The sequence below is a fragment of the Fodinicurvata fenggangensis DSM 21160 genome (assembly GCF_000686045.1).
Taxonomy (GTDB): domain Bacteria; phylum Pseudomonadota; class Alphaproteobacteria; order Kiloniellales; family DSM-21159; genus Fodinicurvata; species Fodinicurvata fenggangensis.
Genome location: NZ_JMLV01000001.1, coordinates 459485 through 646309, shown reverse-complemented (window position 1 = coordinate 646309; position 186825 = coordinate 459485). Strand labels below are relative to the sequence as shown.

Genomic DNA, 186825 nt, shown 5'->3' with positions numbered 1-186825 from the left:
CGCACCTCAGCAACCGTGTTTTATCACACTGGCTGATAGTTGGTTCCATCCCGGAGCATGGCGTTTGCGACGATCACCATATGGCGCATGACGGCGACCAGGGCGGCCTTGCCGGACTTTCCGTTCTCCTTGAGCCTGAGGTAGCGCCGCCGCATGGCGTTGTCGCCTCGAACGGCGGCCACAGCCCCCATGTAGAGCGCGTTGCGCACAATCTGCCGCCCGCCCCAGATGCGGCGCTGGCCGCGCAGGGTGCCGGTGTCCCAGGCATGGGGAGCCAAACCAGCCAGGGTGGCGACCTGGCGGCGCGAGGCCTGGCCCAACTCGGGCATGCCGGCCAGCAGCGTGGCCGTCAGCACCGGGCCGATCCCGGGAATACTGCTGAGGCGTTGAGCGTCGGCAGCAAGCTCAGGGCTCTGCCGGATATGCCGGGTGATGTGGGCCTCAAGCGTGCGGACCCGGGCGGTCAGCTGGGCAATGGTCTGCTCCAGCTCCTCCTTCAGGTCGGCCTCACGCTCCTGGTGCCAGCGCTGCTGTTCGGCCGTCCGCATGGCCGTCAGCTGGCGCCGCCGGCGCAGCAGGGCGACCAGGCGCCGCCGGTCAGCCGACAGTGGCGCTGTTGGCTGCGGCTGCACGCGCTCGCCATAGAGCGCGAGCACCCGTGCATCCAGGCGGTCGGTTTTGGCCAACAGGCCCATGCCGCGGGCAAAATGGCGGATATGGCGAGGATTGGCCACGGCCAGCGCCAGGCCGGCATCCTGGCAGGCCTCGATCAACTCAACCTCGAAACCGCCCGTAGCCTCGGCCACGGCCAGCTCCACCGCGCACTGCTGCAGCCAGGCCACCAACTGGGGCAGCTTGTTCGCAGGAAAGCGCCGCCGCTTGCCGCTCGGCAGGAGATGGACATCCAGGTGATGCTTGGCGATATCGATTCCGGCGATGGATGTTGCTATCATGATCACGGACCCTTCCTTGTCGATGGGAGCTCCGGTGCAAGGCCGGGCTCTGGCAACCGTTCGGGTTCACTTTTGATCAGGCGGGTCGGGATCCTTGCTGAGGTACGAACTTCAGGTTCGAGGACGAGAGCGATCTCCGACCCGCCCCCTATCCTGATAACAAATCGCCGACAGACAAGGACGAGGTTTTTTATTTAATTTCAACTCACTAAACCACCTCACACTGAGGTGGGCTGCGTAGCAGCCCCTCGAAGTGCCTTGGTAGAAACGGTTGAGCCTGAAAAAGTTGCAAATGACCGACGTCGGCGCATAAGACCCCTCTTCGATAAACTCAGGACAGGCTTGCGAGACGTGCCCTTATCAGACTGAGCAGTCGCCGCAAGGCGGCGTCTTAAAGGGACTCGCTCCTCAGAAAAAAGGGCCGGTTCTTTCGAACCGGCCCTGAAGTTTTCCAAGCTCGGGACAGACGCCTGGAAGGGTTGGGTGGCTGGCGCTTAGAAGGGCCAGATGATGTCGAAGACCTGCTGGCCGTAGCGTGGCTGCTGCACGTCGGAGAGTTCTCCGCGGCCGCCATAGGACACGCGCGCCTCGGCGATCTTGTCGTAGTTGATCTCGTTCAGGTTGGAGATGTCCGCAGGGCGGATGATTCCGGCGATCTGAAGCTCACGCAGTTCGAAGTTCACTCGTGTTTCCTGACGACCGGCGATCACCAGGTTGCCGTTGGGCAGAACGTCGGTCACCAACGCCGCGATGCGCAGGTCAATCTCTTCATCGCGTGCGATGTTTCCCGTACCGCCGGCATCCGAGGTACTGCCCGCCGAGACGAGGTTGCCTGGATCCACGGCATTGGGAAGGACGTTCCGCAAACGGGTTTCATAGCCCAGGAAGGAATTCAGGGATGAATTCTCGTCGCTGTTGCGGCTGCGGTTCGTGGTGTTGTTCATCTCGGCCGAGTCGTTCATCTGGATGACGACGGTGATGATGTCGCCCTTTTCGCTGGCCCGCTGGTCATCGAAGAAGGTGCGGCCGCCGCTCTTCCACAGGGAATTGGCATTCTGTGGCTGGTTCATGTCCTGGGCCCGCGGATCCGAAAGAGCAGCCTGCTGGGTTGCCTTGGGGTCCACGGGCAGGTCCAGTTCGCTCATGTCCGGAGCCTTGCCGATGCGCGAGAGACGTTCGCCTGCATTGCAGCCGGCCAGGGCCAGGCCCAGGAGGGTTGCGAGCGCCAGCTTGCCGGCGAGGCGGGTGAAGTGGGTGTTCCTGATCTCTGTCATGATCTCTGTTCCTTTGGCCGCTCAGTTCAGCATGGCCGTGTTGTGACCGCCAACGGACACCAGGCCCGTATCCTCGACGACGGCTTCGATGACCTGGTTCGACTTGGTGTTCATCACGCGGATGACAGCGCCATCGGTCCCTTCCTCCAACGCACGGCCCGAAACGGTCAGGTGCATGTTGGCGTTGCGGTAACGGATGGTGACACCGCTGTTCTTTGCCACCAGGATCGGTTCAGCCAGGTCATTGCCCCGCAGGCTCGAACCGGCACGCAGGGTGCGGCGCGGGCTCTTGCCGATCATGCGCTGGGCATCGGTTACCGTGTCCCTGTGCAGCCGATCGATCCGGCGGGATTCCCAGACGATATCGCTTTCCGCGATGATGTCGTTCCGGCTGACCCGCTTGTTCACCACCGGCACCTCGACCAGTTCGTAGGCGCGCCCGCGAAGCTCCAGGCGTACCAGGGGCGAACCATTGTCGGGATAGACCAGGCGCGCTGCGAAGCGATTGCTCTCTTCACTGCGCTCCAGACCAACGATGCCGGCTTCGGCGCCGTCGACCCGGGGGATATGAAGAGTATCCTGGGGTTCTTCCAGGGAGATCTCCAATTCGCCCTCCTCACCGCGGTCCTGAAAGGCCGCCTCGATCATGGCGAGCAGTTCGCCGCGTTCCAGCCGGATGCTGGCACGCTCGACCTCGGCATATTCCAGGTGCGAGCTGGGAGACCAGTCCACCCCGTAGTTGCGGGCCAGCGTTGCCAGCCAGCGCGCCTCGAGCTGGACCCTGGTGCCCGCCTTGGGCGCGCGGCCAATGGGGGTGTCTGCCTGTGCCTCCAGACCACTGAAGATATGACCCAGGCGGACGAATTCTTCCTCGACCACAATGGAGCGGTTGAGCGAGATGATCTGCTCGGTCGCCTGGGCAGAATCTGCCAGTGCCGGGGTGGGCAGGGCGGGGGAGAGGCTGGCGGCGGACAGGAAGCCGGCCGTCAGCAGGGTTTTCATCAGTGTGCTTTTCATGATGCGATCCTTTCCGCCTAACGCAGCTGGGTGACGCTGCGCAGCATCTCGTCGGACGCCTGGATGCTCTTGGAATTCATCTCGTAGGCACGCTGGGCAGTGATCAGGTTCGTGATCTCCTGCACCGCATCCACGTTCGAGGTTTCAAGAGCACCCTGCACCATGGAGCCGAAGCCCTCTTCGCCCGGAGCGGCCACCTGGGGGGCACCGGAAGCTGGGGTTTCCACAAAGAGGTTCTGGCCCATGGCTTCCAGGCCCGCGTCATTGGGGAAGACAGCCAGTTCCAGCTGACCCACCTGCTGGGGTGCGACCTGGCCGTCCAGCTTGACCCAGACCTCGCCATTCTCGTTGATGGAGATGGCCGTGGATTCCGCAGGGATGTTGATTCCCGGCTCCACCATGAAACCGTCCGGCGTGACGATGTCGCCGTCGGGGCTGAGCTGGAAGGAACCGGCCCGGGTGTAGGCCGTTTCTCCGTTGGGCTGCTCAACCTGGAAGTATCCGCGTCCGTTCACCGCCAGGTCCAGGCTGTTGTCCGTGATTTCCAGGTTGCCCTGTTCGTGAATGCGATAGACGGCGGCCGTGCGTACGCCCAGGCCGATCTGCACGCCCGACGGCACGATCGTGCCGGTATCGGACGAGGCGGAGCCCACGCGGCGCAGGTCCTGGTAGAGCAGGTCGTTGAACTCGGCCCGGCCACGCTTGAATCCGGTGGTGTTCATGTTGGCGATGTTGTTGGAGATGACGTCGACATTCGTCTGCTGCGCAAGCATGCCGGTTGCGCCGATGCTGAGAGAGCGCATGGTCAGAAATCCTTTCCTGTGGTGTGCAGGACAATCATGGTGAGAGGGACAATCTTGCCCAGGGTCATGCCTGGCCTCCGAAGGATCCGAGGATCTGAATTGCCTGGCGCTGGCGCTCGTCCTCCTTGTCCATCATGTTCTTGACGGACTGATAACTTCTCTGGGTTTCGATCATGCGGGTCATCTCGACCACGCCCTGGACGTTCGAGCCCTCCAGCATGCCCTGCAGAACGGAGACGTCCTCGGCCTCGACCGGATCCTGGTCTTCGGCATTCAGCAGGCTGCCGGCCTCGCGCTTCAGCTCGTATTCTTCCTCGAACTGCACGACGCCAACCTGGCCGATGGGATTCTCGGCCATTGGGTCCGCCGGATCGCGTACGGCGATGGTGCCGTCCTTGTTGATCACGATGTCCGAGGCCTCTGGCGGCAGGACAATCGGGGCGCCGTCTGCACCCAGCAGCGGATCGCCTGCGGCAGTCACGATTTGGCCGTTGTTGTCCAGCGTGAAATTGCCCTTGCGGGTATAGCGCGGGCCGTCCTCGGTCTCGATCGTGAAGTAGCCGTTGCCGGATATCGCGATGTCCAGCGGATTGTCCGTGTTGACCATCGGTCCCTCGCTCAAGTCGCGGACGCTGGCCAGGTCCTGGACCATGCTGATCTTGCGGAAGATGCCCGCACGCATGTCCTTCGTGTCGGCCAGGTATTCCGCGAACATCATCGATTCCCGCTGGAAACCGGGCGTGTTCATGTTTGCCAGGTTGTTGGTCACGACATCCATTTCCCGGCGCAGGCCGGTCATGCGTGACAGGGCTATGTAACTTGGGCTTTCCATGGTTCGTCTGTCCTTTTCATGTGCCGAGCTCTTTTGCGAGCTTCTTGCGCCAGGACAGAAGCAGGAAGCGTGCCAACTCAAAAATCCGAAGAAAAACAGTAGACTGGGGTGGCTGGTCGTGGTGCTGCCGATTGGGTGTGACGGCAATCCTTGCGCCGGGCGGGCAAAAGCTGCCGCACCCGAACTTCTTATCAGGGTCGATTGCCCTGTTTCCCAACTTCCTCTGTGGGGGAAACGACTTGTTAACCATCGTCCGTTAACTTGGGCGAGCCCTTGCAAACAGAATGAAGTTGGAAAGCGACCAGAATGGCCGATGCAGTAGCAAATCCGGACGATGGGGACCAGGAAGTCGAGGTTCTGCCCCGGAAATCCGGGATGAGCGGAAAGAAGCTCGTTCTCTTCATCCTTCTTCCCCTGCTGATCCTGGGTGGGGCTGCCGCCGCGATGTATTTCACCGGAATGCTGGACAAGTTGCTGGTGTCCGTCGAAGCGGGCGAGAAGGAAGGTGCGCAGGTCGAAGAGGTCGAGGTTTTCTATGAGCTTCCCGACATGCTGGTGAACCTCAATTCCAGTGGCAACGGCTCCAACTACCTGAAGCTTTCGATCTCCCTGGAACTGAAGAATCCGGCGGGCCTGGCGGAACTGGAAAAGGTGCAGCCGCGGATCATCGACAGCTTCCAGGTCTATCTGAGGGAGCTGCGGGTCGATGACCTTGAGGGCTCCTCAGGCATGCAGCGCCTGCGCGAAGAGCTGCTGATGCGTGCCAACACCACGGTGGAAGAACCTGAAATCACGGACGTTCTCTTCCGCCAGATCTTGGTCCAGTAACGAACCGGAAGCGGTGGCAGTCCAATGAGCGACATGACCGAAAACACGGAGACCCCCGACGCCGAGACCGACGAGGACTACGATGCCCTGATGGCCGAATGGGAGGCCATGGCGGACTCGGACGACATGGACGAGTCCGATGACATGGGCGGTTCCTCCGAGCGGGTGCTGGACCAGAGCGAGATCGACAGCCTGCTGGGTTTCGACGAAGACGGTGCCGGAGGTGACAACGAGGGCATCAATGCCATCGTCAATTCCACGCGCGTGTCCTATGAGCGCCTGCCCATGCTGGAGGTGGTCTTCGACCGCCTGGTGCGCATGATGTCCACATCCTTGCGCAACTTCACCTCGGACAATGTCGAGGTCAGCCTGGACAACATCAGCTCGCAGCGTTTCGGCGACTACCTGAACTCCATTCCGCTGCCGGCCATGCTGGCAGTCTTCAAGGCCGAGGAATGGGACAACTACGGCCTGATGATCGTCGACAGCAACCTGATCTATTCCATCGTGGACGTCCTTCTGGGCGGGCGGCGGGGGACCGCGGCCATGCGGATCGAGGGGCGCCCCTACACGACCATCGAGCGCAATCTGATCACGCGGCTGATGAACGTGATCCTGATGGATTTGTCGGCGGCCTTCGACCCTTTGTCTCCGGTCACCTTCCGCTTCGAGCGTCTTGAGACCAATCCGCGCTTTGCCGCCATTGCGCGCAATGCCAATGCGGCGATCAATACGCGCCTTCGCATCGACATGGAGGATCGCGGCGGCCGCGTCGAGCTTGTCCTGCCCTATGCCACGCTGGAGCCGGTCCGCGAACTGCTGCTGCAGATGTTCATGGGCGAGAAGTTCGGTCGGGACTCCATCTGGGAAACTCACCTGAGCAGCGAGCTCTGGCATACCGAGGTGGCAATCGATGCCGTGCTTGAGCAGATGGAAATGCCCCTCAATGACATCCTGAACCTGAAGGTCGGCGACCAGATCCCTCTCAACAAGACACCCAATTCCAAGGTCACCCTGCGTTGCGGGGATGTCGACATGTTCAAGGGACAGATGGGGCGCCGCAACGGCTATATCGCCGCGAGAATATCGGACAAGCTGATCCGCGGCCCGGGGGAGATCGAGTGATGGCCATAGAACTTATGATCGATGGCCTGTTGGCCATCTTGCTACTGGTGACAATTGGTTACGCCATCATGCTGAACCGGAAGCTCAACCAGTTCCGCAATCTGCGCGAGGAAATGCAGGGCATGGTGGGCGAATTCGCCCAGGCCACCCAGGATGCCGAGAAGGGCATTGCCAGCCTGCAGTCCCGCTCGCAGACCCTGGGCAGTGACCTGGAAAAGCAGGTCAGCGCCGTCGAGGGGCGCGCCTCGGAAGCACGCAGCCTTGCCGACGATCTGGTTTTCCTGGTGGAGAAGGGAACCTCGGTTGCCGACCGCCTGGAAAATTCCGTCTCGAAGGGACTTGCCGCTACGCCTCAAGCTGCGGAAAAGCCGTCCTCCGGCCGCAAGGCCGCGCCCAAGGAGCGCAAGGCAACGGGCGGGACTGCGCAGGACCAGAATGAGACGCGCAAGGCGTCGGATTCCGTTTCCCCGGAGGCGCGTGAACTGCTCAAGACTTTGGATGGTATACGATGACGACAGCGCAGAACGACAGCAGCGTCCAGCTCAAGCGTGCGCCACGCCTACGGTTGTTGCCGCTGGTGATATTCCTGGCTTCCCTTACCCTTGGCTTCCGGGTGTTCGATGTCTGGCAGGGCGTGGAAGTTGCGGCCCAGGAAGAGCAGCCGGCACAGGCCGGGCAAGAAGAAGCTGACGCCGATGAGGCGGGCGCGCCCCAGGCTGAAACCGAGGGGGAGGGCGCTGCCGACGCCCTGTTGGCGGATGCCGCAGACGTGGATGTCACCGGGGAAGAACAGGCTTCCGACGCGGCCAAGGACCTGACGGAGGTTGATCCCTTTTCCATGACGGAGACCGAGATCGAACTGCTGCAGTCGCTGGCCGGCCGTCGACAGGAACTGGATCAGCGTGAAAAGACCCTGGAGGAGAAGGAAGCGCTTCTGAAGGCCGCGGAAACGCGTGTGGAGGAGAAGATCGCGCACTTGGAGGAGATGCAGGGCAAGGTGGAAGCGCTGCTGGGCCAGCATGACGACGAGGAACAGCAGAAGCTGGATAACCTGGTTGCCATCTATGAGAAAATGAAGCCCAAGGATGCCGCGCGTATCTTCGAGCAGCTGGACATGGAGGTCCTGCTGGCGGTGGTGACCCGCATGAAGGAACGCATCACCGCACCCATCCTGGCCGAGATGCGCCCCGACCGCGCCCAGCAGATTACCGTTCGCATGGCCGAGCGGCAGGACATGCCGGTCATTGGCGAATAATCAGGCTGAGTTCACGAAATTTTCTTGGCTTTACCCAACGTTAAGAAGCTGTGGCTAGTTTGAGACTAGGCGCGAATTGCTGCCCTGGATAAAAACCGGAACACGCGAGAACAAGACGGAGTACGAGAGATGGCAGGTGTGGACATGGATATGCAGATCCTCATCGTTGACGATTACAAGACGATGCTCAGGATCATTCGCAACCTGCTGAAGCAGCTTGGTTTCAACAATGTTGACGAGGCGACGGATGGCGCCCAGGCCCTTCAGAAACTACGCGACAAACCCTATCAGCTTGTCATATCGGACTGGAACATGGAGCCCATGAGCGGCTTGCAGCTTCTGAAGGAAGTCCGGACAGATACCAAGCTGAAGGATCTGCCTTTCGTCATGATCACGGCGGAAAGCAAGAGCGAGAACGTGGTCGCCGCCAAGCAGGCCGGGGTGACCAACTACATCGTCAAGCCGTTCAATGCCGCGACGCTGAAGAACAAGCTGCAGGCTGTTCTTGGCGCTTTCTAAAGGTCATGAAACATGACGGATCAAGCCGAAACCAACGGACACGAGCAGCGCCTTGAAGCACTGGTCAGCCGCTACAAGGACATAGATCCCGATGATCTGGTGAATATCGTCGAAGGGATCATAAATACGGCCCAGGGCGACCTGTCGAGCGTCAATCTGAAGGTCTATGGCGAGATCGAGGCCCTTTCGCGCTATATTCACTCCGCCCGTCAGGAAATCGCCTCGCTGCGGCCCGACGAGATCACCGACGAGCATATTCCGGCCGCCGGCGAAGAGCTGGAAGCCATTGTCGGCGCTACGGAACAGGCCACCAATTCGATCATGGAATCGGTGGAGGCCATCGAAAAGGAAGCCGAGACCCTGCCTCCGGAGGTGGCGCAGCGACTGACCGACTCCGTGACCCAGGTCTACGAGGCTTGCGGATTCCAGGATATCACCGGCCAGCGCATCACCAAGGTCATTCACTGCCTGACTCATATCGAGGAAAAGGTTAACGCCCTGCTGGAAACCTTTGGCGAGCCGGGTGAACGATCGGCCCGTGAGCGGAAAGCGAACGAGACTTCAGGTGCGGCGGACGCTGAACTGATGAACGGCCCGCAATCTTCAGAGGATGCCATCAGCCAGGACGATATCGACGCGTTGCTTGCCAGCTTCGACTGAGGCACATCATGCAGCCGGCGCCAGGCATTCAGCGACAGGGGGGAGGGTCCAGTACAAGCAGCCTGATGGCGCTGCTCAGCCTGAAGCTGCTTCTGCTGGCGTTCTTCATCCTGCTGACCGTCCTGGCGCAGTTCGAGAACGAGAAGGTCAAGAAGGTCGTCGATAGCGTCAACAAGACCTTCGAGGGCCGGGTCGAGGTCAATCGTACCATCAACCCCCTGCCGGGCGCAGATGGCATCCAGCAGGGCGGCGCGCCGGCCTTGAGCGAACTGAGCCGCCTGTTTCGTTCCTATTTGCCGAAGGCCTCCATGGAGGTAGATCCCGCGCTGGGCGAATTGCGGCTGGAAATGCCGGCCAATGAGCTTTTCCTGCGCGACAGCACGCAATTGAACGGACGGGCGGAGCGCCTGATCGATCGCGTGGCAGTGGAACTCAGCAGGCGACAGGACTGGAATGCGGATTATGACCTGGAGCTACTGAACGGCTTCGATCCGCAGGCCATGGAGAGACTACTGGACAGCCAAGGACAAAGCCCCGTGTTCCTGCGCGCCGGTGCGCTTGTACGTTCCTTCCTGGACCGTGACCTGGCCGCTGACAGGATTTCCGGCGGCCTGCTGCCGGAGAAGGCGGGGAAGGTCCGCATAGTGGTGCGCCTCTGGGGGGGTGAGGGTGAACCCGATCAGCCGGCGGAGCTGAATCCATGAGCCGGACAGAGGGGAAAGGCACGGACAAGCCAGAATCGTCCCCCTACATACCCTTTGCGCCGGTGCCTTCGGGGGGCATGGCCCCTGCGGCTCCCAAAGGGGGCGGCAAGGCTTCCGGGGCCTGGCTTGTTACCTTTACGGATCTCGTGGCGCTGCTGCTTGCCTTTTTCGTCATGATGTTTGCCATGATGACGCTGGAGGATCGCGACTGGGAAGCCTTGCGCAGCAATTTCCTGGGCCAGGTCGAGACGCTCAAAGAGGACCCCCTTGTCTCGCCCGACCAGAAAAAGGATGTGGAGACGGCCCGCCTGAGGCCCGGATTGAACCTGAACTACCTGGCTGCTCAGCTGCGGGCGGAATTCTCGGACAACAGGTTCTTCGACACGGCCGATGTCCAGCGCAAGGACGGGCGACTGGTGGTGGTTCTGCCAGATGACCTTCTGTTCGAATCAGGCGCGATCGAGCCCATCCCCCGCGCGGAGCGCGCGATCTACTCACTTGGCGGGCTGTTGGCCAGGGTGCGGAACCGGATCGAGGTGGTTGGCTATGCGGACCCACGTCCGATCGAGGACGGTCCGCACAGCAACTGGGAACTTTCCCTTGCACGCGCCGCCTGGGTCGCGCATTTCCTGAAGCGGTCCGGCTATGGTTCGGATATCATCATCCGTGGTCACGGAGCCGGACGATTCGAGGAACTGACCCGGGCGGCCGGAGAGAACCCGGCCGAGAATTTCCGCCAGGGGCGCCGGACCGAGATCGTTGTCCTGGAGGATGCCGGGGATCTGGAGTAGGTGCGGTGCTGCGTTTTTTCTTCCTGCTGCTTTCGCTTTGCCTGGTGGCGCCTGGCGCCCTGGCCCAGAGCGAAAACGGAGCGGTTGCCGTGCGCGGCGGCATTCATCCCGGCTTCTATCGTTTGGTCCTGGACTTCGATGACACGCCCCAACACCAGGTCCGCACCGATGGCCGTTACCTGCTGCTGAGATTCAATCAGGCCGTTAATCTGGATTTCGCACCGGCGCGGCAAGCTCTTGGCCCCATGCTCGGTGATGTCGTGGTCTCGGATTACGGACGCCGGTTTCAGGTGGAATTGAGTGATCGGCGCAAGGTCGCAAGTGCCTACAGCGGGTCGCGTATCGTCCTGGACCTTCGCCCCGAGGTTCCGCCTCCGCCGCCCCCTCCCGATGTGGGCGTCGATGGTGAACGCCACGAGGTTTTCGATCGCCTGCGCTTTTCCTGGGCAGATCCGGTTTCCTATCGTCTGGAAAGCGGCGAGGAAAGCAGCACGCTTCATTTCGAGAAGCCGGGGCGCCTTCAGTTCGAGGAAGGCCTTCTGGACAGGTTGTCCCGGATACAGGGGATTGAGAGCACACTAGCCGACAACAAGCTGCGCGTGAATGTGGAACATCAGGCCGGGGCGCGGCTGCAGAGCCGCAGCCGGGAGTCCCTGGTGGAACTGGATGTGGCGGATCCGGGTGTCGGACTGGCATCCGATTCTCCCTTTTCCATGGAAGCAACCGATCAGCCAGAACTGGACGGCCCGTTGGCATCCGACGCACCTACCCTGCAGGACGGCGAGAGGGACCCAAATGCCATCGGACTTGATGTGGCACGTCAGTCGCGCTTGCAGGACACGAGGCCTTATACGGGACGCCGCGCGCCCTGGCCGGACGAAGTCGAATTGGTCATGACGTGGCCGGAACAAGTGGCCCTGGCTGCCTATGAGAACGACCAGGGGCTGGTCATCGCCCTTGATCGGGAGGTACCTGAGGATTTCGCGCAACGCTTGCGGAATACTGCGCCTGAGTTCTCTGGCGTGCAGCAGGAACAGCTGGAGGATGCGACCATCCTGACGGTTCCCGTGTCTTATCCACTGAAGGCCGAGGTGACCGGGGAAGGCCGTGAATGGCGGATACGGCTGAGTCCCAAGGCCCCAACACGGCCCAGGGCGCCGCTTCTGGAAAGGCGGCAGGACGGTGAGGAGGTGCTGCTTTCCATAGCAGCCTCCGGGGCCCGCTTGGTGGTCGAGCAGGAGGATGCCCAGCGTGGACGCCTGCTTGCTGCGCCCTTGATGTCGGACGGACAGCTTTTTCCCGCGCAGAGGCATTTTCCTCAGTTCATCCTTCTGGAAACGCTGCAGGGTATTGTCATCCAGCCACTTGATGAACGCGTAAGTGTTGAGGCTGGTTCGGACTCTGTCGAGGTGCGGGCGGAGGATGGCCTGTATATTTCAGACGGGGTGGATCTCAATGAACCCTCCGGGATGCCGGGGGACAAGGGAACCAGCAGACTGTTCGATCTTGATGCCTGGCGCGTTGAGATCGGGGAGGGTTATAGCGAAACGCGCCAGCATCTCGAGGACCGAGTGGCCGCCGCCACGGGCCGAGACAAGACGCTTCGGCGCCTGGATCTGGCCCGTTTCTATTTTGCCCGGGGGCTGATGGCAGAAGCCCTGGGTATCCTGGATCAATTGGTGGAGGAGGACCCGCTGCTCGAGTCGAACCCGGAAGTCAGGGTCATGCGCGCCGCCGCCAATATTCTGAGGGGCGAGTTTGAGGCGGCGGCCGGACGCCTGGGCGCTCCCCTGCTGGAAAGGGTACCCGAGGCTGCATTGTGGCGGGGCGTCTATGCGGCGGAAGCCCGGGATTGGCCGGTGGCGGCGCGAGCCTTCGCGGAGAACAATGCCCTCATCGACACCTATCCCCGGAATGTGCGGGTCCGCCTCTACCAGCTGGCTGCGGAAGCGGCCGTGAACCAGGAAAGTCTCGACGAAGCGGAGGACTATCTGGCGCGGGCAGAAAGCGATGCTACGGACAACCTTTCGCGGGCGAGACAGGACTACCTAGCTGGGCGTATCGCAATGCTGCGCGGCGAGAGGGAAGAAGCGCGTGACCTGTGGCAGGTTACAGCCGAGCGCATCAACAGTGCGGCCTCTGCAAAAGCGCGCTTGGCCCTTTTGGACGACCGCCTGGAGAGCGGCGAGATCGGCCATGACGAGGCGATCAACGAGTTGGAGCGGCTGCGCTTCGCGTGGCGGGGCGACAACTTCGAGCTTTCCCTGCTGACACGGCTGGCAGATCTGCAGTTGGAAAGCGGTGCGCCGAGCGAAGCTTTGCGCTCGCTACGCAGGGCTGTGACCTATTTTCCGGAAACGGCAGGTGTGGAGGCGGCTGCACGGAAGATGCGCAGCATTTTCCGCGAGGTCCTCGTTGAGGGGGATCGCGTCGACGATTTGCCCCCGATGCGTGCGCTTGCGCTCTATGAAGAGTTCCGCGAGCTGATGCCTGTGGGGCCGGATGGTGAGCGCCTGATATCCAGGCTTGCGGACAAGCTTGTGGCCATGGATTTGCTGGAGCGCGCGGCAAACCTGCTGCAGCACCAGGTTGACTACCGTCTTGCCGGTTCCCACAAATCGCGCGTCGGTGCCCGCCTGGCCGCGATTCACCTGCTGAACAATGACCCGGGCTCTGCCTTGAAGGCTTTGGAGGAAACGGCTGTTTCAGGATTGGAGCAGGACCTGTCGCGCGAAAGGGTCTATCTGCGTGCGCATGCGCTCAGCGAACAGGGGCAGGTGGAAGAGGCGCTTTCCCTGCTACGCGGAGACGAGCGGCTGCAGGCGCGTGACCTGAGGGCAGAGATATTGTGGAGCAACGAGCGATGGGATGAGGCTGCGAGTACGCTGTCCCAAGTTCTGCCGCCGGTGCCCGAGGAGGGAGAGACGCTTTCCGAACAGGAGTCGGGACGCATTCTCAACCATGCTGTGGCGCTGACCCTTGCTGGCCGCAGTGACGATCTTGCAGCACAGGCTTCCCGTTACGAAGCAAGCATGGCGCAAAGCGAACACGCCGATGCCTATGCACTGTTGGTGGATGAGGTGGATCTGCAGGATGGCGAGTCACTCGCCGCGGAGTTTTCGGCTGTGGCCGAGGCCCGAAGCTACATGACAAGCTATAGCGACCAGCTTCAGGATTTGGCTGAGTCCGGTCTGTAACCGGTCAGGCGGCGCAGCAATCGCTCAGCTTCAATAGCTCTGGATCAGGCTGCCTGCGATCAGGTACCAGCCATCGACAAGCACGAAGAAGATCAGCTTGAAGGGCAGGGAGATCATGACCGGCGGCAGCATCATCATGCCCATGGACATCAGGATCGAGGCCACGACCATGTCGATGATGAGGAAGGGCAGGAAGATCAGGAAGCCAATCTCAAACGCACGCCTCAGTTCGCTGATCATGAAGGCCGGGATCAGGATACGCAAAGGCGTGGCTTCCGGAGCTTCGATCTCTTCGACCTCGGAAAGGTCGGCAAAGAGCTGAAGGTCGCGCTCGCGGACGTGGGCCAGCATGAAGTCGCGAACGGGATCGCTGGCCCGCTCGAACGCCGTCATCTCGTCGATTTCCTCTTCGATCAGGGGAACGACAGCCTCGTCGTACACCCGCTCGAAGGTCGGCATCATGATGAAGGCGGTCAGGAAGAGTGCCAGTGAGACCAGGACCATGTTGGGTGGCGTTTGCTGCAGGCCCAGTGCGCTTCGCAGGAAGGAAAGCACCACCACGATCCGGGTGAACGACGTGACCATGACCAGGATCGAGGGCGCCAGGCTGAGGATCGTGACAAGGATAACCAGCTGCAGGATCCGGCTGGTCGTGGAGCCGTCCTCTCCGCCCAGGTCGAGACTCAGGCTTTGCGCAAGTGCCGGCGCTCCGACGACCGCGAACAACAGGGACAGGCCGGCGGCAATTGCCAGAACCAGGCCGGGTTTCTTCACCCAGTGCCCTGCAGCGCTCAAGACGCATCTCCATCGTCCGGTTGGCTGTCCTTGTGCGGATCATCACTTCTGCTGCTGTCGATCAGGAGGTCCGGCGCATTTCCCGGATTGAGCAGGATAAGGTGCTCGCGCCGATCCCATTGCAGCAGCACGAGCCTTTTCTTGGAATCGAGGGGCAGGGCCTCGATCACTTTCAGCCGCTTTTCCTTCTTGCTGGATGGGGCGAGGGCGCCCAGGCGTCCAGCCAGACCCGAGCGGCGGGCGATCCATGCAAGGCCCAGAAGAAGGGCGATAACGACGCCCAAGGCAATCAGAAAGCGTATGTAGTCTCCTGGATCCATGTTCTGCCCCTGTTAATCCTGAACCTGTCAATCCTGTCCCTGGGAAGTCCGCCCATACGGACTCGCAGCCGTCTGTCCAAGGCTCCTGTCTGCCTGATAAAGCCGGGTAAGGATTTCCGCAACCGCTGCCAGCGCGATCGGAGGGATTTCGCTATCCGGCTCAAGAGTGGCCAGGATCTCTGCCAGAGCCGCATCCTGACGGACCTTTACGTTGTGGCTGAAGGCAAGCGAGAGGATCTGCTCCGCCAATACACCTTCGCCCCGTGCGACGACGCGGGTGGTATCAGCGGCTTCACCTTCCAGGGCAACAGCCAGTGTTCGCTGCCCGCCCGGTCTGGAGGTGGGGTCGTAATCGGGGTTATCCGAGGATGACCGAGTCATCACAGTCTTTCATTCCGTATCCAGAGGAGAACGCCTCCTGGAGGGTAGGATGAAGGCTTATGGTTAAGGAAGTATTGAGGCGCCTGCAATTCCTGGACAGACCTGAGTTCAGGATTCCACACCGTCCTTGGTGGTTTCATCCTCTTCCAGGCTCAAGGCCGCACTGCCATTCGCGGCGGACCGGTTCTCGGCCTGGATACGCTCGTGAATCTCTTCGCGCAGGACACTTGCGTCAGCAGGAAAGGTAAAGCCCAGTTTTATGGATTTTCCACGGATATCTACGACAGTGACTGTGATGTCGTCATTAATGATGACCGATTCACCTATCTTTCGTGTCAGATACAGCATCGGCGGGCGAAGCTCCTGTTCCGGCCATCAAATTACATGCACTCCAGCCTGAATCGTTTGTAACAGCATTTACACTTTCTTAACAAGTCCTGTGCCACGCTGAGGTTGATCGATTGTACTCTGCCCGGAAGAGCGTGATGAGCGACAAGTTCGCACTTTTTGACGTTTTCGCAAAGCGCATGGACTGGCTGTCCCAACGGCAATCCGTTCTCTCTCAGAACATTGCCAATGCGGATACGCCCGGTTACGTGAGTCAGGATCTCAAAGAAGGCTCTTTCGAGCGCATGCTGCAGGGGCGAAACCTGCTTATGCAGACCACAGCCACGCATTCGGGGCACATGAGCGGGACGCGTGATCTAGGGCCGGGACAGCAAGTCCGCCAGGATGAGGTGCGTGATCGCTATGAGACCGTGCCGTCCGGCAATTCCGTGGTGGTCGAGAATGAGTTGGGCAAGATCGCGGACACGCAAATGCACTACTCAACGGTCACCAACCTCTATTCCAAGTATACACAAATGTACAAGATGGCTGCCGGCGGCGGCGGATCCAGATAGACCAGGGAACGGACAAAGCCATGGATCTCTTCAATACCCTGACCATTTCGGCTGACGGCATGAAGGCGCAGGGCACGCGCCTGCGCACCATTGCCGAGAACCTGGCCAATGCCGATTCCACTGCTTTGGAGCCGGGGGGCGAGCCCTATCAGCGCAAGGTGGTCAATTTCCAGAATGTGCTGAATCGCGAGATCGGCGCGGAAACAGTCGAAGTGGGCAAGGTCACGCTTGATCAGAGCGAGTTTGGTCAGCGCTTCGACCCCGGCCATCCCGCCGCGAATGAGGATGGCTATGTGCTGCTGCCCAATGTGAATTCGCTGATCGAGTTGACGGACATGCGCGAAGCCCAGCGCAGTTACGAGGCCAATCTGCGCGTACAGCAAAGTTCCCGCAGGATGCTGGAACAGACAATCAACCTTCTGCGATAGCTCGCAATAACGCCCAGGAAGGCTGACAGACAGGACCTGAAAGGGACAGACGATGGTCAGTATCAACGAAGCCGTATCGGCCTATTCGCAGCTGGGGGGCGTGGCCGGAAAGGCTGCCGGCACCAGCGGCACGACCTCGCCGGTTTCCGGCGGAGGAGGCGAAGGCGGTGATTTTACCCAGGCGCTGAAGGAAGCGACAGAAGGGGCGGTCGAGACCATGCGGGGCGGCGAGGAACAGAGTTTTCGCGCCGCCACGGGCAATGCCGACATGAACGAAGTCGTCATGGCGGTCAGCAAGGCCGAGTTGACACTGCAGACTGTAGTGTCGATAAGAGACAAGGCTGTGCAAGCCTATCAGGACATCTTGCGCATGCCGATCTGACACTCGCGCGGTGATTCATCATGGAGTCTGCTGAAGCCATAGCGGTTACCCGGGAGGCTGTCTGGGTGATGCTGAAGGTTTCCGGACCGATTCTTCTGGTCGCCTTGGCTGTCGGGCTGGTGATTGCGCTCTTTCAGGCCTTGACGCAGATGCAGGAGATGACCCTGTCCTTCGTGCCGAAGATTCTGGCCATCTTCGTTTCCATCATCCTCTTCCTGCCATTCATGCTGACCACCTTGACCGAGTTTGCCGAAGGACTGGTTGATCACATCGTGGCGTCTGGCTGAGCGAGATGCTTGAAGAACTGCTGCCAGCGGGAGTTTTTGCCTATCTGCTGGTATTCGCCCGCGTCGGGTCGGCTTTTATCCTGCTGCCGGGAATTGGCGAGACCTATATCAATACGCGCACCCGGCTGGCTCTTGCTCTCATGGTGACACTCGTTGTCAGTCCGGTCCTGGCCGGTACGCTTCCGGCCATGCCGGCTGCGCCGATGATGCTTCTGGTCCTGCTGGCGGGCGAAATCATGATCGGTGTCTTCCTGGGGACTCTGGGACGTCTTTTCATCAACGCACTCAATGTGGTGGGCATGATCGTGGCACAGACTTCCGCAATGGCGAATGCCCTGGTCAACGATCCCGTCAGTGCCCAGCAGGCGTCGATCGCCAGCGGCTTTCTTACCGTAACCGCCTTGTTGCTGATCTTCATCCTGGAAATTCATCATCTGGCGATTGAAGCCGTCGTCGCGAGCTATGACGTGATGCGGCCGGGAGAGGTGGTCCCGGTGGGCGACATGGCCGATATGGTTGCGCGGACCGTGGCGGATACCTTCGTGCTGGCGGTCAAGATGTCAGCGCCCTTCATTGCCGTCGCCATGTTCTTCTATGTTGGATTGGGGTTGCTGTCGCGCCTCATGCCGCAGATGCAGGTCTTCTTCATTGCTCTGCCATTGCAAATCGTACTGGGTCTTATGGTCCTGATGCTCAGCCTTCCAATCATAATGCGCCTGTTTCTGGGGGAGATGGAACAAACCTTCATCTCCTTCATTGGAAACTAGGCAGGAAGGCGAACCATGGCCGAGGAACAGAAGGACGACGCCCAGAAAACCGAGGAACCGACCCCGAAGCGGTTACAGGACGCGCGCGAGAAAGGGCAGGTCGCGCGTTCCCAGGAGGTCAATCACTGGTTCATCATTCTGGGATTCGCGCTGGTTCTCGGGATCATGTCGCCCTGGATGGTGAACCAAATCGGATTGGCTCTGTTGCCCTTCATCGAGCGTCCACATGATTTCATGGTGGAGAGCGACACCGCACGCACGCTCATGTACAACACGGTGAAGGATGTAGGGCTTGCGCTGGCCCTCCCCTTCCTGGTCCTGATGCTGCTGGCCCTGGCATCGGGTTTCATGCAGTTCGGCCTGATTTTTTCCTTCGAGAGCATGAAGCCGAAACTGTCGAAACTGTCCCTGGTTTCCGGTTTCAAGAAGATCTACGGCAGTCGTGCGCTCATGGAATTCCTGAAGGGTGTCCTGAAGATCACGCTGATCGGCGTTGTCATAGCGGCCGTGATCTGGCCGGAAGGACAGAAGATCATCAATCTGAGCGATCTGCAGCCCCAGGAAATCCTCGTTTTCCTGAGAGCGGAAGCCCTGCGTCTTCTCGTGGCGGTTCTTGCCGTCATGACGGTCATTGCGGCGATGGACTTTGCCTATCAGCGCTATAAGCATATCAAGGAAATGCGCATGACGCGCCAGGAGGTGCGTGACGAGACAAAACAGTCCGAGGGTGATCCCCTGGTCAAGAGCCGCCTGCGCCAGATCCGTATGGAACGGGCCAAGCGACGGATGATGGCGGCCGTGCCCTCGGCAGATGTCGTGGTCACCAACCCGACCCACTATTCCATCGCCTTGAAGTACAATTCCGACGAGATGAATGCTCCCACCGTTGTGGCCAAGGGAATCGACGAGGTGGCCCTTCGTATCCGTGAGGTTGCCCGGCAGAACGAGGTTCCTCTTGTCGAGAACCGTCCCTTGGCACGGGCCCTCTATGATGCGGTTGAAATTGACGAGGAAGTGCCCCCCGAGCACTACAAGGCCGTTGCCGAGATTATCGGCTACGTGATGCGCATTCGTGGGCAGATTTCCGGCAGGGGCGGGGCGACGCAGTCCTGATAGATGTGAACGGGGATTTCGCGCGAAGGCGGGATCCGTGCTAACAAGATTTGAAGTCGCTTAGGGAATAGGGACATTCAGGGACGATGATTCTGGGGGGGATACTCGAACTGGGGCTGCTTGGCGCCCTGATTTTCGGGTTTGCGATTCTGCTTTGGCGGCACCTGCGAATCAGGCACCGGTTAAAGCTGTTCGAATCGGCCGCTGCGGCCGTTGAAGACCCAATGCAGGTGGTGCGCCGCGGACAGCGGGTGCTGCTGTCCAATCCGGCCTGTGACGCTTTGCCCATGCAGGCGGACCAAACCCTGCCGGACTGGGTTCTCGAACAGCTTTCCACAGCGGAGGAACGCGCCGAGGTCGAACGTCTGCAACGCCAGCTTGAAACAGGTATGCACGGTGAGACCGAGATTGCCCTGCCGGATGAAGAAGGTGGCGATAATGCGGTGCTGTGGTATCGCATCAGCGCTTTTCCTTTCCCGGGCAGAGCTAGGGAATCTCTCTGGACCATGCGCAACATCACGATGCGCCGGCAGATGGAATTGGTGCTGCGTAATGAACACAAGCGCTTCTTCGACCTGTTGGAACATGCGCCCGTCGGCTTCTATTCAGTGGATGGGGAAGGGCGGTTCATCTATATCAATCGCATCATGGCCGAGTGGCTGGGACGCAGCGTTCGCGAACTCACACAAGGCAGCCTGCGCCTTCATGATATTCTCGCTTCCCGCGAGCAACTGCCACATTCGGCGTACCTGCCGTTCGTGAATGAACAGCGCGAAGGTGAAGTGGAGTTGCTCTGTGCAGGCGGCGGCAGCTTTACAGCCCTGATCATACAGGACCAGGTCGAGGACACTGGAAGTGCGGGCGGCTTGCGTACCCGATCCGTCGTGCGCCACCTGACAGCAGAGCGGCAGACGGAAGCGGCCTTGGAGCTGACTGAGCAACGTTTCCAGCGCTTGTTCAGTGAAGCGCCGGTGGGGATTGCCTTGTTGAACCGCGATGGCCGCATCACCGAATGCAACCGCGCCTTCCAGGACATGGTCGATGACGAGGGGCGCAGTCCTGTGGGGCAGGACCTGGCTGACCTGGTGGAAGCGGATTCGCGGGCGCGTGTGCATGCGGCGGTGGAGCAGGCCCTGTTGCCGGATTCAGAGGCTGCAGGATCCTCCTTTGCAGAAGTACAGCTGACCTGTGCCAGGGAATTGCGCTGCTCGTTGACGCTGCGAAGTTTCGGTCAGGAGGCCGAACACGGCCTGATTGTTCACATGATCGATACGACCGAACAGAAAGCCCTGGAGGTGCAGTTCGCACAGTCCCAGAAAATGCAGGCGGTCGGCCAGCTTGCCGGCGGCATCGCCCATGACTTCAACAATCTGCTGACGGCCATGATTGGTTTCTCGGATCTGCTGTTGTTGCGGCACCGGCCGGGTGACCAGTCTTTCGTGGACATCATGCAGATCAAGCAGAATGCAAACCGTGCCGCCAATCTGGTGCGCCAGTTGCTCGCCTTTTCCAGGCAACAGACTCTGCAGCCCAGGGTGCTCAACGTGACGGACATCCTGGCGGAAATCTCACACCTGCTGAGGCGTCTGATCGGAGAGCGCATCGACCTGAAAGTCGTACACGGTCGGGACCTGGGACCGGTCAAGGCGGACCAGGGGCAGCTGGAACAGGTGATTATCAATCTTGCGGTGAATGCACGCGATGCCATGCAGGATGGAGGGCGCCTGTTCATCCGGACCAGCAATGTCAGTTTCGGAAATGCCCAGCGGTTCGGCAACGAGACTGTTCCGCCCGGCGAGTATGTGCAGATCGAGGTGGAGGATACCGGATCCGGCATTTCGCGGGAGAATCTGAACCGGATCTTCGAGCCGTTTTTCTCAACCAAGGAGGTTGGCGAAGGAACCGGCCTAGGGCTTTCGACAGTCTATGGCATCGTCAAGCAGACGGGCGGTCACATCTTCGTGGACAGTCACCTGAACAAGGGAACACGCTTTTCCATCTACCTTCCGCAACACAGCAGGGAGCGCCAGGAAGCGGACGAGGCTGATCCACAGGCTTCACGGGATCTTACCGGTCGGGGAACCGTCCTGCTGGTGGAGGATGAGGACGCCGTTCGCTCTTTCTCGTCACGGGCCTTGCGCAACAAGGGCTATCAGGTGCTCGAGGCGCGTTCAGGTGAAATGGCTCTGGATATCCTGCAGGGAACACCGGACAATTCCGAAGAAGATCCTGGCAACATCAACCTGCTGATTACGGATGTGGTGATGCCGCAGCTTGATGGACCGTCGCTTGTGCGCAAGGCACGTGAACTCTTCCCGGAACTGAAGGTGATCTTCATCTCGGGGTATGCCGAGGATTCCTTCCGCGAACAGATGGACGGCGATGAAGGCATCTATTTCCTGCCCAAGCCCTTCAGTCTGAAACAACTGGCGGGAAAGGTTAAGGAAGTCATGGGGTAAGGCTGTATGTTCCCCTTTTGATCTCTCTTCTTGTCAGATGGGAACATAACGAGTACATTCTGGTCATTGCAGCGACTCCGGTTGCATGGGATAAGGGGGAGCTCTTCCAATGTCAGAAATGGTGCTCGAACTCGTGAACAAAGAAACTTCCGATCGCAACAAGGCACTGGATGCCGCACTTTCCCAGATCGAAAGGGCATTCGGTAAGGGCTCCGTCATGCGTCTCGGCCAACGCGAGGTGGTTGAAACGGAGTTTGTTTCCACCGGCTCACTGGGCCTGGACATTGCCCTGGGAATTGGCGGGCTGCCTCGTGGACGCGTGGTCGAAATCTATGGCCCGGAATCCTCGGGCAAGACCACGCTTGCGCTGCACGTCGTCGCAGAAGCACAGAAGGCAGGCGGAGCCTGTGCCTTCGTTGATGCGGAACATGCTCTTGATCCCAGCTATGCAAAGAAGGTCGGCGTCGATATCGAGGAACTCCTGATTGCCCAGCCCGATGCTGGGGAACAGGCCCTGGAGATTTCCGACACCCTGGTTCGTTCAGGCGGTCTGGATGTTCTGGTCATCGACTCCGTTGCTGCACTGGTGCCACGCGCTGAACTGGAAGGCGATATGGGCGACCAGATGCCCGGCCTTCAGGCGCGCCTGATGAGTCAGGCCTTGCGCAAACTGACGTCCTCGATTTCCCGGTCGAACTGCCTGGTGATCTTTATCAACCAGATCCGCATGAAGATCGGTGTCATGTTCGGCAGTCCCGAGACCACCACGGGCGGCAATGCCCTGAAGTTCTACTCGTCTGTCAGGCTGGATATCCGCCGTATCGGGTCGATCAAGGACAAGGATACCGTCGTGGGGAACCAGACCCGCGTGAAGGTGGTGAAGAACAAGATGGCCCCCCCATTCAGGCAGGTCGAATTCGACATCATGTACGGCGAAGGCATTTCCAAGACGGGAGAAATCCTGGACCTCGGGGTTCAGGCGGGCGTTGTTGAAAAGTCCGGCGCATGGTTTTCCTATTCAGGTCAGAGAATTGGCCAGGGGCGCGAGAACGCGCGGCGCTTCCTGAAGGAGAATCCGGATGTCGCGGAATCGATCCAGCATGCGGTGCGCTCGAATGCTGGCATGGTTTCCGATGCAATGCTGGCCGAAGAGAAGCCGGAATCTGATGACGCGGAAAGCAGTGAGTGATCGTTCGGCCCATTGCGAATAGGCGAACGCCTCGAATCTGTTTTTGACCGTGAACGAAGACGGCCAGGTTACCTTGTTGCCTGTATACTGAGCGATAATGAGCGGGGCATTGCCTTGAAGGCGGGCCCTTACCAAATCCTGCCTTGTGTAAAGCACTGCAGACGCCTTAAATCTGCGGCAGACAATCTCGTGTATCCAACAGGCAGTCATGACGATAACAACCAACGACATTCGCAGCCGCTTTCTTGAGTTTTTCGAGCGAAACGGACACGAGATCGTGTCCTCTTCACCGCTCGTGCCGCGCAACGATCCGACCCTGCTGTTCACCAATGCGGGCATGGTCCAGTTCAAGAATGTGTTTACCGGGGCAGAGACGCGGCCCTATTCACGTGCCGTGACCTCTCAGAAATGCGTGCGCGCGGGTGGAAAGCACAATGATCTTGAGAATGTCGGATACACGGCGCGCCATCATACCTTCTTCGAGATGCTGGGAAATTTCTCTTTCGGCGACTACTTCAAGGAGCGCGCCATCGAGCTGGCGTGGGAATTGGTAACCAAGGAGTTCGGACTTCCCAAGGACCGGCTTCTGGCAACTGTCTATCACGAGGATGATGAGGCCTATGACCTCTGGCGGCGGGTGGCCGGCCTGCCGGACGACCGGATCATTCGTATCCCCACTTCGGACAACTTCTGGGCCATGGGAGATACCGGGCCCTGCGGACCTTGTTCCGAAATATTCTTCGACCACGGCGAAGGCATACCAGGTGGACCGCCGGGAAGTCCGGACGAAGATGGCGATCGTTTCATCGAGATCTGGAATCTCGTCTTCATGCAGTACGAACAGTTGGCCGAAGGGGAGCGGCATGACCTGCCAAAGCCCTCGATCGATACCGGCATGGGGCTGGAGCGAATAGCCGCCGTCCTGCAGGGCAAGCACGACAATTACGACATCGACCTGATGCGCTCGTTGATCGAGGCTTCCGCGGAGGCCAGTGGCACCGAGCCCGACGGTCCCCACGGGGTTTCACACCGCGTTATCGCCGACCACCTGCGCGCCGCTTCCTTCCTGATTGCCGATGGTGTCCTGCCGGCGAAGGAAGGACGTGGATATGTGCTGCGTCGCATCATGCGACGGGCCATGCGTCATACGCACATGTTGGGAGCGCGTGATCCGGTGCTTTGGCGCCTGGTGCCGGCTCTTGTCAAGCAGATGGGGGGAGCTTTTCCGGAACTCAATCGTGCTCAGGCCCTGGTTGAGGAAACGCTCAAGCTTGAGGAAACACGCTTCAAGGACACGCTTGGCCGTGGCTTGAAATTGCTGGAAGAAGAAATGGGACGCCTGGGAGAGAGCGATCTCCTGCCCGGCGAGGTCGCTTTCAAGCTGTATGACACCTACGGTTTCCCACTTGATCTGACACAGGACATTCTGCGCGGGCAAAACCGGTCCGTTGACGTTGCGGGTTATGAAGCGGCCATGGAGCGCCAGCGGGAAACGGCCCGCAAATCCTGGAGCGGCTCCGGTGAAACCGTGGCGGAAGCACTCTGGTTCGATCTGCATGAAAAGCACGGTGCGACCGAGTTTCTTGGCTACGAGACCGAAACGGCCGAAGGAGTCGTCCAGGCCATCGTTGTCGAGGGCAAGGAAGTCGAAACAGCCGACGCCGGACAGAAGGTCGACTTCCTGACTAACCAGACGCCCTTCTATGGAGAAAGTGGCGGTCAGATGGGGGACACGGGCTTGGTCTTCGCCCCGGATGGTGTCGAGGTGCAGGTCGAGGATACGACCAAGAAGGCTGGCGAGCTGCATATCCACCATGGACATGTGCGCAAGGGCAGCCTGCGTGTTGGAGAGGCCGTGGAAATGCGTGTGAACGGTGCACGTCGCAGGAATCTGCGCGCGCATCACTCCGCCACACACCTGCTGCACGAGGCCTTGCGCCGTCGGTTGGGCGAGCATGTGACCCAGAAGGGGTCATTGGTGGCGCCGGACCGCCTGCGTTTCGATTTCAGTCACCCCCATCCGCTTTCCCGCGACGACCTGATTGCGATCGAGGACATGGTCAATGCCCGCATTCGCGAGAATGCCGAGGTGCAAACCCGCTTCATGACGCCGGATGAGGCCATTAACGAAGGGGCGTTGGCACTGTTCGGGGAAAAATACGGGGACGAGGTCCGCGTGGTGTCCATGGGAGGCCTGGACGAGGAGAAAGGGGCGAACCACAGTTTCTCAACGGAACTCTGTGGTGGAACTCATGTGAGCCGCGTCGGGGACATCGGCTTTTTCAAGATCATTTCCGAACAGGCCTTGGCCGCCGGTGTGCGCCGCATTGAAGCCATGGTGGGTGACTCTGCCCTCAAGTACGTTGAGGCGCAGGAAGAGTTGCTTGGCAACACGGCGAGCAGCCTCAGGGTTTCACCCACAGAGGTTCCAGACCGGATCACGGCCTTGTTGGAAGAGCGCCGCCGGCTGGAGAAAGAAGTTTCCGATCTGCGCCGCAAACTTGCTGCAGGCGGCACGGGCGGAGCGATGACCCGCGAAGTCAACGGGACTCGGCTGGCAGCGCGCGTCATGGAGGATATTCCGGCCCGGGACCTGAAACCCATGGCCGATGACCTGAAGAAGCAGCTGGGATCGGGCGTCACTGCATTGATTGCGACGAACGATGGCAAGGCCTCTCTCGTCGTCGGCGTGACGGACGACCTGACAGAGCGTTATTCGGCTGTTGACCTTGTTCGGGTAGGCGCCGAAGCCCTGGGCGGTAAAGGCGGTGGTGGGCGTCCTGACATGGCCCAGGCCGGCGGTCCCAATGCCGAGCAGGCCGATGCGGCATTGGCCGCGATAGAGGCTGCTCTCTCCAATGGATGAGCCGGACGCTGGCTGAGTCGATGATTGAGCCGTATTGCAGGGCTGAAATGACAAAGGCCGGCCAAATTGGCCGGCCTTTGTTTACTGCTGGGTGTCAGCGAGAATGTGTGCGCTGACTATGTTGTCCGGGTCTGGAACGCGGCCTGATGGATCTCCAGGGGGCGCCTTGGTCAAGGCATCGACCGCTTGCATCCCTTCGATGACTTCTCCCCAGACGGTATATTGCCCCTTCAGCCAATCAGCATCGTCGAGGCAGATGAAGAACTGACTGTCCGCACTGTCCGGATGCTGTGCGCGGGCCGCACCTACAGTGCCGCGGTGAAAAGGAGCATCGCTGAACTCGGCTTTCAGGTTGTGGCCTGAACCACCGGTTCCTGTACCGTGAGGGCAGCCGGTCTGGGCCATGAAACCGTCGATAACGCGGTGGAAAGACAGGCCGTCATAGAATCCGTCGCGCACCAGTTCCTTGACGCGATCCACATGTGCCGGTGCCAGCTCCGGCTTCAGTGCTATTGTGACCTGCCCGGTGTCGAGTTTCAGGACAAGAGTGTTCTCGGGATCAAGAGACATGTTGTGGCTCGCTTGTCGTGGTGGGGACTATTCGATGTCCGAGAGAACACGCATACGCACGATTTCATCGGGGTTGTCGACGGTGCCGCCGCGTTGCTGGTCGCCTTTCTTAATTTCGTCGACCAGTGGCATTCCCTGGCGAACCTCTCCCCAGACCGTGTATTCGCCATCCAGCCAGGGGGCGCGTTCAAACGTGATGAACCATTGACTGTTGGCGCTGTCCGGGTCCTGGGAACGGGCCATGCCAACAGTTCCGCGCTTGAACGGCCGATCGGAAAATTCGGCTTCCAGATCCGGCAACTCGGAGCCACCGCGGCCGGTTCCGGTCGGGTCTCCCGTTTGCGCCATGAAGCCATCGATAACGCGGTGGAACTTCAAGCCATCATAGAACCCGTCGCGTACCAGCTTGCGGATTCGGTCTACATGAGCCGGGGCCACCTCGGGCAGCATCTCGATCAGGACGCGGCCATCCTTGAGGTCCATCACAAGGACGTTTTCACTGGCCGGCGCCTCCTGCGCCGCTGCGGTTTGCAGCGGCAACAGGAGTGCAAAGGCCATGACAAGGCTACGTATCAAGGCGGTCATGCGTTGATAACCTTCTGCAGGTTGGCGTCCAGCTTGTCCAGGAACTGGTTGGTGGTCAGCCACTTCTGGTCGGGGCCGATCAACAGGGCCAGGTCCTTGGTCATGTCACCATTCTCCACGGTATCGATGCAGACCTTTTCGAGCTTCCTTGCAAAATCGATCACCTCGGGTGATTCGTCAAAGGTGCCCCGGTAGAACAGTCCGCGGCTCCAGGCGAAGATGGAGGCGATCGGATTTGTGGAGGTTTCCTTGCCTTCCTGGTGAAGTCGGTAGTGGCGCGTGACCGTGCCGTGTGCAGCCTCGGCTTCCACCGTCTTTCCATCCGGAGTCATAAGAACCGAGGTCATCAGGCCCAGAGAGCCGAAGCCCTGCGCCACGGTGTCGGACTGCACGTCGCCGTCATAGTTCTTGCAGGCCCAGACAAAGCCGCCGGACCATTTCAGTGCGGCGGCAACCATGTCGTCGATCAGACGGTGTTCATATGTGATTCCCGCCTTGTCGAAGGCTTCCTTGAATTCGCTGTCGAAGACTTCCTGGAACAGGTCCTTGAAGCGACCGTCATAGGCCTTGAGGATCGTGTTCTTGGTGGAGAGGTAGACAGGATAACCGCGCTGCAGGCCGTAGTTAAAGCAGGAGCGGGCGAAGCCGCGGATCGATTCATCCTCGTTGTACATACCCATGGCAACGCCACTGTCCGGGAAGTTGTGAACTTCGCGCGTAACAGGCTCTCCGCCGTCGTCGGGTGTATAGGTGATGGTGAGTTTTCCAGGTCCGGGAACTGTAAAGTCAGTCGCCTTGTATTGGTCCCCGTATGCGTGGCGTCCGATGATAATGGGCTGGGTCCAGCCCGGCACGAGACGCGGAACGTTCTTGCAGATGATAGGCTCACGGAAGACGGTTCCGTTCACGATATTGCGGATGGTGCCGTTCGGTGAACGCCACATCTTCTTCAGTCCGAATTCCTCGACCCGTCCTTCATCGGGTGTGATCGTGGCGCACTTAACACCAACGCCGTATTTCTTGATGGCCTCTGCGGCATCAACCGTGATCTGATCATCCGTGCGGTCGCGTTCCTGGACACTCAGATCGTAGTATTTCAGGTCAACGTCGAGATAGGGCAGGATCAGCTTGTTCTTGATGAAATCCCAGATGATGCGAGTCATCTCGTCGCCGTCGAGTTCGACGATCGGATTCTGAACCTTGATTTTAGCCATTGCGTATCCGTCTCTGTCTTGAGGTGGGTGTCAGGTGCTGCGCAGAATAGCAGGCTTGCCTCAGGCTACAAGCCTTGCAACTTGCTGCCTCAGGTTGCAAGGAATCGAGCTCAACTCCACTTGGCCTCAAGGTCAGATGATGGAACCACGGTCGTTTCAATCTGGGTGAAGAAGTCCCCGACCGACTCCGCCACAAAGCAGCGCTTCAGATCATGATGCTTGATAAAGCCTTCTTCCACCTGGTGTTCCAGCATTTGAATAAGGGGCACCCAGAAGGCGTTGACATTCAGCAGTCCAAGGGGTTTCGCATGCAATCCAAGCTGTCCCCAGGTGATCATCTCGAAGGTTTCGTCCAGAGTGCCGAAACCGCCAGGAAGGATGCAGAAGGCATCGGATTCCCGGAACATCTCCAGCTTGCGTTCGTGCATGCTTTCGACAACACGCAAATCCGTAAGATTGTTGTGTCCGACTTCAAACTCCATAAGGTGGCGCGGTATGATGCCCAGTACGTCCCCCTGCGCTGAAAGGGCAGCGTCGGCAAGTTCGCCCATCAATCCAACGCGCCCCCCACCGAAGACGATTCTTATTCCACGGGCAGCTGCCGCGTACCCCAGTTCCCGAGCCGCTTCCATGTAAATGCGATCACGGCCCTTCGAGGAACCGCAATAGACACACAGCGACGTGATTTCGGGCATCGATGCCTCACTTGATCCTAGGATTGTAAGAATCTGACCATGGGTCAGAGCGGGGGAAGAAAACCCAAAGCAGGTGATACTGCAAGCCCACGAGAAAGCAGCCAGAGAGCTTTCCATGGAAAGAGACGTTTGGGGAATCTTCACCTTTTTGCATTTAAACGCTAGAAGCTGTGTCGTTCTCTGCATTATTGCGGCATATTAATGTCCGAAAAATGACCCCGAGGAGTCCTTGTCGTCTTGAAGCCTGTTCTTGTGTTTGTTGTTGCCGGTTTGGCCGTAGCCATAGTTGCTGCGGGAATTGTCTTCTTTGACGGTGAAGACCGCGAATCCGGGTACGATACGGCGACATCTGTGAGTCCTGAAGAGGCGGTTCCCGCGAGCGAGGGGACTGGCGAAGAAGGAAAAATATCTGAGCGCATGACTGAAGAGAGCGAGTCGGCGCCCGCTGTGGATGACTCGAGGGATGCCGGTGACACGATGGACTCTGAAGGCGACAAGAGTGCGTCGCGCGGTGAGTCGCAACAATCCGGAGAAGCGCAAAGGGACTCCCCTGAGCTGGTTGCAGATAGCGTAGCGCCTGCTGAAAGTGACAAGCAGGAAAAAACAGCCACTACCCCGGTAGGTCGTGAAGAGGAGACGTCCGCTCTTCCCTCAGAAGAAACTGCGTTGGAGAGCGAGGAAGCTGATCAGCAGCCCGTTGGGGAAAGGGAAACGGATGAACAACCGATAACGCCTGATAGCGTGGATGAAACGGACACGACTCCAGTCGAGGCGGCGGACAGGGATCAGTCGGGTGACAGCCCTCAGGAGCAGGGGGGGGCTGAAAGTGCAAACGAAGTCGAATCGGAGATTGCTGCATCGCCTGAACCTGAGCCTGAGCAGTTTGGGACTGAAGAGGAACGTCAGGAGGCCGACTCTCAGGTGGCCAATGGTCCAGACAAGGTACTTCCCAGTTTCGATGTTGTGCGAGTCGAAAGGGATGGCAGCTTTGTGGCTGCTGGGCGGGCCGCAGCTGGAAGCCAGGTAAGCGTACTGGCAAATGGCGAAGAAATTGCCTCCGTCCAGGCAGACCAAAGGGGGGAGTGGGTCCTGTTGCCGGATGAGGGGCTGATTTCGGGTGATCACGAATTGAGCCTGTCCAGTGTATCGGGCAATGGTGCGCACGCGGATTCCAAGGATATCGTTGTCGTTTCGGTGCCTTCTGCGGCGTCCAGTCGTGCGCTTGACTCCGGACAATCCGCTTCCGGTGGCATGGCGGAGGAAGTCACGGACAGCAGCCAAGTCCAGGAGTCCGTCACCGACAGTGATACAAAGCCGCTTGAGGCGTTGTCTCCACGTCCGCTTGCCGTTCAGATGCCACGAGAGGGAGCAGGCGAGGCCCGTGTCCTGCAAGGACCGGAAGGCGGTCTCATCGCCGGGGAGTTGTCTCTGGATTCGATAACTTACGATGAAGATGGAGAGCTGCTGGCAAGCGGGCAGCTGGTCCCCGGTGCCCGTGTCTTCATGTACGTGAATGATCGCTTCGTGGGCGAAGCCAAGGCCAGTGAGAATGGCCGCTGGCAGATCCAGCCGGATAAGGCGTTGGAAGGGGGAAAGTACACCATACGCATTGACCAGGTCGATGAAGAAGGCGAAGTGGTTGCCAGGCTCGAAACCCCCTTTGTGCGGGAGGAAATATCACCGGATCAGGCCGAAGGCGGAGAAGTCGTGGTTGTTCAGCCAGGCAACAGTCTCTGGCGACTGGCACGCCGTTCCTACGGCCGGGGTATTCACTATACGGTGATCTATGATGCGAACGATGATCAGATCCAGGATCCGGATCTGATCTATCCAGGGCAGGTTTTCGTCGTTCCCGGCATTGAGGAGGAGGAAGCTCGATAAGGACAGCTGGAAGCTGTCTCTAGGCTTTTTGCCCAGTCACCCTTTGCTTGTTTGCCGGACAGCCAGAACATCCTCGGCCATTTCAAAGAATGGTTTGAACTCCAGGAGTACAGCGCTCAGGGCCGCGATGATGCTGACGGGTGTAAGCCCTTGAGGGGGGGCGACTTCGGCCAGAAGGCGCACATCCTGATCGTTGATGATTGCAATATGCCCTTTGGGAAGCGTTCTGGTCGCCGTTGCAAGATGCCTGAAGAAACGTCGTCCAGCAGGAGATTCGGCCGTAAAGGGCAGCTTTCCCAACTCGCCGACAATCTTCAGCTTCGTTTCTCCTGTCGTCTTGCATTCGCATGCGAAAGGCATGCCCCGATGAATGAAGCTGAAGGTGATGTCCTCGCCCTTTGTCCGCCTTCGGATTTCTCCATTTTCCGATAGCCCCACATGATGGAGCTGGAGGGGCAACTCCTCTTCCCGGCTTATTTCCAGGGCAAGATTGACCTTTGCTTCATCCGCCTGCTGATCCTCGTCGCAGGAGGACTTTTGACTTATGCCGCTTTCCATGGCCATCGCATGACTTTCTAAGGTTCCGAACAGCTGTTCAGGAACAGCATAGCCACGAACGGTTTAACGCTGCGTTAAACCACCTCGTCAGGGGCCCGACAGTCCATGAGTCATGAGAACCTGATTTTTCGTCTTTGGCGATACCATTGGGCAAGGTTTTCACGAAACAGCAGTGCGCTGGGCGTAACCAGCAAGGTCAACAGGGTCGAAAAGGTCAGCCCGAAAACAATGGCTGTGGCAAGCTGGGTCCACCACTGGGAGGAAGGTGCCCCCAGACTGGCTGTGCCCTCCAGCAGGTCTATGTTGGCGGCAAAAACCATCGGAAGCAGGCCCAGGATGGTCGTGATTGTCGTTAGCATGACCGGCCTGAAGCGCTGGGCACAGGTTCTCAGGATGGCATCAAGAGGTGTTGCGGCCTCCAGTTTGATGCGGTCAAAGGTATCGATGAGGATGATGTTGTTGTTCACGACGATACCGGCCAGGGCGATGACTCCTATACCGCTCATCACAACGCCGAATGGCTGGCCCGTGACCAGGAGTCCCAGCATCACACCTATCGTCGAGAGTACGACGGCGGACAGGATGAGGAAGGCGCTGTAGAAGGAGTTGAACTGCGTGACCAGTATAATGGCCATGAGGAACAGCGCGATCATGAAGGCCTTGACCAGAAAGTTCTGAGCCTCTCTCTGTTCTTCGTCCTCTCCCGTAAAGGAGATACTTACAGCCGGGTCTATATCTGCTGTTTCCAGCCATTCCCGGATCTCCTGAACCTTGTCGTCCGGCAGGATGCCGGGCTCGACATCACTGCGGATGGTCATGGTCCGGTTCCCCTCGACGCGCCTTAGCTGAGATACCTTTTGAGAAGGTTGCAACTCCACAAAATTGCTGACCGGGATCAAGCCTGCATCCGTTTCAACACGGATGTTGTTGAGTTGCGAGACATTGCGCCTTTCACGCGGGTAGCGGACGACGATATCGATTTCCTCGTCGCTTTCATCGGTTCGGTACGTTCCGATCTCCAAGCCCTTGGTGGCCATTTGAACGTAGGATCCAATCAAGGTGACGTCCGCGCCGAACTTTGCCGCCTGCGCACGGTCTACCGTCATTTCCCATTCGATCCCGGGCAGGGGCTTTCCATCCTCGAGATCCACGAAACCGCCAATATCCTCCATCGCCGTCAGTATTCGATCGACAACGGGCTCAATCCGTCCGGGATCAGTTGAAGAAACACGAATTTGTATCGGTTTGCCGACTGGCGGACCGGCTTCCTGTTTGCGGAACTCGACCGAGATGCCCGGAAGGTCTGCTGTCCTCGTACGCAGATCCGAAATGATCGCGTCAGCGCTGCGCCTAGCAAACCAGTCGACAAACTCAAGCTGGATACGCCCAATAAGGTCTTCGGGTTCTGAGTCGTCCTGTTGCCCGGCCGTGGTCAGTGTCTGTGTATAGATCGAATGGAATTCGCCCTTCTCCTGGGCCAGCTCCAGAATCTCCTGTTCCACGCCTGCGACCTGTTCGTCGCGCTCCTGTATCGACATGTTGCCACGGCCGTGGACCCAGACAGACAGATTCTCCGGCTCGACTTCAGGGAAGAACTCGACCCCCTTGCCGAAGACAGCATAGCTTCCCTGCGCGAAGATAAGCACGACGACTGCGGCCAGAATGATCTTGCCCGGATGGGCAAGGGCTTTCCGCAGGAAGTTCACATAGTGACCCGTAGGTCCCCCGAGCTGCTGCAACTGTGCCCTGTTTCCGGAAGAAAGCGCGCGCATCTTTCGGGTGGATACAGCCTGACCGGGTTTGCCAAAACGTGCCCCCAGGACGGGGATGAAGATCAATGCCATCATCAGCGAAGCCGTCAGCGTCGCCAGCAAGGTGATGGGAAGGTACTTCATGAACTCGCCGACAGTCCCCGGCCAGAAGATCAAGGGAAGGAAGGCGCTGAGTGTCGTGGCGGTCGAGGCTATGATGGGCCAGGCCATGCGATTGCTCGCCAGACCATAGGCCTCTTCCCTGGGGAGGCCTTCCACCATTTTCCGGTCGGCATACTCCGTGACCACGATTGCACCATCCACCAGCATGCCCACGGCCAGGATCAGGCTGAAGAGGACGACGATGTTGACGGTGAATCCCAGCATGCCCAGGACAAGCATGCCGGTCAGGAAGGATCCGGGAATCGCAACGCCGACAAGGCCTGCCGAACGCATTCCCATGGCAGCGACAATCACGATCATCACAAGTAGAACAGCCGTCAGCACGTTGTTCTGCAGGTCGGAAAGCATGGTACGGATATCGGTCGATTTATCTTGGTTGTAGTTGACCTGAATCTCCTCGGGCCAGGCCCCTCGGCTGGCTTCCACGACCGCTTTAGCCTGCTCGATGGTTTCGATGATGTTGGTGCCAGTTCGTTTCGATATCTCGATGGCCAGTGCCGGTTTGCCATTGACCCGAACGATGTCGCTGGGATCCACGAAGGTCGGGCGCAGGGTGCCGATGTCTCCAAAGGTCACAACGGAATCACCGCTGGTCTTGACCGGCATGTTCAGGATGTCCTGATTGGACTCGAATAACCCCGGAACCTTGATGGGGAAGCGACCGGCTCCCGTGTCAATCTCGCCGGCGGCTACAACCCGATTGGAACGGTCGACGGATTGCAGCACCTGTTGCGCATCCAGGGCATAGCTGTCGATCATCGATGGATCGACGAGCAGCTCGATCAGTTCTTCCCGGTCGCCGCCTATATTGGCTTCCAGTACGTTCGGCAGGCTTTCCAGGTTATCCTGCAGGCGCCGGGCAATGGTCAGGAGCGTGCGTTCCTGGACATCACCGGAAAGTGTGACGACCAGGATTGGAAACAGACTGAGGTTGACCTCGGATACACGCGGTTCCTCGGCATCTGCTGGCAACTCCGCCTGCGCGATATCACTCTGTTCGCGGACATCTGCCATGGCCTCGTCAATATTGAACCCGGCCTCGAATTCCAGAAGGACAAAGCCCCCTCCCAGGAAGGCAGTGGAACGCATCTCCTTGACGCCTTCCACGGACGACAGTTCCTGCTCCATGGGCTTGACCAGAAGGCGCTCTGCGTCTTCTGGTGAAATGCCCGTCTGAGCCAGGGACACATAGATTATTGGGATATTGACGTCCGGCTCGGCTTCCTTGGGGATGGTGACATAGGTGTAAAAGCCTGCAAGCAGCAACAGCAGCAGGGTTGCCACCACCGTGCGGCTATGCGTCAGTGCTGCATGGATCAGGCTTTTCACGTACGCGGCTCGTCTGGTGCGTTTGTGCTGGAAGTGGCCGGATCCTCTTCCGGTACAGGAATCACCTCCTGCCCGTCGCGCACGAATTCCTGCCCTACAGTGATCAAGGTCACCTCTTCAGGAAGGCCCGTGATCCATGCTCCATCACTGTCCTGTTGAGCAATTTCGACTTCGTGGAAGACGACCTTCCCATCCTCGACAGCGCGAACGCCGAGCAGGCCTTCGTCTGTCAGGGTCAGGATGGCAGGAGAAATTCTGTGTGCATTCACGGTCCGACGCGGCAGGAAAAGTTCAGCGGTAATGCCGGCGGGAATACTGTGCTCGGGATTCTCGACCTCAAGCTCCACTCGGAAGCTGCGCGTATCCTGGTTTGCTGACGAGGCAAGGTAGCGAATTCGTCCGTCAAGTTCCCGTCCATCCGGTAAGCGGGCTGTCCCGGGACCGCCGGTCAGGAGCCCCGGGCGTTGCTGTTCATTCAGCATGGCGACGATAATGACCGGGTCCAGGTCGATGACCTGCGCAACCTCCTGGCCCAGGTCAACGTAGTCGCCCTGTTCAACATCTCGTGTTTCCAGGACGCCATCGAAGGGCGCCTCCAGGGTCAACTGTTCGATCTGGATTTCCGCGCGCCTTTCCGCTGCGAGTGCCTGGTCGTAGGCGGCGCGTGCTTCAGCAAATTGTGTTTCTGCCCGAAAGCCCTGGTTCTTGAGACTCTCCGAGGCTTGATACTCCATACGCCTCTGGGCTGCCCTTGCGCGGGCTTCGGTCAGGGAAGCGCCAAGATCTTGCTCCGCTATGCGCAGAATGGTCTCGCCTTCCTCTACAAGATTCCCTTTTGAAACCGGCAGGTCTTCGACCGGTCCGGACTGCTCTACTCTCAGGTTGACAGTGCGGTTCGCTTCACTGTGCCCGGTTGTGCGGACTTCTTCCACATAGGGACGAGCCATTTGCGTGCGTACCTGAACCCGCTGCACCTCTGTGGACTGGCTGATCGCTGCCGCTTCCTTTTCGGGCTCGCGCTCTTCCGTCCCCTGGAGGATGGTGCCAACTGCGATCCAGGTTGCAGCAGCGAGCGCTATGCCTGCTGCCAGCAGATAGGAGCGATTCATCTGTCACCTCCAGGCACCGTAGAGGAAACTTCGGGACACCACGTAGCAGATGTCGTCTGCCTTCGGGCCTCTGTCTCGTCGAGCAGCCATTCTCTGTGAGTGCAGAGGTAGTCGAGCGCATTCTCGTAATAGGTCAGCCCATATCCATGCACGAAACGTGCACCAGGGGAGGCTCCAGAAAGGTCGCATGCATGCATCTGATCGATCGTGCTTTTCAGTTCGGTGATGCGTGTGTCGAACAGGTCGGCAAGTTCTTCATGCGCCAGAAGTTCGGAATGGAACAAGACAAACAGGAAATCCGACCGGAAACGGTCCTGTGCAGGAGGATGTAACAGTGATCCCTCGAGTTCCTGCCGGCCGTTTGCGGTTATGGCGTAAACCTTCTTGTCAGGCCGTTTCCGTTGGGCTTGGGCCTGTACGGTGACATGTCCGGCTTCCAGCAAGCGGTTCAGGGCCGGGTAGATTGAGCCAAACCCAACCTCCTGGAAGATGCGATAGGGCATTTCTTCCAGCTTCTTCTTGATCTCGTATCCGCTGGCTGCCCCCTTTTGAAGGATTGCCAAGCAAAGCGTGCGTGTGTCCATTACTACAGATCAATCCTAGCTAGGATGCATATATCAGATTGATATATACATCACCACTGGAAATCTGCAGTCTTAATGTCTTCCTTCACAAACTCAACTAATGGAACTGGTGGTACGCAACTGTCCTTCCTTCAGGAAGGATTGCAGCGTCGAGGCCATGTCGATGGGGAAGGGGAAGACAATTGTAGAGCTGTTCTCTCCAGCTATGTCTTGCAGGGTTGAAAGATAGCGCAACTGCATCGCCTCTGGGATGCTGCTCAGAATTTCCGCTGCTTCAACAAGCTTCTGCGAGGCTTGCTGCTCGCCTTCCGCATTTATGATCTTGGCCCGGCGAACACGTTCGGCTTCCGCCTGCTTTGCTATGGCCCGCACCATGCTTTCATCGATATCGACATGCTTGATCTCGACGTTGGCAATCTTGATACCCCAGGAATCCGTCTGATTATCCAGAATTTCCTGAATATCGTTGTTCAGCTTGTCGCGTTCGGAAAGCATTTCGTCCAAATCGTGCTTGCCCAGGACGGAGCGCAGGGTGGTCTGTGCAATCTGGCTTGTCGCCTGCATGTAGTTTTCCACCTGGATCACGGATTTCGAGGCATCGACGACACGGAAGTAGATGACTGCATTCACTTGTACGGAAACATTGTCCTGTGAAATGACGTCCTGGCTGGGAACATCCAGAACCAGGGTTCTCGTATCCACACGCACCATTTGCTGGATGAAGGGGATCAGGATGATCAGTCCAGGCCCCTTGACCCCGGTGAAGCGGCCAAGCGTAAAGACAACCGCACGATCGTATTCCCGCAGGATGCGCAGGGACGCAACCAGCAAAACCAGAAGAAGTACGACGATAACCGGATAGATAATGATATCGATAAACATTGGACAGCACTCCTAAGCCATCGGGAATGGCGTTACCTGTCGTTTTCAACAGACCTGACCCGTACGGTCAGGCCGTCAAGAGCAAGAACCTCGACTGTCTGGCCTTTCTTCAATTGCTCATCGGCCACGGCTTTCCAGCGTTCTCCATGCACGAAGATCTGCCCCTTTCCGCCAGACCATTTCAGGACCTCTGCCTGTTGTCCGATCATCTCTTCTGCACCCGTCTGGACGGGCCTTCGATGGGAGCGGATCGCCATGCGGAGTACGATAACCAGCAATAGTACGCTGATTACGGTCAAGGCTCCCAGGGTCCAGGGAGATATCTCGTATCCCGGCATGCTTGAATCAAAGAGCAGTGTGCCGCCCAGAACAAAGGCAGCGACACCACCAATGCCCAGTACGCCAAAGGAGGGAGCAAAGGCCTCACCCACCATCAGTACCAACCCCAGTAGCAACAAGGCAAAACCGGTCAGGTTTACGGGCAGAACAGCTACGGAGTATAGGCCTAGCAGCAGGCATATGGCCCCCACGATTCCGGGAAAGAACATGCCGGGGTTCATGAATTCAAAAATCAGCCCGTAAACGCCCAGCATCAGGAAAATCAGGGTCAGATTCGGATTGGTTATGATCGCCAGCAGCTCAATACGCCAATCGGGATTGATTTCCTCGACCCTGGCATTCGACGTGGTCAGTCGCGTGCGCCTATCGTCCGGAAGGGCCACGAACATGCCGTCTAGCTGGTCCAGTAAATTCTCCAGTGAACGTGCCTCGTAGTCGATGACGTCTTCTTCCAGGGCCTCGCTGTTCGAAAGGCTGGCCGATTGCCGAACGGCACGCTCTGCCCAGTCGGCATTGCGATCGCGCAGGCGAGCGAGCGCGCGTATGTAGGCAACGGCATCCTCGACGGTCTTTGTCGAGGCTGTATCCAGTTCCTCAAATGAGCTGTCATCCTCGGCATCCTGGTCGTCTGCTCCCTGATCCGAGTTCTCCTCTGGATCATTGCCCCCGAGAGGAAGAGGCAATCCGCCCATGCGGATTGGAGTGGCCGCTCCAAGATTGGTGCCCGGTGCCATGGCTGCAACGTGCGCGGCATAGAGTATGTAGGTTCCCGCGCTGGCGGCGCGTGCTCCGCCCGGAGCAACATAGACTGCAACAGGTACGGGGGAAGCCAGGATATCCTGGATCATCTGACGCATGCTGTCGTCGAGGCCCCCCGGTGTATCCAGGCGCAGGACCATAAGCTCTGCATCGCGCTCCCGGGCCTTGGTCAAGCCCTGGGACAGGTACTCGGAACTGGCTGGGCCGATAGGTCCCTGATAGTTGAGTACGAGCACCCTGGGTTGGTGACCTTCGGGTTCCTGACCGGACGGTGACGTTGGGGCAAGCCAGGTAAGGCTCACTCCAGCAGCCAGAAGCAGAATAGAAAAACAGATGCGAATTGGGCGGGTGAAGAATCTGGCGGGGGACATCCTGGTGTTTGCTCGATCGGTTAAGGACTGCTGCTTGTCAGTGTGTCACAAATGCCAGGTGTTTCGCATTCACTTCTCCAAGGCGGCCCTGCGTGGATCCCTTACACCGGCCAGTACGACAAGACCAATCAGGAAGAAGACCGCAATTGTTGCCATCCCTGCGCGCTGGCTCTCGAATACATCGGTTACCAGCCCGAGGACCGCAGGGCCAACGAAAGCGATGGCTTTCCCTGACAGCGAGTAGAGACCGAACATGCGGGCTTCAAGCCCGGGCGGGGCAATCTGGGCCATAAGGGCTCTGCTGGCTGACTGCACGGGGCCAAAAAAGCAGCCAATGGCAACACCGAGAACCCAGAAAAATGCGACCGAGGTTGTCAGGATAAGAAGAATGCCGATGATGATGAGAGCGACGAGTGAGAGCATTATGATGCGTTTGCTGCCGAGACGTTCGTCTATCAGCCCAAAAGCGAACGCGCCGATACCAGCAGAGATGTTCAGAACAATTCCGAAAAGCAGGATTTCCTCGAACTGCATCCCGAAGGTGCCAGCGGCATAGATCGCACCAAAGGCGAACAGCGTGTTCAGGCCGTCGTTATAGATCATGCGGGCCACCAGGAAGCGGGCCACGTTCGAATAATGACGGATGTTCCTCAGCGTATGGAGAAGGGTGCGCACGCCCTGCAAGGCTGCCTGACGAAGCGGCAGGTGGCGGGAGGGCTGGTCGGGCACCAGCATGAACAGGGGCAGGCTGAAGAGGATCCACCAGCCGGCAACGATAAGCGCCGAGATGCGCACATGCTCGCCGCTTTCCTTGTCCAGTCCCAGCCAGGGTGTTTCGGGCTGCACGAAAAGCAGCAGGATCAGGGTCAGGACCGTCAGCCCTCCGGTATAACCGGCAGCCCAGCCAAAGCCTGACAAGCGACCGATACGGTGCATCGGCACCAGATCGGAGAGCATGGCATTATAGAAAATCTGCGTGAATTCAAAGGTCGTGGCGCTGATGCAGAAAAAGATCAGCGCCCAAACGACCCAAGACGGGTCTGGACGCGTGAACCAGAGAAGAGCGCAAGCGCTTACGCAACATAAGGAAAAGAACAGCAGCCATGGTTTCCTGCGACCGCCTTCGTCACTTATGGCGCCCAGGATCGGGCTCAGGATAACGATCAGGAAGCCAGCTACACTCAGTGTGTAACCCCAAAGCGCGGTGCCTTCGGTCGGCGAGACCGCCACAGCCTGGGTAAAGAAGGTTGCAAATATAAATGTCTCGATAACTGTTGGATAGCCTTGATTGGCCCAATCAAACAGGCACCAAGCGAACTGGGCTGGGCGGGATGCTGAACGCTTGCTCTGGATTTCCGGGCCGGCTGTCATCAGATGGGTCGCTGGACCTGAGTTTCTTGGCGGAGTTCGGTAACAGGCATCTGCCAGAACGCCGTGGGGAAAGCGAAGCGGCATTTCTGTGATCTGTAGGTCAAGACGCGGTCTTCCCTGTCGAGTGGTCGTTTGACGTTGTATCGGATATGTGAGTGTTGTTCACGAAGATGATGAATTTGCCCGAGTTCAAGCCGCGTCCCCCCTGGCTTGGTGGAGATTTGCAGACCCTGCGCAACATGATTGTCCGGCCGGTCGTCCGTCTTGGGCACTGGTCATCTAGCAGTCTGACCTTTCCACAGGAGGATGGCGACTGTTTGCTTGGAACATTGAACCAGGCCGATAAAACAGGAACCCATCCACTGGGCCTGTTGCTGCACGGACTGACGGGAAGTGAGGATTCGCTTTATATGCGCTGTACGGCACAGACCCTGTTGAAGGAAGGCCGGGATGTGCTGCGCTTGAATCATCGCGGCGCTGGCCCTTCCGGACCCCTTTGCCGGCAGTCCTACCATGCAGGTCGAACCCAGGACCTGCGTGCTGTTCTGGGTCAACTCGGGCAACAATGGCCCACGCTAAAACGGCGAGGTGTCTTCCTGGTGGGATACTCCCTGGGTGCGAATATGCTTCTGAAGTTCCTGGGCGAAGGAGAGTCTCCAGTCCCGATACGTTTCGCGGTTTCCGTATCCGCACCGATTGACCTGCTGCGCACCCAGGAAGCGATCATGAGGCCACGAAACCGCGTGTATCACAGCTATCTGATGAACAGCATGCGTCGGGAGGTCATGGCCAGCGCTCAACCAGATGAAGTGCGGGATCGGCGCTGGCTTATGAAACTGCACTCGGTGTGGGATTTCGATGAATACCTGACGGCTCCTCGCAATGGTTTTGCAGGTGCTCGGGACTATTACAATCAGAATTCAGCCCTGAATTTCCTGGACCAGGTTGCCGTTCCCTGCCTGGTCTTGCATGCTCAGGATGATCCTTGGATTCCCGGTAGCATCTATCGTGGGTATGACTGGCGAAGCAATTCGACCTTGAGTCTCGTCATGCCGCACTCGGGAGGTCATGTGGGATTCCATGGAGTGGGCAGCCAGATCCCATGGCATGATCGCTGTACGGCGACCTTTGCGCGTGGGATGTCAAAAGCAGGCTAGAGCGCGTTGTTTTGCAGGCGCTCGGCAACCTTGGGTGCGAAATAGGTGAAAATGGCATCAGCGCCGGATCGCTTGAAGCAGATCAGGGATTCCATGATGGCTTTCTCGCCATCCAGCCACTCATTTGAGGCTGCTGCCTGGATCATGGCGTATTCCCCACTGACCTGGTAGGCGAAGGTCGGAACGGCAAAGCGTTCCTTGATGCGCTGCAGGACATCCAGATAGGGCATCCCGGGCTTGACCATGACCATGTCGGCGCCCTCCGACAGGTCCATTGCAACTTCGCGCAGGGCTTCGTCGCTGTTCGCTGGGTTCATCTGATAGGTTTGCTTGTCGCCAACCAGTTTACCACCGGACCCCACGGCATCGCGGAAGGGCCCATAGAAGGCGCTGGCGTATTTTGCGGCATAGGAACAAATTTTCACGTCCTGAAGTTCGGCCTGGTCCAGTGCGCAGCGAATAGCTCCGACCCGGCCGTCCATCATGTCAGACGGTGCGATGATATCGCAGCCTGCACGGGCCTGGACAATCGCCTGCTGACAAAGGATGGCAATGGTTTCATCGTTCAATACGCGACCGTCGTGAACCAGCCCATCATGCCCGTTGGCATTGAAGGGATCGAGGGCGACGTCACAGATGATACCGATCTGGGGGACGGCCTTCTTGATTGCGGAAACGGCACGGCAAACCAGGTTGTCAGGATTGACAGCTTCCGTGCAGTCGGGATTCTTGCGATCCTCCCCAATGCAGGGAAAAACGGCCAGTGCTGGAATCCCGAGGTTTGCTGCATGACGGGCGGCCTGGACGGCTTCTTCTACTGTAAGCCTTGAAACACCGGGCATCGAGGTGATTGCGACCTCTGGATTGTCATCCTCTCGCAGGAAAAGGGGCCAGATCAGATCGGAAACGCTCAAGCGTGTTTCAGCCACCATGCCACGCACCCAGGCATCGGTCCGGTTCCTCCGTGGCCTCAGAAGCGGGTAGGCGCCCACCGAAAGTCCCAAGTTATCCGTGCCCGGGTTGGAGGCAGCCGGATTTTGTCTTTGACGCTCTGACATCGATCTTCCCGAAATTGTTTCAGGCAGTTTAAATCCAAGACCAAAGGGCAACAAGCATCGGCCAGTCTCATCTGCCATGACGCAAGAACAGGGGCAGGTGGAGGCCTGCCCCTGTTCGGATCTGCGGCTTGCAGTAAGGAAATCAGCCGGCCTTGCCGGCTTCGGTCAAGCTGTGGTCCAGATCGGCCAGGATGTCGTCAATGTGCTCGATGCCAATTGAAAGCCTCACATAGCCGGGGGTCACGCCGGAACGCTGCTGATCTTCCTCGCTCAACTGGGAATGCGTCGTCGTGGCCGGATGAATGGCCAGGCTGCGTGCGTCCCCGATGTTTGCGACGTGGTAGAAAAGCTGAAGGGAATCGATAAAACGGCGTCCCGCTTCGGCGCCCCCCTTCAGTTCAAAACCCAGAAGGCCGCCCTTGCCGCCCTGAAGATACTTGTCGGCTCGGGCGCGTTTGTCCGCATCATCATTGATGGTTGGGTAGATGACCTTTGCCACTTCGCTGCGATCCTGAAGGAACTGCGCAACCTCAGCGGCGTTTCGGCAGTGTTCACGCATCCGCAATGGCAGGGTTTCCAGTCCCTGGATCAATTGGAAGGCACTGAAGGGGCTCATGGCCGCGCCAAGATCACGCAGTATCGTGACACGTGCCTTCAGTATGTAGGCAATGGGGCCCAATGGTTTGGCAGCTTCCGTCCATACAGCGTCATGGTAGCTGGGGTCAGGCTGGTTCAGGAGGGGGAAGCGCTCGGAATGCTTCTCCCAATCGAAATTGCCGCCATCGACGATCAGGCCTCCGATGGTCGTGCCGTGTCCCCCCAGATACTTGGTAGCCGAATAGACAACGATACTGGCCCCCTGTTCCAGGGGGCGGCAGAGAACAGGCGCAGCCGTATTGTCCATGATCAGGGGAACGCCAAGATCCTGGCCGATGGCGGCCACATCGGAAATGGGAAAGACTTCAAGCTTGGGGTTCGGCAGGGTTTCCGCGTAATAGGCGCGAGTCTTCGAGTCCGTGGCTCGCCGAAAATTCTCGGGATCCGAAGGGTCTACAAAGCGGACTTCGATCCCCTGCTGCGGCAGGGTATTGGCGAAAAGGTTCCAGGTTCCGCCGTAGAGATCTGTCGAACTTACAATGTTGTCGCCGGCTTGTGCGATGTTCTGGATTGAATAGGCAGACGCGGCTTGACCTGAGGCCAGGGCCAGGGCAGCAGCTCCACCTTCAAGGGCTGCGACGCGCTTTTCCAGGACATCGCAGGTGGGGTTCATGATGCGGCTGTAGATGTTTCCCAGTTGCTGCAGCGCAAAGAGGCTTTCTGCGTGTGCTGTGTCTTCGAACTGGTAGGAAGTCGTCTGATAGATGGGGACGGCGACCGCGCCAGTGGCCGGATCTGCTCTGTACCCGCTATGCAGGACAATGGTTTCGGGATTGTGCGATGTCGTGCTCATGGAAAACGCCCTCTGTGGTTCGTGTTGTCCCGGACCGATGTCCGGGGGAGGGAGCTACGTCTATGACGCTTTAGCCATTTGATAACCCGGAGCAAGCTGCCCTCAAATCGCCGGAAGCTGTTTGGTCAGCCAAACCTTAAAGCAAAAAACGCTCCAGCCAAAGCCGGAGCGTTTCCATCCGCTTTAGCCGTATTTTTCATGCGCCCGCAAGCTGATTCCTCAAATCGGCGCGTCACTTAGAAAGCGTTGTAAGGTGCCCGTTGTCAAGCTGTACGTGAACGCGAGCGTCCTGCATCACTTCCATTTTCATGCAAGGGTGAAGGAATGGCGGTCATTTCAAGCGGGCAGCAAATGGCCAAGAGGTATTGCTCGCCGCCTGCGAGAGTAAATGGCAGCAGCAGGCGCTCGCAACTGATCCAGTACCGAGCTTCATTGCGGGAGTAGAGAGTGCGAAGCTTGTCATACCGGGGCTGGCATGAGGAAAGAACTGCTTCGTAGGCCTCGCAAATAGGATTCTTGGAGGTCGGATGATCCGGATCGAAAGCGCAATTCTGCCCAATCAATTGCGAAGTCTCGCCATGGCCGTAAGCCTTTGCAAAGAGCGACTCCTCACCAATGTGTTCGTAAACCAGACTTCCCAAACTGTCTCGCGTATAGGCAACCATGCGCTCGACCAGTTCCGGGTGCTGGAAAAAAAGTGACAGTGCCTCTCCCCGCGGGCGATTGATTACTTCATCCCATAAATCCAGCGCCCTTCGGAGGTGGGACTGGAGTTGATCCCTGTCCAGTGTCTGAAGTTCGATCGGATGGATCGTGGGCCCCTCGAAAGGCACTACGTTGCGATAGGCTTCAGTTTGTTCCAGGCGGGCCAATGCGTTTGACGAGGCCTTGAAAGATTCACGGCACCAGCCTCCATAGCAGTAGTGCAGCACGAATTCGTCTATCGAATGCTGCTGATCATGAAGGCTGTCCAAATAGGTCTTCGCTGCTGCCAGGCTGTCTGGCTGAACGGTTTGGATATCCCATTCGATGGTGAGGACCTTTGACTGTTTGTCGACGCGGATCATTCCAAGCCAGCTGTATAGGAAGTGAAGCGCTTCCGGATCATGGTTTACAGGATCACGAAGGTGGGGAAGCTCGCTTTCGGGGGTAACCAGGCGCCAGTTGGCCTGATCATCAATCCACCATGTGCAGCTTTGGCTATCATGTGTCTGAGAGGAGCCGCTGTCCGTAGAGGGATAATGTACATTCATGTAAGAGGTCCGCCCGATTAGGTGTGCCTGTTCCTGGGAATTCAGCATTCTTTATGATTATTATAGCAAGTTCGCAGGAAGAGCGAGGTTTGCACAATGTATATTTTCAATATATAGAGATTTCCGAGATTTTCTCTTGAGAGTTTTTGAAAAGTTACTGGTTCAATTGCAGGGAGAGTTTGTTTAAGATTTCATCGTGAGATTTTTAAAAGAGATTTGTCAAAAATTTACTTCTCTGTATTCTTCTGCGTGGATTTTGACAAATTCAAACTCGTAGATAGAGATTCTGATAGAGAAGGTATTTGACGGCCATCCTGATGGAGCGTTATCTGCGCTCCTCGCGCTTCAGACGTCCATGGATTCAGGGAAAAGCTAGATGTCAGGGGACCCGAATATTCTATTCGAGCAACAGGGCAGTATCGGCATGGTAACCTTGGACCGTCCAAAGGCCCTGAATGCCTTGACCTTGGAAATGATCGAGGCCTTGCATGCCAAGCTCGAGGAATGGCGCGAAGATGCAGCGGCGCAAGCTGTCATAATCCAGGGCACTGGCCCGAAAGCATTCTGTGCGGGTGGTGATGTGCGAGCGGTCTACGAAGCTGGATGCGAGGGGAGCGACCTGACTCAACGGTTCTTCCGGGAGGAATATAAGCTCAATCGGGCAATCAAGCATTTTCCAAAGCCTTTCATTGCGTTGCTTGATGGGATCACAATGGGGGGCGGCATGGGGGTTTCAGTCCATGGGCGCTACCGCGTTGCAACCGAAAAGACGATCATGGCCATGCCGGAAACGGCAATCGGCTTTTTCCCCGATGTTGGAGGTTCCTATTTCCTGTCACGGCTGCAGGAGCCTCTGGGCCTATACCTGGCCCTGACTGGGGCTAGGCTGGACGCTGCAGATGCGCTTTATACGGGACTGGCGACGCATTATATAGCATCTGACCGCCTTGTAGATACGATCCGTGAGCTTGCAGTATTGGACATTGTGGAGGATGAGCCCTGGACTTGGGACGCCAAGATTTCCGAAATCCTTGAACGTCATTCAGACGTCGCTGGTGAGAGTGGGCTTGCAAAAGATATCAGGGACATCAGTCGACATTTTGGACAGAATAGTGTCAGTGCTGTTCTCCATTCACTTCGGGAGGACAGTTCGGAATGGGCAAGTGAGCATCTGGAAATACTGCAAAAGCGCTCTCCTACGTCCCTTGCAATCAGCTTTGAGGAACTCCAGCGTGCGGCCAATCTGGATTTTGATTCCTGCATGCGCATGGAATATCGCATGAGCCAGGCTTGCATGGCGGGGCATGATTTCTATGAGGGCATCCGTGCCGTTCTGGTTGACAAGGATCATGCTCCAAAATGGAGCCCTGCCACTCTGGATGAAGTCACCCGGGAAGTGGTGCAGGCTCATTTTCACGCCCTTGGAGAGTCAGAGCTTGTTGTTGCTTGATCACTGCCGCCTGCTGTTATGTCCTGGTATGGCTTTTGTTCACGACAAGGCATAAGGGGAAGGGTCCCGATACTACTGGATTCAAGTTATTCCTGAACCAAGGCAGAGGGCTAAACTTAAGCTCGAGACAGATTCTCCTGCAGAGTGTTAGTGCTTTAAATTCTGTACGAAACGTGAGATTTACTGCAGGATTTGTAAGAACCACATAAAGCTCGATAACGGATCAAGCGCCTAGGTAGGGACGCTTCATCAAGAATTAGGAGACCCCCTGTGAAAGCTGCGTATCTTGAAATGATCCGCATGATTGAACGGCTGCACCGACAATGTCTCGAGTTGGTCAAGGCTGAGATCGAGCGTGAAGGAATCCGAGATCTCAATAATGTTCAGGCCCTGATCATCTTCAATATCGGTGAAGGCGAAGTGACCGTCGGTGAACTCACGCAACGTGGGTATTATCTGGGGTCCAACGTTTCCTACAATGTCAAGAAGCTGGTCGAGAACGGCTACCTGGTCCAGGAACGCTCACCGCATGATCGCCGCTCAACCCATGTCAGGGTCAGTGAGAAAGGCATGGTGATCTTCAAGCACTTGGACAGCCTTTTCGAAAAACACTCTTCGGACATGCAGGAATTGGGTCTGAGTGCTGACGAGTTGAACTCTGCCGGAGATACACTGTCACGTTTGCTTCGTTACTGGTCCACCCCGGAACATTTTTCCGCCAGAGGCTAACAAGTGCCTCTGGCTGATCCGTGGAAAAGGCATGCGTCAAAGCGGTGATTGCTGTCTGGTGTTTGCATGATGGCAGCAATTGCCGGCCTATCATTGCATTTCGCGTGTTCAGGGCTATAGTCCGCTCATTCGCGTGGGCCTAGGTTTTTCGATTCCGGCCCAGGAAGCCAATTCTTAGGAGTGAGCATGTTCGTTTCCCCGGCCTATGCACAGGGTGCCGCTGCCGATGGCGGAAATCTCCTGATGTCCGTCCTGCCGTTCATCCTGATCTTTGTCATCTTCTATTTCCTTCTGATTCGGCCGCAACAGAAGAAAATGAAGCAGCATCGTGAAATGATCCAGTCTCTGGAGCGTGGTGACCGGATTGTCACGTCAGGGGGCATTGTCGGACAGATCATCAAGGTGACCAGTGATTCCGAGGTCGAGGTCGAGATCGCCCAGGGAACACGCGTCCAGGTCATGCGCCAGACCATCACGGAGGTCATCGAGAAGGGTGCACCCATCCGCAGTTCCTCCAAGGAAAAGGGCGGACGCGGAAAACAGTCCCAGAGCCGCAAGTCGGAGCCGGAAAGCGAATCTTCTGAAGCTGAGCCAGAAGACCAAGCCGAAGAGACGAGATCCGACGAAAAACAGTAGGCGGCTGAATGCTGCCTGGATTGCCGTCACTGTGTTAGCCGTCCTCGAAAGCGCCTGAACCATGGTCCATTTTTCGCGCTGGCAGCTTCTGTTTGTTGTTGCCGTGCTGATACTGGGTGTTGTTTTCGCCCTGCCAAACATCCTGTCTCGCCAGCTACTGGATAGCCTGCCCGATTGGGTCCCCAACGAGCAGATCAATCTGGGCCTGGACCTGCAGGGCGGCTCTCACCTTCTGCTTGAAGTGGATATCGAGTCCGTCTTCGAGGAGCAGCTGGAAGGTCTGCAGGATACGGTTCGCTCTGAACTCAGGAGCGAACGCATTGGCTATACCGATCTGGCCGTTCGTGGAGAGGAAGTCACTTTCAACCTGACTGACCCCGAGCAGGCGGACGCAGCGCGGCAGACACTTTCCGACTATCTCGGGAATGCAAACCTGTCGATCAATGGGGAAGGCGAGGGGCGCATATCCCTGACGGACCAGGCCAAGACTCAGCGGCAGACCAATATCGTTCAGCAGTCGATCGAGATCGTCCGTCGCCGCATCGATGAAACCGGCACGCGGGAGCCGGCGATTCAGCAGCAGGGTGAAGATCGCATTCTCGTCCAGTTGCCGGGTGTGGATGATCCGGAACGCATCAAGGATATTCTGGGAAGAACGGCGAAGCTGACCTTCCATCTGGTCGATACCGATACATCGGCGGATTCCGACAATATTCCGGCTGGCTCCCAGGTTCTTCCCTCGGAAGAGTTGGGACCGGATGGTGAACCTTTTGAATACGTGGTTCGCCGACGTGTGATGGTGAGTGGCGACAATCTGACGGATGCACAGGCAACTTTCCAGGAAGGCCAGCCAGTCGTTTCTTTCTCGTTCGATTCCGTAGGCGCGCAGCGTTTTGCTGATGTGACACGTGAGAATGTCGGAAACCCCTTTGCGATCGTCCTTGACGAGAAGGTTATAAGTGCGCCGGTCATCCGTGAGCCCATCACGGGGGGGCGTGGTGTCATCAGCGGCGATTTCAGTACCCAGGAAGTCCAGGATTTGGCGCTTCTTCTGAGAGCAGGCGCCTTGCCCGCTGAACTGACCGTGATCGAGGAAAGATCGATTGGCCCTGGGCTCGGTGCGGATTCGATCCGTGCTGGCGAGATCGCTTCCATCCTCGGCCTGGTTGGCGTGGTGATATTCATCATGGCTGTCTATGGGCTGTTCGGGGTCATGGCCTCTGTCGCCTTGACCACCAACATCGTGCTGATTGTGGCCGTGCTCTCGGGACTTCAGGCGACCCTGACGCTTCCCGGAATTGCAGGTATCGTGTTGACCATAGGCATGGCTGTTGATGCGAACGTGCTTATCTTCGAACGCATTCGAGAGGAAGTTCGCAATGGCCGTGGGCCCGTTTCCGCGATCGATACAGGGTACCGGCAAGCGCTATCGGCCATCATCGACGGTAATGTTACCACCCTGATCGCCGCTGTATTGCTGTTCGTTTTCGGGACCGGCCCAATCAAGGGGTTTGCCATCACCCTTGCCATCGGTCTGGTAACCTCGATGTTTACAGCCATCATGGTGACCCGTGCCATAATCGTGGGCTGGCTGCGCAGTCGCCGTCCCAAGCAGCTGCCAATCTGATAGAGCGATATTCTTAATGGCCCTCATACGCTTCTTTCCCGAAAATTCGCGCATCAAGTTTCTCAACGCCCGCCGCGTGACGTTGGCGGTTGCGGCCTTGATCATGACCGGATCGATCATTTGCCTTGCCGCGTTTGGACTGAACTTCGGTATCGATTTCAGGGGCGGGACCTTGATCGAGATCGAAACCGACGGTCCTGCGGATCTACCGGAATTGCGCTCACGTCTCGGAGCCCTGGATCTAGGAGAAGTGACGCTGCAGGAATTTGGGGCCCCCAATGACATCCTGATCAATATCCAGCGGCAGGACGGAGATGCGGAAGCGCAGCAGGAAGCCATCGAGAGAGTGAAGTCTGAAATCGACGATGTGGTCGTCAATTACCGACGCACTGAATTTGTCGGCCCGAAGGTCGGGGCAGAACTCCGCGAAGCCGGAACGCTTGCGACCCTGTTGGCCTTGCTGGGGATCGCGGTATACGTCTGGTTTCGTTTCGAATGGCAGTTTGCCGCGGCAGCTCTGCTGGCATTGGTGCATGACGTGATTGCGACGATCGGCTTTTTCACCGTTACGCAGATCGAATTCAATCTGGCGACCTTGGCCGCCGTGCTGACCATTGCCGGTTATTCAATCAACGATACCGTCGTTATTTTCGACCGCGTCAGGGAATCGGCACGGAAGTACAAGAAGCTGCCGATCAGCGAGGTTCTCAACAAGGCCCTGAATGATACGCTGTCCAGAACCTTGATGACTTCGCTGACAACCCTGTTGGCCCTGTTCTCGCTCTACTTCTTCGGAGGTGAAGTGATTCGCGGATTCACAGCAGGCCTGATCTGGGGCATTGTGATTGGCACATTCTCCAGTGTCGGGGTGGCTGTGCCGTTGCTTTATTACATGGGCGTCAAGAGCGAGCCGGTCGACAAGCAGGAAGAGGGCCGCACGAAAGCCCAGGACGGCGTGCCGCAGGTCTGATTCCTCCTGAAAGAGGAGCCATGACATGGATATTACGCCGCTTGTGCCTGAGGGACGACAGGTGATCGAAGCCTATGGGGACATGGGCTTTCGTGTTTCGGGCTATCGTTACGAGGGATCGATCCTGATCCTGCCGGACCAGACCATTGCCTGGGCGGTGTCATCCAGCGATGAGTTGTCCGTTGAAAGTCTAGATCACGTAACTGACCGGTCCGAGGTGGAACTGCTGTTATTGGGACTCGGCCGCAAAACCGTCATGATTCCGCGCAATTTCCGCGCCGCTTTGAAGGAAAAGGGGGTGGCGGTCGAACCCATGGATACAGGGGCCGCCTCGCGAACCTATAATGTCTTGCAGGCTGAAGGGCGGCGTGTGGCAGCCGCCCTGATTGCTGTCGAGTGACCCGGCCAGAGATAGGGAAAACGCAGTGGGTGGCTTAAGCGAAGTTCCTTTTGCCCGGCTATTGCTTGGTCCGGTCAAAGATCAGCAGGACCGAGCCAACCACCAGCAAACCAAACCCAATGAATGGAGAAATCTGGATACGCTCTTCATCTTCGGCTGTTGCCGTGATGGGGCCTACATCCAGGACCTCTTTTTCCTCGGTAAAGGGAATGTAGGGGAGGACCAGCGTAATCACTCCTGCAATGATCAGGGCAATGGCAACAATCTTGATGGCTCGCAAAAGGCTTCTCCGTCGAAGGTCGTTCAAATGATAAGCGCCAGTTGCAAGGAAATACTACCCGGGAGCCACAGGTTACAAGAGTTCTTCCTGTGTCTGTCTGGTGGATGATTTCCCGGCATAGAAAAAGGGCTGCCTCCACAGGCAGCCCTTTTTCAGAAAGTTACGTGCCTCAGGCCTTCGAAAGGTTCTCGTTCACGAAGTCCCAGTTCACAAGGTGATCAAAGAAGGCCTGAACGAAATCGGGACGGCGGTTCTGGTAGTCCAGATAATAGGCGTGTTCCCAAACGTCGATTGTCAGCAGGGGCGTTTGGCCGTCATTGACCAGTGGCGTGTCGGCATCGTCCGTATTGACGATTTTCACCTTTCCGCCTTCCAGCACCAGCCAAGTCCAGCCGCTGCCGAAGTTTCCTGCAGCCTTTGCCTTGTACTCCTCGACGAACTTGTCGTGGGAGCCATAGGCCTCGTCAATCTTGGAAGCAACATCGCCCGTCGGCTTGCCACCGCCACCAGGCTTCATGCTGTGCCAGAAGAAGGTGTGGTTCCAGACCTGGGCCGACTGATTGAAGAGAGTCGTGTTGTTCGATGACTTGGCGGCCCTGATGACGTCCTCGATCGATTTACCTTCGAGTTCGGTCCCGGAAACCAGATCATTGGTCTTCGTCACATAGGCCTGATGATGCTTGCCATGGTGGAAGCTGAGTGTGCGCTCGGAGTAATAGGGTTCAAGGGCATCCTGGGCATATGGCAGTTTTGGAAGCTCGAAAGCCATTGAGTCTCTCCTTATTTTATAGAACGTGAATAACCGACCCGATCCCTGTCGGCCCCGGTGTGTGATGACCCTTATCCAATACAGATAGGTATTCTTGAGCGAATGTGAACAGATGCAGCGACTTGGGCAAGCTGTAATCGGCAGAAAATTTCCAATTGTCCTATGGGGTTGTACAAGGCTGGAAGCACTGTGGGCAGCATGATAGACCGCGTCCATGGAAAGCCAGAGTGCCACAAGCTATTGCCTGGAAAGAGTGCGTCGACAAGACCACGCCCGCTACCTGACGACTCTCTTCTGCAACACAGAGCAACGCAACTTGCTTGCCGCTGTCTATGCCTGGAACCTCGAGGTTGCCAAGACAGCCGAGACGGTCAGCGAGGCCACGCTTGGAGAAATTCGGCTACAGTGGTGGAGTGAAGGTCTTTCGGAACTTTGGAAGGGGAATACACGCGCGCATCCCGTGCTACAGGCACTGGAAACGGGCAGGGAGAACCTGAAAGGGGTCTCACAGTCCTTCGAGCGCATCCTGGATGCCAGGTCCTTCGATCTGGATCCGGCCCCCCCGGCCAATCTTGGCGAGCTTGAAGATTATGCCGACGCCACATCTGCGGAGTTGCTCTGCATTGCATTGGCGGCGCTTGGGGCGCTACCGGACGAGCATGAACGCAAGGTTGCCCGTCATGTGGGGATTGCATGGGCCTTAACCGGCCTTATAAGAGCCGTACCCTTCCACGCACGGCAGAAGCGGCTCTATCTTCCGGAAGACCACATGGAGGTGGCGGGCGTAGAGCGTAGCGACCTTTTCGAGTTGAGAGGCTCTGATCAGGTTTCCGGTGTTGCGATGCGCCTGGCGAGACGGGCGGAAGAGCACCTGTCGGAAGCGCGTGACCTTGCGCGCAGCATAAAAAGCCACCGTCGTGCACCCTTTCTCATTGCCGGTCTGAACGACCTTCATCTGAAGGCATTGGAGCGCGCAGCCTACGATCCCTTCAATCCGCGCCTAGCGCGCCTGGAGGGAAGAGGCGCCTGGAAGGTGAGTTGGAACGCTTGGCGGGGCCGTTTCTGAACGTTACTCGGCAGCAGCGCGGGTCTTTCCAAGCCAGGCATCGAGTTCCTTGAGGGCGCGTTCTGCCATGGCGGGTTTGCGGTCCTTCTTGCGCAGCTTCTTGCCATTGGCCGCTGCCGGCGCGAGCGGCAACAGACCGAAGTTTATGTTCATTGGCTGGAAGGTTTCCGCTTCGGCATCCCCGGTGATATGTGCCAGTAAGCTGCCCAGCGCCGTAGGGCGTGGCGGCAGGGATATTTCATCGCCATTCTGTTCCGAAGCTGCGAAACGACCGGCCAGCAGACCGATGGCCGCTGATTCCACATAGCCTTCCACTCCGGTTATCTGACCGGCAAAGCGCAAGTGAGGCGCCTTTCTGTGACGCAGGGTTCCATCCAGCAGGCGCGGAGAGTTGATGAAGGTATTGCGATGGATTCCGCCCAGTCGGGCGAATTCGGCATTCTCCAGACCCGGGATCATGCGGAAGATCTCGGCCTGGGCGCCATACTTCAGCTTGGTCTGGAAACCGACGATATTATAAAGTGTTCCCAGGGCATTATCCTGACGCAGTTGAACCACTGCATAAGGTGGCTCCTCCCTGTGAGGGTCGTGCAATCCAACCGGCTTCATCGGACCATAGCGCAGAGTTTCGGCCCCACGTTCGGCCATTACCTCGATGGGCAGACAGGCTTCGAAATAGGGAGTGTCTTTCTCCCACTCCTTGAAGGCGGTCTTTTCACCTTCCAACAGGGCTGTAATGAAACGCTCGTATTCCGCTTCATTCAGAGGACAGTTGATGTAGTCACTGCCGTCGCCCTTGTCATAGCGCGACTGGAACCACGCCTTGGAGAAATCGATGGACTCCTTGTAGACAATCGGCGCGATCGCATCGAAGAAAGCTAGCGATTCCATGTCGCTGAGATCGCGAATGCCTTCCGCAAGAGCACTGGAGGTGAGCGGACCGGTTGCCACGATCACCTGGCTCCAGCTTTCGGGTGGCAGGCCTGCTACCTCGTTCCGGTCGATCTCGATCAGCGGTTCGGCTTCGAGCGCAGCGGTGACATCGGCTGAAAACCCGTGCCGGTCTACGGCCAACGCGCCCCCAGCCGGCAGGCGGTTGCGGTCCCCCATGGCAAGTATGAGGGAATTGCAGCGGCGCATTTCCTCATGCAGCAGGCCAACGGCATTGTTCATTGCATCATCGGAGCGAAAGGAATTCGAACACACCAGTTCGGCCAATGAGTCCGTCTGGTGCGCTTCGGTCTTGCAGATTGGGCGCATCTCGTGAAGCAAGACCGGAACGCCAGCTTGCGCCAATTGCCAGGCTGCTTCACTGCCAGCCAGGCCGCCGCCTATGATATGGACTTGTTCTTTACTCATGCATGACACATAGCGAAGCTGCAGGCTTGATACAATGCGAGCAGTGCAGAGAGGCAACCCGGAACATGGCAGTCAAACTGTTATCCAGGACAATGATAGGCTTCCTGTTGGTTGCTTTGTACTGTCTGCCTGTAGGCGCCGAGCCATTCTCGGCAATGAAGGCCTTACAGCAACAGAAAGGTGCCTCCTTTTCTGCAGCGATCGTTGATTTGCAGACAAGGCAGGTGTTGGCGGAAAACTCTGCAGATCGCAGCTTGATTCCGGCCTCGGTTACGAAGCTGTTCACCGCAGGTCTGGCGCTTGAAACCTGGGGGCCCGATCATCGTTTCGAAACCCGGCTTCTTGGCTCCAGCCCCCTGCGGAACGGAAGCGTTGAAAATCTGGTCCTGCTGGGAGGTGGAGATCCCGCGCTGACCGATGAGGACTTCTGGAAGATGGCGCGCGCACTCTCCCGGAAGGGACTCAGGCGCATAGAAGGCGATCTGGTTGTGAATGCGTCACGCTTTGGTTTGGTGGCCTGCAATGTCCAGGATCGTTGCGAGGCTAGGCAGGCTTCGCGCAATGCCTATGATGCGCCGCTTTCTTCTGCTGGCAGCAACTATGCCAGCTGGAGCATTACCGTCGAGCATCAGGACGGGACTGTTCGAACCAGATTGTATCCCTTTGATCTGCCTGAAGTCGAACTCAAGGGCCATGTGGCAAGCGAGCGGGGCGGATACCTCGCTGCCCGACGCGCAACCTTATCCGGTGGACGGGACGTCATCGAACTGTCCGGTAGCCTGGCACCAGGGCGGGATGGACGTATGTTGTACCGTTCTGCCGGAAATCCCGACCTGCAGACTGGATTGCTGTTTCAGGCTTTCCTGGAGGAACAGGGCATTTCGATTCAGGGAACGGTCCGGGTCACGCACGAACCTCCGCCGAAGAGTGCCGTACAACTGGTCAGACATAGTGGAGACAGGTTGGATTCGTCCTTGGCGGGGATGATGCGGTATAGCAACAACTACATGTCCGATGTCCTGCTGCTGAACCTCGATGTGGATAAGGGCGGCAGGCCGCCGCTGTCAGTGGCAGAAGCCGCGCAAAGGCTCCAGGTCTATGCCGGCCATCTGGCAGAAAGCTCCGGTACACTCTTCCCCGACTCCTTTTCTGGCATACGCTTGTTCGATGGCAGTGGCCTGGACACGGACAATCGTCTCTCGGCCGGCGCATTGATAGCCGTCCTGGATCATTACTATCGCCAGAAACCGGGGCTTTTTCCCGCTTTCCTAAGCAGCTTGACCGTGCCTGATCATACGGCTGGCAGCAGCCTCAAGAAGCGGGATCCGGATTGGCTGAGGCGATTGGCAGTGAAAACGGGTGGCCTCAGCGAGCCCGTGACGGTTACCAGTTTGGCTGGCTATCTGCGCTTTCGGGATGGCGGATGGGGAGCCTTTGCCTTCCTGGTGAACGGTGCGCCCGGCCAACCGATTCCGCGCGCAGAGATATTCGAGGCCATGCGCCAGGATTTGGCGCCCTATTGGGAGGGAACAGCCAATCAATCCCAGTAGATGCGTGGCCAGTGGTGCCTGAGAGAAAGCAGCCCTTTAGCGAAGTCGCCTGCTGCAACGCATGATCCGATGACCAGAAATCATGCAACTTTTGTCATAGCCTGTTTTCTTGCCGTTACGTAGATTTTTATCTATTGCTGAAGTCGCAGCTTACTTGGAATTACACTAAAGGACTTTCCCGTCGTGAATTACAGACTGGCTATAAGTGGGGCAGCGGGATTGCTTCTGTCGTGTTTCTCCCTGCCTGCCCTGGGACAGGATGAGCAGTCGCCGCAGGAGAAAAAGGACCACCGTGAGAAGGGGACCTTAACCTTTCAACTGGAAAACGATTCCGTCTCCGGAACGGATCGCGACTATACCAGTGGCTTCGTGTTTGAATACCTCTCCGATGAGAAGCAGGGCAGCCATTGGGCCCGGAACCTGATCGAGGCCATTCCCTTCCTGAGTTATGGCGACCGTCTTCGTTACAGCCTGTCCTTCGGGCAAAGCATCTTCACTCCCAGCGATACCCAGGAACGAGATCTGATCGATAACGACAGACCTTACGCCGGCTGGCTGTATGGCAGCTTGGGTGCAATCGCCTATGACGAAAACTATGGGTTGTTCCAATCGCTTGCCCTGGATGTCGGAATGGTCGGGCCGGCCGCACTGGGACGGGAAGTACAGAACACCACACACAGGATTCTCGATATCCCCACCGCCAAGGGGTGGGATAACCAATTGCATAACGAGCCCGGATTCATCCTCAGTTATGAACGCAAGTGGCGGCAATTCCACTATAAGCCCGATCCGGAGGGGCGGTTCGGGATCGATCTGATGCCGCACGCGGGCGTTGCACTAGGCAATGTCATGACCTATGGCTCCGCTGGCGCTTCGATGCGCATAGGTTTCGACCTCGAGGATGATTTCGGGGCCCCGCGAATTCGTCCCAGTCTGCCCGGCTCCAGTTATTTCAAGCTGAACGACCGTTTGAGCGGCTATTTCTTTGCAGGTGTCGAAGGCAGAGGTGTTGCAAGGGACATTTTCCTGGATGGAAACACCTTCCGGGACAGCCCCTCTGTAAGCCGCCGCTGGTTCAATGCAGAAGTCCAGGGCGGGGTGGCACTTACCTATGGTCCTATGCGATTGACCTATACGCAGGTCTATCGTTCGCCCCAGATCCGGAACCGGGACGTTTGGGACAGTTTTGGGTCGGTCGCTCTGTCGGTTCGTGTGCCGTTCTGAGAAGCTCAGGCGCGCTTGAGGTCCTTGAGTGCCGGCAGGTAGGCTTGTAGATACGCGCCCGTGAAGCTGCCGTGTGTCTGGGCCACATCTTCGGGTGTGCCCTCGGCAATGATGCGTCCACCGCCGTCGCCACCTTCCGGTCCCAGGTCCAGCAGCCAGTCGGCCGTCTTGATCACTTCCAGGTTATGCTCGATGACGACCACGGTGTTGCCGTTGTCCACCAGGGTGTGCAGAACCTGTAGGAGGTGGCGGACATCCTCGAAGTGGAGGCCTGTGGTCGGCTCGTCCAGGATATAGAGGGTCTTGCCTGTCGAACGCTTGGCGAGCTCCCGGGACAGTTTTACGCGCTGGGCCTCCCCCCCTGAAAGGGTGGTTGCTGCCTGTCCAACCTTGATGTAGCCGAGCCCGACCTTTTCCAGCGTTTCCATCTTGACACGGATCGAGGGTACGGCCTGGAAGAAGTCGCGCGCCTCTTCGACAGTCATGTCCAGGACATCGGCAATAGACTTGCCGCGGAATCTGACCTCGAGCGTTTCTCGGTTGTAGCGCTTGCCCTTGCAGACATCGCATTCCACGAAGACGTCAGGCAGGAAATGCATTTCGATCTTGATAACCCCATCACCCTGGCAAGCTTCGCAGCGCCCGCCCTTCACGTTGAAGGAAAAGCGCCCGGGTTTGTAGCCGCGTGCCTGGGCCTCGGGCAGGCCAGAAAACCATTCACGAATTGGCGTGAAGGCTCCGGTGTAGGTTGCCGGGTTGGAGCGCGGTGTGCGGCCGATGGGGGACTGGTCGATGTCGATGACCTTGTCCAGGAACTCCAGGCCTTCGATGGCTTCATGTGGCGCTGGTTGTTCCTTGCTGCCATTCAGGCGTCGGGCCAGGGACTTGTAGAGGGTATCAATGGTCAGCGTGGATTTACCGCTGCCGGAAACCCCGGTGATGCAGGTCAGCGTTCCCAGTGGTATCTCGGCGTTCACGTTCTTTAGGTTGTGTCCACTTGCACCACGCAGGGAAACCTTCTGCCCCTTGTGTCCTTTACGGCGTTTGGCAGGAACGATTATCTGGCGCACGCCCGTCAGGTACTGCCCAGTCAGGCTGTCGCTGGATTGCATGATGTCTTCGGGCAGGCCGGCGGCTACGACCCGGCCACCGTGCGTTCCGGCTCCCGGTCCCATGTCGACCAGATAATCCGCGCTGCGAATGGCATCCTCGTCGTGCTCCACCACGATGACCGTGTTGCCCAGGTCACGCAGCCGTTTCAGGGTGTCCAGCAGACGGGCATTGTCGCGCTGATGCAGGCCGATCGATGGCTCATCCAGTACATAGAGGACGCCCGTCAGGCCAGAGCCGATCTGTGAAGCCAGGCGGATGCGCTGGCTTTCGCCTCCCGAAAGCGTGGCAGAAGCCCGCGAGAGAGTCAGGTAAGTCAGGCCGACGTCGTGCAGGAAATTCAGGCGCTCGCGTATCTCCTTCAGGATGCGTTGGGCAATTTCACTTTGCTTGCCTGTCATCCGGCTTTCGAGATCCCGGAACCATTCGAAGGCCTCTCCAATGGAGAAGTCCGCCACCTCGCCTATGTGATGACCATCGATCTTCACGGCCAGGGCTTCGGGTTTCAGGCGATAGCCGCCACAGGCCTCGCAGGGATGGCTGGCACGGTAGCGTTCGATTTCATCGCGAACCCAATCGCTGTCGGTTTCGCGCCAACGGCGCTCCAGGTTGGGCACGACTCCTTCGAAGGGCTTGTTGGTTTCGTAGCTGCGCAGGCCATCATCGTACTTCATGCGTACGGGTTCCTTGCCCGTACCGAAAAGAATGGCGGTACGCGCGTCCTCTGGCAGTTCGTGCCAAGGTGCGGTCACGGCAACATTCAGGTGGCGTGCCAGGCTTTCCAATGTCTGCTGGTAATAGGGGGACGAGGAATTGGCCCAGGGGGCAACGGCTCCGCGCAACAGGCTTTTCGACGGGTCCGCGATCACAAGATCTGCATCAACAAAGGACATTTTGCCCAGCCCGTCGCATGCCGGGCAGGCGCCAAAGGGGTTGTTGAAGGAAAACAGCCTGGGCTCGATCTCGTCGATGGTGAAGCCTGATACGGGGCAGGCGAAGCGTGCCGAGAAGGTTTGCCGTTCCGCGCTGTCCGCATCCTCCGTAAAGGCCAGACCATCAGCCAGATTCAGCGCCGTCTCGAAGGAATCCGCCAGGCGGCTTTCAAGACCTTCGCGTACCACCAGCCTGTCGACCACGACCTCGATGTCGTGCTTCTGCTTCTTGTTGAGACTTGGCGCATCCTCGATTTCGTGGATCTCGCCATTGATCTTGACGCGCTGGAACCCCTTTTTCTGCAGTTCCTGGAGTTCCTTGCGGTACTCTCCCTTGCGGCCCCGTACGATGGGGGCCAGCAGGTAGAGCCGGGTGCCCTCTGGCATGGCCATGACCCGATCGACCATCTGACTGACAGTCTGGCTTTCGATGGGTAGACCAGTGGCCGGGGAATAGGGGATGCCTGTGCGCGCAAAAAGCAGGCGCAGATAGTCGTAGATTTCGGTGACGGTGCCGACGGTAGAACGCGGATTCTTGGATGTGGTCTTTTGCTCGATCGAGATGGCAGGCGAAAGCCCCTCGATGGAATCCACGTCAGGCTTCTGCATCAGTTCCAGGAACTGACGTGCATAGGCGGAAAGGGATTCCACGTAACGCCGCTGGCCTTCCGCATAGATCGTGTCGAACGCCAGGGATGACTTGCCCGAACCGGAAAGCCCCGTGATGACCACGAGGCTATCGCGCGGCAGATCCACGTTCACATTGCGGAGGTTGTGCTCGCGGGCGCCGCGCACCTCGATTTTGGGACCGGTGAATTCTGCGGACATGATGGTTTTACGCTGAGGATTGTCGACCTGCCCAATATGGGTAATGATCTGGAAAAGACGAGCGTTAGCTAACGTGAGGGACAGATAATTTTCAAGCTGTTTGCAGGAACGTGACTGTACGGGGTGGCGTTCACAAGGATGGATGAATAAGCTGCGCCACTCTACCGCAGAACGTTGAAAGGAAAGCAGGCAGATGGCGGGAAGCGTGAATAAGGTCATTCTGGTCGGGAACCTGGGGCGAGACCCGGAAATACGGACGATGCAGAACGGGGGGCGTGTCTGCAATCTGGCTCTGGCAACCTCGGAATCATGGAAAGATAGGCAGACTGGCGAGCGCCGCGAGAAGACCGAATGGCATCGCATCGTCATCTTCAATGAAAGCCTGGTCGGCGTCTGCGAGCGTTACCTGCGCAAGGGGTCGAAGCTGTATGTCGAGGGCCAACTGGAGACGCGCAAGTACACCGACCAGTCCGGTTCCGAGCGCTATACCACCGAAGTTGTCCTGCGGCCCTATCGTGGGGAACTGAACATGCTGGACAGCCGTTCAGGCGGAGGAGAGTCCGATTTTGGCGGCGGCGGTAGCGGCAGCTACGGTGGCGGTGCTCCCGCCGATTACGGTTCCGGCGGGGGTAGCGGAGGAGGCGCTTCGTCCGGACCTGGGGACCTGGACGACGAGATACCCTTCTAAAATCGGAGCGGATGATGGAGATGATCTGGAGAAGTTTCGACGAGTTATCGCGCGATCAACTGTATGAAGTTCTCCGGATCCGCTCCGATATATTCGTGGTGGAGCAGAAATCTCCCTGCTGCGATGTGGACGGCCTGGATCGAGAGGCCCTGCATTTACTGGCCTATGACCATGACTCTGTGCATGGTGGCGCCCGGGCGCTTGCAGGGTATCTGAGGCTGTTGCCTCCGATCATGGCTGGTCCAGCTCCGGTCCTTGGGCGTATTGCCATTCGCCAGGCTTATCGCGGGCAAGGTCACGGCCAGGCCCTTGTCCATGAAGCGCTCGTAGAAGTGACTCGGCGTTTCCGTCCCCAGGCCGTGAAACTGTCTGCTCAATCGCATCTCTGCGACTTCTATGAACGCTTGGGCTTCCAGGCGAACAGCCTGCCTTATGACGATCATGGCATTCCCCATGTGGACATGATCCGGCCCGCCGGTTAAGCGGCGTTGAGCTGCGGTCCTGTGTGTTTGTAGCAGGGGCGGCAATCTGCTAATCTGCACACAAGAATCGCGGTTGTTTTACAGCCCTTGATTTTCCTGTGTTTTTTCCTGTCCAGAGATTTCGATTTTGAGCGACATAGACGAGAGCGTGAGCACGGCTGCGGAGTCCTCTGAAACGGCACAGCCCGATGGAGAGGGTGGTGGTAACGGTGACGGTGCGCCCCCGATTCCAGGCGGCATTGGTGGAGGAGGCGAGGGTATAAGTCCTGTCACCATAGAGGAGGAGATGCAGCGCTCCTACCTCGACTATGCCATGAGTGTCATTGTCTCGCGTGCGTTGCCCGACGTGCGTGACGGCTTGAAGCCCGTTCATCGCCGGATACTCTATGCGATGAAGGAAGAGGGCTACGACTGGAATCGGCCCTATCGCAAGTCGGCGCGTATCGTAGGTGACGTGATGGGTAAGTATCACCCGCACGGCGATAGCGCGATTTACGATGCCATGGTCCGCATGGCGCAGGACTTCTCCATGCGCCGGCAGTTGGTGGATGGCCAGGGCAATTTCGGCTCCATGGATGGCGATCCGCCCGCGGCCATGCGTTATACCGAAGCCAGGCTGACTCGCGCGGCCAGTGAGTCGCTGCTGGAGGATATTGACAGGGAGACCGTCGATTTCCAGCAGAACTACGACGAGACGACTCACGAACCCACGGTCCTGCCGGCGCGCTTCCCGAACCTTCTGGTCAATGGTGCCGGCGGTATTGCCGTCGGCATGGCAACGAACATTCCGCCCCACAACATGGGTGAGGTGATCGATGCTTGCTGTGCTCTGGTGGACAATCCGCAGATGTCTGACGAAGAGTTGCTGCCGCTGGTACCGGGGCCGGATTTCCCAACGGGTGGTATCATTCTGGGGCGTTCCGGAATTGCTTCGGCCTACCGGACCGGGCGCGGCTCCGTTGTCATGCGGGGGCGCACCCACATCGAGACCTATGCCAAGGACCGGGAAGCGATCATCATTACCGAGGTGCCCTACCAGGTGAACAAGGCGCGCATGCTGGAACGCATTGCCGAAGTTGTGCGCGAAAAGATCATCGAGGGCGTTTCGGAAATCCGTGACGAGTCGGACAGGCATGGCCTGCGTGTTGTTGTCGAACTGCGCAAGGATGCCATGTCGGATGTCGTGCTGAACCAGTTGTTCCGCTACACGCCGCTGCAGACATCCTTCGGCGTCAACATGCTGGCCATCAGTGGTGGGCGTCCGCAGCTCATGACCCTGCGTGAGGTTCTGACGTCGTTCATTACCTTCCGGGAACAGGTTATCACCCGCCGTACGGCCTATGAGCTCGGAAAGGCCAGAGAGCGCGCTCATGTGCTGGTGGGGCTGGCGATTGCCGTAGCCAACATCGATGCGGTGATCGAGCTGATTCGTGCCGCGCCGGATCCGCAGGCCGCGCGGACCGCCTTGCTGGAGCGCCATTGGCCGGCCTCGGAAGTCGCCCCCTTGATCGACTTGATCGACGAGCCGGGATACGTGGTCGGTGAAGACGGATCCTATCGTCTTTCCGATGCCCAGGCACGTGCCATACTGGACTTGCGTCTGCAGCGTCTGACGGGGCTGGAACGCGACAAGATTGCCGAGGAACTCCATGATCTGGCTGCCAAGATCAAGGATTACCTGACCATCCTGACCTCGCGCGAGCGCCTGATGGAAGTGTTGCGCGGCGAACTGGTGGATACGCGTTCGCGCTTTGCGGACGAGCGTCGTACCACCATAGAGGACAGCGAGTTCGAGCACGATATCGAAGACCTGATCCCGCGTGAGGACATGGTCGTAACCGTGACACACGGCGGCTACATCAAACGTGTGCCGCTTTCGGCCTACCGGGCGCAGCGCAGGGGTGGTCGTGGTCGCAGTGGCATGTCCACGCGTGACGAGGATTTCGTCTCGCGGCTGTTCGTGACGGATACGCACACACCCGTGCTGTTCTTCTCGTCACGCGGCATGGTCTACAAGATGAAGGTTTACCGCCTGCCGCAAGGGACGCCCCAGGCACGAGGCAAGGCGTTGGTCAACCTGCTGCCGTTGCAGGAAGGCGAAACCATCACGGCTTTCATGCCATTGCCGGAGGATGAAAGCACCTGGAGCGACATGTTCGTGATGTTTGCCACCTCGGCCGGGACGGTCAGGCGCAATCGTTTGTCGGATTTCACGAACGTCATGGCCAATGGCAAGATTGCCATGAAGCTAGCACCCGAAGACGGTTACTTGGTCGGTGTTGCGACTTGCAGTGATGACAGTGATGTCATGCTGGCTACGGCGGCTGGCAAAGCCATCCGTTTCCCGATCACGGATGTCCGGGTTTTTGCCGGACGTAATTCCACGGGTGTTCGGGGGGTTCGCCTTGCTAAGGGAGATGAGGTCATCTCCATGTCCATACTGCGCCATGTCGAGGCCAGCAGTGAGGAGCGCGAGGCTTATCTGCGTCATGCATCCGCGAGACGACGCGCGGAGAACCAGTTGGAGGATGGAGCGGAGGAATCCACGGAAAACGTGGAAGTTCTGCAGCTTAGTGAAGACCGTCTTGCCGAATTGGAATCGAATGAAGAGTTCATTCTTTCCGTCTCCGACGATGGTTATGGAAAGCGCACTTCGTCCTATGAGTATCGTGTGGCCGGACGAGGTGGCCAGGGTATCGGCAATCTCGACCTCTCGCGTTCGGGGGGAGGCGCGGCCAAGGTTGCGGCTGTATTCCCCGTCGGCCCTGACGACCAGATCATGCTTGTCACCAATGCAGGCCAGCTTATCCGTACCTCGGTGGAAGGTATTCGCATGGCCGGGCGAACAACCCGTGGGGTTACATTGTTCCGGGTTGGCAAAGACGAGCATGTTGTATCAGTGGCGCATCTCCAGGATCTTGAAGGCGATGATGAGAACGGAGAGGACGAAGCCGCTATGGATGAGGAAAGTGATCCGTCCGGAGAGCCTGATGAAGGCACAAGTGGACAGGAGTCTTGACGAGAGGGGCGAATGGGCGAAACGGATAAGACTTCGTCACTTATAGGGGTTTATCCCGGGACGTTCGACCCCATTACTCTGGGGCATGTCGACATCATTCGACGTGCAACCAAGGTTGTGGACCGGCTGGTCATAGCCGTTGCCAGAAATGACGGTAAGGGGCCACTGTTCAACACCGAAGAGCGTGTGAATCTCGTTCGTGAAGAAGTTGCCACATTGGATGGCAACGGGGGCAGCAATGGAATCACCGTCGAGGTGCAGGCCTTCGACAACCTGCTGATGCATTTCTGCGAGAGTCTCGGCGCCAGGGTGATTGTGCGCGGCTTGCGCGCCGTTTCAGATTTCGAATACGAATTTCAGATGGCTGCCATGAACGCCCGGCTGAATCCCCAGATTGAAACGGTTTTTCTGATGGCCTCCGAGCGCCAGCAGTTCATATCCTCGCGTTTCGTGAAAGAGATTGGCCGTCTCGGGGGCGACATCACCTCCTTTGTCACGCCCACTGTGGCCCTGGCCTTGCAGCGCAGATTTGCCGAAGAACGCGGCGAGGGCTCACAACCTGTCTGAGGGGACTTTTTTCGCGCCGGGTAATTGACCGGAACGGGGAAGCCACATATCTTCCCATCGCCTTCTCGGGCCCGTAGCTCAGCTGGTAGAGCAACTGACTTTTAATCAGTAGGTCACAGGTTCGAACCCTGTCGGGCTCACCATTCCCATTTATCAGAACCTTGAGACCCTTCCTTCACATAAAGGTTCAATGCCTTCCCTGGCAAAATGCACAGCACCTGATACGAATCTGGATCGTGCCTCTGTCGAAGTCTGACAACTTCCACGTTTACAAGATAAGAAAATATCCTTGTAGGCGACAAAAAATATGTCAATCCATGGCATGATACGATTAAAATAAAAGAAAAATACATGAATGTGCAAACACGGGGAGATGCGTATGGACTGTGACTCATACCATGGCGAGGTTGTGCCCAAGAATCTTGTGCTTGCGGATTCGAATGATTCAGAAGGTACAGAAACCGCTCTCTGGAATAGTTTATCAACCTGTCATAGCCTGATAGCGGCGGAACTACGGCTCCGCTTGCGACAACATTATTCGATGACCTTGCCGCGGTACGAGGCGATGGCAGAATTGAGCCGCCACGAAGAAGGCTTGCCCATGGGGGAGTTGAGCCGCCGCCTTATGGTTTCGAATGGAAACATAACCGGCATCACGGATCGCCTGGTCGCAGACGGATTGGTGAGTCGCCATCCTGACCCCAGTGACAGGCGCACGCACTTCATCAAGTTGACGCGCAAAGGCCGAGAGAGTTTCGACAGGATCTCCCAATCCTACAATAGCTGGCTTGGCGAGTTATTGGATGGCATCTCTGCCAAGCAAAGCAGGAATCTGGAAAATTTGCTTCAGCAGTTGCAACACGTCGTCAACAGGCGGGCTTCCATTGGACCTTGAAGCTGTTCAAGTCAGTCCTCGCCTGGGCCTGCAGAACCTACCGGGTACACCTTAACTTCAACTTCTAGGGTTCCGGCCTTCTCGAAGGTCAGGCTCAAGGGAAAGCTCTGCCCTTCCTGCAATGGCGTTTTGAGCTGGAACAGCATGACGTGGTCTCCGCCTGGTGCCAATTCTATGGTCTCATCTGCCGGCAGATCGATATATTCGACCTGGCGCATGCGCATGACGCCATCCTCATGAAGGTGGGTGTGAAGTTCAGCCGCCTCTGCAATGCCAGTGCGTGCAGCGACCAGACGATCTGCATGATCAGAGATGTTCCGTATTCTCAGGAAGGCCGCTGCAGTTTCCGTTCTTCCAGCCGAGCCCCTGGCCCAAGGGTCAAGGATCTGTAGATCACTTGCATCGAGGCTTTCTGCGCTTGCAGTCAAAGCCGTAAGAAACAGAAAGCTGCTGAAGATAGCTGTAGTTATAAATTTGAGCATTCCGACATAATCCCTGTGAACTGAACCACAGCATTGCCAGCTTGCCCCCATTGGTAAAGCCCACCGCGGCGTCTTGACGCGAAGTTGGTGTTACAAGCACTGAAGAGCTTGTGATGGTGGGTCTCTCGCCCTTCCATGAAGCTTCCCAAGCTTGGTCGTGGCCTCCGGCTCGGTCCGTGACGGAATCGTTCTTCTGGGCTATCAGGGTTGGTGAAATCATATGAATGAGGGCAGCATGACAGTTGCATTGCAAGAAGATCGGTCCAGCGCGGACCAGCACAAAACCCTGGATGGCCGGAAGTTGGGCCGTGAAATCCGGGACGTTGTGGCGGATGAAGCGCGCAAGCTTGAGGGGGACGGTTGGTCACCTCGACTGGTCTCCATTGCCGTGGGCGAGACAGATGCCGCCAAGCTCTACATCAGAAACCAGCGTCGCGTGGCCGAACAGACGGGAATTGCTTTCGAGGAACGCTTCTATTCCGACAAGGTGACGCAGGAGGAGATGCTGGCTGCGATTCGCTCCCTGAATGCTGATCCGCGTGTGAGCGGTGTCATACTCCAGCGCCCAGTTCCTCAGCATCTTTCCATCAAGCAGCTGCAATCTGCCATTCATCCCTTGAAGGATGTGGAGGGCATGCATCCCGCCTCTATCGGGAATATCGTCTACAACGAACTGGCTTTGGGGCCCTGTACATCGGTTGCTTCCGTGGAGTTGCTGAAGGCCACGGGGCTGAACCTGCAGGGTCTGGAAGTCGTGGTCATTGGCCACTCCGAGATTGTCGGGAAGCCAATAGCCTTTCTGTTGATGAGTGAAGGGGCCACCGTAACTGTTTGCCATCACATGACTCGAAACCTGTCTGTTCATTCCAGGCAGGCTGATGCCGTTTTCGTTGCGGTCGGCAAGCCGCAGCTGATTACGGGATCCATGATCAAGCCAGGTGCGGCCGTCATTGACATTGGCATCAACCAAGTGAACGAACCCGATGGATCTTCGCGCGTTGTGGGCGATGCCGATTACGAAAGCTGCCAAGAGGTCGCCGGATGGATCACACCCGTGCCGGGGGGCGTTGGGCCCGTTACGGTTTCCATCCTGATGCGCAACACTCTCACGGCGCTGAAGTTGCAACGGCAACACTACGAAACGCAATTTGGCCGGGAAGTCGTTTGAACATCATGGCCTCGTTTGCTCGACAGGCTGCAGGTCTGAATGACAGTAGGGCTTTTCCAGGCCCAGGATGGTACCCATCTGTGCTAGGAAATTCTTTATCCGATATTTGCAAAGACCATAAGGGAGACTGACTATGTCCGCAGTAAGTGCCGCAGAGAAAACTTCTGCGCCGCAATTGAAAGACGCCAAGCTGTTTCGCCAGGAAGCCTATATCAATGGTGAATGGGTTGGCGCGGACAGTGGCGCAACGAACGAGGTGAGCAATCCAGCGACATCAGATGTCCTGGGTACGATTCCAAATATGGGGGCCAACGAAACCCGGCGCGCCATTGAAGCGGCCAACAAGGCCTGGCCGGCTTGGCGTGCCAAGACGGCCAAGGAACGCGCTGTCATCTTGCGCAAATGGTACGACCTGGTCATGGAAAACCAGGAAGATTTGGCCATCCTGATGACCGTCGAGCAGGGCAAGCCCCTAGCCGAGGCACGTGGCGAGATCGCCTATGGCGCTTCCTTCATCGAGTGGTTCTCGGAAGAGGCCCGCCGGATCTATGGTGATGTCATACCTGCGCACCAGTCCGACAAGCGGATCATGGTCATCAAGCAGCCGATTGGTGTTGTTGGGGCCATCACGCCCTGGAACTTCCCCAATGCTATGATCACCCGCAAGGCTGCACCAGCCCTGGCAGCAGGCTGTCCCATTGTGCTCAAACCGGCCGAGCAGACCCCCTATTCTGCGCTTGCCCTTGCCGAATTGGCTGAAAGAGCCGGAATTCCGGCCGGCATTTTCAATGTCGTGACCGGTAAAGCTTCCGAGATTGGTGGCGAGCTGACTTCGAACAAGACAATTCGTAAGCTGTCCTTCACCGGTTCCACCGAGGTCGGCAAGCTGCTGATGCGGCAGTCAGCGGACAGCATCAAGAAGCTCTCCCTCGAGTTGGGGGGAAATGCCTCTTTCATCGTATTTGATGACGCCGACCTGGATGCCGCCGTTGACGGTGCAATGATGAGCAAGTTCCGTAACACGGGGCAGACCTGTGTTTGCGCCAATCGGATCTATGTTCAGGATGGTGTCTATGATGCTTTTGCCGAAAAGTTTGCCGAGAAGATCAAGACCCTGAAGGTCGGCTATGGCCTGGATGACGGTGTCGCGCAGGGGCCGCTGATTGACCAGCCGGCCCTTGAGAAGGTCGAGGAGCATGTTGCGGACGCGGTTTCCAAGGGAGCAGAGGTCAAGGTTGGTGGGAACCGTCACGAGCTTGGCAGTACTTTCTTCGAGCCAACCCTGATGACTGGTGTGACCCGGCAGATGAAGGTGGCTGAAGAGGAAACCTTCGGTCCGGTCGCGCCGCTTTTCAGGTTCAACACCGAGGATGAGGTCATCGAACAGGCCAATGATACGCCCTTTGGTCTGGCTAGCTATTTCTATGCCCGCGATGTCGGTCGCATCTGGCGTGTCGGGGAAGGCCTTGAAACAGGTATTGTCGGGATCAATACCGGTATCATCTCCACGGAAGTTGCTCCCTTTGGTGGGGTTAAGGAATCCGGACTTGGTCGTGAAGGCTCCAAGTATGGAATCGAGGATTTCCTGGAGATGAAGTATCTCTGTGTTGGTGGAATCTGAGTCCTGCTGAAGTGAATCGGGCGAATCCCTTTTCAGGATTCGCCCGATTTCTGAGCATTCCGCGCAGATCATCACAGACAGGTCCGGTGTTCCGGAAGAATCAGGGGTAACAGATGACCAGTTATGACTATGACCTCTTCGTGATCGGAGCTGGTTCCGGTGGGGTCCGGGCCGCACGCATGTCGGCGAGTCATGGGGCGCGTGTCGCCATCGCAGAGGAGCGTCATTTTGGCGGGACTTGCGTCAATATTGGTTGCGTGCCGAAGAAACTGATGGTCTATGCCAGCCACTTTGGCGAAGATTTCGAGGATGCTGCCGGTTATGGCTGGACTCTCGGAAAACCCGAATTCGATTGGAAGACCTTGATAGCCAACAAGGATCGGGAAATTGCTCGCCTGAACGGCATCTACGAGAAGCTCCTGAACAACGCTGGCGTCGAGATTTTCGAATCGCGCGCCCGGCTGCTCGATGAACATACGATTGATGTGGGAGGCAAGCGGGTAACGGCGGCCCACATCCTTGTGGCAACAGGCGGAAAGCCGGCCCAAGCGGACATACCGGGCCGTGAGTTGACCCTCGTTTCAGACGATGTCTTTTTCCTGGACAAGCAGCCCGAACGCATCCTGATCGTGGGCGGCGGCTATATCGGGGTCGAGTTTGCCGGCATTTTCAATGGCCTGGGCAGCAAGACAACGCTTGTGCACCGTGGACCGGCTTTCCTGCGTGGCTTTGACGAAGACCTCAGGCACTTCCTGGCCCGGGAAATGGACAAAAAGGGTGTCGCGCTGCGCTTCAATCAGACCATTACCTCCGTTGCCAAGGGGCAGGACGGCCTGACGGTCGAGTTCTCAGATGGGCGCCGGGAAGACTTCGACCAGGTTCTCTATGCCGTTGGACGCACTCCGAATACACAGGGGTTGGGCCTGGAGAACGCCGGCGTCGCTCTGGACAAGCGCGGGGCGGTCCAGGTGGATGAGTATTTCCGAACCAATGTTCCTTCCGTCCTGGCTATAGGTGATGTAACGGATCGCCTGCAGCTGACCCCTGTCGCATTGGCTGAGGGCATGGCGGTGGCGCAGACTTTGTTCCAGGAGTCCCCTAGCCGTGTCGATTACGCGGATATTCCAACGGCGGTTTTCAGCCAGCCCCCGATCGCGACGGTTGGGTTGAGCGAGGGAGAGGCCAGGGAACAGTACGGGAAGGTCGATATCTACCGTGCCGATTTCAAGCCCATGCGTCATACGCTGTCCGGAAACGAGGAGCGTGCACTCATGAAACTGATCGTGGAACGCGACAGCGAGCGTGTTCTGGGCGCGCACATGGCTGGCATGGATGCGGCGGAAATCATCCAGGGTGTCGCCATTGCCATCAAGGCGGGCGCTACAAAGGATATCTTCGATGCCACGATCGGCATTCATCCGACCACGGCAGAGGAATTTGTCACCATGCGAGAGAAGCAGCCGGATCCCGGAGTAAGTGAAGCTGCTGAGTAGAGGCATGCTTCTGGGAATTAGCGTGGTTTTGCAAGCGCTTCCAGATTCAAGGCGATAAGTGTAGATTGCAAGCAGGCTGCCGCTTGACCACTCGATTCAGGGTCTGAGCATCAGCCAGGGTCGGAACAGGGCATTGGTCAGCAGGGGAGGGCTTCGTAATGGATGCGCTGGGCTATGACGCGCTGCTGGTCCTGCTGCTGACCCTGGGTGTCTTTGCCGCCTTCGTGCGGGCTTGGGTTCCTCCCGATATTGTGGCCATCGCTGCAGTGGCTGCGCTTCTGCTGCTTGGCATCCTCACTACGGAAGAACTGCTCTCGGTTTTCAGCAATAGCGGTCCCATAACCGTGGCCTGTATGTTCGTCCTGAGTGCTGCCCTGGACCGCACGGGGATTATTGCGTCCGTGGGACGCAGTGTGACGCAACTGGCCAACCGCTCGCGCGCCCTGGCCATTGTGTCCCTTCTGATGGGCGTTGTGGTGCTGTCAGGCTTCATCAACAACACCCCGGTGGTCGTGGTGTTGACCCCGGTGGTGATCGGTTTGGCTCATCATCTGAAATTCCTGCCATCGAAACTGCTGATTCCCCTGTCTTATGCGGCCATACTTGGTGGGACCTGCACCTTGATCGGAACCTCGACGAACCTGTTGGTGGACGGGGTGGCACGCAGCAACGGGATGGAACCCTTCGGCATGTTCGAGATTACCGGGATGGGGCTGATCCTGGCTGTTTGTGGCGGTCTTTACCTCTTTCTTGTCGGGCGCTGGTTCCTGCCCAACCGACAGACCCTCAGCGGCCTTTTCACCAATCCTTCGGATCGTCGCTTTCTGACCGAAGGCTTGATCACTCATAGTTCGAAGCTGATCGGCAAAACACTTTCAGAAGCCGGGCTACACAAGAATCCAAATGCCGATGTGATCGACATAATACGTGGCGAGCGCTCCCTGAGGTACGTCCTGGATACCGTGACACTTGAGCCCGGAGATCGCGTGGTGATCCAGACGCATGCCCGGGAAGTGATTGGCTTGCGGGAAACCGGCCAAATGGAGTTCGCCGGAGGTGGCAGCCTTGAGCTTGAACCGATTAGCACACAGCAGCTGATGGTGATCGAGGGCATTGTCGGCCCCGAATCCCGACTTGTCGGGCGGCAAGTGGCGGACCTGAACCTTCGCCGCCGTTATGGCGTGTATGTCGTGGCTGTTCACCGGCAGAACGAGAACCTGACCAGTGCCTTTGACCAGTTGACCCTGAATTTCGGCGACACATTGCTGCTGGAAGGCCCACCGGACGGTATCAAGCGTTTGGTCGAGGACAGGATGCTGATCAATCTCAACCAGATGACGGAGCGCCCGGTGCGCCGTCAGAAGGCACCCCTGGCACTTTTGTCCGTCATGGCCGTCATGGGGCTGGCTGCCTTCAACATCATGCCGATTGCCGGTCTGGCCATCATTGCCGTGGCGGCGGTGGTTCTGCTGGGCTGCGTGCGGCCTGATGAGATCTACGAAGCCATCGAATGGCGTATCCTGATCCTGATTTTCGGCATGCTCGGCCTGGGCATGGCGCTGGAAAAAACGGGGGCTGTCGAAGCTATCGTCCAGGGGGCCGTCTACCTGGCTGGCGACTATGGCCCCTATGTCATGCTTTCGGTCATATTCCTGTTGGGATCACTCTTGACCGAGATGGTCAGCAACAATGCCGTCGCTGTGATCATGACCCCGATTGCCATTGGTGTGGCCGACAGCCTGGGGGTCGATGCACGCCCCTTCGTTGTGGCCGTCATGTTCGCGGCGAGCGCCAGTTTTGCGACCCCGATCGGATACCAGACGAATACCTTCGTCTATCATGCGGGCGGCTATCGCTATACGGATTTCCTGAAAGTTGGACTGCCGCTCAATACCATGAACTGGATTCTGGCCAGTTTCCTCATCCCGAAGTTCTGGCCCTTTTGATGTCCAAACTTAGATTCGTGTTCGATTTCAATGTGACAAGGCCTGAAGTTCCAGCATTGCCCTGAGAGACCTCTACCGTACGCTGACCGACGATATTTTCTCGGCCGATGTGGCCTTTTCGAACCACCTCGCTGATCAGGGGAAGCTCTAAACTTGTTCACTTTGCCCTGTTTGGAGTGTCTCGAGAATACGGCGGATATTTCGGAAAATTCCCATTTCCTTCTGGATTCGTCGTGGCGTGACGACTAAGACTCGTTAAGGCATTCTTTATGACGTATCCGCGGTCGGGACGTGGTCGACCGATGAACAAGAGTTAAGTCAGGTTTTTGATATGACGCAAGCATGGAGCCCAAGCAGCTGGAGGGACAAGCCCATACGGCAGGTCCCGAACTATCCTGATCAGGAGGCGCTGAAGGCCGCAGAGGAGACTCTCCGGAACTATCCCCCACTTGTTTTTGCTGGGGAGGCGCGGCGCCTGAAAGAAGGCCTGGGACAGGTGGTCGATGGAAAGGCCTTTCTGTTGCAGGGCGGGGACTGTGCGGAAAGCTTTGCCGAGTTCCATCCCAACAACATCCGAGACACTTTCAAGGTCTTGCTGCAGATGGCCGTTGTCCTGACTTTCGGCGCGTCCTGTCCGGTCATTAAGGTCGGACGGATGGCTGGACAGTTTGCCAAGCCGCGCTCGGCCGATACGGAAACGCTGGATGGTGTTGAACTTCCCAGCTACCGTGGAGATATCATCAACGGCATAGACTTCACGGAAGAGGAGCGCCGTCCGGATCCGCAACGCATGCTCCGGGCCTACAACCAGGCGGCAGCCACGTTGAACCTGTTGCGCGCCTTTGCTCAAGGTGGGTTTGCCGATCTCTACAAGGTTCACCAGTGGAATCTGCGCTTCGTTGAAGACAGCGCGCAGGGACAGCGCTATGAGGAATTGTCCAGCCGCATCGATGAAGCCCTGGCGTTCATGGAAGCCTGTGGGGTCACGCCTCAGACCGTGCAGCAACTGCGCGAAACGGATTTCTACACCAGTCATGAAGCCCTGCTGCTACCGTATGAGGAGCCGTTGGCACGGACAGACAGCCTTACGGGGGACTGGTATGCCTGTTCCTCGCACATGCTCTGGATCGGTGATCGCACGCGAAACATCGACGAGGCACATGTCGAATTTCTCAGCGGCGTGAAGAACCCGATCGGAATGAAGTGTGGCCCTGCGCTGGACCCCGATGATCTGATCCGTTTGATTGACCGTCTGAATCCCGACAACGAAAAGGGGCGCCTGACCCTGATCTCACGGATGGGTCACGAGAAAGTGGAAGATCACCTCCCGGCCCTTGTTCGCCGAGTGCAGAGTGAAGGACGTAATGTCGTCTGGTCCTGTGATCCCATGCATGGGAATACCATCAAATCGGGATCCGGTTACAAGACACGCCCCTTTGACCGAATACTTTCCGAAGTGCGTCAGTTCTTTGGAGTCCATCGTGCGGAAGGCACCTATGCCGGAGGTGTGCATTTCGAGATGACCGGGCAGGATGTCACGGAATGTATCGGAGGGGCCCAGGCCATTGACGAAGGCATGCTTGGCGATCGTTATCACACCCATTGTGATCCTCGCCTCAATGCCAGCCAAGCCCTGGAACTTGCCTTCCTGATAGCTGGTGAATTGAAGGCTGAGCGCCAGATGGCTGGCCAGGCACCAGCCCCTGTTGCCGCAGCAAAGTAAGACTCTTATCTGCAGCAGAAGGCTTGCTTCAGGGACCGATCACATGACGGAACGAACGACAGCGGAAAACAGGCAAACGCCTGAGGGGCAAGCTGCGCAGCATCGGGAAGATGCCATAGCCGGTTGGACCGATGTCTATTTCAAGCGTACGAAACAGGCGGTCGGCCGATTTGGCGATGCGCAAGTTACCTATGCATTGTTCATGCGCCGGCCGGTCATATCGGCACCGGGAATGGTGATTGACTGGTTGAACCAGGTCGCTGCGGATCGGGGTATCGAATTCGAAGTCGATTTGCGTTACCGCGAAGGAAAGTGGGTCGGTGCCGGCGAGCCCATCATGTATATCTCCGGTTCTCTCTATCACCTTTGTGACCTTGAGACCCTGTTACTTCAGAAACTTGGTCCTGCCTGCGTTGCCGCTCACAATGCCTTCTCCATGTGTGCGGACTTGCCTCATGTGGCGTTCCTGGCCATGGACGCGCGTCATTGTGCGGGAACGGAGATGGCTGATCTGATGGCCTATGCAGCTTCTGTTGGTTCAGAGCGGGCAAAGCGTAAGGTAGGCGCTGTCGGGTTCGTGGGAGGCTCGACCGACGCGACTGCCCATTATTTTGGCAAGGAAAAAGGGGCTGGGACCATGCCCCATGCCTTCATCGGCTATGCCGGCTCAACCTTGCGAGCTGCGGAAATGTATGACGAGTGTTTTTCCGATGAGCCCATGACGGTCTTGGTGGATTACTTCGGCCATGAGGTAACGGATAGCCTGGAAGTCTGCCGTGCTTTCAGGAAGAGGGCACGCGAAGGACAGCTTTCCCTGCGCATAGATATAGCCGGCAGCCGCTATATGGAAACCCTGGATCCGCCGGCATCCTATGCGGTGCTTGAGCGGCACGTACCGGAAGCTATTCGCGGCTTTCGTACCGAGGAGGAGTTGCGCTACCTCGTTGGGCCTGGTGTGTCGGCTGCGGCTATCTGGCGCCTTCGCGAAGCCTTGGATGAAGCCGGATTCCAGAAAGTACGCATTGTTGCTTCTAGTGGTTTTGGTCCCAAGAAGTGCCGCCTTATGGCCGACGCCCATGCTCCTATCAATGTCATCGGAACTGGCAGTTTCCTTCCGATTCGCTGGTCCGAAACCTACGCAACGGCCGACATTGTCGAGTACAATGGCAAGCCGCGTGTGAAGGTTGGGCGCGAGTTCCTTCTCAGGCGCTGAGATCCTGGCGTTGGCTTCCGTTCGTTCCTGCCTGCCATTGCCGGTCCCTTCCATAGCCAGTAGACAGACGCCATGACAGAAGGCCTTAAGATAGCGCTTGCGCAATTCAATCCGGTTGTCGGAGACATACCGGGGAATCTGGACAAGCTGGAGAAACTACACAGTCTTGCCGCTGCACAGGGAGCGGATCTGCTCGTTTGTCCTGAACTGTGCATCACCGGCTACCCGCCTGAAGACCTGGTTATGAAACCGGCCTTCCTGGAAGCGTCACGGCAGGCTGTCCTGCAGCTTGCTGCCCACACAGCACAAACATCTACGGGAATCGTGGTGGGCGCTCCCTGGTACGAAGGCGAGTCACTGGCCGCGCCACTACGGGACAAGGCCTACAATGCGGCGGTGCTGCTTGACGCGGGTGAGGTTTCGGCCGTTCGCTACAAGCACCTGCTGCCAAACTACGGCGTTTTCGATGAAATGCGGGTCTTCCAGCCCGGTCCTTTGACCGGCCCCGTCGATTTCCGTGGGCATCGTTTGGGCCTGCTGGTCTGCGAGGATATGTGGCAGCCGGATGTTGCTGAATGTCTGGTCGAATCCGGTGCCGAGATGCTCGTGGTCATCAACGGATCTCCCTACGAGACAGGCAAACGCGAGGAGCGGCTGCAACTGGCCCTTTCCCGGGTGATCGAAACCGAGCTTCCTCTTGTTTACGTCAATCAGATTGGAGGGCAGGACGAACTGGTTTTCGACGGCGCCAGTTTTGTGCTGGGACCTCGTGGTGATCTCCGTCTGCAACTGCCCTGCTTCGAGGAAGCCTTGGTTTGCAGCGATTGGCAAGAGGGCGGCGACGGTTGGGATTGTGCCGTTGGGCCAAGGGAGGCGCAAAGCGAAGGGGACGCTGACATTTACAGCGCCCTGGTGACCGGGTTGCGTGATTACGTAGACAAGAGTGGCTTTCCCGGGGTCGTCATAGGCATGTCCGGAGGGATCGATTCCGCACTCTCCGCCGTTCTGGCAACGGATGCCCTGGGTCCGGAACGGGTGCGCTGTGTGATGATGCCATCGCGTTATACCAGCCAGGAAAGCCTGGAGGATGCACGTGAATGTGCGGCGCTTCTGGGTGTGCAACTGGACGATATTGCGATCAATCCTGCGGTTGAAGCATTCGACGGTATGCTTGCCCCGCTTTTCTCGGGACTGGATCCGGACACAACCGAGGAGAACATCCAGGCAAGAATTCGCGGTATTCTCCTGATGGCTTTGTCCAACAAGTTCGCTCACATGGTGCTGTCCACCGGGAACAAGTCAGAGATGAGCGTGGGCTATTCGACGCTCTATGGCGATATGTGCGGTGGCTTCAATGCCCTGAAGGATGTCTACAAGACAACGGTTTACAGTCTTTCCCGTTGGCGTAACCAGAACCGCCCGGAAAGCGTGAAGGGTCCCACAGGCCGGGTGATTCCCGAACGCATCATTACAAAGGCGCCCACGGCGGAGTTGAGGCCGGACCAAACGGATCAGGACAGCCTGCCGGCCTATGACATGCTGGATGACATCCTGAGCTGCCTGATCGAGGAAGAGCTTGGTGTTGAAGAGATTGCCGCGCGGGGTCATGAGCGCTCGGTCATCAACCGTGTCTGGCGCATGCTCGAGAACGCAGAGTACAAGCGACGGCAGGCACCACCGGGAGTCAAGATCACGCGTCGCTCGTTTGGGCGGGATCGACGTTATCCGATAATAAACAGGTTCAAGGGGCCTGCATAAAAGGTTGAACGATATGAAAGTCAGGTTTGCGCCAAGCCCTACGGGAGCGCTTCATGTTGGCAACGCACGCGTGGCATTGTTGAACTGGCTTTGGGCGCGTCAGCAGGATGGAACCTTTCTCTTGCGCCTGGACGATACCGACCAGGATCGTTCCACCCAGGCTTTTGCGGATGACATCGAGGCTGACCTGAAATGGCTTGAGCTGGATTGGGATGAATTCGCACGACAGTCCGATCGGCTGGACCGCTATAGCCAGGCGATTGAGCGACTGAAGACGTCGGAGCGTCTCTATGCCTGCTATGAGACGCCCGAAGAGTTGGATTTGAAGCGCAAACTCCAGCTCAAGTCCGGACGCCCGCCGATCTATGACCGCGAGGGCCTGGCCCTGAGCGCGGTGCAGCAGAAAGCATACGAAGACGAATGCCGGCGGCCACACTGGCGATTCCGCCTGGATCATGCGCCTATCGGATGGGAAGACGCCGTCCGCGGAACACAGCATTTCGAAGGCGACAAGCTCTCCGATCCTGTCCTGCTTCGCGAAGACGGGCGTCCACTCTATACCCTTTCATCAGTGGTTGATGACCTTGAGTTGGGGATTACCCATGTCCTGCGCGGCGAGGATCATGTTGCGAATACCGCCGTACAGATTCAGCTGTTTAAGGCGCTTGGAGGAGTGGCGCCAACCTTTGCACACTTGCCCCTTCTGACCGGTGCGCAGGGGCAGGGGCTTTCCAAGCGACTTGGGTCACTCTCGCTTGCACAATTGCGCCAGGATGGTTTGGAAGCAATGGCTCTCAACGCCTATCTGGCGCGCTTGGGCACGCCCGATCCGGTAGAAAGCGGGCAGACGCCCAGTGACCTGATACCTGGCTTCGATATTTCCCGGTATGGGCGGGCGACCCCCCGGTTCGATCCCGATGAACTGCAGACCTTGAACAGTCGCATCCTGCATGAAATGCCCTTCTCAAGGATTGCGGAGTGGGTGCAGCAGCAAACGGGCCCGGACTTCACCGAAGATCTGTGGCTGGCCATACGCGGCAACCTTGAAACGCGCAAGGATGCCTTGACCTGGTACCGCATTTGCCAGGATGAAATATCACCCGTTGTCGAGGACGCAGCATTCCTGGAGACGGCACGTGAACTTCTGCCACCCTTGCCCTGGGATCTTTCCACCTGGTCAATCTGGACGCAGGCCGTGAAGGAAAAGACGGGCCGGAAAGGCAAGGCGTTGTTCATGCCCTTGCGACTGGCCCTTACGGGGCTATCCTCTGGGCCCGAACTGAAGCATCTTCTGCCGCTGATTGGTTACGAACGGGCCGCCAAACGCCTGGCAGGGCAGACGGCTTGACCCGGCTTGTTCGGCGAGGGATAGATTGTGCCAACACGAAAGTAAGCGCGACAGTGCGCTAGCGGACCGGATCCCATGCCCTTGCAGTTCTACAATACGCTGACACGCCGAAAGGAAAGTTTTGCCCCTGAGGACCCGGAACGGGTGCGCATGTATGTATGTGGGCCAACGGTCTATGATTTTGCACACATAGGGAATGCGCGCCCCGTTGTGGTTTTTGATGTCCTATTCCGGTTGCTTCGTCATGTTTATGGTCAGGCACATGTTACCTATGTCCGGAACATTACCGACGTGGATGACAAGATTCTGACGGCTGCCGACGAACAGCAACGTAGCATCAGTGACATTACGGAAAGCACCACAGCCGCCTTTCATGAGGACATGGATGCACTGGGCGCGCTTCGGCCAACGGTCGAGCCGCGTGCCACCGGTCATATTGACCAGATGATTGCCATGATCGAGGACCTCGTGGAAAAGGGGCATGCCTATGTTGCCGAAGGTCACGTCCTCTTCTCGGTCCCTTCCATGCATGACTACGGACAGCTTTCCCGGCGCTCTCGCGATGACCTGGTCGCAGGTGCGCGTGTCGAGGTGGCTCCGTACAAGAAGGATCCGGCGGATTTTGTGCTCTGGAAGCCCAGCGCCGAGGGGCAGCCGGGTTGGGACAGTCCCTGGGGACGGGGACGTCCCGGCTGGCACATCGAATGCTCTGCCATGAGTGCGGAACACCTTGGGGAAACCTTCGATATTCACGGAGGTGGACAGGACCTGGTTTTTCCGCACCATGAGAACGAACTGGCACAAAGCCGCTGTGCACACGGCACGGAACGGATGGCCCGTTACTGGCTTCACAATGGCTATGTTGTCGTGAATGGCGAGAAGATGTCCAAGTCCCTTGGCAACTTCCTGACCGTCCGTCAATTGCGCGAAGAAGGCTACGACGGCGAGGTCATTCGCCTGGCTCTGCTTTCCGGCCATTATCGACAGCCCCTGGACATCAACCGGGAGAAGCTGGCGGAATCGAAAAGCCAGCTGGACCGGCTCTATGGTGCCTTGCGCCCCTTGGGGGAGAGCCTGCCAGAGCCCGGCGAGGAAGGGACTCCCGAGAAGCTCCTCGACGCCTTGGCCGACGATCTGAACACGCCTCTAGCCCTGTCCGCACTGCATGATCTGGCGCATGATCTCAACAAGGCCAGTGACACCGAGAAAGCCGGTTGTGCAGAAGCCCTTCTGGCAGGAGCGCGTTTGCTGGGTCTGCTGGAGCGTCCTCCCGAAGAATGGTTCAAGGGCGGCGAAGACAACCTGGATGTTGCGGAAATCGAGCGCCTGATCGCAGAACGTCTTGCCGCGCGGAAGGCACGGGATTTTGCGACGGCGGACAGGATACGTGATGATCTGCTAGAGCGTGGAATCCTGCTGGAGGATGGGGCCCAGGGAACCAGTTGGCGGCGGAAATGACCCAGGACCGGAATTCTCCGGGAATTTGAAAGTTCCTTCCAAGGGTTGGCAGCAAGCCCTTGATTGAAAAGAGTGACAACATGACAGACGATAAGCGCATCTACCTTTTCGATTCGACCCTGCGTGACGGGGCGCAGACCAACGGTGTCGACTTCACGGTGTCTGACAAGGTTGCGATTGCGCAGGGACTGGATCGTCTGGGGGTGGACTATGTCGAAGGGGGCTGGCCGGGCGCCAATCCAACAGACAATGCCTTCTTTGCGGAGCCACCCGAACTGACGAATGCGCGTTTCGTTGCATTCGGGATGACACGTCGATCTGGCCGTTCGGCCGGTAACGATCCGGGGTTGGCAGCCTTGGTCAATGCCAGGAGCGATGCTGCCTGTATTGTCGGCAAAACTTGGGATTTCCATGTGGATTTGGCTCTGGGTGTCAGCAATGCAGAAAACCTGGACATGATCCGGGGCAGCATCGCGCACCTGAATGACTGCAAGGCCGAGGCAATGTTCGATGCCGAGCATTTCTTCGACGGCTTCAAGAACAACCGCGACTATGCCCTGTCTTGCCTGAAGGCGGCCCAGGAGGGGGGAGCTTCCTGGTTGGTCCTTTGCGATACCAACGGAGGGACGCTTCCTCATGAAGTCGAGGAGATTGTGGGGGAGGTTCGCCGTGAACTTCCCGACTCGCGACTCGCAATTCACGCACACAACGATACTGAGAATGCTGTTGCGAACTCGTTGGCGGCTGTCAGGGCCGGCGCGCGTCAGATTCAGGGAACCTTGAACGGCCTTGGTGAACGTTGCGGCAATGCCAACCTGATATCCCTGATCGGCTCACTGGCGCTCAAGACAGACTACGTGACCGGCATTTCGGATAAACAGCTGACCCAGCTCAGGCCGATTTCACGGCTCCTGGATGATCGCCTGAATCGCATATCCCAGAAATCCGCTGCCTACGTTGGTGACAACGCCTTTGCCCACAAGGGCGGTCTTCATGTTTCCGCCGTCGAGAAGGATCCGCGCACCTATGAACATGTGGAGCCAACCCGTGTCGGAAATGTCCGTCACATTGTGGTTTCAGACCAGGCCGGTCGTGCCAATATCCTGTCCCGTCTCAAAGAGTTCGGAATTGAAGTTGATCCAAAGGATGAAAAGGTCAACCAGCTGGTGGAGGAGATCAAGCAGCGGGAATTCCATGGCTATGCCTATGATACGGCTGAAGCTTCTTTCGAGCTTCTGGCGCGGCGTACCCTGGGCAGCATTCCTGAATACTTCACTCTGCAGCGTTTCCGCGTAATGGATGACAGACGCTGGAATGCACGCGGTGAACTGGTCACGGAATCCGAGGCAACGATCAACCTCTCCATCAATGGAGAAGGGGCCATGACAGTGGCCGAAGGCAACGGACCGGTTGATGCCCTGGACAAGGCCTTGAGAAAGTCGCTACTGCCCATCTATCCGATTCTGGAGACCATGCGCTTGCTTGACTACAAGGTGAGGATCCTGACGCCCCAGGATGGAACTGAGGCGATCACCCGCGTCATGATCGAAAGTGGAGGAAACAGCGGGCGGTGGATAACGGTCGGTGTCTCTGAGAACATCATAGATGCTTCGTTCAATGCGCTGTCGGATGCCATTACGTGGAAACTGTTCAGGAACAACCAGGCTCCGGTGATCTGATGTCGCTACAGGAGCCTGTACCGGCCGTCATCCTGGTTGCGCCCCAGCTGGGTGAGAACATCGGCATGACGGCCCGCGCCATGCTGAATTGTGGCCTGACCGATCTGAGGCTGGTGAAACCTCGCGATGGCTGGCCCAATCGCGATGCCGTTACCGCGGCGGCAAGTGCAACCGAGGTTCTGGAGAAGGCGCGCGTCTATCCCTCTACCAGCGATGCCGTAGCCGACCTTCATAGGCTTTATGTGACAACGGGCCGCAATCGGGAATTGGCGAAGCCCACCCTAACGCCCCGGGCGGCGGCCGCCGAGGTGCATACACTTACGGGAGATGGTGTTCGTAGCGGAGTGCTGTTCGGACCGGAACGCACGGGCCTGGAGAATGATGACCTGGCATTGGGCGATGCCATCATACGCATCCCGTTGAATCCCGCCTACACATCGCTGAACCTGGCCCAGGCCGTCCTGGTTTTTGCCTATGAGTGGTTCCAGTGGGGCAGTGAGCAGCCCGCGCGCGAAGCTCCCTCCGGCAACAGTCCACCAGCGGACCGGGGATTGCTTGTCGGCTTTTTCGAGCGCCTGGAAGGTTTGCTGGAGGAAAAGGGGTTCTACCATCCGCCTGAGAAACGGCCGGCAATGATACGTAACCTGCGCAGTTTCTTCCTGCGTGCAGAGCCCACTGAGCAGGAAGTTCGAACTCTGCATGGTGTGCTTTCTGCCTTGCTGGGCGCAAAGGTTCGCCGTGCCCCGTCCGCCAGTCAGGAACAGCCGGAAAGCCCCGAAAACTGAGCCTTCGTAACTGGCAAATGGCTAATTGACTTATAGGGCTGCGGAAGTATAGTCCGGCCCCTATTCCCGGGAATGTGGGGGATCATGAATCCCGCCCGCCGGCCAGTGTGCATCGGACTACCGGGACAAACTTCGATCAAAGAGGAGCGCGCAGATGTCAAAGCGCCTGAGTTCAAAGTACAAGATTGACCGCCGGATGGGCGAAAACCTTTGGGGGCGCCCAAAGAGTCCGGTCAATCGCCGTCAGTATGCCCCTGGCCAGCACGGCCAGCGCCGCCGCAAGCCGTCCGATTTCGGCACCCAGCTCTTTGCCAAGCAGAAGCTGAAGGGCTACTACGGAAACATTGGTGAACGCCAGTTCCGCCGCTATTACGAAGAAGCCGTGCGTCGCCGCGGAGATACGGGTGAGAACCTGATTGAACTGCTGGAACGTCGCCTTGATGCCGTTGTCTATCGCTCGAAGTTCGTCCCGACCGTCTTTGCCGCGCGACAGTTCGTGAATCACGGCCATGTCATGGTGAATGGTCAGCGCGTCAACGTCCCCTCTTACCAGTTGCGTGACGGCGATGTCGTGGAAATCAAGCAGAAGAGCAAGGAGCTCACGGTGGTGCTTGAGGCTGTCGCCCTGCCGGAACGCGATGTCCCCGATTATATCGAGGTTGATCATCGCGAGATGAAGGCAAGCCTGGTTCGCGGACCCAAGCTCGCGGATGTTCCCTACGCCGTGCAGATGGAACCGAACCTGGTTGTCGAGTTCTATTCGCGCTAATAATCTATCTTTTTTTAGGCCGATTGTTGGGGGGGGCGAAACGCAGTTTCGCCCCCGTTCTGTCTTATGAAGGTCGGTTTCTTCACCTACATTGGTTGATACGACCAAAAAAGGTGTAATTCATGAAACAGCCAGCCTCCATTTTTGTCTCGCATGGCGCCCCGACCTTGCCCCTGGAAACCGACAATCCTGCGCGGGCTTTCCTGCGGGATTTGGGCAGTAACCTGAGACACGACGCTCGGCCTGATGCAATCCTGGTTGTGTCTGCGCATTGGGAGAGCTCTGTACCGTCGGTTACCCTGGCGCAGAAGCCTGAGACGATTCACGACTTCTATGGTTTTGCGGAGGAACTCTATGAGTTGAAGTATCCCGCATCAGGCGCCCCGGAACTGGCCGAGCGCACCAGGAAATTGCTGGCGAGTAATGGAATCCAGGCGCGTACCGATGCAGGTCGCGGTCTGGATCATGGTGCCTGGGTTCCTCTTATGGAGATGTTCCCTGGGGCTGAAATTCCCGTAACCCAGCTTTCTGTTGCTCCAGAGCAGGGGGCCGAATTCCATTATGCCATGGGTGAGGCCCTGCAGCCGTTGAAAGAGGAGGGCATTCTGGTTCTGGCTTCGGGCGGTGCGGTCCACAACCTGATGCAATATCGCCGCGATCCCGTGAATGTTGCAGAATGGGCCCGCAGTTTCGACGACTTCCTGGCAGAACGTGTCAGTGCTGGCGATGTAGATGGATTGCTGAATTATTCTGCCAGGTCCGACCATGACCAGGCTCACCCAACCGATGAGCACTTCCTGCCTTTCTTTGTTGCGTTGGGAGCGGCCCGCGACAAGCAGGGAGACGTCCTGCATCGCAGCTTCAGCCATGGAAGTCTTTCCATGGCCAGTTACGCTTGGACGTGAATACCGCCTGTACTAAAGTTTCATGCTGTTTTGCGGATCGGCGCCTTGCGCCCCTGCGCAACGAAGAACACAACGAGGCAGGCAAAGCCGACCGTTAGCAGATCAATCTGTTCGCCCAGAAGCAGGTAGGCAGCCACAAAGGTCAGGAAAGGCTGCAGAAGCAGCATCTGACCGACACGCGCAACTCCGCCCATGGCCAACCCCTTGTACCAGGCAAAGAAACTGGCGAATTGGCTGATGAGGGCAACGTAGAGGAAACCATTGAAGGCGGACAGTGTCGGTACTGGGGTATCGTAAGGATAGAGCAGGAGACCCGCCGGCAAGGTCACGGGCAGGGCGATGACAAGCGCCCAGCAGATCGTCTGCCAGGACTTCATGCTTTGCGACAGACGCGCCCCTTGCGCATAGCCCATGGCCGCAAAGGCAACTGCCGCCAGCAGGGCCACATCGGCGACATGGATGCCTCCGGCTCCTTGGAGGAGCGAAAAGACAATGACCGTCACGCTGCCGAGGATACCGAACAACCAGAAACGCAATGAGGGTCGCTCCGCATTGATGATCACGCCCGCCAGGGCCGTGGCCAGGGGCAGCAGACCCAAAACGACACCGCCATGATTTGCGGGAACGTGCTGCATGGCCCATGAAGTGAGCAGTGGAAAGCCGAAGACCACGCCAATCGAAGCAATTGCGATGTCTCTCCACATGCGCCCGCGAGGAATAGGTGAACGTGTCACTGCCAGGATAAGTATGGCACAGAAACCGGCCAAGGCGGCGCGGCCCAGAGCGATGAAATAGGGCCCAAAGGACTCCAGGGCCAGGATCGTGGCCGGAAGCGTGACACTGAATCCGGTCACCCCCAGGAACCCAAGCAACAGCCCGGACGATTCCGTTGGAAGGGGAGGTTCTGGCGCTTGGTGAGACTTATCCATGATCCTGTCTACTGGCGGCTCCGGGCAGAGCCTTGCTTACAGAAAAAATGCGCCCTCAATTCAAGGGCGCATTTTCCAATCGTCTGATTGTGTGGAAGAGGGGGCGTCAGGCTGCCGATTCGACCTCAATGCCGCGTGAAGACATCATCTCAGCCAACTCACCGCTCTGGAACATTTCACGGACGATGTCGCAGCCTCCCACGAATTCCCCCTTCACATAGAGTTGGGGAATGGTTGGCCAGTTCGAATAGTCCTTGATCCCCTCGCGCAGACCGGGGTCCTCCAGAACATTGATGCCCTTGTACTTGACACCGAGGTGGGTCAGCACCTGAACGACCACAGCCGAAAAACCGCACTGCGGGAAGACCGGGGTACCTTTCATGTAAACGACGACGTCGTTGTCGCTTACGTCCTGCTTGATGCGCTCGAAAACGGGATTATCCATGACTTGCCTCTCTACTGCAGTCCAGTATCGTCTGGCTGCCGTTACTCTGTGGGTGCCGATGTCTGGAGGGCGAGGGCATGGAGCTCATTCCCCATGCGTCCCTGAAGAGCCTGGTAGACCATTTGATGCTGTTGCACGCGGTTTTTGCCACGAAAGGATTCCGATACGATATAGGCGGCGTAGTGATCGCCGTCCCCTCGCAGGTCCTCGATCGTGACCTGGGCATCCGGAATGCCTTCCTTGATCAGGCTCTCGATTTCCGCCGGATTCATCGGCATAGGGTTGTTACTCCTGTCAGTCCACTTGCATTCATCAGGCTACAGAATCAGCTGGATTCTCGGCCATATAGCGATCAAGCCAGTTCTCGTGACCCTCTCGCAATTCATCTAGTGAGATGTGTTGGCCCGTGGAGAGTTTCAACGAATCCCCGCCGGTGCGACCGATCACCTCAGCCTTGATACCTGCTTTCCCTGCCGCTTCCAGAACGGTCTCTTTATCGCTTGTGATCACAACATAGCGCGCCTGGTCCTCTGCGAACAACCATGCGGCTGTCGCGCGTGGCTCTGTCGTGTCCAGGAACAGGCCGAGGTTCCCTGCCAAGGCCATTTCCGCCAGCGCAACCAGCAGGCCCCCGTCCGAAACGTCATGGCAGGCTGCGACCCGACCAGCCTCAATTTGCTGCAGGATGAAGCGCCCGTTCCGCTTCTCGGCTTCCAGGTCCACGGGGGGAGCTGGGCCTTCTTCGCGGCCGTGCAAATCGCGCAGATAAAGGGATTGACCCAGATGCCCACGCGTTTCCCCCACCAGGATGATGTCCAGATCCGCTGCGGGAAGTCCGGCCGAAGGCAGTTCTTCGAGGTCATCAACGAGGCCGACTCCACCGATCACCGGTGTTGGCAGAATCGGCTGTCCCCCTGTCTCGTTGTAGAGCGAGACATTTCCGGAGATGACGGGATACTCAAGGGTGCTGCAGGCCTCGCCCATGCCCTGAATGCAACCCACGATCTGGCCCATGATCTCAGGGCGCTCGGGATTTCCGAAATTCAGGTTGTTGGTAACGGCCATGGGGTGGGCGCCGACGGCGCAGAGATTGCGCCAACTTTCGGCGACCGCCTGCTTGCCACCCTCCTGCGGGTCAACCTGGCAGTAGCGTGGAGTGCAATCGGTTGTGGCGGCCAAGCCCCTGCGACCGTCCGGCAGACGCACGACAGCCGCATCGCCGCCCGGCCGGCGAATGGTGTCACCATTGATCAGATGGTCATACTGTTCCCAAACCCAGCGCCGGCTGCAGAGGTCCGCCGTACTCATCAGTTTCTTGAGGTCCTGCAAGGGGTCCTGGGAGTCGGGGATGTCGTTCACGCCCAATGGCTGTGGGGCCGGTGTGGGCTGATGAGGACGGTCGTATTCCGGTGCCGCTTCGGCGAGGGGATCGATGGGCAGGTCACCGACGGTTTCTCCATGCCAACGCAGCTCCATGCGTCCGCTATCGGTCAGGTGTCCGATAACCGCGAAATCCAGATCCCATTTCTCGAAGATTCTGCGGGCTTCATCCTCGTGCCCTGGTTTGAGGACCATCAACATGCGTTCCTGGCTTTCAGAAAGCATCAACTCGTAAGGAGTCATGCCCTCTTCACGCATCGGCACGCGGTCAAGATCCAGGGCGACACCAACGCCGCCCTTGGATGCCATTTCGAAGGAGGAGGAGGTGAGTCCGGCTGCACCCATGTCCTGGATGGCAACGATGGCTTCTGTGGCCATCAGTTCCAGGCAGGCTTCGATCAGGAGCTTTTCGGTAAAGGGATCACCCACCTGAACTGTGGGGCGTTTTTCCTCGGAGTCCTCACCGAATTCAGCACTGGCCATGGTGGCGCCATGAATGCCGTCACGGCCCGTCTTGGAGCCGACGTAGACAACGGGATTACCAGCACCCGCAGCGGCCGAATAGAATATGCGATCGCGCGGTGCCAGGCCGACGGTCATGGCATTGACCAGTATGTTGCCGTTGTAGGCCGGATGGAAATTGATTTCACCGCCTACGGTGGGAATGCCGACACAGTTTCCGTAACCACCGATCCCGGCAACCACGCCCGCCAGGAGATGGCGAGTCTTTGGATGTTCCGGGTCTCCGAAGCGCAAGGCATTCAGGTTCATGATGGGGCGGGCCCCCATGGTGAAAACGTCGCGCAGGATGCCGCCAACCCCTGTGGCGGCCCCCTGATAGGGTTCTATGAAACTGGGATGATTGTGGCTCTCGATCTTGAAGACGGCAGCCTGCCCCTCCCCAAGGTCTATGACACCTGCATTCTCGCCAGGTCCCTGGATGACATGCTGACCTGATGTGGGCAGGGTTTTCAGCCACTTCTTGGATGACTTGTACGAGCAGTGCTCGGACCACATCACGGAAAAGATGCCCAGTTCCACCAGATTCGGCTCGCGCCCCATGATCTCCTTGACCCGATCGTATTCCTCGGGAGCCAGGCCGTGTTCGGCGATGATTTCCGGTGTGATTGTGCTCACGTTTCTCTCTCCGGCGCGAATATGCGCTAGGCTGCAAGTCAGTTGAGTGCGCGGGTCAGTCCGTCAAAGAGTCCGGAGCCATCGGTGCTTCCCTGAAGTGGCTCTGTCGCATTTTCGGGATGAGGCATCAGGCCCAGGATTCGCCTCGAAGCGCTGAGTATCCCCGCAATTTCGTCACGCGATCCGTTGGGATTACTTCGATTGTCCTGCCCGCCTTGAGCCGAACAGTAACGAAAGGCAATACGCTCCTCGTCACGCAGTCTTTTCAATTCTTCATCGTCGGCATAATAGCACCCGTCGTGATGCGCGACGGGCACCTGTATTACCTGGCCGTTCTGATAACCGGTCGTGAAAGGGCTCTCGGCGGTCTCTATGCGCAGGCAAACATCGCGGCACACGAACTTCAAACCTGCATTGCGCAACAAGGCGCCTGGCAGAAGGCCGGCCTCCGTCAGAATCTGGAATCCATTACAGATGCCGAGTACGGCAACTCCTTTTTCAGCCTGTCGGACAACTTCCTTCATGACAGGCGAATGGGCCGCCATGGCCCCTGCACGCAGATGGTCGCCATAGGAAAAACCACCTGGCAGGACAATCAAATCAACGTCAGGAAAACTGGCATCCTTGTGCCAGATCACCCGCGGGGCGTGACCGGTGGCATGTTCCAATGCCATGACCACGTCCTTTTCACGGTTTGTGCCCGGAAAGCGAATAACGGCAGTTTGCATGATCTTGCTCAGGCCTCGATTTCGACCTGGTAGTTCTCGATGACAGTGTTGGCCAACAGCTTTCGGCACATCTCGTCGACTTCTGCCCGGGCCTTTTCGGGATCGGATTCCTTCAAGTCGAGCTCAAGGTACTTTCCCTGTCGAACCTCTTCCACACCTTCGAATCCGAGCGCACCCAGCGCATGCGAAATGGTCTTTCCCTGAGGGTCCAGAACACCGGGTTTGAGCGTTACGTGAATACGGGCTTTCATCACCAGATCCCTGCCTGCTTCGATCGCGCGGAGACTACCCCCCTGGCCCCGGGGTCGCAACGTCCGATCGGCCACTTTCGGCTTCCGTAACAGGCTGGTCGTAAACAGGCCAATCAAGTAGGTTCCGCGAGAGGATCGATAAACACACCGGATACTGCACGCATGCCCTTGATGGAGTTCAGTCGTTTTCGCGAACTACGGGCTGAGAATGACCGAAAAGCCGCAAATGAACCGCGCTTTGACGATGGGTTTCGCCGCAAGCTGGAGGAACTTCTGTACTGGCGCAGGGATGTGCGGCATTTCAGTTCCGTGAGCCTTCCCCAGGACAGACTTGAGGAAACCCTGGAGCTTGCCTGTGATACGGCGCCATCGGTCGGGAACAGCCAGCCCTGGCGTTTCATCAAGGTGTCCGACCCGGAAGACAGGCACGCAGTTGTTCGCAATTTCCAGGTCTCGAACGAAGAGGCTCTGCGTTTCCAAGCCCGGGAACGGCGCCAGCTATATGCCAGCATGAAGCTTGAAGGCTTGCACCAGGCACCGGAACAATTGGCTGTCTTCTGCAACGAGGAGACCAAACAGGGGCATGGCTTGGGACAGGCGACAATGCCGGAAACCAGACGGTATTCCGTTGTGATGGCAATCCATACACTATGGTTGCTCTTGCGCGGGCAGGGGATTGGCATGGGTTGGGTCTCGATCCTGGATCCGGACCAACTCAAACGGGATCTGGCGGTTCCCGAGACCTGGAGTTTTGTTGGTTATCTTTGCATAGGCTATCCCTTGCGAGCCAGCCCGGTTGCCGAACTGGAGGAAACAGGCTGGCAGGCACGCGAAAAACCTGCAGCGGCCATCATGCACGAGCACTCGTGAGGTGCTGTCTGCCTACTTGGCGCGGCCTACTTGTCTCGGTCTATTTATTTCGGCGGGATTGTCGAATGATCAGGCTGATAAAGAGAGCAACCAGAAAGCCGGCACCAATCAGGGCAAAGAGCAGGGGACCCCAATAGGCCTCGATACCGGCATACTGCAGATCTGTGTAAGCGTTCAGCGACAGCAGCCCGACACCGGCTATGAAGAAGCTGGCTACGATGAGAACCAGCAACGGTCCCCGGCCTGGACGATGTCCACTCATTGCATGACCTTTGGTGGCTTCATGTCGACAGGGCCGGCTTCGGGCAATACGCCGAGACGACGCGCCACTTCCTGGTAAGCTTCCTCGACCTTGCCCAGGTCGCGACGGAAGCGATCCTTGTCCATCTTCTCATTCGTGGCAACGTCCCAGAGGCGACAGCTGTCCGGACTAATCTCATCGGCAAGAACGATACGCATCTGGTCATCTTCCCAGAGACGTCCGAACTCCAGCTTGAAATCCACCAGTTTGAGGCCAATACCCAGGAAAAGTCCGTTCAGGAAATCATTGATGCGCAAGGTCAGTTGCAGCATTTCGTCCAGGTCCTGCGGGCTGGCCCAGCCGAAAGCCGTAATGTGTTCTTCGGTAACCATTGGATCGCCAAGCGCATCATCCTTCAGGCAGTATTCGACAATTGCGCGGGGCAGGATGGTTCCCTCTTCGATACCCAGACGTTTGCTGATGGAGCCTGCCGCGACATTGCGCACGATGATTTCCAGGGGAATGATCTCGACTTCACGGATCAGCTGTTCACGCATGTTCAGGCGGCGCACGAAGTGCGTGGGGATGCCGATCTCCTCCAATTTCTGCATCAGAAATTCGGAGATCCGGTTGTTCAGGACGCCCTTGCCCGCGATCAAGCCCTGCTTCTGGTTGTTGAAGGCAGTGGCATCGTCCTTGAAGTACTGAACCAACGTCCCAGGCTCGGGGCCTTCAAAGAGTACCTTGGCCTTGCCTTCGTAGATTTTCTTGCGCCGCATTATGCTATCCGATCGCCGAGCAGGTTGGTTGGAAAGTTGGACCAAGATCCGGAAGCCAGAGTCCCGTATCTTTCCTTCTTGTATAGCAGTGACTGGGAGGGCGAACAATCGCAGCTAATGCAGGTCTGAAGCGCTTTAACGCCAACTCACAGGCTGGCCTGGACCACCCACTATTTCGCATCTGCAAGAGAATACTTGATTGTTATGCTGCACTGCGGGATAAGCGCGGCTTCATGATTCTTCGCCAGGATCCGGTATAGCCGGATGGCTTCTCCGGCCGCCTATCCGCCGGACAACAAAGAAACCAAGGATTTCCTGCAGGCCGAGTCGCCTGCAGCTTGCCTGTATTCAACGGAAACTCATGCCATCATTCTCTGCCTACCGCGAGCAGTGGTTGGGCAACCTGCGCGCGGATGTACTCTCCGGCCTTGTTGTCGCCTTGGCGCTGATCCCGGAAGCCATCGCCTTCTCAATCATTGCAGGAGTCGACCCGAAGGTCGGGCTTTATGCATCCTTCTCGATTGCTGTCATCACGGCCTTTACCGGGGGGCGGCCTGGCATGATCTCGGCGGCCACGGCAGCGACGGCCGTACTGATGATTACGCTGGTTCGCGACCACGGTCTGGAATACCTGCTGGCCGCAACCATACTGGCGGGCGTACTGCAGATTGCCGCTGGCTATCTTCGTCTCGGGTATGCGATGAGGTTCGTTTCCCGATCGGTGATGACGGGCTTCGTGAACGCCTTGGCGATCCTCATTTTCCTGGCACAGATACCCGAACTGACGGGCGTTCCCTCACTGACCTATGTCATGGTTGCGGCCGGTTTGGCGATTATCTATCTCTTTCCGCGCGTGACCAAAGCAATCCCGTCTCCCTTGGTTTGTATCCTTGTGCTCACGGGCGTTTCCATAAGCTTGGGGATGGACCTGCGCACAGTCGGGGATATGGGGGAGCTGCCGTCGACTCTTCCTGTCTTTCTGCTTCCGGATATCCCCTTAACGCTGGAGACAATCTCGATCATCCTGCCGTATTCCGCGGCTGTGGCTGCTGTCGGTCTTCTGGAATCCCTCATGACAGCCTCCATCGTTGATGAGCTGACGGATACACCCAGTGACAAGAATCGGGAATGTATTGGTCAGGGGCTTGCCAACACGGCTACCGGCTTCATTGGCGGCATGGCAGGCTGTGCCATGATCGGGCAGTCCATCATCAACATCAAATCCGGCGGTCGTGGACGTCTGTCCTCATTCTCTGCGGGCGTGTTCCTGCTGTTCATGATTGTCGTGCTAGGTGACTGGGTGAAGCAGATTCCCATGGCCGCGCTTGTTTCCATCATGATCATGGTGGCCATCGGAACTTTCAGTTGGTCCTCGATACGGAACCTCAAGCATCATCCACGCAGTTCGTCCCTGGTCATGCTTGCCACGGTGGCCTGCGTCGTGGTGACCCACAACCTGGCCATTGGTGTTTTGGTTGGCGTTCTGCTTTCAGGAATATTCTTTGCCTGGAAGATTGCCCGGATATTCGAGGTCAATTCGGAGCTGTCGGAGGATGAAACCTCGAGGGTCTACAGGGTTCAGGGGCAGCTTTTCTTTGCCTCGGTCGAGGATTTCATGGCCGCCTTTGATTTCCGCGAAGCGCTCGAGAAGGTGACGATCGATGTCAGTCGTGCCCATATCTGGGACCTGTCCAGTGTGGCAGCCCTGGACACTGCGGTTCTCAAGTTTCGTCGCGAAGGCGCGATTGTAGAGTTAACAGGTCTCAATGAAGCCAGTCGCACCCTGGTGGGCAGACTTGGAATACATGACAAGCCGGATGCCATGGAGCGCCTGCTGGGCCATTAGGAAGGAAGAAGCATGTCCAAACTCGTCGCCTTCATTGATGGCTCCGTCTATTCCAAAAGCGTATGCGAACATGCGGCCTGGCTGGCCAAGGGGATGGAACTTCCTTTGGAAATCCTGCATGTGCTTGGCCGCCGGGAAACCTCGAGCACGCCTTCCGACCTGAGTGGCAGTATTTCCCTGGGAGCGCGTTCCTCCCTGTTGAAAGAGCTCACGGAACTGGATGAACAGCGCGCGCAACTGGCACAGAAACGCGGGCGTCTGATCCTGAACGAGGCGAAATCAGCACTGAACGAAGCAGGGGGGCAGTCGGTTGCGACACGACTGCGAACCGGGGATATTTTGGCGGCTGTTGAGGAATTTGAGGCCCTGGCCGAAATGCTGGTGGTCGGAAAACGTGGTGAAGCTGCCGATTTTGCCCGCCTCCATCTTGGTTCCAATCTGGAGCGTATCGTTCGCAGCAGCAGTAAACCAATCCTGGTTGCAGCACGGGCCTACAAGCCAATCCACAGGGTTCTGGTAGCGTTTGACGGCGGGGCCAGTTGCCGCAAGGCAATTACCTATATGGCCAGCAATCCCCTGTTCGCAGATCTGTCATGTCATCTGCTCTTGGTCGGAGATGACAGTGACGGCAACAGGCGGTCCCTGGAAGCAGCACAGAATGAACTTGAGGAAGCGGGGCGCGTTGTCACCACCGAACGGCTTCAAGGACAGCCCGAGAAGCTTATAGCCACGTCCGTCGAGAAAGAGGCAGCAAACCTGCTGGTCATGGGAGCATATGGGCATTCGCGGATACGCAGCTTGATCATCGGGAGCACGACAAGCGAGATGATCCGCTCCTGCCTCGTCCCCGTCATGCTCTTCCGTTGATGCGTCTTCAGACCAGTCAGCGCGCCGACCTTTCCGGATGAAGGAAGCAGCTGGTCTGGTGGTCGTTGACCAGTCCTGCAGCCTGCATGAAGGCGTAACAGATCTTGGGACCGACAAAGCGAAAGCCAGCCCGTTTGAGTTTTACCGAGAGATCCTGTGACTCCCTGGTTTCGCTGGGAACTTCTTCCAGCGTGGAATAGCGGTTGATACGCGGCGCATCTGCCAGGCTTTCCCATATGAACCCCGAAAAGCCGCCGGGGTGCCCGTTCATGATTTCGCACCAACTGCGTGCTCCATGGAGGGTTGCCTCAATCTTGCCCCTGTGACGTATGATGCCCGGGTCCTGCAGCAGGCTTTCGACTTCACTGCTCCCCCAGCTAGCCAATTGTTCGGGGTCAAATCCGGCAAATGCCGCGCGGAAGTTCTCGCGTTTCTTAAGGATCGTCAGCCAGGACAGTCCGGCCTGAAAGCCTTCCAGCATCAAGGTCTCGAACAACAGTTTATGGTCTCGCTGAGGGCGCCCCCATTCCTCATCATGATAGGCAATATACAGAGAGTCTTCCGTGACCCAGGAGCAGCGTGACTTGATCATGCGGGAGACACCAGAGGCTCATAGTAGCATGCGGGAAAACCCGCCATCTCACGCCCTTCATTGTTGAAGGGCGGTTTCAAGGGGCCTCGGAAATAACGGTTCACCAGGGCCTGCCAGGTATCAACAGGCTGCAGACGTTGCCGCTCGCAGAGCCATTCGAACCATTTGCGTCCGACCGCCACGTGCCCGATTTCCTCCTCGTATATAGTTTCAAGAATTGCTGCCGAAGCCTCGTCTTCGGCAGCTTTCAGCTTGCGTATCATCTCAGGCGTGACGTCCAGGCCGCGCGCCTCCAGAACCATGGGGACGATGGCCAGGCGGGCGAGCAGGTCCCCGGATGTGGCTTCCGAGGCCTGCCACAAGCCATCATGTGCGGGCAGGGCGCCATAGTACGAGCCCAACTCTTCCAGGCGCGCAGCCAGGAGGAGGAAATGCTTAGCTTCTTCGTCTGCTATGCGGACCCAGTCATCATAGAAGGTGTGCGGAAGTTCCTGATCCGTGAAACGTGCGATGATGTCCCAGGCCAGGTCCACAGCATTCAATTCGATATGTGCCAAGGCATGCAAAAGTGCTGCGCGCCCCTCGGAGCCAGGGCCAATCTTGCGCCTCGGGACATCGCGCGGCGGTCGCAGTACGGGAGAGTCCGGCCGGGCTGGGCGCTGTGGAGGGATAGCATGCCCGACACTGTGCCAGGGTGACTCGCGCCACTGAGTAGCGACAGTGCGCCCAAGCTTGGCTTTCTTCTCGGCGGAAGCGGTTTCAAGAATCCTCACCGCTTCTGCCGAGAGATTTGCGTGGCTCACAGGTTCTGTGCCTCCTCTAGGACAGCGTCCACGTGACCATTGACCTTTACCTTGCGCCAGATCTTGCGGAGTACGCCTTCCTCGTCAATCAGGAAGGTTGAGCGCTCAATGCCCATGAATTTCTTTCCATACATGGATTTCTCAACCCAGGTGCCATAGGCTTCGCACACCGATCCATCTTCATCGGACGCCAGCGTGAAGTTCAGGTTGTGCTTGTCCTTGAACTTGTCGTGAGACTTCACGGAGTCTTTCGAAACTCCGATTACCACGGCATCGGCCCCGAAGAAGTCCGGCAGTGAATCGCGAAAACCGCAAGCCTCTTTGGTGCAGCCCGAGGTGTCATCGCGTGGATAGAAGTACAGGACAACCTTGCGCCCGCGTAGCTCGCTGAGGGATATCTTGCCCCCTCCATCCGTGGGCATGTTGAAATCAGGGGCTTTCTGGCCTTCTTCCAGCGCCATTTGCTTCTCCTTCTTGTGATTTATTTTCTTGTTTCACCCGTGTCAGTCAGCGCCTGAGCGGGGAGCTCGATTCGCTGCCTATAGTATCGGGTAACCGTATCGGCATTGATCGTTAAAGCGTCTTTCAGCTCTTCAAAAGTGGGATACTCAGTGGCTCTGGCAAGGGCGACTTTCAGCGGTGTGTTGGCCTGGCCCTCGTCGAAGTTTTCCCCAACGGTCAGGCGCAGGAAGTTCTGCACCTGTCGGAACAACCGAATGGCACGACTCAAATCCTCCTTTTCATCTTCTCCGATCAAGCCTGCCTGCGCCATTTCGCTGAAGGCCTGCTCGGAGGAGGGAGATATGATTTGCGGGTGGTCCGCGGCATGCTGCAGTTGCAGGTACTGAGCCAGGAAATCCAGATCGTAGAGTCCACCGCGTACATATTTGCAGTCCCATATCGACTTTCCGGGGTGCTCCTTCGTAATTCGCCCGCGCATGTCATGCACGGCCAGGAGGAGCTGTTCGGGGTCGCGGTTTTTGGTCAAGACCTCGTGGATCCGGTCCTTCAGTTCGTTCTGCAGGGCTGTTGGACCGTAAATGACACGTCCCTTGGTCAGGGCCATGTGTTCCCAGGTCCAGGCATCATTCAGTTCGTATTTTGCAAAGCCGTTTACAGACAGGGCGATAGGACCAGCCGCCCCGGAGGGCCGCAAACGTGGATCCACTTCATAAAGTTGACCTTCTGCCGTTAATGCCGTCAGGGCCGTTATTATGCGCTGCGCCAGACGCCCATAGTAAACACTGGCGGACAGGGGCTTTCGTCCGTCGGATTCAGCATGATCGTCTGTTGTCTGATAGAGGAAAACCAAGTCGAGATCGGAACTGAAGGTCATTTCACGCCCGCCCAGTTTTCCAAGCGCCAATACAAGCAACCCACCGTCTGGAACCACCCCGTGCTGCTCAGCCATCTGCGCTTCAACCGTGGGTGTCAGGGCACGAATGACGGCCTCTGCCAGGTCGGACAGGGCCCTCGAAGCCTCGATCGAGGTTATACTGCTTCGCAGAATCTGGACACCGACCTGGAAGCGGTGATCGGCTGTCCAGCGGCGCACCACGTCCAGGCAATCCTCGAAATCTCGCGCGCGATTCAGTTCCTCCTGTAAATGATTTTCCAGGGTTTCCCTGTCCGGTAATGGGTCGAAGAAGTTTGAGTCCAGAACAGCCTCCAACAGGCCGGCATTGCGACTCAGGTGGTCGGCCAGAGCCGGGGCCCGTCCCATGATATCTCCCAATACGTCGAGCAGCTTGGGATTTTGGTACAGCAGCGAGAATAACTGGACTCCCGCGGGTAGCCCGGCGAGGAAGGCATCAAAGCGTGATAGGGCCGTATCAGGATCCAGCGTTTCCCCAAACTGTCCAATAATGGCCGGCATGAGTTCTGTCAGGATCTGTCGTGCCCGTGTCGAGCGGGTGGCACGGTATCGACCATGATGCCAGGCCCGAACGGTATGGAAGACTTTTTCTCCGTCCTGGTAGCCAAGGGTCCGAAGCGTTTTCAGTGTTTCGGGTTCAGGCTCTCCACCCGTGAAGACCAGGTTTCCGGGGCCTGCGAGGCTGGGCGCCTCCTCGAAGAGTTCGGCGTAATGGCGCTCGACGTTTCGCAGGTGACCAAGAAGCTCGTCTCGAAACGGCTGGGGCGTGGGGTGTCCCATGAACCCCGCAATCCTGGAAAGTCCGTCTGCGGTTTCGGGCAGACTATGGGTTTGCTGATCCTCGACCATCTGGAGGCGATGCTCGAGTGTGCGCAGGAAACGATAGGCTTTGTAAAGATCCTGGTGTGCTTCAGCAGAAATGCGTTCAGCCTGCGCGAGTTGTGCCAGGGCATCAAGGGTCTTTGCCGGACGCAACGTAGGTTCGCGTCCTCCGAAGATCAGTTGCTGAACCTGGGCAAAGAATTCGATCTCACGTATCCCGCCGCGTCCCAGTTTGATGTTGTGGCCTTCCACCTCGATGGCCGAACCGCCTTTCTGGGCGTGGATCTGGCGTTTGATGGAATGAATGTCCTGTATCGTCCAGAAGTCCAGGTGCTTGCGCCAGACAAAGGGGGCAAGCTCATTCAGGAACCATGCCCCGAGTTCCAGGTCCCCCGCCGCGGCCCGGGCCTTGATCATGGCTGCACGTTCCCAGTTCTGACCGGTGGATTCGTAATAGGACAAGGCTGCATTAACGGAAAGGGCAAGCGGTGTGGCGCCTGGATCCGGGCGCAGGCGAAGGTCGGTTCGAAAGACGTAACCTTCAGCTGTCCGTTCATCCAGCATGCGTGCCAGGTCCTGGGTCAGGCGAACCATTCGGCTTTGCAGGTCGCGGCTTCCCCTGTAGTCAATATGTTCAGGTGAGTAGAGAACGATCAGGTCTATGTCCGAGGAATAATTGAGTTCCCTTGCGCCGTACTTCCCCATGGCGATCACCAAATAACCACAGTCAGTCAGGGGGTAATCCCGGTTTTTGAGCCTGATTTCGCCGCGTGTATCCGCTTGGAGGAGGAGGTGCGACACAGCGGCATTGATGACTGTATCGGCAAATGCACTGAGTTGTTCGGTTACAGCCGTTACATCCAGCAATCCTGATATGTCGCAAAGGCCCAAAAGCAGGGAGACACGTTTCCTAGCTTTCCTAAGGATACGCATGGCTTCGGAAGTATCTTCGCAGGCGGGAACCTCGTTCTCACACTCCGTGAGGATCTCCTGAAATGTCGCTTCCGGTGTTTGTTCGAGGGCTTTCCCTGTCCAGAGCAGATCGGACAGCAGGCACTGGGTCAGGTAGGGCGAGTACCCAAAAATGACATCTAGTAATTGAGATACCTGCGCGTGTTCCAGAATCCTGTTGAGTTTACCCTGTTGTTCCTCGTCCAGATGTTGGAGTCGTTCCGCAAGGTGTTTTCGCCCAACAGATGTCCGCTCGTTGTCCCCGGGCGGAGGCAATGTAGCTAACCGGGACAACAGGCTTGAAGACATGATTCAGATTCCTTTGATCGACACGCGCATTAACGGAGCCTCCGTTGCCGGAAGTCCTTGGTCAAGTCCTGCTCCGACAAAGCTGGAATTGGACGATTATGTTCTGTGCGGACGCAGACTGGACAGGTAGGATTGTTTCATGCCGTTCCGCAGTGCTCATAGGATTCTGAACCTCGCTTCCGCATTACTCATCCTGGCCGTTGTACTGCTGGTTTTTGCGGGGTGGCGACTGTCCCAGCAACCTGTTTCCCTCGACTTTCTGGCGCCGGTTCTTGAAGAGAACCTGTCATCCACCACAGGAGACATCCGGGTCGATGTCGGCGAAACCTACCTGGCTTGGTCAGGGACCACGCACCGGCTGGGTCTGCAGGCGCGCGATTGGCGTGTTTATGACGATCAGGACCAGCTGCTTGCCAGTTTCCCGCGCGCCGATGTCGTTTTCAGTCTGACAGAGTTGTTAAAGGGGAACCTGGCCCCTGTTGAAATCGATATCCTGGACGCACGGGTCAATCTCGTTCGGGACCAGGAGGGACAGTTCCGGATGGGCGGCATGGGCCAGAATACAGAGTCCGAAGAGGGGTTCAACGAGCTTGCCGAAAGGTTTCTCGGGCGAATGCAGTCCGAGCCGCATGGGGATGAACCGTGGTCCTATCTTCAAAAGCTGCATGTTACGCGTGCCGAATTGGTCCTTGAGGACAGGCGTCTCGAAACCGTTTTTTCAGCCGAGAATTCAAACATAGACATATGGCGTGAACCATCAGGGATTGGCGGGCAAGCAGATCTGGACCTGCGGCTGGGCGATCAACTGACGCCTTTGGCCACGACATTCCATTATGGCAAGGCCAGTGATGCCATTGATATGAATCTCAGCCTGAGGGGTTTCGATCCCACTGCGACGGGATCAACCTTTGATTCCTTCCTTCCCCAATCTCGATTGTTGTCCGGACTGGAGTTCACGCTTGATGCCCAATTTCAGGGCCAGGTGCCGCTTTCGGGCAGCTTGCCATACGGCAGTTTTACCATGAACTCGCAGGGAGGGGCTCTGAACCTGCCAAGTCATTTCAAGCGTAGGATTGCCTTTGAGTCACTGTCCGTTGAGGGTGAACTGCATTCTGAAGAAGAACACCGTCTGACCGTATCAGATGCAAGTCTTGTGCTGTTGCGCCCCAAGACTGAGCAATCAGGTCCGGCAGTTTCCATTTCGGCTGAGCTTGAAGCTTTGAAGGCAGGATACAGCGTAGGACTTGAGGGGGAAGTCCGGGACGTACGCGCTAGGGAACTTTCGCATTTCTGGCCTCTCGACGTGGCCGAGAACGCACGTGACTGGGTCACTGGCAACATTCGCGCCGGCGGCGTCAACATGTTGAAATTCCAGGCTGCCCTCGGATTGGACGACGCTTTGAATGTCGAGTTGCGTGAAATGGCAGGAGGCTTCGATTACGAAGGGCTGGAAATTCATTCCCTTGACCCCCTTCCACCCGCCGTTTCCACGTCCGGAACAGCAACCTTCAACCCTGATGGGCTGGATTTCGTGGTCTTGGAAGGGCAGGTGAACGGAATTGAGGTGACCGAAGGACTCCTGGATATCTACGGCCTGTCTGGCGAGGACCATCGCCTGGACCTGTCCTTGCAGGCCAACGGCGCCTTGCCTGCTGCATTCCAGATTCTCGAGCACCCGCGCCTTGCTTTGCTGCAGGAAATGGGATTCACGGCAGAGGGAAGCGAGGGCCAGTTCACGACCGATCTCAATTTCGCATTTCCTCTACTGGATGACCTTGAATTCGATGATGTGAATCTGTCCGCAGACGGCCAGCTGAATGACGTTTTCATTGCCAATGCCTTCCTGGAATCAGACATGCGGAGCGGCCCTTTGAACATCCAGGTCACTCAGGATGAAATGCAGGTACAAGGGCCGATGCAGCTTGGCAGTGTAGGGGGGACAGCTAAATGGCGGGAAATCTTTGCGGGTCCGGGATTGCGTACCGATTTGACGGCCGAGATACCAGCGTTGGATGAAGCCGGTTGGGAAATGATCGATGTCGATCCTGCACCCTATCTTTCTGGTCCGGCGGCCGTTTCCCTTTCTGCGCGGGTCTATGCCGATGAGCGTGCAGAAATAGATGTGCAAGCCGACCTGTTCGACACTGAGGTGCATCTTCCCGAACTGCAGTGGCGGAAACCTGCCAGCCGGGAAGGGGACCTGGCCGCTAAGTTGGTGCTTCAGGGAGAGCGTTTCCTTGGTGCAGAGAGTTTTGATCTGACAACCGGAAATATGCAGGCTGCTGGTGTCGTCACCATGAACGAGACGGGCGAGGAGATACAGGAAGCCGCTCTCTCCAGCTTTCAAATGGACCGCTCGCGCCTTCAGGATATCGTGATAAGGCGCCCTTCCAGCGGAGCGCTCGAAGTTGAACTTGGAGGAGGAGTACTGGATCTCGTTCCCTTGATGGAGGATAGCGAAGATACAGGCGACAGCGAGAATTATGCCGTCACTGAGACCGAGAATTCGCAAGATTTGGTGATCCGTGCACCGGGGCTGTCCAGGGTCTATTTCTCGCAGGACCGCTATTTCGAGAACCTGTCTATCTCGGCAGAGCGAAGGGACGGTCTCTGGTTGATGGCGCGGGCACAAGCTGACTTGCCTGGCAACCAGGCGGTTTCAGATTCCGGCATTCCCATACCGGATGGCCTGCGGTTGCAGTATGGGCCGGGAGAAACAGAGGGATACACGCTTGAACTCACGGCCAGTGACATGGGGGCCCTTCTTGAGGCCACAGGTTTGACGGGAGGCATTCGTGGAGGAGCCATGCGTATTTCGGGTGAAGCCAATGGGCCTTATCCCCGAGAGCCGCTCAATCTGCGCATCTGGTCACAGGACTTTCGACTGGTGAATGCTCCGGCCATGGCCCAGCTTCTGACAGTTGCCTCGTTGAGTGGTATTGCCAATCTCATGAGCGGCGAAGGGATCGTCTTTGAACGCCTGCATGGAGATGCAATTGTTTATGAAAGCCAGATCACGAGCGAATTGATCCAGGCAAATGGCCCCTCACTCGGGATTACGGCCAAGGGCCGGCTGGATATGGAGGGCGAGGCCACAGATATCCGCGGGACCCTTGTTCCGGCCTATTCGATTAACAGCGTTCTGGGATCCATTCCGCTGATCGGCGACCTCTTGACCGGTGGAGAGGGTGAGGGGATTCTGGGTTTCAGCTATGCGGTAAGCGGTCCCATCGAGGATCTCGACATAGCGGTGAACCCGCTCTCCGTTTTGGCGCCGGGATTTCTCAGGCAACTCTTCAATATCTCGCCCGATACCAGTCCGCCAGGCGAAAGTGGAAATGAAGACGGGGCCGAGGCATCGGCAGACAATGACCCGGCCTTTGAAACCCGTCCTCCCTCAACAGGAAGATAAGCCCTAGCTTGTTTCGACCAGGGCGTGACGTTTCCGACCCGCGGATATACGGATGCTGCTGTCCGTGAAGTCGCTGTCTGTCACCAGATAACCCTCATCGTCAATCCGCGCCTCGTTGATTCGCGCGCCACCGCCCTTGATCAGGCGTCGGGCTTCGCCATTCGACTTGCTGAGGCCTGCTTCACGCAGGAGTTCATAAAGCGGGACACCGGAAATCAAGCGGGCGCGGTCAATCGAAACCTTTGGCAATCCTTCGCCGCTTTGTCCTTCCTCGAATGTCTTGCGCGCCGTTTCCGCTGCTCCACGGGCTGCCTCTTCACTGCGACAGAGAGCTGTCGCCTCTTGTGCCAGGATCTTCTTCGCCTCGTTGATTTCCTGGCCTTCCAGTTTTTCGAGGCGCTCGATCTCGTCCAGAGGCAACTCCGTGAACAGCCTGAGGAAACGGCCGACGTCCGCATCCTCGGTATTGCGCCAGAATTGCCAGTAGTCATAACTGCTCAAGCGCTCTTCATTCAGCCATATGGCTCCGCCTGCAGTCTTGCCCATTTTCTGGCCAGAGGCCGTGGTGATCAGTGGCGTGGTCAACCCGAAAAGCTGTTTATGATCCAGGCGCCGTGTCAGTTCGATACCGTTGACAATGTTGCCCCACTGGTCCGACCCACCCATTTGCAGCAGGCAATTCTGACGACGCGAGAGTTCCAGGAAATCGTATGCCTGGAGAATCATGTAATTGAATTCCAGGAAGGTGAGCGGCTGTTCGCGATCCAGACGCAGCTTGACCGAGTCGAAGGAGAGCATGCGGTTGACCGAAAAATGCCGGCCAAAATCGCGCAGGAACGCGATGTAATTGAGATCATCCAGCCAATCCGCGTTGTTGACCATCACCGCGTCCGTCGGTCCGTCACCGAAAGTGAGGAACTGTTCGAAGACATTCCGAATGCCTGCCATGTTGTTGGCGATGTCCTCGTTGCTGAGCAACTGACGGGTTTCGTCGCGTCCGGAGGGGTCTCCGATCTTTGTCGTGCCACCGCCCATGAGCACAATCGGCTTGTGTCCTGTCTTCTGTAGCCAACGCAGGTTCATGATCGACATTAGATGCCCGACATGCAGGGAGTCTGCCGTGCAATCGAAACCGATATAGGCCGTGACAGGACCGGCCATCAGCTGATCATCAAGACCTTCCAGGTCGGTGCATTGATGCAGAAAACCGCGGTTGGAAATTTCTTTGAGGAATTCGGACTTCGCCATGTCTTGGATAGCCATTCTGAGGATGCGACGGGCCGAGGGTGATTAGCACAGGGTGCTCAAAGCCTCAATGTACTGTCTTCATACGGCCTGGCGGCGGAACAGGCTTTCGAGCCCTTCCCTGGAGGCTTCGCAGATCCCCGCTTCCGTGATCAGCGCGGTTACGTACTTTGCAGGGGTTACATCGAAGCCGTAATTCACGGCACGGCTATTTTGAGGGAGCAGGTTCACCTTACATAGGTGCCCTTCCTGATCCAAACCGCTTATCTGGCTGACTTCTTCGGGAGATCGCTCTTCAATCGGGATCTGTCCCACACCTTCCTGAAGCTGCCAGTCAATCGTCGGGCTGGGCAGCGCAACATAGAAAGGTATGCCGTTGTCGTGCGCCGCCAAGGCCTTCAGGTAAGTACCGATCTTGTTGCAGACATCCCCGTTTGCGGCCGTCCGGTCCGTCCCCGTGATGCAGAGATCGACCTGTCCCGTCTGCATGAGATGACCACCGGCATTGTCCACGATCACGCTGTGGGGGACGCCGTGTCCGGCCAATTCCCAGGCTGTCAGGCTGGCCCCCTGGTTTCGGGGGCGCGTTTCATCAACCCAGATATGCAGGGGCATGCCGAGGTCATGGGCCTTGTAGATGGGGGCAAGGGCAGTTCCCCAGTCGACAGTCGCCAGCCACCCTGCATTACAATGCGTCAGTATGTTCAGGGGTTTGCCAGACTTTTTTCTGACTGAACATTCCTTGAGTAGCGCAAGCCCATGTGACCCTATGGATTCGTTCAGCGCTGCGTCCTCGTCACAGATGGAACCCGCTATCTCGTACGCCTTTTGCACGCGGTCAGATTCGGGGAAGGAGGACAAACCGACTGTCATGCGTTCCAAGGCCCAGCGCAGGTTGACCGCGGTCGGCCGTGTCGCCAATAGCATGGATACGGCCTGTTCCATAGCATGGTCGCTGCTGTCCTGGCGCAAGGCCAGGCAAAGTCCATAGGCCGCTGTTGCTCCAATCAGGGGCGCACCACGGACCCGCATGGACAGGATTGCCTCAGCTGCTTGCTCAAGGCTGGTCAGTCGATGCGTTGCGAAGTTATGGGGTAAGAGGGTCTGGTCTATGATCTCAACCGACCAGCCGTCTTCCCCCAACCATATGCTGCGGTAGTCTTGATCGCCGACTTTCATGCCTTTTGAGCCACTGCTTGACGTTGCCACCTGACTTTGAATTTCTGACACTCGGGAGAAGACCGCGCAAGAATGGATCGTGCACATAGCACGCTGAGGAGAGATCCTTTGAGCATTTCCCAGGAGCCAACCGCTGAATCCGGGACCAACCAGGCAACCCTGGATCGGCTGTATGCCATCGTTGCCGGGGACGATTCCCAGGATCGGGCCTGTAACGCCATTCCCGAAGATGCATGCACAAATGTGCCGCAGAACTTTTTCCTTAACCTTTTCAATGGCCTGTGTACAAAACTTGCCGAACAACTGATCAGCCCCGGACTGACGTTGCCCTGGTTGCTGACGGCGGTCGGTGCGCCTGGGGCATTGGTTGGTTTCCTATCACCAATCAAGCAGGTTGGTTCTCTGGTGCCGCAACTCTTTGTCGCGGCCCGCATCCGCCAGCTTGCCCGGCGCAAGTGGGTTTGGGTTGGGGCGGGAGGGCTGCAGGCATGCTGTCTGTTGCTGATGGTGCCGTCCATCCTGCTTCTGTCGGGGTGGTCAGCCGGCCTGGCCGTTCTGGCACTGCTTGCGGTGTTCAGTGTTGCAAGTGGTGCAGGCTCAGTCTCTTTCCAGGATGTCATGGGAAAGACGATTCCCAAGGGTCGGCGCGGGCGTCTGCTCGCGGGCCGGGCGGCACTGGGGGGCGTTCTGACGCTGATCGCAGGTTTGGCGTTGCGATTTTTCGTCGGGGAAGACACCGGCTCTGGGCCATACATCCTCCTCCTGCTTGTCTCAGCGGGACTTTGGCTGCTTGCAGCCGTCCTCTTCGCCGGGATCCGCGAGGCCCCAAGCGAACAACAGGGAGGCCACAATGCCATAACCGAGGCCATGAAGGGAATGAGTCTTGTCAGGTCAGTGACTGGGTATCGCAAGTATCTAGCTGCAAGAGCAGCTCTGACATCGGTCGAGGTTGCCATGCCGCTGTTCGTGCTACATGCCTATCAACAGGTTCCAGACGGCATGAATACACTGGCCGTTTTCATTGTGTCTGTCGGCTTGGCGAACATAATGAGCAGCCCGTTCTGGGGACGCCTGTCCGACCGGACAGCACGGCAGGTCATGATGTTGGCAGCAGCTATGGGAGGGACAAGCGGTGTTCTGGCGCTCCTGCTCGGTTGGTGGGTTGGGGACACACTCCCTGTCTTCTATTACGCGCCTGTTTTCTTCCTGCTTGGTGTTGCCGAGGCGGGTGCGCGTGTCGGTCGCAAGACCTATCTCGTGGACGCAGCCCCTTCAAAAGAGCGTCCCCTCTATGTCGCGTTTGCCAATAGCGCGATTGGCCTTGTCGCACTGCTCTTGGGGAGCCTCGGAATCCTGGCTGATGTCTGGGTCCCGGCAAGTGCGATCATGGCTTTCACCGCCCTGGCGTACCTGGGGGGCTTTCTGAGTTATATCATGCCAGAGGCTGATAGAATGGTTGAGCAATGATGCATGTGAGTCACTGGATGTTTCCATGGAAATACTGATCGGGCTCATGAGTGGCACGTCACTGGACGGTGTCGATGTCGCAGCAATAGAAACGGATGGACGCAGCCGGGTTCGCTCGCTTTGCTTTGAGAGTCTGGCTTACAGTGATGCGTTTCGCGATCGCATGCGCCAGCTTTTGAAAGAACCCGATGACCCATCGGCGACAGAAGTCGAGCGTGATTTGACGTTGCAGCACGCTGAAGCCGTGGAGCGATTGCTCGAGCGAAGCGGCCTGCCTCGCAAAGCTGTGAGGGCCATAGGCTTCCATGGCCAGACAATCAGGCATGATCCGTCGAAGCGATACACGTGGCAGATGGGCGATGGTGCCTTGCTCAGCCGGATAGTCGGTATCGACGTGGTCACCGACTTCCGCTCTGCAGACGTCCGTGCCGGAGGGCAGGGAGCTCCACTTGCTCCCCTGTATCATGCCGTGAAATCGGTAGACCTGACAAAGCCCCTGGCCATCCTGAATCTTGGTGGCGTTGGCAACGTCACGTGGGTTGGTCCCGACCGCGAAGCCATTCTTGCCTTCGATACCGGCCCGGGAAATGCCTTGATTGACGATTGGGTCTATCGCGCGACAGGTCGTGCTTGTGACCTGGGTGGAGAGTTTGCTGAAAGAGGGAGGATGGACCCGTGCGTTCTCGCTGAGCTTTTGACTCATTCATATTTTGAAGAAAAGCCACCCAAGTCCCTTGATAGAAACAGTTTCTCCTTCTCGAATCTGGAGGAGCTGTCACTGGAGGATGGGGCCGCAACCCTGACAGCCTTTACGGCGGCCGCCGTCGGGCGCGGGCAGGCCTTCTTCCCCCTTGAAGCCACGCGCTGGTTGGTTTGCGGGGGAGGGCGGCACAACCCAGCCATCATGAAGGCATTGGCGGGGGAACTGACCGGGTCGGTCGAGCCCGTCGAATCTGTCGGCTGGAACGGAGATGCCCTGGAGGCTGAGTGCTTTGCCTATCTGGCTTCGCGCAGCCTGCAGGGGTTGCCGATATCACTGCCCCTCACAACAGGTGTTCCGCACGCCATGCGTGGCGGACGTCTCTTTGCTGCCGGAGTGTAAAATCTAAACTATCAAATGCCCTTAGGATTCCAGCTTTTCAGGAGTTACCTGGCCATTCTGGATGCGGGCAATGTAGTCCTCGGTAATGCTATCAAGCTTTTCCAGATGTCCCTGGAAGAAGTGGTTGGCGCCTTCCACAACGTTATGTTCGATGGATATGTCCCGTTGGTGTGCAAGCTTGTCGACCAGCTTCTTGACCGAGGCTTCGGGGACGATCTCGTCGGTCGTGCCCTGAACGACAAGTCCGGAAGACGGGCAGGGGGCCAGGAAGCTGAAATCGTAGAGGTTGGCGGGAGGCGCCACCGAAATGAAGGACGAGATTTCCGGACGGCGCATCAGGAGTTGCATGCCGATCCAGGCACCGAAGGAAAAACCGGCTACCCAGCAGGTCGAGGCATTGGTGTTGTACATCTGCAGCCAATCGAGCGCCGATGCGGCGTCCGACAATTCGCCCTCACCGCGGTCATAAGTTCCCTGACTGCGACCGACACCTCGGAAATTGAAGCGCAAAACCGAAAAGCCTTGCCGCGCAAAGGCATGGAAGAGGGTATAAACAATCTTGTTGTTCATGGTCCCCCCATGCTGCGGATGGGGGTGCAGGATCAGGGCAATCGGTGCGTTGTCCGCACTGGCGTGCTGATAGCGGCCTTCCAGCCGACCGGCCGGACCATTGATGATAACGTCAGGCATGCGTTCGGGTCACCTTGCAGTATATGCCACATAAAATGCGCCCAAAGCGCACTTTTTCAAGATATCGGATCGTCAGTACCCGCTGTGGCTCCGGCAAAAGTTGACCAATTTAATCAGGAAGCTTATATGCCGTACACGAGCGGGTGTGTCGACCGTACTTGCGGCCGGGCCGGAAAATAGCCGACGGAACGAGCAATGTTCAAGACTTTACGCGCCGAAATTGATGCAACAATGGCTCGCGATCCGGCAGCGCGGTCGGCTTTGGAAGTCATCCTGTGCTATCCCGGTTTCCAGGCCCTCCTGTTTTACAGGCTGTCGCGCTGGTTCTGGATGCGGAACATCAAGCTTTTTGCACGCTGGATTTCGCAGCTGGGACGTTTCCTTACGGGCATAGAAATCCATCCGGGTGCACGGATTGGCTGCCGTTTCTTCATCGATCACGGGATGGGCGTGGTTATAGGCGAGACAGCCGAGATCGGGGATGATGTCACGCTCTATCATGGGGTCACACTGGGTGGTGTGGCACCAAGCGTGGACAGCGATAGCCAGCGCAACCAGAAGCGCCATCCTAGTCTTGAGAATGGTGTCATTGTCGGTTCTGGTGCACAGATCCTGGGACCGATAACAGTAGGACAGGATGCCCGTGTCGGCGCAAATGCCGTCGTAACCAAGGCTGTACCGGCCAGGACGACCGTTGTCGGAATACCAGCCAAATCGATCCAGCCCTCTGCCATGGCAGGCAGTGAGGACTTCATGGCGTATGGCACACCAACGGGTGAAATCCCCGACCCCATTGCGCGCGCCCTGGACGGGCTCCTGGACGAAGTCCAGAACCTGCGGGCCCGTGTAGGCGAACTGGAGAATGGTGGGGAAGGGGCTGCCCAGGACAGCGTTACGCAAGCAGGCGATACGGACCAGGGCACAGAGGCCGAGAAGAAAGGCGAGAACCTGAGCGGCAAGTGCTGAGACCGGAATCCTTATTTCATGTCAATCGCCCCCCTTTACCTGGATTACAATGCGACAGCACCGATGAGACCGGAGGCACTCGAGGCCTTCTGCAGTGCTGCTGAGCAGACTGGTAACGCCTCATCCGTCCATGCATTCGGGCGTGCCGCGCGCAAACTGGTCGAAGAATCGCGCCGCTGTATTGCGCGCTGTATCGAGGCTGATCCTGCTCAGGTGATTTTCGTCAGTTGCGGTACGGAAGCCAACGCGACTGCACTCGGCAGCATCATCAACGGACAGAAGGCAGATAATCTCATCGTCTCTTCCGTGGAGCACCCCTCAGTGCTGCAGGCCATTCCCGAGACGACGCGGACAGTTCCGGTGGATTCGAGTGGGCATCTGTCGCCGGCGACTCTGCGCGAGACCCTGGAAGACGTTCCGGAGGGAGCCCGCGTTTCAATCATGCTTGCCAATAACGAGACGGGAATCTTGCAACCCATCTCGGAAATAGCAGATGTCGTCCACGCCAAGGGAGGTCTGCTTCATTGTGATGCCGTCCAGGCACTTGGAAAGCTTCCGCTGTCATTCAGTCAACTTGGAGCGGACATGATCAGCCTGTCCGCCCACAAGCTGGGCGGTCCTCAAGGGGTTGGCGCGCTGGTCTTGCGCAAGGGCTTGCATCTGGAAGCATACCTGCGCGGAGGCGGGCAAGAGGGGCGTCGCCGTGCCGGAACCGAAAATGTAGCCGGCATTGCCGCCTTTGCGGCCGCTGTAGAGGCGGCAGTGGCGGAACTGTCCCAGTTCCAAAGCCTGGAGAATGCCCACCGTAAGATGGAAGAAAGATTGCGGAATGCTGCGCCGGAGGCTGTTGTTTTCGGGACTGAAAGCGAGCGTCTGCCGAATACCAGCTGCGTTGCCATGCCGGGTGTTTCGGCAGAACTGCAGCTTATGGCCCTTGACCTTGAGGGACTTGCTGTCTCTTCCGGTTCGGCCTGCTCTTCAGGAAAGGTCGAGCCTTCCCACGTGCTGACGGCCATGGGAGCGGACAAAACCTTAGCTGCAAATGCTCTGCGCATCTCTAGCGGGTGGGCAAGTTCTCCATCGGATCTGGAACGTTTCAGCCAGGCCTGGATCGATATCTATCGACGACAGCAGCGTGCCGCCTAGCCTGAGCAATGCGCGTGACCCCCGTATCCTGTTTCTGCTATGGGCTAGGGCACAGACCCGGAACCTGGCCCCTTGGCACCTGGCCCCCTGGCACCTGGCTAAGGCCACCGGCATTTGACGCAGCCGGTTTTTGAATGAAGGAGTTCATGATTTATGCCGAAAGTTGTCTTCATCGAGCGCGACGGCAATCAAAAGGAAGTTGAAGCGCCCGTGGGACTTTCACTTCTTGAAATTGCGCATCGCAACGATGTTGATATCGAGGGAGCCTGTGAAGGTTCACTGGCCTGCTCCACCTGTCACGTCATTATCGACGACAAGTGGTTCAAACGATTGTCGGAACCTAGCGAGGACGAAGAGGACATGCTGGATCTGGCTTTCGATCTTCAGCGCACGTCCCGTCTTGGCTGCCAGATTGTCATGACGGAAGAGTTGGATGGCTTGACTGTCCGCCTGCCCGGTGACACGCGCAACATGCTGCTCGAGTAGTCTGGATGCTGTTCGAAACCCTCAAGCAAAGCTGTCACCGTGAATGGGACGTCTTTGTCAAACATCCCTTCGTCGAGCAGTTGGCGCAAGGATCATTGCCTGAGTCTGCCTTCCGTCATTTTCTGATGCAGGACTACATATTCCTGCTGCACTACAGCCGGGCCCATGCTCTTGCCGTGGTGAAATCTGAAAAGGTGGATGATCTACGAGAATCTGCCTTCATGGTCGACCTTCTTCTCAACCACGAAATTGGCTTGCATGTGGATTTCTGTGCCCGTTGGGGAATTTCCGAGCAGGACCTTCAGGCAACCGAGGAAGACCCGGCCAACAGGCTCTATACGCGCTATGTGCTGGACAAGGGACATCAGGGCGATTTGCTGGACTTGTTGGTGGCCCTGGCGCCCTGTGCGCTGGGTTATGCAGAGATTGGGAAGCGTCTGCTTATGGACGATAAAACGCGCCTTGAAGGGAATCCCTACCGCGAATGGATCGAGCTTTATGGTGGAGACGAGTTTCAGGAGGGAGCGCAAAAGGCTGCTGGACAACTCGATCGTGTTGCGAGGCGTCGTGGATTGTCCCAGGAAGATATAGCGCATTCCGCGCGTTGGCCGTCACTCAGCGACAACTTCCGAACGGCCGTCAAGTTGGAAACCGGTTTCTGGGAAATGGGGTTGAATCCCCCGCATTCCTGATTGCTTCAGTCGGCGAGTTGCCAACTGCCATCAGGGTTGCGGCAGGCTGTCGCCCAAGTCTCTCTCTCCTGTCCGGCCAGGATCGCCGTTGCCTTGTAACGACGGCAGGGACGGTCGTTCTTTTGCAGGCTCTCCGTTGGGGTGACGGTGTAATCCACGGGCTGTGCTCCCTGCCATGAAATTGGCTTGTTGTCGGGTGCTTGCTCCAGGGCCTGGGCCGTACAGTTCTGGTCCAGACTGTCCATCCACTGGCCGATGACGCCCCCCACCAGGATGCCGCTGGCCGTTCCACCCAGTACGGCAAGCGTGCGATTATTTTTGCGATCTGGCCGTGAGGCGAGTGCCGCGCCGGCAGCGCCACCCAGTGCGCTGCCCAGGATAGTACGATGGCACAACCCGGGATCCAGCGAGAGATAGGGTGAGTAGGCCTTTACTGGTCGGTCGCTGGATCCATGGGCCGGATCCCAGACTGGCGGGGATGCTGCAATCGTCGTATTGCTCGACACAACAAGGAGGATCGCCAGCAGACCGGATTGGGGTTTTATTTTCACGCTACTTTACCTTGTCACTAGGGCCAGAAGACACTTCTAGCTGACAGGGCAAATGATGTCCGGCGGCAATTTAGGGGCAGAGTGGTGACGCGTTCAGACGTCGAGCGATTCGGAATCCAGGAAGCGGGCGTGCTCCTGGATGAAGGCGAAACGCAACTCAGCCTTCTTGCCCATAAGATGTTCCACGCGTTCTTCAGCTTCACGGACATCATTCTCCGGGCCTTCGTACTCATCGCGAGGGTGGACCACGACTCGCAACAGGCTGCGTTTGCCCGGTGCCATGGTGGTTTCACGCAGCTGTGCGGGGGGCATTTCGCCCAGCCCCTTGAAGCGGCTGACTTCGACCTTGCCCTTGTTCTTGAAAACCTCTCGCGTCAAGCGCTCGCGGTCTTCATCATCATGGGCATAGATGCTCTTGTCTCCCTGGGTCAGGCGATAGAGCGGAGGTTGCGCGATGTAGAGGCATCCGGCATCGATCAAGCCACGCATTTCACGAAAGAAGAAGGTGATCAGCAGTGACGCGATGTGAGCGCCGTCCACATCAGCATCCGTCATGATGATCACCCGCTCGTATCGCAGCTTCTCCTGATCGAACTGTCCACGTGTGCCACACCCCAGTGCTTGTATGATATCCGAGATTTCCTGATTGCCGCGCAGCTTTTCCGCGGTGGCACTTGCAACATTGAGGATCTTGCCGCGCAGGGGCAGGACCGCCTGGGTGTCACGGTTGCGGGCTTGCTTTGCGGAGCCGCCCGCCGAATCGCCTTCAACCAGGAAGATTTCCGTGCCTTCGGCCTTGGTACGGGCACAGTCGGACAGCTTGCCAGGAAGGCGGCTTCGGCGGTTTGTTGCTGTCTTGCGCGACTGTTCGCGCTCCTGTCTTCGCCGCTGGCGTTCCTCGGCTCGTTCGATCAGGTGTTCCAGAAGCTTTCCGGCCCGCTCAGGGTTGCCGGACAGCCAGTGATCGAAGTGATCCTTGACCGTCGCCTCCACCAGCTTCGCGGCTTCGGGGGAAGACAGGCGTTCCTTGGTCTGTCCCTGGAACTGAGGATTCTTGATAAAGACCGATAGCAGCAGGCTGGCGCCTCCCAGCAGATCTTCGGCGGTTATGTTCGAGGCTTTCTTGTTCCCGACCAGGTCGCCGTAGGCTTTAATGGCCTTGGTCAAGGCCGTGCGGAAGCCCTGTTCATGGCTGCCGCCATCCGGTGTCGGGACGGTGTTGCAATAGGAAGAGACAAAGCCTTCGTCGAAGCCGACGGGCCAGGTAATTGCCCATTCCACCTTGCCGGCGGAATTCGAGAAGGTGCTTTCACCGCTGAACGGCTGGTCCACGATGGTCTGGCGCTCGTCCAGGATCGAGGCGAGGAAGTCGCGCAGGCCACCGGGAAAGTGGAGGCTCTCCTGCGGAGGTGTCTTGTCATGCTCACCCAGGAGAGCAGGGTCACACGACCAGCGAATTTCAACGCCTCTATGCAGGTAGGCCTTTGAGCGTGCCAGGCGGTACAGCCGGGCTGGGGAGAAATGTAGATCCTGCCCGAAGATCTTGCTGTCCGGCACGAAGGTAATGCTCGTCCCGCGTCTGTTCTGAACGCTGCCCAAGGAGTCCAGTTTGCCCAGTGGCTTGCCTTCTGCGTAGCTTTGTCGCCAAAGCTGGCGATCACGAGCCACCTCGACGGTCAGAGAGGCGGCCAATGCGTTGACGACAGACAGACCTACGCCATGAAGTCCTCCCGAGGTCTGGTAGGCCTTGTCCGTGAATTTTGCCCCTGAATGCAAAGTGGTCATGATGACCTCAAGCGCCGAGAGTTCCGTGAACTTCGGATGTGCATCCACGGGAATGCCCCGGCCATTATCCCGGATCGTCACTCTGTCTTCTGCGCTGAGTTCGATCTCGATGCGTGAGGCGTGGCCGGCAACGGCCTCGTCCATTGCATTGTCGAGCAGTTCAGCCACCAGGTGATGCAGGGCGCGGTCATCCGTACCACCGATATACATCCCGGGGCGGCGACGTACCGGCTCCAACCCCTCAAGGACCTCAATGTCCTTGGCCGAGTAGGAATTGTCGTTGCTGTCGGTTGTCTGGAAAAGATCTACCATGGTCGCATTATAAGTGGGGTTGGCCTGTGTTCAAGAATATGCGGTAGTGAGGTGCGTCATAAGCCACGATATGTTGAGAGGTTTGCATGGAACAGCCGCCAAAATCCGACCCTGCACTGCGTACACTTGCCATGCCGGGGGATGCCAATGTGAATGGAGACATATTCGGCGGTTGGGTCCTCTCGCAAATGGATCTGGCAGGGTCCGTGCCAGCCTCTGTGCGTGCCGACTGCCGAATCGCAACCGTGGCTGTGGATGCCATGCGGTTTCATCGCCCGATTCACGTTGGTGATCTCGTGACATGTTATGCGGAGATCATCAAGGTCGGACGCACTTCCTTGACAGTTTACATAGAAACTTGGGCCAAGCGGCAGCGCACCGATGAGGACGTGCGCGTTACGGAAGGCAATTTCGTTTATGTTGCAATCGACGAGAACGGTAATTCCCGGCCAATACCAGACAGGCGCTGAAATCACGACCCCCGAGCCTGCATTAGCGGAAAATTAAGCTTAGCCGCGCATAGTCCCTGAAACCGGGATGCTTTTCCGATTGGTATCCCGAAAGACAGCCTGGATTACGGGAGATTAGGTATGCTGTCGGCTGGTGGCCTCGTCATGGTCGTGTTTATGGTATTTGGTGGCTATCTTCTGGCGGGGGGCAATATGGAGATTGTCCTCAAGGCCCTGCCGCTCGAGTTGATGATTATTGGCGGTGCCGCCGTCGGCGCATTGCTGATTGCCAATGCCGGCAGCATCGTCAAGCAGACGCTTGGCGGAGTATCGCGGGTGTTCAAGGGGCCGCGCTGGAAGCAGGATGACTATCGTGATCTGCTTTGCCTGCTCTATGCCTTGACCAAGGTCATGAAGACCAAGGGCGTTGTCGGTCTGGAGCCACACATCGAGAATCCGGAAGAGAGCAAGATCTTCCAGCAATTCCCCAAAATCGTCGGGGATCATCATGTTGTGGCCCTGATCTGCGACACCTTGCGCATGGTCACCATGAACCTGGACGATCCGCACCAGGTCGAGGATTTCATGGAGCGCCAGCTGGACAAGCATCATCAGGAGGCACTCAAGCCGGCCGAAGCGCTTCAGACCATGGCGGATGGTTTGCCGGCACTGGGTATCGTGGCGGCCGTGCTGGGGGTGATCAAGACGATGGCCTCCATCGACAAGCCCGTGGACGTGTTGGGCGGAATGATCGGTTCGGCACTGGTGGGAACCTTCCTCGGTGTTTTCTTGGCCTACGGTTTCGTTGGTCCGATGGCCTCGCGCCTGAAGCAGATCATTGACGAGGAAGCCCAGTTCTATGCCGTGATAAGGGATACGATTACGGCTCACCTGCATGGCCATGCCGCGCAGGTTTCCGTGGAAATCGGTCGCGGAAACGTGCCAAGCCGCATCCAGCCTTCCTTCTATGACCTGGAAGAAGCCATCAATGCCATTCCCAACGAGGCGGCGGCATGAGGATATAAGAAAGGCTTGGCTGTTTCGTCCCGGGATTTGATTGGGCGGGTTTGAATTGAATCGGCCGTTGATACATGAAAGTCTTAGATACTGTACGGGGGGCTCGCTGAGTATTGAAGATGGCCGCAAAGGTAAGTCGAAGAGGGTTCCTCAAAGGAAGCGCAGTCGCCGGAGTCTCGATCACGGTTTCCAGCCTGCCTCTGTCGGCCGCTGCTCGGCTTCTCGAAACGCCGCCACGGCCAGGCGCGGACTGGTTGGATTCCACCGGGCAACCACGTTACCGTCTCGATGCCCTTGCGAAGGTGACGGGCGCGAAGACCTTCTCGCGCGACTATCGCGCCCAGAATCTTGTAGACTGGCCAGCGGAGCAGTCTCACGCCTTCATGATCCATGCAACAAAGGCGGATCGCCGCTTCGAGGGGGTGGACCTCTCCGTCCTTGACGAGGATCTACAGCCGGACCGTCTGGTGCTGCACGAGGATCTGGTCGCTGACGGCATCGCCGTTCCGAATCCCGATTTCTTCGGCGATGTTTTCCTGGTGCCGAAGGGGGAGACGCCACGCCTGCTCGGCCAGCCGGTTGCTCTTTTGATCTACCATGATTTTGCACTCTACGACGAAGCGAAGCGCCGCTTGCATTTTGAAGAAGGTGCGGTCGTTTACGGCGAGAAGACGGCCTATAACCCGCCTCCGAACTATGGGGCCTCGCGCTATGTGCGGATTGCGGGTGAGAGGCCCGAGGAGGAGGACCGTTATTCACCACTCAAGGATGCCGTCATTTATGGCTCCTTCCAGGGGGACGAAGTGGAATGGCCGGCAGCCGGGGACAAGGATGCGGTTGCCCGCGGCATGGCGGCTGCGGCCGAGATCGAAAACGAGATGGAGAAGGCGGGCGAGGGCACCTTACTTCTTGAGCGCAACTATTTCTCGCAGTCGATCGATGCCTCGGCCATGGAAGCCGATAATGGCAATGTCTGGTATGACGAGAAGAATGGCGTACTGCATCTGATGATGGCAACGCAGTCGCCCTACCATGTCGCTGAGGTGTCGGCCAAGCTGGTCGCGGAGTCCCGCTTCGCCTTGAACTCCATTGACTTGAAGACAGGTTACACTGTCGGATACGGCACCAAGGACCACAACATCTTTCCGTTTTTCTGCGTCGTTGCCGGTCTTTACGGCGAAGGGCGGCCGGTGCGGCTCGCCAATGACAGGTTCGAACAGTTCCAGACGGGGTTGAAGCGCCATCCTTTCTGGATGGAGAACCGAATGCTTGTCGATCGCAAGACTGGCAAGATCCGGGCCATGACAGGCCATTCGAGAACCGACGGCGGCGGCCGTGCCAACTTCTCTTTTTCGGTTTCCTTCGTCGGCGCGACGGCGGCGCAGTCCATCTATTACCTGCCCAAGAGCGACTTTTCCGCCAAGGCGTTTGCGTCGCGTGCGGTGGAGGCCGGATCGACACGCGGCTATGGCACTCTGCAGACCATGTCTGCCACCGAGATGATGATCGACGAGGTGGCGGAACTTCTCGACATGGATGCGATTGAACTGAGGCGCGTCAATGTCTTCAAATCGGGCATGAAGAACACGCAAGGGGCGATTCCTGGCGGGGCAATGCGCAACGAAGAAATTCTCGACCGCGCGGCCGCGCATCCCCTTTGGGTGAACCGCCACGATAGAAAACGCACCTTTGAGGCAGAACATCCCGGCCGCCGCTATGGCGTTGGTTACGCCCACACCCACAAGGATTATGGCACCGGTGCCGAAGCGGCAGTGGTGTCCTTGGAATTCGATCCGGAGGGCCGGTTGTACATGCGCCATGTTGCCCATGAGATGGGGCCGGGCGTCACCACCTCTCAGGCTGTCATGGCGGGCGAGATTCTTGGCCGTGTTCCTGACGAGACGGAGTTTGCCGTGACCGAATGGCCGCAGATGCCGCTTGAGACCACGGACGAGCCCTACACGATGAGCCAGGAGGAGGAGGACAGGCGCAAACGAAACCCGCGCTGGACGCCGCGCTTTACCTCACCCATGAGCGCGACCAACAGTGTCTACTACATGGGGCATGCCGTGCGCGAAGCGGCCCGCGCCCTGCGTGACTTCGCGTTTTGGCCGGCGGCCCGCTCCCTCTGGTCGCGCGGCATTGGCGGCGGAGTTCTTGCGCCTTTCGCGGTCCATCCGGAAGAACTTCGCCTTGCCGGTGGCATGGTCAATGCGGGAGGCATGCCCTCGCTCACCTTCGAGCAGGTAGCCGCTGAGGCGCACCGAATGGGTCTCGTTACTGGCGTAACGGTGCATACCTTCAACCGCTGGCAATGGGCTGAGGCCGAGTTCGACATTCCCGGCCATGGTCCCATGCGCCGTCCTATCGACGCGCTGGCGGTCAAGTACGGCCGCCAGGCATCCGAAGACTTGAAGCAGCAAATGACGGCGGGGGGCTGGCACTTCGTCGAGCGGGCCAACGTTTCCTATCCGCCAATCCAGCGCAACAATGCCGGAGTCACCTATTATGCGCCGGTTGCCACATTGGCGGAGGTGTCGGTGGACACCGCCAGTGGCGAGGTGACGCTGCTCAACCATCATTCGATCATGGAATGCGGGCGCCAGATAGTGCCGGCCCTCGTTTCCGGCCAGCTTCAGGGCGGGCTTGCCATGGGCATCGGCCACGCCCTCATGGAATATCTGCCACTCTATGAGGATGGGCCGGGCAATGGCACCTGGAACTGGAATCGCTACCAGTTGCCGCGTGCCAAGGATGTTGCCGCCTGGAGCCAAACCGCGGAGGTGCTTGAGCCTTTGTCGGACAGCGATCCCCCCAAGGGCATTGCCGAGGTCGTGATGATCGCAATTGTCCCGGCGATCGCCAACGCCATTGCGCATGCCACCGGGAAACGCTTTTACGAGCTGCCCATAACACCCGAGAAAATACGGGAAGCGCTGTCATGACCCGCGCCACGAAGCCTATGTCGCTAACCGTGAACGACCGTCAGGTCGGGCCGGTCGCCGTGCCCGAGGGCCTGATGATGCAGGACTTCCTGCACGAGTATCTCAACCTCACCGGTGCGCGGATGGGCTGTGGCCAGGGCATTTGTCACGCTTGCACCGTCGTCGTCGAGGAAGAGGATGGCACGCTGGCGGAAATGCGTACCTGCATCGTGGGTGCGCACTGGTTCGAAGGCCGCAGGGTCCGTACCATCGAAGGCATTGCGGAGCGCGACACCGACGGAGCCGTCACTGACCTTTCGCCTGTCCAGCAGGCCTTCATCGAACATTTCTCCTTTCAGTGCGGCTATTGCACACCCGGCTTTGTTATCGGAGCCACGGTGCTGCTTGATCGGCTGCAGCGCGAGCCGGTTTCACGGGAAGATCTCGAGGAGGTCATCACCGAAGCGCTCGACAAGCACATATGCCGCTGCACCGGCTATATCCGCTATCTCGAAGCGGTTCGCGACGTTGCGCTCAAGACGCCCGGCCTGGTGACGAGCTGACAAGGGAAGTGAAATGAAAAAGCGGTTCGTTGTCTTCTACACGGCCGGTGTCGTGCTCATCTTCATGTTTGCCGCGGCCGTGGCTGTGTTCTTCGGTGCTTTTCAGTCCAGTGTCGTTGGCAGCGAGGTCGAGGAACCGCTATTGCCGGACGAGAGAAAGGCGTTGGCCGAGCGTGGTGCATATGTCGCCACGGCGGCCGATTGCTATGCCTGCCATACAGCGCCGGGCGGTGCACCCTGGGCAGGCGGTTTGCCTATCGAGACACCCTTCGGCATCATATACGCGACCAACATTTCGCCGGATAAGGAGCATGGCATCGGCGAATGGACGCGTGCCGAGTTTCATCGCGCCATGCGGGACGGCGTCGGCAAGCATGGTGCTCCGCTCTATCCGGCCATGCCCTATGTTTCCTATCGCAAGATGACACCGGAGGACGTCGACGCTGTCTATGCCTATCTCATGTCGCGTGAGCCGATGCCAGTTGCCGACAAGACCAATGAGCTTACCTTTCCGTTCAACATGCGCCGGCTGTTGCGGTTCTGGAATCTGCTCAATCTTCCAGGCGACACTTTCCAGGCCCGCGATGACAGGTCCGAGCAATGGAATCGCGGCCACTATGTTGTGGATGCGCTCGGCCATTGCGGTGAATGCCACACGCCGCGCAACGTCATGATGGGCATGAAGGAGAGCGCCTATCTGCAAGGGGCGGTGCTCGAGGGCATGGAAGCCCCGGATGTCACCCGCGAGGGTTTGTTGCGCATGGGGTTCGATGCACCGTCGCTCGCCCATTTCATGCAGAGGGGCGTCTCGGCCCAGGGCGGGATGACCGGCGATATGTTCGAGGTTGTTCATTTCTCTACGCAGTACATGCGCCAAGAAGATCTCGATGCTATGGCTGCCTATCTTTTCGATGTTGATGATATCGCGGCGGCGGAGGAGCCGCCTCCGCAGCCGGAGCCTGTCGAGGTTTCGGCGGAAATTGCAGCCTCGGCGCGAGGAACCTACCTCAATCTCTGCTCGGGGTGCCATGGTGCCTCCGGCGAAGGAATACCACATGTCGCCGTGCCCATGACCACCAACATCACCCTGCGCCTGGAGGATCCCAGAAACTTCCTCCAGACGGTGCTGCATGGCATCCCCGAGCTTGATTTTCCGGGCGTGGAACGCATGCAGCCGATGCCGGATTTTGCCGATAAGCTCGATGATCAAGAGCTTGCCGATCTGGCCACCTGGATGCGCGCCCGCTGGGGCGGACAGGGATCGGATGTTTCCCCCTCCGATGTCGAAAATCTGCGTCGGGAAGCGCACGACTGATTGTTGATACGGCTCTGGGAAGTGGCCATCAGAAAGTCAATGTACGGCATGCAGGCATGCCTTCCTCCGGCGATGTGATCGCCTGTGACCTTTTCACCGAGCAGGAGTGCACCAACTTCTTCAGTGCCGCTGAATAAGAAATCGATTAATCGCGGCAGGCTTTAAGGGTCTGGGACAGCCCCAAATAGAAAGCGGGCCGCTACTCGAGCGGCCCGCTTTTCATTGTTGCTCCCGAAGGGAAATCAGGAGCTGTAGTACATCTTGTATTCGATCGGATGCGGGGCCTGCTCGAAGGCATAGACCTCTTCCCACTTCAGGTCGAGGTAACCGCGCAGCTGATCCTTGTCGAAAACATCGCCTGCCAGCAGGAAGTCCTGATCGGCTTCCAGGGCCTCTAGTGCCTGGCGCAGAGAGCCACAGACAGTGGGGATGTCTTCCAGTTCTTCCGCCGGCAGATCATAGAGATTCTTGTCCATGGCATCGCCTGGATGAATCTTGTTCCGGATGCCATCCAGGCCTGCCATCAACAGGGCCGTGAAGGCCAGGTAAGGGTTCGCCGTGGGATCGGGGAAACGTACCTCGACCCGCTTGGCTTTCGGGCCCGCCCCGAAGGGAATGCGGCAGGAAGCCGAACGATTGCGCGAAGAATAGGCCAAGAGGACCGGAGCCTCGAAACCTGGCACAAGACGCTTGTAGCTGTTGGTGCTGGGGTTCGTGAAGGCGTTCACGGCCCGGGCATGCTTGATGATTCCGCCAATGAAGAACAGCGCCGTTTCCGAGAGGCCCGAGTATCCATCCCCGGCAAAAAGCGGCTTGTTGTCCTTCCAGATGGAAAGATGGCAGTGCATGCCGGAACCGTTATCCCCATAGACCGGCTTGGGCATGAAGGTTGCGGTACGCCCGAAGGAGTGTGCGACGTTGTGAACAACATACTTATAGATCTGCATGTTGTCGGCGCATTTGACCAGGGTGTCGAACTTGATGCCCAATTCGTGCTGGGAAGGTGCGACCTCGTGATGGTGCTTTTCCACCTGGACGCCCATTTCCTTCATGACGCTGACCATTTCGGCGCGCAGGTCCGTGCCGGAATCAACGGGAGGAACTGGAAAGTAGCCACCCTTGATACCGGGGCGGTGGGCCAGGTTGCCTTCCTCCATCTCCGCGCCGGACATGTAGGGGCCTTCTTCGCTGCTGAAGCGGAAGAAGGAGTGATGCATGTCGACGGCATAACGCACATCGTCGAAGACGAAGAACTCGGCTTCCGGACCGATCACTGCCGTATCGCCGATGCCGCTCGAACCCATGTAGGCAAGCGCCTTCTTGGCCGTGGTGCGCGGGTCTCGGTTATAGGGCTGGCCTGTCACGGGATCCAGGATGTCACAGAACAGAATGAGTTGTGGCTGTGCTGCAAAGGGATCCATGACAGCGCTGGAGAGGTCCGGCTTCAGCGCCATATCGGATTCGTTGATTTCTTTCCAGCCCGCGATAGACGAGCCGTCGAACATGATGCCTTCCGCCAGGAGCTCCTCATCAACCGTATCCACATGATGGGCCAGGTGTTGCCACTTGCCGCGCGGGTCGGTGAAACGGAAATCGACGTAGACCACGTCGTTGTCCTTGATCATCTGGAGAACGGTATTTGCATCGGACATGATGTCTGCGTCCTTTCTTTCTAAGCGTTTCTTACTGTTTTTCTGGTTCAGGTGTGCCTTTGAGCAGGGGGGAGGCCGTCAGACAGCTTCTGCGCCGCGCTCTCCAGTGCGGATACGAATCACTTCATCGATGGAGCTGACAAAGATCTTGCCGTCGCCAATACGGCCCGTTCGTGCCGTTTCCATTATGGCATCGACGGCTCGCTCGACCAGATTGTCATCTACCACGACCTCTATCTTCACTTTCGGCAGGAAATCGACAACATATTCGGCCCCGCGATAGAGTTCCGTATGTCCCTTCTGGCGGCCAAACCCTTTGGCTTCGGTAACCGTGATCCCCTTTATGCCAACTTCATGAAGGGCTTCTTTTACCTCATCGAGTTTGAAGGGCTTAATGATGGCTTCGACTTTCTTCATGGCTCTCTTCACTGTCCATTCGATTGGTTAAGGGTAACGCACGGCCACCGCTGCCAGGTACTAAGCAGGACGCATGCCAAACTTCGGAAGGCGCAGGAATTCAGCTTTCCATGGCGCGTGTTGCCTCATGGGAGTGAAACCATATGCCTGCAAACAAGGCAGGGTGCCCAAATTTTGATCAGCACGCAAAGCTCTTTTCTCTGACTGGCCGTGCCATCACGCGGATGCGGAACGGGAGGTACGAGGCTCTGCAAGATAGTTTTCGATACGTTCCAGGGCGCGTTCGATATTCTCAAGGCTGTTGGCATAAGACAGCCTCAGGAAACCCTCTCCATTTGCGCCAAAGGACGTGCCGGCAATTGCGGCAACACCTGCTTGTTCAAGCAGCCCTTCCTCAAGCTGCTTCGCCGTGTATCCGGTAGCGGATATATTGGGAAAGGCGTAGAACGCCCCCCCCGGCTCGACGCAACTGATGCCTTCAATTCGATTGAGGCCGCTGACTATGGCCTTACGCCTTTGATCGAAGGCCTGGCGCATCCTTTCCACCTCGTCCTGAGGCCCTGTCAAGGCGGCCAGTCCCGCATGCTGGGCTGCCGCATTCACGCAGGAATAGGAGTTTACGGCCAGGCGGGTCATCTTGGCGACAAGCGACTCTGGCCAATAGGAATACCCCAGTCGCCATCCCGTCATCGCATAGGTCTTGCTCCAGCCGTCGAGCAGGATGATGCGTTCCGAAAGCGAAGGATAGGCCAGAAGACTGGCGTGTTTGTGATCACCGTAGAGGATGCGGCTGTAGATTTCGTCACAGAGAACAGCCACCTGCGGATGCTGTTCGAGGCCTTCCGCCAGGCGTTCGATTTCCTCTGGAGCAACGACACCGCCTGTGGGATTGGCCGGACTATTCAGCACAATCAGGCGTGTTTGCTCCGTGATCAGGGACAGGATGTCTTCAGCCTTGAAGCCAAAACCATCCTCTTCCTTCAGCATCAGGGGAACCGGCTTGGCCCCAGTATAGTTTATGAGCGATTCGTAAATGGGGAAACTGGGATTGGGATAGATGATCTCGGCCCCCGGTTCCCCGAATGCGGTGATGGCAAAAAACATGGTCACCTTGCCGCCAGGCACGATCAGGACACGATCGGGGTCCAGTGGTCGACCGGCTCGGGACTCCAGCTCGGCGGCCACGGCTTCGCGCAATTCCGGTATGCCGTTGGCTGGCGTATAGCCGTGATGGCCGTCCCGCAAAGCCTTGATGCCGGCCTCGACAATATGCGGCGGGGTGGGGAAGTCGGGCTGCCCAATCCCGAGGTTGATCATGGAATGCCCCTGGGCAGCAAGTGCGTTGGCGCGTGCAAGCACTTCAAAGGCGGTTTCGGTTCCAAGGCGATTCAGTGAATCAACAGTTTGCACCTTTAAGTCTCCCTGATTCTGGTCTTGGTGCATTCTAGGCAGAGGCGAGCCATCAGTTAAAGTCGTTGTGCTTGACGCCGCCGAGAGCAGAGGAGTAAACACACTCATCCTTTCGCCGTAGCGCGAAGCGGTCGGCGGTGGCTGTAGCTCAGTTGGTTAGAGCGCCAGGTTGTGGTCCTGGAGGCCGTGGGTTCAAATCCCATCAGCCACCCCAACCCCCCAAAAATCTTCTCCTAACATTCCGAATATGCTGCAATTGGGTTTCCCGGTAAGAGTGATTCAGTTTGCTGTGCTGCAGGTCCGCGCGCGTCACATGTTTTCCTGAACAGCTTTCGGTTCTCCACTCCCTTGATGCACGGAAAATGAATCTGCCAAACCTCTCATCTTGCTGACACTAGCAGGTGCCGATAAGGTCACGGGCAGGATTCAAGAATGGGGAGTTTCGGGGGTGTCCACTCAGATTCACGGCCTGCTTCGTACAGCTGCGGCGGCCCTCCTATTGCTCTGGGCCTCAGGCAGCTATGCACAGGAGGCCGAAGAAACCTACGAGACTGGCGTCGAGGCCTATGAGGCGGACGAGTTCGCCAGGGCGGAAGAGATCTGGCTTCCCTTGGCGGAAGCAGGGGATGTGCAGGCCCAATATGCACTGGCAAAGCTTTACGAGAATGGTGGCGAAGGGGTCATGCGCAGTCTGACAAAGGCTGCCGACTGGTACCTCTTGGCTTCGGAAGCCGGCCTGGCGGATGCCCAGAACAACCTGGCCTTGCTCTACATCCAGGGTCACGGCGTGCCCCGAAGCGAGGAACGGGCGTTCCAGCTTTGGCTGGACGCCGCGGAGAACGGACACCAGCAGGCTCAGTATAATGTTGCCCTGGCATACTATGAAGGGATGGGCACGGAGCAGGACCATACCAAGGCGGCGGAATGGTTCGAGAGGTCGGCATCGAGCGGCCTGGCTGAATCCCAGTTCGCACTTGCCGAAATGTATCGGCTTGGTGTCGGTGTCGATGAAAACCGGGCGCATGCGCTTTACTGGTATGAATTGGCGGAAACGCAAGGTCATGAGCGCGCCAGTGGCGAGGTGCAGGAACTCAGGGAGAGTGGGGTCAGCAGCCGGAAGCCGGAGACGACGCTGGAATCGGATCCAGAGGACTTGGAGGAAAGTGAGCTTGGGCAGACGGAAGAAAACGCACCTGAGCCGGACCCCGAAGCGAAAACCGAGGATGTAGCAGAGGAGGCTGAAGCGCCTCCGGATGAGCAGGACATTGCTGTCGAAAGCGAGCAAGCGGAACCAGTGGATAGCAATGACAACGGTGAAAGCGGCGAAATGGAAGTCGTTGGGGGTGAGGAGGTTCCCGGTCCTGACGCTGAAACCACGGCACGAAATCTCTTTCCCGCAAACAAGCTTCCCGAAGAAGACAGTGAAGATGAAGACGTAAAAAAAAACGGTAGTTCCCCAGTGACGGATGGAGAGAACGTCGCCAGCGCTGTGGAGCTCTACCCGGAAAGAATGAGCCGCCTTGAACAGGACGATGTGGGTGAGGGCGCGGAAGCACGAGAGACCCGGACCAAGGAGCCAGCACCGGACACTCCCGAAGGGCGGGACTCGGCTGGCGCAATCTCGACAGACAGCTTGGAGGAAGCGGGCACAGATCCTCTCTTCGATGAGGGGACAACAGGGCCTTCAGATGCACCGTCCAAAGAAGCAAACGACACCGCGCAGGATGCCGGGCAGGAGAGTGCTGAGCCTTCTGAGGGTGTGAACAATGGCACCGAGCAAAGTCAGGTTGACCAACCGGATAACAATGAAACGTTTGATTACGCACTCTGGCTCGGCTCCATGGCTACACCGGAAGGCGCTCGTCGTCTTTGGGGAGAAGCCGTTGGCAAGTATCAGGAATTACTTTCAGAACTGACCTATGAAACCCGTGAGGTTCAAACAGACTCCGGAATCTTCCTGAGAGTCCTCGCCGTGGGCTATGAAACGCAGGCCAAGGCGCGCGAGGTTTGCGCAACGATCGAATCCCGCGACAGTGAGGCTTTCTGTCGGGTGGTCGAAGTTCAGTGATTCGAGATCCGGCTGTAAGGCAATGAAACAGGTGTCCAGCGTGCTGCCCCAGAGCGCAAAGCGAAGGTGTGTCCTGTCGGTCGCCGAGCTTTATCGTGCGGATCAGGCGGCGGAGGAGTTCGGTGTCTCCACTCGTGCGCTGATGGAGAACGCCGGGGCCGCCGTCAGTCGGGCGATATTCGAACGCTGGGCTCCACGCCCGATCCTTGTTCTCTGTGGTCCTGGAAACAACGGAGGCGATGGCTATGTCATCGCACGCCACCTTGCGGATGCGGGCTGGCCGGTCGAGATCGCGGCCCTGGGACAGATCGGAAAGTTGCCCCCGGATGCAGCATGGCATGCCAGCCAATGGCAGGGTGAGATACGTCCCCTCAAGGATGCCGGGCTGGAAGAGGCCGCTCTGGTGGTCGATGCCTTGTTTGGGGCCGGGCTGTCGCGTCCACTGGAAGGGGAGGTCGCAGACCTGGTACAGCGCATCAATCGTTCGACCCTGCCCGTGGTCTCGGTTGATGTGCCCAGCGGCATCGGGGGAGACAGCAGCCAACCCGTTGGGTCGATCGCGCTTCAAGCAGACCTGACCGTCACTTTCTTCCGCAAGAAGCCTGCACACCTGCTTTATCCGGGGCGAGGGCATTGCGGCGAAGTTCGCCTTGCCGATATCGGCATACCGGAAAGAGTGCTTGATCGCTTTTCACTAACCCTCTGGGAGAATGGACCGGAACTGTGGCTTGAGGACTGGCCATGGCGTCGCTTGGAAGGCCACAAATACCATGCGGGGCACAGCTTGCTACTTGGTGGCGAGACCATGACGGGGGCCGCACGACTGGCGGCGCGGGCTGCATTGCGAGTCGGCAGTGGGCTGGTCAGTCTTGCGGCATCGTCAGAGGCCGCCATGGTGTATCGCTGTGACAGTCCCAGCTTGATTGTACAGAGTTGCGATGCTGTCGCGGACCTGAGCCTGCTTCTCGAGAATGGGCGCTATTCTGCTGCGGGTGCCGGACCAGGCCTGGGCTTGAGAACAGAAACCAGGGACAAGGTCTTGGCGCTACATAGGGCCGGAATTCCGCTTGTGCTGGACGCCGATGCCCTCAGCATGTTTTCGGATCGGCCCGAAGCCCTTTTCGAGATCACGCGCGTGCAGCCAACAATCCTGACGCCGCACGATGGCGAATATCGCCGATTGTTCGGTGATTGTGAGGGGAACAGATTGGTTCGAGCCGGTACGGCCGCCAGAGAGTCCGGGGCTGTCATTGTTCTGAAGGGGCCGGATACCGTGATTGCAGCGCCGGATGGACGGGCTGTCATCAACAGTAACGCCCCTGCTGAATTGGCGACAGCGGGCAGCGGAGATGTTCTGACAGGACTTGCAGTGGGTTTGTTGGCCCAGGGAATGAATGCCTTTCAGGCTGCTGCGGCGGTGGTCTGGTTACAAGGTGAAGTCGCAATCAACTTCGGACCGGGGTTGATATCCGAAGATATCCCCGAGGGCATTCCGAGGCTCCTGCGCCGTTTACGACTGCACGGACGGGATTAACGATTTTTCAAGGAATTCGGGCACATCTTTGATAGCGAGGAAAGACTCTTCGTTTCAACCCCTTGGGTACAAGGCAGGAGGGCCGAACAATGAGCCTGATGGGTTTCAAAAGTTCACGCCGCTTGAAGGCCAGCGAGATCGAAGCCGGACGTGTCTATCGTTCGCATCCGGCCAATGGTGTAGTGGAGACTGCCCGTGTTCTCTCCGTAATGCCTGACCGGCTGGGTATCCAGCATGTGCACTTCCGAGTAAAAGTTCAGCAGAAAGCCTATGATTGGTTCGAGGATTCGCGAACGCTGAACATGACCTCGTTCATGGAGCGCTTCCCTTTGCGCCACGAGATGGGAACGGCCTGAAAGACCTGAGAAGCTCTTCGGGCGTGATTTCTTTTGCACAGGGCTGCGTGCTGTGGTCCCGTAGATTCTGGGTAGTACATAATCCAGGGTATGGGCCATGTCTGCAGATACGGCAAAGCGCAGAGCGCTTTCCAGTCAATCCAACTCAATAGCATCCGGCCAGGACCAGGACCGAATGGCCAGTCTCGAGGCCCTGAGCCAGAAGGTGCTCTGGCTGTCCAGCTGGATGATTCACAACGCCAATCATCTCCGCCCCAGCCGCGATGGCCTTAAGGTAGGCGGACACCAGGCTTCCTGCGCGTCCCTGGTCAACCTGATGACGGCGCTCTACTTCGAGGTGCTTGGGCCGGATGACCGTGTTGCCGTCAAGCCCCATGCCAGTCCTGTTTTCCATGCCATTCAGTACCTGCTGGGCAACCAGGATACGGAAAGCCTGAAGAAGTTTCGCGGTTTTGGCGGGACGCAGTCCTATCCCTCGCGCACCAAGGACAGCGATGACGTGGATTTTTCCACCGGATCCGTTGGGCTTGGCGTTGCCATGACCTCCTTCGCCAGCCTGGTCCAGGACTACCTGGACATGAAGCAGATGCTTCCTGAAAAGGTCGAGCGTGGCCGGATGGTTGCCTTGGTGGGCGATGCGGAGCTGGACGAAGGCAATGTGTACGAAGCCTTGCTGGAAGGCTGGAAACACGACATCCGCGATGTCTGGTGGATCATCGACTACAACCGTCAAAGCCTTGATTCCGTGGTGACGGATCGGCTCTTCGGTCAGATTGACCAGCTGTTCAAGACCATGGGCTGGCGGGTTGTGACCCTGAAATACGGAAAGAAGCTCGAGGCGGCCTTCCAAAAACCCGGGGGAGACGCTCTGCGCCGCTGGATCGACGATTGCCCGAATTCGCTCTATTCAGCACTTGTGTTCAAGGGAGCGGATGGCTGGCGCCAGCACCTTCTGGCGGACCTGGGCGACGAGCCGGGAATTCGCGAGCTTCTCGAGTCCCTGGATGACGACGCCCTATGCGATCTGATGACGAATCTGGCGGGACATGACCTGGAGACGGTGTTGGAAGCTTTCTCCGAGATAAAGGATGACCTTCCCACCTGCTTTATCGCCTATACCATCAAGGGCTATGGACTGCCCTTCGCCGGTCACAAGGACAATCATGCCGGCCTGATGAATAGTGAACAGATGGCCGTTTTCCAGCAAAGGCAGGAGGTGCCGGAAGGCCAGGAATGGGACCCCTTTGCCGGCCTGTACATGCCTGAAGAGAGGCTGCGCGCCTTCCTGGAGGCTGTTCCTTTCAATCAGCGCGGCACCCGGCGCTATTCCGCCCCTTATGTGGAGGTTCCCGATGATGCAATTGCGGTTTCCGGTGAAAAGCTTTCCACCCAGGAGGGCTTTGGAAAAATCCTGGCCGATCTCGCCAAAAGCGAGAGCGAACTGGCCGATCGGGTCGTTACCACGTCGCCGGATGTGACCGTATCAACCAACCTGGGTGGCTGGGTCAATCGTCGCGGAATCTTCGACCGGCACGATCGGGAGGACATCTTCCGCGAAGAGAAGGTGGTTTCAGCTCAACGCTGGGGCATGTCACCCCAGGGCCAGCACCTGGAATTGGGGATCGCCGAAAACAATCTCTTCATCCTGCTGGCAGCGCTTGGCTTGAGCCACAGCCTGTTTGGCAGTCGCCTGTTCCCGATCGGGACGCTCTATGACCCCTTTATCCAGCGCGGCCTCGATTCCCTGAATTATGCCTGTTACCAGGATGCGCGCTTCATCGTTGTCGGCACCCCTTCGGGCATCACGCTTGCTCCGGAGGGAGGCGCCCATCAATCGGTGTCCACACCGCTGATTGGCATGGCACAGGATGGTCTTGCCAGTTTCGAGCCGGCTTTTGCCGATGAGTTGGCCGTGATTTTGCGGTGGTCACTCGATTACCTGCAGCGCGACGGGCAGGGGGTCGCACCCGAGGGAGACGCGTCGAAAAGTTGGCTTCGCGACGAAACCGGTGGATCCGTTTACCTGCGCCTTTCAACGCGCAGCCTCGAGCAGCCGGTACGAACCATGGCGCCTGAACTGGAAGAGGAAATCATTCAGGGCGGCTACTGGCTGAAGAAGCCGGACCAGGGCGCGGAACTGGCAATAGTCTTCAGTGGCGCCGTCGCCCCGCAAGCACAATCGGCCTGGGAGGCTGTGCAGGAGGATGTTCCCGGTGCGGGCTTGCTTTGCGTGACCTCTGCGGATCGCCTGAATGCCGATTGGTCGGCAGCCGAGCAGGCCCGTCAGCAGGGGCATCCTGAGGCCACGGCCCATGTGGAAGACCTCCTGGCGCCGCTTGCGCGGGATGCCGCTCTGGTCACGGTGCTGGACGGTCATCCTGCAACGCTGGGCTGGATGGGGGCCGTACGCGGCCATCGTGTCCAGGCGCTCGGGGTTGAGCATTTCGGGCAATCGGGAGATTTGCAGGATCTCTATCGGTATTACGGATTGGACGAAGCTGCCCTGATCGATGCCTGTGCAGCGGCCCTGTTGTCCAGGCATCGCCAGACTTGATCGCTTTCTGCGGCTGTCCTTGTTCGCAGGAAAACACTTGTGCTATAGACCGCCGACCGCGGTGGGCGGATAGCCCGCCGGGTTTGGCCTGGCGGGCGTGGCGGAACTGGTAGACGCGCTGGTTTTAGGTACCAGTGGGGAGACCCGTGGGGGTTCAAATCCCTCCGCCCGCACCAATCTGTTGGGTCGAACTTTCATCATAACATCAAGAGGCCTCTTTTTTCATGCAGGTAACCGAGACAAGCGCCGACGGCCTGAAACGGGAATACAAGGTTGTCCTGAGCGCCGCCGATATCGAAGAAAAGGTTCAGGCACGCCTGGAACAGCTCAAAGACGAAGTGAAGCTGCCGGGATTCCGTCCGGGAAAGGTGCCCGAAAGCCTCCTGCGCAAGCGTTATGGCCAGGCCGTGATGGGCGAGGTGCTCGAGAAAGCGGTCAATGATTCCTCTCAGCAGGCCATAACGGAGCGCAACCTGCGGCCGGCCATGCAGCCGCAGATCGAGATCACCTCCTATGACGAGGGCCAGGATCTCGAATACAGCATCAAGCTGGAAGTGATGCCCGAGATCGAGCCTGCCGATTTCACGAAGATTTCGCTGGAGCGCTTGAAGGTCGATATCCCGGATAACGAGATCGACGAAGCCCTGCAGCGTCTGGCCGAGCAGCAGAAGAAGACCGAGCCCCTGAGCGAGGAGCGCCCCGCACAGTCAGGCGATGTTCTGGTCATTGACTTCAAGGGGTCGGTGAACGGTGAGAGCCTGCCCGGCATGGAGGCCGAGGACCATCATCTGGAGCTTGGAAGCAACGCCTTTGTCGGCGACTTCGAGGACCAGCTGATCGGCAAGAACAAGGGGGACGAGGCCGAGGTCAAGGTGACCTTCCCGGAGGCCTACGGCAACGAGAAGCTGGCTGGCCAGGAAGCCGTGTTCCAGGTCAAGGTCAAGGATATCCTCAACGCAACGCCGGCCGACATCGATGATGAACTGGCCAAGAGCTATGGCGCAGAGGACCTGGAAGACCTGAAGTCCAAGTTGCGTGAGCATCTGGGCGGTGAATATCAGTCTCTGTCCCGTACTCTGGTCAAGCGCCAGCTTCTGGATGAATTGGCCGATCGTCATGATTTCGAGGTGCCGGACGGCCTGGTCGATATGGAGTTCGAGGCCATCTGGAACCGACTGCAGCAGGACAAGGAAGCCGGCAACCTGGATCCAGAGGACGCCGAGAAGGACGAGGAAACGCTCAAGAGCGAATATCGGGCGATTGCCGAGCGCCGCGTTCGCCTCGGCCTGTTGCTCTCGGAAGTCGGGCGCCTGAACGAGATCGACGTGGCCCAGGAAGAGTTGCAACAGGCCCTGATCCAGGAAGCCCAGCGGTATCCGGGTCGTGAACAGGAAGTTTTCGAGCACTACCAGAAGAACCCGCAGTCCGTTGCAAACCTGCGTGGTCCGCTTCTGGAAGAGAAGGTGGTCGATCATATACTGGACCAGGCCGAGGTGGCGGAGCGCAGCGTGACGCCGGACGAGCTTCGCGAGGAGTTCGACAGTCAGGACTCGCCTGAAAAGACAGAGAAAGCCAAGGCAACGAAATCCAAGAGCGATTCATCCTCTGGCAAGAAGAGCGCATCTTCGGGAACGGCCAAGAAAGCCGCGTCCACCAAGTCGAAGTCCACGAAGAAGGATGAATCCGAAGGCGAGGGCGAAGCAGCCACCACGACCAAGAAGTCGGCCTCGACTTCGAAGAAGAGCACAGCTGCCAAATCGACAGCCTCCAAGGCGGGAACTGGGACAAGCAAGGCCGCGGGCAGCAAGGCCTCTTCTTCCAAATCCACCGCCTCCAAGGCTTCGAGCAGCAAATCCAGTTCGAGCAAGAAGACGTCATCCGAAAGCGCGTGAAGCGCTTGAAATGACCGGCGCAAAAGGGGAGGCTTGCATCGCTGTGGTGCAGCCTCCCCAATTCGTCGCACTACAGTTGGCAAGATTTTAAGCATTTGACCGGAAGGTGCTGAAGCGATGAGCGACCCTCAGGATATTTACATGAACACGCTGGTTCCCATGGTTGTCGAGCAGACAAACCGCGGGGAACGCGCCTTCGACATCTATTCCCGGCTGCTGAAAGAGCGGATCATCTTCGTGACGGGGCCGATCAATGACGCCGTGTCCACCCTGGTCTGCGCGCAGCTGCTATTCCTCGAATCCGAGAATCCGACCAAGGATATCGCGATCTACATAAATTCGCCGGGAGGTGTCGTGTCCTCGGGCCTGGCCATGTATGACACCATGCAGTACATCCGCCCGGACATTTCCACGGTCTGCGTTGGTCAGGCGGCTTCGGCCGGCTCCCTGCTCTTGACGGCGGGTGCCCCCGGGAAACGATTCGCCTTGCCGAATTCGAAGATCATGATTCATCAGCCCTCCGGCGGCTTCCAGGGGCAGGCCACGGATATCGAGATTCACGCCAAGGAGATCCTGGCGGTCCGGGCGCGCTTGAATCAGATCTATGCCGACCATACCGGGCAGCCCCTGGAAACGGTGGAACAGGCCATGGAACGCGATCGCTTCATGACCGCTGAAGAATCCAAGGATTTCGGTATCATAGACGATGTGGTCTCCAAGCGGGAAGTGCCGCAGGAAGCCGAGAACAAGAAGGCTGAGGATCAGAAGGACGACGATAGCTGATCGAGTTACAGCTCTTCACAGATTGGATTCAAGAACCACGTTAATTGTTTGGATAGACGAATAGGGCTATGCTTGGAGCAAGTATGGTGCGCCGGGTTCACTTTTTTTGACGTTGTGTGCCGGGCGCGCGTCTGTCTAACATGATTTAGCTGAAGAGAGACGCAAAACGGTTGATATGAGTAAATCCAGCGGCACAGATTCCAAGAATACCCTCTACTGCTCCTTCTGCGGGAAGAGCCAGCATGAGGTGCGCAAGCTCATTGCGGGACCGACCGTGTTCATCTGCGATGAATGCGTCGAGTTGTGCATGGACATTATCCGCGAAGAGCACAAGTCGACGCTGGTCAAGTCCCGGGATGGGGTCCCAACTCCGACGGACATATCGTCGGTGCTCGACGACTATGTGATTGGGCAGGATCACGCGAAGCGGGTTCTGTCCGTTGCGGTCCACAATCACTACAAGCGCCTGGCTCATGGCCAGAAAAGCGGTGATGTGGAACTGACAAAGTCGAACATCATGCTGATCGGCCCCACCGGTTGCGGCAAGACACTGCTGGCACAGACGCTGGCGCGCATCCTGGATGTGCCCTTTACCATGGCGGATGCCACGACCTTGACCGAAGCCGGCTATGTTGGCGAGGATGTCGAGAACATCATCCTGAAGCTGCTGCAGGCTTCGGATTACAATGTAGAACGGGCCCAGCGCGGCATCGTCTATATTGACGAAGTCGACAAGATCAGCCGCAAGTCGGACAATCCGTCCATCACCCGGGATGTCTCGGGCGAGGGCGTGCAGCAGGCCCTTCTGAAGATCATGGAAGGCACCGTTGCCTCGGTGCCGCCGCAGGGTGGCCGCAAGCACCCGCAGCAGGAATTCCTCCAGGTCGATACCACAAACATACTCTTTATTGTGGGCGGTGCCTTTGCAGGCCTGGACAAGATCATCAGTGAGCGCGGGCGCGGATCGGCCATGGGCTTTGGCGCAGACGTCAAGGCTCCGGAGGAACGCTCCACGGGCGCCATTCTGCATGATGTGGAACCGGAAGACCTGCTGAAATTCGGTCTGATCCCTGAATTTGTCGGACGCCTGCCGGTCGTCGCAACGCTTGAGGACCTGAGCGAGGATGCCCTGATCGAGATCCTGACCAAGCCGAAGAATGCCCTGGTCAAGCAGTATGAGCGCCTTTTCGACATGGAGGATGTCAGTCTTCAGTTCACCGAAGATGCGCTGAAGGGTATCGCGGACAAGGCCATCAAGCGCAAGACCGGTGCACGTGGTCTGCGCTCGATCATGGAGGGCATCCTTCTGGATCCCATGTATGACCTGCCTGGGCTTGAAGATGTCGAAGAGATCGTCATCAATCGCGAGGTGGTCGATGGACGCGGCAAGCCGCTGTACATCTATGCGGATCGCCGCGAAGATGTCGGCTCGAGTGCATAGCAGGGTGACCTGTTTTCAAGGCGGTTTTTTCAAGGCCTTGAACTAACCGGTTTTCGGCCAATCTGTGGTTCCAAGTGAGACCACCAACATGGCCGTGAAACCAGGCCGCCCGCGGCTGGTAGCACGGAGCTGAAGAGGTAAGATGCTCGAATTATCAAAAGGCAATGTCTTCCCGGTTCTGCCGCTGAGAGACATCGTTGTTTTCCCCCACATGATCGTGCCGCTCTTCGTAGGGCGCGAGAAGTCTGTGCGTGCCCTTGAGGACGTGATGAAGGACGACAAGCAGATTCTGCTTGTCACCCAGAAGAATGCCTCGCAGGACGACCCAACACCTTCGGATATCTACGCCACGGGAACCGTCGGCACCGTCCTGCAGCTGCTGAAGCTGCCCGACGGGACGGTCAAGGTGCTCGTCGAGGGTGGCCAGCGTGCCAAGATCTCGCACTTCACCGAAAATGCCGATTTCTTCGAGGCGGTTGCAGACCCCATCGAGGAAGAGGGCGAGAAGGACAAGGAATCCGAGGCCCTGTCCCGGACGGTGGTCAGTCAGTTTGAGCAGTACATCAAGCTGAACAAGAAGATCCCGCCGGAAGTGCTTGTGTCCGTGAACCAGATCGAGGAGCCCAGCAAGCTGGCGGACACCATCGCCTCGCACCTGTCCCTCAAGATCCCGGACAAGCAGGAACTACTCGAGACATCGACGGTCAGTGACCGCCTGGAAAAGGTCTATGCTTTCATGGAAAGCGAGATCGGTGTCCTGCAGGTGGAAAAGCGCATCCGCAACCGCGTGAAGCGGCAGATGGAGAAGACCCAGCGCGAGTACTACCTGAATGAGCAGATGAAGGCCATTCAGAAAGAGCTTGGCGAAGGCGAGGACGGCCGTGACGAAATGGCTGAACTCGAGGAGAAGATCCGCAAGACCAAGCTCAGCAAGGAAGCGCGCGAGAAGTGCCAGGCGGAGTTCAAGAAGCTCAAGAACATGAGCCCCATGTCCGCGGAAGCCACGGTGGTGCGCAACTATCTGGACTGGATGGTTTCGATCCCCTGGAAGAAGCCGACCCGCGCCAAGATCGATCTCGATCGGGCGCAGGAGATCCTGGACCGTGATCACTATGGCCTGGAAAAGGTCAAGGAGCGCATCCTGGAATACCTGGCCGTGCAGCAGCGCATGAAGAAGGTCAAGGGACCGATCCTTTGCCTTGTCGGTCCTCCGGGCGTCGGCAAGACCTCGCTCGGCAAGTCGGTGGCGACCTCGACTCGGCGCAATTTCGTGCGCATGAGCCTGGGCGGGGTGCGTGACGAGGCGGAAATCCGCGGTCACCGCCGCACCTACATAGGCTCCATGCCCGGCAAGATCATCCAGGGGATGAAGAAGGCGAAGTCTTCAAATCCACTGTTCTTGCTGGACGAGATCGACAAGCTGGGTGCTGACTGGAGGGGCGATCCTTCCTCGGCCCTGCTTGAGGTCCTGGATCCGGAACAGAACAATTCCTTCAACGACCACTACCTCGAGGTCGACTACGACCTGTCCGACGTCATGTTCCTGACGACGGCCAATACGCTGCGTATGCCGCAGCCGCTGCTGGACCGCATGGAAGTGATCCGGATTCCCGGTTATACCGAGGACGAGAAGGTCGAGATTGCCAGGCGCCACCTTTTGCCCAAGCAGTTCGAGGTCCATGGCATCAAGGAAGGCGAGTGGAGCGTCTCGGACGATGCCCTGCGTGACCTGATCCGCTATTACACGCGCGAAGCAGGCGTGCGGAACCTTGAGCGCGAACTGGCCGGACTGCTGAGAAAGGCGGTCAAGGAGGTCGCGATGACCGACAAGAAGGTCATTGAGGTCACGCCTGATAACCTGGGCGATTATGCCGGTGTCCGGCGCTATCGCTACGGAGAAGCTGATCAGGAGGATCAGACAGGCGTTGCCACAGGCCTGGCCTGGACGGAAGTTGGCGGCGAGCTGCTCTCCATCGAGGCTGTCACGGTGCGTGGCAAGGGCAAGGTCGTTTCCACCGGCAAGCTTGGCGACGTCATGAAGGAGTCGATCCAGGCAGCGGAATCCTATGTGAAGAGCCGTGCCGCAGAATTCGGCATCAAGCCCACGATCTTCGAGAAGAAGGACATTCACGTTCACGTGCCGGAAGGTGCGACTCCGAAGGATGGTCCTTCTGCCGGTGTGGCCATGGTGACGGCTATTGTCTCCATGCTTTCCGGGGTGCCGGTGCGCCATGACGTGGCCATGACGGGTGAGGTGACACTGCGTGGTCGTGTGTTGCCGATTGGTGGACTCAAGGAGAAGCTCCTGGCGGCCCTGCGCGGCAACATCAAGACGGTGCTGATCCCGCAGGAAAACGAGAAGGACCTGGCTGACGTTCCCGAGAACGTGAAGGAGGACCTGACCATCATTTCCTGCAGGACCGTGGATGACATCCTCGAACATGCACTCACGGGCAAACTGACACCGATCGAGTGGTCCGAGAGTGATGAGGTGGATCCGGTTGCCCACAAGGCTACGGAAGAAGGTATCGGCGACCAGCTGACCCATTGAAATCGCAGATTGTGATGCAAACTTGGATAAAATGCATCACGTCCTTTAGAATCTTCAGACAAGGGGCGCGTTCCGAAAGGGGCGCGCCCCTATTTTTAGGGCCAAAAGCGGCGGTAACTGCGGCTTTCCACATTGACGTGACGTATTGGCGCTGTTTAGAGTGCCGGACTACCTAAGCGACATTTCCTTAGGACTTCACAGATCACCGAAGGGGGGTTAAGTGAACAAAAACGATCTCGTGGCTTCTGTAGCCGACAACACGGGGCTGTCGAAAGCCGACAGTGCCAAGGCTATCGATGCCGTATTCGATTCCATTACGGCTGCTCTCAAGAAGGGGGACGAAATTCGCTTGGTCGGTTTCGGAACCTTCATGGTGGCACACCGTGCAGCATCTGAAGGACGCAACCCACGCACCGGCGAGAAGATCAAGATCGCCGCGTCCAAGCAGCCGAAGTTCAAGGCTGGCAAGGGTCTGAAAGACGCTGTTAACTGATACAGCCGTATCAGTGATTACAAAAAACCGGTTATTCTGGGCTTCCGCCTGAATAACCGGTTTTTTTCTTGAGAAATCGGTTTCGAAGCGCGAAAAAGGCCCATCCTGGCCTGCAGGTCTTCGAGGCCCCAGGGAAGGGCGGTTAGCTCAGTTGGTAGAGCGCCACGTTTACACCGTGGATGCCGGCGGTTCGAGTCCGTCACCGCCCACCATTCCAGTCCTCTATCGGACTTGGAAGCGGCCTCAGGGCCGTTGCATGCTGAAGACGGCCTCGATCACGGCATAGTCCATGTAGCCGAGTCGGGCGATCGGCTTTGCCTTCGTGATATCGACCATACCCTTGGAGTCGACCAGATCATCGGCGATATGAAGTCCGACCACTTCGCCGAAGACAACAAAGTTGTCTGTCACTTCCGAACCGGACGGTAGTTCCAGGGTTTGCAGATAGCGGCATTCCAGACTGACCGGAGAGCGTTTGACACGCGGCGGCTCGACAAGGTTGCTGGGAGACATTTCCAGGCCGGCATGCTCGGGTTCCGCTTCGCTCGAGGGCAGGGCGGCGGACGTCTGATTCATCTCCTCTCTCAAGTCCCAGGTGGCCAGATTCACCACGAACTCCCCGGTTCGCTCCGCATTCGCCTGGCTGTCCTTAACGCCGCCTTGCCGGGGCTTGCCGTTTGGGGCGAAGAAGACGATGGGGGGAGATGAGGCAACGGCATTGAAGAAGCTGTAGGGAGCCAGGTTGACGCCGCCAGAGCTGTTGAGCGTTGAAATCCAGCCGATCGGGCGGGGTGCGACCAGCGCCTTGAAGGGATCGTGAGAAAAACCGGCTTCCTTGTGTTGGCCTGCCTTGTAGAACATGAACCATCCTGTCTGTCAGAAATACCAGAAGCATCCGCCTTGGGGACGCTGTGACTCCAAGGCAAGCATAGCAGCCATCCGGGAAAAGGCGAACGCGGGCGTTGTCTCTTTGCGATTGGCAAGCTAACAGACCCACCGTTCGTCCCAGACTTTTCACGATTGTTCCATCTTCATGCTGGCACCGCTGATCTCCGTCATTGCTCCCATCCTTGTTTGCGTCGCCCTCGGCTATGTCTGGGGGCGCAAGGATTGGCCTTTCGAGAACTCGCAGATCACGGCGCTCGTTATGTATATCGGAACGCCGTGCCTGTTGATCCGAACCTTCGATCAGACTCGCCCGGACCCCGAGGCTTTTGGCGAGATCGCCCTGGCCACCGTCCTGGTGACCCTTTTGGTGGCATTCGGGGCGGCCGTTATCCTCAAGCTGGCGCGCCTGGACCTGCGGGACTACCTGCCCGCGCTGATCTTCCCCAATACGGGAAATCTTGGCCTGCCTTTCATACTCTTTGCCTTTGGAGAGGCCGGACTGGCCCTGGCGATCGTCTATTTCACGGTCAACGTGATTGGGCATTTCACGCTCGGTTTGACGGTGGCGCGGGGCAGCCTGGCCTGGCGCGAGCTGCTTCGCTTGCCGGTCATCTATGCGGTTGCTGTCGGATTGGCCCTGATTGTCTGGGATCTGCAGCTGCCCGTATGGGTTTCGAATACCGTCGATCTGTTGGGCGGAATGACCATACCCTTGATGCTGCTCACACTCGGCGTGTCCTTGTCGCGCCTGCCCTTGCAGGGCGTGAAGCGCGGCCTATCCCTTTCGGTTCTGCGCATGGGGGGCGGGCTTGCAGCGGGCTTGCTGGTCAGTCACCTGTTGGGTTTGCCGGAGCTGGAACGGAACGTTCTGGTGCTTCAGTCTTCGATGCCTGTGGCTGTTTACAGTTATCTTTTTGCCGAGCGCTTTGGGCGCAGCGCTGCCGATGTGGCCGGCATGGTCGTTTTTTCGACCGTCATGAGTTTTGTCTTCTTGCCGGCCCTGCTTTGGGCCTTGACCAATTGAAGGGGCCTGGAAGGCAAAGAGGCTGCCGGATGCTTGATCCGACAGCCTCTAGATTGGTAGCGGGGGAGGGACTTGAACCCCCGACACGTGGATTATGATTCCACTGCTCTAACCAACTGAGCTACCCCGCCGAAGGGAGACTCCCTATAGAAAATGCCCTCCCGAACGTCAAGCAAAGGAATGCTGTATGGAGGGAAAACCTTTGATTTTTTCTCTATATCGGCAGACCCTTTTCCGGAATTCGTAAATTGGGGGTTAATCTAACCGCTGTAAGGTTATATATCCTTCAGGCAGACAATGAACGACTGGCAGGTCTAATGAAATATCTTACTCTGATCCTCGGCCTCATGTTGGTGCCGGGGACGCTTCTGGCGGAAGAACTCGAAAGCAAACTGACAGCTTGCCGCATGATCGAAGACGCGACCGAGCGCTTGCAGTGCTATGACAAGATCGTGGAAGGCGAGGCAGAGTCCGGCAATATTGTGGCTACGGACGATGAAACCATCCTGAACATCGCCGGTGAGGATGATTTCGACAGCAAGGTCTTCTCCGCCGAAGAGGAATGGCACCTTCGCTGGACCAGCGAGGGCAGCATCATGACCATCGAGCTGCGGGACTTTACGGGTGAGCTGATCGGTATTGTCGGCAACCAGATCGGCCGAGGCGAAGGCCGTTCCGAAACCCTGGATCCCGGAGAGTACATGCTGGCCGTTCGCTCCATCGGGGAATGGGAAATATTTGCGATTCGTGATGAGTGAGTTGAGCGCGATTCCGGGTGTGCGGCGCAGCTTTGGCGTTGAACAATCCGGCTCAGGCGCGTTATTGGGTTTTTCATGACAATACGGACCGCAAAATTCTCGATCGGCGATATCGTCAAGCATCGCCATTATCACTTCCGCGGGGTCATCTTCGATGTTGATCCCATATTCTCGAATACGGAAGAGTGGTGGCTTTCAATACCCGAGGAGGTGCGCCCCTCAAAGGACCAGCCCTTCTATCACCTCCTGGCGGAGAACGACGAGACGACCTACACAGCCTATGTCTCGGAACAGAACCTGGAGCACGATGGAAGCGGTCGCCCAGTCTCGCACCCCGAGGTAGGCGAATTCTTTACCGAGATGGAGGAAGGGCGTTACCGCCCCAAAAGCCATCCGACACACTGACGTGTTAAAAGCGTGTAAAAACGAAAAGGCAGTCCATAAGGGCTGCCTTTTTTGTGCTGATTCTGCTGGAAAATGGTGCCGCCGGAGTGATTTGAACACTCGACCTCACCCTTACCAAGGGTGTGCTCTACCCCTGAGCTACGGCGGCATTTCCTTGTGAACGGCGATTATGCCGTTCGATGTGGCGGGGAAAATGCCACTCGGGTGCGAGGAAAACAAGGCCGTAATTTCTTTCATGCTCAGGAATTTCGCGATGGTGCTTCCGGGACCTTGCGACCGTAAATGTCATCCAGCCTGACGATATCGTCCTCACCCAAATAGGCGCCGCACTGGACCTCGATCAGGGTCAGGGGAGCATCGCTTATATTTGACAGGCGGTGAGGCGTGCCAGCCGGAATATAGAGGGACTGGTTTTCCTGAAGGACGTGCTGGCTGTCCGCCTTCAGGATGCTGGCTTCGCCACTGACCACGACCCAATGCTCGGTTCTGTGCTGATGGTATTGTAACGACAGGGTGCCGCCAGGCTTCACGATGATTCGCTTGACCTTGAAGCCACCGCCCTCTGCCAGGGTTTCATAGCTGCCCCAAGGGCGGTGACACAGGGGGTATTCCGTGGCTTCGGGATGCCCCTGCAGCTTTATGGTCTCAACCAGTTGTCCGATCTTCCCGCCTGCCTGAAATGGGGCCACAAGGACACTGTCGGCTGTGGTGACGACGAGCATGTCTTCAAGGTCGACGGCGGCGAGCAATCTGCTGTCATCACTGTGGAGCAGGCTGTTCCTGACTCCATCAGCTACAACCCGTCCTCGGATCGTATTTCCTGCACTGTCCCTGGACCCTTCCTTCCAGAGGGCCTGCCAGCTTCCCAGATCACTCCATCCTGGATCGCAGGGAACGACGCGCCCCTGTGTGGTGTGCTCCATGATCGCGTAATCAAAGGAAATGGCGGGCGCGCGCTGGAAAGCCTCTTCCCCGACCCGCAGGAAGTCGAGATCGCGTTCAGCGCCCTCCAGGCTCAGGCGGCAGGCTTCGAGCACCTCTGGTGCGTAGTGTGCAAGTTCACGCAACAGGGTATCGGCACGGGCAATGAAGAGGCCGCTGTTCCACAGATAGTTCCCGGCCTCCAGGTAGGATTCGGCAACTGCGAGGCTGGGTTTCTCGGTAAAGCCGGCCAGGTGCCAGACGCCTGCGACAGTTTCATCGGTAGGCCCCATCTTCATGTAGCCATAGCCCGGTTCCGGATGGTCGGGTGTGATGCCCAGTGTGACAAGACTGCCGGCCGCAGCAGAGGTCGCGGCCACCTGAACCGCGCGCTGAAATTCCTCTTCATCGTCGATTCGATGATCGGCAGGCAGGATGACCAGGATCCTGGCCGGATCCTGGCGATGGCAGTGCAGCGCTGCCACGGCTATGGCAGGAGCCGTGTTGCGCCCCATGGGTTCCAGGAGGATGCTGTCCGGCACGATGCCGCAGGAACGCAGCTGCTCGGCGACCAGGAAGCGATGGTCGTGACTGGCGACCAGAAGCGGCGGCAGGAACAGTTCGCTCGCCGATACGCGTCCTGCGGTCTGCTGCAGCAGGCTCAAGCTTTCATGCTGTAGTGGGAGGAGCTGCTTGGGATGAGATTCCCGAGACAACGGCCAGAGCCGGGTGCCGGAACCTCCGGACAGAATGACCGGCTGGAGTGGGAAGGGGCCTGCTTTCTCGGTCATCATCGCCTGTTCCAATTTCTCCTAGGGTCTGGCCCGCCTGGTGTCTGTTGCAGGGGTAGCCTCCAGGGGATTTTCGGGCCAGTGATGCTTGGGATAGCGCCCGCGCATCTCGGCCCGGACATGACGGTAGCCGTCCTTCCAGAAGGTCTCGAGATTCTGGGTCACCTGTAGCGGGTGTCCGGCTGGGGACAGCAGGTGCAGCGTCAAGGGCAGGCGCCCGCCGGCTATCTGTGGAGCGCGCGTTGCTCCGAACATTTCCTGCAGCTTGACCGCCAGCACCGGTCCCTCCTCGGGTTCATAGTCGATCGGACGCCAGGCTCCGCTGGGAACCGCGATCCGTTCCGGCGCCTCATCCTCCAACCGCCTGACCTGCTCCTGGTCCAGGAAACTGTGGAGTATGGCGGCGATATCAAGCTCCTGCAGTTCCTGAAGGCTGTGTAGGCCCACCAGATAGGGTGCCAACCAGTCATCCAGGTGTGCCAGCAGGATGCCATCCTCTACAGCCGGCCAGCCACCCTCCGGTTCAAGCCGGCGCATAAAGAGTATGCGTGCCTGAAGGCTGCGCGCCCGTTCCGTCCAGGGCAGGGTGCGCAGGCCCTTGTCATGGATGGCTGCAAGCAGGGCCGCCGTCATTTCCTCAGGCGTTGGCTGTTTTATCTTCTGACGGCTGAGAACCAGGGCGCCCAGGCAGCGCTCTTCGCGTGCCAGGATCTCGTTCTCCCTGCTGGACCATTCCACACGCCGTTTCTGCTCGATATCGGACTCGAAGAGCTCTTCCAGGTCTGTACGAGTCACTGCGGCAGCCAGGAAGATCCGTGAGTCACCGCTGCGCCCGTCCAGATGGGCGATGGCAAGCCAGTCCTCCTGTGCCAGGGGGTCGTCTTCGGGCAGTTCGACACCGCGCCCATTTCGCATGAGGAATCGTCCGGCCTGGCCCTTGCGTCTTTGGGCAACGCGTTCGGGATAGGCAAGCGCCACCAGGCGTCCTGCCATGGAGGGCAGGGACTGGCCTTCACCCATGCTCAGGCGCTGGCGCAGCTGTTCGCAGGTTCTGCGGCAGCTCTTTTCTGCGCCGCCGTCCGTTTCGCGACGGCCCTTGTCCCGATACGGCTCCGCCAGCAGTTCCAGGCGGTGCCGTAAATCGCTCGGAACCATTCCAGAGGGCTTGCGTCGCAGGATGTCGCGCTCGCTCAGAAGCGCGGCGAGGTCACAGGCCGTTCGTTCCGCTCTCAAGTCTCGGGCCGCGAGTATCATGTGGGCATAGCGCGGCTCCAGTCCCAGCTCCGCAATCTGTCGTCCGTGTGCCGTGATCGAGCCGTCGGGCCTGATGGCCTCCAGTTGCACAAGCAGATCCCGGGCCCGGACAAGGGCCGCCTCGGGTGGCGGGTCTATCCAGTCCAGGTCATTCGCGGCAAGACATCCCCAGGCAGCCATTTCCAGGACAAGTCCAGTCAGATCGGCTGTCTTGATCTCCGGTGGGTCGAAGTCAACGCGCACGCGATCCTGTCCTTCGGGCCAGAGCCGATAGCAGGTCCCTGGCTCCAGGCGACCGGCACGGCCCCTGCGCTGTTCGGCGGAGGCACGCGAGATGGGTTGTGTTTCCAGTCGTGTCATACCGGTGGCAGGGTCGAAGGTCGGCCTGCGGGCCAGTCCGCTGTCCACCACTGTGGAAATGCCCTCGATGGTCAGGCTGCTTTCGGCGATGTTGGTTGCAAGCACCACCTTGCGCTGCCCCGGCGTGCTTGGCGCAAGGGCGGCCTTCTGTTGTGCGAATGGCAAGCTGCCGAAAAGGGGGTGCAGCTGCACGGATGCATGAGACTCCAGTCGTTCCCCAAGCAGGGCCAGCGTTCTCCGGATTTCCGCTTCACCAGGCAGGAAGGCCAGGATGCTGCCCTTGGTCTCCTGCAGAGCCTGCGCCACGGCTTGCGCCACAGCGCTGCAGATCTCCTGGCGCGTACGCATCTTCACGGGAAGGTATTGCGTGGACACGGGGTAGCCAGTGCCGGCCGTCTCGACCAGTGGCGGCTGTCCAAGCGCTGCTTGCAAGGCTTGTGTTTCCAGCGTGGCCGACATAATCAGCAGTTTCAGATCCGGACGCAGTGCCGTACTCAGGTCCCGGCAGAGCGCCAGGCCAAGATCGGCCTGGAGGTTGCGTTCATGGAACTCGTCGAAGATGACGAGCCCGATGCCCTCAAGTCCGGGATCCTTCTGCAGCCTGCGAACCAGGATGCCTTCTGTGACCACTTCCAGGCGCGTTTCCTTGGAAACCTTCCGTTCCAGACGCGTACTATACCCCACGGTCTGTCCGACGGATTCCCCCAGCAGGTCGGCCATGCGCAGCGCGGCCGCACGGGCCGCCAGGCGGCGGGGCTCCAGCATCAGGATCGATTGCCCCTTCAGCCATGATGCAGTTTGCAGGACATGCAGCGGCGCTATGGTTGATTTGCCGGCGCCGGGGGCTGCCTTCAGGAGCACGGTCGGGGCGGCCGCTAGAGCTTCACTCAGTTCGGGCAGGATGTCGTGAATCGGAAGGGACGGGCTTTCGAAGGCGGTTACGGTCATTCGGGGAGTGGCAATCCTGTGACGGTGCCTGCCTTATCCAAAAGAGATGAAGCGGGTCATGTACCCGTGCTTGTTCTGTGCGGCTCAGTCGTTAACATGCCATAAAATGCCAACAGTGGCTGGTCACAAAATGGGATGCTCTGGTCCATGAAACGATTTCTGCTCTCGGCAGCGGCATCGCTTGCGATGCTGCTTGCGACCACGACTGCCGCTCTCAGCCAAGAGCCAATCCGTCTTGGAGACCTGAACAGCTATACGGGATATGCCGCCTTTACGCATCCCTATCGGGATGGCTGGCAGATGGCTCTGGAGGAGGTCAACGAGGATGGCGGTGTACTCGGGCGCCAGTTGCGCGTGATCAGTCGCGATGATGGGGCCAGTCCCGCAGACGCCATAACAGTGGCCAATGAACTGGTCAGCAGGGAAGAGGCCGACTTTCTGTTCGGGACCCTGCTCAGCCACGTTGGCCTGGCTGTTTCGGATTTCGCGCGACAGAAGGAAGTCCTGTTCCTGGCAGCAGAGCCACTGACGGACAATCTGGTCTGGGACGGGGGACATGACTATACCTTCAGGCTGCGGCCCGGAACCTATGTTCAGGCGGCCATGTTGGCCGAGGAAGCCGCCAAACTGGATGCCAAGCGCTGGGCAACCGTAGCACCCAACTACGAATACGGCCGCTCCGCGGTGGAGGCTTTCAAGAGCCGGCTGGAAGAATTGGATCCCGAAGTCGAATTCGTCGCCGAGCAGTGGCCGCCTCAGGCACAGATCGATGCCGGCTCGGTTGTCCAGGCCCTGGAGGAAGCCAAGCCCGATGCCATTTTCAACGTGACCTTTGGCGGTGACCTGGCGCGCTTCGTGCGCGAGGGTGAGGTCCGCGGCCTGTTCGAGGGCCGCGAGGTCGTCTCCATGCTCTCCGGCGAGCCGGAATGGATCGATCCCCTGGGCGAAGATGCGCCCGAAGGCTGGATCGTCACCGGCTATCCCTGGTACGCAATCGACACTCCTGAACACAATGCCTTCCTGGAGGCTTATCAGGAACGTTTCGACGACTATCCACGTCTCGGTTCGGTTGTCGGCTATGTGGCCCTGCATTCGCTGGCCAAGGCCATCGAGACGGCGGGCACCGTCGAGACCGAGGCTGTCATCAAGGCCATGCGCGGTATGGAGATTGAGACGCCGCTTGGGCCGATCACCTATCGCGGAATTGACCAGCAAAGCGACATGGGAACCTTTGTCGGCCGCCTGACCGTGCAGGATGGCAAGCCCCGCATGGTCGACTGGCGTTACGGTTCGGGTGCGGATTACCTGCCGTCCGACGAGACGGTCCGCGAATTGCGCGGCGAAGAGGACTGAGCTTTCCTGCTAGAGACTGTGGTCTGGCGCCTTCAGCGCAACCTTCATCGCGGAGCGGAAAGCCTGGAGAGGTATGGACAGTCTGATCATCCAGTTGCTGACCGGTTTGGCCAGTGCATCCTCGCTTTTCCTCGTGGCCAGCGGCCTGACAATCATTTTCGGGGTCACCCGTGTCGTGAACTTCGCGCACGGAAGTCTTTACATGCTGGGGGCCTATATCGCCGTCAGCCTGGTTGCCCTCTGGGGCGGCCAGGCAGGAGGGTTCTGGCTGGCCGTGCTGGTTGCCGTGCTGGCTGTCGGCCTGATCGGCGGTCTTCTGGAGATCACGATCCTGCGAAGACTCTATCGCTCGCCCGAGCTCTTCCAGTTGCTGGCAACCTTTGGCGTGGTCCTGATCGTGCAGGACGTGACACTGGCCATCTGGGGGCCGCAGGATCGTTTCGGCGTGCGACCTCCGGGACTGGACGGCGCCTATTTGCTTCTGGGACATCGGTTTCCGGTTTATGACCTGTTCCTGATACTCCTGGCGCCACTTGTCCTGCTTGTCCTGTGGACCCTGTTCAATCGAACCCGTTGGGGCGCCCTGGTGCGCGCCGCCACCGAGGATCCGGAAATGCTGGCCTCGCTGGGCGTAAACCAGCGCTGGATCCTGACAGCGGTCTTTGCGCTTGGTTCCCTGCTTGCCGGTCTGGGCGGGGCCCTGGAGTTGCCCAAAGGCAGTGCCAATCTGTCCATGGACATGCAGATCATCGCTTCGGTCTTCGTGGTCGTGGTCGTCGGCGGAATGGGGTCGATACTTGGCGCCTACCTGGCCGCTGTCCTGGTGTCGTTGATCCGGACACTGGCTGTTGCGAACGCCGAACTGTCCGTTCTGGGCATCACCATGTGGCAGCTCGAACTGGTGTCGATCTTCATTGTCATGGCCGTCGTTTTGGTGGTGCGTCCCTGGGGATTGCTGGGCCGTCCGGAGCGCCTGCACAAGGGTGGCTTGCCGGTGGAGGCCACGGTCTTGCGAAGGCCGGGCCTTTGGCTGAAAGCGGTCATGGCTCTTGGTATTCTGATTCTCTGCCTGCTTCCGATCCTGGGGGCGGGGAACTACAGTCTCTACCTGTTCACGGAAATGGCTGTCTTCGCCCTCTTTGCGGCGTCCCTGCAGTTTCTCATGGGCCTGGGCGGGGTGATTTCCTTCGGACATGCCGCCTACTTCGGCTTGGGCGCCTATGGGGCCGCCCTGGCCTTCAAGGCGCTTGCCCTTCCCATGGAGCTCGCCTTGCTGGCGGCCCCCTTCCTGGCCGCCGCGGGCGCCCTGTTCTTCGGATGGTTCTGCGTGCGCCTGTCGGGCGTCTACCTGGCCATGCTGACCCTGGCCTTTGCCCAGATTACCTGGTCCATTGCCTTCCAGTGGGAGGGGCTGACTGGCGGCGACAACGGCTTGCTGGGCGTCTGGCCGTCGGAATGGGCCGCGGACAGTGCCAGCTTCTATTATCTGGTCCTTGCCATCTGTCTGGCCTGCCTGTTCCTCTTGCGGCGTTTTGCCTATGCGCCCTTCGGCTACGCACTCAGGGCCGGCCGCGATTCGCCCCTGGGTGCCGAGGCCATCGGCATCGATGTCCGGTTGCAGCGTTGGCTTGCCTTTACGCTCGCCGGTGTCTTCGCCGGAGTGGCCGGAGGGTTGTTCGTATTCATGAAAGGCAGCATCTCGCCCGATGCCATGGCCATTCCCCAATCCGTCGATGCCCTGGCCATGGTCCTGCTTGGGGGCGTTCAGTCCCTGACGGGACCGATCCTGGGCGCTGCCATCTTCACCGGCCTGAAGGCCGAGCTGGTCAGCCTGACCAATTACTGGCGTCTGTTGCTGGGGCTTCTGATCGTGGGGCTGTGCATTCTTTTCCCCCGTGGACTGGCCGGAGCAGGGCGTGAGATGGCAGCCTGGCTGCCGGGACGGCGGCCATGAACCCGGTCCTGGAGGTCAAGGGGCTGAACAAGGCCTACGGGGGTGTCCATGCCGTGCAGGATGTCTCCTTTAACGTGAGCCAGGGGGAACTTCGCGCCCTCATCGGCCCCAACGGCGCCGGAAAGACCACCTGTTTCAACCTGCTCAATGGCCAACTACAGGCGGATTCGGGTCAGGTGTTCTTCCAGGGGCGGGAGATTACCGGCCTGCCGCCCCGCAAGGTCTGGCGCCTGGGGCTTGGCCGCACCTTCCAGATTGCCGCACCTTTTGCCTCCATGCGTGTCGTGGAGAATCTGCAGATGGCCCTCATTTCCCATCATGGGCGCCTGCGGCAGCTTTGGCCGCGCGCAGACCGGCTCTATCGGGACCAGGCCCTGTCCCTGCTGACGCAGCTTGGTCTGGAGGAAGTGGCCGAGTGCACCTGCGGCACGCTGGCCTATGGCGATCTCAAGCGGCTGGAGCTGGCCGTGGCCCTGGCCCATGATCCTGTCCTGCTGCTGATGGACGAGCCGACCGCCGGCATGGCGCCCGAGGAGCGGGAAGGACTAATGGAACAGGTCGTCCGGCTTGTCCGGGAGAGGGGCATGTCGGTCCTCTTCACGGAACACGACATGTCGGTCGTCTTCGGCAATGCAGACCGTATCCTGGTCCTGGACCAGGGGCAAGTCCTGGCGGATGGGACCGCCCGGCAGGTCCAGGACCACTCCGCGGTTCAACAGGTCTATCTGGGCAGCCTTGAGGTGCCTATAGACCCGGACGGGCAGGAGGAGTCATGACAAGCCTGCTCGAAGTTCAGGGATTGAAGGCCTGGTACGGCCGCGCACAGGTGCTCTTCGATGTCGCTCTTGAGGTGAAGACAGGCGAGGTTGTTGCCCTGCTTGGCCCCAATGGCAGCGGCAAGAGCACCACCTTGAAGGCGATCATGGGACTGGTCACGCGGTCCGCAGAACGCATGCAATTCGATGGGCAGGAAATCGCCGGACTGGCCGAGTACCAGATCGCACGCCAGGGAATTGGGTATGTGCCTGAGGACCGGCGCGTCTTCCAGGGCCTGACGGTTCGCGAGAACCTCTCCGTGGCGCAGCGTCCGCCACAGAACGACAGGGTGGCCTGGTCCCTGGATGGGCTCTTCAGCCTGTTCCCCAAACTGGAGCAGCTCTATGAGCGGCGGGCAGGGGAGATGTCCGGGGGGGAGCAGCAGATGCTGACCATCGCACGAACCTTGATGGGGAATCCGCGTCTGCTTCTGCTCGACGAACCTTCGGAGGGGCTGGCTCCCGTTGTCGTGCAGCAAATGAGACAGGCGATCCTGTCTTTGAAGCAGGAAGGTTTGACGGTCCTCTTGTCCGAACAGAATCCGGCCTTTGCCGAAGGACTGATTGACCGGAGCTATCGCATGGACCGGGGACGGGCGCTCGCAGCCGGTAAGTCGGCTGTTTGACTTGACGGCAGACCCCTTCCTGTTAACCCTCGTGAGAATGAGTTCTTAACGGAGTCGGTTTTCGCGGTGTATAGACGAACCTTCTTCACCGGCCTGCTGGCTTCCGCGCTTCTGGGAAGCCTGTCCTCCCGGCTGGCACAGGCTGAGGCGCCGCCTCTGGTTCCGGCCAAGCCGAAAGGAGCGGTTATCGTGCTGGATCCCGGACATGGCGGGCGCGACCCCGGCGCGATTGGCGGGGCAGGGACCCTGGAGAAGAATGTCACCCTGGCCATCTGTCAGGAGGTGCGCCGTTTTCTGAATGGCCGACTGCCGCATCATGTGGCCCTGACCCGCGAAGGCGACGATTCCCTGGCCCTGCCCGACCGTGTGCAGATCGGGCACGAGCTGCAGGCCGACCTGTTCATCTCCGTCCACGCGGATGCGGCTCCCAACCGCAATGCACGCGGCCTGTCGGCCTATACCCTGGCCGAGAACGCCTCGGACGAGTTCGCGGAATCCCTGGCCGAGCGTGAAAACGCGGTGGACGAGATCTATGGCATAGATCTGCGAAACACGGACTCCCGCACGGCGGCGATCCTAATGGATCTTGCCCGGCGAATCGCCAGGGAGGACTCGCGCCGCGCCCAGCGCCTGATCGTGGAAGGGGCGGCGCAGGACCTGCGCCTGCTGGACAATCCACGTCGTTCCGCGAACTTTGCGGTCCTGCGCTCCGGGGAAGTTCCCTCCGTGCTGCTGGAAACGGGTTTCCTCACCAACCCGCAGGACGAGCAGCTGCTGGCTGACCCAGAGTCCCGTCGTCGGATCGCCTGGACCCTGGGCCGCGAAATCGGGCAGGTGGCCGGCCTGTTCCTGCGCGAGCGGAACGGCAGTTACTGACGAACCCGGGCGCACCGGAAGGCACCTAAGCAGGCGCTTTCCGGTGTCCCGTCATGATGTCCAGGATTCAGATGTAGTGTTCCGCCAGCGGGTCGAATCCGTTGAAGGCCACCGAGGAATAGGTTGTCGTATAGGCCCCGGTTGCCTGGATCAGGATCTTGTCCCCGATGGTCAGGCTGATCGGCAGGTCATAGGGAACCTTTTCGTACAGGACATCGGCGGAATCACAGGTCGGTCCGGCCAGGATTGCCGGTTCAACCTGCTCGCCGTCGCGCGGTGTGGCGATGGGATAGCGGATGGCCTCGCCCTCGGTTTCCGCCAGCCCGCCAAAGCGGCCAATGTCCAGGTAAACCCAGCGACGCTCGTCGGCCTCCGACTTGCGGGAGATCAGGACCACTTCGCTCTGGATCACGCCGGCGTTTCCGACCATGCCGCGCCCGGGCTCGATGATGGTGTCCGGAATGCGGTTTCCGAAGTGACGGCGCAGGGACTCCATTATCTCATGCCCATAGGCCTCGGCGGTCGGAATCTCCTTCAGATAGCGCGTGGGGAAACCACCCCCCAGGTTAACCATCTGAAGATGGATGCCCTTTTCGGTCAGTCGACGGAACAAACGGCCGGCTGTGGCAAGCGCTGCATCCCACTGCTGCGGATCACGCTGCTGCGAGCCCACATGAAAGGAAATTCCATAGGGGGTCAGACCCAAAGCGCGGGCCTGCTCCAGAAGGGACTCGGCCATGTCTTGTTCGCAGCCGAACTTGCGAGACAGCGGCCAGTCGGCCGACTCGCCCGAGGTCAGGATGCGGCAGAAGACGCGCGCGCCGGGGGCCTGCCGTGCGATCTTTTCCAGCTCCGGCTGGCTGTCGAAGGCGAAAAGGTCCACGCCCAGGGCATGGGCACGGGCGACATCGGATTCCTTCTTGATGGTGTTGCCATAGGAAATGCGCGAGGCGTCCGCGCCGGCGCGCAACACCATCTCGATTTCAGCAACCGAGGCGGCATCGAAGCAGGACCCGAGCTGTGTCAGCAGTCCCAGGATCTGCGGCGCCGGGTTCGCCTTGACCGCATAATAGATGCGGGTGTCGGGCAGGGCGACGGTAAAGCGGCGATAATTCTCGGCCACGACATCCAGGTCCAGCACCATGCAGGGGGTGGGTGGCTGGGCGTCGTTCAGGAAGTGGGCAATCTTCGGGGTCATGGCTGTCCCTTTCAGCAGGTCGGCTGTAAAACCGTGCAAATAAGTGCGACCAGGGAACGCCAGTGCGGTGGAGGACTGGCTGACGTTCCAGCTTCGCCACAGGACAGGCCTGTCGCAAAGCACGTGAAAGTGACTGCGGTACGTGACCGACGCCAGAAGGAACGGATCCAACCGGTTGGTTCTTTCTGACGCCAGTTTTTATCGGACGGGAAATCCCGGCTCCGCACGCCCTGGCAGCGATGTAATTCGTCTCTCTCGGTAAGGCCGACGGGTGGAGGGCCGGCGAGACCAAAAAAGCCGCGTCACGTCGTTGCGTTCGCCAGGCTGTTTGTCCCGGCCAGAGGCACGTGCGAATACGGTTCAAGTGTGCAGATAATCCCTTTTGAGAGTCTGCGCAACAGCTTTTTATGTCAGGGATAAATTCTTTTGGGTGGTGTGACCGACTGCCAGGAAACAACGGCCGGTCAAGGCTTTAAAGCGCTTGCCCCGGGGCACGAGAGACTGCTTCTGAATCAGCGGTGATTTCATCCGCGGCCGATGTGTCCAGCGGCATGCAGACACGCATGCGCATTGGCATCTTGGCGCCGGGCAGGCAGGTCATGCGCACCTCGCATTCGCCTGCGGCCAGGGGCAGATTCGACTCCTCCGGCAGGCGTTGCTTACAGGCTGAAGTCACATCCTGATCGGAGATCTGCAGCGCCTGACTGATGGACTCGTCGACGCGGTGCCCATTCTGGGCATCGGAGGCCATATTCGGACTGCGGTAGCTGTAGGAGTTTCCGGTGGGCTCCGTGCCCGAAGAACCGCCAACCCCGACCCCGCCCAAGGCACCCAGGGCAGCCGAGGCCAGCATAACCGCCGGCCCGCCACAGCCGGGCAGGGCCAAGAGGAGCAGAAGCAGGGAGGTGCTGTAGAGCTTTCTCATGCCTGTTTGTTCCCTGCTTCTGTCATGCTCAGTTCTGGTTGACCTGATAGGGTGCGCTCATCTCGTATCGGATGGCCCATTGGCGGGCAGCCTCAGCAGCATCATGCACCTGGGTGGGCGAAGTCCGCTGCACGAGAGCAATCAGGGTTCGGCGCGACGCTTCCAGGATATTCCTGTCCTTGCCGGAAGAGGACAGCATCAACCATTTAAGGGTTTCTACGGGGTTCTGCGGAACGCCCTCGCCCTTCATGTGCATTTGGGCCAGGCTGTACTGGGAGCGCTGATAGCCTAGTTGCGCCGCTTCCTCGAAGAGCTGCTTGGCGCGGGCCGGGTCAGCTGCTACGCCGTTCCCGGTCTTGTAGAGAAGGCCCAGGTTGTGCTTGGCACCCGGCAATCCCTTGCTTGCGGCCCTGTTGATCAATTCAAAGGCGCGGGCTGGGTCCTTGTTGACTCCTCTGCCTTCCGCATAAAGCAGCCCGAGGTTGTTCTCCGCACTCGCCAGTCCCTGATTCGCTGCGGCCTGGAACCACCGGACGGCTTCGCCCGGGTTGTTGGTGGTGGAAAGATGATACTGGCCCATCTTTTCCTGTGCGCCGGCATGGCCGCGTTCCGCGGCCTGTTTCAGATATCGCTCCGCTGCCTGCGGCGAGGACTGCTGGCCCGCGAATCCTTCCAGGTAGAGCGAGCCCAAAAGAAAGCTTGCCTCCAGGTGGCCGGCGTCAGCCGAGCGACGCAGGTACTCATAGGCCTTGGTCGGGCTTTCCCCCGGCAGGCGTTGCATGGAGGCCCGCAGACCCAGCTGGAAATCCGCTTCCGGATTGCCCTTGGCTGATTCCGCACGCAACTCTTCCACACTGCTTTCTCCCAATTGCTGGGCTGTAGCCACTGTAGGTGAAAGGGTCCCAAGGCCTGCCAGGAAAGTGCCAATGGCTAAGGCCTGCAAGAAAGATTTGGGTTTAGACTTTTGCAGAAACATCATTCTTCATCCGGTTTTGTCCGGCCCCTTCCAGTTACGGCCATAGTCAGGCCGCATACGATTAGCAGGTGTCACTCCGCCTCGGTCTCGGCGGTCTGTTCGTCAGACGGCTCCTCTTCGCTTGGCGATTCGCTGGCGTTCGCCGTGTCGCTGCTGCTGGAGGTGTCGTTGTTGTCGCCCTGCACGTTGCTGACGGAGTTGTTCTGGCTGACATCCGTCTTGGCACCAGAATCCTGGTTGCCGTCGCTGTACTGGTCCGTCTTCTGTCCAACGTAGCCTTTGGAGCCTTCCGACAGGATCTGCGTGATCTCGTTCAGGTTCCCCACAGAGGTGGAGTTGGAGGTGTAGTTGGTGGTGTACTGGTTGAGGGCGCCCAGGCCGCCGCCGTTCGCGCTACCACCGTTTCGTTCCATCGCCTGGAACTGGGCGGCCATGGACTTGTTGCGCGACCAACTCCAGCCGTCATTGCCCATCTGCTGAGCCTGAGCCAAATCCGCAGCCAGGAGTGTCAGCGGCAGGGCGGCGGCTGCAATCAGGTATCTGTACATTGCCTTGTCCTTTCCCGAGTTGGCTGATTGAAAAAGGGGAGGCAGGTGTTTCCACCCGCCTCCGAGATCAGGTAAGGATCAGTTTCCGACGTTGACGGAAATGTTGTTGCCGACCGAGGTCGCCGTGGAGTTCACGAGCGGACGGTCCATGGCGCCCAGATTCACATAGTTGTTGACCTCAACATCACTCACGCTGGAGGTTGAGTTCACATCCATGTAGCTGAACTGGGTGTAGTCGGCGACCAGCAGGTTATCTGCAGTTGTTTCGGCCACGCTGACCATCTCACCATCTTCGCCTTCAACCTCTTCGGCCGGATTCACGGAGACCGAAATGTTGTTGGAAACAGCCGTGGCATTGCTGTCGACCGAAGCGTTCAGGATGTCGCTGACATCCGATTCGGCTTCGACCGTCCCCTTGGAGATGAGGCCAAGCTGAGCCAGGATGGTGGCCGTTGCCAGAACGTCGTGGTGACGGTTTCCGGTATCGACCTGAGAAATGCCTGCCGCTGCGAGAGCAACATTGGCAAGATCACCGGATGCGTTGAAGTACTCACCGCTGCCGGAGAGGCTGCCTTCTCCTCCACCCAAGGATACACCACGACGTCCAATGTCCTTGTACCAGTACTCCCACTCCTTCTCGAATTCAGCGGCAGCATAGGTAACTTCGCCTTCTTCGGGAGCATTGAACTCCCCAAAGGCATACTGGCCATTGTGCATCATTGTACCGGCATCGGCCGTCACGGTGAGGTTGTTGGCCACGGCCGTTGCCACGCTGACGACTTCAGGAAGCTCCACTACGGCATCGAGGGCAGCATCGCCAATAATGTACATATCCTCGATGTCGACGGTGAAGATAACACAGCCCTCTTCACCCGTTTCATTGTTACAGGAGCCACCTGTCGGTGCGATGCCCCCGTGGACGCTGACTGTCGCCCCATCGAGAGCCCCGGTCGCGTCATAGACGCCGCTATCCAGGTCTCCTACATCTCCACTGTCATCAGTGCTGCCAAATGTGGAGTCGGTTTGTGCGCCCGGCTGGATGCCAGCCACCTCACCGGAAGTTTCCCCACCATAGACACCCTTGTTGAAGTCGAGGCCATCGACAGAGTCATCGTCGAAGATCTCGCTTTCAAAGGTGAAAGAGCCATCGGCATAGCCGGTGCCTTCAGGCTGGTTGTTGTGGACACCACTGACCGTGGAAGATGCCGAGATATCACCGACGCTAACCTGGATGGATTCCACCATCACGAGGCCTTCGGGATCGACAGTCCAAACAATCTCGGGATCAATGGTGAAGTCGGTTGTGATATCTGATGTCCAAGTCCAATCCACTTCATCGAAGGCCTGGGCCGGTGCCGTGGCCAGTCCAACGCCCAGGGCCAGGCCGGATGCGCCGGCGAGGAGCCCGTAACGTAAGGTTCTTTTCATTTTCAGCTCTCCTTCTTAGTGCTGTCTCTTGCGTCAAGGTTATGGGCTTCTTTGATCTCCCCGCATTCCTTGCTGGCAGGAAGCCCGAAATACTCCGTCATGATCTGGTAGATCGCCATCTCCACGACGGAGCGCACGCCGAGCTGAAGCGGTTCGTTCTGGATACGACCCGCGTCGAACTCGACGAGTTGGGATCCGAAAAATCGGAAAACGTTGGCTTCGACTTCGTAGCCGTAGATCTGCTTCTGCAGAGAGCTGACGTAGCCGACGTCGAAATTGCGTGAGTTGACCACGCGCAGGTCCAGGCCGACATTTATGACCACCGTGCGCGCGCCCGCGCCGATGCCGCCGACCCAGAGGCCTGCGCCCTGGCTGACAATGTTGTAGTTGAGCTCTGTCAAGGCGCCGAGCACGACGAAGTCGCTGGCGCGGATGGAACTGGCCATTCCGTTCTGGGGCCGGGTGGTCAGGCCCTGTTCGATCATCTTCATCTCTGCCAGCGGGATGCGCAGGTCAAAGCGCTCCACGAGCTTGGCCTTGCCGGTCTTCCACAGCGCACTCATGACCATCTCGGAGACACCCTGGGAGATCACCGCGCTGTTGCTGGTGCGGTCGATCTGGCCCGTCTTGTCGGCAACCTCGCCGACCGTGAAGGCGGGCAGGTTGTTGGCCGGGTATTTCTTGAATGATGCGAGACACTGCGAATAGGGCGTGTCATTCGAGGTGACCGGGAAACTGAAGAAAGGCTCGGGCCCCTTGGGCGCGTCCTTTATGCTCTCGGCTGTCGTATGTGGTGCACAGGCCGAAACCGCAAACAGGCCGGCGATGGCGAGACCTGTTAAAAGCCGACGTGCTGTTCTTGAGCGCTGGGTCATCGCTTCCCTCTATGTCTCTTGTGCCGCGGAGTGCGATCCGGTCCGTTTCGGGAGCCGGAAGTTCCATGAACATCCGAGAAGCGATATTAAATAAAATTACAAAACAAGAAACATATCGTAAGTATAATTGCTTAAAACTTTTAGGACACATTTCTTTATTATGGAGCATTTTCCGTTTATGCGGATTACTCCGAAAGAGTCGTGCGGCTGTCCCTAAGAGAGGATAGAGGCCCGATCGGACAGCGTGATGCGCCCTCTGCTCACTTAGGCCGCCTCCTTTTCCCTTCCTTCAGATAGAGCGAATCAAACTATGCTGAACTCCCAGCCGTCGTGCTGCTCACCCGGTCGAACCCGTCGCATGAAGCAGGTTCGGCCATGACCGGAAACCGCGAAAAGCGCTCGCAGGAATGCCCATGTCCTCGAAACAGAGTCAGAAGATCCTGCTTGCCTGCGATCCCGACGCCTTGTTTCGCAGCCAGGTGACGATAGAGGCCAGGAAGCTGATCGCCCTTTTGATCGCAACAGAAAAGATTGCGCACTTGGCTCTGCGCGCCGACCTGGTGGCGCGGCTGGAGCGCGGGGACAGCATACGTATCGATTTTTCGAAAGTCTTGCCGCTTTATCCGAGACAGCCGGATGCACAGGCGCAAAGTGAAGAGGTTCCCTTTGTCCTGATGACGCATATGCCGGATTTCCGGCAGGCCATGCTGAACTTCCGTTATTGGGGGTGGGATGCGTTCAGTTTCGGCGTCTTCTTTTTCGACGAAAATAGACAGACGGCCCCAGAGCGTTTGATTCTGGCCGAAATCGGCTACTGTGTCATGAACAAAGCCGCCGTCCAGTGCTTGCTGGATTGCCCCGGTGCGATGCAGTTGCCGCAGGAACTGGAGCCCGAGGACCGGCTCCTGCTGGACTGCCTGGGGCGCGGTTTGACGAATTCCGAGATTGCCGGTGAGTTGGAATTGCCTGTTACGCGGGTCAAGACATTGGTGCGCGCCTTGCTTTCACACCTGCATCTGGAAAACCGGACCTGCGCGGCTGTCCTGGCCTATTGGATGCGTACCAGTGAAGACATTGAGGACAGACACTTCCCCGATTCGGAAAAGGATGGCCCCTCGGACAGCCTTAACGAAACGGCCAAGGACGCCTACCGTCGCTCTGATTCCTGGTCATGCCGCCAAAAGAGGCACGCGAACGGGGTAAGCAGCGTTCTTGGGGGGTAAGGTACTGGCCTTAACCGTCAAGGCAAAGCATCTAGGAAGATAGTAAACTGTTTTTGTGCCTGTTGCGGTAACCGCGCTGTGAACTGCTCAGGCGTGGAGGAGACCGTTCAGCAGTGTCTTGCCTTGAGAGGAGCGATTTCATGAGAGCGTCCCTGATCGTCCCGAGTCTGGCCGTAGCCTTTGTCGTGGCAGCCACATCCGGAGCTTCGGCCCAATGGAACAACCAGCCTTGGCAGCCTGGCTGGAAAGGGCCGTCCGGTGGTGTCGGCATGAGCCCCGGCTATCGCCAGGCCATCATCGAGCGCAAGTTCACCGGCAGCGAACCGGACAACCTCTACCGTGGTGCGGACGGTTTCCTGTTGGACGTGCGTCGTGGCCCGGACCGCCAAGCCTTCGTGTCGCGCCCCAGTTCGATAACCCTGCCTTACAGGCCCAGTGGCTTCCTGAACCTTGGCGGTTTCGGTTATGGAGGGGCTGCTTCCGGTCCTTACCTGGCCAATGGCGGGTACACAGGCAATCCCTTCGATTCGGCACAGGTCGCCTATGTTGGCTGGACGTCGTTGATGAACACGCCGGCCGACCAGGGCAGCTGGACCGGGGTCGCCACTTCCACGGCCACGCCGGCCGGCCAGGTGATTGACACCTGGATCGGCCAGCTTAACGGCCTGTGAGGGCACGTCAGGCTTCAAGAGCGAGTCAAGCTTCTGGGCCATCATTGTGCCGAATTCCGTGATCGAGGGCCCATATGGCCGCCTGTGTGCGGTTTTGCACCTGGATCTTCTTGAGCAGGCCTTTGAGGTGCACCTTGACCGTCCCTTCGGTGATGTTGAGTTGACGGGCAATGATCTTGTTGGGATACCCGTTGATCAGGCACTTGAGGATCTGGAGTTCACGCTCTGAGAGCGCGGCGCCAAAGCTGTGCCTGTCCAGCCTTTCGCCCGGTGTGTCCATGTTGAAGCTGCCCGTTACAAGGTGAGCGGCAAGCTCGGTCGGAAACACGACCTCACCCATCAGGACCAGCCGCAGCGACTGGATCAGGGCATCGAGCGACATGTCTTTCAGAAGATACCCGCCGGCGCCCGCACGAAGGGCGTGGACCATCTGTTTCTTCGAGAGCGTGTCGCCGAATGCAATAATCCGCGCATCCGGCAGGCGTTCGCGCAGCCGGGCCACGGGATTGTCCTGATCATCCTCAGGCAGCCATTCCAGTAGGACCAGTTTGGGTGCGCCCGCCTCCAAAGGTGCGTCAAGCGCGGATTCCAGGGTGGGAAATTCATAGAGGACCGCGAAGCTTGTCCCGGTCATGATCTGGCGCAGGCCTTCCCTTAAAAGGCGGCTGTGATCAATGATCATCACGGAAGTGTTCTGGTAACTGTCCATTGCCTTGCCCCTAATGCTGTTCCAAGAACCTTGTTGCCGGATTGGATATGTTTTCTCTTTATGACGAAGGGGCTACCCATTTTCTCTGATATTCATCTTTGGGTACGCATCCCTCATCGAAAGTCCGGGAACAGGGATAGATTGCCTCAAAAGTGCGCGGCTGCGGAGTCAGTCAAAGGGGTAGCATGTTGTGTCAGAAGTATGGGGAAGGTGGCGTTGGTATGGGGTACCCCATACCCTTGGCCGCACGCGAAAGGGCAGGCTTATGTTCGGCAGGCTGTGCCGGACGGGCCTCAAGTCGAACTGTGCTGAGGTGTGCTGGCCGGATGGCTGTTGCAATAGATTGAGATTGCCTGGGTCCTGCTCTTGACGCTCAGTTTCTTGTAGATCGCGCGCAGGTGCAGCTTCACCGTTATTTCCTCGATCCCCAGGTTGCGTGCGATTTCCTTGTTCGACAAGCCATTGGCAAGCTCGTCCAGGACTGCCCGCTCGCGGGGGGTCAGATGATAGGACTGGGCCGTTTCACTGCGGTTCCAGTCTTCGTTTTTCCTGGTCATTAGATGGACGGGCAGATAGGGCTCGCCGGCCAGCATCAGGTGGATGGCCGGAATGATCGCACGAATTGACATTGCCTTGGATAGAAACCCAAGCGCGCCCTTTTCTATGGCTTGCTGGATGATTTCCTGCCGCTCGTCACCGGACCAGAGCGCGATTGCAATACTGGGGAAATTGGATTGTAGAATCCCGATTCCGGTTAGGCCATTAACCTTTGGCATGTGTGCGTCCAGGATGACGAGATCCGGTTTCCGAACAGTCTTGATGTAATCGACAGCTTCCGCTACTTCGGTCACCGAAGCGGCATCAATTTGCTCTGCTTCCAACAAGTGGACCAGGGCTTTTGTCACCAGTGGGTGATCATCGACAACCAGGACGGACATGGTGTCATCTCTCGATTACCCATGAAAAGGACGGGATAAGTCTCAAACAGACGACGTCCTGAAGCCAGAGGAATATCGATTTCGGATTACCCCGCAGACTTTATACATCAATTTTTCATATCCGCATATAAAAATAACATAAGTATGAGCGCAATTTTGTGGTAGTTGAGAAATACACACTCAGAAAGTGTTCATGTATTATAAGATAATGCTACCAGTAGGTGGTGGGGCTTCCGGCAAACTGTCCGGCATTTTATAGTGAAACAGACGAAGAATCGTCACGTTTCCCAATCCTTCGCAGGACATTGTAGGGTGCGCTTCAAGAATGACTAAATCCGAAGAACTGACATCAGGACAGGACAATGCACCGCAGGAAAGAGGGCGCCGCTATATCGTTTCCTCATCTCATCTTGTCTCGGAGCAGGCGGCAGAACTCAGTGAATTCGAGTTCGGCCTGATTATCGCCTGGAATGCCTTTGGCCGCTGGGTGGCCCGTTGCATGGCGGCCGCAGGTATGCCGGACCTGTCCACCCTGGATATACTTGTGCTTCACAGCGTATTCCATCGGACGCGTGGCAAGCGGCTGGCGGATATCTGTTTTGTGTTGAATATCGAGGAGACGCATACCGTCAACTATGCCCTTAAGAAGTTGACGCGCCTTGGCCTGGTGCAGCGTCATCGAAAGGGCAAGGACGTGCTGTTTGAGGCAACGGAAGATGGAGAAGCCTGTATCCGGAAATACAGGGAAGTGCGGGAAGCCTGCCTGGTCTCGACCTCTGCTTCCATGGGCGGCGCCGATCACCGTGATCTCGAAAAGCTGGCAAAGAACTTGAGGCTGCTCTCGGGCCTCTATGACCAGGCGGCGCGTTCGGCGACCTCGTTGTAAATCCGGAATCGCACAAGGAAAGGGCGCCGGAAACCGGCGCCCTGAAGGACCCAGACAATCTTTCCGCGATCAGAATACCATCTGGATCCAGAGTGCTGCGGCCAGTGTTCCCAGCAGAAGGCATCCGGACGTCAGTCCGAAATTGAGAACCTGTCGCCGTTCCATGATTGAAGTTCTACGGGGGGTATAGACATTCCGATGGCAGCGTTTGGCCTGATGTCTCATTCCCATCCTCCCTAGCAGTCGAAAGCCTTTAGCGACTTTCCGAAAGGGACTATAACCCCAAAGGATATAGTGGAAAATAATATTGGTCATATGATCCATTTTTTGTCACAGGGCTTCCCTCTAATCCATTGATAATATTGTGTATTATTACCGTATCCTGACACCATTCAGGTCAGAACCTTCTGTAACAGTTCGTGAGCGAAGTGGCCTGCACTGTGAACTATGCGCAGAATCCGTGACTTTACCGCAGTGATGGCAATGGAATTGAATATTCAGATGAAACCAGGATTATAAGATATCGTTTATAAATGATTTCAAAGAAAAAGGGCCGCCGAAATGGGCGACCCTTTTTGTCTGTTGGCTCCGCGGGCAGGACTCGAACCTGCGACCCGGTGGTTAACAGCCACCTGCTCTACCACTGAGCTACCGCGGATCAGGTGCCTTGTGGCAAGGTTTGCGGCTTATAGCAAAGCTCCTTTGGGGGTGCAATGCCGTTTGCCGCATTTTGGAGGCCCGGGCCGGAATCGAACCGACGTGCAAGGATTTGCAGTCCTCTGCATAACCACTCTGCCACCGGGCCAGAGGCGCAGGTTACTGCCACTTTTCGAGCAGAGGGTCAAGGCGTTAGACGCGCCTGGCTGCGGCCAGGATCGCAAGTCTGCCGGTCGGGCCGGGTGCAACCGCAAAACTTCCCGGATCCTGGCTGCGAGAGTTGTCTTGAAGCGGCAGGCTGACTATAACGCGCAGGGAAAGTAAACGATCCGGTAAAGCCTGGGCATCCTATCGATGCCTTGTGCGTTCATGTGAGGCCTTGAGTCATGGATTACGCCTACGCCCGCCTGAATATGGTGGAGAGCCAGCTGCGCACGAACCGTGTCTTCGGAGAGCGTCTTCTGGACGCCTTTGAAACCTTGCCCCGCGAGTTGTTCGTGCCCCAGAACATTCGCAGCATTTCCTATGTCGACGAAGACCTGCACATAGGAAACGGGCGCTACCTGATGGAACCTATGGTCCTCGGGCGGCTCTTGCAGGCGGCAGACATCCAGGAGAGCGATGTCGCGCTGGATATCGGCAGTGGGACCGGTTACGCGACCGCCATTCTCGCGCGGCTGTGCAGCACGGCCGTGGGTCTTGAAAGCGATCCCGGGCTGGTGGAAACGGCCAACAACCTGCTGTCCCGCATGGAGATATCCAATGCCGTGGTGGTGCAGGGCGATCTGGCGGCGGGCTATCCCAAGCAGGCACCCTATAACGTGATCCTGATCAATGGCGGGATTGAGGAATTGCCCGATGGTCTGACCGACCAATTGGCGGAAGGGGGACGCCTCATGTGCGTGACACGCCCTTCGCCAGGCGGAATCGGCCGCGCTCGACTGTATCGCAAGGACGATGGTGTGGTTTCGAACCGGATTCTCTTCGATGCCTCCACACCGATCCTGGAGGAGTTCCGGGCACCAGAACGTTTCGTCTTCTAGGTCGAGACGGCCCACTGGGGTTCCGTTCTACATGCAGGAGAAGAGTGGAACAGCATATTTTCGCGCAACGAATCCGGACTCGAGACTGGCTGCAGGCGCTTGAAGCCTCTATTGTCTGGAGAACTCTGCCAAAGTAGCTGAGGCCTGGCAGGGGCCAGGATGAAAGCGAACAGCATGCCGATGAACCGTCTGCCAATACCAAGCCCCTTGCCTTCCTGTGAAGCTGTCGGCCCTATCCGGAAGGTGTTGCGGGCAAGTCTGCTGGCAAGCGGCCTGTTGCTGACTGCGGCAACAGGGGGGCAGGCACAGGAATTCCAGCTTCTGGATGCGCTGGAGAATGCCTACGAATCCAACCCCCGGCTGAAGGCGGCGCGCGCCGAGCTTGGTGCGGTAAACGAGCGGGTTCCCCAGGCCCTTTCCGGCTGGCGTCCCACAGTTCAGGTCACGGCCTCGGCCGGCAAGGAACGCTCGTTCAGCGAAGGCGGCGGTTTTTCGGCTGGAGCCGGCGGCAACAGCGGTCGAATTCAGGAAACGACGACACCGCGTCAAGGTGCGATCGAGATCGTCCAGCCGCTCTATCGCGGTGGCCGTACCGTGGCCGGAACCGAGCGCGCCGAAAACGAAGTCCGGGCCCAGCGGTTTCGCCTGGAGAATACCGAGCAGACCGTTCTGCTCGATGCCGTGACCGCCTATATGGATGTCTGGCGCGACATGGCGGAAGTCCGCCTGAACGAAAACAATGAAAGTCGCCTGGCTCGGCAGTTGGAAGCGACACGCCAACGCTTCGAAGTGGGCGAGATTACACGCACCGATGTTGCGCAGGCGGAATCCCGCCTGGCCGGCGCACGTGCCGAGCGCATTGCCGCTGAGGGCCGCTTGAACTCCAGCCGTGCCGTTTTCCGGGAAGTGATCGGACGCGAAGCGGCAGAGGACCTGTCAGCCCCCGAAGCCGTCGAGGGGATGCCTGAGTCCCTGTCCACAGCCATAGCTCTGGCAGAGGAAAGCAACCCTTCGCTTCAGGCTGCGCAGTTCGATGAGCGGGCTGCCGAACGGCAGGTTCGGGAACGGGAAGGGGAGTTGTTGCCCGAAATACAGCTGCGCGGACGCCTTTCAGCGGGTCGAGAGACCAGTTTTGCGGGCTCGAAGAACGAGGCTGCCAGCTTAATGGCCGAGGTGACGATCCCGATCTACCAGGCGGGTCTGGTGTCCAGTCAAGTGAGAGAGGCCAAGCAGGTCGAGAACCAGCGCCGCCTGGAGGGCGAGGTCTCGCGCCGCAATGTGCGGCAGGAAACGGTGACGGCCTGGGAAGAATGGACTTCATCCCAGGCGCAGATTACATCCCTTCAGGCACAGATCGAAGCGGCTGAAGTCGCGCTGGAAGGCGTTCAGCAGGAAAATGCAGTCGGGGCGCGCACGCTCCTGGATGTCCTGGACCAGGAGCAGGAACTGCTGGATGCGCAGGTCAGCCTGGTTCGTGCACGGCGCGAGGATATCGTTGCAAGCTTTCGGCTGCTCTCGGCCATCGGCCGCCTAACGGCAGAGGAACTGGGGCTGGATGTGGCCTATTACGAGCCGGAAGAGGACTACAGGGCCGTGCGGGATTCGTGGTTCGGGTTGAGCACGCCTTCGGAATAAGTTAATCCGGTACATTCAGTGTGTTTATAGACACACGCGTGGGAGAGCAGCCATGAGCAATCCGGACGGGCAGGGTGAACCGTCGATGGAAGAGATTCTGGCATCAATTCGCCGGATCATTTCCGAGGACGACAAGGAACAGTCTGAAGAAACCGGTCAGGAGGCCGGTGAGTCTGCACAGGCAGGTTCGGAGGCCCTTTCGGCCACGGAAAGTGCCGATGATGACATCCTGGACCTGACCGATAAAGCCGAAGACCCAGGTGAGGGGGGCAGCGAGTCTGCCTCAGCCGAGGACACCGCATTTGCCGAAAACCCGGAAGCGGATGCAATTCCGGGCGCCCTGCCGGAAGACTCTGCGCCTGTGGCGGAAGAAGCTGTTCCCGACCCCTTCGCAGCTCTGGAGGAAGCAGGTTTCGGCGATGAATTGGCGAATGCCCAGGAGGATGGTCAGGATGACGCCGTCGATGATTTTGGTGACATGACAGGTGCCGAAACCCAGGGCGACATGACATCCATGCCTGAACCGAATCTTGAGGAAGATACCAGCCAGACAGAAAGCGCGATGGATGACGGCCTTGGAGGCAACGCAGTGCAGGATGAACCGGAGGCGCCGATGAGCAGGGACAACAGCGAGGAAGGCCTCGTTTCGAGCGCCACCGCCGCGGCAACGGTTGCGGCGCTTTCGGAAGCATCGCGCGATGTCCGAAGCCAGGCGCGCGCGGCTGAAGACCTTCCCATTCAAAGCGACAAGACCTTGGAGGGACTTGTCCGGGAAGCCGTCAAGCCGCTGTTGAAGGACTGGTTGGACCAGAATCTTGCACCCCTGGTCGAACGCGTCGTACGTGAGGAGGTTCGTCGCATGGTCCGCCGCGCGGAAGACGACTGAACCCCGAAAGCCAACACCGCTCCATTTCCGGGAACAGATTGAGTTTCCCCGTATTTTCCGCTGTCCAGAAGAACAATGGCTGAACAATCAGAGACGACTACGAATCCCGGCGAACTGGAAAAGACATACCGCCCGTCCGAGGTTGAGGCGCGCCAGTACCAGGCCTGGCGCAATAGCGGCGCCTTCCGCTGTGACCCGGATTCCGACAGGAAGCCCTATGTGATCATGATGCCGCCGCCCAACGTCACGGGCAGCCTGCACATGGGCCACGCGCTGACCTTCACGATCCAGGATATCCTGATCCGCTATCATCGCATGATCGGACGCGACGCGCTTTGGCAGCCCGGGTCGGATCACGCCGGCATCGCCACCCAGATGGTTGTGGAGCGCAACCTGGCCGCCGAAGGCATGACGCGCCACGACCTGGGGCGCGAAAAGTTCCTGGAAAAGGTCTGGGAGTGGAAGGCCCAATCGGGGGGCAGCATAACGCAGCAACTGACGCGCCTGGGTGCATCGGCCGACTGGTCGCGCGAACGCTTCACCATGGACGACGGTTTATCGGAGGCCGTGCGCCGGGTTTTCGTCTCTCTCTATCGCGAAGGGCTGATCTACCGCGACCAGCGCCTGGTGAACTGGGACCCCAAGCTGCACACCGCCATCTCGGACCTTGAGGTGCAGCAGGAAGAGGTCGACGGCCACCTCTGGCACTTCCGCTATCCCGTGGAAGGCGAGGAGGGGCGTTATCTGATCGTTGCCACAACGCGTCCCGAGACCATGCTTGGTGACAGCGGCGTCGCAGTTCATCCCGAGGACGAGCGCTATGGCGACCTGGTCGGCAAGCATTGCATCCTGCCTTTGGTGGGACGCCGTCTGCCCATCGTTGCCGACGACTATGCCGATCCGGAGACCGGGACGGGTGCGGTGAAGATGACGCCCGCGCATGACTTCAACGACTTCGAGGTCGGGCGGCGTCATGACCTGGAGGTCATTAATATCCTGGATAAGGATGCCTGCCTGAACGACAACGTGCCGGACGCCTATCGCGGCCTGGATCGCTACGAGGCCAGAAAGCGTGTGGTGGCCGACATGGAGGCCGAGGGGCTGCTGGAGCAGGTGGACGATCATCGCCACACCGTGCCCCATGGGGATCGCTCCGGCGTGGCCATCGAGCCCTGGCTGACCGACCAGTGGTTCTGCGATGCCAAGACACTGGCTGCCCCCTGTGTGGAGGCGGTGAAGGACGGGCGGCTGCGCTTCGTGCCGAAGCAGTGGGAAAACACCTTCTTCGAGTGGATGCGCAATATCCAGCCCTGGTGCATCTCCCGCCAGATCTGGTGGGGACACCAGATACCGGCCTGGTACGGTCCCGATGGACATATCTTTGTCGAGGAAACCGTCGATGCGGCCCGCGCGGCGGCACAGGCCCACTATGGCAAGCATGTGGACCTGGTGGCGGACGAGGATGTGCTGGACACCTGGTTCAGCTCGGCACTCTGGCCCTTCTCGACCCTGGGGTGGCCCGAGGACACTCCCGAAGTGCAGCGCGACCTTGCACGCTATTACCCGGGCGACGTGCTGGTCACGGGATTCGACATCATCTTCTTCTGGGTGGCCCGCATGATGATGATGGGTCAGCACTTCATGGAGGATGTGCCCTTCCGCGACATCTACATCCATGCCCTGGTGCGCGACCAGCATGGCCAGAAGATGTCCAAGTCAAAGGGCAACATCATCGATCCGCTGGAGATGATCGATAATTATGGCAGTGATTCCCTGCGTTTCACGCTGGCCGCACTGGCCGTTCCGGGAAGGGATGTGAAACTGGATCCCTCGCGTGTCGAAGGCTATCGCAACTTCATCACCAAGCTGTGGAACGCGGCGCGCTTCTGCCTGATGAACCAGGCTGAACTGCCCGCAGGTTTTGATCCTGCCGACAACAGCACGGCACTCAACCGCTGGATCGTCAGCGAGGTTTGCCAACTGCGCGCCGACATCGACTCAGCGCTTGAGAGCTATCGCCTGGATGAAGCCGCCGGCCGCCTCTATCACTTCATCTGGCACAGCTTCTGCGACTGGTACATCGAGTTCGCCAAGCCCCAGCTCGAGAACGCCGAGACAACGGCAGAGACGCGCGCCACCATGGCCTGGACCATGAATGCCCTCCTGCGACTTCTGCATCCCTTTGCGCCCTTCGTGACGGAGGAACTCTGGAGTCGCTTCGGAGGCGAGGGGCTGTTGATCACCGCCCAGTTGCCAGAGGATCGCCAGGACCTGCGTGCGCCCTCGGCCGTGAGCGAAATGGAATGGCTGATCGCCCTGATCTCGGAGATACGGGCCTTGCGCGGCGAAATGAATGTTCCGGCGGGCAGCCATGTCTCTCTGGTGGTCAAGGATGGCGCCGAGGAAACGGACGAGCGATTGAAGCGGCACGCCGATCTGTTGAAGCGTTTGGCCCGGGTTGATTCGCTTGAGATGGCCATGACCGACCTGCCGGCCGATGCGGCGACCTTCGTGATGCAGGAAGCAACGATGGGCATTCCACTTGGCAATGTCATCGACATTGCGGAAGAGCGCCAGCGCTTGGAGCGGGAACTCGACAAGCTGTCGAAGGAGATTGCCAAGCTGGACGGCAAGCTGTCCAACGCGCAGTTCCTGGAGAAGGCCCCGGCTGCCGTGGTCGAGGAGCAGCGGCAGCGCCGTGAGCAGATCGCACAAAGCCGTGAAAAGCTTGCTGGCAGCTTGGAGCGCCTGGCAAGCTTGTAATCTTCTGCCTATTAGAGGCGTTCGCCGCGTCAAAAAGGCCATGGAGCCGTCCGCCGGCATTCGCTAGGCTTCAACAGATATAGACTTGCGCTCCACGCGCCAGAATCGCACGTCATCAGGAGACTGACCCATGCCTCTCGACTCGCCAAACAAGAAGTACGACAAGTCACGCCTGCCAAGCCGTCATGTTTCGGTGGGCCCGGGCAAGGCCCCGCACCGTTCCTATTACTATGCCATGGGGATGACGGAAGAGCAGGTGCAGCAGCCCTTCGTCGGTGTGGCGACCTGCTGGAACGAGGCGGCGCCCTGCAATATTGCGCTCTCCCGCCAGGCACAGGTGGTCAAGACAGGTGTGGAAACGGAAGGCGGCACACCGCGCGAATTCACGACCATCACCGTCACCGACGGAATCGCGATGGGGCACCAGGGCATGAAGTCTTCCCTGGTCAGTCGCGAAGTGATCGCCGACTCCGTCGAGCTGACCATGCGCGGACACTGCTATGATGCCTTGGTCGGCCTTGCGGGCTGTGACAAGTCCCTTCCGGGCATGATGATGGCCCTGTTGCGCATGAACGTGCCCGGCGTCTTCATGTATGGCGGCTCGATCCTGCCGGGCCGCTACAAGGGCAAGGACGTGACGGTCCAGGACGTCTTCGAGGCAGTCGGCTCGCACCAGGCCGGCAACATGAACGACGAGGATCTGCACGAACTGGAATGCGTGGCCTGTCCGTCTGCCGGGTCCTGTGGCGGCCAGTTCACGGCCAACACCATGGCCTGTGTTTCGGAAGCTATTGGGCTGGCCCTGCCAGGCTCAGCCGGTGCACCGGCGCCCTACGAAAGCCGCGATGCCTATGCCGAGGCCAGTGGCGAGGCTGTAATGCGCCTGCTGGCCGCCAACATCCGGCCGCGCGACATCGTCACCCGTAAGTCATTGGAGAATGCGGCGCGTATCGTCGCGGCTTCCGGTGGGTCCACGAACGCGGCCCTGCACCTGCCGGCCATGGCACACGAGGCGGGGATCGATGATTTCGACCTGCACGAGGTGGCGCGTATTTTCAAGGAGACCCCCTATATTGCGGATCTGAAGCCGGGTGGCCGTTACGTGGCCAAGGACCTTTTCGAGATCGGTGGCGTGCCGGTCCTGATGAAGGCCATGCTGGAAGGCGGTTACCTGCATGGGGACTGCCTGACCGTGACTGGCAAGACCATGGCGGAAAACCTTGAAGAGATTGAATTTCCGACGGATCAGGACATCATCCGTCCGGCCAGCAATCCGATCACCAAAACCGGTGGAGTCGTGGGGCTTCGCGGGACCCTGGCCCCCGAAGGCGCTATCGTGAAGGTGGCCGGTATGAAGAACCAGAAGTTCCGCGGAACGGCACGTTGTTTCGACAGCGAGGAGCAGGCTTTCGAGGCAGTGCAGCGACGTGAGTACAACGAGGGCGATGTGATCGTCATTCGTTACGAGGGACCGAAGGGCGGTCCTGGCATGCGCGAGATGCTGTCCACCACGGCCGCCATCTATGGTCAGGGCAGGGGCGACAGTGTGGCCCTGATTACCGATGGGCGCTTCTCCGGTGCGACCCGCGGTTTCTGCATTGGCCATGTCGGCCCGGAGGCCGCCGTTGGCGGCCCCATCGGCCTGCTTGAGGATGGCGATATCATCGTCATCGATGCGGTGGAAGGCATCCTGGACGTGGAGCTTTCCGAGGACGAGTTGGAAGCCCGGCGCAAGAAGTGGCAGCCGCGCGGGACCGACTACAACTCAGGTGCGCTCTGGAAGTATGCACAAACGGTTGGCTCGGCCGAGAAGGGGGCTGTGACACACCCAGGAGGTAAGGCGGAGACGCATTGCTACGCCGACATCTGAGGCCACACTTACATTCTTCCGTGATTGAAGGGCGGGCAGACCGGTTTCTGCCCGCCCTTTTTCTTGGGAGACATAAGTCGAGGCGTTACTTGCGGCGGCTGTTACGGCGACGCAATCGGACGCCCTGGGGCGGCGGTCGCCCATCGAACAGCTGCACGGTCTTGTAGCGAAAGGGAATGACCAGCAGCAAACCCGTGATGAAACCGCCGATATGGGCCCACCAGGCGACGCCCTGATAGCCCTCGCCACCCGTTGCCCCCATGACCTGCATGACAAACCAGACGATCAGCAGGATCCAGGCCGGCAGGAACAGCGGAATGATGATGACGGGAACCAGGATCTTCGAGCGGGGATGGAGCAGCAGATAGGCACCCAGCACGCCGGAGACGGCTCCACTGGCCCCGATGGTGGGTACCGTGGCCTGCGCATTGAGGAGATAATGCACCAATCCGGCTGCAATTCCGCACAGCAGGTAGAAGGCCAGGAACCGCAGGTGGCCCATGGAATCCTCGATGTTGTCCCCGAAAACGAAGAGGAACAGCATGTTGCCTAGCAAATGCATGAAACTGCCGTGCAGGAACTGGTAGCTGATCAGGGTCAGGAAGGGCGGCAGCTGTTCCAGTTCGGGCGGCAACGAGGCCGTACCGTCCAGCACGGCCGGTATGAAACCGAAACCGTGGATGATCGAAAGGTAGCGATGGCTACCCCCGGCCGTCTGCTCGAAATAGAGGTATACACACAGGACGATCAGCCCCCAGGTCACCCAGGGGTAACGCAGGAAACGCCGCGGGTTGTTGTCCATCAGGGGCAGGAAGGCCATGGCTCGGTGCCCGCTTTTCTATAGCGGTCAGGCCGCTACTTGACACCAGATGGGGGTGTGATCCGAAGCCTTCTCCTGGCCTCTGGGAGTCCGATCTATTCCGCAGTCTTCCAGCCGGTCGGCGGCCTGGGGCGAGAGCAGAAGGTGATCGATCCGGATGCCGTGGTCATTGTCCCAGGCGCCTTTCTGGTAATCCCAGTAGGTAAAGGCACGTGCCTGGTCAGGGTGCAGGGCGCGATAACCATCAGTGTACCCGCTGTAGACCAGTCTGCGCAGCGCCGCTCGGCTTTCCGGCTGGAAAAGGGCATCATCCCGCCAGGCTTCGGCATCATAGCAATCCCGTTCCTCGGGTATGACGTTGTAGTCCCCGCCCAGGACGACCGGCTGCTCGCTTGCAAGAAGCTGCCTTGCGTGCTCATGCAGGCGCTGCATCCACTTCAGTTTATAGGTGAACTTCTCGCTGCCCAGGGGATTGCCATTCGGCAGATAGATGGACGCGACGCGCAGGCCGAAGGTGGTGGCTTCCAGGTAGCGCGCTTGGCCGTCGTTGCCATCATCGCCGGGCAGGTCGGAAAGTGGGTCTTCCAACTCGTCACGGGAAAGAATGGCCACGCCATTGTAGCTTTTCTGCCCGCGAACCAGGCAGTAGTACCCCTTTTCCTCGAACTCCATACGCGGGAAGTTCTCTTCCTGGCATTTCAGTTCCTGCAGCAACAGGACATCGGGGGCCGCTTCATCCAGCCAGGCCAGCACATTGGGAAGGCGGGCCTTGATGGAGTTCACGTTCCAGGCGGCAAGCTTGACCATGACAATCCTTCGAATCTGAAAACGGCACCGGCGTTATAGCACCGATGCCGCCATTGTTCAGCCTGGAACCCTCTCTATCGGCGGGAACGACACTTCAGATGGAAAAGCTGGTGCCGCAGCCGCAGGAGGAACTGGCATTGGGATTGTTGATGGCAAAGTAGGAGCCGATCAGGTCTTCGATGAAATCGACCTGCGAGCCCTCGAGAAGTTCCAGTGAAATGGAATCCACGACCACCTTCGCGCCCTCGCGTTCGAAGAGACGGTCGTCCTCATTCACCTTGTCGTCGAAGGCGAAGGAATATTGAAAGCCGCTGCAGCCACCGCCGGAAACGGTGATGCGCAGCATCATGTCCGGGGTTTCCTCGGCCTGTGCCAGGGTGTTGATGCGTCTGGCGGCGCTCTCGCTGAGGCTGAGGGCGTCCTGCGGCTGCAGCGTGTCTGATGTTTCTGTAATGGCCGTCATGATCACGTCCTCTTGAAGCTGTTCTGCTAGATGTAATCCAGAATCCTTTGTGATTAAAGGGAGGCGCGCCTAAAGTCGCGATTGTCTGTCCGGACATGCACCCGTATCTTGTCGTTATCATGATGAATCCTGCCACTTTCGCGCCTTATGCCTGCGTTCCGGATCGAACACGCGGCCGCAAGCTTCCTGAAGAGGAAAGCCGGACACGCTCCGTGTTTCAACGCGACCGGGATCGGATTATCCATTCCGGGGCCTTTCGCAAGCTGCAGTACAAGACACAGGTCTTCGTCTACCACGAAGGCGATTACTACAGGACGCGCCTGACCCATTCCGTCGAGGTGGCTCAGATCGCCCGTTCCATCGCTCGCCAGTTGCAGCTCAACGAGGATCTTGCAGAAGCCGTGGCTCTGGCCCACGACCTGGGGCACACGCCCTTTGGACATGCCGGGGAGGACGCACTGAAAGAGGCGATGGAAGGCCAGGGTGGATTCGATCACAACGAGCAGACCTTTCGCATCCTGACCTTGCTCGAGGAACGTTATGCAGCCTTCAACGGCCTGAACCTGACATGGGAAACCCTGGAAGGGGTGGCCAAGCACAACGGTCCCGTTTCCAATCCGCGTGAAAGCTTGGAAAGCTTCTGCCGGGAATTCGACCTGGAACTGGGCAGTTATGCCAGTCTGGAGGCCCAGGTTGCGGCCCTGGCCGACGACATTGCCTATGTGAATCACGATCTGGCCGACGGGCTGCGTGCACAGCTGTTCACGATTGACGATCTGCTGGATCTGCCGCTGCTGGGTGACCTGTTCAACCAGGTTGGGCAGGCGTATCCCGGCGTCGATGAGGGGCGCCTTGTGCACGAGGTTATCCGTCGCCTGATCGACCTAATGGTCAATGACCTGCTGCAGGAAACGAACAGGCACCTTGAAGAGTCATCTCCGGGCAGTGCCGATGCGGTGCGGGCTCAATCGGGCCCGCTGGTCGCCTTCTCGGATGAAATGCGCATGGACATCGAGACCCTGCGCAGCTTTCTGTTTCAGCGTATGTACCGGCATTACCAGGTCAACCGCATCACCTCGAAGGCACGGCGTGTCCTGAAGCAACTGTTCCAGGTCTATCTGGACGAGCCCAATTGCCTGCCGCATGACTGGCAGAGCAAACTTGACATGTCTGGTTCCGAGGACCAAAGGGCACGGATCGTTGCGGATTATGTTGCCGGCATGACGGATCGCTACGCGCTGGAATCTCACGAGACACTCTTCAATCCCTACATTCGGCTTTGATCAACGAAAAATGAACATTTTCAATACATTCGAAAGCAGTCTTCATGCTTCGATCGAATCGCTCTGCAAGGAGGACCGGCTGCCGGCCGGCCTGGATCTGACGCGTTTGACGGTGGAGCCGCCGCGGGATCCGGATCATGGGGACCTCTCGACCAATGCAGCCATGGTCCTTGCCAAGCAGGCCGGGCGCAAGCCACGCGAGCTTGCGGACTTAATTGCTGAGCGATTGCGGGGCCTTGAGGGCGTGGAAACCGTCGAGATCGCGGGGCCAGGCTTCATCAATCTGCGACTGTCCGACCGGTTCTGGCAGTCGATGCTGTCGGAAATCTTGAAGAACGGCGAAGCCTATGGAGAGTCGCGGATTGGCGAAGGACAGTCCGTGAACGTGGAATATGTCTCGGCCAATCCGACCGGACCTTTGACCGTGGGGCATGCCCGTGGGGCCGTGGTCGGCGACGCGCTGGCGTCCCTGCTTCAGAAAACCGGTCACAAGGTAACCCGGGAATATTATGTGAACGATGCAGGCGGGCAGGTCGACACCCTGGCCAGGTCCGTCTACCTGCGTTACCGCGAAGCCCTGGGTGAGGAGATCGGGACTATCCCGGAAGGCATGTATCCCGGCGCCTATCTCTGTGAGGTGGGCCAGGCCTTGGCCGAGCGGGATGGGCGCAAGTGGATGGATTGCGAGGAATCCGAGTGGTTGGCGCCGGTGCGCAGCTTTGCCGTCGAACGCCTGATGGACTTGATCCGCGAAGATCTCAAGGCCGTGGGCATCGAGCACGATGTCATCCGTTCCGAGAAGGAACTGGTTGAGGCCGGTGCGGTGCAATCCGTTATTGAGCGCTTGAAGGAGAAGGACCTGCTCTACACCGGTGTGTTGGAGCCGCCCAAGGGCAAGAAACCGGAGGATTGGGAAGCAAGACCCCAGACCCTGTTCCGTGCGACCGACTTTGGTGATGACGTGGATCGCCCGATCCTGAAATCGGACGGCTCCTGGACCTATTTCGCCAATGACATGGCCTATCACCTGGACAAAGCGAACAGGGGGCACACCACCCTGATCGATGTCCTGGGCGCGGATCATGGCGGATACGTGAAGCGAATGAAGGCGGCCGTCAAGGCCCTGACGGATGACACCACGGCGCTGCACATCATCCTTTGCCAACTCGTGAAGCTGACCCGCGATGGCGAAGAGATAAAGATGTCCAAGCGATCCGGGAACTTCATCACCTTGCGTGAAGTCGTGGATGAAGTGGGCAAGGATGTCCTGCGCTTCATCATGCTAACCCGTAAGAACGATGCGCCACTGGACTTCGACCTGGCGCAGGTCATGGAGGAGTCCAAGGACAATCCGGTTTTTTACGTGCAGTATGCGCATGCCCGCATACGTTCGGTTCTACGCCATGCGGAAAAGGAATTGCCTTCGGTTGGGCAGGGCTTGAGTCAATTGTCGGACGCGCCCCTGCATCGCTTGACCGACTCCGCGGAATTGGCCGTGATTAAGAGATTGGCAAGCTGGCCACGCCTTGTGGAAGCTTCGGCGCAGGCCTATGAACCGCACAGGATCGCATTCTTTTTGAACGATCTTGCTTCGGATTTCCATGGCCTCTGGACGAAAGGCAAGGACAATGAGGAGTTGCGCTTTCTTCTGCCAGCCGATCCTGAACTCACCCAGGCGCGGCTCGCCTTGCTTCAAGCTGTGGCGCTGGTCATTGCGTCGGGCCTGAATATCTTCGGGGTGCGTCCTGTCGAGGAGATGCGTTGATGACCTATGATCCCCGTTTTTCCTGGAACAATGAAGGTTCTCCGGGAGAGCTTCAGGGGGAACAGCGGCCGCCGCGCAAGCCCAAGGGCGGTGGGCAAGGACCGCGACGCCTGATCCCCGCTGTGGTCGCCGTCCTCGGTCTTCTGCTTTTTGCAGGCATTGTCTGGTACGCCTATTCCTGGGGACGCAGTGATGGTGCGTCAGAAGCCATTCCGGTCGTCCAGGCGCCGGAAGGGCCGGAAAAGGAGGCTCCCGAGAATCCAGGCGGCATGGAAGTGCCCTATCAGGATACCCTGGTCCTGAATCCTGGCAACGGGCAGGACAAAGGGCAGGAGGTTGAGCGGCTGCTGCCGCCTCCCGAAGAGCCGGTTGAGCGCGAACAGGCGGAGCCTTCCGAGGCACCGGCTGATGAAGAAACGGCTGAACTCGATACAACGCGCGAAGATGTGCTCCCCGAGCCCACTGCCGAGGAAGCCGAGGAAACAGGGGCCGCTTCCGAGGAGTCCAGTGATATGGAAGTGGCTGACACGAACGACTCTCCCCAGGAGGCTCAAGAGCTGACGGCGGAGAGTGATGGTGAGGCAGAACCTTCCGAAGAAGGTGGGACTGAGGAAACGGAGCCGGAAACAGAGGCAACGACAGCGGAAGAGGCTGCCGCTACAGACGCTACAGAAACAGCCGACAGCAGCCAGGCGGTTGCCGAGGCTTTTCGTATACAGCTTGCCGCCGTGCGCTCCACCGAGGCTGCAGAGGCCGAATGGCAGAGACTGCAAGGCAAGCATGAAGCCCTGTTGGGCTCTCTCACGCTGAATATTGAACGGGCCGACCTGGGCGACCAGGGTGTCTATTACCGCATTCAGGCAGGGCCGCTTTCGGACAAGCAGGCGGCCGAAACCCTGTGCGAAGATCTCAAGTCAAGGGATCAGGCCTGCCTCGTCAGAAGTCCGCAATGACAACAGATGAGAGTAAGGATCCTGCAGCCCCTCGCGCCGTCATTTTCGGCTGTGAGGGAACCCGGCTCTCAGATGAGGAGCGCCGTTTTTTCCAGCAGGCCGATCCACTGGGGTTCATCCTCTTCGCGAGAAATATCGAGTCCCCCGATCAGGTGCGTGGTCTTGTCGCTGATCTTCGGGCGACGGTCGGCCGGCATAATGCGCCTGTTCTGATTGATCAGGAGGGTGGGCGAGTACAGCGCCTGAAGCCTCCCCAGTGGCGAAAGCTGCCCCCGGCGGAACCCTTCGGGCAACTCTGGGAGCAGGCGCCCGAGAAGGCCGGACGGGCGGCCTGGCTGCATGGCTATACAATCGCTCTGGAGCTGGCGGAACTCGGCATTTCGGTCGATTGCCTGCCCTGCCTGGATCTGCGCTTTCCCGGCGCCCATGACATCATCGGCGACCGGTCCTTCGGTGCCGATACCGAACAGATAACCCAACTGGGCGAGGCCGTGTCTCGCGGCCTCATTGCTGGCGGTGTCCTGCCTGTGGCCAAGCACATACCCGGTCACGGGCGGGCTTTGGTCGATAGCCACGAGAAACTGCCAAGGGTGACAGCCACGCTCGAACAGCTTGGGTCCTCTGATTTCGAGCCGTTCCGGAACCTGGCCTGGCTGCCGTGGGCCATGACGGCACATGTCGTTTATCAGGCTGTCGATGCTGTCAACCCGGCAACGACCTCGCCACGAATCATTCGGGAGATCATTCGCGAGGGTATTGGTTTTAACGGGCTGTTGCTGTCGGATGATATCTCCATGAAGGCCCTCGCAGGTAATTTTTCGGACCGCACGGCCAAGGCGCTGGCGGCAGGCTGTGATGTTGTTTTGCATTGCAACGGGGATGCCGAAGAGATGCAGGCGATAGCGGCGGCTGCGACCCCCATGACAAAGGCCGCGATGGGACGCCTGGAAAAAAGTTTTCAACTTCCTCGAGGTGACGGGTTAGCATTCCCGGATGCCGTGGAGGAATTGGAGGAACTCCTGTCTTGACCGGTCAGGATTTTGCCGAGGACGAGAAGAACGAGACATCAGCCCTTCAGGATGAGGAACGTCTGCGCCTGGACCTGGAAGGCTTCGAAGGGCCGATTGACGTTCTGCTGCAATTGTCTCGCGACCAGAAGGTCGATCTGACCCGTATTTCCATCCTGGCACTGGCCGAGCAGTATCTGGAGTTCATCCGGGCGGCCCGCCAGTTGCGCTTGGAACTGGCAGCGGATTATCTGGTCATGGCGGCCTGGCTGGCATATCTGAAATCCCGTCTTTTGCTTCCCGAACCCGAAGACAATGAGGAGCAGCCGACCGGACCGGAAATGGCGGCCGCCTTGAGGTACCAGCTGCAACGCCTGGAGGCGATGCAGACGGCGGGCGAAGAGCTCTTCGCCCAACCTCAGCTGGGACAACTGCGTTGGGGCCGCGGGATGCCGGAAGATCTCTCACCTGAACAGCGCGTTGTGTACGACGTCAGCCTCTATGATCTCTTGCAGTCCTATGGACAGATGCGCGCGCGCAATACGGCCCCGTCATCGCTGCGCGTTCTCTCGCTCAATCTTTACTCGGTTGAAAACGCCATAAAGCGCCTTTCCGGGCTGGTCGGGAAAACGCCGGGGTGGCACAGCTTGATGAACTTTCTGCCTTACGACTTGCAGGATGGGCTATCGCGGCGGTCGGCCGTAGCCAGCACCTTTGTGGCCAGCCTGGAGCTTTGCAAATCAGGGCAGCTGGAAATTCGTCAGGACGGAACCTTCGGTCCCATCTACTTGCGGCCGCGCGAGACAATCCAGAACATTGAAGACAGTTGACACAATGGATGAAGAGCAGCGTTTCAAGACATTGAGGCTACTGGAGGCTGTTCTCTTCGCGTCAGAAACCCCACTGACCGAAAAGCAACTGGCTGCCTATTTCCCCGAAGATGCCGATCTGGCAACACAGCTTGAAGCGTTGCAGGCCCAGTATGCCAATCGAGGCGTTGTTCTGGAGCAGGTGAACAATGCCTGGGCCTTCCGCACGGCAGCGGATCTGGGCCCCGATCTTCGACGTGAAAAGACAACCTACAAGAAGCTTTCCAAGGCGGCCGTGGATACCCTGGCCATCATTGCCTATCACCAACCGGTGACCCGTGCCGAGATCGAGGAGATACGCGGGGTCAGTCTTTCAAAGGGCACCCTGGATACCTTGCTGGAAGCCGAATGGGTCAAACCAAGGGGCCGCCGGCGCACCCCGGGACGTCCCTTGACCTGGGGAACAACAGAGTCCTTCCTGGATCATTTCGGCCTGGAAAGTCTGTCCCTCCTGCCAGGTGTCGAGGAACTCAAGGCGGCCGGCTTGCTGGATACGCGACCGGCAATTACGGCACTCGGCGAAAGAGGGCTCCTGGGAGCTGATGCCCAACAGGGGGAAGGGGAGACAGAGGCTGGAAAGGAAGAAGACAGTCTGGATGAACAGGAACTCGACTCCCTGATTCAGGACGAATTTTCCCGAAGCGAATCCGACGGCGGAGAATCCCGGACGTCGATTAAACCCTGGGAAGACGGGGACGAACCGGAGGCGGATGAAGAGGGCTCTGAGCGAAGCTGAATTCCAGAGGCTCGCTCTTGCAATGGATTGTCTTCCCCCCTCTGGCCGCTTAGGTTCTGCATGAACTTCTCCACTGAGTATTGATGTCCAAGATGGAAGCCCTTGCCTTCGAATCCGTACGCCACCGCTTCGGACAGGTGACGGCGGTCGATAATGTCAGCATGACTGTCGATCGCGGGGAACTGGTCTGTCTTCTGGGGCCATCCGGTTGCGGGAAAACCACCATGCTGCGGTTGGCGGCGGGACTCGAGCGCCTGCAGCAGGGGCGCATCGTGATGGCGGGCGAGATCGTTGCCGACGGCAAGGTCGATGTTTCTCCCGAATCGCGCCACGTTGGACTGGTGTTCCAGGATTTCGCCCTGTTTCCGCACCTGAGCGTCGCACAGAACGTGGCCTTCGGACTCAAGGGAGAGTCCCGCGAACTGCGCGAGAAGCGCGTCAAGCAGGCCCTTGCCCAGGTTTCGATGGAAAATTTCGGGAGTGCCTATCCGCACACCCTTTCGGGTGGACAGCAGCAGCGCATAGCGCTGGCGCGGGCCCTGGCGCCAAAACCCGCTGTCGTTCTGCTGGATGAACCTTTTTCCGGCCTGGATATGCGCCTGCGGAACGAAGTCAGGGACCAGACATTGCACATCCTGAAGCAATCGGGCGCCGCCACCTTGATGGTAACGCACGACCCGGAAGAGGCGATGTTCATGTCGGACAGGATTGCCTTGATGAACCAGGGACGTCTGGTCCAGACGGATCGGCCCGTCGATCTTTACTACAGTCCGGTGAACGCCTTTGCCGCTTCCTTTCTCAATGACACGAACCAGCTTACGGGCGTGGTCCACGATGGCGCCGTCGAGACGGCACTCGGGCGCCTGGAGGCTGAAAGCCTGCAGGACGGGCAGGGGGCGCAAATCCTTATTCGGCCGGAAGCCATCAAGCTGCTGCCGCCAGGGGCAAACGCCGGATCGGGGCGCAGTCCTGCGCGCGTGATCACATCAAAGCTTCTCGGACGCAGCAGTCTTGTGCACCTGTCCGTGGACAACAACGGCCAGGAAGCCCTGCATCTTCATGCACGTGTGCCCGGGCGCTTCCTTCCAGCGGAGGGAGAGATCTTCAGCCTGGACCTGGATTTCAATCAAACCTTCGTCTTTCCCGATTCAGATTTGAACTGATTGAAGGACACACGTTGCGGGGCGCACAGCTTTTTGCGATAGTTCGGCGAACAGAGGCGTAAGTTTGAATTAGCAGGAGACCCCTTATGGGTGCGATCCCGACAGAAGAATATCTCTTGGTTGCTTTCACAGGTTCTTTCAGCATCTGGCACTGGCTGATCGTGTTGGCCGTTGTGCTGATCCTTTTCGGCGGTGGTGGAAAGATCCCGAAATTGATGAAGGACCTTGGCAGCGGTATCACGCAGTTCAAGCGTGGTATGAAGGAAGAGGACAAGTCCGAAGGTGAAGAGGATGACGGCAGCGAGAAGCCGGCCTTGAACCGTGACGAAACCTCGACCGCACAAAGCGAGAAGGTCGACGAAGACAAGAAACAGAAAGCTGCCAACGGCTGAGTTGGGCTCCACAGCCTGGACGAACCAGCTGCCGTTAACGGCCCTCTAGGACAGACCCCATGCTCGATTTCGGCTGGAGTGAAATGGCGCTTGTCGTCTTTCTGGCGCTGATCATACTCGGCCCAAAAGACCTGCCGCGCGCCCTGCAAGGACTAGGCCGCATGATGCGCAAGGTGCGCGCTATGGGGCGCGAGTTTCAATCGGGACTCGATGAAATTGTACGGGATTCAGAGCTTCAAGAGGCCAGGAAGTCCATCGAATCCGTGCGCAAGGGCAAGCTCAAGGGCATGGTCGAGGAATCCATTGATCCTGACGGTGAGCTGAACAAGGAACTGAACGACGTTGACCGAACGGCACGTCAATCCGCTGAGTCGAAATCGTCATCTGCGAAATCATCCTCGGGCAAGTCTTCAGCGGGCAGCAGCCAAACTGGACAGAAGAGTGCGGCGGAATCTGAGGAAGCGTCCCCCGAGCTGAAAGCCTCATCGAAGGCCGGGGAAGGGGCTACAGAGAGCAAGTCTGGAAAGAAGGCGCCTTCTTCAACAGCAGCTTCGGCCAAGAGCGGGACTGCAAAGACAACCACTTCCAACGCCAAGGGCTCTCAGCGCAAGACGACCTCCGGTTCCAAGGCAACAACCTCAAAGGTCGGCGGCAAGGCTTCGGGAACAGCGAAATCCGCAAGCGGTTCGAACCAGAAAACGACCGCCGCAAAAACCACTGCCCAAAAGAGCGCCCCCCAGAAGAGCTCGAATCAGGCATCGAAAAGCACAGCTGCGCGTTCTTCCTCTGCCAAGAAGGCAGATACCGGCACTGGGAAGACTGCAGCCAGCGGCAAGTCATCCGGCACTTCCGGCAAGAGCACCGCGGCTTCAAACAAGAAACAATCTGACACACAGGCGTAATCGTGGCTGAGACTGTCGACGAAGAAAAAATGCCCTTGCTCGATCATCTGATCGAGCTGCGAAAGCGTTTACTGCTCTCTGCCGCGGGCCTGCTTGTTGTATTTGTTATCTGCTTTTTCTTTGCAGAGCAGCTTTACAACTATCTCGCACAACCCTTGGCGACGCTTCTGCTGGAGCGGGGCGATGAGCGACTGGCCCGTATGATCTTCACGGACCTGACGGAGGTCTTCTTCACCTATGTGAAGGTGGCCTTCTTTTTTGCAGTCTTTCTGACCTGTCCGCTTTTCCTGACCCAGATATGGCTGTTCGTGGCCCCCGGTCTGTACAAGAACGAAAAACTGGCGCTGGGTCCCTTTCTGGTTGCCTCTCCGGTTCTTTTCTTCACGGGCGCCGCGCTGGTCTATTACATCATCCTGCCATTTGCCTGGGAGTTCTTCCTTCAGTTTGAAACCAGCGGCGGCAATGGAACGGTTCCGATTGAGCTGGAAGCCAAGGTTGGGGAATATCTCTCCCTGACCATGAAGCTGATTTTCGCCTTTGGGCTTTGCTTCCAGTTGCCGGTCCTGATGACGCTTCTGGCGCGCGTCGGCCTCGCCACGGCCGATGGCATGGCAGCCAAGCGCAAATATGCGATCGTCGGTGTTTTCATCGTTGCTGCCATCTTTACGCCCCCGGATCCGCTCAGCCAGCTCAGTCTCGCTATTCCAATCGTGGCGCTTTATGAAGTATCCATTCACTTGGCGCGCATGGTTGAGCGCAGGAAAGCGCGGCGCGAACAGGAAGAAGAAGACGAACTCTAGGTCGAGCGTGAAGTAGAGTGATGGGACGCCCGGTCCGGCAGCAACCGGCTGGTCCATGGACGTCTCATCGCCTATTCTCTATAAGCCTTGAGCGGTGAGGGACTCGCCTCGCCTGTCTGATGAGCTGGGGAAAACCATGACCGCTGATTCCTTGCGATCCGCACGCATACTTGTCACCAATGATGACGGCATCCATGCCCCTGGATTGCATGCCCTGGAAAGGATTGCACACAGCCTCAGCGATGATGTCTGGGCCGTGGCGCCGGAAACGGAACAATCTGCGGCAAGTCACTCCCTGACGACACGACGCCCGCTGCGGGTTCGCCGTTTTGGGGAACGCCGGTTTGCCGTGGACGGCACTCCGACGGACTGCGTGCTGGTTGCCGTCAATTCCGTCCTGAAGGACAGGAAGCCGGACCTGGTTCTTTCCGGCATCAATCATGGTGGCAATCTTGCCGAGGACGTCGGTTATTCCGGCACGGTTGCTGCCGCCATGGAGGGGGCGCTTCTGGGCATCAAGGCGATTGCCTTCAGTCAGCTCAGGAAGGATGACAATCCAGCCAACTTCGAGATGGCAGAGCACTTTGCACCGGACATCATCAGGCAGCTCGATCGGCATTCCTGGAGTCCGGACCTGCTTTTCAACGTGAATTTTCCGGCCTTGGCTGCAGCTGATGTGAACGGGATTCGCATTGGTCGCCAGGGACGACGGGATGTGATGGTCGGGCTGGTTGAAGGACAGGATCCGGCTGGACGTCCCTATTTATGGATTGGTGATTTCGGGCCTGATCACTCAGAGGAAGAGGGTACGGATCTGGCAAGCATTCGAGAAGGCGCCATATCCATCACGCCCCTCCATCAGAATCTGACACACGAGCAATCCCTGACGGAGCTCACGGAGGTTTTTGGTGAGTCTGGCCGCACGTAAGATCCGGCTGCTCATGCAGCTCCGCAAGGCCGGCATCAACGACACCGCTGTGTTGTCGGCCATTGAACGGGTGCCGCGTGAGAACTTTGTTCCCCCCAGTTTTCGGGACCAGGCTTACGAGAACATTGCCCTTCCCATTGGCCAGGGGCAGACCTTGAGCCAACCTGAAGTCGTCGCGCTCATGACCCAGGCCCTTGAGTTGACGAAACGGCATACGGTTCTCGAAATCGGAACAGGATCGGGCTATCAGGCCTGCGTGCTCGCGCACCTGTCGCGGCGCGTTTACACCATCGAGCGTCATCGCAGCCTGCTGGAAGAGGCCACAGCCCGGATTTCCGAGTTAAGACTTCACAATGTCATGACTCGCCTGGGAGACGGCAGTCGCGGGTGGCCAGAAACTCGAAAATTCGACAGGATCATCGTGACCTGCGCCGCGGAATTTCCGCCGGAACCCCTGCTGGAGCAACTGGGTGAGGACGGGACCATGATCCTTCCCGTTGGCGGGCAGGGAAGAACGCAGGAACTGGTGCGCCTGAAGCGGGTTGGCGAAGGGATTGAGCGCAAGGAGCTGGGAATTGTGCGCTTTGTTCCCCTGGTATCTGATGAGAACTCTGGCAAGGGGCAGCGTCGAACCGGATGAAAGGATTATCGATCAGGCATAGCTGTTTGGCTGTTGTCACCTGGAGCCTTCTCGCAAGTTTACTTGGAGCCTGCTCCCTGACTGAGCCTCCCGTAACACAGTTGGGGACACCGCCTTTCCCACCTCCCGTGCAACCTCCAAAACCGGGGAGCCTGCCCGCAACGACGCAGGCCTCCACGTCCGCTCAATCAGAGCGTACAACATCCGGCATAGAGGTCAGTGAACTGACTCCGTCTTCACAGCCGGCGCCTGAACCAGAACCTGAACCAGGGACCCTCGACGGCAATTCCTATGAGGTGCAGGAAGGCGATACGCTGTTCAGTATATCGAATGACACGCAAACACGATTGACGGAACTGGTGGATCTGAACGAGCTGGAGCCCCCCTACGAGCTGTCGCCGGGGGAAAGATTGCGCCTGCCCGAGCGATCACGGCAGACAGAAAGCCAGCAGCAGGCGCCGTTGCAGCAAGAGGACACGCAAGTACAGGAACCGGCTTCGGATATGGCCTCCGTAGAGCCGGCCGCTGCAACGGGAGCTGGAACGGAACCAGGGGAAAGCGAGGAGGAGCGGACCGAGACCAAGGCCCCCGACATGAGTCAGCCCGAGAGCAGCGACATTCCAGTGGCGGCCGAGACCGGCCCGATTTCGGATCCGCCTGCCTTGACCGGGCAGGGCTTCTCATGGCCGCTGCAGGGTGAAATTCTCTCGCGGTACGGAGCGCAGGGCGATGGGCAGCACAACGATGGCATCAATATTGCTGTATCGGAGGGCACGGTCGTCCGCGCCAGCGAGAATGGCGTTGTCGCCTATGCGGGCAATGAACTTCGTGGATTCGGCAATCTGCTGCTGGTGCGCCATCAAGACGGTTGGGTAACGGCCTATGGGCATAACAGCCGCCTTCTGGTCGGGCGCGGTGCGGAAGTGGAGCGCGGCCAACCCATTGCCGAGGCCGGCAACTCGGGCAGTGTCTCACGGCCACAGCTTCACTTCGAAATCCGCAAGGGGACCCGTGCCATGGACCCGCTTGAATTGCTGGAGGAGTGATTCAGCTCAAGCGTTGACCAAGGCGGCCCGCAAGTTCCTGTGTGAACTGCCAGGCGACACGTCCGGATCTCGCACCACGCGTCACGGACCACTCCACGGCTTGCTGCTTGAGATCCTCATCCTCAACCTCCAGACCAAAGTGTCGGGCATAACCACGCACCATAGCCAGGTAGGTTTCCTGATCACAGTTGTGGAAGCCCAGCCACAAGCCAAAGCGGTCCGACAGGCTGACTTTCTCTTCAACGGCCTCGGAGGGCATGATGGAAGTCGAGCGCTCGTTCTCGATCATGTCCCTGGAAAGGATGTGACGCCGATTCGAGGTTGCGTAGAACAGCACATTCTCGGGTCGCCCCTCGATGCCGCCTTCAAGGACAGCCTTCAGCGACTTGTAGCTTGTGTCTTCCTGTTCGAACGACAGGTCGTCACAGAACAGGAGGAACCGCCTGTCCTGGTTTCGCAGCAGGGCAAGCAAGCCGGGCAGGCTGGGAATATCCTCTCGGTGAATTTCGACAAGGGCCAGCTTGTCGAAGCCTTCGCCGTCGGCTTCCCGGTTGATCTTTTCATGGACCGCCTTGGTCAGGGAAGATTTCCCGGTGCCCCGTGCACCCCAGAGCAGCGCATTGTTGGCGGGCAGCCCCTTGGCGAAACGCCGTGTATTGTCGAGCAGGCTGGCCTTCTGTTGTTCTATACCTTCCAGAAGATCCAACTCGACGCGATTGACCTTTTCGACCGCTTGGAGGGTTCTGCTGTCCGGCATCCAGACGAAAGCATCGGCAGAGTCGACATCCAGGACACTGTCCCTTGCAGGAGCCAATCGCTCAAGGGCGTCCGCAATCCGTTGCAGTTGCTCTGTCAATGCGGCGCCTTGCTCGGTTTCGGGTGACGAGACGTTCATACCTGCGTGCTGCCCCGGCTTCATCCAAAGGCCTGAAGGCCGGTCTGTGCACGGCCGAGTATCAGGGCGTGAATATCATGCGTGCCTTCGTAGGTGTTCACGGCCTCGAGATTCATGACGTGGCGTATGACGTGATACTCGTCTGAAACACCATTACCGCCGTGCATGTCGCGCGACATGCGCGCAATGTCCAGGGCCTTGCCGCAGGAGTTCCGCTTGATGAGCGAAATGGCTTCGGGCATCAGCTTGCCCTCATCGATCAGGCGACCAACACGCAGGGCCGACTGCAAGCCCAGAGCTATTTCCGTCTGCATGTCTGCCAGCTTCTTCTGGATCAACTGAGTGGCGGCAAGAGGTTTGTTGAACATCTTGCGTTCCAGGGTGTAGTCACGCGCGGCATGCCAGCAGAATTCGGCAGCGCCCATGGCGCCCCAGGCAATGCCATAGCGCGCCCGGTTGAGGCATCCGAAGGGCCCCTTGAGCCCGCTTACATTCGGCAGGAGGTTTTCTTCGGGAACGAAGACATCCTCCATGACGATTTCGCCCGTGATCGAGGCCCTGAGGCTGAATTTTCCCTCAATCTTGGGGGCGGACAGACCCTTCATTCCCTTTTCCAGGATGAACCCCCTGATCTTGTCGTCAGGATCGCTCTTGGCCCAGACGACAAAGACATCGGCAATAGGTGAGTTCGTAATCCAGGTCTTACTGCCTTTCAGCTGATAGCCGCCATCGACCTTCCGCGCCACGGTACGCATCGAAGCAGGATCCGAGCCGGCATCCGGCTCGGTCAGACCGAAGCAGCCGACCCATTCACCAGTGGCAAGTTTGGGCAAGAACTTCTTCTTCTGCTCTTCGCTTCCGTAGGCGTTGATGGGGTGCATGACCAGGGATGACTGTACGGACATGGCGGAACGAAAACCGCTGTCCACACGCTCAACCTCACGGGCGATCAAGCCATAGCAGACATAATTGACACCGGCACAGCCGTATTCCTCGGGCAAGGTGGCCCCAAGGAAGCCCAATTCACCCATTTCCTTCATGATCTCGCGGTCGAAGTTCTCGTTGCGATTTGCCTCGAGTACGCGCGGCATGAGGTTGTCGCGGCAGTATTGCCGTGCCGCATCGTGTACCATGCGCTCATCTTCAGTGAGCTGCTCATTCAAAAGGAATGGATCCTCCCAAACGAAACGGACCTTGTCGTTGGAAGGTTTGGTGCCCGAGGGGGCATCCTGTGCTGTGCTCATCGTCTACTCCAGCTGATACTGCAGGTTCGGGCCGTAACATATCCCGGAAGAATGGGGATCGAAAGCCCCACCTCTGATCGGCAGATATGTTCAACCCCATCCGGTTAATGCGCTTGTTGAGTGCTGTTTCGAATAATCAGAGCAAAAAGTCCGTTTGTTGAATTGAGTATATAAAATCCATTTGAACTCATATGCTTAAGGGCAAATCTGGAATATTTATTATCAAATATTTTATATATGCTACTTTTGCGAATCCCGCTACCATCAGGACGCGGCATCTGAGAGACCGAGGTGCAATCTATGCAAAAATCGAAATAAAGGTCTTATAACTACCAGTTTTGGTATTCTCCGCTAATCATCCTGTTATCCACTTTTTTCGCAGTTTTTTTTCTTGCATCAGGCTGAAAAATCGGCTTTTCCTACTTCAGGGTAAGCAAGACCTCATAAAAAAAGACTCACCTCATAAGAATGGTGAGGGCAGGGGGCAGATATAACATGGAATATTTCGTACAGCAGTTGATCAACGGGCTGACGCTCGGGTCGATCTACGGCTTGATCGCAATCGGCTATACGATGGTCTATGGCATCATCGGCATGATCAATTTCGCCCATGGCGATATCTACATGATCGGTGCCTTTGTCGGGATCATCGGCTTCATCGTCATGGCCATCCTGGGGATCACGTGGATTCCCCTGGCCCTGCTGTTGGTCCTGGTGATGGCAATTGTGTTTACCTCCGTCTATGGCTGGACGGTGGAGCGGATTGCCTACCGGCCGCTGCGTGGGTCCCAACGCCTGGCTCCTCTTATTTCCGCATTGGGCATGTCCATCTTCCTGCAAAACTACGTGCAGCTGCTTCAAGGCGCGCGCGTGAAGCCCATGCAGCCGATGATAAGTGGAGGCCTGCAACTCATGGACGGTGGAGTAGGTGGGTTCACCGTTGGCATGAGCTATATGCAGATCATTATTATCCTGCTGACCGTGGTCCTGATGGCCGCGTTCACCTTGCTCATCACGAAAACGGCTTTAGGCCGTATGCAGCGTGCCTGCGAACAGGACAAGCTGATGGCAGCCCTTGTGGGTGTGAATGTCGATCGCACCATCTCACTGGCGTTTGTCATGGGGGCGGCCCTGGCGGCGGTTGCCGGCGTGATGGTTACGCTCTACTACGGCGTCATCGATTTCTACATAGGGTTTCTTGCCGGACTGAAGGCCTTCACCGCAGCCGTGCTTGGCGGTATCGGATCGATCGCCGG

Annotated in this window: 165 protein-coding genes, 8 tRNA genes and 1 other annotated feature (1 of these 174 running past the window's edge); of the genes, 105 read left to right on the top strand and 68 right to left on the bottom strand. The window is 58.3% G+C overall.

The genetic code is table 11. The annotated features are described in order from the left end of the window. Nucleotides 1–23: 23 nt before the first annotated feature. The 5 genes from BP38_RS0103050 to flgF form a co-directional block, all read right to left on the bottom strand. Entirely contained in the window at nt 24–953 is a 930-nt protein-coding gene (locus tag BP38_RS0103050) for an IS110 family RNA-guided transposase (protein WP_035723195.1), read from the bottom strand. Between the two features lie 494 nt (nt 954–1447). Beyond that, a complete protein-coding gene (gene flgH, locus BP38_RS0103045) occupies nt 1448–2227 on the bottom strand; it encodes a flagellar basal body L-ring protein FlgH (protein WP_035723193.1) in 780 nt (259 codons plus the stop codon). A gap of 21 nt (nt 2228–2248) precedes the next feature. Next, nucleotides 2249–3244, bottom strand: coding sequence for a flagellar basal body P-ring formation chaperone FlgA (gene flgA, locus BP38_RS0103040; RefSeq protein WP_026986522.1), 996 nt, complete (start codon nt 3242–3244; stop codon nt 2249–2251). Between the two features lie 17 nt (nt 3245–3261). After that, entirely contained in the window at nt 3262–4047 is a 786-nt protein-coding gene (flgG, locus tag BP38_RS0103035) for a flagellar basal-body rod protein FlgG (protein ID WP_026986521.1), read from the bottom strand. Between the two features lie 64 nt (nt 4048–4111). Next, nucleotides 4112–4879 (bottom strand): flagellar basal-body rod protein FlgF, encoded by a 768-nt coding sequence (gene flgF / locus BP38_RS0103030; RefSeq protein WP_026986520.1) that lies wholly within the window; start codon nt 4877–4879, stop codon nt 4112–4114. A gap of 306 nt (nt 4880–5185) precedes the next feature. Between flgF and BP38_RS0103020 the strand changes: the two genes are divergently transcribed. The 9 genes from BP38_RS0103020 to BP38_RS0102980 all read left to right on the top strand — a co-directional run bounded on the left by BP38_RS0103020 (nt 5186) and on the right by BP38_RS0102980 (nt 13958). After that, complete coding sequence (locus BP38_RS0103020; protein WP_026986518.1) at nt 5186–5707, top strand: flagellar basal body-associated FliL family protein; 522 nt, start codon at nt 5186–5188, stop codon at nt 5705–5707. Nucleotides 5708–5740: 33 nt separating this feature from the next. After that, nucleotides 5741–6832 (top strand): flagellar motor switch protein FliM, encoded by a 1092-nt coding sequence (gene fliM, locus BP38_RS0103015; RefSeq protein ID WP_081816426.1) that lies wholly within the window; start codon nt 5741–5743, stop codon nt 6830–6832. Beyond that, nucleotides 6832–7344: a DUF6468 domain-containing protein gene (locus BP38_RS0103010; RefSeq protein ID WP_026986516.1), complete on the top strand. Its 513-nt coding sequence runs from the start codon at nt 6832–6834 to the stop codon at nt 7342–7344. Before fliM ends, BP38_RS0103010 begins: the two co-directional genes overlap by 1 nt. Continuing rightward, nucleotides 7341–8087, top strand: coding sequence for a MotE family protein (locus tag BP38_RS18710; RefSeq protein WP_051608894.1), 747 nt, complete (start codon nt 7341–7343; stop codon nt 8085–8087). Before BP38_RS0103010 ends, BP38_RS18710 begins: the two co-directional genes overlap by 4 nt. Before the next feature lie 129 nt (nt 8088–8216). After that, nucleotides 8217–8606: a response regulator gene (locus tag BP38_RS0103000; RefSeq protein ID WP_026986515.1), complete on the top strand. Its 390-nt coding sequence runs from the start codon at nt 8217–8219 to the stop codon at nt 8604–8606. A 12-nt stretch (nt 8607–8618) separates the two neighbouring features. Beyond that, nucleotides 8619–9266: a protein phosphatase CheZ gene (locus tag BP38_RS0102995; protein WP_026986514.1), complete on the top strand. Its 648-nt coding sequence runs from the start codon at nt 8619–8621 to the stop codon at nt 9264–9266. 8 nt (nt 9267–9274) lie between these two features. Further along, complete coding sequence (locus BP38_RS0102990) at nt 9275–9970, top strand: hypothetical protein (RefSeq protein ID WP_155992159.1); 696 nt, start codon at nt 9275–9277, stop codon at nt 9968–9970. After that, entirely contained in the window at nt 9967–10761 is a 795-nt protein-coding gene (locus BP38_RS0102985; RefSeq protein WP_026986512.1) for an OmpA/MotB family protein, read from the top strand. The genes BP38_RS0102990 and BP38_RS0102985 overlap by 4 nt, the downstream gene beginning before the upstream one ends. A 5-nt stretch (nt 10762–10766) precedes the next feature. Beyond that, nucleotides 10767–13958, top strand: a complete 3192-nt coding sequence (locus BP38_RS0102980) for a tetratricopeptide repeat protein (RefSeq protein WP_026986511.1) — start codon at nt 10767–10769, stop codon at nt 13956–13958. A 30-nt stretch (nt 13959–13988) separates the two neighbouring features. Here the strand turns inward: BP38_RS0102980 and fliP are convergent, their stop codons facing one another. The 4 genes from fliP to csrA all read right to left on the bottom strand — a co-directional run bounded on the left by fliP (nt 13989) and on the right by csrA (nt 15802). Continuing rightward, the gene (gene fliP / locus BP38_RS0102975; protein WP_051608893.1) at nt 13989–14753 is read right to left on the bottom strand and encodes a flagellar type III secretion system pore protein FliP; all 765 of its coding nucleotides are present in this window, start codon (nt 14751–14753) and stop codon (nt 13989–13991) included. Beyond that, a complete protein-coding gene (locus BP38_RS18705) occupies nt 14750–15073 on the bottom strand; it encodes a FliO/MopB family protein (protein WP_051608892.1) in 324 nt (107 codons plus the stop codon). Before BP38_RS18705 ends, fliP begins: the two co-directional genes overlap by 4 nt. A 27-nt stretch (nt 15074–15100) precedes the next feature. Next, nucleotides 15101–15454: an EscU/YscU/HrcU family type III secretion system export apparatus switch protein gene (locus BP38_RS18700; protein WP_051608891.1), complete on the bottom strand. Its 354-nt coding sequence runs from the start codon at nt 15452–15454 to the stop codon at nt 15101–15103. A gap of 108 nt (nt 15455–15562) precedes the next feature. After that, complete coding sequence (gene csrA, locus BP38_RS0102960; RefSeq protein ID WP_026986509.1) at nt 15563–15802, bottom strand: carbon storage regulator CsrA; 240 nt, start codon at nt 15800–15802, stop codon at nt 15563–15565. Between the two features lie 137 nt (nt 15803–15939). On the opposite strand from csrA, the gene flgB reads away from it, so the two are divergent. From flgB to alaS, 9 genes are all read left to right on the top strand, one after another. Beyond that, complete coding sequence (flgB, locus tag BP38_RS18695) at nt 15940–16356, top strand: flagellar basal body rod protein FlgB (protein ID WP_051608890.1); 417 nt, start codon at nt 15940–15942, stop codon at nt 16354–16356. Between the two features lie 20 nt (nt 16357–16376). Next, the gene (gene flgC / locus BP38_RS0102950) at nt 16377–16784 is read left to right on the top strand and encodes a flagellar basal body rod protein FlgC (protein ID WP_026986507.1); all 408 of its coding nucleotides are present in this window, start codon (nt 16377–16379) and stop codon (nt 16782–16784) included. 52 nt (nt 16785–16836) lie between these two features. Next, nucleotides 16837–17166, top strand: coding sequence for a flagellar hook-basal body complex protein FliE (gene fliE, locus BP38_RS0102945; protein WP_026986506.1), 330 nt, complete (start codon nt 16837–16839; stop codon nt 17164–17166). 20 nt (nt 17167–17186) lie between these two features. Next, a complete protein-coding gene (gene fliQ, locus BP38_RS0102940) occupies nt 17187–17453 on the top strand; it encodes a flagellar biosynthesis protein FliQ (protein ID WP_026986505.1) in 267 nt (88 codons plus the stop codon). Between the two features lie 5 nt (nt 17454–17458). Further along, nucleotides 17459–18220 (top strand): flagellar biosynthetic protein FliR, encoded by a 762-nt coding sequence (gene fliR / locus BP38_RS0102935; protein WP_026986504.1) that lies wholly within the window; start codon nt 17459–17461, stop codon nt 18218–18220. Nucleotides 18221–18235: 15 nt separating this feature from the next. Next, nucleotides 18236–19333: a flagellar biosynthesis protein FlhB gene (gene flhB, locus BP38_RS0102930; RefSeq protein WP_026986503.1), complete on the top strand. Its 1098-nt coding sequence runs from the start codon at nt 18236–18238 to the stop codon at nt 19331–19333. Between the two features lie 86 nt (nt 19334–19419). Then, a complete protein-coding gene (locus BP38_RS18690; protein WP_051608889.1) occupies nt 19420–21792 on the top strand; it encodes a hybrid sensor histidine kinase/response regulator in 2373 nt (790 codons plus the stop codon). A 109-nt stretch (nt 21793–21901) separates the two neighbouring features. Continuing rightward, on the top strand, nt 21902–22981 hold the full coding sequence (recA, locus tag BP38_RS0102920; RefSeq protein ID WP_026986502.1) for a recombinase RecA: 1080 nt from the start codon (nt 21902–21904) through the stop codon (nt 22979–22981). Between the two features lie 208 nt (nt 22982–23189). After that, nucleotides 23190–25847 (top strand): alanine--tRNA ligase, encoded by a 2658-nt coding sequence (alaS, locus tag BP38_RS0102915; RefSeq protein ID WP_026986501.1) that lies wholly within the window; start codon nt 23190–23192, stop codon nt 25845–25847. Nucleotides 25848–25928: 81 nt separating this feature from the next. Here the strand turns inward: alaS and BP38_RS0102910 are convergent, their stop codons facing one another. The 4 genes from BP38_RS0102910 to BP38_RS0102895 form a co-directional block, all read right to left on the bottom strand. Next, a complete protein-coding gene (locus BP38_RS0102910) occupies nt 25929–26417 on the bottom strand; it encodes a peptidylprolyl isomerase (protein WP_026986500.1) in 489 nt (162 codons plus the stop codon). A gap of 27 nt (nt 26418–26444) precedes the next feature. Continuing rightward, nucleotides 26445–27002, bottom strand: a complete 558-nt coding sequence (locus tag BP38_RS0102905) for a peptidylprolyl isomerase (RefSeq protein ID WP_026986499.1) — start codon at nt 27000–27002, stop codon at nt 26445–26447. Continuing rightward, nucleotides 26999–28216 (bottom strand): NADP-dependent isocitrate dehydrogenase, encoded by a 1218-nt coding sequence (locus BP38_RS0102900; protein ID WP_026986498.1) that lies wholly within the window; start codon nt 28214–28216, stop codon nt 26999–27001. The genes BP38_RS0102905 and BP38_RS0102900 overlap by 4 nt, the downstream gene beginning before the upstream one ends. 110 nt (nt 28217–28326) lie before the next feature. Further along, nucleotides 28327–28911 carry an LOG family protein gene (locus tag BP38_RS0102895; RefSeq protein ID WP_026986497.1) on the bottom strand — a complete coding sequence of 195 codons (585 nt, stop codon included), beginning with the start codon at nt 28909–28911 and terminating at the stop codon, nt 28327–28329. Between the two features lie 417 nt (nt 28912–29328). Between BP38_RS0102895 and BP38_RS18685 the strand changes: the two genes are divergently transcribed. After that, on the top strand, nt 29329–30792 hold the full coding sequence (locus BP38_RS18685; protein ID WP_081816412.1) for a LysM peptidoglycan-binding domain-containing protein: 1464 nt from the start codon (nt 29329–29331) through the stop codon (nt 30790–30792). 36 nt (nt 30793–30828) lie between these two features. On the opposite strand, the gene BP38_RS0102885 is transcribed toward BP38_RS18685, so the two are convergent. From BP38_RS0102885 to BP38_RS0102855, 7 genes are all read right to left on the bottom strand, one after another. Beyond that, entirely contained in the window at nt 30829–31356 is a 528-nt protein-coding gene (locus BP38_RS0102885) for a hypothetical protein (RefSeq protein ID WP_026986496.1), read from the bottom strand. 104 nt (nt 31357–31460) lie between these two features. Beyond that, nucleotides 31461–34613, bottom strand: coding sequence for an efflux RND transporter permease subunit (locus tag BP38_RS18680; protein WP_035723186.1), 3153 nt, complete (start codon nt 34611–34613; stop codon nt 31461–31463). Further along, nucleotides 34610–35722, bottom strand: coding sequence for an efflux RND transporter periplasmic adaptor subunit (locus BP38_RS0102875; protein ID WP_026986495.1), 1113 nt, complete (start codon nt 35720–35722; stop codon nt 34610–34612). Before BP38_RS0102875 ends, BP38_RS18680 begins: the two co-directional genes overlap by 4 nt. Further along, on the bottom strand, nt 35719–36306 hold the full coding sequence (locus tag BP38_RS18675) for a PadR family transcriptional regulator (RefSeq protein ID WP_051608887.1): 588 nt from the start codon (nt 36304–36306) through the stop codon (nt 35719–35721). The genes BP38_RS0102875 and BP38_RS18675 overlap by 4 nt, the downstream gene beginning before the upstream one ends. A 93-nt stretch (nt 36307–36399) precedes the next feature. Next, nucleotides 36400–37188 carry a slipin family protein gene (locus BP38_RS0102865; protein WP_026986494.1) on the bottom strand — a complete coding sequence of 263 codons (789 nt, stop codon included), beginning with the start codon at nt 37186–37188 and terminating at the stop codon, nt 36400–36402. A gap of 32 nt (nt 37189–37220) precedes the next feature. Then, on the bottom strand, nt 37221–38522 hold the full coding sequence (locus BP38_RS0102860; protein WP_051608886.1) for an NfeD family protein: 1302 nt from the start codon (nt 38520–38522) through the stop codon (nt 37221–37223). Between the two features lie 204 nt (nt 38523–38726). After that, nucleotides 38727–40112: an MFS transporter gene (locus BP38_RS0102855; protein WP_081816411.1), complete on the bottom strand. Its 1386-nt coding sequence runs from the start codon at nt 40110–40112 to the stop codon at nt 38727–38729. A gap of 71 nt (nt 40113–40183) precedes the next feature. Between BP38_RS0102855 and BP38_RS0102850 the strand changes: the two genes are divergently transcribed. Then, nucleotides 40184–41185, top strand: a complete 1002-nt coding sequence (locus BP38_RS0102850; RefSeq protein WP_026986491.1) for a YheT family hydrolase — start codon at nt 40184–40186, stop codon at nt 41183–41185. Here the strand turns inward: BP38_RS0102850 and hemB are convergent. The 3 genes from hemB to BP38_RS0102835 form a co-directional block, all read right to left on the bottom strand. Then, on the bottom strand, nt 41182–42243 hold the full coding sequence (gene hemB, locus BP38_RS0102845; RefSeq protein WP_081816410.1) for a porphobilinogen synthase: 1062 nt from the start codon (nt 42241–42243) through the stop codon (nt 41182–41184). The genes BP38_RS0102850 and hemB overlap by 4 nt on opposite strands. Before the next feature lie 142 nt (nt 42244–42385). Beyond that, nucleotides 42386–43693, bottom strand: coding sequence for an O-acetylhomoserine aminocarboxypropyltransferase/cysteine synthase family protein (locus tag BP38_RS0102840; RefSeq protein ID WP_026986489.1), 1308 nt, complete (start codon nt 43691–43693; stop codon nt 42386–42388). 263 nt (nt 43694–43956) lie between these two features. After that, on the bottom strand, nt 43957–44946 hold the full coding sequence (locus BP38_RS0102835) for a hypothetical protein (RefSeq protein WP_026986488.1): 990 nt from the start codon (nt 44944–44946) through the stop codon (nt 43957–43959). 376 nt (nt 44947–45322) lie between these two features. Between BP38_RS0102835 and BP38_RS0102830 the strand changes: the two genes are divergently transcribed. The 6 genes from BP38_RS0102830 (at nt 45323) to BP38_RS0102805 (ending at nt 50758) form a co-directional block, all read left to right on the top strand. Next, nucleotides 45323–46396, top strand: coding sequence for an enoyl-CoA hydratase/isomerase family protein (locus tag BP38_RS0102830; protein ID WP_026986487.1), 1074 nt, complete (start codon nt 45323–45325; stop codon nt 46394–46396). A gap of 270 nt (nt 46397–46666) precedes the next feature. After that, complete coding sequence (locus BP38_RS0102825; RefSeq protein ID WP_026986486.1) at nt 46667–47125, top strand: MarR family winged helix-turn-helix transcriptional regulator; 459 nt, start codon at nt 46667–46669, stop codon at nt 47123–47125. 186 nt (nt 47126–47311) lie between these two features. After that, nucleotides 47312–47761, top strand: coding sequence for a preprotein translocase subunit YajC (gene yajC, locus BP38_RS0102820; RefSeq protein WP_026986485.1), 450 nt, complete (start codon nt 47312–47314; stop codon nt 47759–47761). Nucleotides 47762–47822: 61 nt separating this feature from the next. Beyond that, nucleotides 47823–49388: a protein translocase subunit SecD gene (gene secD / locus BP38_RS22480; protein WP_026986484.1), complete on the top strand. Its 1566-nt coding sequence runs from the start codon at nt 47823–47825 to the stop codon at nt 49386–49388. A 16-nt stretch (nt 49389–49404) separates the two neighbouring features. Continuing rightward, complete coding sequence (gene secF, locus BP38_RS22475) at nt 49405–50358, top strand: protein translocase subunit SecF (protein WP_026986483.1); 954 nt, start codon at nt 49405–49407, stop codon at nt 50356–50358. Nucleotides 50359–50383: 25 nt separating this feature from the next. Next, nucleotides 50384–50758: an Mth938-like domain-containing protein gene (locus tag BP38_RS0102805; RefSeq protein ID WP_026986482.1), complete on the top strand. Its 375-nt coding sequence runs from the start codon at nt 50384–50386 to the stop codon at nt 50756–50758. Between the two features lie 58 nt (nt 50759–50816). On the opposite strand, the gene BP38_RS18670 is transcribed toward BP38_RS0102805, so the two are convergent. Beyond that, on the bottom strand, nt 50817–51038 hold the full coding sequence (locus tag BP38_RS18670) for a hypothetical protein (RefSeq protein ID WP_035723180.1): 222 nt from the start codon (nt 51036–51038) through the stop codon (nt 50817–50819). 169 nt (nt 51039–51207) lie between these two features. After that, nucleotides 51208–51807: a superoxide dismutase gene (locus tag BP38_RS0102795; protein WP_026986481.1), complete on the bottom strand. Its 600-nt coding sequence runs from the start codon at nt 51805–51807 to the stop codon at nt 51208–51210. 214 nt (nt 51808–52021) lie between these two features. Between BP38_RS0102795 and BP38_RS0102790 the strand changes: the two genes are divergently transcribed. Then, a complete protein-coding gene (locus BP38_RS0102790) occupies nt 52022–52873 on the top strand; it encodes a phytoene/squalene synthase family protein (RefSeq protein ID WP_026986480.1) in 852 nt (283 codons plus the stop codon). 3 nt (nt 52874–52876) lie between these two features. On the opposite strand, the gene trmFO is transcribed toward BP38_RS0102790, so the two are convergent. After that, a complete protein-coding gene (trmFO, locus tag BP38_RS0102785; RefSeq protein WP_026986479.1) occupies nt 52877–54232 on the bottom strand; it encodes a methylenetetrahydrofolate--tRNA-(uracil(54)-C(5))-methyltransferase (FADH(2)-oxidizing) TrmFO in 1356 nt (451 codons plus the stop codon). A 2-nt stretch (nt 54233–54234) separates the two neighbouring features. Between trmFO and dacB the strand changes: the two genes are divergently transcribed. Both dacB and BP38_RS18665 read left to right on the top strand, forming a co-directional pair. Continuing rightward, entirely contained in the window at nt 54235–55782 is a 1548-nt protein-coding gene (gene dacB, locus BP38_RS0102780; RefSeq protein WP_081816409.1) for a D-alanyl-D-alanine carboxypeptidase/D-alanyl-D-alanine endopeptidase, read from the top strand. A 183-nt stretch (nt 55783–55965) separates the two neighbouring features. Then, the gene (locus BP38_RS18665; RefSeq protein WP_081816408.1) at nt 55966–57006 is read left to right on the top strand and encodes a lipid A deacylase LpxR family protein; all 1041 of its coding nucleotides are present in this window, start codon (nt 55966–55968) and stop codon (nt 57004–57006) included. A gap of 5 nt (nt 57007–57011) precedes the next feature. On the opposite strand, the gene uvrA is transcribed toward BP38_RS18665, so the two are convergent. Continuing rightward, a complete protein-coding gene (uvrA, locus tag BP38_RS0102770) occupies nt 57012–59876 on the bottom strand; it encodes an excinuclease ABC subunit UvrA (protein WP_026986477.1) in 2865 nt (954 codons plus the stop codon). Nucleotides 59877–60069: 193 nt separating this feature from the next. Between uvrA and ssb the strand changes: the two genes are divergently transcribed. From ssb to BP38_RS18660, 6 genes are all read left to right on the top strand, one after another. Continuing rightward, the gene (gene ssb / locus BP38_RS0102765) at nt 60070–60564 is read left to right on the top strand and encodes a single-stranded DNA-binding protein (protein WP_026986476.1); all 495 of its coding nucleotides are present in this window, start codon (nt 60070–60072) and stop codon (nt 60562–60564) included. A gap of 20 nt (nt 60565–60584) precedes the next feature. Beyond that, nucleotides 60585–61046, top strand: coding sequence for a GNAT family N-acetyltransferase (locus BP38_RS0102760; protein ID WP_162175109.1), 462 nt, complete (start codon nt 60585–60587; stop codon nt 61044–61046). A 286-nt stretch (nt 61047–61332) separates the two neighbouring features. Continuing rightward, a complete protein-coding gene (gene gyrA / locus BP38_RS0102755) occupies nt 61333–64065 on the top strand; it encodes a DNA gyrase subunit A (protein ID WP_051608883.1) in 2733 nt (910 codons plus the stop codon). Between the two features lie 12 nt (nt 64066–64077). Next, nucleotides 64078–64632, top strand: a complete 555-nt coding sequence (coaD, locus tag BP38_RS0102750; RefSeq protein ID WP_026986473.1) for a pantetheine-phosphate adenylyltransferase — start codon at nt 64078–64080, stop codon at nt 64630–64632. 67 nt (nt 64633–64699) lie between these two features. Further along, a tRNA-Lys gene (locus BP38_RS0102745) sits at nt 64700–64775 on the top strand. 236 nt (nt 64776–65011) lie between these two features. Next, nucleotides 65012–65527, top strand: coding sequence for a MarR family winged helix-turn-helix transcriptional regulator (locus BP38_RS18660; protein WP_162175108.1), 516 nt, complete (start codon nt 65012–65014; stop codon nt 65525–65527). 11 nt (nt 65528–65538) lie between these two features. Here BP38_RS18660 and BP38_RS18655 read toward each other — a convergent pair whose 3' ends face one another. Then, nucleotides 65539–66009, bottom strand: coding sequence for a copper chaperone PCu(A)C (locus tag BP38_RS18655; protein WP_035723177.1), 471 nt, complete (start codon nt 66007–66009; stop codon nt 65539–65541). Nucleotides 66010–66244: 235 nt separating this feature from the next. Here BP38_RS18655 and BP38_RS0102730 point away from each other — a divergent pair, with 235 nt between their 5' ends. The 13 genes from BP38_RS0102730 to BP38_RS0102670 all read left to right on the top strand — a co-directional run bounded on the left by BP38_RS0102730 (nt 66245) and on the right by BP38_RS0102670 (nt 83875). Continuing rightward, on the top strand, nt 66245–67177 hold the full coding sequence (locus tag BP38_RS0102730) for a bifunctional 5,10-methylenetetrahydrofolate dehydrogenase/5,10-methenyltetrahydrofolate cyclohydrolase (protein WP_051608912.1): 933 nt from the start codon (nt 66245–66247) through the stop codon (nt 67175–67177). Nucleotides 67178–67310: 133 nt separating this feature from the next. Continuing rightward, nucleotides 67311–68798 carry an NADP-dependent succinate-semialdehyde dehydrogenase gene (gene gabD / locus BP38_RS0102725; protein ID WP_051608881.1) on the top strand — a complete coding sequence of 496 codons (1488 nt, stop codon included), beginning with the start codon at nt 67311–67313 and terminating at the stop codon, nt 68796–68798. A gap of 113 nt (nt 68799–68911) precedes the next feature. Continuing rightward, nucleotides 68912–70291 (top strand): glutathione-disulfide reductase, encoded by a 1380-nt coding sequence (gene gor / locus BP38_RS0102720; RefSeq protein WP_026986470.1) that lies wholly within the window; start codon nt 68912–68914, stop codon nt 70289–70291. A 158-nt stretch (nt 70292–70449) separates the two neighbouring features. Continuing rightward, nucleotides 70450–72237 carry an SLC13 family permease gene (locus BP38_RS0102715; protein WP_026986469.1) on the top strand — a complete coding sequence of 596 codons (1788 nt, stop codon included), beginning with the start codon at nt 70450–70452 and terminating at the stop codon, nt 72235–72237. A 331-nt stretch (nt 72238–72568) separates the two neighbouring features. Then, on the top strand, nt 72569–73960 hold the full coding sequence (locus BP38_RS0102710; protein WP_026986468.1) for a class II 3-deoxy-7-phosphoheptulonate synthase: 1392 nt from the start codon (nt 72569–72571) through the stop codon (nt 73958–73960). 43 nt (nt 73961–74003) lie between these two features. Then, a complete protein-coding gene (locus tag BP38_RS0102705) occupies nt 74004–75173 on the top strand; it encodes a beta/alpha barrel domain-containing protein (protein WP_026986467.1) in 1170 nt (389 codons plus the stop codon). A 72-nt stretch (nt 75174–75245) separates the two neighbouring features. Continuing rightward, complete coding sequence (locus tag BP38_RS0102700; RefSeq protein WP_026986466.1) at nt 75246–76931, top strand: NAD+ synthase; 1686 nt, start codon at nt 75246–75248, stop codon at nt 76929–76931. A 4-nt stretch (nt 76932–76935) separates the two neighbouring features. After that, nucleotides 76936–78279 (top strand): glutamate--tRNA ligase, encoded by a 1344-nt coding sequence (gltX, locus tag BP38_RS0102695; RefSeq protein WP_211250220.1) that lies wholly within the window; start codon nt 76936–76938, stop codon nt 78277–78279. 75 nt (nt 78280–78354) lie between these two features. Further along, nucleotides 78355–79737, top strand: coding sequence for a cysteine--tRNA ligase (gene cysS, locus BP38_RS0102690; protein ID WP_026986464.1), 1383 nt, complete (start codon nt 78355–78357; stop codon nt 79735–79737). An 80-nt stretch (nt 79738–79817) separates the two neighbouring features. Next, nucleotides 79818–81416 (top strand): citramalate synthase, encoded by a 1599-nt coding sequence (cimA, locus tag BP38_RS0102685; RefSeq protein WP_026986463.1) that lies wholly within the window; start codon nt 79818–79820, stop codon nt 81414–81416. Then, a complete protein-coding gene (locus tag BP38_RS18650; protein ID WP_051608880.1) occupies nt 81416–82201 on the top strand; it encodes an RNA methyltransferase in 786 nt (261 codons plus the stop codon). Before cimA ends, BP38_RS18650 begins: the two co-directional genes overlap by 1 nt. Nucleotides 82202–82355: 154 nt before the next feature. After that, a complete protein-coding gene (gene rpsD, locus BP38_RS0102675; RefSeq protein WP_026986462.1) occupies nt 82356–82970 on the top strand; it encodes a 30S ribosomal protein S4 in 615 nt (204 codons plus the stop codon). Nucleotides 82971–83092: 122 nt separating this feature from the next. Then, nucleotides 83093–83875, top strand: coding sequence for a DODA-type extradiol aromatic ring-opening family dioxygenase (locus BP38_RS0102670; RefSeq protein WP_026986461.1), 783 nt, complete (start codon nt 83093–83095; stop codon nt 83873–83875). 20 nt (nt 83876–83895) lie between these two features. Here BP38_RS0102670 and BP38_RS0102665 read toward each other — a convergent pair whose 3' ends face one another. The 6 genes from BP38_RS0102665 to purS all read right to left on the bottom strand — a co-directional run bounded on the left by BP38_RS0102665 (nt 83896) and on the right by purS (nt 88745). Then, complete coding sequence (locus BP38_RS0102665; RefSeq protein WP_026986460.1) at nt 83896–84804, bottom strand: DMT family transporter; 909 nt, start codon at nt 84802–84804, stop codon at nt 83896–83898. Nucleotides 84805–84910: 106 nt separating this feature from the next. Continuing rightward, nucleotides 84911–85249, bottom strand: a complete 339-nt coding sequence (gene grxD, locus BP38_RS0102660; RefSeq protein ID WP_026986459.1) for a Grx4 family monothiol glutaredoxin — start codon at nt 85247–85249, stop codon at nt 84911–84913. A 41-nt stretch (nt 85250–85290) separates the two neighbouring features. Next, nucleotides 85291–85527, bottom strand: coding sequence for a BolA family protein (locus BP38_RS0102655; protein ID WP_026986458.1), 237 nt, complete (start codon nt 85525–85527; stop codon nt 85291–85293). A gap of 34 nt (nt 85528–85561) precedes the next feature. Next, complete coding sequence (gene purL / locus BP38_RS0102650) at nt 85562–87766, bottom strand: phosphoribosylformylglycinamidine synthase subunit PurL (RefSeq protein WP_035723172.1); 2205 nt, start codon at nt 87764–87766, stop codon at nt 85562–85564. A 38-nt stretch (nt 87767–87804) separates the two neighbouring features. Beyond that, nucleotides 87805–88494, bottom strand: a complete 690-nt coding sequence (gene purQ, locus BP38_RS0102645) for a phosphoribosylformylglycinamidine synthase subunit PurQ (RefSeq protein WP_026986456.1) — start codon at nt 88492–88494, stop codon at nt 87805–87807. Nucleotides 88495–88502: 8 nt separating this feature from the next. After that, nucleotides 88503–88745, bottom strand: a complete 243-nt coding sequence (gene purS, locus BP38_RS0102640; protein WP_026986455.1) for a phosphoribosylformylglycinamidine synthase subunit PurS — start codon at nt 88743–88745, stop codon at nt 88503–88505. Between the two features lie 162 nt (nt 88746–88907). On the opposite strand from purS, the gene bluB reads away from it, so the two are divergent. Next, on the top strand, nt 88908–89615 hold the full coding sequence (bluB, locus tag BP38_RS18645) for a 5,6-dimethylbenzimidazole synthase (protein ID WP_245602298.1): 708 nt from the start codon (nt 88908–88910) through the stop codon (nt 89613–89615). A gap of 40 nt (nt 89616–89655) precedes the next feature. Here the strand turns inward: bluB and BP38_RS0102630 are convergent, their stop codons facing one another. Both BP38_RS0102630 and purC read right to left on the bottom strand, forming a co-directional pair. Next, the gene (locus tag BP38_RS0102630) at nt 89656–89877 is read right to left on the bottom strand and encodes a hypothetical protein (RefSeq protein ID WP_026986454.1); all 222 of its coding nucleotides are present in this window, start codon (nt 89875–89877) and stop codon (nt 89656–89658) included. After that, nucleotides 89874–90638 (bottom strand): phosphoribosylaminoimidazolesuccinocarboxamide synthase, encoded by a 765-nt coding sequence (gene purC / locus BP38_RS0102625; RefSeq protein WP_026986453.1) that lies wholly within the window; start codon nt 90636–90638, stop codon nt 89874–89876. Before purC ends, BP38_RS0102630 begins: the two co-directional genes overlap by 4 nt. A gap of 241 nt (nt 90639–90879) precedes the next feature. Then, nucleotides 90880–90933, top strand: a sequence feature (sul1 is cis-regulatory element that is thought to sense ions involved in sulfur or methionine metabolism; They are found in Alphaproteobacteria). A 63-nt stretch (nt 90934–90996) separates the two neighbouring features. Between purC and BP38_RS0102620 the strand changes: the two genes are divergently transcribed. Together BP38_RS0102620 and BP38_RS0102615 are read left to right on the top strand one after the other, a co-directional pair. Continuing rightward, nucleotides 90997–92481 carry a SulP family inorganic anion transporter gene (locus tag BP38_RS0102620; protein WP_026986452.1) on the top strand — a complete coding sequence of 495 codons (1485 nt, stop codon included), beginning with the start codon at nt 90997–90999 and terminating at the stop codon, nt 92479–92481. Nucleotides 92482–92493: 12 nt separating this feature from the next. After that, nucleotides 92494–93348: a universal stress protein gene (locus tag BP38_RS0102615; protein ID WP_026986451.1), complete on the top strand. Its 855-nt coding sequence runs from the start codon at nt 92494–92496 to the stop codon at nt 93346–93348. A gap of 16 nt (nt 93349–93364) precedes the next feature. On the opposite strand, the gene BP38_RS0102610 is transcribed toward BP38_RS0102615, so the two are convergent. Genes BP38_RS0102610 through BP38_RS0102595 form a run of 4 tightly spaced genes read right to left on the bottom strand, consistent with a single transcriptional unit; the run spans nt 93365 to nt 98200 of the window. Next, a complete protein-coding gene (locus tag BP38_RS0102610; protein WP_026986450.1) occupies nt 93365–93940 on the bottom strand; it encodes a DNA-3-methyladenine glycosylase I in 576 nt (191 codons plus the stop codon). Then, entirely contained in the window at nt 93937–94743 is an 807-nt protein-coding gene (locus tag BP38_RS18640; RefSeq protein WP_035723166.1) for a ferritin-like domain-containing protein, read from the bottom strand. Before BP38_RS18640 ends, BP38_RS0102610 begins: the two co-directional genes overlap by 4 nt. Beyond that, entirely contained in the window at nt 94740–95204 is a 465-nt protein-coding gene (gene bcp, locus BP38_RS0102600; protein ID WP_026986449.1) for a thioredoxin-dependent thiol peroxidase, read from the bottom strand. Before bcp ends, BP38_RS18640 begins: the two co-directional genes overlap by 4 nt. A 20-nt stretch (nt 95205–95224) precedes the next feature. Then, complete coding sequence (locus tag BP38_RS0102595; RefSeq protein WP_026986448.1) at nt 95225–98200, bottom strand: bifunctional [glutamine synthetase] adenylyltransferase/[glutamine synthetase]-adenylyl-L-tyrosine phosphorylase; 2976 nt, start codon at nt 98198–98200, stop codon at nt 95225–95227. Between the two features lie 139 nt (nt 98201–98339). Between BP38_RS0102595 and BP38_RS0102590 the strand changes: the two genes are divergently transcribed. Continuing rightward, nucleotides 98340–101612 (top strand): YhdP family protein, encoded by a 3273-nt coding sequence (locus BP38_RS0102590; RefSeq protein ID WP_026986447.1) that lies wholly within the window; start codon nt 98340–98342, stop codon nt 101610–101612. Between the two features lie 3 nt (nt 101613–101615). Here the strand turns inward: BP38_RS0102590 and tyrS are convergent, their stop codons facing one another. Both tyrS and mtnA read right to left on the bottom strand, forming a co-directional pair. After that, a complete protein-coding gene (gene tyrS, locus BP38_RS0102585) occupies nt 101616–102860 on the bottom strand; it encodes a tyrosine--tRNA ligase (RefSeq protein ID WP_035723163.1) in 1245 nt (414 codons plus the stop codon). 78 nt (nt 102861–102938) lie between these two features. Then, nucleotides 102939–104036, bottom strand: a complete 1098-nt coding sequence (gene mtnA, locus BP38_RS0102580) for an S-methyl-5-thioribose-1-phosphate isomerase (protein WP_026986445.1) — start codon at nt 104034–104036, stop codon at nt 102939–102941. Nucleotides 104037–104144: 108 nt separating this feature from the next. On the opposite strand from mtnA, the gene BP38_RS0102575 reads away from it, so the two are divergent. Together BP38_RS0102575 and BP38_RS0102570 are read left to right on the top strand one after the other, a co-directional pair. Then, a complete protein-coding gene (locus BP38_RS0102575; protein ID WP_211250219.1) occupies nt 104145–105503 on the top strand; it encodes an MFS transporter in 1359 nt (452 codons plus the stop codon). Nucleotides 105504–105528: 25 nt separating this feature from the next. Continuing rightward, nucleotides 105529–106605, top strand: coding sequence for an anhydro-N-acetylmuramic acid kinase (locus tag BP38_RS0102570; RefSeq protein ID WP_026986443.1), 1077 nt, complete (start codon nt 105529–105531; stop codon nt 106603–106605). A 21-nt stretch (nt 106606–106626) separates the two neighbouring features. On the opposite strand, the gene BP38_RS0102565 is transcribed toward BP38_RS0102570, so the two are convergent. Next, on the bottom strand, nt 106627–107295 hold the full coding sequence (locus tag BP38_RS0102565) for an alpha/beta hydrolase (RefSeq protein ID WP_026986442.1): 669 nt from the start codon (nt 107293–107295) through the stop codon (nt 106627–106629). A gap of 195 nt (nt 107296–107490) precedes the next feature. On the opposite strand from BP38_RS0102565, the gene cysE reads away from it, so the two are divergent. From cysE to tenA, 4 genes are all read left to right on the top strand, one after another. Continuing rightward, the gene (cysE, locus tag BP38_RS0102560) at nt 107491–108261 is read left to right on the top strand and encodes a serine O-acetyltransferase (RefSeq protein WP_026986441.1); all 771 of its coding nucleotides are present in this window, start codon (nt 107491–107493) and stop codon (nt 108259–108261) included. Between the two features lie 18 nt (nt 108262–108279). Beyond that, nucleotides 108280–109407, top strand: coding sequence for a cysteine desulfurase family protein (locus BP38_RS0102555; protein WP_026986440.1), 1128 nt, complete (start codon nt 108280–108282; stop codon nt 109405–109407). A 153-nt stretch (nt 109408–109560) separates the two neighbouring features. Continuing rightward, nucleotides 109561–109893 carry a ferredoxin family 2Fe-2S iron-sulfur cluster binding protein gene (locus BP38_RS0102550; RefSeq protein ID WP_026986439.1) on the top strand — a complete coding sequence of 111 codons (333 nt, stop codon included), beginning with the start codon at nt 109561–109563 and terminating at the stop codon, nt 109891–109893. Nucleotides 109894–109898: 5 nt separating this feature from the next. Continuing rightward, nucleotides 109899–110585 (top strand): thiaminase II, encoded by a 687-nt coding sequence (gene tenA / locus BP38_RS0102545; protein WP_026986438.1) that lies wholly within the window; start codon nt 109899–109901, stop codon nt 110583–110585. A gap of 5 nt (nt 110586–110590) precedes the next feature. On the opposite strand, the gene BP38_RS18635 is transcribed toward tenA, so the two are convergent. Together BP38_RS18635 and parE are read right to left on the bottom strand one after the other, a co-directional pair. Next, nucleotides 110591–111136 (bottom strand): RT0821/Lpp0805 family surface protein, encoded by a 546-nt coding sequence (locus BP38_RS18635; RefSeq protein WP_155992155.1) that lies wholly within the window; start codon nt 111134–111136, stop codon nt 110591–110593. 93 nt (nt 111137–111229) lie between these two features. Further along, complete coding sequence (gene parE / locus BP38_RS0102535; protein WP_026986437.1) at nt 111230–113233, bottom strand: DNA topoisomerase IV subunit B; 2004 nt, start codon at nt 113231–113233, stop codon at nt 111230–111232. Nucleotides 113234–113319: 86 nt separating this feature from the next. On the opposite strand from parE, the gene BP38_RS0102530 reads away from it, so the two are divergent. From BP38_RS0102530 to BP38_RS18630, 5 genes are all read left to right on the top strand, one after another. After that, nucleotides 113320–113703 carry an acyl-CoA thioesterase gene (locus BP38_RS0102530; protein WP_026986436.1) on the top strand — a complete coding sequence of 128 codons (384 nt, stop codon included), beginning with the start codon at nt 113320–113322 and terminating at the stop codon, nt 113701–113703. A 120-nt stretch (nt 113704–113823) separates the two neighbouring features. Next, the gene (gene motA / locus BP38_RS0102525; protein WP_026986435.1) at nt 113824–114699 is read left to right on the top strand and encodes a flagellar motor stator protein MotA; all 876 of its coding nucleotides are present in this window, start codon (nt 113824–113826) and stop codon (nt 114697–114699) included. A 119-nt stretch (nt 114700–114818) separates the two neighbouring features. Next, nucleotides 114819–117644: a xanthine dehydrogenase family protein molybdopterin-binding subunit gene (locus tag BP38_RS0102520; RefSeq protein ID WP_026986434.1), complete on the top strand. Its 2826-nt coding sequence runs from the start codon at nt 114819–114821 to the stop codon at nt 117642–117644. Beyond that, nucleotides 117641–118186 carry a (2Fe-2S)-binding protein gene (locus BP38_RS0102515; protein ID WP_026986433.1) on the top strand — a complete coding sequence of 182 codons (546 nt, stop codon included), beginning with the start codon at nt 117641–117643 and terminating at the stop codon, nt 118184–118186. The genes BP38_RS0102520 and BP38_RS0102515 overlap by 4 nt, the downstream gene beginning before the upstream one ends. Nucleotides 118187–118199: 13 nt before the next feature. Then, nucleotides 118200–119501, top strand: coding sequence for a cytochrome c (locus BP38_RS18630; RefSeq protein ID WP_035723160.1), 1302 nt, complete (start codon nt 118200–118202; stop codon nt 119499–119501). Between the two features lie 242 nt (nt 119502–119743). Here the strand turns inward: BP38_RS18630 and glnA are convergent, their stop codons facing one another. The 3 genes from glnA to BP38_RS18625 form a co-directional block, all read right to left on the bottom strand. Beyond that, a complete protein-coding gene (gene glnA / locus BP38_RS0102500) occupies nt 119744–121153 on the bottom strand; it encodes a type I glutamate--ammonia ligase (RefSeq protein WP_026986432.1) in 1410 nt (469 codons plus the stop codon). Nucleotides 121154–121231: 78 nt separating this feature from the next. Beyond that, complete coding sequence (locus BP38_RS0102495; RefSeq protein ID WP_022727151.1) at nt 121232–121570, bottom strand: P-II family nitrogen regulator; 339 nt, start codon at nt 121568–121570, stop codon at nt 121232–121234. A gap of 216 nt (nt 121571–121786) precedes the next feature. After that, complete coding sequence (locus BP38_RS18625; RefSeq protein ID WP_035723157.1) at nt 121787–122980, bottom strand: pyridoxal phosphate-dependent aminotransferase; 1194 nt, start codon at nt 122978–122980, stop codon at nt 121787–121789. Nucleotides 122981–123117: 137 nt separating this feature from the next. Here BP38_RS18625 and BP38_RS0102485 point away from each other — a divergent pair. The 12 genes from BP38_RS0102485 to BP38_RS0102430 all read left to right on the top strand — a co-directional run bounded on the left by BP38_RS0102485 (nt 123118) and on the right by BP38_RS0102430 (nt 136864). Then, nucleotides 123118–123194: transfer RNA gene (locus BP38_RS0102485), tRNA-His, on the top strand. 234 nt (nt 123195–123428) lie between these two features. After that, nucleotides 123429–125048 (top strand): SPOR domain-containing protein, encoded by a 1620-nt coding sequence (locus BP38_RS21610; protein WP_026986431.1) that lies wholly within the window; start codon nt 123429–123431, stop codon nt 125046–125048. 22 nt (nt 125049–125070) lie between these two features. Further along, nucleotides 125071–126582 carry a bifunctional ADP-dependent NAD(P)H-hydrate dehydratase/NAD(P)H-hydrate epimerase gene (locus tag BP38_RS0102475; RefSeq protein WP_051608876.1) on the top strand — a complete coding sequence of 504 codons (1512 nt, stop codon included), beginning with the start codon at nt 125071–125073 and terminating at the stop codon, nt 126580–126582. Nucleotides 126583–126671: 89 nt separating this feature from the next. Further along, nucleotides 126672–126938, top strand: coding sequence for a hypothetical protein (locus BP38_RS0102470; protein WP_026986429.1), 267 nt, complete (start codon nt 126672–126674; stop codon nt 126936–126938). A 175-nt stretch (nt 126939–127113) separates the two neighbouring features. Further along, complete coding sequence (locus BP38_RS0102465) at nt 127114–129492, top strand: thiamine pyrophosphate-binding protein (RefSeq protein ID WP_035723155.1); 2379 nt, start codon at nt 127114–127116, stop codon at nt 129490–129492. A 91-nt stretch (nt 129493–129583) separates the two neighbouring features. Continuing rightward, nucleotides 129584–129668 (top strand) — tRNA-Leu (locus BP38_RS0102460). Between the two features lie 48 nt (nt 129669–129716). After that, nucleotides 129717–131384, top strand: a complete 1668-nt coding sequence (gene tig, locus BP38_RS18615) for a trigger factor (protein WP_081816402.1) — start codon at nt 129717–129719, stop codon at nt 131382–131384. Nucleotides 131385–131501: 117 nt separating this feature from the next. Continuing rightward, on the top strand, nt 131502–132167 hold the full coding sequence (gene clpP, locus BP38_RS0102450; RefSeq protein ID WP_026986427.1) for an ATP-dependent Clp endopeptidase proteolytic subunit ClpP: 666 nt from the start codon (nt 131502–131504) through the stop codon (nt 132165–132167). A 175-nt stretch (nt 132168–132342) separates the two neighbouring features. Continuing rightward, nucleotides 132343–133608 carry an ATP-dependent Clp protease ATP-binding subunit ClpX gene (gene clpX / locus BP38_RS0102445; protein ID WP_026986426.1) on the top strand — a complete coding sequence of 422 codons (1266 nt, stop codon included), beginning with the start codon at nt 132343–132345 and terminating at the stop codon, nt 133606–133608. A gap of 142 nt (nt 133609–133750) precedes the next feature. Then, the gene (lon, locus tag BP38_RS0102440; RefSeq protein ID WP_026986425.1) at nt 133751–136159 is read left to right on the top strand and encodes an endopeptidase La; all 2409 of its coding nucleotides are present in this window, start codon (nt 133751–133753) and stop codon (nt 136157–136159) included. A 220-nt stretch (nt 136160–136379) separates the two neighbouring features. Next, nucleotides 136380–136652 (top strand): HU family DNA-binding protein, encoded by a 273-nt coding sequence (locus tag BP38_RS0102435; RefSeq protein ID WP_022727140.1) that lies wholly within the window; start codon nt 136380–136382, stop codon nt 136650–136652. A gap of 136 nt (nt 136653–136788) precedes the next feature. Beyond that, a tRNA-Val gene (locus BP38_RS0102430) sits at nt 136789–136864 on the top strand. 31 nt (nt 136865–136895) lie between these two features. On the opposite strand, the gene BP38_RS0102425 is transcribed toward BP38_RS0102430, so the two are convergent. Then, entirely contained in the window at nt 136896–137513 is a 618-nt protein-coding gene (locus BP38_RS0102425) for a flavin reductase family protein (RefSeq protein WP_026986424.1), read from the bottom strand. 172 nt (nt 137514–137685) lie between these two features. Here BP38_RS0102425 and BP38_RS0102420 point away from each other — a divergent pair, with 172 nt between their 5' ends. Continuing rightward, the gene (locus BP38_RS0102420) at nt 137686–138564 is read left to right on the top strand and encodes an AEC family transporter (protein WP_026986423.1); all 879 of its coding nucleotides are present in this window, start codon (nt 137686–137688) and stop codon (nt 138562–138564) included. 54 nt (nt 138565–138618) lie between these two features. Here BP38_RS0102420 and BP38_RS0102415 read toward each other — a convergent pair. Continuing rightward, nucleotides 138619–138695: transfer RNA gene (locus tag BP38_RS0102415), tRNA-Met, on the bottom strand. 186 nt (nt 138696–138881) lie between these two features. Here BP38_RS0102415 and BP38_RS0102410 point away from each other — a divergent pair. Further along, nucleotides 138882–139322 carry a hypothetical protein gene (locus tag BP38_RS0102410; protein ID WP_026986422.1) on the top strand — a complete coding sequence of 147 codons (441 nt, stop codon included), beginning with the start codon at nt 138882–138884 and terminating at the stop codon, nt 139320–139322. Nucleotides 139323–139397: 75 nt separating this feature from the next. After that, entirely contained in the window at nt 139398–139727 is a 330-nt protein-coding gene (hspQ, locus tag BP38_RS0102405) for a heat shock protein HspQ (RefSeq protein WP_026986421.1), read from the top strand. Nucleotides 139728–139800: 73 nt separating this feature from the next. On the opposite strand, the gene BP38_RS0102400 is transcribed toward hspQ, so the two are convergent. The 3 genes from BP38_RS0102400 to hrpB form a co-directional block, all read right to left on the bottom strand. Beyond that, nucleotides 139801–139875, bottom strand: a tRNA-Thr gene (locus BP38_RS0102400). A gap of 91 nt (nt 139876–139966) precedes the next feature. After that, the gene (locus BP38_RS0102395) at nt 139967–141442 is read right to left on the bottom strand and encodes a mannose-1-phosphate guanylyltransferase/mannose-6-phosphate isomerase (RefSeq protein WP_245602296.1); all 1476 of its coding nucleotides are present in this window, start codon (nt 141440–141442) and stop codon (nt 139967–139969) included. Nucleotides 141443–141460: 18 nt separating this feature from the next. After that, nucleotides 141461–144001, bottom strand: a complete 2541-nt coding sequence (gene hrpB / locus BP38_RS0102390) for an ATP-dependent helicase HrpB (RefSeq protein WP_026986419.1) — start codon at nt 143999–144001, stop codon at nt 141461–141463. A gap of 147 nt (nt 144002–144148) precedes the next feature. Here hrpB and BP38_RS0102385 point away from each other — a divergent pair, with 147 nt between their 5' ends. The 5 genes from BP38_RS0102385 (at nt 144149) to BP38_RS18605 (ending at nt 149625) form a co-directional block, all read left to right on the top strand. Continuing rightward, nucleotides 144149–145354 (top strand): ABC transporter substrate-binding protein, encoded by a 1206-nt coding sequence (locus BP38_RS0102385; protein ID WP_026986418.1) that lies wholly within the window; start codon nt 144149–144151, stop codon nt 145352–145354. A 73-nt stretch (nt 145355–145427) separates the two neighbouring features. After that, the gene (locus BP38_RS0102380; protein ID WP_026986417.1) at nt 145428–147308 is read left to right on the top strand and encodes an ABC transporter permease; all 1881 of its coding nucleotides are present in this window, start codon (nt 145428–145430) and stop codon (nt 147306–147308) included. Next, entirely contained in the window at nt 147305–148084 is a 780-nt protein-coding gene (locus BP38_RS0102375) for an ABC transporter ATP-binding protein (RefSeq protein ID WP_026986416.1), read from the top strand. The genes BP38_RS0102380 and BP38_RS0102375 overlap by 4 nt, the downstream gene beginning before the upstream one ends. Beyond that, nucleotides 148081–148749, top strand: a complete 669-nt coding sequence (locus BP38_RS18610) for an ABC transporter ATP-binding protein (RefSeq protein WP_051608875.1) — start codon at nt 148081–148083, stop codon at nt 148747–148749. Before BP38_RS0102375 ends, BP38_RS18610 begins: the two co-directional genes overlap by 4 nt. 66 nt (nt 148750–148815) lie before the next feature. Further along, nucleotides 148816–149625, top strand: a complete 810-nt coding sequence (locus BP38_RS18605; RefSeq protein ID WP_051608874.1) for an N-acetylmuramoyl-L-alanine amidase family protein — start codon at nt 148816–148818, stop codon at nt 149623–149625. A 67-nt stretch (nt 149626–149692) separates the two neighbouring features. Here BP38_RS18605 and BP38_RS0102360 read toward each other — a convergent pair whose 3' ends face one another. From BP38_RS0102360 to BP38_RS18600, 6 genes are all read right to left on the bottom strand, one after another. Beyond that, the gene (locus BP38_RS0102360; protein WP_026986415.1) at nt 149693–150823 is read right to left on the bottom strand and encodes a type III PLP-dependent enzyme; all 1131 of its coding nucleotides are present in this window, start codon (nt 150821–150823) and stop codon (nt 149693–149695) included. Between the two features lie 472 nt (nt 150824–151295). Next, on the bottom strand, nt 151296–151748 hold the full coding sequence (locus tag BP38_RS0102355) for a hypothetical protein (protein ID WP_026986414.1): 453 nt from the start codon (nt 151746–151748) through the stop codon (nt 151296–151298). Nucleotides 151749–151776: 28 nt separating this feature from the next. Beyond that, the gene (locus BP38_RS0102350; RefSeq protein WP_162175107.1) at nt 151777–152601 is read right to left on the bottom strand and encodes a tetratricopeptide repeat protein; all 825 of its coding nucleotides are present in this window, start codon (nt 152599–152601) and stop codon (nt 151777–151779) included. 194 nt (nt 152602–152795) lie between these two features. Further along, entirely contained in the window at nt 152796–153272 is a 477-nt protein-coding gene (locus BP38_RS0102345; protein WP_026986412.1) for a hypothetical protein, read from the bottom strand. Between the two features lie 78 nt (nt 153273–153350). Further along, nucleotides 153351–154700 (bottom strand): hypothetical protein, encoded by a 1350-nt coding sequence (locus BP38_RS0102340; protein ID WP_026986411.1) that lies wholly within the window; start codon nt 154698–154700, stop codon nt 153351–153353. A gap of 2 nt (nt 154701–154702) precedes the next feature. Then, on the bottom strand, nt 154703–155575 hold the full coding sequence (locus BP38_RS18600; protein ID WP_081816400.1) for a CsgG/HfaB family protein: 873 nt from the start codon (nt 155573–155575) through the stop codon (nt 154703–154705). A 413-nt stretch (nt 155576–155988) separates the two neighbouring features. On the opposite strand from BP38_RS18600, the gene BP38_RS21605 reads away from it, so the two are divergent. Further along, complete coding sequence (locus BP38_RS21605) at nt 155989–156798, top strand: helix-turn-helix domain-containing protein (RefSeq protein WP_026986410.1); 810 nt, start codon at nt 155989–155991, stop codon at nt 156796–156798. Nucleotides 156799–156938: 140 nt separating this feature from the next. Then, nucleotides 156939–157469, top strand: coding sequence for a hypothetical protein (locus BP38_RS0102325; protein ID WP_155992153.1), 531 nt, complete (start codon nt 156939–156941; stop codon nt 157467–157469). Nucleotides 157470–157494: 25 nt separating this feature from the next. Here BP38_RS0102325 and BP38_RS0102320 read toward each other — a convergent pair whose 3' ends face one another. Both BP38_RS0102320 and BP38_RS18590 read right to left on the bottom strand, forming a co-directional pair. After that, nucleotides 157495–158178: a LuxR C-terminal-related transcriptional regulator gene (locus BP38_RS0102320; RefSeq protein ID WP_035723151.1), complete on the bottom strand. Its 684-nt coding sequence runs from the start codon at nt 158176–158178 to the stop codon at nt 157495–157497. 293 nt (nt 158179–158471) lie between these two features. Continuing rightward, a complete protein-coding gene (locus tag BP38_RS18590; RefSeq protein ID WP_051608873.1) occupies nt 158472–159116 on the bottom strand; it encodes a response regulator in 645 nt (214 codons plus the stop codon). 325 nt (nt 159117–159441) lie between these two features. On the opposite strand from BP38_RS18590, the gene BP38_RS0102310 reads away from it, so the two are divergent. After that, nucleotides 159442–160002, top strand: a complete 561-nt coding sequence (locus BP38_RS0102310; RefSeq protein ID WP_026986407.1) for a winged helix DNA-binding protein — start codon at nt 159442–159444, stop codon at nt 160000–160002. Between the two features lie 583 nt (nt 160003–160585). On the opposite strand, the gene BP38_RS0102300 is transcribed toward BP38_RS0102310, so the two are convergent. Beyond that, nucleotides 160586–160660, bottom strand: a tRNA-Asn gene (locus tag BP38_RS0102300). Nucleotides 160661–160733: 73 nt separating this feature from the next. Beyond that, nucleotides 160734–160807: transfer RNA gene (locus tag BP38_RS0102295), tRNA-Cys, on the bottom strand. 238 nt (nt 160808–161045) lie between these two features. Here BP38_RS0102295 and BP38_RS0102290 point away from each other — a divergent pair. The 5 genes from BP38_RS0102290 (at nt 161046) to ilvD (ending at nt 168856) form a co-directional block, all read left to right on the top strand. After that, nucleotides 161046–161702 carry a protein-L-isoaspartate O-methyltransferase family protein gene (locus tag BP38_RS0102290; protein WP_026986406.1) on the top strand — a complete coding sequence of 219 codons (657 nt, stop codon included), beginning with the start codon at nt 161046–161048 and terminating at the stop codon, nt 161700–161702. Nucleotides 161703–161861: 159 nt separating this feature from the next. Further along, entirely contained in the window at nt 161862–163337 is a 1476-nt protein-coding gene (locus BP38_RS0102285) for a TolC family outer membrane protein (protein WP_081816399.1), read from the top strand. Between the two features lie 52 nt (nt 163338–163389). Further along, complete coding sequence (locus tag BP38_RS23065) at nt 163390–164223, top strand: DUF2497 domain-containing protein (protein ID WP_081816398.1); 834 nt, start codon at nt 163390–163392, stop codon at nt 164221–164223. A gap of 75 nt (nt 164224–164298) precedes the next feature. Then, nucleotides 164299–166986, top strand: coding sequence for a valine--tRNA ligase (locus BP38_RS0102275; RefSeq protein ID WP_051608871.1), 2688 nt, complete (start codon nt 164299–164301; stop codon nt 166984–166986). A gap of 130 nt (nt 166987–167116) precedes the next feature. After that, nucleotides 167117–168856: a dihydroxy-acid dehydratase gene (gene ilvD, locus BP38_RS0102270; RefSeq protein ID WP_026986402.1), complete on the top strand. Its 1740-nt coding sequence runs from the start codon at nt 167117–167119 to the stop codon at nt 168854–168856. 85 nt (nt 168857–168941) lie between these two features. Here the strand turns inward: ilvD and BP38_RS18580 are convergent, their stop codons facing one another. The 3 genes from BP38_RS18580 to erpA form a co-directional block, all read right to left on the bottom strand. Then, nucleotides 168942–169676 carry a rhomboid family intramembrane serine protease gene (locus BP38_RS18580; protein ID WP_051608870.1) on the bottom strand — a complete coding sequence of 245 codons (735 nt, stop codon included), beginning with the start codon at nt 169674–169676 and terminating at the stop codon, nt 168942–168944. A gap of 27 nt (nt 169677–169703) precedes the next feature. Continuing rightward, on the bottom strand, nt 169704–170483 hold the full coding sequence (xth, locus tag BP38_RS0102260; RefSeq protein ID WP_026986401.1) for an exodeoxyribonuclease III: 780 nt from the start codon (nt 170481–170483) through the stop codon (nt 169704–169706). Between the two features lie 94 nt (nt 170484–170577). Then, nucleotides 170578–170946 carry an iron-sulfur cluster insertion protein ErpA gene (gene erpA, locus BP38_RS0102255; RefSeq protein WP_051608869.1) on the bottom strand — a complete coding sequence of 123 codons (369 nt, stop codon included), beginning with the start codon at nt 170944–170946 and terminating at the stop codon, nt 170578–170580. A gap of 119 nt (nt 170947–171065) precedes the next feature. Between erpA and BP38_RS0102250 the strand changes: the two genes are divergently transcribed. From BP38_RS0102250 to BP38_RS18560, 13 genes are all read left to right on the top strand, one after another. Next, complete coding sequence (locus BP38_RS0102250; protein WP_026986399.1) at nt 171066–172229, top strand: deoxyguanosinetriphosphate triphosphohydrolase; 1164 nt, start codon at nt 171066–171068, stop codon at nt 172227–172229. Nucleotides 172230–172239: 10 nt separating this feature from the next. Further along, complete coding sequence (gene argS, locus BP38_RS0102245) at nt 172240–173994, top strand: arginine--tRNA ligase (protein WP_026986398.1); 1755 nt, start codon at nt 172240–172242, stop codon at nt 173992–173994. Beyond that, nucleotides 173994–174947, top strand: coding sequence for an SPOR domain-containing protein (locus BP38_RS0102240; protein ID WP_026986397.1), 954 nt, complete (start codon nt 173994–173996; stop codon nt 174945–174947). The genes argS and BP38_RS0102240 overlap by 1 nt, the downstream gene beginning before the upstream one ends. Next, nucleotides 174944–175975 carry a beta-N-acetylhexosaminidase gene (gene nagZ / locus BP38_RS0102235; RefSeq protein WP_026986396.1) on the top strand — a complete coding sequence of 344 codons (1032 nt, stop codon included), beginning with the start codon at nt 174944–174946 and terminating at the stop codon, nt 175973–175975. Before BP38_RS0102240 ends, nagZ begins: the two co-directional genes overlap by 4 nt. Continuing rightward, nucleotides 175972–176784, top strand: a complete 813-nt coding sequence (locus BP38_RS18575) for a segregation and condensation protein A (RefSeq protein ID WP_035723147.1) — start codon at nt 175972–175974, stop codon at nt 176782–176784. The genes nagZ and BP38_RS18575 overlap by 4 nt, the downstream gene beginning before the upstream one ends. Before the next feature lie 4 nt (nt 176785–176788). After that, nucleotides 176789–177559 carry an SMC-Scp complex subunit ScpB gene (gene scpB / locus BP38_RS18570; protein ID WP_081816397.1) on the top strand — a complete coding sequence of 257 codons (771 nt, stop codon included), beginning with the start codon at nt 176789–176791 and terminating at the stop codon, nt 177557–177559. A gap of 83 nt (nt 177560–177642) precedes the next feature. Beyond that, nucleotides 177643–178722, top strand: a complete 1080-nt coding sequence (locus BP38_RS0102220; RefSeq protein WP_035723146.1) for an ABC transporter ATP-binding protein — start codon at nt 177643–177645, stop codon at nt 178720–178722. Between the two features lie 116 nt (nt 178723–178838). Then, a complete protein-coding gene (locus BP38_RS0102215) occupies nt 178839–179114 on the top strand; it encodes a twin-arginine translocase TatA/TatE family subunit (protein ID WP_026986394.1) in 276 nt (91 codons plus the stop codon). A 59-nt stretch (nt 179115–179173) separates the two neighbouring features. Continuing rightward, nucleotides 179174–180016 carry a Sec-independent protein translocase protein TatB gene (tatB, locus tag BP38_RS21600; protein WP_051608867.1) on the top strand — a complete coding sequence of 281 codons (843 nt, stop codon included), beginning with the start codon at nt 179174–179176 and terminating at the stop codon, nt 180014–180016. A gap of 2 nt (nt 180017–180018) precedes the next feature. Next, entirely contained in the window at nt 180019–180816 is a 798-nt protein-coding gene (tatC, locus tag BP38_RS0102205; RefSeq protein WP_026986393.1) for a twin-arginine translocase subunit TatC, read from the top strand. Between the two features lie 136 nt (nt 180817–180952). Further along, entirely contained in the window at nt 180953–181744 is a 792-nt protein-coding gene (surE, locus tag BP38_RS0102200; RefSeq protein WP_026986392.1) for a 5'/3'-nucleotidase SurE, read from the top strand. Further along, on the top strand, nt 181725–182384 hold the full coding sequence (locus tag BP38_RS0102195; protein ID WP_026986391.1) for a protein-L-isoaspartate(D-aspartate) O-methyltransferase: 660 nt from the start codon (nt 181725–181727) through the stop codon (nt 182382–182384). Before surE ends, BP38_RS0102195 begins: the two co-directional genes overlap by 20 nt. A gap of 296 nt (nt 182385–182680) precedes the next feature. Then, complete coding sequence (locus BP38_RS18560; RefSeq protein WP_051608866.1) at nt 182681–183430, top strand: LysM peptidoglycan-binding domain-containing M23 family metallopeptidase; 750 nt, start codon at nt 182681–182683, stop codon at nt 183428–183430. A 1-nt stretch (nt 183431) separates the two neighbouring features. Here the strand turns inward: BP38_RS18560 and BP38_RS0102185 are convergent, their stop codons facing one another. Both BP38_RS0102185 and BP38_RS0102180 read right to left on the bottom strand, forming a co-directional pair. After that, on the bottom strand, nt 183432–184325 hold the full coding sequence (locus BP38_RS0102185; RefSeq protein ID WP_051608865.1) for an ATP-binding protein: 894 nt from the start codon (nt 184323–184325) through the stop codon (nt 183432–183434). Nucleotides 184326–184345: 20 nt separating this feature from the next. Next, nucleotides 184346–185569, bottom strand: a complete 1224-nt coding sequence (locus BP38_RS0102180; protein ID WP_026986389.1) for an acyl-CoA dehydrogenase — start codon at nt 185567–185569, stop codon at nt 184346–184348. Nucleotides 185570–186064: 495 nt separating this feature from the next. On the opposite strand from BP38_RS0102180, the gene BP38_RS0102175 reads away from it, so the two are divergent. After that, nucleotides 186065–186825, top strand: partial view of an ABC transporter permease subunit gene (locus tag BP38_RS0102175; protein ID WP_026986388.1) — the 5' portion only. It continues 160 nt past the right edge of the window; only the first 761 of its 921 coding nucleotides appear in the window; its start codon is at nt 186065–186067; its stop codon lies off the right edge, out of view.

What these genes read in the sequence shown, in the direction of transcription:
- BP38_RS0103050 (WP_035723195.1), bottom strand. Translation starts at nt 953, where the DNA reads ATGATAGCAACATCCATCGCCGGAATCGATATCGCCAAGCATCACCTG.
- flgH (WP_035723193.1), bottom strand. Translation starts at nt 2,227, where the DNA reads ATGACAGAGATCAGGAACACCCACTTCACCCGCCTCGCCGGCAAGCTG.
- flgA (WP_026986522.1), bottom strand. Translation starts at nt 3,244, where the DNA reads ATGAAAAGCACACTGATGAAAACCCTGCTGACGGCCGGCTTCCTGTCC.
- flgG (WP_026986521.1), bottom strand. Translation starts at nt 4,047, where the DNA reads ATGCGCTCTCTCAGCATCGGCGCAACCGGCATGCTTGCGCAGCAGACG.
- flgF (WP_026986520.1), bottom strand. Translation starts at nt 4,879, where the DNA reads ATGGAAAGCCCAAGTTACATAGCCCTGTCACGCATGACCGGCCTGCGC.
- BP38_RS0103020 (WP_026986518.1), top strand. Translation starts at nt 5,186, where the DNA reads ATGGCCGATGCAGTAGCAAATCCGGACGATGGGGACCAGGAAGTCGAG.
- fliM (WP_081816426.1), top strand. Translation starts at nt 5,741, where the DNA reads ATGACCGAAAACACGGAGACCCCCGACGCCGAGACCGACGAGGACTAC.
- BP38_RS0103010 (WP_026986516.1), top strand. Translation starts at nt 6,832, where the DNA reads ATGGCCATAGAACTTATGATCGATGGCCTGTTGGCCATCTTGCTACTG.
- BP38_RS18710 (WP_051608894.1), top strand. Translation starts at nt 7,341, where the DNA reads ATGACGACAGCGCAGAACGACAGCAGCGTCCAGCTCAAGCGTGCGCCA.
- BP38_RS0103000 (WP_026986515.1), top strand. Translation starts at nt 8,217, where the DNA reads ATGGCAGGTGTGGACATGGATATGCAGATCCTCATCGTTGACGATTAC.
- BP38_RS0102995 (WP_026986514.1), top strand. Translation starts at nt 8,619, where the DNA reads ATGACGGATCAAGCCGAAACCAACGGACACGAGCAGCGCCTTGAAGCA.
- BP38_RS0102990 (WP_155992159.1), top strand. Translation starts at nt 9,275, where the DNA reads ATGCAGCCGGCGCCAGGCATTCAGCGACAGGGGGGAGGGTCCAGTACA.
- BP38_RS0102985 (WP_026986512.1), top strand. Translation starts at nt 9,967, where the DNA reads ATGAGCCGGACAGAGGGGAAAGGCACGGACAAGCCAGAATCGTCCCCC.
- BP38_RS18705 (WP_051608892.1), bottom strand. Translation starts at nt 15,073, where the DNA reads ATGGATCCAGGAGACTACATACGCTTTCTGATTGCCTTGGGCGTCGTT.
- BP38_RS18700 (WP_051608891.1), bottom strand. Translation starts at nt 15,454, where the DNA reads ATGACTCGGTCATCCTCGGATAACCCCGATTACGACCCCACCTCCAGA.
- csrA (WP_026986509.1), bottom strand. Translation starts at nt 15,802, where the DNA reads ATGCTGTATCTGACACGAAAGATAGGTGAATCGGTCATCATTAATGAC.
- flgB (WP_051608890.1), top strand. Translation starts at nt 15,940, where the DNA reads ATGAGCGACAAGTTCGCACTTTTTGACGTTTTCGCAAAGCGCATGGAC.
- flgC (WP_026986507.1), top strand. Translation starts at nt 16,377, where the DNA reads ATGGATCTCTTCAATACCCTGACCATTTCGGCTGACGGCATGAAGGCG.
- fliE (WP_026986506.1), top strand. Translation starts at nt 16,837, where the DNA reads ATGGTCAGTATCAACGAAGCCGTATCGGCCTATTCGCAGCTGGGGGGC.
- fliQ (WP_026986505.1), top strand. Translation starts at nt 17,187, where the DNA reads ATGGAGTCTGCTGAAGCCATAGCGGTTACCCGGGAGGCTGTCTGGGTG.
- fliR (WP_026986504.1), top strand. Translation starts at nt 17,459, where the DNA reads ATGCTTGAAGAACTGCTGCCAGCGGGAGTTTTTGCCTATCTGCTGGTA.
- flhB (WP_026986503.1), top strand. Translation starts at nt 18,236, where the DNA reads ATGGCCGAGGAACAGAAGGACGACGCCCAGAAAACCGAGGAACCGACC.
- BP38_RS18690 (WP_051608889.1), top strand. Translation starts at nt 19,420, where the DNA reads ATGATTCTGGGGGGGATACTCGAACTGGGGCTGCTTGGCGCCCTGATT.
- recA (WP_026986502.1), top strand. Translation starts at nt 21,902, where the DNA reads ATGTCAGAAATGGTGCTCGAACTCGTGAACAAAGAAACTTCCGATCGC.
- alaS (WP_026986501.1), top strand. Translation starts at nt 23,190, where the DNA reads ATGACGATAACAACCAACGACATTCGCAGCCGCTTTCTTGAGTTTTTC.
- BP38_RS0102910 (WP_026986500.1), bottom strand. Translation starts at nt 26,417, where the DNA reads ATGTCTCTTGATCCCGAGAACACTCTTGTCCTGAAACTCGACACCGGG.
- BP38_RS0102905 (WP_026986499.1), bottom strand. Translation starts at nt 27,002, where the DNA reads ATGACCGCCTTGATACGTAGCCTTGTCATGGCCTTTGCACTCCTGTTG.
- BP38_RS0102900 (WP_026986498.1), bottom strand. Translation starts at nt 28,216, where the DNA reads ATGGCTAAAATCAAGGTTCAGAATCCGATCGTCGAACTCGACGGCGAC.
- BP38_RS0102895 (WP_026986497.1), bottom strand. Translation starts at nt 28,911, where the DNA reads ATGCCCGAAATCACGTCGCTGTGTGTCTATTGCGGTTCCTCGAAGGGC.
- BP38_RS18685 (WP_081816412.1), top strand. Translation starts at nt 29,329, where the DNA reads ATGACTGAAGAGAGCGAGTCGGCGCCCGCTGTGGATGACTCGAGGGAT.
- BP38_RS0102885 (WP_026986496.1), bottom strand. Translation starts at nt 31,356, where the DNA reads ATGGCCATGGAAAGCGGCATAAGTCAAAAGTCCTCCTGCGACGAGGAT.
- BP38_RS0102875 (WP_026986495.1), bottom strand. Translation starts at nt 35,722, where the DNA reads ATGAATCGCTCCTATCTGCTGGCAGCAGGCATAGCGCTCGCTGCTGCA.
- BP38_RS18675 (WP_051608887.1), bottom strand. Translation starts at nt 36,306, where the DNA reads ATGGACACACGCACGCTTTGCTTGGCAATCCTTCAAAAGGGGGCAGCC.
- BP38_RS0102865 (WP_026986494.1), bottom strand. Translation starts at nt 37,188, where the DNA reads ATGTTTATCGATATCATTATCTATCCGGTTATCGTCGTACTTCTTCTG.
- BP38_RS0102855 (WP_081816411.1), bottom strand. Translation starts at nt 40,112, where the DNA reads ATGCCGCTTCGCTTTCCCCACGGCGTTCTGGCAGATGCCTGTTACCGA.
- hemB (WP_081816410.1), bottom strand. Translation starts at nt 42,243, where the DNA reads ATGTCAGAGCGTCAAAGACAAAATCCGGCTGCCTCCAACCCGGGCACG.
- BP38_RS0102840 (WP_026986489.1), bottom strand. Translation starts at nt 43,693, where the DNA reads ATGAGCACGACATCGCACAATCCCGAAACCATTGTCCTGCATAGCGGG.
- BP38_RS0102835 (WP_026986488.1), bottom strand. Translation starts at nt 44,946, where the DNA reads ATGAATGTACATTATCCCTCTACGGACAGCGGCTCCTCTCAGACACAT.
- BP38_RS0102830 (WP_026986487.1), top strand. Translation starts at nt 45,323, where the DNA reads ATGTCAGGGGACCCGAATATTCTATTCGAGCAACAGGGCAGTATCGGC.
- yajC (WP_026986485.1), top strand. Translation starts at nt 47,312, where the DNA reads ATGTTCGTTTCCCCGGCCTATGCACAGGGTGCCGCTGCCGATGGCGGA.
- secD (WP_026986484.1), top strand. Translation starts at nt 47,823, where the DNA reads ATGGTCCATTTTTCGCGCTGGCAGCTTCTGTTTGTTGTTGCCGTGCTG.
- secF (WP_026986483.1), top strand. Translation starts at nt 49,405, where the DNA reads ATGGCCCTCATACGCTTCTTTCCCGAAAATTCGCGCATCAAGTTTCTC.
- BP38_RS0102805 (WP_026986482.1), top strand. Translation starts at nt 50,384, where the DNA reads ATGGATATTACGCCGCTTGTGCCTGAGGGACGACAGGTGATCGAAGCC.
- BP38_RS0102795 (WP_026986481.1), bottom strand. Translation starts at nt 51,807, where the DNA reads ATGGCTTTCGAGCTTCCAAAACTGCCATATGCCCAGGATGCCCTTGAA.
- BP38_RS0102790 (WP_026986480.1), top strand. Translation starts at nt 52,022, where the DNA reads ATGGAAAGCCAGAGTGCCACAAGCTATTGCCTGGAAAGAGTGCGTCGA.
- trmFO (WP_026986479.1), bottom strand. Translation starts at nt 54,232, where the DNA reads ATGAGTAAAGAACAAGTCCATATCATAGGCGGCGGCCTGGCTGGCAGT.
- dacB (WP_081816409.1), top strand. Translation starts at nt 54,235, where the DNA reads ATGACACATAGCGAAGCTGCAGGCTTGATACAATGCGAGCAGTGCAGA.
- uvrA (WP_026986477.1), bottom strand. Translation starts at nt 59,876, where the DNA reads ATGTCCGCAGAATTCACCGGTCCCAAAATCGAGGTGCGCGGCGCCCGC.
- ssb (WP_026986476.1), top strand. Translation starts at nt 60,070, where the DNA reads ATGGCGGGAAGCGTGAATAAGGTCATTCTGGTCGGGAACCTGGGGCGA.
- BP38_RS0102760 (WP_162175109.1), top strand. Translation starts at nt 60,585, where the DNA reads ATGATCTGGAGAAGTTTCGACGAGTTATCGCGCGATCAACTGTATGAA.
- gyrA (WP_051608883.1), top strand. Translation starts at nt 61,333, where the DNA reads ATGCAGCGCTCCTACCTCGACTATGCCATGAGTGTCATTGTCTCGCGT.
- coaD (WP_026986473.1), top strand. Translation starts at nt 64,078, where the DNA reads ATGGGCGAAACGGATAAGACTTCGTCACTTATAGGGGTTTATCCCGGG.
- BP38_RS18660 (WP_162175108.1), top strand. Translation starts at nt 65,012, where the DNA reads ATGGACTGTGACTCATACCATGGCGAGGTTGTGCCCAAGAATCTTGTG.
- BP38_RS18655 (WP_035723177.1), bottom strand. Translation starts at nt 66,009, where the DNA reads ATGCTCAAATTTATAACTACAGCTATCTTCAGCAGCTTTCTGTTTCTT.
- BP38_RS0102730 (WP_051608912.1), top strand. Translation starts at nt 66,245, where the DNA reads ATGACAGTTGCATTGCAAGAAGATCGGTCCAGCGCGGACCAGCACAAA.
- gabD (WP_051608881.1), top strand. Translation starts at nt 67,311, where the DNA reads ATGTCCGCAGTAAGTGCCGCAGAGAAAACTTCTGCGCCGCAATTGAAA.
- gor (WP_026986470.1), top strand. Translation starts at nt 68,912, where the DNA reads ATGACCAGTTATGACTATGACCTCTTCGTGATCGGAGCTGGTTCCGGT.
- BP38_RS0102715 (WP_026986469.1), top strand. Translation starts at nt 70,450, where the DNA reads ATGGATGCGCTGGGCTATGACGCGCTGCTGGTCCTGCTGCTGACCCTG.
- BP38_RS0102710 (WP_026986468.1), top strand. Translation starts at nt 72,569, where the DNA reads ATGACGCAAGCATGGAGCCCAAGCAGCTGGAGGGACAAGCCCATACGG.
- BP38_RS0102705 (WP_026986467.1), top strand. Translation starts at nt 74,004, where the DNA reads ATGACGGAACGAACGACAGCGGAAAACAGGCAAACGCCTGAGGGGCAA.
- BP38_RS0102700 (WP_026986466.1), top strand. Translation starts at nt 75,246, where the DNA reads ATGACAGAAGGCCTTAAGATAGCGCTTGCGCAATTCAATCCGGTTGTC.
- cysS (WP_026986464.1), top strand. Translation starts at nt 78,355, where the DNA reads ATGCCCTTGCAGTTCTACAATACGCTGACACGCCGAAAGGAAAGTTTT.
- cimA (WP_026986463.1), top strand. Translation starts at nt 79,818, where the DNA reads ATGACAGACGATAAGCGCATCTACCTTTTCGATTCGACCCTGCGTGAC.
- BP38_RS18650 (WP_051608880.1), top strand. Translation starts at nt 81,416, where the DNA reads ATGTCGCTACAGGAGCCTGTACCGGCCGTCATCCTGGTTGCGCCCCAG.
- rpsD (WP_026986462.1), top strand. Translation starts at nt 82,356, where the DNA reads ATGTCAAAGCGCCTGAGTTCAAAGTACAAGATTGACCGCCGGATGGGC.
- BP38_RS0102670 (WP_026986461.1), top strand. Translation starts at nt 83,093, where the DNA reads ATGAAACAGCCAGCCTCCATTTTTGTCTCGCATGGCGCCCCGACCTTG.
- BP38_RS0102665 (WP_026986460.1), bottom strand. Translation starts at nt 84,804, where the DNA reads ATGGATAAGTCTCACCAAGCGCCAGAACCTCCCCTTCCAACGGAATCG.
- grxD (WP_026986459.1), bottom strand. Translation starts at nt 85,249, where the DNA reads ATGGATAATCCCGTTTTCGAGCGCATCAAGCAGGACGTAAGCGACAAC.
- BP38_RS0102655 (WP_026986458.1), bottom strand. Translation starts at nt 85,527, where the DNA reads ATGCCGATGAATCCGGCGGAAATCGAGAGCCTGATCAAGGAAGGCATT.
- purQ (WP_026986456.1), bottom strand. Translation starts at nt 88,494, where the DNA reads ATGCAAACTGCCGTTATTCGCTTTCCGGGCACAAACCGTGAAAAGGAC.
- purS (WP_026986455.1), bottom strand. Translation starts at nt 88,745, where the DNA reads ATGAAAGCCCGTATTCACGTAACGCTCAAACCCGGTGTTCTGGACCCT.
- bluB (WP_245602298.1), top strand. Translation starts at nt 88,908, where the DNA reads ATGCCCTTGATGGAGTTCAGTCGTTTTCGCGAACTACGGGCTGAGAAT.
- BP38_RS0102630 (WP_026986454.1), bottom strand. Translation starts at nt 89,877, where the DNA reads ATGAGTGGACATCGTCCAGGCCGGGGACCGTTGCTGGTTCTCATCGTA.
- BP38_RS0102620 (WP_026986452.1), top strand. Translation starts at nt 90,997, where the DNA reads ATGCCATCATTCTCTGCCTACCGCGAGCAGTGGTTGGGCAACCTGCGC.
- BP38_RS0102615 (WP_026986451.1), top strand. Translation starts at nt 92,494, where the DNA reads ATGTCCAAACTCGTCGCCTTCATTGATGGCTCCGTCTATTCCAAAAGC.
- BP38_RS0102610 (WP_026986450.1), bottom strand. Translation starts at nt 93,940, where the DNA reads ATGATCAAGTCACGCTGCTCCTGGGTCACGGAAGACTCTCTGTATATT.
- bcp (WP_026986449.1), bottom strand. Translation starts at nt 95,204, where the DNA reads ATGGCGCTGGAAGAAGGCCAGAAAGCCCCTGATTTCAACATGCCCACG.
- BP38_RS0102595 (WP_026986448.1), bottom strand. Translation starts at nt 98,200, where the DNA reads ATGTCTTCAAGCCTGTTGTCCCGGTTAGCTACATTGCCTCCGCCCGGG.
- BP38_RS0102590 (WP_026986447.1), top strand. Translation starts at nt 98,340, where the DNA reads ATGCCGTTCCGCAGTGCTCATAGGATTCTGAACCTCGCTTCCGCATTA.
- tyrS (WP_035723163.1), bottom strand. Translation starts at nt 102,860, where the DNA reads ATGGCGAAGTCCGAATTCCTCAAAGAAATTTCCAACCGCGGTTTTCTG.
- mtnA (WP_026986445.1), bottom strand. Translation starts at nt 104,036, where the DNA reads ATGAAAGTCGGCGATCAAGACTACCGCAGCATATGGTTGGGGGAAGAC.
- BP38_RS0102570 (WP_026986443.1), top strand. Translation starts at nt 105,529, where the DNA reads ATGGAAATACTGATCGGGCTCATGAGTGGCACGTCACTGGACGGTGTC.
- BP38_RS0102565 (WP_026986442.1), bottom strand. Translation starts at nt 107,295, where the DNA reads ATGCCTGACGTTATCATCAATGGTCCGGCCGGTCGGCTGGAAGGCCGC.
- cysE (WP_026986441.1), top strand. Translation starts at nt 107,491, where the DNA reads ATGTTCAAGACTTTACGCGCCGAAATTGATGCAACAATGGCTCGCGAT.
- BP38_RS0102555 (WP_026986440.1), top strand. Translation starts at nt 108,280, where the DNA reads ATGTCAATCGCCCCCCTTTACCTGGATTACAATGCGACAGCACCGATG.
- BP38_RS0102550 (WP_026986439.1), top strand. Translation starts at nt 109,561, where the DNA reads ATGCCGAAAGTTGTCTTCATCGAGCGCGACGGCAATCAAAAGGAAGTT.
- tenA (WP_026986438.1), top strand. Translation starts at nt 109,899, where the DNA reads ATGCTGTTCGAAACCCTCAAGCAAAGCTGTCACCGTGAATGGGACGTC.
- parE (WP_026986437.1), bottom strand. Translation starts at nt 113,233, where the DNA reads ATGGTAGATCTTTTCCAGACAACCGACAGCAACGACAATTCCTACTCG.
- BP38_RS0102530 (WP_026986436.1), top strand. Translation starts at nt 113,320, where the DNA reads ATGGAACAGCCGCCAAAATCCGACCCTGCACTGCGTACACTTGCCATG.
- motA (WP_026986435.1), top strand. Translation starts at nt 113,824, where the DNA reads ATGCTGTCGGCTGGTGGCCTCGTCATGGTCGTGTTTATGGTATTTGGT.
- BP38_RS0102520 (WP_026986434.1), top strand. Translation starts at nt 114,819, where the DNA reads ATGGCCGCAAAGGTAAGTCGAAGAGGGTTCCTCAAAGGAAGCGCAGTC.
- BP38_RS0102515 (WP_026986433.1), top strand. Translation starts at nt 117,641, where the DNA reads ATGACCCGCGCCACGAAGCCTATGTCGCTAACCGTGAACGACCGTCAG.
- BP38_RS18630 (WP_035723160.1), top strand. Translation starts at nt 118,200, where the DNA reads ATGAAAAAGCGGTTCGTTGTCTTCTACACGGCCGGTGTCGTGCTCATC.
- glnA (WP_026986432.1), bottom strand. Translation starts at nt 121,153, where the DNA reads ATGTCCGATGCAAATACCGTTCTCCAGATGATCAAGGACAACGACGTG.
- BP38_RS0102495 (WP_022727151.1), bottom strand. Translation starts at nt 121,570, where the DNA reads ATGAAGAAAGTCGAAGCCATCATTAAGCCCTTCAAACTCGATGAGGTA.
- BP38_RS0102475 (WP_051608876.1), top strand. Translation starts at nt 125,071, where the DNA reads ATGAAACAGGTGTCCAGCGTGCTGCCCCAGAGCGCAAAGCGAAGGTGT.
- BP38_RS0102470 (WP_026986429.1), top strand. Translation starts at nt 126,672, where the DNA reads ATGAGCCTGATGGGTTTCAAAAGTTCACGCCGCTTGAAGGCCAGCGAG.
- BP38_RS0102465 (WP_035723155.1), top strand. Translation starts at nt 127,114, where the DNA reads ATGGCCAGTCTCGAGGCCCTGAGCCAGAAGGTGCTCTGGCTGTCCAGC.
- tig (WP_081816402.1), top strand. Translation starts at nt 129,717, where the DNA reads ATGCAGGTAACCGAGACAAGCGCCGACGGCCTGAAACGGGAATACAAG.
- clpP (WP_026986427.1), top strand. Translation starts at nt 131,502, where the DNA reads ATGAGCGACCCTCAGGATATTTACATGAACACGCTGGTTCCCATGGTT.
- clpX (WP_026986426.1), top strand. Translation starts at nt 132,343, where the DNA reads ATGAGTAAATCCAGCGGCACAGATTCCAAGAATACCCTCTACTGCTCC.
- lon (WP_026986425.1), top strand. Translation starts at nt 133,751, where the DNA reads ATGCTCGAATTATCAAAAGGCAATGTCTTCCCGGTTCTGCCGCTGAGA.
- BP38_RS0102425 (WP_026986424.1), bottom strand. Translation starts at nt 137,513, where the DNA reads ATGTTCTACAAGGCAGGCCAACACAAGGAAGCCGGTTTTTCTCACGAT.
- BP38_RS0102420 (WP_026986423.1), top strand. Translation starts at nt 137,686, where the DNA reads ATGCTGGCACCGCTGATCTCCGTCATTGCTCCCATCCTTGTTTGCGTC.
- BP38_RS0102410 (WP_026986422.1), top strand. Translation starts at nt 138,882, where the DNA reads ATGAAATATCTTACTCTGATCCTCGGCCTCATGTTGGTGCCGGGGACG.
- hspQ (WP_026986421.1), top strand. Translation starts at nt 139,398, where the DNA reads ATGACAATACGGACCGCAAAATTCTCGATCGGCGATATCGTCAAGCAT.
- BP38_RS0102395 (WP_245602296.1), bottom strand. Translation starts at nt 141,442, where the DNA reads ATGATGACCGAGAAAGCAGGCCCCTTCCCACTCCAGCCGGTCATTCTG.
- hrpB (WP_026986419.1), bottom strand. Translation starts at nt 144,001, where the DNA reads ATGACCGTAACCGCCTTCGAAAGCCCGTCCCTTCCGATTCACGACATC.
- BP38_RS0102385 (WP_026986418.1), top strand. Translation starts at nt 144,149, where the DNA reads ATGAAACGATTTCTGCTCTCGGCAGCGGCATCGCTTGCGATGCTGCTT.
- BP38_RS0102380 (WP_026986417.1), top strand. Translation starts at nt 145,428, where the DNA reads ATGGACAGTCTGATCATCCAGTTGCTGACCGGTTTGGCCAGTGCATCC.
- BP38_RS0102375 (WP_026986416.1), top strand. Translation starts at nt 147,305, where the DNA reads ATGAACCCGGTCCTGGAGGTCAAGGGGCTGAACAAGGCCTACGGGGGT.
- BP38_RS18610 (WP_051608875.1), top strand. Translation starts at nt 148,081, where the DNA reads ATGACAAGCCTGCTCGAAGTTCAGGGATTGAAGGCCTGGTACGGCCGC.
- BP38_RS0102360 (WP_026986415.1), bottom strand. Translation starts at nt 150,823, where the DNA reads ATGACCCCGAAGATTGCCCACTTCCTGAACGACGCCCAGCCACCCACC.
- BP38_RS0102355 (WP_026986414.1), bottom strand. Translation starts at nt 151,748, where the DNA reads ATGAGAAAGCTCTACAGCACCTCCCTGCTTCTGCTCCTCTTGGCCCTG.
- BP38_RS0102345 (WP_026986412.1), bottom strand. Translation starts at nt 153,272, where the DNA reads ATGTACAGATACCTGATTGCAGCCGCCGCCCTGCCGCTGACACTCCTG.
- BP38_RS0102340 (WP_026986411.1), bottom strand. Translation starts at nt 154,700, where the DNA reads ATGAAAAGAACCTTACGTTACGGGCTCCTCGCCGGCGCATCCGGCCTG.
- BP38_RS18600 (WP_081816400.1), bottom strand. Translation starts at nt 155,575, where the DNA reads ATGACCCAGCGCTCAAGAACAGCACGTCGGCTTTTAACAGGTCTCGCC.
- BP38_RS21605 (WP_026986410.1), top strand. Translation starts at nt 155,989, where the DNA reads ATGTCCTCGAAACAGAGTCAGAAGATCCTGCTTGCCTGCGATCCCGAC.
- BP38_RS0102325 (WP_155992153.1), top strand. Translation starts at nt 156,939, where the DNA reads ATGAGAGCGTCCCTGATCGTCCCGAGTCTGGCCGTAGCCTTTGTCGTG.
- BP38_RS0102320 (WP_035723151.1), bottom strand. Translation starts at nt 158,178, where the DNA reads ATGGACAGTTACCAGAACACTTCCGTGATGATCATTGATCACAGCCGC.
- BP38_RS18590 (WP_051608873.1), bottom strand. Translation starts at nt 159,116, where the DNA reads ATGTCCGTCCTGGTTGTCGATGATCACCCACTGGTGACAAAAGCCCTG.
- BP38_RS0102310 (WP_026986407.1), top strand. Translation starts at nt 159,442, where the DNA reads ATGACTAAATCCGAAGAACTGACATCAGGACAGGACAATGCACCGCAG.
- BP38_RS0102290 (WP_026986406.1), top strand. Translation starts at nt 161,046, where the DNA reads ATGGATTACGCCTACGCCCGCCTGAATATGGTGGAGAGCCAGCTGCGC.
- BP38_RS0102285 (WP_081816399.1), top strand. Translation starts at nt 161,862, where the DNA reads ATGAAAGCGAACAGCATGCCGATGAACCGTCTGCCAATACCAAGCCCC.
- BP38_RS23065 (WP_081816398.1), top strand. Translation starts at nt 163,390, where the DNA reads ATGAGCAATCCGGACGGGCAGGGTGAACCGTCGATGGAAGAGATTCTG.
- BP38_RS0102275 (WP_051608871.1), top strand. Translation starts at nt 164,299, where the DNA reads ATGGCTGAACAATCAGAGACGACTACGAATCCCGGCGAACTGGAAAAG.
- ilvD (WP_026986402.1), top strand. Translation starts at nt 167,117, where the DNA reads ATGCCTCTCGACTCGCCAAACAAGAAGTACGACAAGTCACGCCTGCCA.
- BP38_RS18580 (WP_051608870.1), bottom strand. Translation starts at nt 169,676, where the DNA reads ATGGCCTTCCTGCCCCTGATGGACAACAACCCGCGGCGTTTCCTGCGT.
- xth (WP_026986401.1), bottom strand. Translation starts at nt 170,483, where the DNA reads ATGGTCAAGCTTGCCGCCTGGAACGTGAACTCCATCAAGGCCCGCCTT.
- erpA (WP_051608869.1), bottom strand. Translation starts at nt 170,946, where the DNA reads ATGACGGCCATTACAGAAACATCAGACACGCTGCAGCCGCAGGACGCC.
- BP38_RS0102250 (WP_026986399.1), top strand. Translation starts at nt 171,066, where the DNA reads ATGATGAATCCTGCCACTTTCGCGCCTTATGCCTGCGTTCCGGATCGA.
- argS (WP_026986398.1), top strand. Translation starts at nt 172,240, where the DNA reads ATGAACATTTTCAATACATTCGAAAGCAGTCTTCATGCTTCGATCGAA.
- BP38_RS0102240 (WP_026986397.1), top strand. Translation starts at nt 173,994, where the DNA reads ATGACCTATGATCCCCGTTTTTCCTGGAACAATGAAGGTTCTCCGGGA.
- nagZ (WP_026986396.1), top strand. Translation starts at nt 174,944, where the DNA reads ATGACAACAGATGAGAGTAAGGATCCTGCAGCCCCTCGCGCCGTCATT.
- scpB (WP_081816397.1), top strand. Translation starts at nt 176,789, where the DNA reads ATGGATGAAGAGCAGCGTTTCAAGACATTGAGGCTACTGGAGGCTGTT.
- BP38_RS0102220 (WP_035723146.1), top strand. Translation starts at nt 177,643, where the DNA reads ATGTCCAAGATGGAAGCCCTTGCCTTCGAATCCGTACGCCACCGCTTC.
- tatB (WP_051608867.1), top strand. Translation starts at nt 179,174, where the DNA reads ATGCTCGATTTCGGCTGGAGTGAAATGGCGCTTGTCGTCTTTCTGGCG.
- surE (WP_026986392.1), top strand. Translation starts at nt 180,953, where the DNA reads ATGACCGCTGATTCCTTGCGATCCGCACGCATACTTGTCACCAATGAT.
- BP38_RS0102185 (WP_051608865.1), bottom strand. Translation starts at nt 184,325, where the DNA reads ATGAACGTCTCGTCACCCGAAACCGAGCAAGGCGCCGCATTGACAGAG.
- BP38_RS0102180 (WP_026986389.1), bottom strand. Translation starts at nt 185,569, where the DNA reads ATGAGCACAGCACAGGATGCCCCCTCGGGCACCAAACCTTCCAACGAC.